209 protein-coding genes and 7 pseudogenes are annotated in these 225,429 nt (G+C 62.6%); 100 read left to right on the top strand and 116 right to left on the bottom strand.

Going from position 1 to position 225,429, the window contains the following annotated elements:
• Window positions 1-178 precede the first annotated feature (178 nt).
• From NYR54_RS09655 to NYR54_RS19350, 8 genes and pseudogenes are all read left to right on the top strand, one after another.
• On the top strand, window positions 179-769 hold the full coding sequence (locus NYR54_RS09655; protein ID WP_261515424.1) for an ANTAR domain-containing response regulator: 591 nt from the start codon (window positions 179-181) through the stop codon (window positions 767-769).
• A gap of 16 nt (window positions 770-785) precedes the next feature.
• Entirely contained in the window at window positions 786-1,961 is a 1,176-nt protein-coding gene (locus tag NYR54_RS09650) for an ABC transporter substrate-binding protein (protein ID WP_261515423.1), read from the top strand.
• Window positions 1,962-2,303: 342 nt separating this feature from the next.
• Window positions 2,304-2,477 (top strand): annotated as a pseudogene (locus NYR54_RS09645) (MFS transporter); the annotation flags it as partial.
• Window positions 2,478-2,575: 98 nt separating this feature from the next.
• A complete protein-coding gene (gene nirB / locus NYR54_RS09640; RefSeq protein ID WP_261515422.1) occupies window positions 2,576-5,020 on the top strand; it encodes a nitrite reductase large subunit NirB in 2,445 nt (814 codons plus the stop codon).
• Window positions 5,017-5,361 carry a nitrite reductase small subunit NirD gene (gene nirD, locus NYR54_RS09635; protein WP_261515421.1) on the top strand — a complete coding sequence of 115 codons (345 nt, stop codon included), beginning with the start codon at window positions 5,017-5,019 and terminating at the stop codon, window positions 5,359-5,361. The genes nirB and nirD overlap by 4 nt, the downstream gene beginning before the upstream one ends.
• Before the next feature lie 61 nt (window positions 5,362-5,422).
• Entirely contained in the window at window positions 5,423-6,277 is an 855-nt protein-coding gene (locus tag NYR54_RS09630; protein WP_261515420.1) for a formate/nitrite transporter family protein, read from the top strand.
• A 22-nt stretch (window positions 6,278-6,299) separates the two neighbouring features.
• Window positions 6,300-6,703, top strand: a pseudogene (locus NYR54_RS09625) (molybdopterin-dependent oxidoreductase); the annotation flags it as partial.
• Window positions 6,704-6,706: 3 nt separating this feature from the next.
• Complete coding sequence (locus NYR54_RS19350; RefSeq protein ID WP_423738601.1) at window positions 6,707-6,892, top strand: (2Fe-2S)-binding protein; 186 nt, start codon at window positions 6,707-6,709, stop codon at window positions 6,890-6,892.
• A gap of 86 nt (window positions 6,893-6,978) precedes the next feature.
• On the opposite strand, the gene arfA is transcribed toward NYR54_RS19350, so the two are convergent.
• The 6 genes from arfA to NYR54_RS09590 all read right to left on the bottom strand — a co-directional run bounded on the left by arfA (window position 6,979) and on the right by NYR54_RS09590 (window position 14,341).
• Window positions 6,979-8,517 (bottom strand): arabinosylfuranosidase ArfA, encoded by a 1,539-nt coding sequence (arfA, locus tag NYR54_RS09615; protein ID WP_261515419.1) that lies wholly within the window; start codon window positions 8,515-8,517, stop codon window positions 6,979-6,981.
• Between the two features lie 17 nt (window positions 8,518-8,534).
• Window positions 8,535-9,440, bottom strand: coding sequence for an ABC transporter ATP-binding protein (locus tag NYR54_RS09610; protein ID WP_261515418.1), 906 nt, complete (start codon window positions 9,438-9,440; stop codon window positions 8,535-8,537).
• Complete coding sequence (locus NYR54_RS09605; protein ID WP_261515417.1) at window positions 9,437-10,516, bottom strand: ABC transporter ATP-binding protein; 1,080 nt, start codon at window positions 10,514-10,516, stop codon at window positions 9,437-9,439. Before NYR54_RS09605 ends, NYR54_RS09610 begins: the two co-directional genes overlap by 4 nt.
• Window positions 10,516-11,382: an ABC transporter permease gene (locus NYR54_RS09600; protein ID WP_261515416.1), complete on the bottom strand. Its 867-nt coding sequence runs from the start codon at window positions 11,380-11,382 to the stop codon at window positions 10,516-10,518. Before NYR54_RS09600 ends, NYR54_RS09605 begins: the two co-directional genes overlap by 1 nt.
• A gap of 9 nt (window positions 11,383-11,391) precedes the next feature.
• The gene (locus NYR54_RS09595) at window positions 11,392-12,396 is read right to left on the bottom strand and encodes an ABC transporter permease (protein WP_261515415.1); all 1,005 of its coding nucleotides are present in this window, start codon (window positions 12,394-12,396) and stop codon (window positions 11,392-11,394) included.
• A gap of 67 nt (window positions 12,397-12,463) precedes the next feature.
• Complete coding sequence (locus NYR54_RS09590; RefSeq protein ID WP_261515414.1) at window positions 12,464-14,341, bottom strand: ABC transporter substrate-binding protein; 1,878 nt, start codon at window positions 14,339-14,341, stop codon at window positions 12,464-12,466.
• Window positions 14,342-14,703: 362 nt separating this feature from the next.
• Here NYR54_RS09590 and NYR54_RS09585 point away from each other — a divergent pair, with 362 nt between their 5' ends.
• On the top strand, window positions 14,704-15,471 hold the full coding sequence (locus NYR54_RS09585) for an alpha/beta fold hydrolase (protein ID WP_261515413.1): 768 nt from the start codon (window positions 14,704-14,706) through the stop codon (window positions 15,469-15,471).
• A gap of 15 nt (window positions 15,472-15,486) precedes the next feature.
• Here the strand turns inward: NYR54_RS09585 and NYR54_RS09580 are convergent, their stop codons facing one another.
• The 6 genes from NYR54_RS09580 to NYR54_RS09555 all read right to left on the bottom strand — a co-directional run bounded on the left by NYR54_RS09580 (window position 15,487) and on the right by NYR54_RS09555 (window position 20,741).
• Complete coding sequence (locus tag NYR54_RS09580) at window positions 15,487-16,782, bottom strand: TRAP transporter large permease (protein WP_261515412.1); 1,296 nt, start codon at window positions 16,780-16,782, stop codon at window positions 15,487-15,489.
• Entirely contained in the window at window positions 16,779-17,327 is a 549-nt protein-coding gene (locus NYR54_RS09575; RefSeq protein WP_261515411.1) for a TRAP transporter small permease, read from the bottom strand. Before NYR54_RS09575 ends, NYR54_RS09580 begins: the two co-directional genes overlap by 4 nt.
• A gap of 63 nt (window positions 17,328-17,390) precedes the next feature.
• The gene (locus NYR54_RS09570) at window positions 17,391-18,512 is read right to left on the bottom strand and encodes a C4-dicarboxylate TRAP transporter substrate-binding protein (RefSeq protein ID WP_261515410.1); all 1,122 of its coding nucleotides are present in this window, start codon (window positions 18,510-18,512) and stop codon (window positions 17,391-17,393) included.
• A 68-nt stretch (window positions 18,513-18,580) separates the two neighbouring features.
• On the bottom strand, window positions 18,581-19,450 hold the full coding sequence (locus NYR54_RS09565) for an amidohydrolase family protein (protein ID WP_261515409.1): 870 nt from the start codon (window positions 19,448-19,450) through the stop codon (window positions 18,581-18,583).
• Window positions 19,450-19,956, bottom strand: coding sequence for a MarR family winged helix-turn-helix transcriptional regulator (locus tag NYR54_RS09560; RefSeq protein WP_261515408.1), 507 nt, complete (start codon window positions 19,954-19,956; stop codon window positions 19,450-19,452). The genes NYR54_RS09565 and NYR54_RS09560 overlap by 1 nt, the downstream gene beginning before the upstream one ends.
• The gene (locus NYR54_RS09555) at window positions 19,953-20,741 is read right to left on the bottom strand and encodes a crotonase/enoyl-CoA hydratase family protein (protein ID WP_261515407.1); all 789 of its coding nucleotides are present in this window, start codon (window positions 20,739-20,741) and stop codon (window positions 19,953-19,955) included. Before NYR54_RS09555 ends, NYR54_RS09560 begins: the two co-directional genes overlap by 4 nt.
• A 135-nt stretch (window positions 20,742-20,876) precedes the next feature.
• Here NYR54_RS09555 and NYR54_RS09550 point away from each other — a divergent pair, with 135 nt between their 5' ends.
• Both NYR54_RS09550 and NYR54_RS09545 read left to right on the top strand, forming a co-directional pair.
• On the top strand, window positions 20,877-22,733 hold the full coding sequence (locus NYR54_RS09550; protein ID WP_261515406.1) for a feruloyl-CoA synthase: 1,857 nt from the start codon (window positions 20,877-20,879) through the stop codon (window positions 22,731-22,733).
• A gap of 20 nt (window positions 22,734-22,753) precedes the next feature.
• Entirely contained in the window at window positions 22,754-23,515 is a 762-nt protein-coding gene (locus NYR54_RS09545; protein ID WP_261515405.1) for an SDR family NAD(P)-dependent oxidoreductase, read from the top strand.
• Window positions 23,516-24,065: 550 nt separating this feature from the next.
• On the opposite strand, the gene nirK is transcribed toward NYR54_RS09545, so the two are convergent.
• Window positions 24,066-25,265: a copper-containing nitrite reductase gene (gene nirK, locus NYR54_RS09540; protein ID WP_261515404.1), complete on the bottom strand. Its 1,200-nt coding sequence runs from the start codon at window positions 25,263-25,265 to the stop codon at window positions 24,066-24,068.
• A 134-nt stretch (window positions 25,266-25,399) separates the two neighbouring features.
• Window positions 25,400-26,413 (bottom strand): hypothetical protein, encoded by a 1,014-nt coding sequence (locus NYR54_RS09535; RefSeq protein ID WP_261515403.1) that lies wholly within the window; start codon window positions 26,411-26,413, stop codon window positions 25,400-25,402.
• 492 nt (window positions 26,414-26,905) lie between these two features.
• Here NYR54_RS09535 and NYR54_RS09530 point away from each other — a divergent pair, with 492 nt between their 5' ends.
• On the top strand, window positions 26,906-28,114 hold the full coding sequence (locus NYR54_RS09530; RefSeq protein ID WP_261515402.1) for an MFS transporter: 1,209 nt from the start codon (window positions 26,906-26,908) through the stop codon (window positions 28,112-28,114).
• A 173-nt stretch (window positions 28,115-28,287) separates the two neighbouring features.
• Here NYR54_RS09530 and NYR54_RS09525 read toward each other — a convergent pair whose 3' ends face one another.
• From NYR54_RS09525 to NYR54_RS09515, 3 genes are all read right to left on the bottom strand, one after another.
• Complete coding sequence (locus NYR54_RS09525; RefSeq protein WP_261515401.1) at window positions 28,288-29,997, bottom strand: DUF6055 domain-containing protein; 1,710 nt, start codon at window positions 29,995-29,997, stop codon at window positions 28,288-28,290.
• Window positions 29,998-30,001: 4 nt separating this feature from the next.
• Window positions 30,002-30,526: a hypothetical protein gene (locus NYR54_RS09520; protein ID WP_261515400.1), complete on the bottom strand. Its 525-nt coding sequence runs from the start codon at window positions 30,524-30,526 to the stop codon at window positions 30,002-30,004.
• Window positions 30,527-30,596: 70 nt separating this feature from the next.
• On the bottom strand, window positions 30,597-32,369 hold the full coding sequence (locus NYR54_RS09515; RefSeq protein WP_261515399.1) for a hybrid sensor histidine kinase/response regulator: 1,773 nt from the start codon (window positions 32,367-32,369) through the stop codon (window positions 30,597-30,599).
• A gap of 265 nt (window positions 32,370-32,634) precedes the next feature.
• On the opposite strand from NYR54_RS09515, the gene NYR54_RS09510 reads away from it, so the two are divergent.
• Complete coding sequence (locus tag NYR54_RS09510) at window positions 32,635-34,077, top strand: alanine/glycine:cation symporter family protein (RefSeq protein WP_261515398.1); 1,443 nt, start codon at window positions 32,635-32,637, stop codon at window positions 34,075-34,077.
• 429 nt (window positions 34,078-34,506) lie between these two features.
• On the opposite strand, the gene NYR54_RS09505 is transcribed toward NYR54_RS09510, so the two are convergent.
• A complete protein-coding gene (locus tag NYR54_RS09505; RefSeq protein WP_261515397.1) occupies window positions 34,507-34,923 on the bottom strand; it encodes an acyl-CoA thioesterase in 417 nt (138 codons plus the stop codon).
• Between the two features lie 96 nt (window positions 34,924-35,019).
• Window positions 35,020-36,408: an aminomethyl transferase family protein gene (locus NYR54_RS09500; RefSeq protein ID WP_261515396.1), complete on the bottom strand. Its 1,389-nt coding sequence runs from the start codon at window positions 36,406-36,408 to the stop codon at window positions 35,020-35,022.
• Window positions 36,409-36,719: 311 nt separating this feature from the next.
• Here NYR54_RS09500 and NYR54_RS09495 point away from each other — a divergent pair, with 311 nt between their 5' ends.
• The 10 genes from NYR54_RS09495 (at window position 36,720) to NYR54_RS09450 (ending at window position 46,674) form a co-directional block, all read left to right on the top strand.
• Window positions 36,720-37,337 (top strand): TetR/AcrR family transcriptional regulator, encoded by a 618-nt coding sequence (locus tag NYR54_RS09495; RefSeq protein WP_261515395.1) that lies wholly within the window; start codon window positions 36,720-36,722, stop codon window positions 37,335-37,337.
• A 100-nt stretch (window positions 37,338-37,437) separates the two neighbouring features.
• Window positions 37,438-39,309, top strand: a complete 1,872-nt coding sequence (locus tag NYR54_RS09490) for an AMP-dependent synthetase/ligase (protein WP_261515394.1) — start codon at window positions 37,438-37,440, stop codon at window positions 39,307-39,309.
• Window positions 39,310-39,363: 54 nt separating this feature from the next.
• Entirely contained in the window at window positions 39,364-40,530 is a 1,167-nt protein-coding gene (locus NYR54_RS09485; RefSeq protein WP_261515393.1) for an ABC transporter substrate-binding protein, read from the top strand.
• Window positions 40,531-40,575: 45 nt separating this feature from the next.
• Window positions 40,576-41,448, top strand: coding sequence for a branched-chain amino acid ABC transporter permease (locus tag NYR54_RS09480; RefSeq protein WP_261515392.1), 873 nt, complete (start codon window positions 40,576-40,578; stop codon window positions 41,446-41,448).
• Complete coding sequence (locus NYR54_RS09475; protein ID WP_261515391.1) at window positions 41,441-42,520, top strand: branched-chain amino acid ABC transporter permease; 1,080 nt, start codon at window positions 41,441-41,443, stop codon at window positions 42,518-42,520. Before NYR54_RS09480 ends, NYR54_RS09475 begins: the two co-directional genes overlap by 8 nt.
• Window positions 42,517-43,317, top strand: a complete 801-nt coding sequence (locus NYR54_RS09470) for an ABC transporter ATP-binding protein (RefSeq protein ID WP_261515390.1) — start codon at window positions 42,517-42,519, stop codon at window positions 43,315-43,317. The genes NYR54_RS09475 and NYR54_RS09470 overlap by 4 nt, the downstream gene beginning before the upstream one ends.
• Entirely contained in the window at window positions 43,310-44,074 is a 765-nt protein-coding gene (locus NYR54_RS09465; RefSeq protein WP_261515389.1) for an ABC transporter ATP-binding protein, read from the top strand. The genes NYR54_RS09470 and NYR54_RS09465 overlap by 8 nt, the downstream gene beginning before the upstream one ends.
• A gap of 135 nt (window positions 44,075-44,209) precedes the next feature.
• The gene (locus NYR54_RS09460; protein ID WP_261515388.1) at window positions 44,210-45,337 is read left to right on the top strand and encodes an NAD(P)/FAD-dependent oxidoreductase; all 1,128 of its coding nucleotides are present in this window, start codon (window positions 44,210-44,212) and stop codon (window positions 45,335-45,337) included.
• 151 nt (window positions 45,338-45,488) lie between these two features.
• Window positions 45,489-46,061 (top strand): NADPH-dependent FMN reductase, encoded by a 573-nt coding sequence (locus NYR54_RS09455; RefSeq protein ID WP_261515387.1) that lies wholly within the window; start codon window positions 45,489-45,491, stop codon window positions 46,059-46,061.
• Window positions 46,062-46,236: 175 nt separating this feature from the next.
• A complete protein-coding gene (locus NYR54_RS09450; RefSeq protein WP_261515386.1) occupies window positions 46,237-46,674 on the top strand; it encodes a VOC family protein in 438 nt (145 codons plus the stop codon).
• A 728-nt stretch (window positions 46,675-47,402) separates the two neighbouring features.
• On the opposite strand, the gene NYR54_RS09445 is transcribed toward NYR54_RS09450, so the two are convergent.
• From NYR54_RS09445 to NYR54_RS09430, 4 genes are all read right to left on the bottom strand, one after another.
• Window positions 47,403-47,807, bottom strand: a complete 405-nt coding sequence (locus NYR54_RS09445) for an autotransporter domain-containing protein (RefSeq protein WP_261515385.1) — start codon at window positions 47,805-47,807, stop codon at window positions 47,403-47,405.
• A gap of 24 nt (window positions 47,808-47,831) precedes the next feature.
• A complete protein-coding gene (locus NYR54_RS09440; RefSeq protein ID WP_261515384.1) occupies window positions 47,832-49,376 on the bottom strand; it encodes an ABC transporter substrate-binding protein in 1,545 nt (514 codons plus the stop codon).
• Between the two features lie 168 nt (window positions 49,377-49,544).
• The gene (locus NYR54_RS09435) at window positions 49,545-50,372 is read right to left on the bottom strand and encodes an ABC transporter permease (protein ID WP_261515383.1); all 828 of its coding nucleotides are present in this window, start codon (window positions 50,370-50,372) and stop codon (window positions 49,545-49,547) included.
• 2 nt (window positions 50,373-50,374) lie between these two features.
• Window positions 50,375-51,313 carry an ABC transporter permease gene (locus NYR54_RS09430; RefSeq protein WP_261515382.1) on the bottom strand — a complete coding sequence of 313 codons (939 nt, stop codon included), beginning with the start codon at window positions 51,311-51,313 and terminating at the stop codon, window positions 50,375-50,377.
• Window positions 51,314-51,483: 170 nt separating this feature from the next.
• On the opposite strand from NYR54_RS09430, the gene NYR54_RS09425 reads away from it, so the two are divergent.
• The 3 genes from NYR54_RS09425 to NYR54_RS09415 are packed head-to-tail and all read left to right on the top strand — an operon-like array spanning window position 51,484 to window position 54,871.
• Window positions 51,484-52,470: an ABC transporter ATP-binding protein gene (locus tag NYR54_RS09425; RefSeq protein ID WP_261515381.1), complete on the top strand. Its 987-nt coding sequence runs from the start codon at window positions 51,484-51,486 to the stop codon at window positions 52,468-52,470.
• 5 nt (window positions 52,471-52,475) lie between these two features.
• On the top strand, window positions 52,476-53,510 hold the full coding sequence (locus NYR54_RS09420; RefSeq protein ID WP_261515434.1) for an ABC transporter ATP-binding protein: 1,035 nt from the start codon (window positions 52,476-52,478) through the stop codon (window positions 53,508-53,510).
• Entirely contained in the window at window positions 53,507-54,871 is a 1,365-nt protein-coding gene (locus NYR54_RS09415; protein ID WP_261515380.1) for an MmgE/PrpD family protein, read from the top strand. Before NYR54_RS09420 ends, NYR54_RS09415 begins: the two co-directional genes overlap by 4 nt.
• A gap of 436 nt (window positions 54,872-55,307) precedes the next feature.
• Here NYR54_RS09415 and NYR54_RS19285 read toward each other — a convergent pair whose 3' ends face one another.
• The 5 genes from NYR54_RS19285 to NYR54_RS09385 form a co-directional block, all read right to left on the bottom strand.
• Entirely contained in the window at window positions 55,308-58,361 is a 3,054-nt protein-coding gene (locus tag NYR54_RS19285) for an AsmA family protein (protein WP_261515379.1), read from the bottom strand.
• Between the two features lie 118 nt (window positions 58,362-58,479).
• Window positions 58,480-59,235 carry a sulfite exporter TauE/SafE family protein gene (locus NYR54_RS09400; RefSeq protein WP_261515378.1) on the bottom strand — a complete coding sequence of 252 codons (756 nt, stop codon included), beginning with the start codon at window positions 59,233-59,235 and terminating at the stop codon, window positions 58,480-58,482.
• Window positions 59,236-59,321: 86 nt separating this feature from the next.
• Window positions 59,322-61,118 (bottom strand): gamma-glutamyltransferase family protein, encoded by a 1,797-nt coding sequence (locus tag NYR54_RS09395; protein WP_261515377.1) that lies wholly within the window; start codon window positions 61,116-61,118, stop codon window positions 59,322-59,324.
• A gap of 26 nt (window positions 61,119-61,144) precedes the next feature.
• The gene (locus NYR54_RS09390; RefSeq protein WP_261515376.1) at window positions 61,145-61,369 is read right to left on the bottom strand and encodes a hypothetical protein; all 225 of its coding nucleotides are present in this window, start codon (window positions 61,367-61,369) and stop codon (window positions 61,145-61,147) included.
• Window positions 61,362-62,114, bottom strand: coding sequence for a FadR/GntR family transcriptional regulator (locus NYR54_RS09385; protein ID WP_261515375.1), 753 nt, complete (start codon window positions 62,112-62,114; stop codon window positions 61,362-61,364). The genes NYR54_RS09390 and NYR54_RS09385 overlap by 8 nt, the downstream gene beginning before the upstream one ends.
• Window positions 62,115-62,425: 311 nt before the next feature.
• Here NYR54_RS09385 and NYR54_RS09380 point away from each other — a divergent pair, with 311 nt between their 5' ends.
• The 6 genes from NYR54_RS09380 to NYR54_RS09355 all read left to right on the top strand — a co-directional run bounded on the left by NYR54_RS09380 (window position 62,426) and on the right by NYR54_RS09355 (window position 69,020).
• On the top strand, window positions 62,426-63,469 hold the full coding sequence (locus NYR54_RS09380) for a LacI family DNA-binding transcriptional regulator (protein ID WP_261515374.1): 1,044 nt from the start codon (window positions 62,426-62,428) through the stop codon (window positions 63,467-63,469).
• A gap of 31 nt (window positions 63,470-63,500) precedes the next feature.
• Window positions 63,501-64,769 (top strand): ABC transporter substrate-binding protein, encoded by a 1,269-nt coding sequence (locus NYR54_RS09375; RefSeq protein WP_261515373.1) that lies wholly within the window; start codon window positions 63,501-63,503, stop codon window positions 64,767-64,769.
• A gap of 171 nt (window positions 64,770-64,940) precedes the next feature.
• Entirely contained in the window at window positions 64,941-65,786 is an 846-nt protein-coding gene (locus NYR54_RS09370; RefSeq protein WP_261515372.1) for a carbohydrate ABC transporter permease, read from the top strand.
• Window positions 65,783-66,628 (top strand): carbohydrate ABC transporter permease, encoded by an 846-nt coding sequence (locus tag NYR54_RS09365; RefSeq protein ID WP_261515371.1) that lies wholly within the window; start codon window positions 65,783-65,785, stop codon window positions 66,626-66,628. Before NYR54_RS09370 ends, NYR54_RS09365 begins: the two co-directional genes overlap by 4 nt.
• Before the next feature lie 9 nt (window positions 66,629-66,637).
• Window positions 66,638-67,678 carry an ABC transporter ATP-binding protein gene (locus tag NYR54_RS09360; RefSeq protein WP_261515370.1) on the top strand — a complete coding sequence of 347 codons (1,041 nt, stop codon included), beginning with the start codon at window positions 66,638-66,640 and terminating at the stop codon, window positions 67,676-67,678.
• A gap of 58 nt (window positions 67,679-67,736) precedes the next feature.
• Window positions 67,737-69,020 (top strand): amylo-alpha-1,6-glucosidase, encoded by a 1,284-nt coding sequence (locus tag NYR54_RS09355; RefSeq protein ID WP_261515369.1) that lies wholly within the window; start codon window positions 67,737-67,739, stop codon window positions 69,018-69,020.
• Window positions 69,021-69,054: 34 nt separating this feature from the next.
• On the opposite strand, the gene NYR54_RS09350 is transcribed toward NYR54_RS09355, so the two are convergent.
• A complete protein-coding gene (locus NYR54_RS09350) occupies window positions 69,055-69,444 on the bottom strand; it encodes a hypothetical protein (protein ID WP_261515368.1) in 390 nt (129 codons plus the stop codon).
• A 173-nt stretch (window positions 69,445-69,617) separates the two neighbouring features.
• Here NYR54_RS09350 and NYR54_RS09345 point away from each other — a divergent pair, with 173 nt between their 5' ends.
• Both NYR54_RS09345 and NYR54_RS09340 read left to right on the top strand, forming a co-directional pair.
• The gene (locus NYR54_RS09345) at window positions 69,618-70,451 is read left to right on the top strand and encodes a universal stress protein (RefSeq protein WP_261515367.1); all 834 of its coding nucleotides are present in this window, start codon (window positions 69,618-69,620) and stop codon (window positions 70,449-70,451) included.
• A gap of 73 nt (window positions 70,452-70,524) precedes the next feature.
• A complete protein-coding gene (locus NYR54_RS09340; protein WP_261515366.1) occupies window positions 70,525-71,367 on the top strand; it encodes a universal stress protein in 843 nt (280 codons plus the stop codon).
• 48 nt (window positions 71,368-71,415) lie between these two features.
• Here the strand turns inward: NYR54_RS09340 and arcC are convergent, their stop codons facing one another.
• Window positions 71,416-72,327 carry a carbamate kinase gene (arcC, locus tag NYR54_RS09335; protein ID WP_261515365.1) on the bottom strand — a complete coding sequence of 304 codons (912 nt, stop codon included), beginning with the start codon at window positions 72,325-72,327 and terminating at the stop codon, window positions 71,416-71,418.
• Between the two features lie 363 nt (window positions 72,328-72,690).
• On the opposite strand from arcC, the gene hemN reads away from it, so the two are divergent.
• Complete coding sequence (hemN, locus tag NYR54_RS09330) at window positions 72,691-74,067, top strand: oxygen-independent coproporphyrinogen III oxidase (RefSeq protein WP_261515364.1); 1,377 nt, start codon at window positions 72,691-72,693, stop codon at window positions 74,065-74,067.
• A 35-nt stretch (window positions 74,068-74,102) separates the two neighbouring features.
• On the top strand, window positions 74,103-74,651 hold the full coding sequence (locus NYR54_RS09325; RefSeq protein ID WP_341484292.1) for a hemerythrin domain-containing protein: 549 nt from the start codon (window positions 74,103-74,105) through the stop codon (window positions 74,649-74,651).
• Here the strand turns inward: NYR54_RS09325 and NYR54_RS09320 are convergent.
• Complete coding sequence (locus tag NYR54_RS09320) at window positions 74,605-75,255, bottom strand: Crp/Fnr family transcriptional regulator (RefSeq protein WP_279327462.1); 651 nt, start codon at window positions 75,253-75,255, stop codon at window positions 74,605-74,607. The two genes, NYR54_RS09325 and NYR54_RS09320, sit on opposite strands and share 47 nt — an antisense overlap.
• Window positions 75,256-75,507: 252 nt before the next feature.
• Here NYR54_RS09320 and NYR54_RS09315 point away from each other — a divergent pair, with 252 nt between their 5' ends.
• Genes NYR54_RS09315 through NYR54_RS09305 form a run of 3 tightly spaced genes read left to right on the top strand, consistent with a single transcriptional unit; the run spans window position 75,508 to window position 77,259 of the window.
• Window positions 75,508-76,203, top strand: coding sequence for a DUF1538 domain-containing protein (locus tag NYR54_RS09315; RefSeq protein WP_261515362.1), 696 nt, complete (start codon window positions 75,508-75,510; stop codon window positions 76,201-76,203).
• Window positions 76,194-76,925, top strand: coding sequence for a DUF1538 domain-containing protein (locus tag NYR54_RS09310; RefSeq protein ID WP_261515361.1), 732 nt, complete (start codon window positions 76,194-76,196; stop codon window positions 76,923-76,925). Before NYR54_RS09315 ends, NYR54_RS09310 begins: the two co-directional genes overlap by 10 nt.
• Before the next feature lie 4 nt (window positions 76,926-76,929).
• A complete protein-coding gene (locus NYR54_RS09305) occupies window positions 76,930-77,259 on the top strand; it encodes a P-II family nitrogen regulator (RefSeq protein ID WP_261515360.1) in 330 nt (109 codons plus the stop codon).
• 29 nt (window positions 77,260-77,288) lie between these two features.
• Here NYR54_RS09305 and NYR54_RS09300 read toward each other — a convergent pair whose 3' ends face one another.
• From NYR54_RS09300 to NYR54_RS09260, 9 genes are all read right to left on the bottom strand, one after another.
• Window positions 77,289-78,146 carry a universal stress protein gene (locus tag NYR54_RS09300; RefSeq protein ID WP_261515359.1) on the bottom strand — a complete coding sequence of 286 codons (858 nt, stop codon included), beginning with the start codon at window positions 78,144-78,146 and terminating at the stop codon, window positions 77,289-77,291.
• A 27-nt stretch (window positions 78,147-78,173) separates the two neighbouring features.
• Entirely contained in the window at window positions 78,174-80,975 is a 2,802-nt protein-coding gene (locus NYR54_RS09295) for a cation-translocating P-type ATPase (RefSeq protein ID WP_261515432.1), read from the bottom strand.
• A 222-nt stretch (window positions 80,976-81,197) separates the two neighbouring features.
• Entirely contained in the window at window positions 81,198-83,306 is a 2,109-nt protein-coding gene (locus tag NYR54_RS09290) for a DUF294 nucleotidyltransferase-like domain-containing protein (protein ID WP_261515358.1), read from the bottom strand.
• Window positions 83,307-83,395: 89 nt separating this feature from the next.
• Window positions 83,396-83,980, bottom strand: coding sequence for an NAD(P)H-dependent oxidoreductase (locus NYR54_RS09285; RefSeq protein ID WP_261515357.1), 585 nt, complete (start codon window positions 83,978-83,980; stop codon window positions 83,396-83,398).
• 199 nt (window positions 83,981-84,179) lie between these two features.
• Complete coding sequence (locus NYR54_RS09280; RefSeq protein ID WP_261515356.1) at window positions 84,180-85,226, bottom strand: L-idonate 5-dehydrogenase; 1,047 nt, start codon at window positions 85,224-85,226, stop codon at window positions 84,180-84,182.
• A gap of 10 nt (window positions 85,227-85,236) precedes the next feature.
• Entirely contained in the window at window positions 85,237-86,517 is a 1,281-nt protein-coding gene (locus NYR54_RS09275) for a TRAP transporter large permease (RefSeq protein ID WP_261515355.1), read from the bottom strand.
• Entirely contained in the window at window positions 86,518-87,027 is a 510-nt protein-coding gene (locus NYR54_RS09270; protein ID WP_261515354.1) for a TRAP transporter small permease, read from the bottom strand. It lies immediately after the preceding gene.
• Window positions 87,028-87,098: 71 nt separating this feature from the next.
• The gene (locus NYR54_RS09265) at window positions 87,099-88,076 is read right to left on the bottom strand and encodes a TRAP transporter substrate-binding protein (protein WP_261515353.1); all 978 of its coding nucleotides are present in this window, start codon (window positions 88,074-88,076) and stop codon (window positions 87,099-87,101) included.
• 22 nt (window positions 88,077-88,098) lie between these two features.
• A complete protein-coding gene (locus NYR54_RS09260; protein WP_261515352.1) occupies window positions 88,099-88,797 on the bottom strand; it encodes a GntR family transcriptional regulator in 699 nt (232 codons plus the stop codon).
• 106 nt (window positions 88,798-88,903) lie between these two features.
• On the opposite strand from NYR54_RS09260, the gene NYR54_RS09255 reads away from it, so the two are divergent.
• Window positions 88,904-89,215, top strand: coding sequence for an extracellular solute-binding protein (locus NYR54_RS09255; RefSeq protein ID WP_341484291.1), 312 nt, complete (start codon window positions 88,904-88,906; stop codon window positions 89,213-89,215).
• Window positions 89,216-89,228: 13 nt separating this feature from the next.
• Window positions 89,229-89,663 (top strand): GMC oxidoreductase, encoded by a 435-nt coding sequence (locus NYR54_RS09250; protein ID WP_261515350.1) that lies wholly within the window; start codon window positions 89,229-89,231, stop codon window positions 89,661-89,663.
• A gap of 22 nt (window positions 89,664-89,685) precedes the next feature.
• Here NYR54_RS09250 and NYR54_RS09245 read toward each other — a convergent pair whose 3' ends face one another.
• Window positions 89,686-90,441, bottom strand: coding sequence for an IclR family transcriptional regulator (locus NYR54_RS09245; RefSeq protein WP_261515349.1), 756 nt, complete (start codon window positions 90,439-90,441; stop codon window positions 89,686-89,688).
• 338 nt (window positions 90,442-90,779) lie between these two features.
• Between NYR54_RS09245 and NYR54_RS09240 the strand changes: the two genes are divergently transcribed.
• The 6 genes from NYR54_RS09240 to NYR54_RS09215 all read left to right on the top strand — a co-directional run bounded on the left by NYR54_RS09240 (window position 90,780) and on the right by NYR54_RS09215 (window position 95,558).
• Complete coding sequence (locus NYR54_RS09240) at window positions 90,780-91,283, top strand: amino acid ABC transporter permease (protein WP_261515348.1); 504 nt, start codon at window positions 90,780-90,782, stop codon at window positions 91,281-91,283.
• The gene (locus NYR54_RS09235) at window positions 91,283-91,930 is read left to right on the top strand and encodes an amino acid ABC transporter permease (protein ID WP_423738600.1); all 648 of its coding nucleotides are present in this window, start codon (window positions 91,283-91,285) and stop codon (window positions 91,928-91,930) included. The genes NYR54_RS09240 and NYR54_RS09235 overlap by 1 nt, the downstream gene beginning before the upstream one ends.
• Entirely contained in the window at window positions 91,917-92,648 is a 732-nt protein-coding gene (locus tag NYR54_RS09230) for an amino acid ABC transporter ATP-binding protein (protein WP_261515346.1), read from the top strand. The genes NYR54_RS09235 and NYR54_RS09230 overlap by 14 nt, the downstream gene beginning before the upstream one ends.
• Window positions 92,649-92,735: 87 nt before the next feature.
• Window positions 92,736-93,524, top strand: a complete 789-nt coding sequence (locus tag NYR54_RS09225; RefSeq protein WP_261515345.1) for a transporter substrate-binding domain-containing protein — start codon at window positions 92,736-92,738, stop codon at window positions 93,522-93,524.
• Window positions 93,525-93,591: 67 nt separating this feature from the next.
• Window positions 93,592-94,608, top strand: coding sequence for a succinylglutamate desuccinylase/aspartoacylase family protein (locus NYR54_RS09220; RefSeq protein ID WP_261515344.1), 1,017 nt, complete (start codon window positions 93,592-93,594; stop codon window positions 94,606-94,608).
• Window positions 94,608-95,558: a threonine ammonia-lyase gene (locus tag NYR54_RS09215; RefSeq protein WP_261515343.1), complete on the top strand. Its 951-nt coding sequence runs from the start codon at window positions 94,608-94,610 to the stop codon at window positions 95,556-95,558. Before NYR54_RS09220 ends, NYR54_RS09215 begins: the two co-directional genes overlap by 1 nt.
• A gap of 75 nt (window positions 95,559-95,633) precedes the next feature.
• Here the strand turns inward: NYR54_RS09215 and NYR54_RS09210 are convergent, their stop codons facing one another.
• Entirely contained in the window at window positions 95,634-96,452 is an 819-nt protein-coding gene (locus NYR54_RS09210) for an FGGY-family carbohydrate kinase (protein WP_261515431.1), read from the bottom strand.
• Window positions 96,453-96,491: 39 nt separating this feature from the next.
• Here NYR54_RS09210 and NYR54_RS19280 point away from each other — a divergent pair, with 39 nt between their 5' ends.
• On the top strand, window positions 96,492-97,184 hold the full coding sequence (locus NYR54_RS19280) for a type 1 periplasmic-binding domain-containing protein (RefSeq protein ID WP_261515435.1): 693 nt from the start codon (window positions 96,492-96,494) through the stop codon (window positions 97,182-97,184).
• Between the two features lie 53 nt (window positions 97,185-97,237).
• On the opposite strand, the gene NYR54_RS09200 is transcribed toward NYR54_RS19280, so the two are convergent.
• From NYR54_RS09200 to NYR54_RS09155, 10 genes are all read right to left on the bottom strand, one after another.
• Window positions 97,238-98,248, bottom strand: a complete 1,011-nt coding sequence (locus tag NYR54_RS09200) for an amidohydrolase family protein (RefSeq protein ID WP_261515342.1) — start codon at window positions 98,246-98,248, stop codon at window positions 97,238-97,240.
• A 22-nt stretch (window positions 98,249-98,270) separates the two neighbouring features.
• Window positions 98,271-99,050 (bottom strand): ABC transporter permease, encoded by a 780-nt coding sequence (locus tag NYR54_RS09195; protein WP_261515341.1) that lies wholly within the window; start codon window positions 99,048-99,050, stop codon window positions 98,271-98,273.
• Complete coding sequence (locus NYR54_RS09190) at window positions 99,047-99,859, bottom strand: ABC transporter permease (protein ID WP_261515338.1); 813 nt, start codon at window positions 99,857-99,859, stop codon at window positions 99,047-99,049. Before NYR54_RS09190 ends, NYR54_RS09195 begins: the two co-directional genes overlap by 4 nt.
• Complete coding sequence (locus NYR54_RS09185) at window positions 99,859-100,653, bottom strand: ABC transporter ATP-binding protein (protein ID WP_261515337.1); 795 nt, start codon at window positions 100,651-100,653, stop codon at window positions 99,859-99,861. Before NYR54_RS09185 ends, NYR54_RS09190 begins: the two co-directional genes overlap by 1 nt.
• Window positions 100,654-100,768: 115 nt before the next feature.
• Window positions 100,769-101,755 carry an ABC transporter substrate-binding protein gene (locus NYR54_RS09180; protein ID WP_261515336.1) on the bottom strand — a complete coding sequence of 329 codons (987 nt, stop codon included), beginning with the start codon at window positions 101,753-101,755 and terminating at the stop codon, window positions 100,769-100,771.
• Window positions 101,756-101,795: 40 nt separating this feature from the next.
• On the bottom strand, window positions 101,796-103,115 hold the full coding sequence (locus NYR54_RS09175; RefSeq protein WP_261515335.1) for an MmgE/PrpD family protein: 1,320 nt from the start codon (window positions 103,113-103,115) through the stop codon (window positions 101,796-101,798).
• Complete coding sequence (locus NYR54_RS09170; protein WP_261515334.1) at window positions 103,112-104,176, bottom strand: aminopeptidase P family N-terminal domain-containing protein; 1,065 nt, start codon at window positions 104,174-104,176, stop codon at window positions 103,112-103,114. The genes NYR54_RS09175 and NYR54_RS09170 overlap by 4 nt, the downstream gene beginning before the upstream one ends.
• Window positions 104,173-105,282, bottom strand: coding sequence for a M24 family metallopeptidase (locus NYR54_RS09165; RefSeq protein ID WP_261515332.1), 1,110 nt, complete (start codon window positions 105,280-105,282; stop codon window positions 104,173-104,175). The genes NYR54_RS09170 and NYR54_RS09165 overlap by 4 nt, the downstream gene beginning before the upstream one ends.
• Window positions 105,283-105,290: 8 nt before the next feature.
• Window positions 105,291-106,994, bottom strand: a complete 1,704-nt coding sequence (locus tag NYR54_RS09160; protein WP_261515331.1) for a hydantoinase B/oxoprolinase family protein — start codon at window positions 106,992-106,994, stop codon at window positions 105,291-105,293.
• Between the two features lie 9 nt (window positions 106,995-107,003).
• Window positions 107,004-109,061 carry a hydantoinase/oxoprolinase family protein gene (locus NYR54_RS09155; protein ID WP_261515330.1) on the bottom strand — a complete coding sequence of 686 codons (2,058 nt, stop codon included), beginning with the start codon at window positions 109,059-109,061 and terminating at the stop codon, window positions 107,004-107,006.
• Window positions 109,062-109,308: 247 nt separating this feature from the next.
• Between NYR54_RS09155 and NYR54_RS09150 the strand changes: the two genes are divergently transcribed.
• Window positions 109,309-110,202, top strand: a complete 894-nt coding sequence (locus NYR54_RS09150; protein ID WP_261515329.1) for a LysR family transcriptional regulator — start codon at window positions 109,309-109,311, stop codon at window positions 110,200-110,202.
• A gap of 97 nt (window positions 110,203-110,299) precedes the next feature.
• Here the strand turns inward: NYR54_RS09150 and NYR54_RS09145 are convergent, their stop codons facing one another.
• From NYR54_RS09145 to NYR54_RS09105, 9 genes are all read right to left on the bottom strand, one after another.
• The gene (locus NYR54_RS09145) at window positions 110,300-111,055 is read right to left on the bottom strand and encodes an RraA family protein (RefSeq protein WP_261515430.1); all 756 of its coding nucleotides are present in this window, start codon (window positions 111,053-111,055) and stop codon (window positions 110,300-110,302) included.
• A gap of 213 nt (window positions 111,056-111,268) precedes the next feature.
• Window positions 111,269-112,084, bottom strand: coding sequence for an aldo/keto reductase (locus NYR54_RS09140; RefSeq protein ID WP_261515327.1), 816 nt, complete (start codon window positions 112,082-112,084; stop codon window positions 111,269-111,271).
• A gap of 8 nt (window positions 112,085-112,092) precedes the next feature.
• Window positions 112,093-112,983: a carbohydrate ABC transporter permease gene (locus NYR54_RS09135; protein ID WP_261515326.1), complete on the bottom strand. Its 891-nt coding sequence runs from the start codon at window positions 112,981-112,983 to the stop codon at window positions 112,093-112,095.
• Window positions 112,980-113,840 (bottom strand): carbohydrate ABC transporter permease, encoded by an 861-nt coding sequence (locus NYR54_RS09130; RefSeq protein WP_261515325.1) that lies wholly within the window; start codon window positions 113,838-113,840, stop codon window positions 112,980-112,982. The genes NYR54_RS09135 and NYR54_RS09130 overlap by 4 nt, the downstream gene beginning before the upstream one ends.
• Window positions 113,841-113,897: 57 nt before the next feature.
• The gene (locus tag NYR54_RS09125; RefSeq protein ID WP_261515324.1) at window positions 113,898-115,112 is read right to left on the bottom strand and encodes an ABC transporter substrate-binding protein; all 1,215 of its coding nucleotides are present in this window, start codon (window positions 115,110-115,112) and stop codon (window positions 113,898-113,900) included.
• Between the two features lie 58 nt (window positions 115,113-115,170).
• Window positions 115,171-116,301 (bottom strand): mannonate dehydratase, encoded by a 1,131-nt coding sequence (locus NYR54_RS09120; RefSeq protein WP_261515323.1) that lies wholly within the window; start codon window positions 116,299-116,301, stop codon window positions 115,171-115,173.
• A gap of 107 nt (window positions 116,302-116,408) precedes the next feature.
• Window positions 116,409-117,587 (bottom strand): mandelate racemase/muconate lactonizing enzyme family protein, encoded by a 1,179-nt coding sequence (locus NYR54_RS09115; RefSeq protein WP_261515322.1) that lies wholly within the window; start codon window positions 117,585-117,587, stop codon window positions 116,409-116,411.
• Window positions 117,588-117,606: 19 nt separating this feature from the next.
• The gene (locus NYR54_RS09110; RefSeq protein ID WP_261515321.1) at window positions 117,607-117,750 is read right to left on the bottom strand and encodes a hypothetical protein; all 144 of its coding nucleotides are present in this window, start codon (window positions 117,748-117,750) and stop codon (window positions 117,607-117,609) included.
• 3 nt (window positions 117,751-117,753) lie between these two features.
• Window positions 117,754-118,185: a VOC family protein gene (locus NYR54_RS09105; protein ID WP_261515320.1), complete on the bottom strand. Its 432-nt coding sequence runs from the start codon at window positions 118,183-118,185 to the stop codon at window positions 117,754-117,756.
• 201 nt (window positions 118,186-118,386) lie between these two features.
• Here NYR54_RS09105 and NYR54_RS09100 point away from each other — a divergent pair, with 201 nt between their 5' ends.
• Window positions 118,387-119,202, top strand: a complete 816-nt coding sequence (locus NYR54_RS09100; RefSeq protein WP_261515319.1) for an IclR family transcriptional regulator — start codon at window positions 118,387-118,389, stop codon at window positions 119,200-119,202.
• Window positions 119,199-120,395, top strand: a complete 1,197-nt coding sequence (locus NYR54_RS09095) for a mandelate racemase/muconate lactonizing enzyme family protein (protein WP_261515318.1) — start codon at window positions 119,199-119,201, stop codon at window positions 120,393-120,395. Before NYR54_RS09100 ends, NYR54_RS09095 begins: the two co-directional genes overlap by 4 nt.
• 68 nt (window positions 120,396-120,463) lie before the next feature.
• Here the strand turns inward: NYR54_RS09095 and NYR54_RS09090 are convergent, their stop codons facing one another.
• From NYR54_RS09090 to NYR54_RS09055, 8 genes are all read right to left on the bottom strand, one after another.
• Window positions 120,464-120,667: a beta-barrel domain-containing protein gene (locus tag NYR54_RS09090; protein ID WP_261515317.1), complete on the bottom strand. Its 204-nt coding sequence runs from the start codon at window positions 120,665-120,667 to the stop codon at window positions 120,464-120,466.
• A 248-nt stretch (window positions 120,668-120,915) separates the two neighbouring features.
• Window positions 120,916-121,797, bottom strand: a complete 882-nt coding sequence (locus NYR54_RS09085) for a dihydrodipicolinate synthase family protein (protein WP_261515316.1) — start codon at window positions 121,795-121,797, stop codon at window positions 120,916-120,918.
• A gap of 16 nt (window positions 121,798-121,813) precedes the next feature.
• Window positions 121,814-123,313: a tripartite tricarboxylate transporter permease gene (locus tag NYR54_RS09080; protein ID WP_261515315.1), complete on the bottom strand. Its 1,500-nt coding sequence runs from the start codon at window positions 123,311-123,313 to the stop codon at window positions 121,814-121,816.
• Complete coding sequence (locus tag NYR54_RS09075; RefSeq protein ID WP_261515314.1) at window positions 123,310-123,843, bottom strand: tripartite tricarboxylate transporter TctB family protein; 534 nt, start codon at window positions 123,841-123,843, stop codon at window positions 123,310-123,312. Before NYR54_RS09075 ends, NYR54_RS09080 begins: the two co-directional genes overlap by 4 nt.
• 3 nt (window positions 123,844-123,846) lie before the next feature.
• On the bottom strand, window positions 123,847-124,794 hold the full coding sequence (locus NYR54_RS09070) for a tripartite tricarboxylate transporter substrate binding protein (RefSeq protein WP_261515313.1): 948 nt from the start codon (window positions 124,792-124,794) through the stop codon (window positions 123,847-123,849).
• Between the two features lie 49 nt (window positions 124,795-124,843).
• Window positions 124,844-125,539 (bottom strand): GntR family transcriptional regulator, encoded by a 696-nt coding sequence (locus NYR54_RS09065; protein ID WP_261515312.1) that lies wholly within the window; start codon window positions 125,537-125,539, stop codon window positions 124,844-124,846.
• Window positions 125,540-125,689: 150 nt separating this feature from the next.
• Entirely contained in the window at window positions 125,690-125,899 is a 210-nt protein-coding gene (locus tag NYR54_RS09060; protein WP_261515311.1) for a hypothetical protein, read from the bottom strand.
• The gene (locus NYR54_RS09055; protein WP_261515310.1) at window positions 125,896-126,855 is read right to left on the bottom strand and encodes a helix-turn-helix domain-containing protein; all 960 of its coding nucleotides are present in this window, start codon (window positions 126,853-126,855) and stop codon (window positions 125,896-125,898) included. The genes NYR54_RS09060 and NYR54_RS09055 overlap by 4 nt, the downstream gene beginning before the upstream one ends.
• A gap of 141 nt (window positions 126,856-126,996) precedes the next feature.
• Between NYR54_RS09055 and NYR54_RS09050 the strand changes: the two genes are divergently transcribed.
• The 5 genes from NYR54_RS09050 to melA (NYR54_RS09030) all read left to right on the top strand — a co-directional run bounded on the left by NYR54_RS09050 (window position 126,997) and on the right by melA (NYR54_RS09030) (window position 134,393).
• A complete protein-coding gene (locus NYR54_RS09050) occupies window positions 126,997-129,081 on the top strand; it encodes an ABC transporter substrate-binding protein (protein WP_261515309.1) in 2,085 nt (694 codons plus the stop codon).
• A 59-nt stretch (window positions 129,082-129,140) separates the two neighbouring features.
• On the top strand, window positions 129,141-130,154 hold the full coding sequence (locus tag NYR54_RS09045; protein ID WP_261515308.1) for an ABC transporter permease: 1,014 nt from the start codon (window positions 129,141-129,143) through the stop codon (window positions 130,152-130,154).
• 86 nt (window positions 130,155-130,240) lie between these two features.
• On the top strand, window positions 130,241-131,335 hold the full coding sequence (locus tag NYR54_RS09040) for an ABC transporter permease (protein WP_261515429.1): 1,095 nt from the start codon (window positions 130,241-130,243) through the stop codon (window positions 131,333-131,335).
• A gap of 11 nt (window positions 131,336-131,346) precedes the next feature.
• Complete coding sequence (locus tag NYR54_RS09035) at window positions 131,347-133,011, top strand: ABC transporter ATP-binding protein (protein ID WP_341484290.1); 1,665 nt, start codon at window positions 131,347-131,349, stop codon at window positions 133,009-133,011.
• Between the two features lie 11 nt (window positions 133,012-133,022).
• On the top strand, window positions 133,023-134,393 hold the full coding sequence (gene melA / locus NYR54_RS09030; RefSeq protein ID WP_261515307.1) for an alpha-glucosidase/alpha-galactosidase: 1,371 nt from the start codon (window positions 133,023-133,025) through the stop codon (window positions 134,391-134,393).
• A 158-nt stretch (window positions 134,394-134,551) separates the two neighbouring features.
• On the opposite strand, the gene NYR54_RS09025 is transcribed toward melA (NYR54_RS09030), so the two are convergent.
• The 12 genes from NYR54_RS09025 to melA (NYR54_RS08970) all read right to left on the bottom strand — a co-directional run bounded on the left by NYR54_RS09025 (window position 134,552) and on the right by melA (NYR54_RS08970) (window position 145,564).
• Window positions 134,552-135,532 carry an acetamidase/formamidase family protein gene (locus NYR54_RS09025; RefSeq protein ID WP_261515306.1) on the bottom strand — a complete coding sequence of 327 codons (981 nt, stop codon included), beginning with the start codon at window positions 135,530-135,532 and terminating at the stop codon, window positions 134,552-134,554.
• A complete protein-coding gene (locus NYR54_RS09020; protein WP_261515305.1) occupies window positions 135,529-136,365 on the bottom strand; it encodes an ABC transporter ATP-binding protein in 837 nt (278 codons plus the stop codon). The genes NYR54_RS09025 and NYR54_RS09020 overlap by 4 nt, the downstream gene beginning before the upstream one ends.
• A complete protein-coding gene (locus NYR54_RS09015; RefSeq protein WP_261515304.1) occupies window positions 136,362-137,177 on the bottom strand; it encodes an ABC transporter ATP-binding protein in 816 nt (271 codons plus the stop codon). The genes NYR54_RS09020 and NYR54_RS09015 overlap by 4 nt, the downstream gene beginning before the upstream one ends.
• A complete protein-coding gene (locus tag NYR54_RS09010; RefSeq protein WP_261515303.1) occupies window positions 137,177-138,103 on the bottom strand; it encodes an ABC transporter permease in 927 nt (308 codons plus the stop codon). Before NYR54_RS09010 ends, NYR54_RS09015 begins: the two co-directional genes overlap by 1 nt.
• Entirely contained in the window at window positions 138,100-139,068 is a 969-nt protein-coding gene (locus tag NYR54_RS09005; protein ID WP_261515301.1) for an ABC transporter permease, read from the bottom strand. The genes NYR54_RS09010 and NYR54_RS09005 overlap by 4 nt, the downstream gene beginning before the upstream one ends.
• Window positions 139,069-139,150: 82 nt before the next feature.
• Window positions 139,151-140,746 (bottom strand): ABC transporter substrate-binding protein, encoded by a 1,596-nt coding sequence (locus NYR54_RS09000; RefSeq protein ID WP_261515300.1) that lies wholly within the window; start codon window positions 140,744-140,746, stop codon window positions 139,151-139,153.
• Between the two features lie 190 nt (window positions 140,747-140,936).
• Window positions 140,937-141,614: a GntR family transcriptional regulator gene (locus NYR54_RS08995; RefSeq protein WP_261515298.1), complete on the bottom strand. Its 678-nt coding sequence runs from the start codon at window positions 141,612-141,614 to the stop codon at window positions 140,937-140,939.
• Between the two features lie 100 nt (window positions 141,615-141,714).
• Complete coding sequence (locus NYR54_RS08990; protein ID WP_261515297.1) at window positions 141,715-142,512, bottom strand: alpha/beta hydrolase; 798 nt, start codon at window positions 142,510-142,512, stop codon at window positions 141,715-141,717.
• On the bottom strand, window positions 142,502-143,338 hold the full coding sequence (locus NYR54_RS08985) for a nitrilase-related carbon-nitrogen hydrolase (RefSeq protein ID WP_261515296.1): 837 nt from the start codon (window positions 143,336-143,338) through the stop codon (window positions 142,502-142,504). The genes NYR54_RS08990 and NYR54_RS08985 overlap by 11 nt, the downstream gene beginning before the upstream one ends.
• A 261-nt stretch (window positions 143,339-143,599) precedes the next feature.
• Window positions 143,600-143,893 carry a HigA family addiction module antitoxin gene (locus NYR54_RS08980; RefSeq protein ID WP_261515295.1) on the bottom strand — a complete coding sequence of 98 codons (294 nt, stop codon included), beginning with the start codon at window positions 143,891-143,893 and terminating at the stop codon, window positions 143,600-143,602.
• Between the two features lie 11 nt (window positions 143,894-143,904).
• On the bottom strand, window positions 143,905-144,087 hold the full coding sequence (locus NYR54_RS19345; RefSeq protein WP_423738598.1) for a type II toxin-antitoxin system RelE/ParE family toxin: 183 nt from the start codon (window positions 144,085-144,087) through the stop codon (window positions 143,905-143,907).
• Between the two features lie 22 nt (window positions 144,088-144,109).
• Window positions 144,110-145,564, bottom strand: coding sequence for an alpha-glucosidase/alpha-galactosidase (melA, locus tag NYR54_RS08970; protein WP_261515294.1), 1,455 nt, complete (start codon window positions 145,562-145,564; stop codon window positions 144,110-144,112).
• A 98-nt stretch (window positions 145,565-145,662) separates the two neighbouring features.
• Here melA (NYR54_RS08970) and NYR54_RS08965 point away from each other — a divergent pair, with 98 nt between their 5' ends.
• Entirely contained in the window at window positions 145,663-146,610 is a 948-nt protein-coding gene (locus NYR54_RS08965; RefSeq protein ID WP_261515293.1) for a helix-turn-helix domain-containing protein, read from the top strand.
• Between the two features lie 73 nt (window positions 146,611-146,683).
• Here NYR54_RS08965 and NYR54_RS08960 read toward each other — a convergent pair.
• The 4 genes and pseudogenes from NYR54_RS08960 to wrbA form a co-directional block, all read right to left on the bottom strand.
• Window positions 146,684-147,157: pseudogene (locus tag NYR54_RS08960) on the bottom strand (arginine deiminase family protein); the annotation flags it as partial.
• Window positions 147,058-147,489 (bottom strand): amino acid permease, encoded by a 432-nt coding sequence (locus tag NYR54_RS08955; RefSeq protein WP_423738599.1) that lies wholly within the window; start codon window positions 147,487-147,489, stop codon window positions 147,058-147,060. The pseudogene NYR54_RS08960 and the gene NYR54_RS08955, both read right to left, overlap by 100 nt.
• A gap of 74 nt (window positions 147,490-147,563) precedes the next feature.
• Window positions 147,564-148,781 (bottom strand): MFS transporter, encoded by a 1,218-nt coding sequence (locus NYR54_RS08950; RefSeq protein ID WP_261515292.1) that lies wholly within the window; start codon window positions 148,779-148,781, stop codon window positions 147,564-147,566.
• Window positions 148,778-149,416 carry an NAD(P)H:quinone oxidoreductase gene (gene wrbA, locus NYR54_RS08945; RefSeq protein ID WP_261515289.1) on the bottom strand — a complete coding sequence of 213 codons (639 nt, stop codon included), beginning with the start codon at window positions 149,414-149,416 and terminating at the stop codon, window positions 148,778-148,780. Before wrbA ends, NYR54_RS08950 begins: the two co-directional genes overlap by 4 nt.
• A gap of 115 nt (window positions 149,417-149,531) precedes the next feature.
• Here wrbA and NYR54_RS08940 point away from each other — a divergent pair, with 115 nt between their 5' ends.
• The 5 genes and pseudogenes from NYR54_RS08940 (at window position 149,532) to NYR54_RS19275 (ending at window position 152,318) form a co-directional block, all read left to right on the top strand.
• Window positions 149,532-150,458: a LysR family transcriptional regulator gene (locus NYR54_RS08940; RefSeq protein ID WP_261515288.1), complete on the top strand. Its 927-nt coding sequence runs from the start codon at window positions 149,532-149,534 to the stop codon at window positions 150,456-150,458.
• Between the two features lie 315 nt (window positions 150,459-150,773).
• The gene (locus NYR54_RS08935; RefSeq protein WP_261515287.1) at window positions 150,774-151,061 is read left to right on the top strand and encodes a carbon-phosphorus lyase complex subunit PhnI; all 288 of its coding nucleotides are present in this window, start codon (window positions 150,774-150,776) and stop codon (window positions 151,059-151,061) included.
• A 31-nt stretch (window positions 151,062-151,092) separates the two neighbouring features.
• Window positions 151,093-151,419, top strand: a complete 327-nt coding sequence (locus NYR54_RS08930) for an amidohydrolase family protein (protein ID WP_261515286.1) — start codon at window positions 151,093-151,095, stop codon at window positions 151,417-151,419.
• Window positions 151,374-151,892: pseudogene (locus NYR54_RS08925) on the top strand (phosphonate ABC transporter ATP-binding protein); the annotation flags it as partial. The gene NYR54_RS08930 and the pseudogene NYR54_RS08925, both read left to right, overlap by 46 nt.
• Window positions 151,872-152,318 carry a PhnE/PtxC family ABC transporter permease gene (locus NYR54_RS19275; RefSeq protein ID WP_341484294.1) on the top strand — a complete coding sequence of 149 codons (447 nt, stop codon included), beginning with the start codon at window positions 151,872-151,874 and terminating at the stop codon, window positions 152,316-152,318. The pseudogene NYR54_RS08925 and the gene NYR54_RS19275, both read left to right, overlap by 21 nt.
• A 240-nt stretch (window positions 152,319-152,558) precedes the next feature.
• On the opposite strand, the gene NYR54_RS08920 is transcribed toward NYR54_RS19275, so the two are convergent.
• A complete protein-coding gene (locus NYR54_RS08920) occupies window positions 152,559-153,761 on the bottom strand; it encodes an MFS transporter (protein ID WP_261515284.1) in 1,203 nt (400 codons plus the stop codon).
• An 86-nt stretch (window positions 153,762-153,847) separates the two neighbouring features.
• On the opposite strand from NYR54_RS08920, the gene NYR54_RS08915 reads away from it, so the two are divergent.
• A complete protein-coding gene (locus tag NYR54_RS08915) occupies window positions 153,848-154,810 on the top strand; it encodes an AraC family transcriptional regulator (RefSeq protein ID WP_261515283.1) in 963 nt (320 codons plus the stop codon).
• Between the two features lie 134 nt (window positions 154,811-154,944).
• Here NYR54_RS08915 and NYR54_RS08910 read toward each other — a convergent pair whose 3' ends face one another.
• Entirely contained in the window at window positions 154,945-156,000 is a 1,056-nt protein-coding gene (locus NYR54_RS08910; protein ID WP_261515281.1) for a LacI family DNA-binding transcriptional regulator, read from the bottom strand.
• 211 nt (window positions 156,001-156,211) lie between these two features.
• Here NYR54_RS08910 and NYR54_RS08905 point away from each other — a divergent pair, with 211 nt between their 5' ends.
• The 8 genes from NYR54_RS08905 (at window position 156,212) to NYR54_RS08870 (ending at window position 164,120) form a co-directional block, all read left to right on the top strand.
• Window positions 156,212-157,507, top strand: a complete 1,296-nt coding sequence (locus NYR54_RS08905) for an ABC transporter substrate-binding protein (protein ID WP_261515428.1) — start codon at window positions 156,212-156,214, stop codon at window positions 157,505-157,507.
• A gap of 64 nt (window positions 157,508-157,571) precedes the next feature.
• A complete protein-coding gene (locus NYR54_RS08900; RefSeq protein WP_261515280.1) occupies window positions 157,572-158,309 on the top strand; it encodes an SDR family NAD(P)-dependent oxidoreductase in 738 nt (245 codons plus the stop codon).
• Between the two features lie 15 nt (window positions 158,310-158,324).
• Window positions 158,325-159,194, top strand: coding sequence for a carbohydrate ABC transporter permease (locus NYR54_RS08895; protein WP_261515279.1), 870 nt, complete (start codon window positions 158,325-158,327; stop codon window positions 159,192-159,194).
• A gap of 10 nt (window positions 159,195-159,204) precedes the next feature.
• Window positions 159,205-160,032: a carbohydrate ABC transporter permease gene (locus NYR54_RS08890; protein ID WP_261515278.1), complete on the top strand. Its 828-nt coding sequence runs from the start codon at window positions 159,205-159,207 to the stop codon at window positions 160,030-160,032.
• Between the two features lie 5 nt (window positions 160,033-160,037).
• The gene (locus NYR54_RS08885) at window positions 160,038-161,039 is read left to right on the top strand and encodes an alcohol dehydrogenase catalytic domain-containing protein (protein ID WP_341484289.1); all 1,002 of its coding nucleotides are present in this window, start codon (window positions 160,038-160,040) and stop codon (window positions 161,037-161,039) included.
• Entirely contained in the window at window positions 161,039-162,118 is a 1,080-nt protein-coding gene (locus NYR54_RS08880) for an ABC transporter ATP-binding protein (RefSeq protein WP_261515276.1), read from the top strand. The genes NYR54_RS08885 and NYR54_RS08880 overlap by 1 nt, the downstream gene beginning before the upstream one ends.
• Before the next feature lie 39 nt (window positions 162,119-162,157).
• Window positions 162,158-163,099 carry a PfkB family carbohydrate kinase gene (locus NYR54_RS08875; RefSeq protein WP_261515275.1) on the top strand — a complete coding sequence of 314 codons (942 nt, stop codon included), beginning with the start codon at window positions 162,158-162,160 and terminating at the stop codon, window positions 163,097-163,099.
• Window positions 163,100-163,145: 46 nt separating this feature from the next.
• Window positions 163,146-164,120 carry a tagatose 1,6-diphosphate aldolase gene (locus NYR54_RS08870; RefSeq protein WP_261515274.1) on the top strand — a complete coding sequence of 325 codons (975 nt, stop codon included), beginning with the start codon at window positions 163,146-163,148 and terminating at the stop codon, window positions 164,118-164,120.
• A 129-nt stretch (window positions 164,121-164,249) separates the two neighbouring features.
• Here the strand turns inward: NYR54_RS08870 and NYR54_RS08865 are convergent, their stop codons facing one another.
• The 6 genes from NYR54_RS08865 to araD form a co-directional block, all read right to left on the bottom strand.
• Window positions 164,250-165,731 (bottom strand): tripartite tricarboxylate transporter permease, encoded by a 1,482-nt coding sequence (locus NYR54_RS08865; protein WP_261515273.1) that lies wholly within the window; start codon window positions 165,729-165,731, stop codon window positions 164,250-164,252.
• Between the two features lies 1 nt (window position 165,732).
• On the bottom strand, window positions 165,733-166,224 hold the full coding sequence (locus tag NYR54_RS08860; protein ID WP_261515272.1) for a tripartite tricarboxylate transporter TctB family protein: 492 nt from the start codon (window positions 166,222-166,224) through the stop codon (window positions 165,733-165,735).
• A gap of 66 nt (window positions 166,225-166,290) precedes the next feature.
• Window positions 166,291-167,229, bottom strand: a complete 939-nt coding sequence (locus NYR54_RS08855) for a tripartite tricarboxylate transporter substrate binding protein (RefSeq protein WP_261515271.1) — start codon at window positions 167,227-167,229, stop codon at window positions 166,291-166,293.
• Window positions 167,230-167,279: 50 nt separating this feature from the next.
• Window positions 167,280-167,681, bottom strand: a complete 402-nt coding sequence (locus NYR54_RS08850; RefSeq protein ID WP_261515270.1) for a cupin domain-containing protein — start codon at window positions 167,679-167,681, stop codon at window positions 167,280-167,282.
• 10 nt (window positions 167,682-167,691) lie between these two features.
• Entirely contained in the window at window positions 167,692-168,879 is a 1,188-nt protein-coding gene (locus tag NYR54_RS08845; protein ID WP_261515269.1) for a mandelate racemase/muconate lactonizing enzyme family protein, read from the bottom strand.
• 18 nt (window positions 168,880-168,897) lie between these two features.
• Window positions 168,898-170,619 (bottom strand): L-arabinonate dehydratase, encoded by a 1,722-nt coding sequence (gene araD / locus NYR54_RS08840; RefSeq protein WP_261515268.1) that lies wholly within the window; start codon window positions 170,617-170,619, stop codon window positions 168,898-168,900.
• A 176-nt stretch (window positions 170,620-170,795) separates the two neighbouring features.
• Here araD and NYR54_RS08835 point away from each other — a divergent pair, with 176 nt between their 5' ends.
• Window positions 170,796-171,746: a dihydrodipicolinate synthase family protein gene (locus NYR54_RS08835; protein WP_261515267.1), complete on the top strand. Its 951-nt coding sequence runs from the start codon at window positions 170,796-170,798 to the stop codon at window positions 171,744-171,746.
• Window positions 171,747-171,756: 10 nt separating this feature from the next.
• Window positions 171,757-172,488, top strand: a complete 732-nt coding sequence (locus NYR54_RS08830; RefSeq protein ID WP_261515266.1) for a FadR/GntR family transcriptional regulator — start codon at window positions 171,757-171,759, stop codon at window positions 172,486-172,488.
• Window positions 172,489-172,636: 148 nt separating this feature from the next.
• Here the strand turns inward: NYR54_RS08830 and NYR54_RS08825 are convergent, their stop codons facing one another.
• The 4 genes from NYR54_RS08825 to NYR54_RS08810 all read right to left on the bottom strand — a co-directional run bounded on the left by NYR54_RS08825 (window position 172,637) and on the right by NYR54_RS08810 (window position 176,195).
• Window positions 172,637-173,491, bottom strand: coding sequence for an ABC transporter permease (locus NYR54_RS08825; protein WP_341484293.1), 855 nt, complete (start codon window positions 173,489-173,491; stop codon window positions 172,637-172,639).
• A gap of 9 nt (window positions 173,492-173,500) precedes the next feature.
• On the bottom strand, window positions 173,501-174,601 hold the full coding sequence (locus NYR54_RS08820) for an ABC transporter substrate-binding protein (RefSeq protein ID WP_261515264.1): 1,101 nt from the start codon (window positions 174,599-174,601) through the stop codon (window positions 173,501-173,503).
• A gap of 145 nt (window positions 174,602-174,746) precedes the next feature.
• Window positions 174,747-175,736 carry a PQQ-dependent catabolism-associated beta-propeller protein gene (locus tag NYR54_RS08815; RefSeq protein ID WP_261515263.1) on the bottom strand — a complete coding sequence of 330 codons (990 nt, stop codon included), beginning with the start codon at window positions 175,734-175,736 and terminating at the stop codon, window positions 174,747-174,749.
• A gap of 30 nt (window positions 175,737-175,766) precedes the next feature.
• Window positions 175,767-176,195, bottom strand: coding sequence for a cupredoxin domain-containing protein (locus NYR54_RS08810; RefSeq protein ID WP_261515262.1), 429 nt, complete (start codon window positions 176,193-176,195; stop codon window positions 175,767-175,769).
• Window positions 176,196-176,327: 132 nt separating this feature from the next.
• Between NYR54_RS08810 and NYR54_RS08805 the strand changes: the two genes are divergently transcribed.
• Complete coding sequence (locus NYR54_RS08805) at window positions 176,328-177,101, top strand: ABC transporter ATP-binding protein (RefSeq protein ID WP_261515261.1); 774 nt, start codon at window positions 176,328-176,330, stop codon at window positions 177,099-177,101.
• Between the two features lie 88 nt (window positions 177,102-177,189).
• Here the strand turns inward: NYR54_RS08805 and NYR54_RS08800 are convergent, their stop codons facing one another.
• The 4 genes from NYR54_RS08800 to NYR54_RS08785 all read right to left on the bottom strand — a co-directional run bounded on the left by NYR54_RS08800 (window position 177,190) and on the right by NYR54_RS08785 (window position 181,401).
• The gene (locus NYR54_RS08800; protein WP_261515260.1) at window positions 177,190-177,948 is read right to left on the bottom strand and encodes an ABC transporter ATP-binding protein; all 759 of its coding nucleotides are present in this window, start codon (window positions 177,946-177,948) and stop codon (window positions 177,190-177,192) included.
• 105 nt (window positions 177,949-178,053) lie between these two features.
• Window positions 178,054-179,082 carry an ABC transporter substrate-binding protein gene (locus tag NYR54_RS08795; RefSeq protein WP_261515259.1) on the bottom strand — a complete coding sequence of 343 codons (1,029 nt, stop codon included), beginning with the start codon at window positions 179,080-179,082 and terminating at the stop codon, window positions 178,054-178,056.
• A gap of 279 nt (window positions 179,083-179,361) precedes the next feature.
• A complete protein-coding gene (locus NYR54_RS08790; RefSeq protein ID WP_261515258.1) occupies window positions 179,362-180,108 on the bottom strand; it encodes an ABC transporter permease in 747 nt (248 codons plus the stop codon).
• A gap of 297 nt (window positions 180,109-180,405) precedes the next feature.
• The gene (locus NYR54_RS08785) at window positions 180,406-181,401 is read right to left on the bottom strand and encodes an SMP-30/gluconolactonase/LRE family protein (RefSeq protein WP_261515257.1); all 996 of its coding nucleotides are present in this window, start codon (window positions 181,399-181,401) and stop codon (window positions 180,406-180,408) included.
• 349 nt (window positions 181,402-181,750) lie between these two features.
• Between NYR54_RS08785 and NYR54_RS08780 the strand changes: the two genes are divergently transcribed.
• The 4 genes from NYR54_RS08780 to NYR54_RS08765 all read left to right on the top strand — a co-directional run bounded on the left by NYR54_RS08780 (window position 181,751) and on the right by NYR54_RS08765 (window position 186,678).
• Window positions 181,751-182,269, top strand: a complete 519-nt coding sequence (locus tag NYR54_RS08780; protein WP_261515256.1) for a QcrA and Rieske domain-containing protein — start codon at window positions 181,751-181,753, stop codon at window positions 182,267-182,269.
• Window positions 182,270-182,316: 47 nt separating this feature from the next.
• Complete coding sequence (locus NYR54_RS08775; protein ID WP_261515255.1) at window positions 182,317-184,179, top strand: methanol/ethanol family PQQ-dependent dehydrogenase; 1,863 nt, start codon at window positions 182,317-182,319, stop codon at window positions 184,177-184,179.
• A gap of 106 nt (window positions 184,180-184,285) precedes the next feature.
• Window positions 184,286-185,971: a pyrroloquinoline quinone-dependent dehydrogenase gene (locus NYR54_RS08770; RefSeq protein WP_261515254.1), complete on the top strand. Its 1,686-nt coding sequence runs from the start codon at window positions 184,286-184,288 to the stop codon at window positions 185,969-185,971.
• The gene (locus NYR54_RS08765) at window positions 185,968-186,678 is read left to right on the top strand and encodes a hypothetical protein (RefSeq protein ID WP_261515253.1); all 711 of its coding nucleotides are present in this window, start codon (window positions 185,968-185,970) and stop codon (window positions 186,676-186,678) included. The genes NYR54_RS08770 and NYR54_RS08765 overlap by 4 nt, the downstream gene beginning before the upstream one ends.
• A 9-nt stretch (window positions 186,679-186,687) precedes the next feature.
• Here the strand turns inward: NYR54_RS08765 and NYR54_RS08760 are convergent, their stop codons facing one another.
• Both NYR54_RS08760 and NYR54_RS08755 read right to left on the bottom strand, forming a co-directional pair.
• The gene (locus tag NYR54_RS08760) at window positions 186,688-187,359 is read right to left on the bottom strand and encodes a pentapeptide repeat-containing protein (RefSeq protein WP_261515252.1); all 672 of its coding nucleotides are present in this window, start codon (window positions 187,357-187,359) and stop codon (window positions 186,688-186,690) included.
• Window positions 187,360-187,900: 541 nt separating this feature from the next.
• Window positions 187,901-188,221 carry an outer membrane protein assembly factor BamB family protein gene (locus tag NYR54_RS08755; protein ID WP_261515251.1) on the bottom strand — a complete coding sequence of 107 codons (321 nt, stop codon included), beginning with the start codon at window positions 188,219-188,221 and terminating at the stop codon, window positions 187,901-187,903.
• Window positions 188,222-188,336: 115 nt separating this feature from the next.
• Here NYR54_RS08755 and NYR54_RS08750 point away from each other — a divergent pair, with 115 nt between their 5' ends.
• From NYR54_RS08750 to NYR54_RS08710, 9 genes are all read left to right on the top strand, one after another.
• Complete coding sequence (locus NYR54_RS08750; protein WP_261515250.1) at window positions 188,337-189,242, top strand: LysR family transcriptional regulator; 906 nt, start codon at window positions 188,337-188,339, stop codon at window positions 189,240-189,242.
• A gap of 102 nt (window positions 189,243-189,344) precedes the next feature.
• Window positions 189,345-190,685: an extracellular solute-binding protein gene (locus NYR54_RS08745; RefSeq protein ID WP_261515249.1), complete on the top strand. Its 1,341-nt coding sequence runs from the start codon at window positions 189,345-189,347 to the stop codon at window positions 190,683-190,685.
• Between the two features lie 21 nt (window positions 190,686-190,706).
• Complete coding sequence (locus NYR54_RS08740; protein WP_261515248.1) at window positions 190,707-191,648, top strand: carbohydrate ABC transporter permease; 942 nt, start codon at window positions 190,707-190,709, stop codon at window positions 191,646-191,648.
• Window positions 191,645-192,481 carry a carbohydrate ABC transporter permease gene (locus NYR54_RS08735; RefSeq protein WP_261515247.1) on the top strand — a complete coding sequence of 279 codons (837 nt, stop codon included), beginning with the start codon at window positions 191,645-191,647 and terminating at the stop codon, window positions 192,479-192,481. Before NYR54_RS08740 ends, NYR54_RS08735 begins: the two co-directional genes overlap by 4 nt.
• A 41-nt stretch (window positions 192,482-192,522) precedes the next feature.
• A complete protein-coding gene (locus NYR54_RS08730) occupies window positions 192,523-194,064 on the top strand; it encodes a sulfatase family protein (protein ID WP_261515246.1) in 1,542 nt (513 codons plus the stop codon).
• Window positions 194,061-195,050 carry a DUF4432 family protein gene (locus NYR54_RS08725; protein WP_261515245.1) on the top strand — a complete coding sequence of 330 codons (990 nt, stop codon included), beginning with the start codon at window positions 194,061-194,063 and terminating at the stop codon, window positions 195,048-195,050. The genes NYR54_RS08730 and NYR54_RS08725 overlap by 4 nt, the downstream gene beginning before the upstream one ends.
• Window positions 195,051-195,369: 319 nt before the next feature.
• A complete protein-coding gene (locus NYR54_RS08720; RefSeq protein WP_261515244.1) occupies window positions 195,370-196,422 on the top strand; it encodes a Gfo/Idh/MocA family protein in 1,053 nt (350 codons plus the stop codon).
• Window positions 196,419-197,480, top strand: coding sequence for a Gfo/Idh/MocA family protein (locus NYR54_RS08715; protein WP_261515243.1), 1,062 nt, complete (start codon window positions 196,419-196,421; stop codon window positions 197,478-197,480). Before NYR54_RS08720 ends, NYR54_RS08715 begins: the two co-directional genes overlap by 4 nt.
• A complete protein-coding gene (locus NYR54_RS08710) occupies window positions 197,474-199,039 on the top strand; it encodes a DUF3604 domain-containing protein (protein ID WP_261515242.1) in 1,566 nt (521 codons plus the stop codon). Before NYR54_RS08715 ends, NYR54_RS08710 begins: the two co-directional genes overlap by 7 nt.
• On the opposite strand, the gene NYR54_RS08705 is transcribed toward NYR54_RS08710, so the two are convergent.
• From NYR54_RS08705 to NYR54_RS08695, 3 genes and pseudogenes are all read right to left on the bottom strand, one after another.
• Entirely contained in the window at window positions 198,958-199,368 is a 411-nt protein-coding gene (locus NYR54_RS08705) for a sulfatase/phosphatase domain-containing protein (protein WP_261515241.1), read from the bottom strand. The genes NYR54_RS08710 and NYR54_RS08705 overlap by 82 nt on opposite strands.
• Window positions 199,369-199,526: 158 nt before the next feature.
• Window positions 199,527-200,273 (bottom strand): annotated as a pseudogene (locus tag NYR54_RS08700) (ABC transporter permease); the annotation flags it as partial.
• A 72-nt stretch (window positions 200,274-200,345) separates the two neighbouring features.
• Entirely contained in the window at window positions 200,346-201,341 is a 996-nt protein-coding gene (locus NYR54_RS08695; protein WP_261515240.1) for a LacI family DNA-binding transcriptional regulator, read from the bottom strand.
• Window positions 201,342-201,487: 146 nt separating this feature from the next.
• Between NYR54_RS08695 and NYR54_RS08690 the strand changes: the two genes are divergently transcribed.
• The 8 genes from NYR54_RS08690 (at window position 201,488) to NYR54_RS08655 (ending at window position 209,913) form a co-directional block, all read left to right on the top strand.
• The gene (locus tag NYR54_RS08690) at window positions 201,488-202,279 is read left to right on the top strand and encodes a glucosamine-6-phosphate deaminase (protein WP_341484287.1); all 792 of its coding nucleotides are present in this window, start codon (window positions 201,488-201,490) and stop codon (window positions 202,277-202,279) included.
• Complete coding sequence (locus tag NYR54_RS08685) at window positions 202,272-203,045, top strand: sugar isomerase domain-containing protein (protein ID WP_261515238.1); 774 nt, start codon at window positions 202,272-202,274, stop codon at window positions 203,043-203,045. Before NYR54_RS08690 ends, NYR54_RS08685 begins: the two co-directional genes overlap by 8 nt.
• Window positions 203,042-204,193 (top strand): N-acetylglucosamine-6-phosphate deacetylase, encoded by a 1,152-nt coding sequence (locus NYR54_RS08680; RefSeq protein WP_261515237.1) that lies wholly within the window; start codon window positions 203,042-203,044, stop codon window positions 204,191-204,193. The genes NYR54_RS08685 and NYR54_RS08680 overlap by 4 nt, the downstream gene beginning before the upstream one ends.
• Window positions 204,190-205,437 carry an alkaline ceramidase gene (locus NYR54_RS08675; RefSeq protein ID WP_261515236.1) on the top strand — a complete coding sequence of 416 codons (1,248 nt, stop codon included), beginning with the start codon at window positions 204,190-204,192 and terminating at the stop codon, window positions 205,435-205,437. The genes NYR54_RS08680 and NYR54_RS08675 overlap by 4 nt, the downstream gene beginning before the upstream one ends.
• A 104-nt stretch (window positions 205,438-205,541) precedes the next feature.
• Window positions 205,542-206,864 (top strand): ABC transporter substrate-binding protein, encoded by a 1,323-nt coding sequence (locus NYR54_RS08670; RefSeq protein WP_261515235.1) that lies wholly within the window; start codon window positions 205,542-205,544, stop codon window positions 206,862-206,864.
• A 72-nt stretch (window positions 206,865-206,936) separates the two neighbouring features.
• Entirely contained in the window at window positions 206,937-207,824 is an 888-nt protein-coding gene (locus tag NYR54_RS08665) for a carbohydrate ABC transporter permease (protein WP_261515234.1), read from the top strand.
• Complete coding sequence (locus NYR54_RS08660) at window positions 207,821-208,702, top strand: carbohydrate ABC transporter permease (RefSeq protein ID WP_261515233.1); 882 nt, start codon at window positions 207,821-207,823, stop codon at window positions 208,700-208,702. The genes NYR54_RS08665 and NYR54_RS08660 overlap by 4 nt, the downstream gene beginning before the upstream one ends.
• Window positions 208,699-209,913, top strand: a complete 1,215-nt coding sequence (locus NYR54_RS08655; protein WP_261515232.1) for an AGE family epimerase/isomerase — start codon at window positions 208,699-208,701, stop codon at window positions 209,911-209,913. The genes NYR54_RS08660 and NYR54_RS08655 overlap by 4 nt, the downstream gene beginning before the upstream one ends.
• Window positions 209,914-209,999: 86 nt before the next feature.
• Here the strand turns inward: NYR54_RS08655 and NYR54_RS08650 are convergent, their stop codons facing one another.
• From NYR54_RS08650 to NYR54_RS08640, 3 genes and pseudogenes are all read right to left on the bottom strand, one after another.
• Entirely contained in the window at window positions 210,000-210,515 is a 516-nt protein-coding gene (locus NYR54_RS08650; protein ID WP_261515426.1) for an ATP-binding cassette domain-containing protein, read from the bottom strand.
• Between the two features lie 466 nt (window positions 210,516-210,981).
• A pseudogene (locus NYR54_RS19185) lies at window positions 210,982-211,074 on the bottom strand (hypothetical protein); the annotation flags it as partial.
• 14 nt (window positions 211,075-211,088) lie between these two features.
• Window positions 211,089-211,296: pseudogene (locus NYR54_RS08640) on the bottom strand (IS3 family transposase); the annotation flags it as partial.
• A gap of 126 nt (window positions 211,297-211,422) precedes the next feature.
• Here NYR54_RS08640 and NYR54_RS08635 point away from each other — a divergent pair.
• The 5 genes from NYR54_RS08635 to nadC all read left to right on the top strand — a co-directional run bounded on the left by NYR54_RS08635 (window position 211,423) and on the right by nadC (window position 216,838).
• Window positions 211,423-212,052: a BA14K family protein gene (locus NYR54_RS08635; protein WP_261515231.1), complete on the top strand. Its 630-nt coding sequence runs from the start codon at window positions 211,423-211,425 to the stop codon at window positions 212,050-212,052.
• 161 nt (window positions 212,053-212,213) lie between these two features.
• Window positions 212,214-213,194, top strand: a complete 981-nt coding sequence (locus NYR54_RS08630; RefSeq protein ID WP_261515230.1) for an NUDIX hydrolase — start codon at window positions 212,214-212,216, stop codon at window positions 213,192-213,194.
• A 158-nt stretch (window positions 213,195-213,352) separates the two neighbouring features.
• A complete protein-coding gene (gene nadA / locus NYR54_RS08625; RefSeq protein ID WP_261515229.1) occupies window positions 213,353-214,345 on the top strand; it encodes a quinolinate synthase NadA in 993 nt (330 codons plus the stop codon).
• Window positions 214,346-214,355: 10 nt separating this feature from the next.
• On the top strand, window positions 214,356-215,966 hold the full coding sequence (locus tag NYR54_RS08620; RefSeq protein ID WP_261515228.1) for an L-aspartate oxidase: 1,611 nt from the start codon (window positions 214,356-214,358) through the stop codon (window positions 215,964-215,966).
• Window positions 215,963-216,838 carry a carboxylating nicotinate-nucleotide diphosphorylase gene (gene nadC, locus NYR54_RS08615; protein WP_261515227.1) on the top strand — a complete coding sequence of 292 codons (876 nt, stop codon included), beginning with the start codon at window positions 215,963-215,965 and terminating at the stop codon, window positions 216,836-216,838. Before NYR54_RS08620 ends, nadC begins: the two co-directional genes overlap by 4 nt.
• A gap of 129 nt (window positions 216,839-216,967) precedes the next feature.
• Here nadC and NYR54_RS08610 read toward each other — a convergent pair whose 3' ends face one another.
• The 7 genes from NYR54_RS08610 to NYR54_RS08580 are packed head-to-tail and all read right to left on the bottom strand — an operon-like array spanning window position 216,968 to window position 225,329.
• Entirely contained in the window at window positions 216,968-218,563 is a 1,596-nt protein-coding gene (locus tag NYR54_RS08610; RefSeq protein WP_261515226.1) for a gamma-glutamyltransferase family protein, read from the bottom strand.
• Window position 218,564: 1 nt separating this feature from the next.
• Window positions 218,565-220,295, bottom strand: coding sequence for a gamma-glutamyltransferase family protein (locus NYR54_RS08605; RefSeq protein ID WP_261515225.1), 1,731 nt, complete (start codon window positions 220,293-220,295; stop codon window positions 218,565-218,567).
• Window positions 220,292-221,395: an NAD(P)/FAD-dependent oxidoreductase gene (locus tag NYR54_RS08600; RefSeq protein ID WP_261515224.1), complete on the bottom strand. Its 1,104-nt coding sequence runs from the start codon at window positions 221,393-221,395 to the stop codon at window positions 220,292-220,294. Before NYR54_RS08600 ends, NYR54_RS08605 begins: the two co-directional genes overlap by 4 nt.
• 28 nt (window positions 221,396-221,423) lie before the next feature.
• The gene (locus tag NYR54_RS08595) at window positions 221,424-222,296 is read right to left on the bottom strand and encodes an ABC transporter permease (protein ID WP_261515223.1); all 873 of its coding nucleotides are present in this window, start codon (window positions 222,294-222,296) and stop codon (window positions 221,424-221,426) included.
• A gap of 2 nt (window positions 222,297-222,298) precedes the next feature.
• Window positions 222,299-223,240 carry an ABC transporter permease gene (locus NYR54_RS08590; RefSeq protein ID WP_261515222.1) on the bottom strand — a complete coding sequence of 314 codons (942 nt, stop codon included), beginning with the start codon at window positions 223,238-223,240 and terminating at the stop codon, window positions 222,299-222,301.
• Window positions 223,237-224,307 carry an ABC transporter ATP-binding protein gene (locus NYR54_RS08585; RefSeq protein ID WP_261515221.1) on the bottom strand — a complete coding sequence of 357 codons (1,071 nt, stop codon included), beginning with the start codon at window positions 224,305-224,307 and terminating at the stop codon, window positions 223,237-223,239. The genes NYR54_RS08590 and NYR54_RS08585 overlap by 4 nt, the downstream gene beginning before the upstream one ends.
• Window positions 224,304-225,329, bottom strand: a complete 1,026-nt coding sequence (locus NYR54_RS08580) for an ABC transporter ATP-binding protein (RefSeq protein ID WP_423738597.1) — start codon at window positions 225,327-225,329, stop codon at window positions 224,304-224,306. Before NYR54_RS08580 ends, NYR54_RS08585 begins: the two co-directional genes overlap by 4 nt.
• Between the last annotated feature and the right edge of the window lie 100 nt (window positions 225,330-225,429).

Here is a 225,429-nt window from a genome sequence, read left to right as displayed (position 1 = left end):
GTCATCGCATCACAGCGCCGTCGTTCCGCTGAACATCATCTTTCAAGCCGACCTGGACCGGTAATTAGAGGTCTCCATTTGCTACACGGGTCAGTCTCCCTGTCTGAACGGACAGGGCTCGTTGGCACTCCGGAATTTTTTGCGTTGCACAATCAGTGTGCATGCGCAAAATGAAGGCATGTCGCCGAGCTCGCTCTCCGTCCTTGTGATCGACGAGAATACCGTCCGCGCAGCCATCATCGAGGCTGGGCTGCGCGAGGCCGGCTACGAGCGCGTCACTTTGGTGCATGACGTAAGCGCCGTTGCGCGGCGGATAGAGGAGGTGGCGCCGGACGTCATCGTCATCGATCTCGGCAATCCCAACCGCGACATGCTGGAAAGCATGTTCAATCTCTCGCGCGCCGTCAAACGGCCGATCGCAATGTTCGTGGACCGCTCCGACCGGGCCTCGATCGAGGCCGCAATCGAGGCGGGCGTTTCCGCCTATGTGGTGGACGGGCTGAGGCAGGAGCGGGTCAAGCCCATCCTCGACATGGCCATCAGCCGCTTCAATGCCTATTCGCGCATGGCTCGGGAACTGGAGGAAGCGCGTAACGCGCTCGAGGAGCGCAAGCTCATCGAACGCGCCAAGGGAATACTCATGCGTTCGAAGGGGATCACGGAGGAGGAGGCATACGCCCTCCTGCGGCGGACCGCCATGAACCAGAACCGCAAGATCATCGAGATTGCCCGCAGCCTGGCGCTGGCTGCCGGCCTGCTCGATCCGTGACGCCGGAGGAAAAGGGATGTGCGATCAGATCACCGCTGGATTCCTCCCGCTCCTTGACAGCGCGATCCTCATTACGGCGAAGGAGAGGGGCTTTGCCGAGGAGGAGGGGATCGATCTCCTTCTGGTGAAGGAGACGTCTTGGGCCAACGTCAGGGACCGCATCGCGGTTGGTCATTTCGATGTGGCGCACATGCTGGCTCCGATGCCGATCGCGGCCAATCTCGGCCTCTCGCCCATTCCCATGCAACTGGCCGCGCCTATGGCGCTCGGCTTCGGCGGAAACGCGATCAGCGTCAGCAATGCCCTGTGGGCCGCGATGGCCGAGTTCGGCGCTGGCGGGCTGGACAATCCTGCGGCGGCGGGGAGGGCGCTTCGTCTAGCGATCGGGAAGCGCCGTGCCGCGGGCGGTTCAAACCTCCGTTTCGCGGTGGTTCATCCCCATTCCGGGCACAATTTCGAGCTGCGCTATTGGCTGGCTGCAAGCGGCATCGATCCCGAGCGGGACGTCGATATCGCTATCCTGCCGCCGCCGCTGATGCCGGATGCGATTGCGGCTGGCAGGATCGACGGCTTCTGCGTCGGCGAGCCGTGGAGCAGCGTGGCCGTTGCCGCAGGCAAGGCGCACATCGTCGCGGTGAAGGCCGCAATCTGGCGGCAAAGTCCGGAAAAGGTGCTGGGGGTGGGCGCGGAGTGGGCGGAGGGGCATGCGGACCTGCTGCAGCGTCTTCTGCGCGCGCTCTATCGTTCGGCGGTATGGTGCGGGCTTGCCAAAAACAGGGCGGCGCTTGCGGACATGCTCGCCAGTGATGCCTATCTCGCCCAGCCTGCCCGCTTGATCTTTGGCGCGCTCGCGGGCGCGCTCGAAACGGGCCATGGGGTCGAGACGGTTTCAGACTTCTTCGTGCCTGCCGACGGAGCGGCCACCTTCCCGCGGCAGGCCCATGCGCTCTGGCTCTACGCTCAGATGGTGCGCTGGGGGCAGCTCGACCACAGTGTCGCAAACGCGGAGAAGGCGCGGCTGTCGTTCCGGCCCGATCTTTATCGCTCCGCGATCGGGCCGCTTGGCATCTCCATTCCAGATGAAGACGGCTCGACGCAGGCCGGACCGTTATTCGACGGCGCCGAATTCGATCCTGCGGATCTTGAGGGCTATATCGCACGCCAGCGGGGTGCGCATAATCGCAGTGAATGATATGATTAAAATTTAAGCATCGTATAGTGATGCCTAAATTCTGGTCAAATCGCTGCTGCATCTGTTAGCGAGGCAGGCCCTTCCGAATATCGGCCAGTTCTGGCCCATCTCTTTATCATATTGATTTAGCGATGTTATCTCGCGCGCCGCCCATCTGGCACGCGGCGTGCATAGTCTTTTGCGGATCCAGAGGGGATACCAAGGCGTCCAACGAAGGGCGCCGTATAAAGGCAAAGCTGCCGATCAGCCTCGCCGCCGTGACCGCGGGCGACGAAGGCTGGCCGGCAGCTTTTCTTTTGGACACCTCCTCGGACACTCGGATGGAAATTGGAGCGGACTGTCATGATCTCACTACAGCCAGCCGGAAAAGCCGATGCCGGACCAGCCCATGCGCTGAGCAGGTCGACCATCGCCTTTACCGTCTGCTTCGCCGTGTGGACGATCTTCTCCATCATCGGAGTGCGCTTAAAGGACGAGCTCTCCCTAAGGGAAACCGAGTTCGGCCTCCTGGTGGGCATGTCGGCCTGGATACACCTAGCCATCCGCCGCATGGAGCGGCGCGAGGCAAAGCTGCAGCCCGCTTGAAAGTCACGAAAGCGGAGGGATTTTCGCAGATGAGAAAGAAACTCGTGGTGGTCGGCGCCGGCATGGCTTCGGGCCGCATGCTGGAGCACCTCTTCGAGGATGGCACGGACGCCTTCGACGTCACGCTCTTCGGCGCCGAGCCGCGCGGCAACTACAACCGCATCATGCTCTCGCCGGTGCTGGCGGGCGAGAAGTGCTACGAGGACATCATCACCCACGATGCCGAATGGTACGCCGCGCATGACGTCGCCTGCCGTTTCGGCGAAACGGTGACGAGGATCGACCGCAAGGCGAAGGTGGTCTTCTCCCGCGCCGGCGAAACGCCCTACGACAAGCTCGTCCTTGCCACGGGCTCCGCGCCCTTCATCATCCCCGTCGCCGGCAGGGACCTACCGGGCGTTCGCGCCTTCCGCGACCTCGATGATGTGGAGGCCATGATTGCCGCCGCCGAAAAGCCGGGCGCGCGTGCCGTCGTCATCGGCGGCGGGCTTCTGGGACTCGAGGCTGCCGCCGCCCTGCGCTCGCGCGGCATGGAGGTGGTGGTACTCCATCTCATGGGCCATCTGATGGAGCGCCAGCTCGACCCCGCCGCAGGCTATCTTCTCCAGAAGGAGCTGGAGGGCAGGGGCATCAAGGTCCACTGCAAGGCGCAGACCAAGGCCATCCTCGGCGACGGCCGCGCCGAAGCCGTGCTTCTGGAGGACGGCACCGTGTATCCCGCCGACCTCGTGGTGATGGCCGTCGGCATCCGGCCGGAAACGCGCATCGCGGTCGACGCCGGGCTCTATGTGGAGCGCGGCATCGTGGTCGATGACCAGATGGTGACCTCCGATCCCGACATCCTCGCCATAGGCGAATGCGTGGAGCATGAGCGCATCTGCTACGGACTGGTGGCGCCGCTCTACGACATGGCCAAGGTGGCGGCTGCCACGCTCAGGGAGAAGGCGGCCACGTTCCGCCCCGTCGAAACTGCCACGCAGCTCAAGGTAACGGGCGTAAACCTTTATTCGGCCGGCGACTTCGCTGATGGCGACGACCGCGAGGAGATCGTGCTGCGGGACGCCGCGGCCGGCATCTACAAGCGCCTGGTGCTGAAGGACAACCGTATCCTCGGCGCCGTGCTTTACGGCGATACGGCCGATGGCGCATGGTTCTTCGACCTTCTGAAGAAGGGCGCCGACATTTCCGATCAGCGCGACACCCTGATCTTCGGTCAGGCCTATCAGGGAGGTGGCCGGCTGGACTCTACGGCGGCCGTTGCAGCCTTGCCGGATGAGGCGGAGATCTGCGGCTGCAACGGCGTATGCAAGGGAAAGATCACCGGCGCGATTACCGAAAAGGGGCTGACGACGCTTGAAGCCGTACGCGCCCACACCAAGGCTTCCGCTTCCTGCGGAACCTGCACCGGTCTTGTCGAGCAGCTGATGAAGCTCACACTGGGCGATGCCTACAATCCGGCGGCCATCACCCCCGTCTGCGGCTGCACCGATCTCGGCCATGACGAGGTGCGCCGGCTGATCAGGGCGAAGCGGCTTAAGACCATTCCGGCCGTCATGCAGGAGCTCGAATGGAAGACCTCCTGCGGCTGCGCCAAGTGCCGGCCCGCGCTCAACTACTACCTTGTCTGCGAGTGGCCGGACGAATATGCCGACGACTACCAGTCGCGCTTCGTCAACGAGCGCGTGCACGCCAACATCCAGAAGGACGGCACCTATTCCGTTGTCCCGCGTATGTGGGGCGGCGTGACGAGCGCGAAGGAGCTGCGGGCCATCGCGGATGTGGTGGAAAAGTTCGACATCCCGATGGTGAAGGTCACCGGCGGCCAGCGCATCGACATGCTGGGCGTGAAGAAGGAGGACCTGCCGGCGGTCTGGGCCGAGCTGGGCAAGGCGGGCTTCGTGTCCGGTCATGCCTACGCGAAGGGGCTCAGGACGGTGAAGACCTGCGTCGGCTCCGAATGGTGCCGCTTCGGCACGCAGGATTCGACCGGGCTCGGCATCCGCATCGAAAAGTTCATGTGGGGATCGTGGACGCCGGCCAAGGTGAAGATGGCGGTCTCCGGCTGTCCGCGTAACTGCGCGGAGGCCACCTGCAAGGACGTCGGCGTCATCTGTGTGGACTCGGGCTACGAAATCCACTTCGCAGGCGCTGCCGGCCTCGACATCAAGGGCACGGAAAAGCTGGGCCTGGTCAGGACCGAGGACGAGGCGCTGGAGGTAATCGTTGCGCTCGTTCAGATGTACCGCGAGCAGGCGCGCTATCTGGAGCGCATCTACAAATGGGCCAAGCGCATCGGCTACGACGAAATCCGCCGCCAGGTGCTGGAGGATAAGGCCCGGCGGAAGGAATATTACGACCGCTTTGTCTTCTCCCAGAAATTCGCCCAGGTGGACCCTTGGTCCGAGCGCGCCACCGGCAAGGACAGGCACGAGTTCGAGCCGATGGCCGAGCTCTCGCTGGAGGCTGCGGAATGAGCGACCATCATTGGCAGGCGGTCGGCCGCCTCGACGACATCCCGCTGCGCGGGGCGCGTTGCGTGAAGATGGGGGAGATAACCATCGCCGTCTTCCGCACGGCAGACAACCGCGTCTTTGCGCTGGAGGACAGATGCCCCCATCGCAACGGACCCCTGAGCCAGGGCATCGTGCACGATGCCTGCGTAACCTGCCCCTTGCACAACTGGGTGATCTCGCTGGAGACCGGCCTCGCCCAGGGGGCGGACGAAGGCGCCGTGCGCACCTTCCCGCTGAAACGCGACGGCGAACGGATCCTCATCGACCTAACGAGGGCAATGGTCATGGCGGTGGAGGAATAGCCGCAGACCGCCGCACCGCACCCACCACCAGAGCCACCCCCAGGCACGGAGACAGAAGCAGATGGCTTATGTAGCACCCAAGGAATTCGTCACCAAAATGATCGATGCCGGCGAGGCGAAGGTCTTCATGTCCACCAAGGACACGCTGGTAAGAGCCTTCATGGCAGGCGCGATCCTGGCGCTTGCCGCCGCCTTCGCGGTCACCATCAATGTGGAGACAGGACAGCCGCTCGCCGGCGCAATCCTCTTCCCGGTGGGCTTCTGCCTTCTCTACCTGCTTGGCTTCGATCTTCTGACAGGCGTATTCACCCTGGTTCCGCTGGCGCTGATCGACAAGCGTCCGGGCGTCACGCTGCGCGGCGTGCTGCGGAATTGGGCACTCGTCTTCATCGGCAATTTCGCGGGCGCCTTCATGGTGGCCGTGATGATGGCCATCATCTTCACCTTCGGCTTCAGCGAGGCGCCGAACGTCGTCGGCCAGAAGATCGGGACGATCGGCGAGGGGAGGACGGTCGGTTATGCCGCCCACGGTGCTGCCGGCATGCTCACCCTCTTCATCCGCGGCGTGCTCTGCAACTGGATGGTCTCCACCGGCGTCGTCGCCGCCATGATGTCCACCTCCGTCTCCGGCAAGGTGATCGGCATGTGGATGCCGATCATGCTCTTCTTCTACATGGGTTTCGAGCACTCGATCGTAAACATGTTCCTGTTCCCCTCGGGCCTGATGCTCGGCGGCAATTTCTCCATCATGGACTATCTCTTCTGGAACGAGATCCCGACGGTGGTGGGCAATCTCGTCGGCGGGATCACCTTCGTCGGCCTGACGCTTTATTCGACCCATTACCGCACTGGGGCGAAGCGTTCCGCCGCCGCGGCACGGACAATGCCGGCCGCCGCGCCCGTGCCGGCCGAGTAAATCGGTTCCGGCGATGGAGCGCATGATCGGCCCCGCGATCAAGACCACCTGTCCCTACTGCGGGGTCGGCTGCGGTGTGATCGCCAGGCCGAAACCGGATGGCGGCGTGGAAATTTCGGGCGATCCGGATCACCGGCGAATTTCGGCCGTCTCTGCTCCAAGGGATCGGCTCTTACCGAGACGATCGGGTCCGGGGACCGGCTGCTTCACCCGGGAATCGGAGGGCGGCGTGCCGGCTGGGATGAGGCGCTCGATCTCGTGGCGGAAAAATTTAAGGCCGCTATTGCCGAGCATGGGCCGGATTCCGTCGCCTTCTATCTTTCCGGCCAGCTACTGACGGAGGATTATTGCGTCTCCAACACGCTGATGAAGGGCTTCATCGGCTCGGCCAATATCGACACCAATTCCAGGCTCTGCAGGCCTTCGCCGTTGCCGGCCACCTGCTTCGGTGTCGGCACCTTGCAGATCGCGGCAGCCGTACGCCCCGGCAACACAAGCGTTAGAGCCGTGGGCCGCTCGCTTCGCGCCGGCACCAATTGCAGCTCCTGCCGCGCGGAGATCAGGGCAATCATCGAGAGTGAGAGCCTTCCTGAAGTACAAGCCTCTTGCGGATAGGGATTGCCACGCGCAACGGCGATTTGAAGCCGTCAACGCCCATGCTTTCGGCCCGCGGTTGAGGGTGGGCGGCCGATCAGCGCCTGTCAGCGTGCCCGCATGCGCAAAACCGTCCACGATGCCGCCGGAAGCGTTGCAACCACCTCGCTTCCACGAATCTCCACGCCCTGAAGCGCTTCGGGGCGAACCCGGTCCGGATCATCCTGCGTGTTGGCCGCCCTAAGGTCGCCGTTGTGCAGCGTCTGGGCGCGCTCCAGCGCTAGTTCGCTGAAGCCGCGGGCCGACACGTTGATCCGCATGGGCTCGTCGAGGTGGCGGTTCAGCGCAAAGAGGGTCAAAGTGTCGTCGCCGTGGATGGCAGCGAGCTTGAGGTAGGGCACTTCCGGCAGGGGGAAGTACAGGTCCTCCTTGCCGCGCGGATCGTAGTAGGTTGCCGAGTAGGTTGGGCAGTCGATCTGGGTCCGCAGCACCTTGCCGTGACCGAGATTGGCGAAGTCCGCAAAGGGCCAGAAGATCGTCTGGCGCCAGGCGGCTCCCCCCGTCTGTGTCATGATGGGGGCGATGGCGTTCACGAGCTGCGCGAGACAGGCGGCGCGGACACGATCGGCGTGGTTGAGCAGCGCGATGCAGGCGCCGCCGAAGGCAAGGGCATCCTCCATCGTGTAGACCTCCTCGAGGATCGGCGGCGCGACCGGCCAGCCCTCCCTCACGCGCGTGTCGCCCCGGCGGGTGCGGTACCAGACGTTCCATTCGTCGAAGGACAGCATGATGCGCTTGGAGGAGCGGCGCTCGGCAGCGACGGCATCGGCAATCGCCACCACCTCCTCGATGAAGCTGTCCATAAGGTCGGGGCTCGCAAGGAACGCGGCCGTATCCTCCGCGTAGTTGTTGAGGTAGGTATGGAGCGAGATGTACTCGACATGATCGAACGTATGCTCGAGCACGATCCGCTCCCATTCGCCGAAGGTGGGCATGGTGCGGGCGGACGAGCCGCAGACCGCAAGCTCGATCGAGGGATCCACCATCTTCATCATCTTTGCCGCCTCGGTCGCAACACGGCCGTATTCGACCGGCGTCTTGCGCTCCATCTGCCACGGGCCATCCATCTCGTTGCCGAGGCACCAGAACTTCACATCGTGCGGCTCAGGCCAGCCGTGCTCGCGGCGCAGGTCCGAAAGCGTCGTGCCGCCGGGATGGTTGCAGTACTCGACGAGACGGCGTGCAGCGTCGGGACCGCGCGTGCCGAGGTTCACCGCCAGCATGGGCTCGACATTCGCAAGGCGGCACCAGTCCATGAACTCGTTTGTGCCGAAGGTGTTCGGCTCGATCGACTGCCAGGCAAGGTCGAGGCGGCGCGGGCGCTTCTCCACGGGACCTACGCCATCCTCCCAGTCATAGCCCGAGACGAAATTGCCGCCGGGGTAGCGCACGATGGTGGGGCCGAGTTCGCGTACCAGCTTCAGCACGTCGCCACGGAAACCTCGCTCATCGGCGCTGGGGTGGTCCGGCTCGTAAATTCCGCCATAGACGCAACGGCCAAGATGTTCGACGAAGGCGCCGAACAGCCGTCGGTCGGTGGTGCCGATGGCGAAGTCGCGATCGAGAAGAACCTTGCTGCTGGGCATCGGATACTCCCTTGAGCCTATGATGACCGGGGTTGCGCAAGCGTGCGGGTGGCAGCTCCGCCTTCAGCCGAGGCCTCGGGCGGGCCTTCGCCGGTGTGGCGGGCAAGGCCGAGGATTCCCTCACCGATAGTCTCCGGCGAGAGAACCGACTCCTTGAGCAGGATCGAATAGGGATGCTGGGGGTTGTCCAGAACCTGCCGGGCGGGGCCGCTTTCAACCACCACGCCCTTCTGCATGATGATGATGCGGTCGCTGATGTAATAGGCCGTCGCGAGGTCGTGGGTGATGTAGATGATCGAAACGCGCAGGTCGTCCCGAAGCGTCCTGAACAGGTTGACGATCGACATGCGTAGCGACGCGTCGACCATCGACACGGGCTCGTCGGCGACGAGCAGAGACGGGCCGGGAATCAGCGCGCGAGCGATGGCGGTGCGCTGGAGTTGACCGCCGGAGAGTTCGTGGGGAAAGCGGCCCTTCACTTCGGCGAGCGACAGCCCGACCTTTTGCAGCGCGGCGTCGGCGTGGGCTTCAACCTCGGCCGTCTTCGAGGCGCCGGCGAAGCGCCGCGCCGTCATGAACAGGTAATGGTCGACCTTCTTCAGCGGATTGAAGACTTCGAACGGATTCTGGAAGATCGGCTGGACGTGGCGCATGAAATCCATGCGAGCGCGCGAGCCACGGATCGCATTAAGGTCGGTGCCGCGGAAACGGATGGTGCCGGAAGTTGGCGCGATCAGGTTCAGGATCATCCGCGCAAGCGTCGTCTTGCCGGAGCCGGACTCGCCGACGATGGTGAAGATCTCCGGCCGTGCGGCCTCGAGCGTGAAGCTGACATTGTCGACGGCCTTGAATGTGCCTCGCCCGAACAGGCCGCCGAAAGCATAGCTTTTCGTGACGCTATCCACGATGAGAAGATCGCTCATGACCGCGCCTCCGCCACCTTCGGTGGTACCGTCTCCCGGATCTCGGAGACCGGGCGGACCTCGGAGCTCGCAGCAAAGCAGGCGACGCGATGACCCGGCCTGAGCGCGGTCAGGGCGGGGTTTTCCCGCCGGCAGATGTCCATGGCGAGCGGACAGCGCGGATGGAAGCGGCACCCCGCCGGCGGATCGGAAAGGTTCGGCGGGGCGCCCGGCAGCGCCTTCTTCGGGCTCAGGTCGCCAATCCGTGGCAGGCTCTGGATAAGATGTGCCGTATAGGGGTGCAGGGGATTGGCGAATATCTCGCGGGTCGGAGCTTCCTCCACCAGCCGGCCCGCATACATGATGCCGAGGCGATCGGCCATGTTGGCGTGCACCGTCATGTCGTGGGTGACGAACAGGATCGATGATCCCATCTCCTGCTGCACCTCCCGGATCATCGCTAGCACGTCCTTCTGAACCACCACATCGAGGGCGGTCGTCGGCTCGTCGGCGATGATGAACTCAGGTCGGCAGATCGTGGCGAGGGCAATGGTCACGCGCTGGCGCATGCCGCCCGAAAGCTCGTGCGGATAGGCCTTGAGGACCGAAGGCGACAGGCGCAGCCGCTCGAGATGGCGCGCCACGATGTCGAAGAATTCTCGCTCGGGCTTGTTGATGTGGCGGAAGGCGAAATCGATGAACGATTTGCGGATCCGGCGCACAGGGTTGAGCACATTCATCGATCCCTGCATGATGTAGGAGAGATGTTTCCACCGCACGCGGGACAGCTCCTCCTCGCTCATCCTGAAGATGTCCCGATCGAGGAAGCTGTACTTGACCGATCCGCCGATGACGTTGAGCGGCGGGCGGTTAGCGGCCGCGATCGTCTTGATCAGGGATGTCTTGCCGCAGCTCGATTCCCCCGCGACGCCGTAGATCTCGTTCCGGTTGACCTGGAGTGTGATGTCATCGACGGCACGGACCTCCCGGTCGATGCCGAAATACTGCATCTGGTAGTAAGCACGCAGATTGCGCACCGAGAGGATGGGCTCCGCGGGCACCGGCCCGTTGCCGGCCTTGCCGTTCGCCTTCACCATCACGCGCCTCCCATGCCCATGCGGGCGAGCCGGCTGCGAGGATCGATGTACTCGTTCATCGAAACGGCGAGCAGGAACAGGGCGATGAAGGTGAGCGTGATGAACGCGGTCGGGAACACGAACCACCACCACACGCCCGCCACCATGGCGCTGTGCTGGTTGGCCCAAAAGATCATGGTTCCGACGGTGGGGCGGTTGATATCGGTGAAGCCGAGCACGGAAAGCGTCACCTCGAGCCCGATCGACCAGTTGATGTTGTTGAGCGTGGTCGAGAACACGATCGGCAGGACGTAGGGCAGGTGCTCGCGGACGACGATTTCGTGCATCTTCATGCCGGAGAACACGCTGGTCTGGGTAAACTCGCGCGTCTTCAGGCTCATCATGATCGACCGGATCAGCCGGGCGTCATAGGCCCAGCCGAGGCAGGCGATCACGAGAGTGAGCAGGACCCAGTTCATGTAGTCCCGCATCACGAAGTAGAAGAGGATCAGGAGAGGGAAGAGGGGGATGACGATGAACGTGTCGTTGATCGACATCAACACCCGGTCGGTAAGGCCGCCCTGATAGCCCGCCACCAGTCCGATCAGGAGCGAGAGCAGCCGGCTCAGAAAGGCAACCGCGAAACCGAACAGCAGCGTGTTCCTCATCGCGAAAGTGAGCTGCCAGAAGACGTCCTGGCCCCGTGAGTTCGTGCCGAACGGGTGGGCCCAGGAGGGCGGCATGTCCGGCGGCACGACATAGATGTTCGCGGGCGGGTAGGGGGAGAAGGCCGACAGCGCCGCCATGCCCAGGATCACCGCCATCAGCATCGAACCGATCGCAAATTCTCGGTTGTAGCGGAAGAGGTCGCGGAGGGTCTTGAGCATCGTCGGGCCTCAGGCAAGCTTCACACGCGGATCGAACACCGGATAGAGGATGTCGATCAGGAAGACGGCGGCGGATACGGCGACGATGGAAATCGTCGTCACGCCGAGCACGAGTCCATAGTCGCCGGCATAGACCGCGGAGATCAACAGCCGCCCCAGGCCGGGGTAGCTGAAGACAAATTCGACGATGATTGCGCCGTTGAAGATCGCGCCAAGGGACATGGCGAGGCCGGTCACCTGCGGCACCAGAGCGTTGCGAATGACGTAGAAGGGCAGGATCCGGCTGCGCTTTACCCCTCCAAGCTCGGCATAGGTAACGTAGTCCTCGGTGATGACGTTGGAGACGAGCGCCCGCATCCCCATGAACCAGCCACCCAGACCGACAAGGATGATCGAGGCCGCTGGCAAGATCGAATGGCGCAGCACGCTGATCAGGTATTCGGCGTTCCACCCGCGCGGAAGGTTGGCTGCCGCCCCACCGCTCGTCGGCAGGATCGGCCACATCAGGCCGAAGATGATCAGGAGCACGAAGGCGATGATGTAATAGGGCACCGGGTGGAAACCCATTATGATCACGCCCGCCAGCTTGAGCATCCGGTTTTCGCGGAAGTAGCCGGCGAGGCCGCCCAGAAGGTTGCCGAACACCCAGGAAATTACCGTGCAGGTGGCCAGAAGACCGATGGTCCAGGGCAATGCCCGGCCGATGAGCACGGAAACCGGGGTGGGGAATGACGACAGCGAGGGACCGAAATCCGCTGAGAGAATGCGACCCCAGTACGTGAAATACTGCTCTATCAGCGGTCCGCCCGTGCCGTAGAGTTCCTGCAGCGCCGTACGCATCAGGGACACGGCCTCAGGATCGCTCTGACCCATCGCAGTCATGCCGGCGATCATCTGCTCCACGGGGTCGATCGGTGACAGGTGCGTGATGAAGAACGTCAGCGAGATGCCGATGAACACCACGAGCAGGAATTGCGCGAAGCGCGTCAGGACATAGATGCCGTAGCTGCGCATCAAACCCTTCCGATTGAAGATCGGGGAGCGGGGGAAGGCCTCCGCTCCCCACCCGGTCGCACTCGGGTTACTGTTGGGTCGGCCGCAGCCTGACCATCATGTAGCGCGAGTTCGCCCAGTTCGGCACAGGATTGGTGTAGGGGTCATCCGCCGTCGGGTAGCCGGTCCAGTACGTCGTATCCATCACGGTGAAGACGTTGTAGGCCATGAGCGGAATGGTCGGCATCTCCTCGACCATGAGCTTGACGAACTCATGCCCAAGCTCAATCCCCTTCGGGTCGTCGAATTCCACCTCGCGGATTTGCTCGATGATCTTGTCGAGCTCCGGCGACGACCAGCGCTGCCAGTTGCGCGGCGACTGGACCTCGCCTGCCGGGGCGACGAAGTCGGAATGCCAGCTGTCGAGGAAGAACGAGAGGTCGGGGTGACCGCCCCAGGTCTCCACGCTCCAGCTGATCGCAACTTCAAAGTCACCACCGTTGCGCCGCGTGAAGAAAGCCGCCTGGGCGTTCTCCACCGTGACGTCGACGCCGAAATCGCGCCATTGCTGGGCGATCATAGTGCCCGCTCGGGTCATCACCGGCCGGCCGTCGCCTTCAACCATCAGCCGGATGGTGAAGCGCTCGCCGTTCGGCATGTACCAGTCATTACCGCGCCGGGTGAAGCCTGCCTTCTCCATGAGCTGCGCCGCCGCTTCTAGGTCCTGCTTCCACCAGCCGGCGCCGAAGGCGCGCATGATTTTGTCCGGGTCGCTCGGGATGGCATCGCCCATTGATGGCCGCAGCATGTCGGCGATCTGCTCCCCGATGGTCGGGTCATAGGGCCGAATGACCTGCTGTCCCGTGTCGATCTCGAACTCGCTCAACCATTCCGACAGGGGGATGTGATAATAGTCCGGATGCGTTCCCGTGGGCGGAACCTGGATTGCCGAAATCGTTGCCGCCCCGCGATAGGACGCCATCGCCACCGCCTTGATGTCGATCGCCAAGGCCAGGGCCCAGCGTACGTCGCGGTTCTGGAACTTCTCATGCTGATGGTTAAACAGCACGGCGGGAAGTGTGGGATCGGGATGGGCATAGGGGAAGCCGTCGAACCAGGCGATCGAGCTTGGCGCTTCGCGGGCGAGGGTGAACATGCCCTCCGGCGAGACGTCGTGGATGATGTCGAGCTCGTGGTTCATCTGGGCGATCACACGCCGGTCGGGCGGCCCCGGATCGACGTAGGTCACGTATTGCGGACCCGGTTCACCGAAACGAGCCAGCGTAGTCCGCTCCCAGTCGTCCCGTTTCTCCCAGGTGAACCACTGTCCGTTCGGGTCGTAGCTGTGCAGCGTGTACGCGCCCAGCGAGACGGGCGGGTTGAAGTTGAACGTCAGCGGATCCTTGCCCTCGAAGACGTGCTTCGGCATGATCCATGCCGCATTCCAGCGGACCGTGAACAGCGAGTGGAAGCGCGAGTTCGGGCGCTTCAGGTTGAAGACGACCGTATAAGGGTCCGGCGCCTCGACACTCTCAACGTTGACCTGGAAGGCGGCGCTGCGGACGAGCCCGTCGGTCTTCATGTGCGTCTCGGCCGTGAAGACAACGTCGTCGGCGGTGAATTCCACGCCGTCGCTCCAGTAGATGCCCTCGCGCAGGCGCACCGTCATTTGGGTGAAGTCGTCGTTGTAGATAGGCGGCTCCGCAGCGAGGGAGTTGTCCCATACACCGTCCAGTCCGTAGTCTGGATCGATGTACCAGAACGTATCCATCGCGAGCTGGTGGAGCCCGGTGGGTTGGTTCAGGTTGCCAGCCGGGGTCCAGATATTGAACCAATCCGGATTAGCTATCGTACCGTTAGGGTTTTCGACAATGAGGTTCTGGTTGCGCGGAACCTCCTGCGCAGATGCTGCGGCGCTAAACAACGCCGCGCTCGCCAGTACGGCAAGCGTTAGCCTCCCTAGCATGTTGACTCCTCCCTTGCATGGCAACGCGTATCAAGGCGTACCAATAGGAACAGGATACGCCTGAAAGGCTAAGAAGTCAACGAACTGACTGATATGTATCGGATTCTGTGATATAAAATTGTCTATTGGGTTGCAATGGCCTCGCCGGCGGGCCTTGGCGGTGATTGCGAAAACGCCAACTTCCTTTCCTCATAGGTTCGACTAAGGGCAGAGCGCCGCGTGTGCCGCATCTCAAACTTGCCCATGTGTCGTATTACTAAATAGCCGCCACACAGGTAGATCGCATAACAAACATTATGGAACCAACCCACGTCCGCGTTATGAGAGCCGGGATCCAGAGAAGCAAAAGCACAGGAGATGCCGTGAAAAAGCTCGTACTTCTGCATGGTGCGCCGGGCGATGGTTCGCTGTGGCAGCCGATTGTCGACAAGCTTTCCGCCGATGTGCATGTCATCTGCCCGACCTTGCGCTGGTTTGGCTCCGGAAGCTGGCCGGATGACGGCAGCGGCTTCGGCACGGCGGCACATACGGAGCAGCTCATCAAGCTGCTGCAGGCCGAGGCTGGCCGGCCATGCGCGGTTGCGGCGTGGTCATACTCGACACATGTGCTCCTCAATGTGCTCATCCGGCGGTCGGACCTGATATCAAAGGCTTTCCTGTATGAGCCGGGCCTGAACACCTATCTGCGCGACGAAGCCGCCATCGAAGCGTTCAACGCCGATTCCCAGGCGGCCTTCGCCCCGGTGGCCGAGGCGTTGCGGATGCACGGCGCTGAAAGTGCGGTGGAAGCGCTGTTCGACGCGTCCGGCGGCGCGGGCTGTTTCCGACGAATGCCCGAGGAGCGCCGCCGCATCTACCTTGCCAGCGCGCGCATGATGCCCTTGCTGATGGGAGGCGGCCAGCCGCCGGCCAACATCACCGCCGAAGATCTTTCGCGCATCGTAACGCCAGTCACGGTCGCGTTCGGACGCAAGACGCGCCCGCTCTTCGAGATCGCCTCGAGGGCGGTGGCAGACGCCATCCCGGGCGCGGAGTTGCGCATCGTCGATGCGGCGGACCATATGCTGCCGGAAAAGGAGCCGCAGACCTTTGCCGCGCTGCTCGATGAATGGCTGAAGACCCGCGGATGACCTCCCTCCTGCTGGTCAGCCCGTCAGCGCCGTAACCAGCTGCGGGAACATGATCAGAAGCGCAAGGATCACGATGTCCGCAGCGATGAAGAGCGCGACACCCCGGAAAATGTCGTTCAGGCTCGCATATTGATGCGCGACATTGCGGATGACGAAGACGTTCATGCCAAGCGGCGGCGTGATCATGCCGACCTCGAGGAGCTTCACCAGAAGCACGCCGAACCAGACAAGGTTCACCGATGCCGCGTTGAGCAGCGGCAGGAGCACCGGCAGGGTAATCAGCATCGCGCCGAACGGCTCCATGAACATGCCGAGGATCAGGTAAAGCACCACGATCATGATCATCAGCTCGGCATAGCTTAAGTCCCAGGCGGTGAGCGTCGAGCTTATGAAGCCGGCTGTTCCGCTAAGGCCCAGGAAGCGCGTGAACATCACTGCGCCGACGCCGATGATGAAGAGCGAGACGGTGGTGCCCACCGTTTCCAGAAGTGCTTTGCGGAAGCGCGCCCATGGCAGCCGGCCCATTGCCACTGCGATGACAATCGCGCTCGCAGCTCCGATTGCGCCCGCCTCCGTCGCTGTGAACACGCCGCCGAAAAGGCCGCCGAAGACGACGACGATCATCAGGAGAATCGGCCAGATTTCTAGGAAGGGATTGCTCTCCGCATGCAGGGAACTGCCCTCCTTGGCCAAGGGCACGATGTCCGGCCGCAATTTGGCCACTGCCACGATCAGGAGACAGTAGGCCACCGCGGTCATGATGCCCACGGAAATGCCGCCCAGGAAGACTTTCGTCACCGACGTCTCGGCGAAGACGCCATAGATGATCATCAGGATCGAAGGCGGGATGAGCGCGCCGATGGTTCCGCCCGCGGCAAGCGCGCCCGTGGCGAAACTCGCCCGGTAGCCTGCCCTGATCATCTCCGGTATGGCGATCCGCCCCATGGCGGCCGCGCAGGCAAGGCTTGAGCCGCAGACGGCGGCAAAACCGGTGCAGCCGAGCACCGCCGCCATGCCAAGCCCGCCGGGCAGATGGCGCAAGAGACGGTCCGCAGCCTCAAAAAGGCGGGTCGTCAGCCCGGCGTGATAAGCGACGAAACCCATGAGCAGGAACATGGGAACCGCCGACAGGGTCCAGCTGGCGACGAAATCATAGGGCGTCGTCGCCAGAATGCCAACGGCGGGGGTGAAGCCCAGCATCAGCCATATGCCGCCGAAGGAAACGAGGATAAGCGCCACCGCCACCGGCACGCGAAGCGCCAGAAGCACAAGGAGCGCGCAGATTCCGAGGAGCCCGGTCGTAATGCTCACTGGACGGGCCCCCCATTGTCCGTTTCGAAGAAGGCTTCGCTCTCCGGTTCCCGCTCACGTCCGGCAAGGCAGAGGTAAAGTTTGACGGCTGAGATGAGGCTAGCGAGCGCGAAAGCGAGCGGCAGGAGGAAATAGCCGGGCCAGATGGGCACGGCGACGCTGAGCGACATGACAAAGCTTCCCGCCTCGTATTCGCGCAGCGCCGCGGACCAGGTCGTATAGGCAAGAAAGATGAAGGCGGCGAGCGAAAGCAGATGAACAAAGGCCATGTTGATCCGGTCGAGCGGACCCCGGAAAAGGCCGGAAAGGATGTCCACGGTGATCATCTCGTTGCGTCGTTCCGTCCAGGCGAGCGGCAGGAACGAGATGAGCACCATGTAGTATCGCGAGACGATTTCCACCGTCGCCGGCACGGGCCGCTGAAAGAGCTGCCGGCTGATCACGTCGACGGTGACATGCAGAAGCATGGCGATCACCCCCAAAGCTCCGACGAGAGCCAGAACATTTGTCAGGTGGCGCAGGAGTGTGAGAGCGGCAGACCGCATTGCGGCTTCCTTTCGCTTGGCGAAAGAGGCCGCGCGAAGGGTGAATCGCGCGGCCCCGGCGGGTCACATGCCGTAAGATTCGTAGTCGACCTTGTCCCAGACTTCCTTCTGGGTCGCCGCTGCTATGGCCTCGGGCTCATGGCCGACCTCGTCGATAATCTTCGTCCACTTTTCGACGAGTTCGCGGAACCGGGCAATCTTGGCCTCCGCGTCCGTGATGCCGTACTGGCTTTCAGCGATGCCTACGACGGCTTTCAGATCGTCCTCCACAAAGGATTCTGTCACATCGAAAAGCGCCTGATCGGGCTTTATCACCTCAAGCCCGGCCTTCTCGGCCTCTTCGCGGGCGACGTTCGACCGCTCGTAGCCCCAAGTCTGGGTGAAGGCGATGTTGGCCTTGTTGGCCGCGCGCACGAAGCCCCGGCGCTGCTCCGGGCTCATCGCCTTCCATGCGTCGGTGTTGACCGCGAAATTGACCGTCGCATGATAGGTGCCGAGCGGCAGATCGATGATGTACTTGGCAAGATCGATCAGCCGGTAGGAGGTCAGATCCGCCGCCGATCCCATCGTGCCGTCGATCACCCCCTGCGACATGCTTTCGAATGTGTCGTTCACGGGAACGTTAACCGGCGAGGCACCGATATATTCCGCCCAGCGGGCGAAGGGCGAACCACCGCTCCTCAGCCGCATTCCCTTGATGTCGTCCGGCGTGCGCACCGGCTTCGTGGTCAGAAGAACGTAAACGTCCGAAGAACCGGCGCCCGCGAAGACTGCTCCGAGCTTTTTGAATTCCTCCTGGCAGTCTTCGCAGGTGACGACATACTCGGTCATCGCCGCGCCCATCACCTGCGGGTCACGGCCAAGGAAGGCGAGATCGCCCATCAGCGCGGAATTGGGCAGATCGCCGGGGAAGTAGAGCGGCAGCAGGTTGCCAACCTGAACGACGCCCGACTGCAGCGCCCCCTTCATGTTGCCGACATTCGCTACCTCGGGGCCGAGAATGTTCCCCGTGAGGGTGCCATCCGTCTCCTTGGGCAGTTCCTCAGCTAGCGTAACATAAAGAGGCGTGTGGGCCGGATGGCTCGGCGGCGCGCCAGGAGCGAGCCTCAATTCCTCCGCCTGCAGCACACCGGCCGACAAGAGCAGACCCGTGGCAAGACCAACTGCATATGCAATCCGTTTCATGACTTCTCCTCCACTTCAGCGCGCCCTCTGGCGCGCGTTTGACACTGCCGGTCGCCCCTCGATCCCGGTCAGATTTTCAGCAAGCGCCGTGCATTCTCCTTCAGAATGAGTGGCTTGACCTCCTCCTTCATGTCGAGCTTCTCGAAATCGGCGAGCCAGCGATCGGGCGTGATTGCCGGCCAGTCAGACCCGAACAGGACACGGTCCTTCAGAAGCGAGTTGGCGTATCTCACCAAGATCGGCGGGAAGTATTTCGGCGACCAGCCGGACAAGTCGATCCAGACATTAGGCTTATGCGTCGCAACCGCGAGCGCCTCCACCTGCCAGGGAAAGGAGGGATGCGCCATCACAATCTGCATGTCCGGAAAATCGGCGGCAACGTCGTCCAGATAGATCGGGTTGGAATATTTGAGCCGCATACTGTTGCCGCCGCGCATGCCGGCGCCGACGGCGGTCTGTCCCGTATGGAAAAGCGCGGGCACGCCGCATTCCTGTATCGCCTCGTAGAGCACATAGGCGCTGCGGTCGTTTGGGTAGAAGCCCTGCATGGTGGGGTGGAACTTGAAGCCGCGGACGCCGAAATGCTCGACCAGCCGCCGCGCCTCGCGCGCGCCCACCTTGCCCTTCGCGGGATCGATGCTCGCAAAGGGGATGAGCACGTCGCTGTGCTCCGCGGCGAGCTCCGCCATCTCCTCGTTGTTGTAGCGGCGGAAGCCCGTCTCCCGCTCCGCATCGACCGGAAAGATCACCGCGCCGATCTTGCGTTCGCGATAGTAGGCCGCCGTTTCGGGTACGGTGGGCGGGTGAGGAAAGGGCGACTTGAAATAGGCCGCCATGCCGGCCTGGAAATCGTCATAGCCGTCGTCGGCATGCGTTCCGCAGGGTTCTTCGGCATGGGTGTGAATATCGATGGCGATCAGCGCGTCCGGATCGAGCATCACGGCCTCCGGTCCTTGAGGGCGGGCCAGCCCGCGACCTTTCGGAGCAGGTTCAGAAGCTGCCTGCGTTCCATATCCGTAAGCATCGGGAGAGAGCGCCTGTCGGCCTCGAACACCGCGGGCGCCATGGCATCGAGCAGCTTGCGGCCGTCCGCGGTAAGGCGCAGTTCCACCGAGCGGCGGTCATGCGGCGGTACGTGGCGCTCCACCAGATTCCGATCTTCGAGCGAGCGCACCAGCTTGGTCATGTTCGACCATTTTATTTTCAAGACATCAGCCATCACGCCCTGGCGGACACCAGGATTTTCCGAGATCGCCAGCAGCAGGGTGAATTCGCCGATTTTGAGATCGCTGTTCCCAAGCTTCTCGAACATAAGCTCGAAGGCGGTGAGCTGGGCGATGCGCAGAAGAAAGCCTACCGATTCTTCAAAAGCGCCGAACGACAGGCCGGCCGTGGCGTCCTTGCCTTGAGACGTATCGACCGGCTCGGCCCGCACCAGGCTCATGCCCCGCCTCCCCTTTCCGCCGGGATGGCAAGACGCGGCGCCTTTTTGTCGAGAAAGGCGCGCAACCGTTCCTGTGCGTCAGGCGTGACCTGCGTGAGCGTTGCGATCATGGATTCGAAAAACAGGCCCTCGTCATAGCCGCTGTCATGAATGCGTGGCAGCGCGTTGATCACTGCGTAATTCGAAAGGGGCGCGTTGCAGGCGGCGATACGCGCAAGCTCCATCGCCTTGGCGCGGGCTCCGCCGGACTCCGTTACATAGTTAACGACGCCGTAGCGCTCCGCCTCCTCCGCCGAAAGCACCCTGCCCGTCAGCATCATATCAACCATGCGGGCAACGCCCATCAGGCGCGCGACATTCACGGAACCGCCTCCGCCGACGAAAATGCCGCGCTGCGCTTCCGGCAGGGCGAAATGCGTGTTCGCATCGGCGACGCGAACATGCGCGGCGGCGGCCAGTTCGAGGCCGCCACCGACGACTGCGCCATGGAGGGCCGCGAAGTAGGGTATCGCCCCACGCTGGATGCGGCTGAAGACGGCATGCCAGCTCCGCGAGCCGGCAATCCCCTCCATAACGGATTTTTCCACCTGTTCCTTAAGATCGAGCCCGGCACAGAAGTGATCGCCCTTGGCGGCAAGCACCGCCGCCTTTGCTTCCTTTGCGGCACGGTCAACGGCCGCGCCGAGATCGTTGAGCATCGCATCGCTCATGGCGTTCCGCTTCTCCGGCCTGGAGAGCGTCAACACCGCGATCCCGTCTTCAAGCTCGTAGCTGACCAGCGCCATGCCGTTGTCGACTCCTTGCAGTGTCGGTGAAATTGACACTGTTCACTTTTCAATTATTACTAAATGGACGAACTTGATCGGAGCGTCAAGTAAGGTCTGCCGCGGAGGAAAACGGGCAGACCGTGGGAGGCTGGAATGAACGAACGAGCGCTGCAGTCGCGGCCCTGGCTTGCGGCCCCCTTCCGTCCGGTGCAGTGCTGGACGGTCGATATCGTGACCAGGCGCAAGGCAGACGGAACGCTCTATATCGAACAGAAGAAGCCGCTGCCGCCCTACCCCGAGCGGATATCCGACGCGCTGCTCCACTGGGCGGAGAAAGTGCCGGACAGAACGCTGTTTGCAGCGCGCGATCCGGATGGCAGTTGGCGGCGCTTCACCTACAGCCAGACGGTGGATCAGGTCCGCAGGCTCGGGCAATATCTGCTGGATTGTGGCCTTTCGCCCTCGGCGCCCCTCGCAATCCTGTCGGGCAACGACCTCGAACACGCAATGCTTGCCCTCGCCGCGATCTATGTCGGCATCCCCTATGCCGCGATCTCGCCGGCCTATTCACTTATCTCGAAGGATTTCATGCGGCTGCGCGAAACCTTCGATACGATCCGCCCCGCGCTCGTCTTTGCGGCCGATGCGGAGCGGTTCGCGCCTGCCATCGACGTGGTGGCGCCGGGTGTAAGGCGGCTTTTCGCGCGCGGAGCAGCAAGGCCGGAGGAAGACTTCGCCACCGCGCTTCAGACAAAACCGCGCGGCGCGGTGGAAGAGGCGCGCCTATCGGTGACTGGCGATACCATCGCCAAATTCCTCTTTACCTCGGGCTCCACTGGAACGCCCAAGGCGGTGATCAACACCAACCGGATGATCTGCGCCAACCAGACGATGGTGCGCGAGGTCTATACCTACTTCAAGGAAGAACCGCCGGTTCTGCTCGACTGGGCGCCGTGGCACCACACGGCGGGCGGCAACAAGCTCTTCTTTATGCCGATCTTCAACGGCGGAACGTTCTACATCGATGAGGGGCGGCCGACGGAGACCGACATCGGCAGGACCGTGCGCAATCTGAAAGAGATTTCGCCCACCTGGTATTTCAATGTTCCGAAGGGTTATGAGGCGCTCGTGCCTCACCTGGAGGCGGATTTTGCGTTGCGCGAGAACTTCTTCAGGGACCTGAAGATGCTCTGGTATGCGGGCGCGGGCATGGCGCAGCATACCTGGGACGCGCTGGAGCGCCTGGCCGTCGAAACCACCGGCCAGCGCATTCTTCTGTGCACAGGGCTCGGCTCGACCGAGACGGCGCCCGCCTCGCTGATGTGCACCTGGCCTCAGGAGCAGGCGGGCAATATCGGCCTGCCCTGCCCCGGGATTTCCCTCAAGCTCGTGCCGTTCGACGGCAAGCTGGAAGCTCGCCTCAAAGGCCCCAACATCACGCCCGGCTACTGGAACGCGCCGGAGGCGACTGCAGAAGCCTTCGATGAGGAAGGCTATTACCGGATCGGTGACGCGCTGCGCTTCGCGGACCCCGATGACGTTGCGAAGGGCCTGTTCTTCGATGGGCGAACGGCGGAGAACTTCAAGCTAAACACCGGCACCTGGGTAAGCACCGGCGCGCTGCGGACGGACTTCATCAATCATTTCGGCGAGGTTGTGCGTGACGTCGCTATCGCCGGCCCGGACCGCCCCTATCTGACGGCTCTGGTTTTCCCGGAAATGCCGATGCTTTCGAAGCTGGCTGGAGGGCAGGCACAGGCAAGCGCGGAAACGCTTTTTGCCGATCCCGGTGTGCGGCGCTTCCTGCAGGAAAAGCTGCGGAGCCTTGCCGCGCGCAGCACCGGCTCTTCAAACCTGATCCGCCGGATGATTCTTGTCGACCCTCCGCCCTCTCTGGAAAAGGGAGAGCTGACCGACAAGGGTTCGATCAACCAGCGCGCTGTCCTGCAGAATCGGGCCGAAGTCGTAGAGGAGCTTTATGCGGGTTCGCCGCGGGTAATCGAGATGTAGCTGGAAGCTGAGGAATTTGAATGAGACCCGAAGGTGCTGTTGCCGTCGTCACGGGCGGAGGCTCCGGGCTTGGTGCGGCGGCGGCGAAAGCCCTTGCCGAACGCGGGGCGCGTGTCGCCGTGCTCGATCTGAATGGGGAGCGCGCGGAGGAAACGGCCCGCCGGACGGGCGGCATCGCCATTGCCTGCGATGTCTCCAGCGCGGAAGACGGGGAAGCGGCATTCGCGCGGATTGAGGGTGCCCTGGGCGTGCCCCGCATTCTAGTCAACTGCGCAGGCATAGCCGTCGCCGCGCGCACGGTGAGCAGGAACGGCCCACATCCTCTAGACCTCTTTCGCAAGGCCATCGAGGTGAATCTCACCGGTACTTTCAACATGATACGGCTGTTTGCCGCCCGCGCGCAGGAGGCAGAGTCAATGGAGGGCGGAGAACGCGGCGTGATCGTCAACACCGCGTCGGTGGCGGCATTCGACGGACAAATCGGCCAGGCGGCCTATTCGGCAAGCAAGGGCGGCATCGCCGCAATGACGCTGCCGATCGCGCGCGATCTCGCGCGCTCCGGTATCCGCGTGGTCACCATAGCGCCAGGCATATTCCGCACGCCGATGCTCGACGAGCTGCCGGAAGAGGCTCAGCGCTCGCTTGGCGAACAGGTGCCCTTCCCTTCGCGGCTGGGAGAGCCTCAGGAATACGCGGCTCTCGCCTGTCACATCGTGGAAAACCAGATGCTCAACGGCGAGACGATCCGCCTCGACGGCGCCATCCGTATGGCGCCCAAGTGAGATTGGATCTGCATCGCCGCGGCATTGAACTCCATTTCCCGCTTCAAGTTAGCTCATCATCGAAGCAGGCGCGGAGAATTCGCAGCCCCTCTTCGATGTCCGTTTCGGCAATGGCGTACCGGCCGCTCAAGCTGCCCGGCGGTCTCATGCTGAAGCTCATCCTGCTCTTCATGCGTCTGCGCGCGGCGATGTCTTCCTCAGGGAGACGACCTCGCTGCTCGGGAATGGTTGCCAACTGCAAGGAAGAAGGGACGACATGATGCTGAAGAACCTGACTGGCAGAGGCAGGCGATGGTGTGCCGTGGCTGCACTTGCCCTTGGTGTTGCCTTACCCGCGGATATCGCGCTTCCTGCCGATCCGAACGTCTTCGCTCTGAGTATCCGGATGGTGTGACGCTTGGAGCAGAGTACGCGGAGGACAGTCACGCACGGAGGTCGCCCGGTGTGAGGGCTGGCGAAAGCGATCGTTCCGCCACGGCCCGCCTATTCCAAGTGAAAGGATGAGCGGGCCGTCACCTCTTTACGGGTTCATGTCTGTCAGGCCGAGCGATCAGTGGCCGCTGTCGTGTTCATTCGGCGGCGCGTTGAAGGCTTCGAGGTTCTCGGACCCCTCGACGATCAGGTAGCCGGCGAGGCCGCGTTCGGCGCGCGACAGGGCGTGGTCGACAAGAACGTAGCGGCCCGGCACCTCGCATTTGAACTCCACAATGGTGGCCGCGCCGGGCGGAACCATGACGCTTTGGACGTCGGTGACGGGCGGGCTGGTGACCGAGCCTAGCTGATAGACTTTGTCGAAGATTTCGCCGATCACGTGGAAACCGGATGCGTAGTTCGGCCCGCCCACGCCGAAATAGATTCGGACCGTCTCGCCCACCTGCGCCTTCAGCGGATAGTGGTCCGTCAGCGCGCCGACATGTCCGTTCAGGACGAAACATTCCGGCCGCTCGTTGATCAGCTTGTCATAGCTCTCCGTGAGCAGGCCGCTGCTGCCGAAGGGCTCTTCGGTGTAGATCTCGCCCTGCATGACGTAGAATTCGCGATCGACCGGCGGCAGACCTTCCTCGGGCTCCACGAGGATGAGGCCATACATGCCGTTGGCGATGTGGAGCGCCACTGGCGGCACCGCACAGTGATAGACGTAGAGGCCCGGGTTCAGCGCCTTGAAGGTGAAGGTGCGCTCCTCGCCCGGTGCGGCCGTGGTCGCCGCAGCGCCGCCCCCTGGGCCCGTGCAGGCATGGAAATCCACATTGTGCATCATCCAGCTGTCCTCGGAGTTCTTCAGGTGAACCTCCACCTGATCCCCCACCCGCACGCGGATGAACGGCCCGGGCACGGTGCCGTTGAACGTCCAGAACCGGAACATGGCCCTTTCGTCGAGATGCGCCTCGATCTCCTTCGTCTCGAGGTCGATGCGGACCGTCGCCGTCTCGCGCCGTGTGATCGGAGGCGGTATGTTCGTGGGGTTCTCCGCGATGTCCGCCATATCCGGATGGATCGGATTAACCGAATAGATCCGGTTGCTGAGGCTTCCCGGATAGGTTCGGTGCTGCGCTGCCTGCATTTCTGCAGCCTGCGCCGTCTGCACAGCGCCCGCGTGGTCGGCATGCGCGCCGCCTGCCTGCGCCAGGGCGGCGTCGGCTGCGACAAGTCCCCCAACCGCGCCGACGGAGCCGACGAGCACGCTACGCCGGCTGATGACACGTTCTTCACCGGCTGTCTGTCCGGTCGCCATTCTATGCTTTTCCGACATGCTGCTTCCTCTGTGTTGTGCCGGAGCCTTCTGCACGCCAGTGGGAATGCCCGGCCGTTTCGATTGCTCATTTGCCGGCGCGGCTCAGCCACCGTCTCGTCACGCCCTCTCCTGCGCCGACCGGTCCGACGGCTTTATTCCACGTGTATGGGAAACCTGGAGGTCAGAAGCTGGTCGCCATGGGCGGCCTGCGCGAAGAGGTAGTAGGTTCCCGGCTCTGGAAAGGTGACGGCCGCCTCGATTTCGGGGCCGAAGGTGTCCGGGCCGGCATGAGCATCCGCATGCATCGCACCGGCCGACCCGTGGCCGCCGTGATCCATGCGCCCGTCAGCCGGCAGCGTCCCATGCGTGTGCAGGAATGCGGTCAGGTCGTCTTTCACTACGGCCAGGTGCAAGGGAGCCTCGAGATAGTGCCTGAGATCCGTCAGGGGCTCCCCATCCTTGGTGAAGCGATAGGTGAAGGTTGCCTCCTCACCTGCGCGGATCGTGTCCGGCTGCTGCAGCGAGACCGCAAAGGCCTGGCCTTCACCAATGGCCTGCAGCAGGGCGGGTTCCGTATAGCTGTCGTCTTCCGCCAGCTTTGCGGTCATGAGGCCCGGCAGAGCCTTTGCTTCAGGCCCGGCATCGACAGGCGCACCCTCCACTTCGACGACGAACTGCTTGTCCTGCGAACCCTGGGCCTCTGTCATGAAATCGACGCCCACGAGATAGCGGCCGGAACGAGGGAAGGTGAAGAACACCCGCGCCAGTCCCCCCTCCACCGTTTCGCCGAAATCCTGCGGATGGACGTGGCCGAGTACGTTCATATCCTCGCTCACGATGACCACGTGTAGCTTGCGCCCGTGATGGGTGACAAGCTCCTCGACGGGATGGCCGGAGGCATCCTTCAGGGTGAAGACAAGCTCGGTGCGCGTGTCCGCCTGCAATGTCTCCGGCTGGGTCCGGAACTCGACCTGAACCGGCCTCTTTGCCGCCTCCGCGTCGTGGTGGTGAGCGCCATCCGCCGCAGCCGGTGAGGCATGGTGCGAATGGTCGGATTTGGAGGCCTCCGCGAGCCGGACAGCCGTATCTCCCTCTGAAAATGCCGGTCCTGTCCCCATTGAAAGGTATGCGCCGATGGCGGCGGCTGTCGCAATCCTTTTGACCATGAAAGCTCCTACTCCCTTATTCCTGTTGGCCAAACAGAGCGGGCAACGGACGCGGCCCACTTCACACATCCCGTATTCGGCAACGCGACCGGCCCGTGCCCGTCCCCCTCGGAAACTCACACCAGGAATGCGGCGAAAGCGGCAACAATCCCTTCATCCGGCAGCCTCATTCCGTTCCTTATCCGGCCCGGGCCGCGCCTGAACGCATCCATGCATTCCAGCCGGGACGAGCCGTCAGTCACCTGTTTCACTGCATAATGCGGTGTCCGGCCCGCATCTTTGTCTTAGCGCAAACGGCGCTCAATAAGCCGGGATGATCAAACAGCCGCAGGCCTCACCGGCATCCCGGCCGTTGAAGGATGATTCGTCCGGGCTCCGCCGCGATCGATTGCGGCTTGGCGTACCCCGGTGCTATGTCGTATAGGTGGCGCCGAGCCGCAGCCTCCCAGCGGTAACAACGCCGTTTCTTTCTATCATCAGCAAAGGGCTGATATGACCGCCGCCACCCTCTCTGCCGGCCGTGGCAGAACCCATTTGGCCGTATTGATCATCCTAGGCGTGACACATCTTCTCAACGATCTGATGCAGTCGCTGATCCCTGCGGCTTACCCGATCCTGCAGGCAGCCTACGCACTCGATCTGGTGCAAATCGGCATGATCACCATGACGTTCCAGATCGCGGGATCGCTGCTGCAGCCCGTCGTCGGAATGGTAACGGACCGGCACCCGGCACCCTATTCGCCGGTCGTGGGGATGATGTTCACCCTCTCCGGCCTCGTAAGCCTGTCCCTGGCGCACAGCTATGGGGCGATCCTCGTTTCGGTCGCCCTGATCGGCATCGGCTCGTCGATCTTCCACCCGGAGGCCACACGCATGGCCCGCTACGCCGCCGGAGGGCGCTACGGGCTGGCACAGGGAATCTTTCAAGTGGGCGGGCAAGCGGGCGGCGCGCTCGGCCCGGTCTTTGCGGCGCTGATCATCGTCGCGCGCGGGCAGCCGAGCCTCGCGTGGTTTGCGCTGGCCGCTCTGGCGGCAATGCTGCTCCTTGGATGGGTCGGAAGCAAACAGCGCCAGATCAGCGCCGAATTTGCAAAGATGCGATCGGCCGGAAAGAAGGACGGGCAGGCCCATGTCCGCCACGCGCCGCTCACCATCGGCATCGGCCTCGTGGTGCTGACACTGCTGATGTTTACCAAGAACGCCTACAGCGAAAGCTTCCGGACGTTCTACACCTTCTACCTGATGGAGCGGTTCGGGCTTTCCATCCCCTCCGCCCAGATGATGCTCTTCGTCTTCCTGCTGGCCGCCGCGGTGGGCGCTCTGGTCGGCGGCATGATCGGCGACCGGATCGGCCGCTATCGCATCATCTGGATCTCGGTTTTGGGGCCATTGCCGCTGACATTGATCTTGCCTTATGCAGACCTGTTCTGGACGGGCGTGCTGACGATCCTGATCAACCTGATCATGGCGAGCGCCTTCGCCTCGATCCTGATCTACGCAATTGAACTGCTGCCTAACCGGATCGGGTTGATCGGCGGGTTGTTCTATGGGCTGAATTTCGGCCTTGCCGGCGTCGCGGCCGCCATCCTGGGGAGTCTCGCCGACACCTATGGCGTGGAAGCGGTTTACCGGTTCTGTTCGTTCCTGCCGCTTGCGGGTCTGCTCGCCTGGTTTCTGCCCAAGATAGAAGAAGCCCGGTAAGACTTTCCCGGTGCTGATGGGGCCGCGGAAACCGGGCGGCCCTTTCAGGTATCATGAGGCAGAAGCCGATAGCGCGCGGGAAGCCGCCGTACGAAAGCTGTTTGAGCGATACGACCTAGGCCCGGCCGCAAGAACATCCGCTCGGGCATAGCGGGCGGCCTCGTGCTGTGTGGTTATTGCTGACGGCGGTATTCCCATCGCACGGCCGGGGCGCCGGGCAGTGCCTCGATGAGCGACAGGCTGTTTCCGCTGCACTCATATTCGCGGCTGCGCAGGAGCGACAGCGTCCCCGTGACTTCATGATCCTGATCGAGCCGCTCTTCCCTCCCTTTGGGGTCGATGACGGTCAGGTCGACGGAGACGGATTTCTGCTCCTCGCACAATTGGAGCACGTTTCCGTCGGCCGACCATGAGCCCTCCGTTTCAAGCCTGAGATTGGAGAAGCCCTGCCACAGCTTGCCCTCCGGGGTGCGCTCGCTCATCGAGCCGCTTTCGCCTCCTTCCGAAGGGCTCTGGCGGTAGCGCCCATTGGGCTCCAGAACGAAGTGGCGGTGCAGGTCGGGATAATCGATATGCTCGAAGATACCGGTCTGGCGGAGCTGTTCCTCGATCATCGCGCCGTAGCCGCCGGACACCAGCTCCCACGTGCCGATGAGGCACTGGTCGAGACTGCCGGTAGCGGCTGCTGTCGCGGGGCATCCCTGGCAGGCATCCTTGAACGCCTCGATCCTCAGAGAAAAGCCTTCCGGGCCGGTGCCGAAACCGGCCATCTGGAACACCCGCGGCGTGCCACCGTCAGAGACGATCCGCTCCGGTAGTTCCTCCTGCCAGCTGCCACTCCCTTCGCGATAGGCGCGGGTGCCTGCTACGCTTTGCTCACCGACGGACCAGACACCGCACCCGAATTCAAGCTGCGCGCGCGCCAGAATGAAGCGGCGGGCGGAAATCTCATGAGAGTGGCTGCCCTCGCCCCAGACATATATGTCGCCGGGAAAGGGCGAGGATGCGATCGCACGCCCGCCGGGCTGGCGGATGCGGCGGCTTAAATAGGCTTCCGCGAAATCCTGCCATTCCTCGGCAGGCAGAAATGCAGCGAGGGCGTCCTGTTGGGCCGGCTCGCCGGGCTGCTGCACGGCACGCATCAGCCGCCCGATCGCCCCGGAGCCTTGCCTCTCACCCAGCCAGAAAAAGAAGACGACGCTTTCGTATTCCATGGCGGTCAGCGCGGTGTCATGCGAGACCGAGTCGAACTCGCTCACGAAGCCGTCGCTGGTACCGGTGCCGGGGAAGACGAGATTGGCGAACCATTCCGCCGTTCCTTCCACCCACCATGAGCTTGAGGCGCGGTCATAGGTGTCGGGAAACTCACTCGCCTGCACGCAGTGGAAGAACTCGTGCGCTGCGGTGATGGCAAGACCCCGCCTGCCGGTCGAGGCGGGGTAAAGGGCCATCCGGCAGCCGTCATCGGCGCCCACGATCTGACCGTCCACCTCATCCAACTCCTCATCGTCAGCGGCTGGTTCCGGCAGGAGATGGGAGATCCAGATGGTGATGTCGGCGGGCGCGAACGCACCCACCGAGGAAAGCCTTGCGGCCGATTGCTCGATGCCGCGCCGGATCTCTCGCACCAACACGGGAATGTCGGTGGTGGGCAGCTCGCTCGTACGGACAATGCGTACCTGCCGGCCGCCCTTCGGCGTTTCGATCTGGAAGCGGTCAACCTCCGTGCAATCGACCGCAAGCCCCTCCATGCGCTCTTCGACGCTGGCGAGATAGCCGGGCGCTGAACAGTCGCCAAAGGCGGCTGCGGGCCCGGAGACCAGTAAGGGGAGGAAAAGGCCCGCCGCAAGGGCAAGGCCGCGGATCAGGGTCGCAGCGCGCATCGGGTCACTCCCCCGCGCGGACGAAGCGGGTGACCATCGGCTCCGGCATGCCCTGGATCGTCAGCGAGGTCTCCAGCCGGTCGCCATCGCAGCTATAGTCGAAACTCTGCGCGCCTCCGCCGGAGGGCACGGAAAGCGCAACGTTGCGGCCATTGATCTGCATGGCCAGGCTGAAAGACGTGCTTTCGGTGCATTGGTAGAGCTTTCCGTCTTTCACCGCCCAACGACCTGAGGATGTGCTTTCCTGCTCACCAACGGCCTCGCCATCCGTTCCGGTTGCCAGCGCGCCGGTAAAGGTTCCGTCCGCACGGTAGTGAATCCGCCCGCCTGCTGGCCCGTCCATGCCCGGCATCTTCACGCCGGCCGGCGTGTATTTGCGCATCCATTCGGCGGGACCGCCGCTTTCCATTTGCCAGATCCCGACGACACAGGCGTCGATGCCTGTGATGTCCGCGCAGCCTTCCTCGGTCCACGCGGTGCCAGCCTGCAGGGCCAGAGCGGTGGCGAGCGCACCTGCCTGCCGGATCATCTTCATTGCTCTTGGCGGAAAGTACATAGCATTCCCCCTTCTGCCAGATGATGATTACGCGGAGAGCGGACTATTGGTTTTCCTGCGGAAGCGCGGAAGTCTCCTCGCTGCGCTCTGCCCTCGGAAAACGCATGTGCACGGCCGTTCCTCTCCCCTCCTCGCTCTCGATCTCCATGCTGCCGCCCATATCCTTCACAAAGGTATGAACCTGCGACAACCCAAGCCCTGTCCCCCGCTTGCCTTTCGTCGTGAAGAATGGCTCCAGCGCGCGTCGCCGCACCTCCGGGCTCATGCCCATGCCGTTGTCGCGAACCGTCACTCGGACGAAGCTTGCGTCTGGGGAGCCGCCCGGATCGTTCGAGGATGAGATCACGATCAAGCCTGTTGTGCCGCGATCCCTGGGCATCGCGTCTGAAGCGTTCATGACAAGGTTCAGAATGGCCGCGCCGAGGCGTGAAGGATCCACCCGGCAATGATGCAGGTCGGGTGCCAGATCGATCTCGACCCTAGCCTTGGGCGTCGCCACGCTGTTCAAGAGCGTCACCATGGAGCTCAAGGCGGTGTTGATGTCCACCTCCACCATCTTCACGTCCTGCCGCGTGATATTGAGGAGCTGCGCGATCAGATTCCGGCCCTGTTCGAGAGAGATCAGCCCCTGTTCGACGATCTTGGCGGCGTGCTCATCGTCCTGCAGACGCTTGCCTAAAAGCCGCAGTGCGCCGCCCATGGCGGTCAGGAGATTGTTGAAATCATGCGCCACGCCGCTTGTCGTGCGCCCGATCGCTTCGAGCTTCGCCGTCTGCGCCAAGGCGGCCTGCGCTTCTGCATCGCGGCGAGCGTAGTGCACGGCCAGGCACCACAAGAAAGCGGAAATCCCAATGGCGCTCGCCGTTGCCAGGCCCGCGACAAGCGCACTCTGCCGCCACGGCGCAAGCACGCCATCGCGGGATAAGCCCACCAGAACCACAAGTGGGTGCTCCGGCAGAACGCGATAGGCGAACAGTCTGCGTACACCGTCGATCGCGCTTTCCGCTTCAAAGACCCCGACGGGACCGGCTTCCAGCATCCTTTCAAGGATGCTCCTGCCCTCGCCCTGGACAAGCCGCTCGCCGATCCGGTCTTCCGATGCGGGCTGGCGCGCGACGAGGATGGTCTCTTTTGTCGCCAGCGTGATGACATCATTCGTTCCGAGGCCCAGCTCGGCATAGAAGTTTTCGAAGTAGGAAATGTCGACGGCCGCCGCGACCACGCCGGCGAATTTGCCGTCCGGCCCCTCCAGCCGGCGGGAAAGAGCGACGAACCACTCGCCGGTCGAGCGGCTGACAAGCGGATCATCGATGAACAGCCCCTGTGCCAATCCGTCCCTGTGAACCATGAAGTAGCGCCGGTCGGCCAGATTCCGCCGCGGCGTACCCCGGTCGCTGTCCTGGGTGATAAACCCGTCGGCACCGATCACAAACAGCGCGCGGACTGCAGGCAGATTTTCCACGCGGCGGCGAAGGGAATCCTCGAAGTCGGGATCATGAACGCCGATCGCGGGTCTCCCCCGCAACCCCTCGGCGATGCCGAGCAGCGCCTGATCCGCCCCGTGAAAGAGGTTCGCCATCTGCTCTTCCAGCACGCGGGCGAGCGCCGATGCCTGGTTGAAGGCTCCAGCCAACCGGCGCTGGCGATCCGTCCATTCGGTGAACGTGACCAGCGTGGCGATTACAATACAGATCGCGGCTAGGGAAAGAAGAAGCACCCGGCGAGGAGGAACAGAGACCGGGATTTGTGCCCGGCCGGCCGAGACGGTCCCGTTGACCCTGCGAAGAGCTATGCGCGGCTTTTCTGCCCAGCTCATAGCCTCTCCTCCGCGCCTGCCACCCAGAGCTCTCCTTTTCTCATTATGCACGAAGCATGGGCCCTGTAAAACAGGCCATCGCAGCGGGCGAGGCTGGGACAGCCGCGGAAAAGCGGCGGCTCCTCCATATCCGACCTTCTAAAGCAGGGTCAGCCTCGGTTGTATTTTCGGCCTCAAGCGAATAATCGCTCGTTACAGGGCTGGCGAGGGGGTGTTTATCGCCCTGGGTTATCAGGGCAATTGCGCCAGAGAGGGTGTCACGCCTATGAGCCTCGTCACTGATTTTTTCGGTCTCATTGAAGATCTCACCTGGGGATGGGCGCTGATCCCCATTCTCGTGGTATTCGGCCTGTTCATCACCGTGATGAGCGGTTTCGTCCAGATCGAATATTTCACCCGGATGTTCCGGGTTCTCTCCTCCAGGAATCAGTCCGGAGATCCCAATGCGATCAGTGCGCGCGAGGCGCTGCTGGTCTCCGTCGGCGGGCGCGTCGGCGGCGGCAATATCGCGGGCGTGGCCGTCGCGATAACGCTTGGCGGGCCCGGCGCCGTATTCTGGATGTGGGCGATCGCCCTTGTGGGCATGGCCACCAGCCTGGTGGAGTCCTCGCTCGCGCAACTCTACAAGCGCTCGAATGGCGATGGCACCTATCACGGTGGGCCCGCGCTCTACATCATCCACGGGCTCGGCGCGAAATACAGATGGCTGGCCATCGTTTACGCCATCTGCCTGATGCTGGCCTTCGCCCTCGGCTTCAATGCCTTCCAGGGCAACACATTTGCCGGCGCTGCCAATGACAGCCTCGGTATCGACCGTTTGTGGAGCGGCATTGCGCTTGCGATCATCACCGGCTTCATCGTTTACGGCGGCATCCGCCGCATCGCCAAAGCGGCTGACGTGATCGTCCCGGTCATGGCCTTCATCTATATTGGCCTGGCGCTGCTCGTCATCCTCATGAACATCACTGCACTGCCCGGCGTGATCTGGTCCATCATCGCCAACGCTTTCGGGCTGGAAGAAGCGGTGAGCGGCGGCGTGGGTGCCGCCCTCGCGCAGGGGCTCAGGCGTGGCCTGTTTTCCAACGAAGCAGGGCTTGGCTCCGCGCCGAACGTTGCTGCCACGGCAGACGTGCGCCATCCGATCAGCCAGGGCATCACGCAGTCCTTCTCGGTGTTTATAGACACGATCGTCATCTGCTCCTGCACGGCGTTCATCATCCTTCTCAGCCCCGTTTACCAGCCGGGTGCGGAAGGAATTGACGGCGTGGTGCTGACCCAGCAGTCGCTGGTGAGCCAGGTCGGAACCTGGTCGCAGTATTTCCTGACCTTCGCGATCCTGCTCTTCGCCTTCAGTTCTATCATCTACAACTACTATCTCGGTGAGACGGCGCTAAAGGTCATGACCTCGCACGGGGCGGCGCTGCATGTGCTGCGGTTCGCGATCGTGGCCGTCGTCTTCCTCGGCGCGACGGCGCCCGGGGCAACGGCCGTCTTCTTTTTCTCTGATCCGCTGATGGGCCTGCTGGCATTGGTCAACCTGGTAGCGATCATGATGCTGTTTCCGACCTGCCTTCGCATTCTCGACGATTTCCGCTCGCAGCTGAAATCAGGCATCGCAAGGCCCGTGTTTCAGCCTGCGGCATTCCCCGACCTCGATCTTGATCACTCCGCCTGGCCGCACGCGAAAACTGCTCCTCAGGCCGGCTGAGAGGCACTTCCCGTTGGCCTGATGCGGGCTTCCGGGATGTTATCGCGGAGGGGTCGCGCCGGCTGAAATTGCGAGACCAGCATCGCTGAAGGCGACCGCCTGGCCTTTAGCCAGGCATGCACCTATCCGGACGGCGCCCGCGTCTACTGCCTCGCAGTCCTCGACCTGAAGGACGGCAAGATCACCAACCAGACCGTCGTGCAAGCTGGGATGAATAGGGGTTAAAGGTTCCCCTGCCCCTGTTCAGCTCCTCGGCGGTTTGCGTACCCGGTCCGTTTGCTGGTCCTTTCAGGCAGATACCGGAATGGGCTGCAGAGCGCCCATTCCGGCTCGGAGTATGCCTCTTCCGCCTCCGGACAGGGGGCTTATTGGGGTAACTAGCTGCACGCTCGCTCACCCGCATTGGCCTTATCCCGCGGTGGGTTCGGTTCATTCGCCCCGAAAGCGCGCCACGACCTCGGGCGGAAGCGGGGTGGATCTGAGTCGCCCCGTTTCGGGATCCCTGCCGGCCCAAACCCGCGTTTCAAAGCCTTCCACGCAGAGTTTCCCGCCCTTCGAAAGCTCATGCCTGATGTCGAAGCTTGAGTTGCGGACGTCTGCAACCGTGCTGGTGATCGAAACCTCGTCGCCGAAGCTGCAAGGGGCGAGGAAATTCGCCCGCGTTTCCACCAAGGGACAGCCGACGATCCCGAACTTCTGCACCATGATCTGCTTTGGCCAGCCGGCAGCCTCGTAGAGCATCGTGGTGCAGTGATCGAAGAAGGATAAGTAATTCGGATTGAAGACGATTCCCGCCGGGTCGCAATCGCCCCATTCGATCCGCCTTACGACCGTGTTGGAAAGCATATACCTGCTCGCTGCTGTCTAGTACGACTTGGTTTCCGACTGCTTCTGGCGTTCCCGCACGGGTCGTTCGAACTGAAGCACCGATGATGCTTCGCCCTAGATCTCCTCCCGGGAGCCGCGCCTCACGCCGATTTCGCTGCGGTAGGACTGTGCCGCCTGGCTGATCGGACAGGGTGCCACGATGGCGCGAATTTTCACCTGCTCGTGCGGTTCGATATTGCCTGCGCTGCGTGATCCGCCGCCGTCCTCACCCCAATGCAGTATGACCTCTGTGCCGTACTCGGCGAAGTCCTGGTCGATGCTGCATAGCGACATGACCGCGCGTTCATTGACCGTGTAGGTCGGATAGGTAGCAAGCCCGATCGTCCTGCCGGTCTTGTCCGTCACCCGATCGTAGTGCATCCGCGCGCAGGCGGCCAGCGGCATGGTGATCGGCAGCGGATTGCCGCTTCCTGCCTCGAACTGGCTCTCCATGACCTTCAGCACGTCCTCCGCGTTCCAGACAAGCGTCACCTTCTTCCGGTGCGGCTTTTCTTTCATGCGCTCCAGCGCCGCGCGGCCGATATAGTCGTGATCGAATTTCACGAGATGGCCGTAATTGAGGTCGTAGGGGGTGAGGTAATAGTCCTCGATGTTGGGCGAATAGAAACTGCCGCCGAGCGACATGCGCATCGCCGCGTTCCGCGCGGTAAGCCAGTCGCGGTAGGCCTTCAGTTCAGGACTCGTATAAACGGCGGACACAGGCACAGCCCACCAGCCCGATTCGATCACGGTGGTGAAATAAGCGATGGAGCCGATCTGCCGCAGACCGAACTCCTGGCCGGCCGACACGAGAGCGTTCTTGACGGTCTTGCGATCCTCCCATGGGCCGGAAAGCTCAAGCCCGGGCACGCCGCCCATTGTGTGACGCATGCCCCGCACCCTGCAGCCGGCAATGTTGATGATGTCGGATCTGAAGAATTTGATCTCCGGCAGCGGCCCGCCGTGGAGTTTCTCCAGAAGCTGCCAGGCATTCGGTCCTTCCACCTGATATCGGTAGAAATTGCGCCTCTTTGCTTTGTTGAGCGCCCACATCGGATCGAGCTCCGCTGCGACGTCATAGCCGAGCGTCTCGGCGTTGAAGCGCACCCAGTCCGTGGTAGCGGGATTTCCGACGACGATGAAATGCTCCTCCTCCAGGCGGTAGAGGATGGCATCGCCGATCACGTAGCCTTCCGGCGAGCAGGCAAGGAGCTGCTTCGCAGCACCGACTTCGAAGTTCCTGAAGGAATTGACAGCGAGATATTGGCAGAGGTCTAGCGCCCCGGGGCCCCGGAGATGCAGGCTGTCCATATGGAAGCTCTGGTCATGCAGCGCGATGGTTTCCCGCCAGGCCCGCTGCTCGTCCCGCCACGTCGTGAATTCGGGCCGCACCGCATCGCCCGGCATCATCTGGGTAAAGATCGTCAGTGCGTTCTTGGGCGGGTTCCTGAAAAGATGGTCCACGATGCTGGGGACCTGCCCAATCAGGTCACTCAGAGATTGAGGCTCTTGGGGGGTGCTGGCCATCGGACTGCCTTTCGGGTCACACGCTAAATCCGGTCACATATTCTATAGGTCTATAGAAGAGTTGACAATGGGCATGATGCTGCGGGACCACGCGCCGGAGTACGAAGAAGGGTTCGACCTATCCTCGGCCCCCATCGCGGGCCCTGCAAATCCAGGTGCGTGCTTTCCATCGCCGCCCTCGCTGCGTACAACAACGCTGATGCCAGACGGCCGCTGAGCGGGATTCGGCATGAGGCGATGGATGTACGATGACACGACAGGTCCAATCGGACGATAGAGCCGCCGCACGACCACTTCGGAAGCGGCGGGAGGAAATTGTCGATGCGGCGGCGCGCGTCTTTGCCGAGCGCGGCTATCATGGCGCATCGACCCAGGACATTGCCGATCTGCTCGGCATGCGCCAGGCGAGCCTCTATTACTATTTCGAATCCAAGGAGGCGGCGCTGGAGGAGGTTTGCGCCCGGGGCACGGCGGGCTTCGTGGAAACCGCCGAGGCGATCCTCAAGAACGGCAGCTCAGCGGAAGAAAGGCTGCGCGCCCTGCTTGCCGCCCACATAAAGCCGCTTGGCGATCGCGCCGACTACATGCTGACCTTCCTGAACGAGCGCAAATGGCTGCCGCGTGAGAGCCGCCGCCGTGTCGGCCGCCTATCGCGGCGGCTTGAAGCCATCTTCGAACGGGTGATCCGCGAGGGCATGCGGAACGGTGAATTCCGCGCCGATCTCAATCCGCGACTCACGACGCTCGCCCTTCTCGGGATGATGAACTCGGTGGCGATCTGGCATCATCGGGAGAACGTCACGCTGGATCGGATCGCCGATACCCTCGCCGACCTCGTCCTCAGGGGCGCCGCAAGCGACGCATAGGCCTTCGCACCAGAATTTTTATAGAGCTATAGAATTTTCAATTTCCATCCGCTATAGTGCGGCCTCGGGTTCGTTGAAGCAGCACCCGCGGATGCAGGCTATGACGCACGCGCATTTGGCCGAGTACGAGAGGCTGCGCCGCACCACGGCGCCGGCACTGCTTTGCGAGCGGGCCAGAGCGGAGCCGGACGGGATCGCTTTCCGCTCAAAACATCGCGGCCTTTATCGAGAAAGAAGCTGGAAGGCTTATGCCGAAGCCGTAGCACGTTGTGCCGCTGCCTTCCAGAAATTGGGGCTCGCGCCGGGAGACAGGGTCGCCATCATGGGCGATCCTTGCGAGGAGTGGGTGATCGCCGATCTCGCTGCCCAGGCGATCGGCTGTGTGACCTACGGTATCTATCCGACAGCTTCGGCGGAGGAGCTCGAATACCAGATGCGCGACGGCGGCGCAGTGCTTTTCGTCGCCGAAGATCAGGAATATGTCGACAAGATCCTCAGTGTAGCCGAGCGGCTGATGGCGCTCCGCTACATTGTGGTCATCGACGACACGGCGCTGTTTGCCTATGACGACCCGCGCCTCCTGACCTATGCGCGGATTGTCGAAACGGAAACGGCAGACCTCGGCTGGCTTGAGAAGCAGGTCGCGAAGCTCGATCCCGCCGCACCCGCCTTCATCGTCTACACTTCGGGCACGACAGGCGCGCCCAAAGGGGCAGTCATCGCCCATGGCAAGCATCTTGCCGCGACCTACAACATCATCACCCATTATCCGATGCTGACCAAGGAGCAGCGCACGGTCGTCTTCCTGCCGCTGTGCCATGTGCTCGGCCGGGACATTGCGATAACGATGCCGCTCTTCTCCCGGCTCGTTCCCCATTATGGCGAGGATATCGAGGATCTCTCGACAACCTTCTTCGAGGTGGCGCCGACGGTGCTGTTCACCGTGCCGCGTTATCTGCAGAAATTCGCCTCGCAGATCCTGATCGGCATCTCCAACTCCACGGGCGTGAAGCGGGGAGCCTACGAATTCGCCATGAAGGTGGCTCGCCGCGCGGCACAGGCGCGCTGGGAGGGCAAGCGCTCGGCAATCGACAATGCGGCCTTCGCGGCTGCCTGGGCTGCGGTCTTCCGCCCCATTCTCAACAAGCTCGGTTTCGACAAGCTGGAGCTTGTCATTTCCGGCGGGGCGCCGCTGCCGAGCGAGACCGCCGCGCTGTGGCAGATCTACGGCATCAACGTGCTCGAAATGTACGGACAGACGGAGACGGCAGGCGGCATCGTAGCCGGACAGCAGGGACCCTATGCGAGGCCGGGTACGGTGGGCACCGTTCCTGTGGGATGGGAGGTGCGGCTTGCCGAGGACGGCGAAATTCACGTGCGCAGCCCCGATCTTTTCGAGGGCTACTGGAACAATGAGGAGGCGACCAGAGCCGCCTTCACCGAGGATGGATGGCTGCGCACCGGTGACATCGGCACGTGGGAAGACGGCAATCTGCGCCTGATTGACCGGGCGCGCGACTTCATCGTCACCTCGGGAGGCAAAACCATATCGCCGGCCTACATCGAGAACGTGATGCGGGCGAGCCCATATCTGAGTGAGGTCGTGGTTTTTGGCCACGGCCGCAAATATCTGACCGCGCTGGTCGAGATCGATTTCGACATGGTGGCCGACTGGGCGCGCGCCAACGACATCCCCTACTCCGGCTTCACCAACCTTGCGGAAAATCCGCGCACGCGCGAGCTCATCCGGGCGGAGATCGCTCGCGGCAACGAGAAGCTTGCGCGGGTGGAGCAGATCAAGGACTTCCGGATCCTGCCGAAAATGCTGGACCCGGAGGAGGACGGCGAGCCCGTCACGCCGACGCGCAAGGTGAAGCGCGCCCTCATGTACGAGAGATTCAAGGCGCTCGTGGACGAGATGTACGACGACCGGGAGGAACGGCTGGTTGCCGCCGCCGTGGGCGCCGGCTGATTTGCTTGATGTGAATGCGCGGATGTGGAACCGCGGCGACAGGGAGGAACAGCAATGAAGACGATGAACTGGAGCATCCTCGTGGGACTGGCAACGGTACTTGCCGCTCCCCCTGCCCTTGCGCAGGACGCTTTGAAGATCGGCCTTACAGGTGCGCTGACCGGGCCGGTGGCCGGCACCTACGCGCCTGCGGTCGAGGGATTGCGGCTCTATATTGACCGGCTCAACAAAGCGGGCGGCGTCAACGGCAGACAGATCGAGCTTCTGCTCCAGGACGACGCGTCGGAGCCTTCGCGGGCGGCCGCCAATGCCAAGCGTTTCCTGACGCAGGACGGCGTGGTCATGCTCCTGAATGCGAGCCTCTCCTCCACCTATGCGCCGACCATTGCCGAGGCGAAGAGGGCGGGCGTGCCGCTTCTTTTCACGGCTGCGGCGTGTCCGCCGGAGGTTTTCCCGCCGGCCGATCCGAATCTCTTCTGCACCACAGCTTTCGGCACCGAATATGATAGCCGTGCGGCTCTGAACTTTATCAAGGAGACGGCCGGCACGGAGGTGAAGATCGGCTTCCAGGCTATGGCGATCCCGGTCTCGCGCGGTGAGATCGATTATGCCGAGAACCTGGCCAAAGGGATGGGCATGACGTCGGTGGCCAAGGAGATCACGCCGCCGCCTGCCCCGGACTATTCGCCCTTCGCCAGCAACATCAGCAGCGCAGGCGCCGAATGGGTCTGGTCCTGGGCACCCTGGGGCTCGCAGATTAAGACATTCGAGGCGCTGCGCCGTCTCGGTTGGGAGGGCAACTACTTGGCCTGGGCGCATCTGGAGGCCGAGAGCGAGCTGGAGCGGGTGAAGGATCCTGGCTTCTACGTGCTGGGCGCAAACGCGCTCTTTGCCGAGGATCTTCCGGTGATGCAGGAGATCACCGATGCCGCTCAGGCCGCAGGCGCCGAGTATCCGGCGAATCAGATGACCGAAGGCTGGATCGCGGGCATGGTGATCGAGGCGGCGCTTGCCTCGGCTGAGGATCCCGGCTCCGCCGACTCGGTTCGCGAAGCTATGTCGGGCTTGAGCGTCGATACCAAGGGTCTGCGCGGGGGCTCGCTCGAATGGACCGAGGAGAACCACTTCCGCACGCAGCAGCACTACAAGGTCTATCGTTGGAATCCGGAGAGTGAAGGCATCGAGACGGTGTCCGGCTGGACGACCTTCGACGTCGAATAGTTCCGGTTCCACTAAGGCTGAAACCAAGCGATTGGACGGGCACCCTTGCAGCTTGCGGTCAACATTCTCGTGCTGGCGGCGATCTATGCGCTGATCGCCTGCGGCTATGTGCTGATCTATCGGGTAAGCCGGGTGCTCAACCTCGCCCACGGCGAGCTGATGATGCTCGGCGCCTACATGCTGGTGGCGACGGCCTCGGCGTTCTCCATGAGCCCGGTTATGGCGGTCGTCATTGCGGCCCTCATGAGCCTCGCCGTGGGCGGTATGGTCTATCTGTTCCTCATGCGGCGTATGACGGGCGAGATGGTGCTGGCGGCGGTTCTGACAACCGTGGCGCTCGGCATACTGATCCGCGGTGCGGTCATCCTGATCTGGTCGGCCCAGCAGTATCATCCGCGGGCGATGCTTGGATGGGGCAATCCCGTCATCACCCTCCCGGGTGACGCGCGCATCTCCCTCTACGCCGCTCTCCTGATCATGGCGACAGTGGTGGTCTATGGCGGGCTGTTTCTGTTTCTGCGCTTCGGCCGCTGGGGCATGCGCATGCGCGCGGCCGGGCAGGACCCGCTTTTGGCCGCACAGCGCGGCATCAACCTGCACGCCGTCTTCGCGCTGGCCTGGGGGCTTTCCACCTTCACCGGTGCGCTCGCGGGCATCTTGATCGCGCTCGATTCGGGGCTCGACAGCACCATGGTGATGATCGGCCTGAAGGCATTCCCCGCAGCGCTGGTGGGTGGGCTCGATAGCCTGGCCGGCGCGCTTCTGGGCGCGCTCATCATCGCGGCGGCGGAAGTCGGCGTGATACGCTTCATCGATCCGCTTCTGGCGGACGTGGTGCCCTTCATCGTCCTGATCGCGATGCTCGTGATCCGGCCCTGGGGTCTTTTCGGGACGCGCGAGGAGCTCGACCGTGTCTAAGCCTCTCCCCTCTGCGAGCGGTCATTTCCGCCGCTCCTATGCCGATGAGTTCCGCCTGATCGAAACGCGACTTGCCAAAACCTCGGCGGCCGCCTTCGCGCTCGTTCTGCTTGTCTTTCCTTTCGCCGTCTCGCCCTTCTATGTCGATCTGGCCACGCAAGTGTTCCTGGCCGCGATCGGTGCGCTCGCCCTAATGCTGCTTACCGGCATCGCCGGCCAGATAAGCCTCGGTCATGCCGGCCTTCTTGCCGCGGGCGCCTTCACCACAGGCATTCTCTACAAGGAGTTCGGCGCACCCTTCTGGGTCACGCTGCCGAGCGCTGCCCTAGCGGGCGCCCTGCTCGGCGTCGTGTTCGGTCTGCCGTCGCTCCGCCTGCGCGGACTCTATCTCGCCGTTTCCACCCTGGCGCTGCACTTCCTCGTCGTTTATCTTGGCGGCGAATACGAAACGCGGCGCGGCTTCTCGACCGGCATCCTCGTCGATCCGCCGGTGGTTTTCGGCTATGAAATCTATGCACCCCGCGTCTGGTATTTCGTGCTGCTGGCCGCTGCCGCGCTGACGCTCCTCATCTGCATCAACCTCATGCGCTCGCGTTCCGGCCGTGCCTGGCGCGCGATCCATTCCAACGAGACCGTGGCCGAAGCACTCGGCATCGGCATCGCCCGCTACAAGCTGCTCGCCTTCGTCATCACGTCGGCCATAACGGCGATGGCGGGGGCGCTCTTCGCCTATTACCGCGGCTTCGTATCGATCGAGGCTTTCTCCCTCTATCTCACGATCCAGTACGTTGCCATGATCATCATCGGCGGGATGGGCAGCTTGCTCGGGGCGCTGCTCGGCGCTCTGTTTGTCACGCTCTTTCCCTATGTGATCGAAGGTGCCATGGCCGCCCTCCCGGGAGCGGACCGCCTCGCGGGTTCCGTCTTTGCCGTCAACTATGCCGCTTTCGGCATCGTCATGATCCTCTTTCTCGTTTTCGAACCGCAGGGGCTGGTCGGCATCTGGCGCCGCGTGCGCAATTACTTCCTCCTCTGGCCCTTCCGTCAGACAGCGCTTGGAGAGCGGCCATGACCGTGCCGCTGCTTGCCGTCGACAAGCTGGAGGTCGTCTATCAGCGGGCGATCACGGCCATACAGGGCGTGAGCCTGAAGGTGAGCGAGGGCCAGATCGTCGCCATCCTCGGCACCAACGGGGCGGGCAAGACCACGACGCTGCGCGCCATATCCGGTTTTCTCGGGCTCGACGACGCGCGCGTGACCGAGGGAACCATTCTCTTCCGCGGCGCGCATCTGGAAAACCGGCCGCCGCACGAGATCACGTGGCGCGGGCTGGCGATCGTTCCGGAACGCGACAAGGTATTCCCAAACCTGTCCGTGGCGGAGAATCTCGCTGTCGTACCGCGGCGCCGCGGTACGGCCGATGGACGCTCCATGGAGGAGGTCGTCTATCACTTCTTCCCGCGGCTTGCGGAGCTGAAGCGCCGCGAGGCGGGCCTGCTTTCGGGCGGGGAGCGGCAGATGCTGGCGATCGCCTCGGGTCTCATGTGCGCGCCGGACCTGCTTCTGATCGATGAGCTTTCGCTTGGTCTGGCGCCCGTAGCTGTCGGCAAGCTGACGGAAAGTCTGGTGCAGATTCGCGACGAGCTCGGCATCAGCATTCTTTTGGTGGAGCAGAGCGCGAGCGTGGCGCTCAGGATCGCCGACTACGGTTACGTGCTGGAGAACGGCCGCGTGGTGCTGGACGGCGATGCCCAGCGCCTGCTTGGCCATGCGGACATACAGGAGTTCTATCTGGGCCATGCGGGGGGCAGCCGGCGAAGCTATCGCGATGTCAAGCAGTACAGGCGCAGCCGGAGGTGGTATGGCTGAGCTGGAAGTTTCCGGTCTTGTCCTGCGCTTTGGCGGGCTGACGGTTTTGGAGAACGTCTCGCTGAGTGTGGAGCCGGGTGAGCTGTTCGCCCTGATTGGCCCAAACGGCGCTGGCAAGACAAGCGTGTTCAACTGCATCAGCGGCATCTACCGCCCCAGCCAGGGGAGGGTCCGCTTCCGCGGCCGCGACATCACCGGACTTCCCCCGCATGCGATCGCTCGAGCCGGGCTGGCAAGAACCTTCCAGCATGGCGAACTCTTCCGGGACATGAGCGTGGTCGACAATCTTCTGACCGGCCGGCATGCGCGCTTTACCACCGGGCCGCTCGCGGAAGCTCTTTTCCTGCCGTCAGTACGGCGGCAGGAGCTCGAGCATAGGGAAGCGGTGGAACGGATCATCGAATTCGTCGAGCTGGAGCGCTACCGCCACGCCCCAGTGGGCGGGCTCCCCTTCGGCATTCAGAAGCTTGCGGGGTTTGCCCGGGCGCTCGCGATGGAGCCCAAATTCCTGCTGCTTGATGAGCCCTCCGCCGGGCTTAACCGCGACGAGCGAGAGGATCTGGCGCGCTTCCTCCTGCGCATCAAGCACGAACTCGGCCTGGCGATGATCTGGATCGAGCATGACATGCAGATGGTCGCCGACCTTGCCGACCGGCTTCAGGTGCTCGATTACGGACGTACGATCGCTTTAGGTACGCCCGGCGAGGTGCTGAACGACCCCGCCGTCATCAATGCCTATCTCGGCGTGGCGGAATAAGCGAAGCACGGTTGCGGCCGGCGGGGCGTCATCTTGATTCCGCAGGAGGAGCCTAAAAACGCCGTTCCCATGATGGGATGATGGCTCCTCTGGTCTGTGCAAGCGGTGCCGATGAAAAAATGATACACCCCACGAATGAAGAACACCGATTACCAATCAGCGGCGTCTCCACGAGGCGCAGCAGTCGCTATCAAGGTCGACATTGTTGTCATCGGCGCCGGACAAGCAGGGTTGTCATCAGCCTATCATCTGCGCCGCCTGGGTCTCGAACCGGACAAAAACTTCGTCACCTTCGACCGGTCGCCGCGCCCGGGTGGCGCATGGCAATTCCGCTGGCCTTCTCTGACACTGGCGGCTGCCAATCATATCCATGACCTGCCTGGCCTCAAGCTTGCCGATGTGATCGATGTCGATGCCAGCGGCGAGGTGCAGGCATCCACTGTTGTGCCGCGCTATTATGAAACCTACGAAAAAACCTTCGGTCTGCGCATCCATCGACCTGTCGAGGTAAGAGTTGTCTGCGACAGGGGCGAAAGACTCCGTGTGGAGACCGATGCGGGCCTCTTTTCCGCGCGTGGCATCATAAACGCAACCGGAACATGGGAGACGCCCCATATCCCCGATTATCCGGGTAGAGAACGTTTCAAAGGTCGGCAGATCCACACCAAGGACTACCGTACTCCTGAGGAGTTTGCCGGGAAGCATGTGATTATTGTGGGCGCCGGCATCTCCGCCATCCAGCTGCTTGACGAGATATCCCGGGTCGCCCGTACCACCTGGGTGACACGCCGTGAGCCGGAATTCCGGCAAGGACCTTTCACGCAAGAAGCGGGCCGGGCGGCTGTGGCGATTGTCGAGGAGAGGGTGAGGCAAGGGTTGCCCCCGACGTCCGTCGTCTCTGTCACGGGCATTCCTGTGACGCCCAGAATCGAGGAGATGCGCAAGCGCGGCGTGCTCGTACGGCATCCTATGTTTTCCGAGATTACCGAGACCGGCGTGCGCTGGGCCGACGGGAGGGAGATAGAGGCCGACGTGATCCTCTGGTGTACAGGCTTTCGAAGTTCGCTCGACCATCTGGCGCCGCTACAGCTTCGGGGAGACAACGGCGGAATTATTATGACAGGACGTTTGGCGACACAGGTTGCCAAGGACCCGCGCATCCACCTTGTCGGGTATGGCCCGTCGGCATCGACGATCGGCGCAAATCGGGCAGGAGGAGCGGCGGCCCGGGAACTTGCTGCGTTTTTGGGGCTGCTGGAATAGAAGGCGGCCAAGGGCGTCTTGGAACATGAGCGAGGTGAAAATGGTTCCCCTCGATTGTGGGTGCTGCAGCGCCTTCGGGGTTGCTGCCAACATTCCTGATGGCCTGAGACTGCGGGCTGGCTGGTGATCAATTCGCCTGAGGGAGGACCAAATGTCGGATTTCACGGTGGGTTACCTTGTAGGCAGCCTTGCAAAAGGATCGCTCAATCGAAAGCTTGCCAAGGCGCTTGTCAGATTGGCTCCCTCGGAACTCGCGATGCGAGAGATCCCCTTCGGCGAACTCCCCCTCTACAGCTACGATTATGATTCGGACTATCCGGAGGTGGCGAGGAAACTGAAAGACGCAATCGCCGCGGTGGATGCGGTTCTGTTCGTCACGCCGGAATACAATCGCTCGATCCCTGGCGGCTTGAAGAATGCCATTGACTGGGCAAGCCGACCCTACGGCCAGAACTCCTTTACCAGAAAGCCTTCGGCCATCATAGGGACTTCGCCTGGCTCGATCGGAACGGCTGTAGGGCAGCAGCATCTCAAGAGCATTCTGAGTTTCTGCAACTCGCCCATGATGAATGCCGTGGAAGCCTACATCCAGTTCACGCCGGGTCTGGTCTCAGACGATGGAGAAGTCAGTGTCGCATCCACCGAGGACTTCCTGCGCAGCTACATGGCGGAATTCAAGGATTTCATAGAGCGTGTTCTATCCGTCTATCCACGCCAAGCCTGAGCTTTGCTCCTAAAGGGAATAATCCGACTGGAGATCCCCGAGTTTATCCGGAGCGTCCTCCACAGTTTGATCGGCGCCGCATCATCGCTCGCTGGGATCGCTTAAACTGCCGCTCCATCGTGCATTGACCGATGTTCGATAAGCGTCGACCATTGCCGGAGGGAGGAGGAGACACATGGCGCTCAAACGGATGGACAACGTCGGAATCGTGGTCGACGATCTCGAAGAGGTGGTCGCGTTCTTTCGCGAGCTCGGCCTCGAGCTCGAAGGAAGAGGGATGATCGAGGGAGAGTGGGCCGGACGCGTCACCGGGCTCGGCGACCAGTGCGTCGAGATTGCCATGATGCGTACGCCCGACGGCCACAGCCGGCTGGAGCTTTCCCGCTTCATCAGGCCGCCCGTCGTGGCGGATCATAGCAACGCACCCGTCAACGCCTTGGGCTATCTGCGCGTCATGTTTGCCGTGGACGATCTCGACGAGACGCTCGATCGGCTCGGAAAACGCGGCGCGCAGCTTGTCGGCGAAGTCGTTCGATATGAGGATGCATATCGGCTCTGCTACATCCGTGGCCCCGGTGGGCTTCTCATTGGGCTGGCCCAGGAACTCGGCTGAGCGCAGCATCTACTTATTGGCGTTGCGCAATTCGGACGGAAAAGACATCCACTGAAGGCGCTCCGGAATAGAGATTTCCGCAGAGGTGTTCAGGACGTTGCCTGCTGGGCCGGAGGCGGCAGATCAGCCACGCCACCGTCCGTGGAAATATCTCTCTATGCCGGCGATGAGGTCGGAGAGCGGACGCACGATCTTCTGAAACACCTCATGTTCAGGAACGACCGACCGGTAGAAGCTGCATCCGATGATTGCGGTCAGCTGACCCGACATGCGCACGGGCATGGCCACCATGTTTACGCACGGCGGGTCTCCAACGGATGACCGTCGGAGTATCCCCTGTTGGAAAAAACGGTCAGCATCCGCCGGAACATCTGTTCCTTGGCCTGGGCAAGGGTATTCCGCGCTCATTGTGAAGGCGCGCCAGAATTCCGGTGAGTTCCTGCAAATCGCAGAAGGCGCAGTATGATCCCCTACTCTTGAGCACTTGATGGTGGGCAGGACAGAACCGCATCGGGATCGAGTCTGTCGACTAGCGCCGCCACGGCAAGGCGCAGATATACGGGTGCTCCGGACCGCTCCAGCCATCGAATAGTTGGAAGCGAAAGGCCCAGCGTCCGTGCTAGCTGCTTTTCGGACAGGCGCAATGAAGCCAAGGCATTCGCGAGGAATGCCGTCTAGGGATATCTCCTGGCGCAAGTCATGCCTTCAACTCTTGCAAGGCGGTGGGTTCACCACCTGATGTTCACTCCAAGGTTACCTTCAAAGACGCGCCTTCTCTCGCCGTCGAGGTCGGTCGTGTAGTCCGCAGTCGCGAAGAGGCTGACCGTTTCCGTGAGCTTTGCGACGACACCGCCGCCGATCTCGAGGGAGGTGCCTCCCCGTTCTGTGACGATGGGCGTCGGGTCGAAATCGATTGTGTCCTCGGCGTCGAAGTCATGCCAGAGATTGGCCTTGAGATAAGGCTGCAATGTCATTCCCCGTTGCGTGTAATCGCCTTGCGGGCGTAGACCGATCCGTCTGTCCGGACAACTTCCGGCTCCAAGAGCTTCGAATTTCGTATCCGCCCATCCTTGATTCGGAGGGTGATGTGAGGAAACGCCGAGGCTGTTACAAGCAGTGTACAGCCTCGGCATCGGACTGTCAGGAACCAGACCCGGCTACTCTTTCACCTTGATGAAGCCTGGCCCGAACAGCATGGCGTTGGAGTTGATCGTCGTCCACTCCAGCCTGTTCGAGACCGCCCAATTCACCACACTGCGCCAGAGCATTAGTGCGGGCTGCTCTTTCTCCCAAATCTCGACCATCTGGCGGAAGAGCGCTTTTTTCTTCTCGAGATCGGGCTCAGCGAGATATTGCTTGCCAATCTCCACAAATTCAGCGGGCGGTGTCCAGCTTCGGTCGGCCTCGCGCGTGGCGCGAGCAGAGTCCGGCCCCCAGAAACCCCAGATCGCTCGTGTTGGAGTCCCGTCGAAGGTCGTGGACATGGACATATTTAGAAGTCCAAACGGATGCTTGAGGGCGAGCGGGAAGCTGTCAACGATATTGAGCCGGATGTTGATTCCGAGATTGCGCCACTGCTCGGCCATATACTCCACGGCGAGGTCGAAATTGGGGTAGGCGCCCCGCACAACATTGATTGTCACTTCCTCGCCCTTGTAGCTGGACTTGGCGAGATACTCCTTTGCTGCCTCCGGGTCGTAATCGATCAAAGGCTTTATGCTGGTGTCGTAGAAAGCCGGAGAGTCGGGAAAGTTGAATGGCGCCGGCGCGAACGTGGCATCACCCCAGAGGCTTCTGACCAGCGATTCCCGATCGATCGCCGCCGTCATGGCGTAGCGAAGGTTCACATCGGCGACTGGATTATGCCCAAACTCGGGCAGCTGGAGGGTGTTGTATGCCAGCATCACGTAGCTGTCGCCAGGACGGCTGACATAGGTCAAATTGTCGTAGGATTGCACAGTGTCGATCTCGTCCACCGGCACGTTGACCATAATGTCGAACTCGCCGGAAACCATTCCCGCCAGGCGCGCAGAAAACTCTGGAACTATACGAAACTCCACACTCTTGAGCGGGGGCTGGCCACCCCAGTAGTCGTCAAAGGCTTCAAGCTTGACGTGGCTTGCGGGATCGAACTCCACTACCTTGTAAGGGCCGGTGCCGATCGGCATCTGACCGAATTTCTCGACACCCACCTCCAGATAGTGTGCTTTCGGAACAACCATCCCCAGCGGCGTCACGAAGCGATATGGCAAGTTGGGGTCAGGGATCGTGGTCTCAACCTCGACCGTTTTTTCATCGATGGCCTCCACACGCGCAAAAGATTCCGTATATCTTGTCCCCGCGGGCACCAAGGCGTTCTCGCCCCAGATTCGCTCGGCGGAGAGCGTGAAGGCCACATCCTCGGCCGTCATCGTTTGACCATTGTGGAACTTGACGCCGTCGCGGATAGTGAAGCGCCAGGTGAGATCGTTCACCCGCTCCCACTTCGTCACGAGAGCCTCGCGCAGCTCGCCACCCTCGGGATCCTCGGCATAGTTCCGGTCGATTATGGGATCATAGACATTGCTGATGATTCGCTGCGAATCAGTCGAGTTCCCGTCGATCGGCTCCAGACTGCGATAAAGTCCAGGAACCGCAACAACAATGCCCGGCCTGTTGTTCTGGGCCAGCGCCGGCATGGCAAACAGGCCGGCCACGATCATGGTGATGACCGCCCTCCAAATCATCATTCTCTGCTCCTATTCAACGGATTGGGAATGTCGGCGATCTGATGGAGATCCCCGCTCGGGCCGAGATAATATAGACCAGGACAGGCATACGGAAGTCTTCACCAAAGAGTGTCGCCGACCGTCGTGGAGATCAACGAAGCCCTATTGTCTCCTCAAGGTCGGGTCGAGTCGGTCCCTCAATGCGTCACCGAGAAGGCTAACCGAAAGCGTCGTCACGAAAATGAGCGTGCCCGGCAGGACCGAGAGCCACCATGCGCGGCTCAGGCTATCCCGCCCTTCTCCGAGCAGTTGTCCGAGGCTGGTCAGTGGCGGCTGTATCCCCAAGCCCAGAAAGCTCAGTCCCGTTTCAAGCAAGATCGTCTGGGGAAAGTTCAGGGTCAGTTGCACAACCACCACGTTAAGAACCGTCGGCAGGATATGTCGGACATCGATCATCACCGGGCTTACGCCGATCGTCCGCGCTGCCTCCACAAAGGGTAAGGTGTGAGCCGAAAGGGCGTTGCCGCGCACTAACCGTGCGTAGGTTTCCCATCCGTAGATGCTGAGGATCGAAACAAACAGCACAAGAGAATTGCCCAATATGGCGAGCGCCGCAAGCGCGACAATCATGAAAGGAATGGCGGCTTGCAGATCGATGGCTGCACCGATCAGTCCGCCCACGAAATTCTGCATGCGAGCCGCGATCAGCCCAAGGACGGTACCGACCAGAGCACCGATGATCGTTCCGACGAATGCCAGCCCGATGCTGATACGGGTGCCGAAGACCAGCCGAGCCAATAGATCGCGACCGAGTCCGTCGGTCCCAAGGGGGTATTTCCAATCCCCTCCCAGGAATACCGGCGGCCTGTTTCTGTCCAGGAGATTGGATGCGTCGTAGCTGTGTTCGGTAAGCATGTTTCCGAACAAGGCAAACAGGATGACCAGGCTGAGCAGGATGCCTGGCACGATCAGGGGAAGACGGGCTCTCACGGCTAGTTTCCGCCTTTTTGCCGCTGCGATCCAATCCTTGGATCAAGCCAGCCATAAAGAAGATCCACGATCATGTTCGAGAAAGCCATAGCTGCGGCGGCCAGGATAACGATAAGCTGGACAACGGCGAGGTCGCGCTGTGCGACGGAAACGACAAGCAGACGCCCTAGGCCGGGCCAGGCGAATACCGTTTCGGTGACCACGGCACCCGTAATCATGCTGCCGACACTGAAGCCGACAAGGGTGACCAGCGGGACGAGTATGGCGCGCAGGACATGGTGCGTCAGGCGCCTCATTGTTGGAATCCCGTTCGCACGGGCGGTGCGTATGAAGGGTGAGGAGAGAACTTCCAGCATGGAAGAGCGCGCGAGCCGCGCATAGGCGCCTGCAGAAGCCAGTCCAAGCGTAAGGGCAGGCATGATCAGGCTCACCGGATGGTCGAAGCCGCCGCTGGGCAGAAGCTTCAAATTGAGCGTGAATATCAGGATGAGCAGTATGCCCAGGAAGAAATTGGGCATTGCGAACGCCAATACCGAGAAGCTCATCACCAACCGGTCGATCACGGTATCTCGTCGCGCCGCGGCCACCATTCCAACCGGAATACCGACGAAAACCGCGATCAGAGTAGCGCTTCCGGTTAGGATCAGGGTCGGTACGACGCGCGGTGCCACGATGTCCCATGCCGGTCCCCCGGTTCTGAAGGAAAGGCCGAAGTCGCCGCCCACCAGTCCCCAGAGATATGCGAGGTATTGAACGACGAGGGGTTGGTCCAGTCCAAGACGCTCGCGATATCTGTCAATCACGAATTGCGGGGCATCCGATGGAACCATTGCGGCCACCGGATCTCCGGCAAGCCGCAACATGACGAAAACTAGTGTGGCAGCAGCCCAGACCGTGAGGAGCAGACGCAGGATTTTCGTCACGACGAAGGTTGCGGACATGAGCCTGAAAAACTGTCAGAGGGGACCAATAGCAAGACGCCGCTATCTTTCTGATTTCTGACCAAGATGCAAACGCCGATCACCTTCAAAGTTTGCGGAGCATGCAGCGCGTGCTATGGACCTCGGCAAATCCTCCTTACCAGGCGAAAGGCTTTCCGGGTTCGTGGCGAATGAAGGAACCGCTGCTGTGCGTCGACAACCTCACTACGCGATTTACCACGTCTTCGGGTACAGTCCTTGCTGTTGACCGTGTGAGCTTCTCCATCAGCAGGGGAGAGGTTCTTGGCATTGTTGGCGAATCGGGATCCGGAAAGAGCCAGATATTCATGTCCATCGCGGGGCTATTACCCCCGAACGGACAGGTCTCCGGAGAAGCCCGCTTCCTTGGCCGCAACCTCATCGGAGCAGACGAGAGCGAGCTCAACAGGATTCGCGGGCGGGCGCTGGCCTTTGTATTCCAGGATCCGATGACCGCGCTCCATCCCTTTCGCACGATCGCGTCGCAACTGACCGAGATGCTGCGCCTGCACCGCGGTCTGGATCATGGTGCCGCGCGCGCTGAAGCCCTTCGCTTACTTGACCGCGTTCATATTCCGGATGCCAAGCGCAGGCTGGACATGTATCCGCATGAACTGTCCGGAGGAATGCGCCAACGGGTGATGATCGCCATGTCGATTTCGTGCAATCCGCGGCTCTTGATCGCGGACGAGCCGACGACTGCACTCGATGTGACTGTTCAGCTCCAGGTTCTTGATCTGCTTGATGAGCTGCGGCGCGACGAAGGAATTGCCATCGCACTGATTACCCATGATATGGGCGTCGTTTCGCGATTGTCGGACCGGGTGATCGTGATCTACGCGGGAAACATTGTCGAAGAAGGGACCACCGAGGAGGTCCTCTTGTCGCCCACTCATCCCTATACGCAGGGCTTGCTGGCCAGCATGCCGGATCTCTATCGTCCACTCTCAGCCCTCTCGCCGATTCCCGGCTATCCCCCTGACGGCCGACAGGCTCGCAAGGGATGCATGTTCGCGCCACGCTGCTCTCGTGCCCAGAATGTCTGCCGAGATGTGTTCCCGGAGTTAACGGCCCGGACCGGCCGTCAACGGCAGGCCTGTCATTTTCCGATTTCCGGCAGCCAGGGGTTGGCCTCATGATTAACATGTCGCCCAGCGAAGGGAGCGAGGAAGGCCTACGGGTTCGCAACCTGTCGGTGACCTATCGTATTTCACGGGGACCTTTCCGGCGGCCCGACGAGCTCAGAGCACTAAGGGATGTGGATCTCGATATCGCCCCGGGTCGCAGCTTGGGCGTGGTGGGCGAGTCAGGCTCTGGAAAATCGTCGATGGCGAGAGCGTTCCTGCGGCTTCAGTCTCTGAGCGGGGGGAAGATTGTCTGGCGGGGCCACGACATAACCCAAATGACCGAAGAGGCGTTCCGGCATATGCGCCCGGACATACAGATGGTGTTTCAGGACCCGCTCGCTTCTCTCAACCCGAGAATGCAGGTTGCCGATCTGATCGCCGAGCCACTGCTTACGCATCGACGTGACCTAGGCAAGGTGGAGCGGCGAAAGATCGTCATCGAGACAATGGGCCGTGTGGGGCTCAGGCCAGAGTTTGCTGAGCGTTACCCGCATCAGCTTTCCGGCGGTCAGGCACAGCGGGTTGGAATAGCCCGTGCAATTGTTCTCAGCCCAAAGCTGCTCATCTGTGACGAGGCCGTGTCAGCGCTTGATGTTTCCGTACAGGCGCAAGTCCTGACGCTGCTCAAGCAGTTGCAGGAAGAGATGGGCTTGTCGCTGCTTTTCATCAGCCATGATCTTGCGGTCGTTCGCTATGTTTCCGACGACATCATTGTTCTCTATTTAGGACGTCTGGTTGAATACGCACCGCGCGACATTCTGTTCGAGAATCCTCGGCACCCCTACACGCGTGCCCTCATCTCGTCGGTGCTTTCCAGCAACCCGCGCATCGAACGCGAACATCGCAGTCCTCCGATTGGCGGTGACATCCCGTCTCCGATCAATCCGCCTTCGGGCTGCCCGTTCCATACGCGATGCCCGATCGCGGAGGCGATCTGCCGCGAGAAAATGCCGGAGCTCAGGCATTGGCCTGACGGAGCGAGGGTTGCCTGCCATGTTGCAAACCGCGGACTGGTGCCGCCCAGCGAGACAACACTGAAAGGAATGCAATGACGATCACGGACAGGGAATGGGTCGCGCGGCACCTGACGCTGCAACACTCGGAAATGCCTTCTTCCGCCAAACGGGTCATTGGGCAACTCGTTTCCGATACGATCGCGATCGCCAGCTACGCGAGGAGCCGGCAGGTAGGAGGAACGCGTTTTGACCTGGCGGGCATTTCCACCAATGCTACCGGTTGTGCCGTCTGGGGGTCCCCTGCACGTGCAGCCGGTCCCGACGCAGCATTTCTCAACGGCAATGCGGCAGAGGCGCTCGATTACCAGGAAGTTCTGATCAACGGCCGGAACAATGGCCATGCAGCGGTGATCATCGTGCCGGCTGTGATGGCGCTTGCGGAGATGCGGCGCGCATCCAGCAACGCAGTGCTCCAAGCGCTCTGGGTCGCTTTCGCCGCCAATATCGGCTTGGCGGAGACGCTTGGAAGGGGTCATCGTGCAAACGGCCTAGGATTCCGGACTACCTCTCTGACGGCTCCGGTGGCCGCGGCGCTGGGATGCGCCACCCTCATCGGCGCAGATGAAGATGCAGCCTTGGCCGCGCTCGGCATTGCCGCCTCCAGCCTGCCCGCTGGGCTTCTCTCGGCCATGTCACCAAAAATGGGAAGCTACAGCCCGGACAAGGACCTGTCAGTGGGATTTTCGGCGCGTCACGCCATTCACTGCGCCCTGTTAGCTCAGGCTGGCGCATACGGACCTGAACAACCGCTTACCGGCGATCGCGGCTGGCTGGCGAGCTTCGGCGCAGGTACGGCCGACCCCGCCTACCTCGATATCCATCCAATCGACCGTGGCTTGGAGGCCTATTCCATCAAGCTCTATCCGGCCAATTTCGGATGTCAGTCAGCGATCCGCGCTGCCATTGAACTAAGTCGAACTTTGCGCCCGGAGGAGGTATCGCGCCTGCATGTCCAGATCAAAACATCGAGCGCGGCCTCTCTTTCGACCCGTGCGATCAGCAATCATCTCGCTGCCCGCTTCAGCCTTCCCTTTGCTGTTGCCAGCGCCTTTGTGCGCGGAAGGTCCGTGCTCGAAGACTTCGAGGATGAGGCGATTCATGATGAACGCGTGCTGGCCTTCATGGACAAAGTCGAGCTTGATGGCAGCGACGAGCTCGAACAGATTCACCTGTCTCGTGGTGTATTTCCGGCAATCGTAACGGCATATAGCAATGAAAGGAAATTGGCCCGGCTCTCCTTTGACGGCCCCTTCGATGGGCTGAACGGTTCCGAGGTCGAGGCTGCATTTTTCTCAAAGCTGAAATCACTCGCACCCTCGCCGCAATACGACGCGTTGAAAAATTTCTCCCTGGCGCCCGAGATGCAGCCACATCTAGACGCCCTTTTTGCTTTGTAGCTGATCCTAACGCTGAGGGGCGAAGCTCTCAGCCGAGCTTCACTGAATCTTCCCCATAGATGCCTTAGGCTGTGTGGACGGATTGCCGCATGAAGAGAGGCGAGGATTCCTCTGAGGGGATTTGTCTGATTCATGGGGAGCCGACTGATTTTGAGGCCGGCGATATCCACGGAGATGACAGAGAAGGATTGGCATTGGCGCTGGAGGTGGTCCGGGCCTCACTGCCACGACGTGGTGACAAGGGTCGCGACGATCGGCTGTTTCTGGAAGCGATGCGGGCTGGACGCGCTATCTGCGCGAATGGACGTTCTGGAACACGGTGCGCACGGTCGCATCCATTGCAGCCTCGGCCTGCTTCATCTGGGCGATCGCGGTGCGTTAGCAGCAACGGAAGACAGCGTGCCAGACTCCGCCTCTCCGTGGTACGGTGCAACGTTCACCGAAGGAACTGCTCCATTAGACGGTGCAGATTCTCTTCTCTGGTCGATTGAGGCGCTGCTTCCGCGCCTTCAGGGCTCTGGGCAGCACCAGCCGCTGTACCGGGCGCTTCCGCTGGCGCAGGTGCGGGCGTCTTGAGCAAGCCGTCGATGATCGATCTGACCGCATTTCCGTCATCCTGAGGCCGGGGGGATGCCGATGGGTCCGCCTTCCCAGGCCCTGAAAGAACATCGGTGATGATGTTGGTGATGCCGGATGGAGCGCCGCCCTCACCCGTCTTGCCCTTGATCAGGTCGCCGATGAGGTCGGCCGCGCCGCCAGCGCCTTCCGATCCGCCCTGATCGGGGAGGAGATGGTCGAGCCCGAGCTTCCCCGTCGGCAGACCGAAGCGCTCGAACATCTCCAGGGCTCCCTTCGGGTCCTTCATCAATGTGGAGAGGTCCGGATAGATGCGCGGAGCCGAGAGTGCGCCCTCGACAATGACCGGGACTCCGATGCCCTCCGCGTTGATGTCGCCGCCCTGGCCCGTCAGGGAGGCCACGACCCGCGGGTTGAGGCGCATGTCGATGGTTTCCTCCGCAAGGTCGATCTTGCCTGCGCCCTCCATCCGCACGAGCGGACCCAAGAGGCTGATATCGGAGGTCTGCGCCACGCCGTTTTCGATAGCGAAAGTGGCGCTGAGTTCGGTGAAGGCCGTCTTGCGGTTTTCGTCCTGCTGGAAGCCTTTCGAGAGAAGCCCGACGAGGTTGTTGTAGACGTCGGCGATATCGATGCCGCGGATGGCGCCGTCGTTGATCCTCAGGGCCGCGCTTCCGTTGAGAGACCGCGCGAGCGCCCGGGTCGTGTTTCCGCTGCCTACGACCGTCACATTGGTGGCGATGATTCCCTCGACCCGATCGAAATCCGCCGCGTCGCGGAGCAAGGCGGCCGCTGCGGCGCCAGAAATCGCGGCGCTGAGGCTGATGGAAGGCATGTCGCCCGACCCGTCCGCCATCACCTCCGCGGCGACCGTGCCGCCGTAGAACGGGCTTGCCGGGGCGTTGAGATGGGCTTTGCCTTCGGCAATCGTCAGCGTCGTTGCCATGGGGCCGGCAAAGACCTTCCCGTATCCGATCTGATCCGCCGCGATCTCGATCCTGGCATCGAAATCCCTGAGGAAGGAAAGATCGACCGGAGTGTCGGTATCAGTGGACGGTCCGGATTGCCGGCCGGCACCCGCGTCGCCTCCCCCCGTCAGCGCCGCGAAATCAAGCTTCGCGAATTGAAGCGAGGTCCGGATCGTGAGCGGGATGCTGAGCTCCACCGTCCCCTGGCCCTTGCCCGCCACGCCGTTCAGCGACAGAGAGGCATTGCTGAAGGAAAAGCGCGCGGGGCTCGCGTCAACATCGCCGCTGAAGGAGAAGGCCTGCAGGCCGTCAGAGCCGGACTGCGCTAGCCACTGCATGAGCCTGTCGGCCGATGGGGTATCGACCGAGATCTTGCCCCTGAAGGCGCCGCTGCCGGCGGCCACGCCGTTTGCGCTCGCCCGGAGAAGCTCCGACGAGACGGCGAGACTCATCTGGCCCGCGGCCTCGGCAAGCGAGGGGCTTGAGAGGAAGTCGCTTGGCGAAAATTCCGCTTCGAAGGCTACCGCCTGCCCCCGCCAGACCAGGTTTCCGGAAACGCCGACGGGCTCCTCGATGTCGCGGATCTCCACCGTCCCATCGAGCCCGGTGACGCTGTCGGCGGCGGCGAGCTTGCCGTCAGTCAGCTCTTCGAGGCGAAGGGTGCCGCCCTGAATGCCCACCGTCCCCCGCAGATTCACCGTCTGGCGTATGGCAGCTTCGCTGAGCCCGCTGAAGGCAAATCCCGTATTCACGGTGAGCGCGCCGGAAAGCGGCACTGTCTGCCCGGCGAGATTCGCCAGGGAAGCGATGTCGAGCCCGGAGCTGACGACCGTGCCCCGGACGACCGGCGGCACCTCGCCCGCGTTTGTCGAGACCGTGGCGGAGAGGCTTCCCGCATCGAAAGCCAGATTTTCGAGCCGCGCCTCGAGAAGGCCGTCGCGGAGCGTTGCCGTGAAAATGAGGTCGGACGCCCTCATGTCGCCATTGGCGAGTTCATCGATCACGATACTGACATCCGCGTCGAAACCCGTGAGTATCAGGAGGTCCGGCTCCTTCACGCCGCCCGGTTCCTGGCCTTCGTCGGCGTTTGCCTCTTCGCCGGTGAACGCGCTCATATCGATGCGCCCCGCCGTCAGGTCCGCATAGAAGTGATGCCGCTCTCCGGGGCGAAACTGAGCATCGAGTGTAAAGCTCTGCCCGCCGATATCGAAGCGGCCATCCTGAATCCGATAGCCGCCATCTGCGTTCAGCTCAATGTTCCCCGCCGCGGTGATCTCGCCCAGCCCCGGCATGGGCGCCGGCTCCAGCCGCGCTTTGATCGAAAGCGCTGCCGGTTGGTATTGGAGCACGGGCCTGAGCGCCGATAGCGTGCCGCTCAGCTCGACGCGCTGGGCGTCTTTGGTCGCGGCGAGCGTGAAGGTGGCTTCGCCGTCGAGGTCCGGTACTCTGAGGTCCGCATCGATCGCCGAGAAGGCGGTCGCATTGCCGGCCGTATCGTAGGAAGTGAACCGGCCGTTCTCGACGGTGATGCGGTTCACGGCCAGCCGCTCGAGCGTGTCGACTAGAGACGCGAACGGGTCCGTTTGGGCAGCTTCCGGAGAGGCGGCATGCAGCTCGATGCTTGGTTCTTTCAGGGTGAGGGCCTGGATCTCAAGCCTGTCGGACCACAGCGAGGACAGCGTTATGGCCGACGAAAAGCGGGGGACGGCTATCGAAAGATCCCCGGCACCGGTCGACAGCGAAATATTTTCGGCGACGATCGCCACCCTGGGGAGGAGCGACAGCCGCACGGGCCCGTCCAGCCGGATGCTCATGCCGCTTGCGGCGGACAACTGGCGGCTTAATTCAGAGCGGGCCCAATCCGTCGAAACGAGAGCGGGGAGAAGGAAAAGCAGTACGGCCAGAGCGGCTGCTGCGGCGAGGAAGGTAGCGGCAATCTTTCTCACGTCGGCCACCCCGTTACCGAATCACGAGAAGGCTACCATACAATGAGACGGATAGCCGCTCATCCGCTCCGGCGCGGTTGCGGCGATGCCGCTGGACAGAATTGCCGGTTGGAAAGGCTCATCCGATAGTGAAGTAATAGAAGGCGAGGAACAGGCCGACAAAGATCACGAACAGCCGCATGACGGATTGCGGCAGCCGCTTTGCCGTCCAGACGCCCATATATCCGCCCAGGGCAACGCCCGGCACCATCACCAGCACATGAATCCAGCTCACCACGCCGCCCATGGTGAAGATCACGATGGCGACGGCGGCGATCACGATGGAAAGCAGGTTTTTGAGCGCGTTCAGCCGGTGGTAGCTGCCCTTTTCGGCAATGCCCAAGGTCGCCAGCATCATGATGCCGAGCCCGGCGCCGAAGAAGCCGCCATAGATCGACGTAAGAAACTGGATGAAGGGGCCCGCCATCCGGCCCAGCGGCGTGACCGTATCGGTCTCGCGGGGCTTGGGCTTGAGCCATGGACCGGCCGCAAAAAGTGCCGTCGCGGCAATCAGAAGCCAGGGCACCAGAGCGCGGAAGGATGGATTGTCCAGCGAAAGCAGGATCAGGGATCCCCCCAGCGCTCCCAGAACCGAGACGGCCATCAGAAGAAGTGCCTTCCTCCACATCGTCTTGATGTCGCTCCAATATGCGAGCGTCGAGGTCACATAGCCCGGAAACTGTGTCAGCGAGGAGGTCGCATTGGCTGAAATGGGCGGCACGCCTCCAAGCGTCATCGCGCCGAAGGTGATGAAGGTCCCGCCCCCCGCCACGGCGTTCACGACGCCTGACAGGAAACCGGCGGCAAAAAGCAGAAGGACTGTGAGAATTGACATGAAATTGTCTCGCTGAAGGATGGCGGAGCTGTAGCCAGCCGCCCTTTGAAGTACCGAAGGGATAGCGTCAAGCGGCGTTACCGGCCTCAACGGCCGATTGCATAGGCCTGCATCAGCCGCGGCGTTGCGGCTGCGCGCAAAATTCCGTCCTCGCCGCGGGCTGCGGCGACCATTCGGCCGATGGTCCATTCGGGCGCGATCTCCAGCTTATGTCCGCGCGCCTTGAGCGCCTCGATGGTTTCGGCTCCCAAATTCTCCTCGACGGCAAGGTGCCCCGGCTTCCGGTCACGCGGGTGAAAGGAATTGGGGAAATGGGAGGTGTGCGACATCGGCATGTCGATCGATTCCTGCAGATTGAGACCGTGGTGGACGTGGCGCAGGAAGAAGAGGAGCTGCCACTGCTCCTGCTGGTCGCCGCCCGGCGTGCCGAAAACCATGTATGGCTTGCCGTCCTTGTAGGCGAGGCTCGGAGTGAGCGTGGTGCGCGGCCGCTTTCCCGGCTCGAGGCTGCCGGGCAGGCCCGGCTCCAGCCAGAACATCTGCGCTCGGCTGTTGAGCATGAAGCCGAGCGAGGGGATGTAGGGCGAGGACTGGAACCAACCGCCCGAAGGCATGGCAGCGACCATGTTGCCTTCGGCGTCGATCACATCGAGATGCACGGTATCGCCCCGGCGGGCGGAACGCATGTCGGCCAGAGTCGGCTCGGCGGATGCGGCGTCCTGGCTGGAAATGCACGAAAGCCGCTCCAGCACTTCCCGCATACGCTCCATCTGAGCCTCATATCCTGGAATGGAGCCCGGCCGCAGGTCGAGCGAGGCATCGTGGCCGATGAGCTTGCGCCTCTCGTCATTGTAGGCGTCGGACAGGAGCTTCTTGATCGGAACGTCGATGAAGCGGGGGTCGCCGTAATAGAATTCGCGATCGGCAAAGGCGAGCTTCATCGCCTCGGTAAGCGTGTGGACGAATTCAGCCCCCCGCGCGTCCATTGCCGAAAGATCGAAGCCCTTGAGCAGCGCCAGCGTTTGCAGGAACACCGGGCCCTGGCCCCACGGGCCGATCTTGTGGATCGTGTAGCCGTGGTAGTCATATGTGAGCGGCTCCTCGTAGGTGGCCTGCCAGCCGGCCATGTCGTCGGCCGTAATTACGCCGCAGTGGCGCTCGCCGCTTTCATCCATCACCTCGTTGCTGCGGGCGAAGCGCTCGATCTCCTCGGCGACGAAGCCGCGGTAGAAGGCATCCCTCGCCCTCTCGATCTGCTTCTCGCGGCTGCCGCCGCCGCTTTCGGCCTCGCGGATGATACGCCGCCATGTGCCCGCCAGCGCCTCATTGCGGAAAAGCTGGCGTGCCTGCGGCACCCGTCCGCCCGGTGTATAGAAAGCGGCGGAGGTGGGCCACTCGCGCTCGAAGAACTCCTTCAGGCCGGCGATTGTGTTTGCCACGCGCGGCAAAAGCGGATGGCCTTTTTCGGCATAGTAGATCGCTGGGGCGAGCACATCGGAGAGGGGCAAGGTGCCGAAATCGCGGAGCAGCTGCATCCAGGCGTCGAAAGCGCCCGGAACGACGGTAGCGAGCAGGCCATTGCCCGGGATGAGCTTCAGCCCTTCGCGTGTGTAGTATTCGATCGTTGCCGCCTTGGGCGCCGTTCCCTGCCCGCAGAGAACCTGCGTTTTGCCGGTACGTGCGGAGTGGAAGATGATCGGCACCTCGCCGCCGGGGCCGACAAGGTGCGGCTCCACCACCTGCAGCACGAAGCCAGCGGCAACTGCGGCGTCGAAGGCGTTGCCGCCGCGTTCCAGTATTGCCATCCCGGAGGCGGAGGCGAGCCAATGGGTGGTGGTGACGACGCCGAATGTGCCGAGGATCTCCGGCCGTGTGGTGAACATGGACTATTTGCTCCGTCTATTCGTTATCAGTTGTCGCGAGGGTCGAGCGCATCACGCAGGCCGTCGCCGGAGAGCACGAAAGGCCAGGGCTGGTGGTAGATGTAGATGATGGGCAGCTCGTCCTGCAGGATTTTCTGCGCCTCCTCGTAAAGCGCTGTCCTCGCCTGGGTGTCAGGCGTGGCGCCCTTGATGGTGGCAAGCCGCCCCTGCCTGCGCCCGAGCGAAGGCACGGAGCCGACGGATTCACTCATGCGACTGCAGCTCTTCTGGTCGCCCTGGCCCGATCCCTTCGACCGCGTCCTCCGCATCGTCGCTGCCCAGCAGAATGGACAGAAGGTCGGCGTTGAGCGTGCTCAGATGCCGCCGCATCGCCCGCTCCGCGGCGGCACCGTCCCGGTTCGCGATGGCCTGTACGATCTCCTCATGATCCCGGTAAGCGCGGTCGCGCTGCTCAGGCGTACGCGCCTTTGATCTGAGCCGTCGCCAGTTTGGCTCCTGGCGAGCCTGCTGCACCACGTCGAACAGCGCGAGCATCAGCCCGTTGCCCGCACATTCGGCGATGCGCCGGTGAAAGGCGCTGTCCCAAAGCTCCCAGCCGTCGTCGTCGGAAGCTGCCTGTATCTTCTTCGCAAGCCTGTCGAGCGCTGCGATATCCTCGCTGGAACTGCGGAATGCGGCCATGCGTGCCATCGCCGGTTCCATTTGGAGGCGTGCCTCCATAACCTCCGACGGGCTGATGCGCTCGACGAGCTTGCCGAAAGCATGCGGCTGAATAGCGGGACGACGCCCTATAAAGGTCCCCTTCCCTTGCTGCCGCCAGATAAGGCCTTCGGCCTCGAGTACTTCCAACGCCCTGCGGACGGCGCGGCGGCCAAGCCCCATGGAAAGCGCCAGCTCGCGCTCAGGGGGAAGCTGCCATTCCGCGTCGTCGCGGTGCTGCTGCACGAGCACGCGCAGCGTTCCCAACGCGATGGACGAATTGGATTTCGAGCTCAAACTGCCGGCCCTGTTCCGCCCCTGAAGGGGAACCATTTTTCTATTGGTTTCGTATTTGGTCAGCCTTGAGTTTTCTTGTCAAGCGCCGATCCTGTGCGGAAGGCGGACGGATCGCTGCGGACTATCGTCTCGACGCTTGTCATTCCTGAGTCGCCCGGTCTCGTTGAAAGCTTCTGACCAACCGGGCCCGGGACTTTGTGTGATAGGCACCCGCGCCAAGCCATTGGCGATGTCCGAAGGTGGAATTTAAAACGTTTGCAAAAGTCGATTAAACGCTCTACAGTTCCCCTCAGGAAAGTTGGGAGGAACGTTTGGCGCCACGCGGAGTGACTCTCAAGGAACTGGCCAAAGCGCTCGACATTTCGGTAACGACGGTGTCGCGTGCGCTGGCAGGCCACGAGGCCATCGCTCTCAAGACGCGTCAGCGAGTGCTTGAGGCGGCCCGGGCACGCGGCTATGTGCCCAATGTAGCCGCCCGTCAGCTTGTGTCGGGCCGCAGCGGTTTCGTGGGCTTCGTTCTGCCGATCCGCGGCCCCAATTTCGTGGACTCCTATCTTGGCGACTTCATCACCGGGCTGGGCGAAGGTCTTGTGGAGCACGGCTACGATCTCCTGATCGCCACGGCGCAGCCCGGTCAGTCCGAGCTCGACGTGCTCAAGCACGCGGTGGAGTCCGGCCGGGTGGACGGCGTCGTGGTGCCGCGCGTGGCGGAAAACGACGAACGCCTCCGCTACCTCATGGAGCGCAATATTCCCTTCATCGGCCATGGACGGCTGCTCAACGGTAACTCGGCGCACAACTGGCTGGATTCGGATGGAGGCGCCGCCTTCGCCGAAGCCTTCGACATGCTCTACGAGCTCGGCCACCGCCGTTTCGGGCTCATAAGCATCACGGACCCCATGACCTTCCGCCACCTGCGCGAGCGCGGCCTGCGGGAGGCCATCGAAAAACGCGGCGATCCGTCCGTTAGGCTGGAGGTTGCCGCCGCGCCCCGCTTCGACCGGGGTGCGATCGTGGCCGCCATCAATGGCCTTCTCCAGCGTCCGGAGCGCCCGACCGCCATTCTCGGCCTCTTCGACGAGTTGGCGCTGACGGTGATGGAGGAAGCGGCGCGCGCGGGCATTTCGATCCCGCGCGATCTTTCGGTGGTCGGCTTCGACAACATCACGGCCTCGGCCTACGCCCCGCCGGGGCTCACGACATTCGACACGCATACGCGCAGTTCGGCACGCGAGATCGCTCGCATGCTGGTCTCGGTCATCGAGAAAAGAGCCGATGAACCGCTCACCCGTCTCGTACGGCCGACACTGGTCGCACGGGCCAGCCATGGTCCGGCGCCGTTATCGAAACTTTGATCCGGGAACACCTAGCAAGGGAGGAAAGAAAATGCCCAGACACATATCCATATTGGCAGGCGCGGCCGTCGCCCTGTCGCTCACAGCACCGGCCGCCGGGGCGCAGGTGCTGTTCTGGTCGAACCAGGCGGCGCCCATCGAGGAAACCCAGCGCATGCGCGAGCAGGTGCTGTCCGGGTTCGACGGAGAGGTCGATTTCCAGCCGCAGGAGCCGGGCCCCTTCATCACGCGCCTCGAGGCTGAGTTCCAGGCCGATAAGGGCACGATCGGCCTCGTCGGCGCGCTGCACGGCGAACTTGCCACCTACACGGACCAGTGGGTGGATCTGTCGGATGTGGATCTCGGTGGAGTCGAGGTCATTCCGGCCTTTCTGGAGCTTGGAAAGCTCGGCACGGAAGAGCAGAAATACCTGCCCTGGATGCAGGCCAACTATGTAATGGCGGCCAACAAGCAGGCGCTCGAATACCTGCCCGAGGGAGCTGACCTCGACGCGCTCACCTACGACCAGCTCGTGGCCTGGGCTAAGGCGCTGGCGGAGCAGACCGGTTCGCCGAAATTCGGCTTCCCGGCAGGGCCGCAGGGGCTGAAGCACCGTTTCTTCCAGGGCTTCCTCCTGCCCTCCTACTCCAACTCGATGGTGACGAAGTTCGCCTCCGCCGAGGCCGAGCAGGGCTGGAACATGTTCAAGGAGCTGTGGCAGTACACCAACCCGGCTTCGACCACCTATTCCTTCATGCAGGAACCGCTCCTGAGCGGCGATGTGTGGGTGGCCTTCGATCACATCGCCAGGCTCGCGGAAGCTTTCAATCAGCGCCCGGATGACTTCGTGGCTTTTCCCGCGCCGGCGGGGCCGGAGGGTCGCGGCTTTATGCCTGTGCTGGCGGGCCTCGCCGTACCGAAGACGGCGCCGGACGTGGATGAAGCCAAGCGCGTCGTTCAGTACATGATGCAGCCGGAGACGCAGGTTGCGACGCTGCTTGCCACCAACTTCTTCCCGACCGTCGAGACCACATTGCCGGAAGACCTGCCGGCCTCGGCCCAGGCGCTCGGCCCCGCAATCCAAAAAATGACGGCCGCCGACGACGCGCTGCCGGCGCTTCTTCCCGTCGGTCTCGGCGATCTCGGTGGGCAGTTCAACCAGGTCTACACCGACACATTCGAGCGCATCGTGCTGGCTGGCCAGCCGGTCCGCGACGTGCTCGACCAGCAGGCTCAGACGCTGCGCGGCATCCTGGAGCAGGCGAACGCTCCCTGCTGGCTGCCGGACGAGCCGTCGGACGGCCCCTGCCCAGTCGAATAGGCCATCAACCATTGCCGCCGGCCTTCACTATCTGGCCGGCGGCATGGCCGGGCGCCATTCCGGGAAAGGCGGATACCAGAATGTTCCGTCCGGAATGCTCAAAAAACAATAGCTTGGGTCCTTTCCGTGTTTCTGTGGAGCACTGAAGGGATCTGGGAGCGATCGAAGACCATGCCAAACAAAGCCCTGCCCTATCTCCTGCTCCTGCCGGCTACGCTGTTTCTGCTGGTCTTCTTCGTTTATCCGTTCGTGGAGATTGCGCTGCTCGCATTCACGGGGCCGGAAGGCTTTACACTGCAGCACATTCAGACGATGGCGACCCATTGGAAATTCCGCCCGGCACTCGGCTGGACGCTTCTTCTCGCCGCCGTTGTGGTGCCCATCCAGCTTGCGCTGGCGCTCTCGATGGCCTCGATCGTCAGCACGCTCGAAAGAGGGCGCGGCACGATCCTCTACATCTTCTCGATCCCGCTCGGCCTCTCGGATCTAGCGGCGGGCATCATCTGGCTCGCGATCTTCGAGCAGTCGGGCTTTCTCAATTCGCTGCTGGTCGGTCTCGGGATCATCGATCAGCCGATCCTTTTCCTCGGTTATCAAAGCATCTGGGTCATCTTTCTCGCCGTGGTGATGGCCGAGGTCTGGCGCGCCACCGCGATCATGATGGTGATCCTCGTTGCGGGCATGGGCCTCATTCCGAAGGAATACTATGAGGCTGCGGAGGTCTTCGGCGCGGGGCCGTGGAAGCGTTTCCTCAAGATCACGCTCCCGCTCCTGCGTCCCAGCCTGCAGACGGCGCTCATCCTGCGCACGCTGCTCGCCTTCGAGGTCTTCGCCGTCGTGATTGCTCTGGGCGGCACCACACTGCCGGTGCTCATGGGTGAGACGTTCCAGTGGCAGTTCGCGCTGCAGAACCGCAGCGTCGCCTCGGCCTACGCGCTGGTGATCCTCATCATCTCCGTTGCGGCGACGCTTGTTTATCTGCGGGCGCTGCGCGTTCCGAAAGGAGCTACGCTATGACGGCCGTCGCCGGGACAGATACTGCCCGCAGGGTCGAGGTCCGTTCGGCAGGACGCTTCTTGTTCGGTGCCGCCGTCGTCGTTCTCTGCGTATGGGTGCTCGTTCCGATCTACCTTCTCTTCGTCAACACGCTGTCCTCGCCGCAGGAGGTGAGCGGCTTTCCGAAGACGGGCATCCCCTCCTTCGACTTCGGTTCGATCAGTTTCTTCCTCAACTTTGCCGGTGTCCTCGATGCGCTCCTCAATTCGATCATCGTCGCCGTGCTCACGATGATCCTGTCCATCGGTATTGGCGCGCCGGCGGGCTACGCGCTATCGCGCTTCGATTTTCCGGGCAAGGAGGCGTTCCGCCTGCTGGTGGTGATGACCCGTGCCTTTCCCCTGCCGCTCTTGGCCCTGCCGCTCGCCGTGCTTTTCATCCGCACGGGGCTTGACGACACGCAGATCGGCCTTGCGATCGTCCATACGGTTCTTGCGCTACCCTTCGCGGTTCTCATCACCTTTTCGCTCTTTTCCGGCATTCCGGTGGAACTGGAGGAAGCCGCTTGGACGCTCGGTTGCAACCGCTGGCAGGCCTTCCGCAAGGTGGTGCTGCCGCTGGTGCTGCCCGGCATCGTGGCCTCGGCCGTCTTCGCCTTCATCATTTCCTGGAACGAGGTCTTTGCCGCGGCGGTGCTGACGATCCACAACCGGACGCTCACTGCCTTCCTCGTACAGAACCTCAATGTCTCTCCGCTGCACCTGAAATTCGCGGGCGGTGCGGCGCTGGTGATCCCCGCCCTGATCTTCATCTTCGCCGTGCGAAGGTACCTCTTCGCCATGTGGGGCATCGCGAACCGCTAGGAGACTTCAATGGCCGAAATCGTCATCAAGAACGTCGCCAAGAGCTTCGGGAGTTTCCAGGCGCTCCACTCGATCGACCTCACGATCAGGGATCAGGAGTTCATGGTGCTGCTGGGCGCCTCCGGCTGCGGCAAGACCACGCTTCTGCGCATCATTGCGGGGCTCGAGCAGGCAAGCCAGGGGGAGGTGTGGATCGGCGGGCGCCGCGTCGACACCCTTCCGCCGCGCGGGCGTGGCATCGCCATGGTGTTCCAGAATTATGCGGTCTTTCCGCACCTGACCGTGTTCGAGAACATCGCCTTCGGGCTGCGCATGAAGAAGCTGCCGCAGGCGGAAATCGACCGGCGCGTCAACCGCACCGCCGAGTTGATGCAGATCGGGCAGCTCTTGAAGCGCTATTCCGGCCAGCTTTCCGGCGGCCAGCGCCAGCGCGTGGCCGTGGCCCGGGCGCTAGCCATGGAGCCGGACGTGATCCTGATGGACGAGCCGCTGTCCAATCTCGACGCGCTGCTCAGGCTCGAAATGCGCGCCGAGCTCAAGGGCGTGCTGGCCGAGAGCAAGACCACGACCATCTATGTCACCCACGATCAGGTGGAGGCGATGAGCCTCGCCGACCGCATCTCGGTCATGAACGCCGGCCGCATCGTGCAGGCCGCAACCCCGATCGAGGTATATCGCAACCCGGCCACACGCTTCGTCGGCAGCTTTATCGGCAATCCACCCATGAACTTCCTGCCGGCGGCGAAGAATGGAAGCGGCAAGTGGCGGGTCGCAGGCGTGAGCTTCGACGGCCCCGATGCATCGCGGGATATCCTCGAATTCGCCATCCGGCCTGAGGATCTGGATATCGGCCCCGGCGGGCTTGCCGCCACGGTCCGTCTGGTCGAGCCCCTTGGCGCCCATATCCTGCTGAGCTGCAAGGTTGGCGGCGCACCCTTCCGCGCTGTGGTGGACTCGGAGCTTAACGTCTCGCCGGGCGACACGCTGAGCCTCGTGCCGAAACCCGGCCGTGCGCGGTGGTTCGACCCTGAGACGGGCGCGGCGATCTGAACGACACCCTTCACCGGCCCCGCAGGGCCGCGACAACGGATAACAAGAGAATTCTCATATGAGCACCATCGATCCATCGAAGATCTTCGACCACGCCGTGGAGGTTCTGAAGGAGAACGACCAGGGCGGCTATACTGTACCCACCAAGGGGCTCTATCCCTTCCAGTGGAACTGGGATTCCTGCTTTACCGCCATTGGCCAGAGCCATTACGACGAAGAACGCGCCTGGACCGAAATCGAGACGCTTTTTGCGCATCAGTGGCCGGACGGTATGGTGCCGCACATCGTCTTCCACGTTTATTCGGACGGCTATTTCCCCGGCCCCGATGTCTGGGGGACAAACCGGCCGGTGGCCACGTCCGGCATCACCCAGCCTGCAGTGGCGGGCTTCGCCGTGAAGCGCCTCTATGAGCGCGCGGCCGACAGGGGAATGGCGGCGCGGCGCGCGAAGGCCCTTCTACCGAAGATCGAGGCCTGGCACCGCTGGTTCTACGCAAACCGCGATCCCAAAGGGGAAGGTCTTGTCGCGATCCTTCATCCCTGGGAGGCGGGCCGCGACAACTCCATCGACTGGGACGAGGCCTTCGAGCGCGTGCCGACCGAAGGCATCATGCCCTTCACCCGGCGGGACCTTCAGCATGCCGACCCGGCGCATCGCCCAACCAAGGAGCAATATGAGCGCTATCTCTGGCTAGTGCAGCATTTCCGGAGCCTCGGCTGGGACAATGCGAAGCTTCACGACGCCTCGCCCTTCCAGATCGTCGATCCGGGCTTCAATGCCATCCTGATCCGCTCCTCTGCCGATCTGGCGGACCTTGCCGATACCCTGGGCGAAGCGGAGATCGCCGTGGCCAACCGCGAGCGCGTTTCCGCCGGGCTTGCCGCCCTGGAAAGCCTTTGGAGCGTACGGCATGGGCAGTATCTCTGCCGGGACCGGACCACAGGCAAGCTTGTCGAAAGCGCCTCGATCGGCGGCATCCTGCCGGTCTTTGCCCAAATTCCCGACGATCGTGCGCGCGAGATCGCGCGTACGATCGAAAGGCAGGCTGCGGCAGCGAAATTCATCGTGCCCTCGCACGATCCCGCCGATCTGCGCTTCGAATCTAAGCGCTATTGGCGCGGGCCGGTCTGGCTCGTCATCAACTACATGATCGTCGACGGCCTGCAGGCGCGGGGCGAAACCGCCATCGCGGAGCGCATCACGCGCTCGAGCCTCGATCTCATCACGCAATCGGGCTTTGCCGAATATTACGATCCGATGACCGGCGAGCCTTGTGGCGGCCGCCGCTTCACCTGGACGGCAGCTATGGTGCTCGAGTTCCTGCGGATGACGGCGAGTTAAACCGGCCAGTCGGCATCAACGGAAAACTGCGGCCTCAGACCGGCTCAACGAGCTTGATCTGGTAGGTGCGCATCTTCCCGTCGCTGTTGATCGAGACATATTCGCCCGGCACGAAACGCTCGTCGCTTAGGCGGAAGCCGATCTCGTCGTCGTCCTCGCCCTCGCCATAGTCGAAATACCATTGACCGCCAGGCTTGCGACGTAACCTTCCGATCTGATCCTTCTCGCCAGGCCGGAAGCGGCGCACGCGGCAATCCGCCTGGTGCTTCGCCCACTCCATGGAATCGAGGCTGCCGTCCGGGCCGAGCGGAACAACGAGATCGTATCCGTAGGCGCTGTTGCCCTGGGGGTGCTCCCTCTCGCGCGCGAGCTCCATCCGGACATGACGGAAGTTCTTTCCGGGCTTTCTTTTGGCCGTTTCCATGGCGTCTCTCCTTGAGCGGTGATTGCTGCCACCTTCGCACCTTGCCGAGCTTCATTCCTTGACCAGCGTCAATCAATTTTGATGAAGGCGGTTGATCCAGCGCAATTCGCCTCCCCTTCGCCGGGCGTAAAAAGCATCAGGGCGGACGGTTCCTGTCCTAGGAGAACCTGACAATGATCAAGACGGTGCTCAGCGTGATCGGCGTCGATCATTCCGACGGCGATTTGATCCTGGCGATCGAACTGGCCCGCGAAGCGGAGGCGCATCTGGCAGTGCTCGTCCTTGCCATTTCCGCACCGCCTCCGGCGTCCGAATACGCGGCCGTCGTCAATGCGGCCTGGCTCGAGGAGCGCCAGGAAGACATCGAACGGCTGCGTGAGCGCGTGGAGGAGGTGAAAGCCCTGCTGGCCGTCACGCAGCTCTCCGCCGATGTCGGCGGGGAGTATCTCGACAGGGCGTGGATCGACGAGGCGGTGGGCCATCGCGCCCGATGTGCCGACCTAACGGTGATCGGCCCCGTGCTCGCTGCGGATGACAATCTGAGAACGCCAGTCCTTAAAGGCGCTCTCTATCAGGCGCAGATTCCGGTGCTGTTTGTCCCGGACGGCAAGCGTCCCACCGTCAGGCCGAAGCGGGTGCTTGTCGGCTGGGACGGCGGACTGGAAGCGAGCCGCGCCGTGCATGAGGCTCTTCCGTTGCTGGCGGGAGCCGAGGAGGTCCATATAGCGATGGTCGATCCGCGCGGCAGGGAAGACGGGCTGCAGATCGAGCCCGGAGCGGACATTGCCGCCTATCTCGCGCGCCACGGCGTAAAGGCGGTTGTCGATAGGCTTCCGAGCGGCGGCCAGCCGGTTGCCGACGCGCTGCGCACGCACGCGGTCGACACGGCGGCCGACATGATCGTCATCGGCGCCTACGGGCACTCGCGGCTGCGCGACCTCATCTTCGGGGGCGTGACGCGGTCCATGATCGGCAATGCAGATCTGCCCGTCTTCATGGCGCGTTAGCCGCAGCCTGCTCCAGGAGCACGAACGTGACCAGGCGCGTCAGGCGCGGGACCAACGAACCAGGACAGAAATTATGACAGTCCAGCCGAAATGCATTCTCGTGGGAATGGCGGCATGCGAGGAATTCGCACCCTCCCCTGCCCTCACCTACGCTATCGAACTCGCCAAGGAATATGGAGCCTGCCTCACGGTATGCGTGCTTCCGCCTGCCTTTTACATGCCGATCACCCGCACGGGGGGTGTCGCTGCGGGCTTCCTGAGGGAGGAGATACAGCGCCTCGAGGACATCAGTAGGCAGACGGCTCAGGATGCCGGCGCATTCGTGAGAAAGGCGGGCGTGGCCTGCATGGCCGAGCACACCATGTCTCCGCTGGAGACCCGCACGGGCCGGTTCGTGCGTCTGGCGCGCGTGAACGACCTCGCCGTTCTCGATGCCTCAGAGGGCCAGGATTTCGCGCAGAAGAACGCGATCGAGGATGCGCTCTTCGAAGGCGGCAGGCCTCTGCTGGTCGTGCCGAAGACCGGTGGAAACGCGCCGCCGGATCGCATCGCCGTGGCATGGGACGGCAGCAGCCGCGCCGCGCGCGCCGTCTCAAGCGCGCTCCCTTTCCTGAAGAAGGCGGCGAAGGTGTTCATTCTCACCGTGACGGGGGAAAAGGATCTGTCGCGGATGGCCCCTGGCGCCGATCTCGCCACCTATCTCATCCAGCATGGCATCCACGAGCCGCGCAGCGAGACGCTGGCCGCGATCCGCGGCGATGCCGCGGCCAGAATGCGAATGTTCGTGGCGGACGAGCAGATTGACATGCTGGTCATGGGTGCCTTCGTTCATTCGCGCTTCCGCCAGGATTTACTCGGCGGCGTCACCCGCTCGCTGCTGGATGACGTCCCGACAGTTCTTTTCATGGCGCATTAGGAGCCAGCCGGATTGCGGATATTTCCGCTGTTCGTTCGAAAGGCCTGCTCAGCTTGCTCTCACCCGGGTGCCCGCCCGGCCTTCGAGGATGGCGCGCGCATCCTGCAGGCGGCCGATCCCGGCCATCTTTCCACGCGTTGCGGCAAAGGCGCAGGCGGCCTCCACCTTCGGGCCCATGGAGTCTGCGGCGAAGGTCATGGCGGAAAGTTCGACGGGCGTGGTCTCGCGGATCGGACGCTCAGCCGGCGTGCCCCAATCCGAAAAGACCGCCTCCACATTCGTGAGCATCAGGAACGCATCGGCTTCCACCTCCGAGGCAAGGAGTCCGGCGGCGTGATCCTTGTCGATGACGGCTTCGACGCCTTCCAGCTCGCCGTCGCAGTTGCGGACGACGGGAATGCCCCCGCCCCCGGCACAAATCACGGTAACGCCCGCCTCGACCAGTAGCCGGATCACCCCGATCTCAATGATCCGGCGCGGCGTGGGCGAAGGAACGACGCGGCGCCAGTTGCCCGCACTCTCCTCGCACATGGGCCATTTCTTCTCGTCGCGCAGCCGGTGCGCTTCCACCTCGTCGTAGAGCGGGCCGATCGTCTTGCGCGGCCTTTTGAAGGCGGGATCGTCCGGATCGACCTCGATCTGGGTGAGAAGCGTGGCGCAGCGGGCGCCCGGCGGCATCGCGTTTACCATTTCCTGCTCGAGCAGATAGCCGATCATGCCGACGCTCTCGGCACTGATGATATCAAGCGGATAGGGTTCGACGCCCTTGTAGGCGGCGGCCTGCAGCGCAAGCAGCCCCACTTGCGGGCCGTTGCCGTGCGCGACCACGATCTCATGGTCACGGGCAAGATCGGCCAGCGCCTCCGCGGCCACACGCACATTGGCGCGCTGCACCTCCGCCGTCATCGGCTGACCCCGTTTGAGCAGCGCGCTTCCGCCAATTGCCACGACGACGCGCATTTTCAGCCTCCTACGGTAGCAACGAGCACTGCCTTGATGGTGTGCATGCGGGCTTCCGGTTGCGGCCATGACGCCGGCCGTGACGCGATAAGGCGTATAAGCTTAATCCTCGCTGCCTACACGTCGTCCGGTTCGCCAATACCTGTTTTTTTGATTACCAGATTCTGCTTTTGCCTGTTTGATCTGCGTCAACGATTTTGCTTCCGCGTATAGGCGAAGATTTGGATAAGACGCGGATAAAACTTCCTGCCTTACTTATGCCGGCCCATGATTATTCCTGATCAAATGCTCCTTCCTTGATCCGCGTCAATGCACGGTGCGGCTGTCGGTGTACATCTTGCGCTGACAGCAAAGGGGATTTCGATGCAAAGAGCAGGCGAACAGGTGATCGGCATAGCGCCCAAAGGCTTGAAGCAGCGCATTTCAGCGTCCTTGCCGCGCTATACGAGCTACCCGACAGCTCCGCATTTTCATTCGGGCGTGGGCGCTGCGGAATTCCGCGCCTGGCTGGGACAGGTGCAGTCAGGGGAAGAGATCTCGCTTTACGTGCACATTCCCTTCTGCGATCGGCTCTGCTGGTTCTGCGCCTGCCACACGAAGATGACCCGGCGCTATGAGCCTGTGGCCGCTTTCCTAGAAGCGCTCAGGCAGGAGATTGCCACGGTCGGAAGGCTGGTCGGGGGCGCGCGTGTTCGCGCGCTGCATTTTGGCGGCGGCTCGCCCACGATCCTGAAGCCGGAAGATGTCCTTGCGCTCAATGCCGCCCTGCGCGGCGCCTTCGACTTTGTGGAAGAGGCCGACATCAGTGTCGAGCTCGATCCCAGCGATATGGATGAAGGCCGGCTCGATGCTTTCGCCGCGATCGGCATGACACGGGCGAGCCTCGGCGTGCAGGACTTCGACCCCAAGGTGCAGAAGGCGATCAACCGCGAGCAAAGCTTCGCGCTGACGCAGACGGTGGTGGAAGGCGTGCGCGCCCGCGGTGTTCGCTCGCTCAATCTCGATCTGCTTTACGGCCTGCCTCATCAGACAATGGAAAGCCTCGAGTCAACCATTGACCAGGCGCTTCTTCTCTCGCCGGACCGCATCGCGCTGTTCGGCTATGCGCATGTGCCTTGGTTCAAGAAGCACCAGACGATGATCGATGAAGCAGCGCTTCCTGGCCCCGAGGCGCGCCTGGCGCAGCAGCAGCTTGCGGGGGGGTTGATCGAAAAGGCGGGCTATCAGCCGATCGGCTTCGATCATTTCGCTAAGCCCGACGATACGCTTGCGGCTGCGGCAAGGGCCGGCCGTCTGCGCCGCAATTTCCAGGGCTACACGGATGACGGATGCGAGACGCTGATCGGCCTCGGGCCGTCCTCGGTTTCGCGTTTCAGGCAGGGTTACGCGCAGAATACGCCGGCCATCAACATCTACAGCAGCCAGGTGGAGAATGGCGGGCTTGCAACCGCGCGTGGCATCGCGCTCTCCGAGGAGGACCGCGCCCGCGCCTGGGTGATCGAACGCCTCATGTGCGATCTCGCCTTCTCGCGCGCGGAGGCGGAAAGCCGCTTCGGCGGGATCGGGCTCCGGCTCGTCGCAGAAGCTGAAGCTCTGGCGGCGGAGGAACCCGACCTGATCACCCAAAGCGGCGATCTTTACCATATACCGGCGGAGGCCCGGGTGCTGGTGCGTGCCGTCGCTGCCCGCTTCGATGCGTATCTTGCCAAGGGCAATGCGCGTCATTCGGTTGCCGTCTAGGTGATGGCAGAGCCTCCGGAACCAACGAGTCCGTCTTGACCTGGCCGCCGATCAACGCCCCCTATGAAAGCTGCCCCTTCGCGAGCAGATGCGCGGCGCAGCGGTGCCTGTTGTGCAAGGGAAGCAACGCACATTTCTGGATAAAGCTGGACCTGTGCACAGCACTTGAAGCGATTGCTGACAGTCTGCCCAGCCTTGTCGACAGGGCTCAGTGCCTGTGGATGGCGGAGACGCTGCTTCCCGCCCTGCAGATGGCCCATGCCTTTGAGGAAGACGTTGTCTATCCAGCGTTCTGCAAGGAAGCCGCTTTTCGCGTGGAAGGGCAAAGGACGCTCGCACGTCTGCGCGTGGAGCATGTCGAAGACGAGGCGCTGGCCGAAGAGATATCCGAGAGACTTTTCTTTATAGGCCATGGGGCTGGGGTCGAAAATCCCGAAGCGTTGGGTTTCATGCTGCGCACCTTTTTCAGGTCGGTGCGGCGTCACGTGGCATTCGAGCGCGAGCACGTTCTCCCGCTCGCCGGAGGATGGCCAATGCCTAATCTCCAGCCCGGGCAGCCAGGCGGGCCAGGTTCGGAACAATGATGTGATGCTTGTTGACGATCTGAATGATGTTCGCGCTTCTGAGCTGCGTGAGCTGGCGGCTGACGGTTTCGATCGTCAGGCCCAGATAATCGGCGATGTCCATGCGCGTGAGCGGCAGGTCGAAGGCGGTCGACTTGCGCTCCTGGCTCGCCGGGTCCAGGTGCCGGGCGATCATTATCAGAAAGCTCGCGACCTTTTCCGCCGCTGTCTTCCGCCCCAGCGTCACCATCAGTTCGCGCGCTTCGTCCAGCTCTCGCAGGGATTGCTCATAGAGCCGATGCTCCAGGCTGGGCGATTCCGCTATCATCCTTTCCACCGCAGCCTGCGGAAGCGAGCAGAGCACGACCTCCGTCACCGCCTCGGCCGTGATGGCGTTTCCGGACTTGAAGGGGCGGCCCAGAAAATCCGGTGGGAACTGAAGGCCGACGATCTGCTGGCGGCCGTCCGACAGCGTTCTGCTGAGCTTGACGACGCCCGAAAGGATGTTCGAGAAGCCGCCCGTCCTGTCGGTCGCGGAATAGAGTTCCTTTCCGCTGCTTGCGTTCTTCCGGACGGAATATTTCGACAGTTTCGCAAGCTGGTGCGGCTCCAGCGCGCCGCACATCCCTCTCCTCCGTGCGTCACAGAAGATGCATGCAGCGGGAACTCCGCACTTGTATAGCTCTTGTTGCTGCACAGCGGCTGCTCGTCTGTTTCTACGGGGTTCTTACCACAATTTTGCGAACCGGTCGTGCGACCAAATGGCCGTGCGACCCTGCACAGCGCCCCCCGACAGCGGCAAAATGACCCTTTCGTTGCAATTTGCCAATATTCACGCGACCATTGAGCCTCCGGTTTGCAGCGGATTGTCCGTGGCATGGCCTTCAGGACAAGGGACAAGGTCATCGAGGTTTTGAAAGCGGTTGCGCCACTGGTCGGTGTGGTGTGCCTGCTGCAGGTCACGCTCGTCCACGCTCCGCTCGGGCTGTTCCTCCAGTTCCTCGCAGGCGCCGCCCTGGCAGGCGCGGGCATGCTGCTTCTGCTTCTCGGAGTCGATCTCGGGATTCTGCCGATGGGCCGGTTCATCGGCGCTGAACTACCGAAGAAGAGCTCTATCAGCCTGATCGTGGCTGTCGCTTTCTCGTTGGGCTTTGCTACGACGGTGGCAGAGCCCGATGTGCTGGTTCTTGCCGGACAGGTGGACGAGGCCTCGCAAGGCGACATTCCCGGGATGGCGGTGCTTTACGTCATCGCCACCGGGGTGGCCGTTCTCACCGTGATTGCGAGTTTGCGCATTCTCTTCGGCTGGCCGGTAAAGGGTTTGGTGCTTGTCGCCTATGGCTTGATGCTTGGCCTTGCGCTTGCAGCACCTGAAGAATTCGTCGCGCTCGCCTTCGATGCCGGCAGCGTTACCACCGGGGTTTTGACCGCGCCGGTACTGATCTCGATCGCCATGGGTTTAAGTTCGGTTCTGGCCGGCCGCACCGCCGTCGGGGACGGTTTCGGCATATCCGGCCTCGCATCCGTCGGCGCGATCCTGTCTGTTCTGTTGATGGGGATCCTGTGGAGCTGAACGGCACATTCCTGGATCAGATTGCGGAAACGGCGCTCAGTATCGCCGTGGCAATCCTGCCGCTCGCCGCGCTGTTCGTCGCGTTCCAGGTGTTCATGCTGCGGCTGCCGCGGCGCGAGGTGAAGGATATCCTTCTTGGAACGGCGCTGGCCGCCGCGGGGCTTTTCCTATTCCTGCTCGGCGTGAGCATCGGCTTTCTGCCCTTCGGGCGCGCGATCGGCGAAGCCGTAGGCGCCATGCAGAATATGTGGATGCTGATCGGCATCGGCCTGTTCCTGGGATTTACGACCACCTGGGGCGAGCCTGCCGTCCGCATCCTGGCCGACCAGGTGGATGAGGTGTCTCACGGAGGAATACCGGGCATCATGGTGCTCTACGCCGTCTGTTTAGGCGTCGCCGTCTGGGTCACGCTTGGGCTTCTGCGGATTAAGTTCGGCATTCCGATTCTTCACCTGCTTCTGCCCGGCTACATCATTGCTGTTCTCATCATCGCGATGAGTGACAGGGATTTCGTGGCGATCGCCATCGATGCCAGCGGTGTGGCGACGGGACCGCTCGCCAACACCTTTCTTCTTGCGCTCGCTCTGGGGGCCTCCGCCGCGATGGACGATCAGAGCCCGGTGACGCACGGCCTCGGTCTGGTGGCGCTCATTGCGGTGGCCCCTATCATATCAGTCACCATTCTCGGCCTGCTCATCAGGCGGAAAGTCGCAAAGGAGTGACGAGATGCTGGAGCCGTATCTGATCGTAAGCATAGTCCGCAGGGGTTGGGGCGACACGATCCTCGAAGCGACGATGAATGCGGGTGCCCATGGCGGCACGGTTCTTTTCGGCCGCGGCATCGGGCGCAACGAGCAGCAACGGGTTTTCGGCATTCAGATCGAGCCAGAAAAGGAGATCGTCCTGACCGTCGTTCCCGCTGATCTGAAGGATACGGTTTTGCAGGCCGTCGAGGAGGCGGCCGAACTGAACGCCCCTGGAAAAGGGCTTGCCTTCATGCTTCCGCTCGAAAAGGTGATCGGCGTGGTGCACCTGGTGGAGGAATCGCCCGAATGAGGCAGGGGTGTCTGCCATAATGCGCCTGCTCAGCCCGTTCGGTGGCGCATCAGCAGAGCATCGCATGGTACGGCCAGAACAATCGATTTCGCGACGCTGCCAAGGAAAAACTCTCCGATCCCACTTCGACCGCGGGTGCCGAGGACCACGAGATCGGTGCCGTTCTCCAGCGCGTAGTCGTGCATCACGATATCCGGCGCACCGAAGGCAATGAACCGGTCCACATCATGCCCCGAATCGCGGAGGAAGTCCGCGCATTCCTTTCTCGCGGCCTCTTGCCGCTCCTGCCGGTAGCCGTCAGGGTCGGATGACAGCAGAGACATCGGCGCATCATAGGCATGGAGCAGGGTCAGCCTGCGATCCGGAAAATATTCAACGGCGGTATCGAGCGCTTGCCGGGAGTATGCAGAAAAGTCGGTAGCGACCACGATCTGCTTATACGGGTTCACCCCGCGGCTCTTGACCACAAGCACCGGAACGCGCGTGCCGCGCAGAATTCCGTCCACCGTCACGCCCAGACTGAAGCGGCCGAACAGCTCCTCCTTCGCTACCCCGGTCACGATTAAGTCGCATCCTTCCCGCTCGGCCGCATTCAGAATCGCCTTGGCGGGGTCGCCCTGCTCGATCAGGATGGTAGCCTTCTGTGCCACTGCACCGACCTGACGCAAAAGCTGCCGCCGTGCGACATCCACGAGGCTCGGCGGGCGCCTCCATGAGGGTATAGCGTCTTCTCCGTCAGGAATGTCCTCAAGAACGTGCGCCACAAACAGCTCGGCGGAAAATTCGCCGGCAAGAAGCGCCGCGCGGTCGAGCGCCCTGTCCGAGCGCGGATCCAGATCCGTGGCAAGGAGAATTCTCTTCGGTGATTTTGGACGATCCAAGCTCATCTTTGTCTCCTTACCTTGAATATAGGTTTAAGCAGCGACGGCGCGATCCAAACGGCTGCGGGCCATGGCAAGCTTGCTTAACTCGCGCACCCACAGCACCGAACTTGCCACTGCCGCGCACACCAGCCAGTCGGCTGCGCTAAGACTGACCGTGGAGAACGCCTGCTGCAGGAAAGGCGCGTACACGACCGCAGCATGCAGCATGAGAGACAGGACCAGGGCGGCCCAGAGCCAGCGGTTGGAAAAGATCCCGGAGAACGCGCTCCGCTCGTCCGAACGCGCATTGAACACGTTGAAAAGCTGGAAAAGGGTAAGCGTCGTAAAGGCCATGGTCTGGGCGTAGGCGACGCTTCCATTGCCCTCGATCAGGCCGCCGGGGAGCGAACCGTCGATCACGGCCAGCGTACCCGCTGCCATGACCGTGCCCACAAGAAGAATGCCCGCCCACATCCGCCGGGGAATGACGCCTTCTCCACGCGGCCGCGGCGGCCGTCTCATGATGCTGGTGCTTGCGGGGTCCGCGCCGAGCGCAAGGGCGGGAGCTCCGTCGGTAACGAGATTGATCCACAGGATCTGCGTGGCGAGCAGCGGAAGGACAAGCCCGCCGTCGCCCTCCACCAGACCAATTACATCGGCAAGAACCACGCCGAAAAACATCGTCATCACCTCCCCGATGTTCGAGGAAAGTAGGTAACGCAGAAACTTCCTGATGTTCGAGAAGATCGCGCGCCCCTCCTCCACGGCGGCGACGATGGTGGCAAAATTGTCGTCGGCGAGCACGATATCGGCGGCTTCCTTCGACACGTCCGTTCCGGTGATCCCCATGGCGATACCGATGTCGGCCGCCTTGAGCGCCGGCGCATCGTTGATACCGTCACCGGTCATGGCGACGGTCGCGCCCTGTCGCTGCAGCGCATCGACGATGCGCAGCTTGTGGGCGGGATCGACACGAGCATAAACCGAAACGTCCCTCACCGTGCGGTCGAATTGGTCGTCCGGCATCGTTTCGAGTTCCGCACCGGTCACCGCGCGCAGATCGTCCGTGATGCCGAGCTCGGCGGCGATGACGGCGGCGGTCCTCGGATGATCGCCCGTGATCATGATGGGGCGGATGCCTGCCGCTTTGGCCTCCGCCACCGCCTGCCGCGCTTCCTCGCGTGGCGGGTCCATCATTCCGATCAGGCCGAGAAAGACGAGGTCGTTCTCGACATCCACGGATGAAGGGACATCATTCGCTTCCTGCACGGGGATAGAGCGGAAGGCGACTCCCAGCGTGCGCAGCGCCTCGCTCGCCAATGCCTCGTTGGCCGCCATGATCTCGGCCCGGCGCTCGTCCGTAAGTGGTCTTGCTTCCTCGCCCACCAGCTCGTGCGAACAGCGCGCGAGCAGAACGTCCGGCGCACCTTTGGTAAACGCGCGCAGCACGCTTTCACGCGCGGCATCGGCGTGGATGGTGCTCATCAGTTTGCGTTCCGACGAGAACGGAATTTCGGCGACCCGCTTGAAGCGATGGTTGAGCGCCTCGCAATCGAGGCCCGCCTTCCAGGCTGCGGCGATCAATGCGGCCTCGGTGGGATCACCCTGCACCGACCAATCGCCGTCATTTTGCTGCAGCACAGCGTTGTTGGCGCGCTCGGCTGCGATCAGCGCGCGCTTCAGCTCCGCGTGGATGCACGCTGAATCCGCGCTTTCCGCCCGCACCGTTTCCGGATGGTCCCTGCCGGTGAGCCGCACTTGGCCGCTCGCAGTCACGATCCGGCGCACCGTCATCTCGTTTCTGGTGAGTGTACCGGTCTTGTCCGAGGCGATGACGTCGGCTGAGCCGAGCGTTTCGACCGCTGCGAGGTAACGCACGATGGCCTTGCGTTTCGCCATGCGCTGGACGCCGATGGAAAGCACGGTTGTCATGATCGCGGGCAGGCCTTCGGGCACTGCCGCGACCGCAAGCGCAACGCCCAGGATGAGCACGTCGAACAAGGCCGAAAAGCCCTGGACATCGTCCACCAGCAGTATCGTGGCGATCATGATCGCCGCGATAGCCACCACGATCTTGCCGAGTGAGCGGCCAACACGGTCGAGCTCGTCCTGCAGCGGGGTGCGTTCTTCCGGGGCCTGCTCCAGCATTCCGGCGATGCGGCCCATTTCGGTGCGCATGCCGGTGGCGGTGACTACCGCCCTGCCTCGCCCGTAGGCTACGGCAGTGCCGCTGAAGACCATGTTGTGCCGGTCGCCCAACACTGCGCCGGCAGCGACGGGCAAGGTGTGCTTGGAAACTGGCACGCTCTCGCCGGTCAGTGCTGCCTCGGTCGTCCGCAGCGCGGTGGTTTCGATCAACCGCGCATCCGCCGGCACCGCGTCCCCTTCCTCGAGGAGAATGATATCTCCCGGCACCAGCCGGGCAGACGGAATGCGCCGCCTTTCCCCGTTACGGATCACCGTGGCCCGCGGCGCAGACATGGTCCGCAGTGCCTGAACGGCCTTCTCCGCGCGCGCCTGCTGGACGTAGCCCATGATCCCGTTGAGCAGCACGATGACGAAGATGGCGATCGCCTCATAGGGCAATGCGGAACCGCCCTCGAAGAACCAGAGTACGACTGATATCACGCCGGCCGCGATGAGCAGGAGAACCAGCACGTCCGTGAACTGGGAGAGAAACTTTTGCCAGGCCGGAACTGCCCGCCCGGCCTGGATCTGGTTTAGCCCGAAACGGTCAAGGCGCGCCGTGGCTTCGGCCTCGGTCAGGCCCTGCCCGGCGTCCGTGCCGAGCGCTGCCAGCACGTCCTCTATGGTCCTCTGATGCGGCTCGCCGTCGCCCGGCATAAGGGCCATACCTCGCGCGCTGGCTTCCAGTTGTGCTGCGGTCGACGCTTTCACGATTCCATAGGCTCCCGCGGTGATGCACCGTTCGGCGGTTCCCTCCCATGTCGCTTCAGCCATGCGGCACGCTTTGTGATGGGACAACGCTCTTGCCGGTATCGGGTTCACCGGGTGGAGCTCTGGCTGTTCCGAACATCACCCAGATAGCCGGCACGGCATCCGGTGCAACGCGGCTCACATCAGGTCGCGCATCAGTTCGGGAACGATCTGTAGGTCCTTCAAGGCTTCCCGCAACGCGGCCCGGCGGTCGCGCGAAAGGGCGGCGACCTCGACGGCGTTGGATGGCGGCACGCCCTGCTGGCGGTCGCGACCCTGCTGTGCAAGCATCAGCGAAAGCGCGAACTCATGCGCGGCGAGCACACGGCGGATCGCCGTTTGGCTGCCGATCTGCTTCTCAAGGAGACCTTCAAGGCGCGCCCTTGTGGAGTGCGCGCGGATGCCGTGGCGGATCGAAAGCGCCCGCGCGGCAGAAACGAGCGGGAAGAGAGCATAGCGCTTGAGGTCGATCCGGCCGTTCTCCGTGCGCAGCCGGCCGAACAGCGTGAAGGGCGCCGGTCCAGCGCCAAGCCGCTCGCCAAGCACCAGCGGAAACGCCGCATCCCGATGCCCCAATGCGTAGGCTTCTTCGAAAAGGATCTCGCCGAGCCTCCTTTCGCCATACACCGGAATAAGGTCAAAGAAGATATCGACGTTGAGCAGGTCTTGCGGGCGGGAGCGGCGCATCCATCCGCTGATGCGCTCCCTCCACACATCCAGCGAGCCGCGCCATTCTCCATTCTTGGCCATCACCCCGCCCCTGCAATAGGGAATCCCGGCCGTATCGAGAATGGCGGCGATCCGCCCGCCGAGAGCGCCGAACCACCGGTCCTCCGGCCCGCCCCGCTCGCCGCGCTCGAAGACGATCGCATTGTCCTGATCGGCGGCAAGCAGGCTCTCGCCGCGCCCGGCCGAGCCGAGAACCAGCACGGCATAGGGAGCGGGCGGATCGCCCAGCCCGGCAGCCCGCATCTCCTCCTCAGCAAGCATCGCCGCCCGGCGCGTCATGGCGCGCAGCTCCTCGCTGATAATTTCGGCAACGGTCCGTGCCTCGACCTTCTCCGCCACCAAAGTCGCCGCAACGGAAGGAAGGGAGGCCCAGGCGGCGGCCATCTCAGCATCGGATGTGGCGGCGTTGATCGTGTCGTCGAGCTGGATGGCCGCGCTTGCGCGCAGACGCAGGAGGTCGCGCGCGGAGATGACGCCTATCAGCGCATCCTTCTCGTCATGCACGCCGAGATGGCGGATACCGAGCCTGTCCATGCGGCCGATCGCGCGATAGGCGAAGGCCTGGGCGCGTATGGTGATCAGCGGCCTGTTGGCGAATTCGCCCGCCTGGCGCTCCATGACATTCCCGCCATTGGCTGAGAGCAGGCGCAGCACGTCGCGTTCCGAAAGGATGCCGTAATCGCCCACCGGGCGTCCCGCCTCCCCCGTTTCGGAAATGAGAACGGAACCCACCCGTCTTTCCGCCATCAGTTCAATCGCCGCGCGAAGAGGCGTGTCATGGCGGATCACGATCGGCGGCGCGGTCATGAGATCGCCGACCCGGTGCCGGTAAGCGAAGGGATCTATGGCGGCGAAGGAAGGTGGCGCTGGCCTCAGGACGGGCGCGGCCCAGCCCGCCCTTGCCTGAGCCTCCTCTTCCGATGCAAGCTCGAGACAGGCGCGTTCCGCCTCGGCGAAGGTGCGGATACCCATGGCCTGCAGCCTCGGCAGGAGCCCGGTGAACACTCTCGCTGCCGCGATGGCGTCGCCGAGCGCCTGATGGCGGCCTGTAATCTCAAAGCCGAGCCGGGCGGCGAGCGCCTCGAGCGAGTGATCGCCGAGGTCGCGATTGACGACGCGGCTCAGCGTGCGCACGCAGAGGGTCCGCGGCCGCTCCCACCGGATTCCGGCGCGTGCCGCCTCCCTCTCCAGGATCGCGAGATCGAAGCCCAGGGCATAGCCGATCAGTGGCCGCCCGCAGCGGAACGTCTCGAAGCTGGACCAGACGGAGGCAAAATCCGGCGCCTCGTGCACCTGCTCATCTGTGATGCCATGAATGCGGGTCGATTCAGGCGGAACGGGCAGCCCCGGGCGCACGAGGCTTTCGAAGGCCTCATCCGGACGTACCGTGCCGCGCGCGACCGCTACGCCGCCGATCTGCACAAGGCGCGCGGTGTGCGTGTCGAGGCCGGTGGTCTCCGTATCGAAAGCCACAGCCTCGAGCGCGATCAGCGGAACCGCTCCGACGTCCGGCTGCACCAGTCCCTCCCCTCATCCGGTGAGCTTATACCGTGCAGCGGCACTTCGCGCCACGGAGCAAGCCAACAATGAACTTCAGGCTGCCGAGCTCAGGTCGCCCGCCCGCCGAGACGGCGCATCTGATCGAGCCATTTGCGGCGCTTTTCGTCGCCAACGGCCTCGATCATGCCGAAAAGGGTCTCCCGCACCGGGCCGAGGCCCACGAATTTGAGGATGTTGCGCCGCATACCGCGCAGTCCGTGCCCCAGAAACCACCAACGATAGAAGAAAGCCGGCATGCCCATGGTGACGATGATGCGCGCCGAGCGGCCTTTAAGGAGTGTTTCCGGAAAGCCGCTCTTGCCATAGGCGAAGGCCACGCCCGGACGCATCACCTGTTCGAGGAAGCCTTTGAGCAGGGCAGGCATCGTCCCGAGCCACAGTGGAAAGACAAAGACCAGGTGTTCGGCCCGCAGGATCGCTTCCTTGGCGGGCTCGAGCTCCCGCGGCATCGAGCCATGCAGGAAATCCTCCTGCTTGCGCAGAAGCGGGAAATCGAGTGCGGCGAGATCGATCATGGTCACCTCATGGCCTGCCGCCTTGGCGCCCTGCGCATAGGCCTCGGCCAGAGCGCGGCAGTAGCGGCTAGGGTCCGGATCGGGATGGCCTTGAATGATTACGATGCGGCGGGTCATGGCGCCCCAAGCCCTTAAGGCTTTATCGGGGCAAGATAGCCCCGCCACGGCCGCCGCGCCTTGATCTGTATCAAAGACCGGTGCGCGCCCTGCAAACCGGACGCTCATGCAACGACGATACGAAGCTCAGCCGTTTGTTGCGCCCTCCGCGGAATTGCACCGGCCTTGCGCCGGAGCCGGCCGGGATCTCTAAGAGGCCTCATTCCGCGGCAAAGCTGAGCTGAACCTTGACCGCCCGGCGGCGGTCGCCTGCATGCTCGAAGGCTGTGAGAGCTTCTTCAAGCGGGTAGCTTGCCGAGATGAGAGGCCGGACGTCGATCGCGCGGCTGTTGATAAGCCGCACGGCCTCGGCAAACTCCGCATCGAAGCGGTGCGAGCCGATGAGATTGATTTCCTTGCCCACGAGGACGTTCACTGGAAGCGGAAGATCGCCCGTCACGCCGAGCTGCACGATCGTGCCTTGGGGGCGCACGGCCTCGATCGCGGTTTTCAGCGCTGGGGCAGCGGCGGAGCATTCGAAGGCAAGATCGAAGGCGCCCTTTTCCGCAGTGTAGGGGCCGAGCATTTCGGCGTCCATGCGGACATTCACTGTGTGTGTGGCGCCCATCTGCCGGGCGACGCTAAGAGGCACGTCCTGCAAATCCGTCACGACGATCTCGCTGGCCCCTGCATGGGCGCAGGCTGCCGTCACCAGTGCGCCGATCGGGCCTGCGCCCGTGACGAGCACGCGCTTGCCGGCAATGTCGCCCGCGCGATTTCTTGCATGCAGGCAGACGGCAAGCGGCTCCGCCACCGCCGCTTCGGCGAGCGTGATTTCTGGCTCGATCTTCTCGCACTGGAAGGCCTGGGCCACAAGCAGATCGCGGAAGCCTCCCTGCTCATGCGGAAAACGCAGGGCAGAGCCGAAGAACCGCATGTTGAGACAGTGCTGGCGCAACCCCTCCCGGCAGAAGCGGCATTCGTTGCAGGGCCGGCTGGGATTGACGGCAACGCGGTCGCCCGGTGAAAGGCCTTTGACTCCCTCGCCCACGGTCTTCACCGTGCCTGCAATCTCATGGCCGAGGATGATCGGCTCCCTGACCTTGATCGGGCCAAAGCCCCCATCCTGATAGTAGTGAAGATCAGAGCCGCAAATGCCCCCGGCCCCGATCACCACCAGAACCTCTTCGGCACCAGGCTCCCCCGTCTCCATCTCCTCAATGCGCAGGTCGCGCTGGCCATAAAGCCTGCAGACGCGGGTTTTCATGAGGCTCTCCCTAAGTCCCCATTAGCGTGGTCGGCAGCCACGTCGCAAAGGGCGGATAGTAGGATACGAGCAAGAGAACGATGATGTTGGAAATCAGGAATGGAATGACAGCCTTGATCACCGGCATCAGCGGGATGCGCGCGATGTTGCACGCCACGAACAGGCAGACGCCTATTGGTGGGGTCGTGAGGCCGATCATCAGGTTCAGCACCGCGAAGGTGGCGAAATGCAGTGGGTCTATGCCCACACTGGTCGCCAGCGTCAGCAGCGGCACGAACAGGATGATGAGCGCGGCAATCGTTTCCATGAACATGCCTATCACGAGCAACAGGCAGTTGATGAGCAGAATGACAAGATACTTGTTGTCCGTGACCGAGAGCACGGCGTTCACCAGCATCTGCGGGATGCGTTCGGAAGCAAGGATCGAGCCGAACACGTTCGCGAAGCCGACCAGCGCCAGAATGCCAGCGGAGGAAACCGCACTGTCCACAATGATCTTCGGCACGCGGCTGATCGGCAGCTCGCGATAGATGAACGCGCCAACGATGAAGGCGTAGATGCACGCCACAATGGCCGTCTCCGTCGGCGTGGCGATGCCGGACATGAGGCCGACGATGATGAGCGCGATCATTGCCAGCGCCCAGAAGGCGGAGAAGAAGGAAGCAAAGAGCTCGCCGAAACCTTTCCAAGGCTGGCGGGGATAGTTGCGGCGCACGGCAATCACATAGCAGGTAATGCCCATGCCGATGCCCATCAGCAAACCCGGAACCGCGCCGGCCAGGAATAGCTGGCCCACCGACATGCCGGAAAGAGCGCCGACGATGATCATGGGTACGCTCGGAGGGATCATCGGCCCGACGGTGGAGGAAGCCGCGGTGATTGCGGCCGAAAAATCGGCCGGGTAGCCTGACTTCTTCATGCCTGGGATCATCACGCCACCCGTGGCGGCAACGTCGGCCACGGCCGTTCCTGAAATGCCGCCGAACATCATGGAGTCGGCCACGTTGGCCATGGCGAGACCGCCGCGCATCCAGCCCACCAGCGCATTAGCGAAGCGGATGATACGCTCGGTGACGCCGCCATAGTTCATTAGATTGCCGGCGAGGATGAAGCCCGGAATGCACAGGAGCACGAAAACGTCCATGCCCGCGTACATGCGCTGCGGGATGATGACCACCGGAAGGCCCGCCGCGAGGATGTAGGCGAGCGATGAAAGGCCGAGGCAGACCGCTACCGGCACGCCCAGCGCCAGCGTGCCGGCAAATGTGACGAGAAGCAGAAGCAATTCCATCTAACTAGTTTCCTCGGTCGGCTGAGCGCGTCCATCGTCCGTGCCGGCGAGCATTCCGATCACCCGGGACAGAGCAAACAGGAAAAGGAGGACTGAAAGAACGAGAATGCTGGCATGGATGTAGTCCATCGGCCAGCGAAGGCTTGGGGAGCGCTGCATGGCGCCGATCGCCGTGAACTTCCACGCCGGAACGATCATCACCGCGCCCATAACGGCCGTGAGGGCCGCCGAGAAAAACCGCATCCACCAGGCGACGCGTTCTGGAACCGCCTCTTGGAGAAGATCGACATTCACCAGCTCGCCCGTGAGCAGCGACAGCCCCACGCCGAAGGCGGTCATGTAGAGAAGCAGGTAGCGGGAAGCTTCTTCGGTCCAGACGGGCGAATAGAGACCGAGGCTGCGTGTCACGATCTGAAGCGTCACGACGGCGATGAGGACGGAGAAGGCGATGCCCACTCCGATCCGGCTTGCCTCGGACAGCAGCCTGGTCAACAGAACCAACGCGCGCATAGCTTCGTGCCTTTCCCGCTGCAAAGGCGGAGCAGCCTCGGGCCGCGCCGCGGAAGATCACGAGTTCATCCTCAGCGATTGAACAGATCCTCGACGATAGGGCGAAGCTCTTCGTCAACGCTGTTGATCACAGGCTCACGCGCGGCGTCGGCGAAAGCCTGCTGATCGACTTCCACGAAGGTCATGCCCTTGGCCTCGAGATCGGCGCGGATGGCGTCCTCGTCCTGCAGGAACAGCTCGCGCTCATAGGCCTGCGCGCGGCGGGCAGCCTCCATCACGTGGCCCTGGTCTTCCTCCGAAAGCTTGTCCCAGACCTGCTCGGAAATGGTGAGATAGATCCAGGAGCGTACATGCTCGGTCAGGTTCACGTGGCTCTGCACCTCGTTGAAGGAGGCCGACTGAATGAGCGCCAGCGGGTTTTCCTGCCCGTCGATCGTGCCGTTCTGCAGCGCGGTGAAGACCTCGGAGAAGGCCATGGGGGTCGGCTGCGCGCCGAGCGCCGTCCACACATCGACGAAGAGCGGCACGTTCGGCACACGCAGGCGCATGCGGTTTAGCTCCGCGGGCGTGGTGATCGGCCGGTTCGCGGTCAGGTTGCGGGGCCCACGCGCGAAATAGGCGATCGGACGCACCTGCGCGCGCTCGATGATCTGCTCCTCGATCTGCTTGCCAAGCTCGCCGCTGGCGATGGCGTCCATGTCCTCGAGCGACTTATAGGCATAGGGAATGGCCAGAAGAGCCGCCATGGGCGCCCAGTTTTGCAGGCTCTCACCGGTGATGGTCATCTCCACCGTGCCGAGCTGCATGCCGTTGATGAGGTCCATTTCACGGCCGAGCGAGTCGTTGGGATAGACCTCGACCTTGATCCGTCCATCCGTGAGCGCAGCAAGCTCCTCGCCGAATTTCAACGAAGCCTTATGCCAGGAGTTCTGCTCGTTGGCGAGATGGCCAAGCTTCAGCGTCAGCTCCTGGGCCATAGCCGAGCCGGCCAGCAATGCGCCGACAATGCCCGCGATCAGGGTTTTGGTAAGTCTGCTGAAGGGTCTCATTCCGTTTCCTCCATGTTGCGGGTTAGTCATCCGTGTTATCAAAAAAGTCCGGCCGCGCCGCGGCGATGGCCGGAAGGTCGGTCAGGATCTTGCGCAGGTGCCCGCGCATGGCGCTGGCCGCAGCCTCCGGATCGCGCCGGGCGATGGCCCGGACGATATCCGTGTGCTGGGCAACCAGATCACGTTTCGGAAAGTGGAGCGTGCTCAGATAACGCACGCGGTCCATCTGCCCCTTCACCTGCTCGATGACTTTCCAGGCATAGGCCTTGCCTGCGGCCTCGGCAAGAGTCCTGTGGAAGCGTTCGTCGAGCGGGATGAAGCGGCTGGACTCTGTATCCGTCAGCCTTTCCTGTTCACGAAGCTGCGCCTCGAGCTCCCTGACCAGCGCATCGTGGGCCTGTTCGGCGACAAGCCGGACGATATCCGCCTCGATCGCCTCGCGCACAAAGCGCACGTCCATGACTGCGGCCGGCGAAATCTTGCGCACAAAGGTGCCCCGCTGCGGTCGCACTTCCAGGAGGCCCTCTTCGGCAAGCTTGATGAAGGCCTCGCGCACAGGCTGCCGGCTCAGTTCATACGTCGCAGCGATCTCCGCTTCGGAAAGGCGGCTTCCAGGCGCCAAATCGACGCTGATGATGCGCTGGCGCAGAATGCGATAGAGCTGCGGCCCCAGGGGCGCGCTTTGGTCTAAGGTCCACACTGTGCGCGGCGCATCATTCATGCTGAACTCGCGTTCTTTCGCGCGCCGTTTATGACCATACTTCCATACTAGTCAACGGCTGAAAATGTCGCTGCCTACATCCCCCTACATCCCCCCTACTTTACCCATGACCGAAATCTGGGCGATGGGAATCCCCGACAACAGCCAAAACAAGGATCTTGCATGGGATTTCATCCGCTACATGTCTTCGCCCGATACCGCGCGCCGGGCGGCGCTCAATGGTAATGGGCCGATCCGCCCCAGCGCCTACGACGATCCCGGCGTGCAGGTGCGCCTGCCTTATTGGGAAGCGGAAGCCTCGGCCATTTCGATGGAGACAGGCTATCCCTATAATGTCGACTTCAACGGCGCGTCGCCCTTAGCGCGGCCTCGGCCCCGAGGATGGTTTCGTCTACAGCGTCTGTCTCCGCCGGCCTGAGAGCCGGGGCCGGGTGCGTCTGGGAGGGCTTTCGGTAAACGACGCTCCGATAATCGAGGCCAATTATTTTGGCGAGGCGAATGATCTGGAGCGCACCGTCGCCGGGTTGCGGATTCTCGAAAAGCTGGCGCGTCAGCCTTCGCTCGCCCGCATCATAGAGCGAAAAGTCCTGCCGGTGCGGATGGACAGCGACGATGATCTTCGCGCGCACATCAGGGAGACGGCGACCACGGTTTTCCACCCTTGCGGGACGTGTCCGATGGGAACCGGGCGCCAAGCGGTCGTCACGCCCGATCTGCGCTTGCGCGGTTTCGATGGCCTTCGCATTGCCGACGCTTCGGTGATGCCCTCGATCCCCTCGACCAATATCCATGCGGCGACGATCATGATCGCCGAGCGCGCGGCTCACATGGTGCAGAACGCCTTCCCCGGTTCGCAGGCCACTTGAGGGGGCTCTATCCTGTTTGCCATCATAATGCCCCCAATTGCTCGGCAATCTCCGTGCAGGCCTGTTTCTGGCGGGCGAGAATTGCGTCGAAGTTGGGAGCGGCGCTCTTGCGGGTAACCGCCACCACCGTGATACAGGCGACAGCGTAGCCTTCTGGCGACAGGATCGGGCAGGACAGATCGGTCAGCCCCGAAATGTCGCGGCTTTCGGCGATGATCGCGCCGGCCTCCCGAACGCTTTGAAGCTCCGCCAGAAGGCTGGAACGGTCCGGCGGACTGCGCATCGAAACGAGGCTTTCGGCGATCATGCGATCGCGCATGTGGTCGGGCTGGAACGCCATCAGGACAAGGCCTGAATGGGCGTCCGCCAGAGGCCGCCGATAGCCAAGCTTGAGCGAGAAATTCATGTCGGTTCCGCCGGAACTTGCCGCGATGATAACCGTCTCTCCGCGATGTGCCACGACGAGATGCGTGGCCTGGTGAATTTCGTCGGCGAGCCTCTCCACCACGGGCGCGGCGACACTCACCAGATCCCGCGAGCGCGCCGTCTGCATGCCGAGCCCGAACAGCTTGTTGGAGAGCATAAGGCCCTCGCCCCGGTGATCGCGCAGCACATAGCCGCGCGCGAGCAGAACGTGCACCACGCGAAAGATCTCGCTCTTCGAACGCCCGAGCTTCTCCGCGATCTGGCGCGTGCTCAGGGGTCCGTTCTTGGCGAGAAGCTCGAGAATATCGAGACCCTTTTCGAGAGCCGGAGCGGAATAGAGTTTTTCCGACATCAGGAATGACCGTTTCAGATTTGGTCCTTGACTCCACATATAAAGCGTACATACCGTATTGTCACCAGAGTCGGAGAGGCTGCTATAGTCCAGGTAACCGGGTGATGCGGCTCAAATTCATATGAATGCGGAGAGGGAGGCTCTGCGCATATGGAGTATAATTTTATATTTAGATCGGTCCTGCGATTTCAAGACGAGATCCTGAGCGGCCTCCTCCTTACCTTGCAGCTCTCGGTTTCAGCCATGCTGATCGGGCTCCTTATCGGTATTGCAGGGGCGGTGCTGAGCGGGGGGGGGGGCCCCCGGGGGGGGGCCCCCCCCGGGGGGGGCCCCACCCCGTGCGGGCCTATGTGGAGCTGATCCGCAACACGCCTCTCCTGGTACAGCTGTTCATCGTTTTCTTCGGCCTTCCGACCTTGGGGATCCGGCTTAACGCGAACGAGGCCGCGCTGGTCGCGCTGTCCATCAATCTCGGTGCCTACAGCACCGAGATCATCCGCGCGGGGATCGAATCCCTGCCCAGAAGTCAGATCGAAGCCGGGCGCGCGCTGGGCCTGACAGCGCTGCAGACATTCCGCTACATCGTGCTCTATCAGGCGGTGAAGGCCATCTATCCGGCACTCGCGAGCCAGTTCGTGCTGCTGATGCTGGCCACCAGCATCGTGTCCGCCATTGGCGCGACGGAGCTCTTTCACCAGGCTGCCTTCATTGAATCGCGAACCTACCGCTCCTTCGAGGTCTACACGCTCATCACGCTTTCCTATCTTCTGTTGACCGTCGGTTTCCGCGGCCTCTTCTCGCTCGTCTACTGGGCCGTCTTCGTTAGGAGGCCCAGCCGATGATCCGCGAGTTCGCACTGGCCGACTTCGGTTACCTTCTGCTCGCCACGCGCTGGACGATCCTCCTCGCGCTGACGGCCATGCTCGGTGGCGGGTTTCTCGGACTGGTGGTTGCCATCTGCCGGGTGCTGCCTATCCGGCCTCTGAACTGGCTGACTGTGGGTTATATCAACCTTATCCAGGGCACGCCGCTTCTGGGGCAGCTGTTCGTCTTCTTTTTCGGGTTGCCGCTGTTCGGCCTGTCGGTGGATGCGTGGACCGCGGCGGCGCTTGCGATGTCGATCTACGCCAGCGCGTTTTTCGGGGAGATCTGGCGTGGCTCGCTGCAATCGGTACCCCTGCGTCAGTGGGAGGCGGGCGCATCGCTTGGGCTCACTTACAGGCAGCGTTTGGCCTACGTCATTATTCCCCAGGCCGTCCGCATCTCCATCCCACCCACGGTCGGCTTCATCGTGCAGCTGGTTAAGAACACGTCGCTTGCTGCCCTCATCGGATTCATCGAACTGACGCGCGCCAGCCAGATCATGGCCGCTGCCACCTTCGCGCCGCTGCAGGTCTATCTCGCGGCGGCCGGCATCTACTTCGTGATCTGCTTTGGGCTCAGCCACGTCAGCCAGTTGCTGGAAAGGAGGCTCCATGTCGCTCGTTAGCCTGGAAAACGTGGTGAAGCGCTTCGGATCGCTGGAGGTACTGAAGGGCGTTTCGCTGGAGGTCGACAAGGGCGAGATCGTTGCCGTGATCGGCCGCTCCGGCTCCGGCAAATCCACGATGCTGCGCTGCATCAACGCGCTCGAGCCGGTGCAGGCGGGAAGGATCATGGTGGACGGTATCGAGGTGACGGCCCCCGGAGCCGACCACAACAAGCTGCGCGCCCGAGTGGGTATGGTTTTCCAGAGCTACAATCTTTTCCCGCACCTGAACGTCGAGCGCAACGTCAAGCTGGCCCTGAAGCTGGTGCGACGCATGAGCGATGCCGAGGCGAGCGAGGTCGCGCGGCGCATGGTGGCGAAGGTGGGACTGGAGGACAAGCTCCTTGCCTATCCGGACGAATTGTCTGGCGGCCAGCAGCAGCGGGTTGCCATAGCGCGGTCGCTCGCCATGCAGCCGACCATCATGCTCTTCGACGAGATCACGTCCGCTCTCGATCCCGAGCTCGTGGGCGAAGTCCTGAAGGTGCTGGAGGAACTTGCGGAAGAGGGCATGACGATGATGCTGGTCACGCATGAGATGCACTTTGCGCGAACTGTCGCCGACCGCGTGGTCTTCATGCATGAGGGACGGATTCACGAGGAAGGCCCGGCCGAACAGATTCTGCGCGAGCCGGGAACGGCGGAGTTGAGGAATTTTCTTTCGGCCGTGCTCCACTGATCGGGTGCGCGGCCCGGCGGTGGGGCCTGCATCTGAAGCAGGGTGAACGGTCAAGAGTACAGCTTCTAGACAACCAGGGAGGAAACCATGCTGAGGAAAATTGCAATCACGGCTGCGGCCTTGCTGACAATGGGGCTGGGCCTTACGGGCCCCGCAGCCGCCGATCTTCAGGACATATTGTCGGCCGGCAAAGTGCGGATAGGCGTGCCCATCGACGTGCCGCCCTTCGGGTTCGTCGATGAAAACAACCAGCCTACCGGCCTCGACGTGGATGTGGCCAATCTTGTCGGCGAGGCGCTGGGCGTCGAAGTTGAACTGCAGCAGATCACCGGCGCCAACCGCATCCCCTATCTGGTTACCGATCGGCTCGACATGGTGATTTCGGCAATGGGCGCTACGCCGGAGCGGGCGCAGCAGATCGCTTTCTCGTCGCCCTATTCGGCGCTTTCCATAGGCGTTTTCGGGCCGGACGAGATCGCCGTGTCGAGTCCTGCGGATCTGGGGTCCGAGACGATTGCCGTCGCGCGCGGAACCACGCAGGATCTGGAACTCACCGCGGCGGCGCCCGATGCCAACATCCAGCGCTTCGATGACGATGCCACCGCGGCGGCGGCCTTCCTTTCCGGTCAGGTCCAGTTGCTTGCGACCGCCAATGTCGTGGCCAAGGATCTGATGGACAAGAATCCGGGCGTGGTGCTCAAGCCGAAGTTCATCCTGCGCTACTCGCCGACGCACATCGGCATCCAGCAGGGCAACCCGGAACTTCTGCGTTGGCTCGACACCTTCGTCTTCTATCACCTGACCACCGGCAAGCTCTCCGAGATCACCGAAAAGTGGTTGGGGCAGCCCTTACCGGAGAACTTCCCTTCGCTCTGAAGAGCTCCAAGGCGGACGGGCGCTGACCGCCCGTCCATCCCCTTCGTATCCAGTCCAAAGGCACCTCATGGCCCGCAGTTCGACAGCATTCACCGACCTGGATTTCGACAGGCCCGGCAAGCAGACAGGTTACATCAATATCCCGCACTCGCCGCACGAGGACGCCTGGGGTGCTACGCGCATACCGCTCTGCGTCATCAAGAATGGAGAGGGCCCGACCGCAATTCTCATGGGCGGCAATCATGGCGACGAGTATGAAGGGCCGATCACCCTGGGCGAGATTATCCGTGATCTCGACCCCGCCTCCATTTCCGGCCGCCTGATCATCCTGCCGGCGCTGAATCTGCCGGCTGTCATGGCAGGGCGCCGCACTTCGCCGGTAGACGGGCTCAACCTCAACCGCACCTTCCCAGGCAATCCCGCCGGCTCCATCACCGAGCAGATCACGGCCTATCTCAGCGATTACATCTATCCTCTGGGCGATGCGCTGCTGGACCTCCATTCCGGCGGCTCTTCGCTCAACATCCTGCCCAGTGCCATTGTCGAGCCGGCACCCACTCCGGAGCACCAGCGGCGCAACATCGAAGCGGTCCTCGCCTTCGACGCGCCGCTGACCGTTGTGATCGACAATCTCGGCGAGCCCCGTACGTCCACCGCTGCTTCGGTCCGCGCAGGCCTGACGACGGTCGGCACCGAAATGGCCGGCGCCGGGACAGTTTCCAGGGAAGCGCTCGATATTTGCCGGAGGGGCGTGCGCAACGTGCTTTCCCATTTGGGCATTCTTCCAGCCTCATCGGCGAGCGAACGCCGCCACGGCGACCGGCCAATCCTTAAGATCCCGGGGCCGAACGGCTATGTCTTCGCCACCGCCGATGGCGTGTTCGAGGCGGAGCATGAACTCGGCACCACGGTAAAGGCGGGTGATGTCGCCGGCCGCATTCACTTTTTGCATCAGCCCTGGCGGCAGCCGGAAACGCTGTATTACAACGCCGATGGGATGGTGTACGGCCGCAGACAGCCGGGGCGCGTGACCCTCGGCAACTGCTGCGTGGTGGTCGCCGCGCCGTATGAGGGTGAATTTTGATGATAGGGCTGGATGACGTTCGCGCCGCAGCAGAGCGTATTGCCGGCCAGGTTCGCAGGACCCCGGTGATCGCAGCCGACAATCTGAAGGAATCCTTGGTCTCGGTCCCGGACGTCAACGTGGTCCTGAAGCTGGAGCTGCTTCAGGTCACCGGCTCATTCAAGGCGCGCGGAGCGACCAACCGGCTCCTGTCCATGGATCCGGCGATGCTGGAAAAGGGCATCGTCACCGCGTCCGGAGGCAATCATGGCCTTGCCACCGCGCGCGCCGGCTATATCTCCGGCGTTCAAACGACCATCTACCTGCCGGAAAATGCAACGCCGGCAAAGATTGAGAAGCTGAAGCAATGGAACGCCGACATCCATATTGTCGGCTCGGTGTGGGACGCCGCCAACGCGGCGGCGCTGGAGCACGTAAAGCGGACTGGTGCCGCCTATTTCCATCCCTTTGCAGATCGTGAGGTGGTGGCGGGCCAGGGAACGGTTGCCCTCGAAATTCTCGATCAGATTCCGGAAGCCGATGTGTTTCTGGTGGCCATGGGCGGCGGCGGCCTGATCAGTGGCGTCGCCACCGCTGTGAAAGCACTGCGGCCGAAGGCGCGCGTGATCGGCGTGGAGGCCGCCGGCTCGCCGGTTCTGCTGCGCGCTCTTGAAGCGGGAAAGAACATCGCTCTCGATGCCGTCACGACTTCGGTTGCGACCATGGCCTGCGCCAAGACGGATGACCGAATCTTCGAGATCGTGCGCGACAAGGTGGACGAGATCGTTCTCGTTGAAGACGATGAGATGCTGAGAGCTGCGCGGTGGCTCTGGTTCGAGATGGGGCTTGCAGCCGATTTGAGCGGCGCGGCCGCGATCGCCGCCTTGCGCGAGGGCCGGGTTGCATTCAACAGCGGCGAAACGGTCTGTGCAATCGTCTGTGGTGCCGGACCCGAGGCCATGGCGGGATGACCGCTCTTGTCTGCAGATAGGTTGCCGGTGTTTTATGCTTTATAGGTCGGACGCAATTGTGATCGTCGGGGGCAGCTACTCCACTTTCCGCCCGGCCTCGCTTGTGCGGATGTCGCGCGCGGCCTTCTGGAGCGAGAGGAAGGCCCGGTAGCGGCTCTCGTGCACGGCGTTGATGACGCCTGCGGCGGGCGTGTAGGTGGCGGAGACACCCGACATCGCCTGCATCGCGGTCACGATATCCGGATAGAGCCCCGCCGCAACGGCACCCAGGATGGCCGAGCCGAGCAGTACGGGCTCGTCGACCCGGCTGGCGAGCATGGGCCGTCTGGTAGCGTCGGCGAGGATCTGGCGCCCCAGCGGGTCCTGCCCCGCACCGCCGCTGATCATGATGCGCTCCACCCGGACGCCGGCAGCGTCCTGCGTCTCGAGGATCTGGCGCAGGCCGTAGCCGAGGCCGCAGACACCCGCGATGTAGAGTGCCACGAGACTGGCCACGTCCCGCTCCATGCTGAGGCCGGCGATGACGGCCCGCGCATGCGGATCGGCAAAGGGGGCCCGGTTGCCGAGAAATTCAGGCACCACATCAAGCCCGCGGGCAAGCAGCACCGTTTCCGAGAGGTTTTTCGAGCCCTGGCGTGCCTTTTCGGAAAGCCAGGCGGGAAGGGAGAGGGCCACCTCCTTCGCCATGCGGGCTGCCTCTTGCGCGGCAGGGTAAAACGACAGTAGCTGCTCGATGGCCGCGCCGACGGCCGACTGACCCCCTTCGTTGAGCCACATGCCGGGCCAGCACTCTGTGGTGGGTCGCGTTGATGCGTTCCGCCTGCGCGATGGCCCGGTGGTCCATGGAGCTGGGACCGAACGCGCGGCCTGTTTCCCGTCATCACCTGCATCCAGCGCGAGCCCGAGCTGGAGCTGGAGGCCGCGCGACTGCTGGTGTCCTACCAGGTGGATCTTCTCATCTCCACGGGCGCGACGGACCCGGACCGGATCAGCGACTTCTGTGCGGCGGCGGGTGTGAGAACGATCAATCTCGATCTGCCGGGCAGCCGCTCGCCCTCCGTCGTCTCGGACAATTACAGCGGCGCGCGGGACCTCACGCGCGTCATCCTCTCCCGCATCCAGACGGAGTTCGGAGTACTCGAGCCGCTCTATTTCATCGGCGGCCGGCTGAGCGATAACAATACGGCGGAGCGGCTGCGCGGCTTCCGCGAGGCGCATGCCGAGCTGGGGCTGGAGGTGCCGGAGGAGCAGCTCGTCATAAGGGGCTACGCGCCGGAAAAGGCCGAAGCGGCGCTCGAGGCGCTGGACTTGCCGCGGCGCTTCGGAATTTTCGTCAATTCCACCATCACGCTGGAAGGCGTGGTCCGGTGGATGCAGCGCAACAAACGCGGCGGAAAATCCGGCCTGCGCTTCGGCTGCTTCGACTTTGATCCCTTCGCCGCCCGGCTGCCGGAGAATGTCGGCATGGCTGAGCAGGATGTGCCTCACATGCTGGAGGCGGTGTTCGAGATGATCGACAGTCCGCCGTCATCCAACATCCTCCATAAGGTACCGTGCATCCTGAGGCTGCCTGAAGAATGGAACGAGGCCGGCAGGACGCTGCCGGAGCTTACCCCGGCCGGCTGACCGGTTGAGCCTCATCGGCGGGCCCGTGGAAAGACCCTGCCACGGATCGTTCTTCAGGCGGCTTGGGCCGCGGCGTCCTTCAGCCCCAGAATGCGTATCGCGTTCTCGTGGAAGAGTTTTTCCCTGTCCTCGGAAGAGAGGCCGATTTCGTCCAGCAACCTCAGAGCGGTTGCCGGGTCCCAGCAGGGATAGTCAGTGCCGTACATCACGTTGTCGATACCGTAATACTCGATCGCAAACTTCATGCCGGCGGAGTGGGGCGACACCGTATCGGTGTACATGCGCTTCAAATAGGTGCTGACCGGCCGCGGGAGCCCGGCGGTCTTCGTGTTCTTGTCCATCCGGCCCGACTGGTAGGGCAGCGCGCCGCCCGTATGCGAGAGCACAAGCTTCAGGCCGGGGTAACGTTCCATGATGCCGGAAAGCACCAGCCGCGAGGCCGCCACGCTCACCTCGACGACGCGGCCGAGACTCAGGTGCAGTGCCCCGTTGTAGCCTTCCAGGAGATCGGCAAAGACGGCGTCGGTCGGGTGCAGGAATATGGGCAGGCCCAGTTCCTCGACACGTTTGTAGAAGGGTTCAAGCCGCTCGTCATCGATCCGTCCTTCGCGGCCGACACTGCCTGGCAGATTGACGCCCATGAGGCCCAGCTTGCTGACGGCGTGGTCCAGTACGTCGAGCGCCGCGCCGGTGTCGCTGAGCGGGACCGCCGCGCTCGCCCATACCCGGCCGGGATAGCGTCGCTGCGCGCCCGCCATCTCCTCGTTCCACATCATGGCGAGGTCCCTGCCCTCCTCCACCGGCAGTTCGGAGAAGGCGATCGACAATGGCCCGATGGAGAGCACCACGGAGATGTCGTGGCCGAGGGCATCCATGGCTTCGAGCTGGCGGTCGAGGTCGAACCATTCGGCCCAACTCGCCACGGTGCCGCTGCGCCCGCCGGCGCCCTTGTAGGTGTAGCCACCGCGCTCATTGGGATCGGCGCGCGGGAAGCCGTGGCGCTTGTGCAGATGCTCCAGCACCGAGCGCGGCCACCAGTGGAAATGCGAGTCGATGATTTTCATACGCCTTGCCCTCTGAGCTGCATTAATTGTCGTGGACGACACGCCAGGCTTCGGTGCGCTTCTCGATATAGGAAAGCGCCTGGGTCAGAATGACGCCGAGAAGGATGACGGTGACGATCGGCACCATCATGCGGCTGGTCTGCAGCATCTGCGCATAATAGGCGATCGAGTAGCCAAGGCCGGCATTGGCGCCGAAGAGTTCCGCCACGACCACGCCCGTGAGGGCCCGCCCTACTCCCAGCCTCAGGCCCGCCACGATGACCGGCACGGCGCCGGGCAGCGCGATGCGGAAGAAGATGTCGTGGGGGCGTGCGCCGAAGGACGTGGCGACCCTTTTCAGGTCGCGGTCCACATTCTTGATGCCCGACAGCGTGTTGGCATAGATCGGTGTCAGCGCAAACAGGAAGGCGATGGCTACAATGGTCGGCGTTCCATAGCCGAGCCAGGCCACGAAAAGCGGATAGAAGGCCACAGTGGGCGCCGAATACTTGAACCAGATGAAGGGCTCCAGTGCCGCTTCGGCATCGCGGAACCAGCCGGCGAGCACGCCGAGCCCTATGCCGACCACGACCGCCAGCCCCAGCGCCAGCGCGAAGGAGTAGAGCGTCGCGGCAGTGTTGACGAGCAGCGAGCCGTCCTGAAGCTGGACGAGCAGCTCCTGCCAGACGGCGCTGGGCGTCGAAATGAAGAAGGGATTGACGATCCCGAAATCGACGACGAGCTGCCACAGGACGCCGATGATGATGAATGACATCGTGCCCAGGATCAGCGCCTGCCGGCGCATGAAGACATCCGTGATCATTCAGGTCTCCACGTGCTCACGCGGTTTTCCAGGGCGCGGACGGAGACGGTCAGCAGGTAGCCGAACACGCTGACCACGAGCGCATAGACCAGAAGCCGGTCGATGCGCATGGCCGAGCCGTAGGTGTTGAGCTGGTATCCGATGCCCGCCTGCGAGACGAAAAGCTCACCGACCACGACGCCCATCACGCCGCGCCCGACGGCAAGGCGGATGCCGGTGAGGATCGACGGCAGCGAACCTGGCAGGAGAATGCGCACGAAGACGTCGAGCTTGCTGGCGCCGAAGGAGCGGGCGGCACGGATCAGCTGCGGATCCGCCTCGCTCATGCCGGCGATGGTGTTCACCACGATGGGAAAGAGCGCGTTCAGAAATACGATCGCCACCTTGGAGGCCATTCCGATGCCGAGCGAAACGACCAGAATCGGCAGCAGCACGAGCGTCGGCGCGACATAAAGTGCCATCAGAGGTGGATCGATCAGGTGGCGCGCCGTACGCGACGTGCCGAGCAGCACGCCCAGCGGAATGCTAACCACGAGGGCCAGCGCGAAGCCCAGCGAGAACTCCGCAAGACTTATCCGTGCATGATAGAAGAAGTCGTCGTTGAGGATGACGTCTATTGCGGCAACGAGGACCTGGGTCGGTTGGCTGGTGAACCTGCCATTGACCCAGCCCATTTCTGGTGCGAGCTGCCACAGGATGAAGAACACCGCGACGGAAAGCATGCTGATCACCGTCGATCGGTCCGGACGCCAGTTCCGGGCGGCGCGGCTTTTTCCTGTGTCGCGGGCGGAGGTCGCAACCATCGCCATTACGCAGCCTCTTCCATGAAGTGCATACCCGCCATGTCGGCCGCGAGATGTGCCCGCAGCCGGCGCCGGTATTCGGTGAACTGGGGCGTGTCCAGGATTTCCTGCGTCCGCGGCCTCGGAAGGTCGATGGCGATTACTTCCTTGATGTGGCCGGGGTTGCGGCCCATCACGACGACCTTGTCGGAAAGGAAGATCGCCTCGTCGATATCATGAGTGACGAAGAGAGCGGTCTTCTTGTCGCCTTCCCAGATCCGCAGGAGCTCGCCGCCCATGATCTCGCGGGTCTGCGCATCGAGCGCACCGAACGGCTCGTCCATCAGAAGCACTTGCGGATCGACGGCCAGGGCGCGTGCGATGTTGACGCGCTGGCGCATGCCGCCCGAGAGCTGATGGGGGTGATAATCGGCGAAACGGGCGAGCCCCACGAGCTTTATCATCGACATTGCCCGCTCGGTGAGGTCGCCGCCTGTCCAGCGCTGCATCTCCAGACCGAAGCGCACATTCCCGAGCACTGTCCGCCACGGCAGGAGGGAGGCGTCCTGAAACACCACCGCGCGGTCAGGTCCGGGCCCCGACACCGGCCGGCCGCCGATCGTGATCGTGCCGCGTGCTATCTTGACGAGACCGGCGACCGACAGGAGGAGCGTGCTCTTGCCGCAGCCGCTCGAGCCGACGATGGAGACGAATTCGCCTGCTGCGATGGAGAGGCTGATATCGTCAACCGCCGCGAACACTTCGTCGCTGTTCGGTTTCCTGTAGTCGATTCCCAGATTGCGGATCTCGATCTCGGCCATTGGTGCCTACTCCACTTTCGGTGCAGCTTTTCGGTCTGCCCGCCGGCTGCCCATTGTACCCGGATGCTGCCCGCCGGGCTGCGCCGGGACGGGGAACCGTCCCGGCACGTCCTCGTCATTCCGGCTTCCACTCGTCGAAGCTGTCAACATAGGTGGGGTCCCAGTAGCGCTCCAGCGGCCATGCCTCCGTATAGGTGCCGCTCTGGATTCCCATGTCCCAGAAGGCCTTCATGCCGGCCTCGCTCGGTAGGCGCCCATCCTCGTAGATGCCATCGATGAAGTCGTCATAGCCGCGGCTAGCGTATTCTTCCTCGAAGCCCACGCGGTCGATCAGTACCTCGACGGCGCGCTCCTTGTTGGACTTGGCGAAACGCACGCCCTTTACGAAGGCGCGCAGGAGCGCCTTGACCGTGTTCGGGCTCGACTGCAGGAAGTCCTCCTTGGCGTAGAAGACATGGAAGGGATAGTCTTCCGCAATGTCCTTCTGGCTCATGATGAGATTGTACCCGCGGTCGGCCGCCATGAATTTCTCCGGGGTTGCGAAGATGTTGACGTCGAGCTGGCCGGCGTCCATGGCCGCCAGCCGCGGCGCGGAACCGCCACCCTGGATAATCTGCACGTCCTTGTCCGGATCGATGTCGTGGATGGTGAGGGCGTAGCGGGTGAGATAGTCGGTGGAGGAGCCGAAGCGGGTGACGCCGAAGCGGGCGCCCTTTGCATCGGCCAGCGACTTGATCTCCGGCACCGCGTACCAGTCGAAGACGGTCATATTGAAGCCGGCGTAAAAGACCTTGATGCCTTGCCCCGTATCGACACCCACGAGAGCCTCCGACAAGGCGCCGACGCCGACATCGACTGCCCCCGCGACCATGCCGCGAACGAGGTCCGTACCGCCGTTGAAGGCGACGATCTCGACCTTCAGGCCCTCTTCCTCGAAGTAGCCCTCTTCGTCGGCAAGATAGAGCGGGATGAAGGTCGATGTGGTGACCGGCAGGCCGATGGTGATGTCGGTCTTCTCGGGCGCGTTCTGCGCATGGGCGAGGCCCATCGCCAAACCGAGCGCGGCAATTGCCGCTCCCAGCGTTTTCATGAAGTTCATCATATACAGTCCTCCCTGTTCCATGGCCTTTCGGCCGCTCCTGTTAACGACAAATGGACTCCTTCAGCGAACGCACAGGCTCTTCGTTCGCGCTCACCCGTCTGAGCGTTCGTCGCATCATTTCAACGGCAGGTTTCGCCGTGCCGGCATTGAGACCGGCGATAGCCTCGATCGCCCGCGCCGTGTCCTCGCCACGGCAGGCGCTGGCGATCTTGCGCGCGGCGATTTCACATGCCGCACTCTCCCCGCCGGGATCGCCGGGGACGGAGAGGCAGACGCTCTCGTGCCATTCTGATCCCATGCGCACGGCAAGCTTGGCGGCCCACCGTCCGGGAGCCTCGGCGGCGAGCGTTTCGTCTGGGGTAACCGACACCTTTGCCGCCAGGGCAAGCGCCTGCGCGCTGAAGGGCTCGGCCCGGGCGACATCCGCAAGGCGATCCGGCTCAAAGGCCGCGATTCCGAGCTGCAGACCGAGATGGGCAATCGTGGAAAGGCGGTCCTTCGGATTGAGCGGCCGGCTCACCACCCCGACGGCTTCCGGCGGCAGGGAAACGCGGATTTCTTCTATCGAGGAGGGTTCGGCGCCTTTGCTCAGAAACCGGTGGAACGCCTCTATGGCGTTGATGCCCTGTCGGGCGGAAACATAAGGCTTCAGTCCCACCGAGGCTATCGCGTCCGGGGGCAACGGTTTCAGCTCTGTCGCGGCGGCGCTCTGGGCCTTCAGCCATTGCGGTGAGAGGAGGTTCAGATCGCCCTTGACGCCAGCCTGCGCGGCCAAGGCTGCACGCATGCCTTTCAGCGCTGCTTCCCCGACGACGAACCACCGGGCGGAGGGCATGCCGACAGGGCGGCCATGGCGGCCAGAGCTTCCGGCGAGCGCCATGACGAGCGCGTGCGCGCGCTTTTCCGCCGACAGCCCAAGCGCCGTTGAGGCGGTGACAGCTGCGATCGCAGGTGCAGCGAAAAGGCCGGGCCAAGTTTCGGGCAGCGCCGAGACGCCGCCAACAGCTTCGCCCAGAGCGACGCCGACGCCATAACCGGCGCAAACGGATGCGGCGAATTCCACGTCATCCCTAGCAAGCACCAGCGCCACCGGCACAGCCACGGAACCGGGCGTCACGCAGGACGGCACGTGAATGTCATCCCACTCAGTGAGGCGGATGATTGCTGCCGCAGCCGCGGCAGAGGCAAATGGCTCGCAAAGACCGCTTCCGGCATAAAAGACGGCCAGCGCGCGGCCCTCCAGCGTACCGGCTCCGGCGGCGAGGCAGGCCAGCGTGTCGGCCGCATGCAGCCCCGCGAGAGACCACAGCTTCCGCCCGTCGATCAAATCCAGCGGCTTTAAGAATTCGCGTGCGTTCAAGCGGCCTCCTCCGTGGCATTGGGCAAGAGGTCCAGTCCCACCGGTCCTCCCAGAAGAACCGTCGTTCCGCCGAGCATGAAAGCGGCGCTCAACACACCGTAGGGGACCCGGCAGCCCGTATCGCGGTCCTCGCTGGCAACCTCCGTCAGCGGCAATGTTCCGCTCGGTGCTTCGAGGAACCAGCGTGCGAGATCAGCCCCGGCGGCCAATCCCTTGAGCTGCGGGCCGAGCGGAGAGACGGGATCGAGTTTGGGGGCAAGGGCAGCGAAGGCTCGTTCTAAACTCTGCACCTGTTCCTGCAGGGCGGCATCGCGCGAGAACGTCCTCGTGCGGCGGACCCATACGCCGTTATAGGCGAGCGACAGGCGCACGGCGAAGCTCCTGCCCAGTTCCGCGCCGCCGAACCGACCGGGCCGAGTATCGCGGTCGAGGTGTGGAGCAATCGCGATGTAGCATTCCTCCGCGCCCGCTTCGCGTGCCACCCGTTCCAGCGCGGCGACCGCCTGTCCGGCGTGGCGGGAGGCTGGATCGACTGTGCCCAATGCCTCAAGTACCAGCGCATCAGCACGGCGCACGAGCCCCAGTTCTGCGCTGTCGGGCTTAGCCCGCACGCTTGCGAAAACTTCCGTGCCGTCAAGCAGCTCGACATCGGCGGCCGATGCGATCTCTTCCGCAAGCCCGGCGGGGAGGCGGTCTAATTCGAGCACGCCGACGCACTTGCACCCGGCAGAGGCGAGCCGCTCGCCGATCAGCCGCCCCGGCTTCGGCGAATGAGCGATCTCCGCGGTCGGATTGACCGACCTGATCCAGTTGCCGACGCGTTTGGAAAGCGCCGTCGAGAAAAGGGGTGACTGCCCCGGAAGGATGAGCAGGAGCGCGTCCGACCAATAGGGTGTGAAACCCGTGAGATAAGTGACGCCTGCCGAGCGGACATGGTTCGTATAGACGAGGAAGGCATCCAGTCCTGCCGCCTTCATCGCGCCTTCCAGCCGCTGCTGACGGGCCTTCACATCGGCTGCGGAGAGTTCTTGCTCGCGCCAGAGCATCAGGCCGCGTCTCATCTGCCTTCACCTCCCACCGAAGTGCCGAAAAGATGGCGCGGGGTGCGCGTGAGGCATTCCGAACCGTCCTCGCGGACGATCAGCGTGTCTCCGAGCACGATGTAGCCGACCTCGGGATGGTACGTGTTGGGGTGCACGATGATCGACATGTCCTCTTCGAGGGTCGTCGTGACATCCTCGAGGATGTGCGGCTTGGTGTCGGGGAAGAGGCCCACGCCGTGCCCCCTCACCCGCGTGTATTCGCTCGTCACGTAATTGCCGAGCCCGTACTGCCGGAAGACGTCGTTTTCGGCCTTTGCCACGTCGGCCGCGGTCACGCCCGCCCTGACGGCGGCTATCCCCGCTTCCAGGGCCTCCCGGAAGACGGCAAAGGCCCGCTGCTGCGCGTCGGATGGCTCGCCCACCACCAGTGTCCGGCAGATCTGGGCATAATAGCCGCCGACGCAGGGGGTCAGCTCCGTCGTCACCATGTCGCCAGTCTTGAGCAGCTTGCCCGAAGGTGGCGCCATGCCGCGCACCTCCGGCCCACCAACGCCGATGATCATGAAGTTGTCGTCCACGCCCTTCTGGCGGAAAAACGCCTCGATCTCGGCGATCAGCGCATAGTCGGGCCGCCCGGCTCGTGCGGCGGCGCAGAAGACTGCATAGCCCTCGTCCGCTACTGCGGCGGCCTTGCGGACACACTCGAGCTCCTCCTTCGCCTTCACCATCAGAAGTCGGTCGATGAGCGCCGTCGCGTCCTCGAAGCGCTTGCCGCTGCGAACGAGGCCGTAGGGGAGGTGGCGGGCGGGGCCCGCCGCGACCCGGCTGTTGCCGAGTCGCTCAATGATACCCGCCACCTCGCCCACCAGATCGCGCGCTAGCCGAATTTCGCCGTCAGGCCATTCGGCAAATGCGCGCTCAGCCTCCAGAGGATGGTCGAGATAAAGCGTGGTCTCGCCGTCCCGGCGCACCACCGCGATCCCCTCGCCTTCGAGGATGCCGAAGTCCGCCGCATAGCGCAGGTAGTCGTTCTGCCAGGCATTGCCGTAGAGGACGAGGGCGTCAACGCCCGCATCCGCCATCGCCTCGGCCAGTCTCTTCCTGCGTGTTTCGACGGTGTTCATCGGCGCGGTCACGAATTTGCTGCGATCTTCTCTGGGGCTTCGGCGTAGCCGTATTCGCTGCGGGCCGCCTCGGGGGTAACGATGCCCATGGCGATGTCTTGCTCCACGAGTTCCCTCGCCCGCTTCTTCGGGTCGCCATAGCCGCCGCCGCCGGCGGTCAGATAGGTCACGCGGTCGCCCGGGCGGAACTGCACGTCGGTGGCTTTGTGCACCGTCTCGCGTGTGCCGTCCGCCCGCTCGATGATGGCGACGCTCACCGCGCCGGGCTTGCCGCCATGGAGGCCCCAAGGGGGCGTCACAGTCCGGTCGAAATTTATGTTGCCGCGGCAATCGCGCAGGACGCGATAGGTAAGCGCGATGCCTAGCCCGCCGCGATGCTCGCCGGGGCCGCCGGAATCCGGCCGCAGTGCATGTTGCTCGATGATGAAGGGATATTTGATCTCCTGCAGCTCGACTGGCGTGTTGCGCACATCGCCCTGACAGACCGAGACGGCGGCGGATTCGCCGTCCTCATGCGGGCGGCCGCCCCAGCCGCCGCCGAAAATGTTCATGAGCAGGAAGCGCGAGCCGTCGTCATAGAAGCCGAAGAAGGAGCAGCCGCCCATGTCGCCCTTGTGCGCGGCAGGGATGAGCTCCGGCACCGCCGGCGCCAGCGCCTTCAGGATCGTGTCGATGACCGTCGGCAGCGCGATGCTCCACTGGCCGAGCGCCGCAGGAGGCTTCGCGCTCAGGATCGTGCCGTCGGGCAGATTGACGTTCAGGGCGCGGAAGCAGCCCTCGTTGACGTCGAGCTCCGGCGAGGTCAGCGCCTTGAAGGCCACCCGCGCGGCCGCGATGCCGCCGGAGCGGCCGGAATTCAGGGGGCTATTCACCTGCGGATGCATCTCGGAGAAATCAACCGTCATGGTCGAGCCGGAGACCTCCACGCTCACCTTGATGCGCAGCGGCGTGTCGAGATTACGGCCGTCATTGTCGAGAAAGCTCTCCGCTGTATAGACGCCGTCCGGAATGCGCTCGATGACGCGCCGCACGGCCTGGTCCGTGTGGTCCCAGATTGTGGCCACACACTGCTCCACGGTTTCGCGGCCGTAGCGGGCGACGAGTTCGGCGTAGCGCTTGGCGCCGATCTGGCAGGAAGCGACCTGCGCACGCAGGTCTCCCAGGCTCGCCTCCGGATAGCGGATATTGTCGCGGATGATCTGGTAGAGCGTCTCGTTGAGTTTGCCCGCCTCGTATATCTTGAGCGAGCGCATCTGCAGCCCCTCGCTGAAGATGTCGGTCGTGGCGTTCGATCCGAAGCCCTGCCGTCCGCCGCCGATATCGACCCAGTGGGCACGGTTGGCGGCGAAGCCGATCAGCTCGCCCTCGTGGAAGCATGGCGCGTAGACGACGACATTGTTCAAGTGCTGGCCGCAGATATGGCCGTGATTCATCACCAGCACGTCGCCTTCGGAAAAACCGTCGAGGCCGTATTTCCTGATCCCGTCCTCCACCGCGACGCCGAGGTCGGCGAGGAAGATCGGCAGGCCACCGCGGTTCTGCGAGATCATACGGCCTTCGATATCGATGAGGCCGCAGCAATAGTCGCGCACCTCGTAGATCATCATGTTGTAGGCGGACTTGCAGAGAGCCTCAGCCATCTCGTCTGCGTAGGCGACGATGGCATTGCGGACGACTTCTACCGTGATCGGATCGGCTTGCTTGGCGGTCATCATTCTTCCTCAGGCATGCTTGGCGAGCGTGATCACGAGATGGCCCGCCTCGGTCACCTCTACCTCGTCGTCCGGGTGGATCAGGATCGTGGAGTTGGGCTCCTCGATGACTGCAGGTCCGCGCAGCCTCGTGCCGGCGGCGAGCGCGGGGCGCCAGTAGATGCTCGTCTTTAGTGGCTTCGAAGGGTCGTCGAAGACAACGTCCCGGGTGCCGACCTCGGCTTCGCCCTCCGCTACCCAGGGCCGCGAAAGCCACTCGTCGGCCGCATCGTCGCTGCGGGCTGCTGTGAGCACCAGGCGCAGGCTCACCACCTCCAGCGACTCGTCTGGCGCGGACTGGCTGTAGCGCTGGGCATGCTCGCGGTCGAAGCGCCGGCGAATCTCGGACGTGTCGCCGGAAAGCATCTCCACGCTTTCGACGGGAATGGAGATCGCATGCTCCTGGCCGACATAGCGCAGATCGGCAAAGAAGCGGAAGTCCGCCGCTTTGTCGTCGATGCCGTCACGCTCGAGCTGCTCGCGGCCGGCGGCGCTGAGCTCGGCGAAGACCTTCTCGATCTCCGAGGCCGGCAGGGCGCCGACGCGGCCGATCAGCGTCTGCACGAAGTCCTGCCGCCAGGAAGCCATCAGCATGCCGAGGGCGGAGAAGGTGCCCGGCAGCTTGGGGATGATCACGGTGGGAATGTGGATCTCACGGGCGATCGAGACGGCGTGCAGCGGTCCCGCGCCGCCGAAGGCAATCATCGCCGTGTCGCGCGGATCGACGCCCTTGTTGATGGAAACGGCTCGCACGGAAAGAGACATCGAGGCGTCGGCGATCCGGGCGACGCCGAGCGCGGCCTGCACCACGTCAAGCCGCAAGGGACCCGCCACCTTGAACTGCATGGCGCGCTCGGCTGCGGCCCTGTCGAGCGGCATGCCGCCGTTCAGGAAGCGCTGCGGATTGATGCGTCCGAGGATCAGGTCGGCATCGGTGACGACTGGGTTCTGGCCGCCCCTGCCGTAGCAGGCGGGCCCAGGATCCGCGCCTACGCTCTGTGGTCCGACATGCAGACCGCCCGCCTTGTCTACCCAGGCGATCGAGCCGCCGCCGGCGCCCACCTCCACGATGTTGACAACTGGCAACTGCATGGGCTGGCCGCTTGCGCGGTCGCCGATCACGTAACCGCTCTCGATCGCGGGCGCGCCGTCGGTAATCAGGCTTGACTTGGCGGTGGTGCCGCCCATGTCGAAGCCCACGCAGCGCTTCAGCCCAAGAAGCCTGGCAAGACGTCCCGCGCCGATCATGCCGGCGACCGGGCCCGATTCCATCATAGAGACAGGCTGCTCCTGCGCCACCTTGATGGACATGACGCCGCCGTTCGAGCGCATGATGTGAATCTTGCCGCCGAAGGCGCCGTCGCGCAGATGGTGCTCTAAGCGTTTCAGATAGCCTTCTACGCGCGGCCCGACGAAGGCGTTGAGCGCAGTGGTCGAGGTGCGCTCGTATTCGCGGTATTCGCGCAGAATCTCGTGCGACAGCGTGACGAAGAGGTCTGGACGCGCCTTGCGCAAGATTTCGCCCACACGGCGCTCATGCGCGGGGTTCGCATAGGAGTGGAGGAAGCAGACCGCGACGGCTTCCACCCCTTCCGCGTCGAGCTGCGGGAGGATGTCCTCCACGGCCTGCTCATCGAGCGGCTGGAGCACTTCGCCGGAAGCGAGGATGCGTTCCGGCACTTCGAACGTCAGGTTGCGCGGGACCAGTGGTTTGGGGCGCTTGAAGAAGAGATTGAAGGCTTCGATGCGGTTAGAGCGTCCGATGGCGTAGACATCGCGAAAGCCCCTGGTGGTCAGGAGCGCCGTGCGCGCGCCCTTGTGCTCCAGCACGGTGTTGATGGCGATGGTCGAGCCGTGAAGGATCTCGTCGAGCCGGTCCGTCCGGCAGCCCGCAAGCTCGAGGCTGGTGGCGATGCCCTTGGTCGGATCGGCCGGCACCGTGGACGTCTTGGAGGTGACGATTGCCCCGTCCACATAGCCCACGAGATCGGTAAACGTGCCGCCGATATCGATCCCAACTACGTTCATGCGCTCATCCTTCGTGCTTCGAGCCGCCTCCAAAGGATGACCGGGCAGCGGGAGCGCCCGCTGCATATCCTCCCCTCGAACCGGCGCCGCCTTTAAGCTGCGCCGGGAAGCGGCCAGTCGCTGTCGACCTGCGTTTCGCGGGAAAGAGTCAGACAAGCCGCCGCCACTAGCAACGGGTTGGCCGACTATACTTTTAATAGACGGAAGGCTATATGTTACTCCTATGCTGAACGTCACGCTCCGTCGGATGGAAGTTTTTGTCGCCATCGTCGACGAGGGAAGTTTTGCAGCGGCCGCTGACCGGTTCGGCATCGCACAGCCTTCCGTCAGCGCGCATATCCGGGCGCTGGAGCGGGATGTCGGAGGCGAAGTTTTCGCGCGGCGGCGGGGCCGCAGGCCGGTACTGACCGAACTTGGTCGCAGCGTCCTTTCACATGCGCGCGAACTTCTCGCCGAGGCTGCCGATATGCGGGCCGACGTGGTCAAGCTGCGCAACGCCACGGGACAGAGGGTCGTGCTCGCCTGCCAGCGTTCGCTGTCTAATTTCGTTCTGAAGCAGCAGATCACCGGGTTTGCCTTGTCGCATCCGGAGATTCAGCTCGTCGTCCGGATCGGCAAGCAGGAAGATGTTGTTGAAGAGGTTCGCGATGGCATCGCGGATATCGGCTGCTTTCTGAGCAACGAAGAGACGCGGGGCCTGCGCTCGGAAGTGATCGGCGTGGAGCGCCTCGTTCTGATCGCCTCGCCTTCCCATCCGCTTGCCGGAAAGAAGCGCATCAAGGCGAAGGAAATCCAGCGCTGGGATTTCGTAGGCCCTCCCCCCTCTTCCCTTTTCGGCCGGGCGGTCTCGAAGCTTCTGGCGTCCGCCGGCATTGCCGATGTGAAAATCGCCGCGCAGGCTACGGAGTATCAGTTCCTGCGGGAATTCGTTGCCGCGGGTGTCGGCATCTCCTGCTCGCTCGCGCGCAGCGTAGAGGCCGATGTGGCGCGCGGGCTGCTTACGATCCTCGATTTCGACGGTCCCGAACTGTCTTTCCAGATCCGCCAGCTTGCCTCGCTGCATCGCACACCGACCGCCGGAGCCGTGAAGCTCATGGAGTATTTACGCGACTCGATCGGAACCACGGAATACTCGCAGTGAGCGTGCGCGGGCTCAGCGTCCAAGCGCTCGATCTTGCGCAGTTCCGGACGGAAATCGGGCAGCTATCCGGGCATCGCGCCTGGCGGCGCAATGTTGATTACCCCTGGGATCCCTGCTTGCCGGCTTGCGCGTCGCGCCAGGCGAGATATTCCTCCCGCACCTCCTCCGTGAGCGGATAGTACTTCCTCAAATCTCCGCCTTGCGAGAGGCGGAAGCGGGAGAACTCTTCCCACTCCGCATGCTCGCTTGCCTGTTCTATGAGTTTTTCGGCCATCGCGGCCGGCACCACGACCACGCCATCGTCGTCGGCCACGATGATGTCTCCCGGTATGACGAGCGCACCGCCGCAGGCCACAGGCACATTGACCGCAAAGGGAATGATGTTGGTCTGGGCGTGATAATTGGGAGTGACGCCTCTCACCCAGATACCGAGGTCCAGCCTCTTGGCCTTGGCGGAATCGCGGATGCACCCGTCGACCACCACGCCGGCTCCGCCCCGACCTGCGAAAAAGGTGAGCATCATTTCGCCGAAGACGCCGCTTGCCATGTCGCCACGCGCGTCCACCACCACCATGTCGCCAGCCTGCGCCGGATAGAGCACGTGGCGGTGAAGCTGCAGTTCGGGGTTGTCATATTCATTAGCGCCGTAAAGGTCCTCGCGCTTCGGCATGAATTGCAAAGTCAGCGCAGGCCCTGCGACGGCGCGGCCGGGGTTGAGCGGCTGCGGCCCACGGATCTGCGGGTCGCGGATGCCCATCAGGCTGAGCTCGCTGCTGATGGTGGCCGTTCCGATTGCCGCGAGGGCATCGGAAATTTCACGCGGCGGCCTTACGATATCCTTGATGTTTTCAATCGGTTGCACTTGGGTTGCCTCGAATTATGTGGCTGGTCCCGGGGTCAGACCCAGCCGTCCACGACATAGCTTTGACTAGAGATTGCTCCGGCGTGACCGATCCTTGCCCGGCAAAGGCGCGCGCCCTCGCCTCCCCGATCCGCTTGCGCCGCCGGTGACCAGAAGCACCTTGCCTTGAGGTCCGGATGGATCGCGTGAGCCATCGCTCCCCCGTCAGTCGTCCCAACGTGGTGATTTTTCGGGGTTGATGCGGCGGTCGCCGCGGTCGAGCGCGCGGATTGCGTTCATTTCCTCTTCGCTGAGCCGCACATCCTTCGCGCGCATGTTCGCGCGGAGATTGGCTTCGCTGGACGAAGCCGGGATGACGGCATGGCCTTCCGCCATGAGGAAGGCGAGTGCGACGGCGGCCGGCGTCACACCGTGACGCTCTGCAATCTCCGCCAGCACCGGATCTGACACGACTGCACCTTTGACGAGTGGCTGATAGGCCGTGAGCACAAGCCCGTGGTCGCGGGCATAGTCGCGAAGCTTCGGCGCCTGGAGATAGGGATGGATTTCCACCTGGTTCGTCGCAATCGCTCCCTCGCCAAGGAGCGCGCGCGTGCGTTCCAGATGTGCGATCGGGAAGTTCGACACGCCGATAAAGCGGGTAAAGCCGCGCTCCTGCGCCTCCTTCAGCGCCAGCATGTAGTCTTCGAAGGGCACGGCATCCTTCTCGGACGGCCAGTGGATCAGAAGGAGATCGACATGGTCGAAGCCGAGCGTCTCGAGGCTCTTCTCCACGCTTGGCATGAAGCGCGATTTGTCGAGGTTGGTATCGGCCACCTTGGTGGTGACGAAGACCTCCGCGCGCGGAAGGCCGGAGCGGCGGACCGCTTCTCCCACCGGCCCTTCCGTATCATAGCTCTGGGCCGTGTCGATATGGCGGTAGCCGATCTCCAGCGCCTTCAGGATCGCGGCGATGCCGGCGTCGCCGGTGCGTCCGAAGGTGCCGAGCCCAAGCTGCGGAATGGGAGACGAATAAACCATCAGCAATCTCAACCCTTTGTGGCGCCTGCCGTGAGGCCTCCCACGAACAGGCGTTGCATGGACAGGAACAGGAGTGCGATCGGCAGCGTCATGATGACGGATGCCGCCATTACCGCACCCCAGTCGGTGTTGAACTCGGTGGAAAATTCCGCGAGCCCTATGGGCAGCGTCTTCACGGAAGAATCGGTGGCAAAGCAGAGCGCGAAGATGAACTCGTTCCAGGTGGTAACGAACGCATAAACGATAACTGCGACGATGCCCGGGATCGACAGGGGCAGTGTGACGCGGAAAAGCACGCCAAGGCGCGAGGCGCCGTCGATGATCGCGGCCTCTTCCAGCTCCACCGGTATCGCCTTGAAATAGCTCGTGAGCATCCAGACCGAGAGCGGCAGCGTGATGATCATGTAGACCAGGATGAGGCCCCAATAGGTGTTGACGAGGCCGAGCACGCGCAGCGTGACGAAAAGGGGCACGATGATCGCCGCCGTGGGCAGAAGCTGGCCGATGAGCACGCAGGCCTGAAGCAGCGGCTTTCCCTTGAAGTCGAAGCGCGCGAAACCGTAGGACGCGAAGATCGCAAGAACCAGCGCAAGGCCGGTGGAGCCCACCGAGATCACCACGCTGTTCAGGAAGTAGCGCGGGATGTTCGATTCGAAGAGCACCTTGTAGTAGTTGCCGAGCGTCGGGCTTTCGGGCCACCAGATGGGCGGGATCGTGTAAAGCTCCCGCAGTGTCTTGATCGAGGAAAGCGCCATCCACCAGAAGGGGAACAGGCAGACCAGGACGACGAGGACGGAGCCGACGAAGATGAGCGGCTTGCCGAGCCCTGGCGCCTTGAGGCCGCCCTCCTCTTTCAACGCCGGAAAGCCTGCCACGGCGTTTTGCGTGCCGCTGTTCATCGTGCCTCTCTCGGCTGCGAGGCGAGCGCCTTGATGTAGACGAAGACGATGGCGATCGCCACGGCGAAGAACATTACCGAAAGTGCCGCCGCCTGATTGAACTGCACGTTTTCGAAAGCGATGCGGAAGATCTGGATCGGCGTAATCAGCGTGCGGTTCGCCGGCCCGCCGCGCGTGATGGCGTAGATGATGGTGATGGAGTTGAGCCCCCAGATCACCAGGAGCAGCGTGACGGCAACGATCACCGGCCGCACCTGCGGCAGCATGACGTAGCGCACCTCCTCCCAGAAATTGGCCCCATCGACCCGCGCGGCCTCGTAAAGGTCGTTCGGGATCGACTGCAGGCCCGCCAGCACCATGATCGCCACGAAGGGGAACAGCTTCCAGACATTGATGGCGATGAGCACCGGCATCACGGTATCGCGGTTGGTGAGCCAGCCGATCGGCTGGTCAATGATGCCCGGCCCCGTCAGCATGTAGTTGATGATGCCGAATTCGGTATGGAACATCCATGCCCAGGTGGTGGCCGCCACGATGCCCGGCACGACCCAGGGAATGAGCGTGATCGAGCGGACGATCGCGCGGCCGGCGAAGGTCTGGTTGAGGAGCACTGCCGTTGCAGTGCCAAGGATGACCTGGAAGACGATGGAGCCCACGACCCAGTAGACGGTGTTCCAGAAAGCTTGCGGCGTGGCGCGCGCCGAAAGCACCTTCGCGAAATTGCTCATGCCGACGAAGTTGCCCTGACCGTCAGTCACGCTGAGCAGTCCCGTATAGGCGACCGGATAGGCGATCAGCATCGCCAGGACGATCAGCGCCGGCAGAACGAAGAGGAGCCCGGTCGATGGGCGGTACATGGCAAGCCTCGTGGCAAACGCGGCTCCGGCTGTCGCACCGCCGGAGCCATGCTTGAATCACTCGTCGAGCAGCGCCTGAATCTCCTCGGCGGCCACGTCCATCGCCTCCTGAGGCTCCATGTCGCCGAGGAGAATGCTCTGGATGCCGTTGAAATAGGCCTGGCTGATCTGCACCCAGTTCTTCTCCGCCGGCACAGGTCGCCCATAGGGCAGCATCTCCTTGAACACCTGTAGGATCGGATCGTTGAAGCGCGGCAGCTCCATCGCCGACTTGCGGGCCGGGAACGTGTCCGTGAGCGTCCCCTGGCTCTCGGCCTCGGCGAGGAACTGGAGGAATATTTTTGCCTCGTCCGGATTCTGCGCATCCGATGGCACGACAAAGCTCCAGCCGCCCAGAATGGCGGCGGTGTCCTTGCCCTCCGGATGTGGGATGCGCATCACGCCGATATCGATGTCCGGGTTCTCCTCTCGGATGGAAGCGATGTCGAACTGGCCGGACTGGTACATCGAAACCGTCTCGGCGATGAATAACCTACGGTTGGCTGTGCCGTCATTCTCAAGTGTCGAGGCTGGCGAAAGGCCCTTCCTGAAGAAGTCGGTATAGAAGGTGACCGCCTCGACCGCCGCTGGCTCGTTCACCGTGGCCTTGGTCATGTCATCCGAGATCATGCTGCTACCATTCATCCAGATGAAGGGCAGCGAGCGGAATATGGTATTGCCCACCTCGCCGCCGCCGGTGATCGCAAATCCGGAGCGGCCTTCCTTCGTGAGCTTGGTGGCCACGTCAACGAGCTCCGCCCAGGTTTCCGGCGGGCTGTCCGGATCAAGCCCCACTTCCGTGAAATGGCCCCTGTTGTAGATCACGGCGTGGGTCTCGATGCGGTAGGGAATGCCCCAGAGTTTCCCGTCCCACGTCACGTAATCGAGGGCCGCGGGAATATAGTCCTCGCGATCCTGAAGCACGTCGTCGAGCGGGATCACGAGCCCGTTCTGGGCATAGCCGTTCACCCAGCCGTGCTGCACGTCGATGATGTCGGGCGCGGCCCCGGACTGCAGCGCTGTGAGCACACGCTGCGGCAGGCCGTCCGACGTGGTGATCTCCAGATTGACGGTGATGTCTGGGTTGGCGGCCTGGAACTTTTCGACGAGTTCCCTGGCGCGCGGCTCGTTGAAATTGGGCGTCCACCAGGTGACTTCGCCGGCAAGCGAAACGACCGAGGAGAACGCCAGCGCCGAAGCTGTGGTGGCAAGGATAAGTAAGGGCTTCGTCATGTTTCCTCCCTGCGACGAATGTGTCGCTTTCCCTTCCGGCGGCCTCCCGCCGGATAATTCACCGCGCGGCCGCGGCGATCCTGCTCCTATCTTCGGGTTGCGCGCCGGCGTTTGCCGGCACGGCGGATTTGATTGCGGAAACTAGCGCCTTCATATAGCCGACCGTGTAGGCATGGCTGGCATGCCAGGGCGCGGGGCAGTGAAGTTCCGGCACGTGGTCCGGCACGAGCACGCCGTCAAACCCCTCTTCATGAAGGATGCGGACGATGCGCGCCATGTCGACGTCGCCGTCGTCGACGAAGGTCTCCACATAGCTCGGCACCTTGCCGCGCACGTTGCGGAAATGGACATAGGCGATCGCGCCCATGCGGGCGAAGCGGCGCGTCGTCTCGTAAATGTCGCGTTCGCGCATTTCGGCGAGGGAGCCGACGCAGAATTCGAGTGCGTTGGCGCGGCTCGGCGCAAGCGCGAGCAGCCTGTCGTATTTCGCATGAGAATTGACGAGCCTTGCCGTTCCGCGCAGGCGCTCCACCGGCGGATCGTCCGGATGGGCAGCAAGCCTGACGCCTGCTTCTTCTGCTACGGGCACGAGCTCGCGCAGGAACCAGGCAAAACGCTCCCATAGCTCCGTTTCGCTTACCTGCAGCGGCTCGGCACCTGGCATTGGTGCGCGATAGCGCATGTTGCCCACCATTCCGTCCGGAAGCGGTCTCTCCCAGTCGATCTCGTCAAGGTTGAAAGTGGCCGTCACCGCGCCGCCGCGGGCAACGGGCTTCAGCCGCCAGCCCCACACGCCGGCGATGGAGAAATTGTAGCCGATGACAGGAATCCCGGCGCGCCCGGCATCCCGAACAAGCTGTTTCAGCGCCTCCATCTGCCGCCGCTTGGCCGGCCCGTCGAGCAGGATGTCGGACCAGAAATTAGGTGAGATGTTTTCCATCGCCGCAATTCGTAGGCCATGGCGGCGGAGCATGTCGACGATCTCGGACATGTAGTCGAAGGTCCAGAGCGGCACGTCGATGCAATCGCCGTTGATTGGGCCCACTTCGCCGGCGCGATAGGCAGCGTCATTCGCATTGCGCGCGTAGTCGGTCAGGTGGATGACGACATCCTCCACGCCGAGCTGGCTTGCAAAGCGCGCTCCATCCTCGCTCAGAAGCTTGCCGTATAGCGAGAGCCCAACCTTCACGCTGAGCGCTTCTCCCTGCTCTCAGTCAATTCATATTTGAATTGAACCTAGTCTATATGTAACTATGGCCGCAACATCACCCGCTTGTCAACAGGCTGGCGAACGCCTCAACGGTCGCCGCCGTTGGAGAAGATTGCCGCCCCGGTTGCTACCCCTTTGGTGTTAATGGTGCCGTCAAAAAGCGGCACGTCGTAGGGCTCGTAGGGGAAGCGGGCACACGCCTCTTCGATGAGTTCCACGCCCAAGCCCGGAGCTGTCGGCGCAAGAAGATGCCCGTCTTCAAACTGAAGCGTCTCGCGCACTAGCTCCTTGCGCCAGGGCACATCTATGGAAACCGTTTCGAAGACGCAGAAATTCGGAATCGCCACGGCCACATGCAGCGTCATGGCGTTCATCACCGGCCCCACCGGGTTATGCGGCGCGATGGGGATCAGATGCGTGTGCGCCAGATGGGCAATGCGCTTGGTTTCGCTGAGGCCGCCGGCGTGCGACACGTCCGGCTGCAGGATGTCGACCGCCTTCTTGTTGAGCGCTTCGAGGAAGCGCGCAGGCTCGTACCAGCGCTCGCCAGCGGCGATCGGCACCGGGCTCCTGGCGCGCACCTCGGCAAGAGCGTCGATGCTCTCGGGCGGCGTCGGCTCCTCAATCCAGGTGAGATCGAATCGGGCGAGCTCCCTGCACATGGCGATGGCAGTCGGCACGTTGAGCCGCCCGTGAACGTCGAGCATCAGGTCGATATCCGGTCCCACGGCATCGCGCACTGCTTCCACGATTGCGATCGTGCGGCGGCGCTGGACGCGGTCCATTTCGAGATCTGCCGCCTCGAACGGGTCCCACTTTAGCGCCTTGTAACCCATGGCGACGGCGCGCCGCGCGTTTTCGGCATATTGGTCCGGCGTCTCGGCTCCGAAGAACCAGTGGTTCGCGTAGCAGGCGACCTTTTCGCGGAACTTCCCGCCTAGAAGCTCGAACACGGGAACACCCAGCGCCTTGCCTTTGATGTCGAGCAGTGCGGCCTCGACCGCCCCCAGCGCCGTGCGGAACACGGCGCCCGTGCGCCAATAGCTGTCGCGGTGAAGCTGCTCAATGATCGCATCGACTGCAAAGGGGTCGCGGCCAATCAGTACGCGCTCCAATTCCTCTAGGGCCGCGACGACCGTCTTTGTCTTCCATTCGAGCGTGGCCTCGCCCACACCCTCGATGCCCTCGTCGGTGTAGAGCTTCACGAACACGAAATTCGTGCGCGAAGCATTGGCGACAAACACTTTCTGTGCGGTGATCTTCATGGCGGTTCCCTGGCGCGGGTCAGCCCAGCGCTTTCTCAAGCGCCTGCGATAACTCCGGGGCAGGCTCCTGCGGATTCGTTGAATGGTTGTGATCGGCAAGCGTCCTCTCCCTCAGCTCACCGCTGCCGAAATCGATCGCCATCAGATAGGCGATGCGCGCCATGGTCTACGCGCTCCTCAGCCGCTCGATGGCCTTTGCCTGCATGCTGTCTGGCGCCATCTGCATGAGCTCAATGCGATGGCCGTCGGGATCTTCGATCCAGGCTTGCCAATTGCCGTCCGCGCCCATGGTTTTCGGCCGGATCAGCGGTACGCCGGCTTCTTCAAGCTCACGCACTGTCTGGTCAATGTCGGGCACCGCGAGGCACATGTGGTTATAACCTACCGCCTCGCGCTCGGCAGCACGCTCGCCCTCGCCTTCCGGAAACACCTCGAGATACTGGTCGTCCGTGATGCGCAGATAGACCAGCCAGAGCTTTCCGTCCCGGTCGAGCCGCATCATTTCGGAGAAGCCGAGCTTTTTGGTGTAGAAGTCGAGCGTGCGCTCGATTTCCTTCACGCGGATGGCGACATGGGTGATCGAGGAGACCGTCAGCATGGGCCAAAAGCTCCAGCGCGGCCTGTGCCGCCGGCTGCGACCATGGTACGCATCAGGCCGCTGCGTAAACGGCGCCGCCCGCCGTCGGCTTCCAGGCAAAGCATCCACGACCTCCGCGCCAATCTATTCAAATATGAACTTTGACAGTTCAATTTCGTATGGTAATGGCGAACCAACGAAAGTCAACACGGGTATGACCGCATGGGCGAAACGACCAATGAGGCTCCCGCGAAGCACACAATTCCCGTCATCGACAGGATGATGGACGTGCTTGGCGAGCTGGAGCACAGCAACGGAACGGGCCTCACCATCCGCGAGCTCACGAGTCGCCTGCGCCTGCCCCGCACCACGGTTTATCGCATCCTGAACACGTTGCAGCGGCACGAGATCGTCCGGCGCGATGACGCGGGCACCTATACTCTCGGACGGCGGCTGCTGACGCTCGCCGCCCAGGTGGCCTCGCGGGCAAGCGAGATCGATGTGGGTGCCATCGCCCAGCCATTTCTGGACAAGCTTGCGACCGAGCTCGGCGAGAGCGTGAAACTCAGCGTCATCGACGAAGACGGCATACTGGTGCTGGCCACCTCCCAGGGCCGGCGGGAATATGCGCTAACCGTTGCCCCTGGCCAGCGCATGCCCATCCACGCCGGCGCGGCGAGCAAACTCCTTCTGGCGCATCTGCCGCCCGAGGCGATCGATTACTGGCTCTCGACGCCGCTCACCGTCTATACGAACAGGACCATCACGGACCCGAAGCGCCTGCGCAGCGAGCTTGCGCGCATCAGGCGCCAGGGCTGGGCTCAGGACAAGGGCGAGAACGCGCCGAGCATCCAGGCCTTCGCCGCTCCCGTTTACGACCGGAGGGGCAAGGTGGTGGCGGCACTCAGCATTCCTTTTCTGGCGGGCACGGAGCCAAGCCGGATGGAGGAACTGCGCATGGCAGCGATTGAGACAGCGCGCGCGATCAGCGAGGCGATGCCCGCCTCCAATCGGGAGCCGAGGGAGGCGTTGGGATGAAGATCATCGACTTGAAATGCGCCGTGATCGGCAAGAGCCCAGTGGTGCGGATCGTTACCGACGAGGGCATTTCCGGCTACGCCCAAGCCGAAACCTGGAAGCCTTATCTGAAATCCCACATCCTGAGTTTCCGCGAGGCGCTTATCGGCGAGGACCCGACGCTTGTCGAGCGAGTGATGCTGAAGATAAGACAGCGCGGCGGCTTCAAGCCGTGGGGTTCGGCGGTGAGCGTCATCGAAATGGCCCTTTGGGATATCGCCGGCAAGGCCGCGAATCTGCCGGTGCACAGGCTTCTGGGCGGCAAGGTGCGCGATAAGGTGCGCGTCTACAACGGCGCGATCCGCTTTCCGCTCAACGGACACCGGCCCGAGGACTATGCCGAAGACATGCGCCGCATGATGGCCCTTCCGGAGGGCTTCACCATCATCAAGCAGCCGATCGGCTTTCACTCGTCCATGAAGCGCGAGGTGCCGTACTTCTATTACGGTGAACCGGAAAGGAGCCCGTTTCATGGGGCGCTCGATCGCGGCCCGGTCACCGAGCGCGGACTGAAGCATCTCGTGGAGTGTGTCGCTGCCATGAAGAAGGTGGCGGGCGACAAGGTGGGGCTTGCGCTCGACTGCGGCCCGGGTTGGATGCTCGCCGATGCGATCAAGCTCGCCCGGCTGCTCGAGCCCTACAATCTGCTCTGGATCGAGGATCTCCTGTCAGGCGACTACACGCCTTGGGTCAATGCCGGGGTTTATCGCGAGCTCACACGCCTCTCGCCGACGCCGATCCACACCGGCGAGCAGATCTATCTGAGGCAGAATTTCAAGGAACTGATCGAGACGCACGCCGTCCATGTGATCGGTCCGGATCCTGCCGATGTGGGCGGGATCGCGGAGCTCAAATGGATTGCCGAATATGCGGATCTGCACGGCATCACCATTGCCCCGCACGGGACGGCCAACGGTCTGCTCGGGCTTGCCGCGCTCGTCCAGGTCTCGGCCACCTTACCCCACAATTTTATTGCCTTCGAATACACGACGGCTGATCCCGCCTGGTGGAGCGACATCGTGGACGGCCTGCCTGACCCGATCGTGAAGGACGGGTTCATCGATGTGCCCGACCGCCCGGGCATGGGCGTCGACCTCATCCCCGAGGAGGCGAAACGCTATCTTGCACCCGAGGACGCGGATTTCTTCGCCTGACGCTCAGGGATCGAGAGTCCGCGCTTTCGCGTGATTCCGTAAGGCGTGATCCTGCCGCCCCCTGCGCCTCATCTCTCCCTGAATGCTCTGTTGAGCTGGTTGATCAGAGGCTTCACGAGGTTGGAAGGCGCGATGCGCTCCTCCGTCATGACATAAGCCTCGACCGGTATTCCCGGAACGAGCGCGTCTTCTCCTATCCTGAGGAATTCTTCCGGCGGGATTGACACCTTACCCGTATAGTGGGCCTCGCCGGTGGCCGGATCGCGGACCAAAATTCTCCTGATCGTAGATGATCGTGTTGAACCCGGCGCCGACATTGATGGTCGCCATCACCACCGTTCATCGTACTGTCGGCCATACTGGCAGTTGAGCACGTCGTTGCCCAGAATGGTGAAGTTGGACATCAGTTCCGAGTTCTCGCTCGCCAGTATGTCGAAGCGGACGCCATTGATCCAATCTTCACCGGATCGCCGGCGCGGCGGTGCTCGCCCGGCAGGTGGTTTCTAGAGACAGCGCAATATCAGGCGCGTTTGACGGGCCCGTATTTGCGGTTGAGCTCCGCAAGCAGCGCCATTGTCGCGGCATCCGGCATGCCGACGGCCATGCGGGCGTGCCCCGCCGGAATGCCTTGCAGCCGCAGGCCGGTTTTCAGGCGTTCGATGTCGCCTAACAGGCCATCGACAGTCGCGTTGATGTGGGACTGCAGTTCGGAGCGATCCTCAATTCCAGCGGCGACCGCCTCCGCCATTGCGACGAAGGGCTCCGGATAGACCGAAGCAATGCCCGAGATGACACCGTCTGCGCCAAACTCGTGAAGGCGGCCGATCTCGCGGTCCGAGCCGGTGAGCACCTGAAAGCCATCAGGCAGCAGCCTGCGATACGCGCCTATGGTCTCGATACTTTCGCCGGAGATCTTGACGCCGATGATGTTGGGCAACCTGGCGATCCGTGCCATCAGCTCGGGTGAAACCGGAACGCCGGTGCGTTCCCTGAAGATATAGACGTAGACGCCCATGCCGTCAGTCATGTCGGAGATCCGGCTATAGAAGTGCAGCACGGCCTCATCCGTCGACGGCAGGTAGTAAGGTGTGATCGCCGCGACATATCGCGCGCCAAGCGCCCGTGCCTGCCGGATAAGCCGCCCGACCTGGTAGAGGCTCGCGGCACCCACATGAACGACGACCTGCTTGTGCCTCAGAATGTCGAGACTGAGGCGCACAAGCGTACCGCGCTCCTCTTCGCTTAAGGCCGGAAACTCGCCGGTGGTGCCGAGAATGAACGCGCCATCGACGCCGGAGGCCACGCATTTCTCCAGGATCGACCGGTTGCCCTCGATGGAGATTTCGCCGTCGTCCTGAAACGCGACCGGCAAAGCGGCCAAAATGATTGGTTTCTTGGCCATAATCCTGCTTTCGAAACTAGTTTGACTGGACCGTTGCCGCCTTTTGCCGGCGGCGCGCGAGAATTGGAGTGGCGATGGCCGTCACGACCGCGATGACCGCGAAGGCGAGCAGGACCGCCGAGATGGGCTTGTTGATGAGCCCGGCGGGACCGTCGATCAGCAGCGTCCGGCGCAGATTGGCCTCTGCAAGCGGACCGAGGATCAGCCCGAGGACGATCGGACCGGCCGGGATCGAGCACCGTTTCAGGATCACGCCGATCACGCCGAAGACAAGCATCACGGTGACGGTGAAAAGGTTGTTGGTGGTGGCGTAGGTGCCGATGATGCAGAAGACCAGAATGGTCGCCCAGATATAGTGCTTAGGCATGTCGAGCAGCTTCACCATCATCGGCATGCGCACGAGATTGATGCCCAGCGTGACCAGCGTTGCCAGCACCATGATTGTGGTGATCGTCACGACCAGCGCAGGGCGGTTCACGAAGAGGCTCGGTCCGGGCTGAATGCCCCAGATGATCATCGAGCCTATCATGACCGCCATGACCGAGTCGCCCGGAATGCCCAGAGCCATCGTCGTGGTCAGGGAACCCCCAAGGGTCGCACTTGACGCGGTGTCGGACGCAGCCACGCCTTCTATATTGCCCTTGCCGAAGGTTTCCCTGGTCTTTGATGCCGACTTGGCGCGGTCCCAACCGAGCAGGCCGGCGATATCGCCGCCCGCGCCAGGGATGACGCCGACGATAAGACCGACGATCCCGGAGATGACGGTCGGCTTGGCAATGCGCTTGTATTCGGACCTGGTCGGCCACCAGCGGCCGAGCGCGGAAATGGGCTGAACCTTGTGGTCGCGGTGGGTCAGGAGCTGGTCGAACAGCTCAGCAATGCCGAACAGACCGATGATGACCGCTATGAAATCGAGGCCGCTGTTGAGTTCGCGGATGCCGAAGGTGAAACGCGCATCGCCCGTGATCGGGTCGCGGCCAACGGTTGCGATGAAGAGGCCGATGACGCCGGCCAGCAGGCCCTTGGTGAGAGAGGACGACGAGATGGAAATCATGATCGTCATGGCGAGGATTACCACGGCGAACATCTCGCTGGGGCCGAATTTCAGCGCTAGCTGCGCCAGCGGCACGGAGGCGCTTGCGAAGAGCACCATCGAGGCGAGAATGCCCACCGCCGAGACAAGGGCGGAAACGATCAGGGCGAGGCCCGCCTCGCCGTTCTTCGCCATCGGATAGCCATCGAAGGTGGTGGCGATCGAGGCGGGTGTGCCGGGCGTATTGATCAGGATGGAGGGAATACGGTCACCGAAATTCGCCGCGACGTAGATGGTCAGGAGAACGGCCAGACCCTGCACCGGTTCGAGCGTCATGGTGAAGCCGGAAGCAAGCGCCACCGCCATGGTCGCCGTGATACCGGGGAACATGCCGACAAGCATGCCCACCACAAGGCCGGTGCCGAGGCACAGGAGGACGCTCGGCTCGAAGACGGCGCCAATGCCGGCGAGGAGCGCGGTCATAGCGGAACCCTCAGTAGCAGATGAAACAGGCCGTAGATGAAGATGGCGACAGCGACGGGAAAGATGACGAGGCCTTTCCAGCTGCGAAGACCGAAGACCCACAGCAGCGCGCCGGTGAAGATGATCGTCGGAACGACATAGCCAAAACGGGACCAGGCGAAGACATAGACCGCGCTGAGGGTCAGCGAAACGATCATGCGCGTCCAGCCCCGCCTTTCGATCGCGAGGAGATCTCCCCGGTGCGACGACGTGCTGAGGAAAGCCTGCAGGAGAAGCACCAGCGAAAGCGCGATGCCGCAGCATGAAAGCATTGTCGGCCACCATTTCGGGTCGATGCCGCCGCCGCCCATGCGCAGGACGATGTCGCGCGACAGCACCAAAGCAGCCACCGAAAGGACGAGCGCTACCACGGCAATGGCGATCTCGAGCGTGCGCGAGGGTTTTGCGGAGTAATCCGGCTCCGCAGCCGGTTCGCCCGGCGATACGTCAGTACCGCCGGACGTTGACGCGAGCTTCTGAGGCTCGATCATCTGCTACTGCGCCAGCATTTCGCCGTAACGGGCAGCCTCGGCGTCCACGAACGCCTTCCACTCGTCACCGGGCCTATAGACCGGCAGGATGCCGGCGGGCGTAATGGCATCGAGGAAGGTCTGTGAAGAGACGGCCTTCCTGATCGATTCTTCGAGGATCTCCTTCACATCGTCCGGAATGCCTGCCGGGCCATAGACACCGCCCCATGCACCGAAGGTAAGATCGTAGCCCTGCTCCTTGGCGGTCTTGACGCCTTCGAACATCGGATGCGGTTTGTCGGAGAAGATCGCGAGCACCTTGAGCGTGCCGTCGGCGAAGGCTGTCGCGGTCTCACCCGCACCGGCGGTCACCGCGTCGACATGGCCGCCGAGAGCGGCGGCAACAGCAGGCGCGCCGCCGTCAAACGGGACGCCGGTGAGTTTTGCACCGGTCATCTTGCTGAGGGTGAAGGTGGCTGCTGCAAAGGCGGAAGCAGCGCCCGAGTTCGAGACCGATAGTTCCTCCGTCTTCGCGGCTTCGAGGAATTCCTCGAGCGTGTTGTACGGGCTGTCGGCCCTGACGGCCAGCACCACCGGACTGTCCATCACCTGCGCGAGATAGGTGTAGTTCTCCCGGTTGAAGTCGTAGCCGATGTGCTCAGCAATCGCGAATTCGACCGGGCCGAAGCCGATCGTGTAGCCGTCGGCCGGCTGCTCGGCGACATGAGCGAAGGCAACGGTGCCGGTGGCGCCCGGACGGTTTTCGACGATGACGTTGACTCCGAGGTCCTTCTCGAGCTCGGCGGCAATAGCGCGCGAGGTGCGGTCTGATGCGCCGCCCGCCGCGGCCTGCACGACAAAGGTGATGTCCTTCGAGGGGAACTTATCCTGCGCGAAAGACGGCGTTGCCAGCGCGAGGCCGAACAGGGCAGCCGCCGCGGCGGACTGCATGAAGAACTTGCTGAGTTTCATATTCTCTCTCCCTAGTGAAATTGCAGTTGTTGTTACTTCCCGATGGCGCTCACTGTTGCGCCTCCTCGCTCCGCCTCCTTTCCAGGGCATGTTCCCACACCCGGACCATCCGCGCCCGAGAGCCATCGAGGTGGTCGGTGAGTTCAGCTTCGGCGGCGTGCGGATCGCCTGCCCTGATCAGGTCGAGAAGCTTGCGGTGCTTCGCAGCGCTGGCCTTGAGGTCCTGGTCCGGCGACAGGGTAAGACGCAGCAGGGTCATCATGATCGCCTTGTAGCGCTGCCATACGTCGGCAAGACGCTTGTGCCGCGAGACAAGGCATATCTCGTTATGGAAGGCGATATCCGCCTGCGCGAAGCTGGCAGAATCGCTGGTACACGCCGCCTGCTCCATCACCGATACATGATGGCCGAGACGCTCGTAATCATCGTGGCTGCGCCGCTGCGCAATCAAGCGCACCGCCAAGCCCTCGATGGCCCCGCGCAGCGAATAGATCTCGTTGATGTCGTCCTGGTCGAGTCCTGCGACAGTCACGCCGCCCGACCCGTTCTCGACAAGACCCTCAAGCTGGAGGATGCGGATGGCATCGCGGATCGGGCCGCGGCTGACGCCGTATTTTGCGGCGAGATCGACCTCGATCAGCCTCTCGCCACGCGCCAGCTTGCCGGCCGCGATGGCTTCGCGCAATGCAGCCGCAACCTGCGACCCTAAGGCCTCGCGATGGATGATGACCGGCGGATTCCGCAAGAACCGTCCTCCCCAAGCTTCCTTGATGACTGTTAACTGTTAACAGTAAACGAGTCAACCAGCGCGCCGGGTGGCAGTGCGGACGACGGCTCGATGGGCCAGAACGACTAGGTCATCGTGCTGGCATGACGCGTTTCCTCAAGTGGAGTCTCAGATGTCGACGAATTGCCGGGGCGAGGCATCCGCCTCCAGCTTCGCAAGCATGGCGGCGATCACGGCCTGTCCCAAGAGGAAGGTACAGCCGATCGCATTGGGTTCGATCACCCCGGCTAGAGGCAGAAGGATGCTGACGGCGGACCAGAGCAGGTTTCCGCCCACGATCAGACAAGCCGCCAATCGCCTGAGAGCGCGCTCAATCAAGCTGCGCCGCTTCGGCCCGCGGCGGAACGCTCGCCACTCGTAGCGAGATTCCTCCTCATTTCCAGCGGAGTCATACCATAGGCCGAGCGGAAATGAGCGTAAAACTGACTTAGCGAGGTGAAGCCGGACTGGAAGGCCACATTGGCGATGGACAGGTTACCCTCGAAGAGCAGCGCGCGGGCGCGGATCAGCCGCATGCGGATGACGAAGCGGCGCACCGGAATCCGCATGACGCGGGTGAACAGGTTGAGCGCGTAGTTGGGATGCAGCCCGACAACCCGGGCAATGTCCTTCGAGGAAATAGGCTCGGCCAGATTGTCATGGATGTAGCGCACCATCGCCACGACATAGCGTAGCGGCCCGGCGTTCGGCGTCTCCGGCTCTGCCGTCTCGATCCAGGGATGCAGAAGCTCCTCCCAGCCCACCAGAGTGGTGCGCCTCAGCATGTTGGCGATTTCCGATTTCAGAATGTCGGCGCGTTCGGCATCACCGCTGCGGTAATCCCTGTACCAGCGCTCCAGAAGCGCATCGTCGACGGCGTCAGCGGGCAGCACGATCACCCCGCCGCCTATCATCGTCTCCGTGAGCCGGCCGAGATTGGGCATGTATAGGAAGGTGTCGAGCGGTAGGTAAATGTTGCACTGGCGTGCCGCTTCGCCCGGGCCCCTGTCGATATGGACGGTGCGATGCGGGATACCGGCCCAGAACATCGCAAGGCGCCGCGGCAGTATCCGAACGGGCCGTCCGTCGAACAGATAGTCCATTCCGCCCTGGGTCAGCCAGTTGAACTCGATATGGCCGTGCCAGTGCTCCTCCTCCATGAGCTGTGGGTTGAACCAGCGGATGCCGAAGCGGCCGAAGGCCTTGGTGCTGGCGTAGAACCTGCGGTCGGGACGCGGCAAGGGCGCTCTGGCTCGACGCAGAAGAGGCTCGGCGATGTGGATCGTCTCGGTCATGCCGCTGTCTTAAGAATCCGGAACAACTGCTTAGAAAACCGGATTGCGTGTCTGCGCGCAAGAGGTACCGTCATGGGGCGGCAATCGTGCCGGGAAAGGAAATCCCGGCAGCCCTGCGTCGAACGATGAAAGGGAGGAACGATGTACGGGAAGCTGTTTGCCCTCGGGGCAGGTCTTCTTTTTGGCACATCTGTGCTCTGTCTTGAGGTTCGGGCGTCGGAGCCGACCACGCCACCCGACCCGCCGGAATTCCCGGCTCAGAGCGAGCCGGTCTTTGTCGGCGTTTCCGACATTCTGGAATATCGCGCCCTGCCCGAATATCACGAGCCGGAATGGGTAACGGAGAAATTTGTCAAGACGGGCAAGCTGCCTCCGGTCAAGGAGCGTCTGCCCAAGGAACCGCTGGTCTACAAGGCCGCCAACATGCCCGACGGAATCGGCGTATACGGCGACGTGATGCGCCACGTGATCGGCGGCCGGCCGGAAGGCTGGAACTACATCGCCGGCCAGTCCCAGGGCTGGGGCGGAATCGACATCGGCATGATGGAATGCCTCACGCGCACTGGACCGCTTTTCATGGTCAAGGCGGAGGAACTGCAGCCTTTGCCGAATCTCGCAAAGAGCTGGGAATGGTCCGATGACGGACACCAGCTCACCATGCACCTCATCGAGGGAGCGAAGTGGTCAGACGGCGATCCCTTCGACGCCGAGGACGTGATGTTCTACTGGGAGGATCACGTGCTCGACCCGAATCTGACGCCGCTAAACGGCGCAAGTCCAGCCAATTTCGGCGGCGAGAGCACGAAGCTGGAGAAGATCGACAACTACACCATCAGGTGGACCTTCGACACACCGTTCCCCACGGAATATCTCTACCAGATGGCCTACGGCAACTTCTGCCCTGGCCCGTCCCACATCCTTAAGCCGAAGCATCCGAAATATTCGGACAACACTTATGAGGAATACAAGAACGCTTTTCCGCCGGAATTCATGAACTGGCCGGTCATGGGCGCCTGGGTGCCGGTTGAATACCGGCCTGACGACATCATCGTCCTGCGACGGAACCCCTATTACTGGAAGGTCGACGAGGAAGGGAACCAGCTCCCCTATCTCGATGAGGTGCACTACAGGCTGTCTACATGGGCTGACCGCGACGTGCAGGCGGTGGCGGGTTCCGGCGACTTCTCCAACCTCGAGCAGCCGGAAAGCTATGTCGAGGCGCTGCGCCGCGGGTCGGATGAGAGCGCTCCGGCGCGCCTGCAGTTCGGGCCGCGCACCATCGGCTACACGTTGCAGATGAACTTGTCGGGCAACGGCTGGGGCGATCCGGACGAACGCGCCCAGGCGGTGCGCGAATTGAACCGTAATCTCGACTTCCGCAAGGCGGTCACCATGGCGATCGACCGGCAGCGGCTGGGTGAATCGCTCGTTCGCGGGCCTTTCACCGCCATCTATCCGGGCGGGCTCTATGCGGGCACCACCTATTACGACAAGGAGTCGACCGTCTATTACCCCTACGACATCGAAGCGGCCAACGCCCTTCTGGACGGGCTGGGGCTTAAGGATACGGACGGTAACGGCGTTCGCAACTTCCCTGAAGGCACCGCCGGCGGACGCGACATCGAGATCACGCTGCTCGCCAACACCGACTACAACACCGACCGCAACCTCGCCGAAGGCGTGGTCAACATGATGCAGGAGCTGGGCCTGCGCGTGATCCTCAACCTGCAGCAGGGCACGGCGCGGGACGACCTCTACCAGTCGGGCCGCTTCGATTGGCAGGTCTTCCGCCAGACTGCGGAAATGGTGACCGTGGTGCAGAACACCGCCATGCTGGCGCCTACGGGGCCACAGGTGCACCAGTTCCACCGCGCCGGCAGCGACGGCACGCTCGACCTCCTACCCTTCGAGCAGGAACTGGTGGACATCGTCAACGCCTTCGTGCGCACGCAGGATCTGAACGAGCGCGCAGAGCTCATGAAGCGCTACCAGAAGGTCTACACCGAGAATGTCTACTCGGTGGGGCTGACCCAGTATCCGGGCGCGCTGATCATCAACAAGCGCTTCGCCAATATTCCGGCCGGTGCGCCGATCTACATGTACAACTGGGCGGAGGACAACATCATCCGCGAGCGGGTGTACGTGCCCAAGGACAAGCAGCAGGATTATGAGCTGTATCCGCAATCCCTGCCGGGCGAGCCCGGCGGAGACGGCCCCATCACCTAGCGGCCATGGTGCCGGTCAGGGGACTTCCCCTGACCGTCCGAAATGAGCGGGCGTGCGTCATGTTGAGATTTCTTGCCGTGCGAATCCTGGGGGCGATCCCGATCCTGTTCGCCCTGAGCATCGTCACTTTCGCCATCATCGAAGCGAAGCCCGGCGACTATTCAGACTACATCCGCTCCATGCTGATCAACCAGGGCGGCGCCTCGATCGAGCAGGCCGAGGCGCAGGCCCGCGCCTATCGCGAGGCGCACGGGCTCGATGATCCTCTTGTCGTGCGTTACATACGCTGGGTCACCGGCATCGTCACGCGCTTCGATTTCGGGCACAGCTTCTACTACAACAGGCCCGTGGGCGACGTCGTCGCCAGCCGCCTGCCGGCGACTATTGCGCTGGCGCTCACATGCCATCTTTTGGCATCGCTGTTCGGCATATCGCTCGGCATCATTGCCGCCACCCGTCAATACAGTTGGGCGGATACCCTGCTCAGCTTCATCTCATTCCTCGGGCTGACGATCCCGCGGTTCCTGCTTGCGATCATCATCCTCTATATCCTCGTCTTCCGGCTCAACGTTTCCGAAGTGGGCATGTTCTTCTCGGCCCGTTATGGCGGAGCGCCCTGGAGCTGGGACAAGTTCGTCAATCTGGTGCAGCACGTCTGGCCGGTGATCTTCATCGCCACCTTCGGCGGGCTCGCCTACAACATGCGCGTCATGCGCGGAAATCTGCTCGACGTGCTCAATGCGCAGTATATCGAGACGGCGCGCGCCAAGGGCCTGTCGGAGAGCGCCGTGGTGTTGCGGCATGCCGTGCCTAACGCGCTTCATCCGCTGGTCGCCTATCAGGGTGTGGTGCTGCCCTACATGCTCACCGGCGAGATCGAGGTGGCGGTTGTCTTCGGGCTGGCGACCGTGGGACCCGCCATTGTTGGCTCCATGGCGGTCGGCGACGTATGGGTGACTGCCACCTTCATGCTGGTCCTTGCCGCGACCCTGATCGTGGGCAACATCATCGCCGACCTGCTTCTTGCCGCGCTTGATCCGCGCGTGCGCCTCGGCGGGGAGAAGTCCGCATGACAGACCTCGATCTTCGCCGTCTCGAGCCGCAGCCATCTCCTTCCGGCGAGCCTATCGTAGCGCCGTCGGCGACGGAGCCGGACGATATGGTCCTTGCGCGCCTCCCGGACAGGAACGAGAGCTACTACACGCTGGTATGGCGGCGTTTCAGGCGCTCCGTCAGCGGCATGACGGGGCTGGTGCTGGTGACGCTTCTCATCGTCATGGCCGTTTTCGCGGACTTCTTCGCTCCGATGCACCCGCGGGCGACGGATACGCCCTTCGCGCCACCCGATATGATCTCTTTCACCGCGCCCGACGGCAGCTTCAGCCTGATCCCTCACGTCTATCCGATCGGCGAGACGGGCGAGTTCGACCCCGTCACCTTTCAGCCGCTCACCGGCCCAATACTCGATGATCCGACGCCTGTGGGCTTCTTCGTCAAAGGCTACGAGTACCGTCTCTTCGGGATCATCCCTACGAACCGACACTTCTTCGGTTCCACCGACGGGCGGCCGATCCACCTGCTCGGCACGGACAAGTTCGGCCGCGACATCCTCTCGCGAGGCATCTACGGTTCGCGCATTTCGCTTCTCATCGCCTTCGCCGTGGTGACGATCACCACGACGGTCGGCACCCTGATAGGCATAACCTCGGGCTATCTGGGGGGCACGGTCGACAATGTGGTCCAGCGTTTCGTGGACTTCGTGCTCGCCTTCCCGCAGCTTCCGCTTTATCTCGCGCTCACCTCGCTGGTGCCGCTGACGGCGCCTTCGAACGTGTTCATCGCCTTCGTCATCGCTGTACTCGCGGCTCTCGGCTGGGCGCAGCTTTCGCGCGAGGTGCGCTCGAAGACCCTGGCGCTCGCCCGGATAGACTATGTGCGCGCGGCCATAGCCGTGGGGTCCAGCGACCTGCGCATCATCACCCGGCACATCCTGCCCAACGTGCTCTCGCACATCATCGTGGCGGTGACCCTCGCCATACCGACGGTAGTGCTGCTCGAAAGCTTTCTCGGCTTCCTCGGGTTCGCCGTGAAGCCGCCGCTGATCTCCTGGGGGCTGATGCTGCAGGACACCAACACCTTCTCGGTGATCGGCTCCTATCCTTGGATTCTTTCACCGGTGGTGTTCGTGCTGATCACCGTCTTCGCCTTCAACGCGCTGGGCGACGGCCTGCGCGATGCGGTCGATCCGTACTGAAAGGGCCGGGAATGCCTGAACGCAACCCCTTCGCCCCACCGGAACGGCACGATCTCGGCAAGCACGGTCGGGAGCTGATCCTTGACGCACGGAACATCGCTGTCGACTTCAAGGTCGAGGGCGGTGTGGTCAACGCCGTGCGCGACGTTTCCTTCCAGCTCCACAAGGGAGAAACCATCGCGCTCGTGGGCGAAAGCGGCTCGGGCAAGTCCGTGACAGCGCGCACGGTCATGCGGCTTCTGTCCCGGCGCGCTACCATCAAGCCCGGTACGAAGATCACGCTGTCGGGAATGGATATCACCTCCCTGAGCGAGAGGGAGATGCGCCGGCTGCGCGGCAAGAAGGTCTCCATGATTTTCCAGGAGCCGATGTCCTCGCTCAATCCGGTCTACACCATCGGGCGACAGATCTGCGAAATCCTGCATCTGCACAACCGCATCTCGCACCGCGAGGCCCTGGAAAGGGCCAGGCAACTGCTGGAGGAGGTGCAGATCTCCCAGCCCGCCGAGCGGCTCAGGCAGTATCCGCATCAGCTTTCCGGCGGCCAGCGCCAGCGAGTTATGATCGCGATGGCGCTGGCCAACCGGCCGGACATCCTGATTGCCGACGAGCCGACCACCGCGCTCGACGTGACGGTGCAGGCGCAAATCCTGCATCTCATCAAGGATCTCAAGGACAAGTACGGGATGGCGGTGATCCTGATCACCCACGATCTCACCATCGTCCGCCAGTTCTCTGAATACGTCTACGTGATGCAGGACGGCGTGGTGCGAGAGCACAACGAGACAGAGGCGATCTTCTCGAATCCCCAACATCCCTACACGCAGCGCCTGCTGGCCGCGGAGCCGAGAGGATCCGCCAGGCCCTTGTCCGAAAACAGCCCCATCGTGCTTCAGGGACGGAACGTGAATGTCACGTTCAAGCTCCGCCGTGGCGGCATGCTTCGGCCCGATTATTTCGATCTCGTGGCGGTCAACAATCTCAGTCTTGATTTGAGGCGCCACGAAACCCTGGGCCTTGTCGGCGAGAGTGGCTCAGGCAAGACCACTTTCGGGCAGGCGCTCATCCGGCTCATCGAGAATCAAGGCGGCGAAATCTATTTCGACGGCCAGCCCATCCATGCCTTAAACCGCAAAGGCATGCGCCCTCTGCGCTCGCGCATGCAGGTGGTTTTCCAGGACCCGTTTGCCTCCCTCAATCCGCGTATGTCCGTGCGCCAGATCATCGAGGAGGGTCTGATCGTCAATGGTATCGGCGCTAGCCGGCGCGAGCGGCTTGACCGTGTACGGCAGGCTCTCAGGGACGCGGGCTTGCCGGACAACATCCTCAACCGCTTTCCGCACGAATTCTCCGGCGGACAGCGCCAGCGGATTGCGATTGCCCGTGCGATCGCGCTGGAACCGGAATTCATCCTGCTCGATGAGCCGACCTCGGCGCTCGACCTCTCCATACAGGCGCAGATCATCAGGCTTCTGCGCAAGCTGCAGGACGAGAAGGGCCTTAGCTACCTCTTCATCTCGCACGACCTGAAGGTCGTGCGGGCGCTCTGTCACCGCGTCATGGTCATGCAGTTCGGCAGGATCGTCGAACAAGGGCCGGTGGACGAGGTGCTTTCCAACCCCCGCACAGACTATACCGCGCGGCTGGTTCGAGCCGCATTTGAAATAGCCGCCTAGGAGCAGGAAGCATGGCAAAACCCAAAATCGCCTTTGTCGGTGCAGGCTCGACCGTTTTCATGAAAAACATAATCGGCGACGTGCTGCAGCGCCCGGCGCTCCAGGGAGCAACCATCGCGCTGATGGACATCAACCCGCAACGGCTCGAGGAGAGCGCCATTGTCGTAAACAAACTGGTCTCGACCCTCGGCGTGCCGGCAAAGGTCGAAACCCATACGGATAGGCGCGCGGCGCTCGACGACGCGGATTTCGTCATCGTCGCTTTCCAGATCGGCGGCTACGAGCCGTCAACGGTGATCGATTTCGACGTGCCGAAGAAATACGGCCTGCGGCAGACCATTGCCGATACGCTGGGCGTGGGCGGCATCATGCGCGGCCTTAGAACGGTGCCGCATCTGTGGGCGCTGTGCGAGGACATGCTGGAGGTGTGCCCCGAGGCGATCCTGCTGCAATATGTCAACCCGATGGCCATCAACACCTGGGCCATCGCGGCGAAATACCCGCAAATCCGCCAGGTGGGCCTGTGCCACTCCGTGCAAGGAACAGCTTCGGAGCTGGCGCGCGATCTCGATATTCCGATAGAGGAAATCCGCTATCTCGCGGCCGGCATCAACCACATGGCCTTTTATCTGCGTTTCGAGCATCGCCAGCCGGACGGGACCTACAGGGATCTTTATCCCGACCTTCTGAAAGGCTACCGCGAGGGCCGGTTCCCAAAGCCCAACCGCTCGAACCCGCGCTGCCCTAACAAGGTGCGCTATGAGATGCTGACGCGGCTTGGCTATTTCGTCACCGAGAGCTCGGAACACTTTTCCGAATATGTGCCGTGGTTCATCAAGCGGGACCGGCCGGACCTGATCGAGAAGTTCGGCATTCCGCTCGATGAATATCCCAAGCGCTGCGTCGAGCAGATCGAGCGCTGGCGGAACCAGGCCGAACAGTACCGCAAGGCCGAGCGGATCGAGGTGAAGGCCAGCCACGAATATGCCTCCTCCATCCTGAACTCGGTCTGGACGGGCGAGCCTTCGGTCATCTACGGCAACGTTGCCAACAAGGGCTACATCACCTCGCTTCCGGAAGGCTGCGCGGTCGAGGTGCCCTGCCTGGTGAACGCGAACGGCATCCAGCCCACGGCCATCGGCAAGCTGCCGCCGCAGCTTTCGGCCCTGATGCGCACCAACATCAATGTGCAGGAGCTTACCGTCGCGGCGCTGATGACCGAGAACCCGGAGCACATCTATCACGCCGCGATGCTGGATCCGCACACCGGCGCGGAACTCGACCTCGACCAGATATGGAGCCTCGTCGACGACCTTCTGGCCGCGCACGGCGACATGCTGCCCGAATGGGCCCGCTGGCCCAGCAACCGGCAGGTGGCCTGAACAAGTTCGAACTTTCCTCCCGGTGCAACACTCCGCCCGGCCTCGCGCCGGGCTTTTTCTCCGGGGCGTTTCCCGGAGGCTCGAAACTGCTCGGAAAGAACGATGCGGGAACCGTCGGGTAATGGCGCGCTCTTGCTTTTTTGCCTGCGAGCCTTCCTTCAGCGCGGCAGGGCGGAGAGATCGCTATTTTCAAGCCGCACCAGAACGCTCGACCATGCGTTCGCCCCCGACGCAACCGCCTGGTTGACGATGATGCGCCCGAAGAGGTTCACGGCCTGAAGGGCGTCGCCGGGGGAGAAGCCGTGCTCCTCCTGAAGTGTTGCCATCAGGTCGAGTGCGGCCGCGCGGATATTGTCCTCAAGGCTCGTGCGCGAGCCGCAGCCGATAGAGCCGATCCCCTCACCGTCGAAGAGCCTCGGCATCTTAAGCTTCTGCGCTTTGACAAGGCGGATGCGAACAGTCACGTCCGCATCGGTTTCGAGCGCCGTGCCGGTCACCTCCCCCTCGCCCATGAGCGCGTGGACATCGCCCAGCGACAGAAGCGCGCCGGGCACATTGACGGGCAGGAGAACCGTGGCGCCCGGGCGAACATGGGGACAATCGAGATTGCCCCCGTGAGACGCGGAATAAAGAAGCGATGCTGCCGCCTCTTCACCCGGCGCCGTGCCGATGGTGCCGATCATCGGTTGCGCTTTGACCTCGACGTGCGAACCTGCGAGCGGCAGCTTGACGACGTTTTGTGAGACTTCCGCCACGACGGTCGCGGGCGCAACCGCATCGGCAAACGCGGCGCCGCCGAAGCGCTCGGCCCAGTCGCGCGCCACATGGGTAACGGCAAAGCCCAGTCGCGGCGCGAGGGCGATGTCGAGGATATCGACGGCAAGCGCGTCCCCCGGCTCGGCGCCGCGGACATAAATTGGGGCGTTCACCGGGTTGTAGCGACCGCCGATATGATTGAGCACGTCGCGGTCGTTGCGGAGCGGCGGGCTTTTGGCAGTGAGCCGATTGGAAAAGCAGTCCAGCGTTTCGATCACGACCACCGTGCCGGGATCGACCGTGAGCGCGGGCTCTGCCTGCGGATCGAACACGAACTGGTGCGCGGAGGCCGGCAGGCGCGATTCCGGAGTCTGGGCGTTCATGGCACCGGTCCATCGGCCAGAGTCTGGCCGCTTGCGGCGCGGATCAGCGCCTTTGTGTAGTCATGCGAGGGCGACCGGAAGACCTGCTTGGTCGGGCCCTCCTCCACGATCCGGCCGCGGTTCATCACATAGACACGGTCGGCGAGATGGTAGGCGGAAGGAAGGTCATGGGTCACCATCAGTGTGCTCATGCCGCGCTCGGCCCTGAGTCTTGCAAAGAGGTCAAGGATGCCGGCGCGGATTGAGGGGTCGAGCATGGAGACGGGCTCGTCGGCGATCAAAAGCTCCGGCGAGAGCACGAGAGCCGCGGCGATCGCCACGCGCTGGCGCTGGCCGCCGGAAAGCGTGTGCGGATGGCGGCGCAGGAAATGGCCTGGCGGCGTGAGCCCGACGAAGCCGAGCGCTTCCTCGATCATCTCCCTCCGCCGGGACGGGTTTTCGCCGAGCCGATGGATGAGAAGCCCCTCCATGACGATCTCCTCCACCGTCATACGGGGATTGAGCGCCTCGGTGGGGTCCTGGAAGATGAGCTGCATGCGCCGGCGCAGGTCCTTCCATTCGCGCGGACCCATGCCGGTCATGGGACGGCCGGAGAACACAATCTCGCCTGCCGTCACGGGCTGCAGGCCGAGCGCGGCGCGCACCGTGGTGGTCTTGCCCGAGCCGGAAGCGCCGATGAGGGCGACAATCTCGCCCTGCCGTACCTCGATCGAGACATCGTCAACTGCCGACACCTCATTGAGCGTGCGGCCGAAGAGGCTCTGCTCCACGAAGTTCACCCGCAGGTGGCGGAGTTCAAGGAGCGGCGGCGCGCTTGCCTGTGCACGCATCATGATCCGCCTCCCGGCGCTGCGACCTTGTCCCTGCCCGCCTCGCCGAAATCGGGAAGGGCTGCGATCAGCGTCCGCAGATGCTCATGGCCGGGCTTGGCCATCAGGCGCGCGAGCGGCCCGTATTCGACGATCTTTCCTCCGAGCATGACGGCAAGGTCTCCTTCCATGCGCCGCACGAGCGCGAGGTCATGGCTCACCAGCACGAGCGCGAGCCCGAGGCTCTTCTTCAGCGACAGGATCAGCTCGACGATCTCCGCCTGGACGATCGGATCGAGGGCGGTCGTGGGTTCGTCCGCCAACAGCAGTTTCGGCCGGCAGGCGAGCGCGAGCGCAATCACGGCCCGCTGCCGCATGCCACCAGAAAGCTGATGCGGATAGTAGTGCTCGGTTGCCGCCGGCAGGCGAACCATCTCGAGAAGCTCGCGCGCCCTGTCGCGCGCCTCCGCGGAGGGGAGCCCGTGGAAGACGAGCACCTGCCGGAGCTGATGGCCGATCGTGCGCACGGGATTGAGCGGGTTGGAGGAGGCCTGGAAGACCATGGACACGGTGCGCCAGCGCAGCGCGGCGAGCGCCTGTTCGGGACCTTCCAGCACATCGACGCCGTCAACGATCACGCGGCCGGAGACGGTGGCGTTCGGCGGGAGAAGGCCCATCAGCGCCATGAGCAGGGTGGACTTGCCGCTTCCCGATTCCCCGACGATGGCTAGCTGACCGCCGGGCTCCAGCGTAAGGCTTGCATCCTGCACGGCATGCACCTCCCGCCCGCCGGCTGCCATCCACACATTGAGCTTTTCCACCTCCACGAGCGGCATCAGGCGCCCTCCCTGGCGGATCGCAGCGAGAAGGACCTCACCCTGAGGTCCGTGGTGGAGAGCCGCGGGTTGAGCGCCTTTTCGAGGCTCTGTGCCAGCCAGTAGCAGGCGGTGATGACGATGCAGATGCAGAGGCCGGGGGGCACCACGAACCACCAAGCATCGTTGAGCATCGCATCGCGCTGGAAGGCGAAGCGGATCATCGTTCCCCAGGACAGCACGCCCGTGCCGGCAAGGCCGAAGAATTCGAGCGCTGCCTGCGTAAGGATGGCGAGCGCCACGGCGAGCGATCCCGTGGTACCGATGAGCGGGATCACCTGGGGCAGAATATGCCTGAGCAGGATATGCAGATGTCCGGCGCCGAGAGCTTGGGCCCGCTGCACGTAAAGGCGTTCGCGGCCGGACTTCACCTGCGCCCGCACCACGCGCGCCGTGGTGGACCACAGCAGGATGCCGATGACGATGATCAGATGGCCGAGGCCGGGCCCCCAGATGGCTGTGATGACCATGGCGAAGGGAAGCGCGGGCACGACGATGAAATAGTCCATGAGGCGCAGCAGCACGAGATCGAGCCAGCCACGCGAGTAGCCCGCGAGTACGCCCAAGGTGCCGCCGATGAGAACGGCAACCGCGGCTGCGGAAAGCCCTACCACCAGCGACGGCCAGGCGCCGATGACGAGCTGGATCAGAACGTCCCGGCCTGCATCGTCATGGCCGAGCCAATGGGAAGCGGAGGGCGGCGCGAAGATCTTCGTTACGTCGATTGCACCGGGATCGAGCGGAAGAAAGCGGCCCGCAAGCGCCACCAGAGCGAAGACCACGAGGATGACGATCGCGGCGATCGCCTTCGCATCGAGGCGCAGGCGCCGGGGTTCAGGCTCCGCAAGGCTGACGGCAATGCCCGAGGGTTCGATGATCCCGCTCATTCGACGATCCTCGGGTCGAGCTTCATGTTGACGATGTCGGCGGCGAGATTGATCAGGATCACCGTGACTGTGACAACGAGGAGCGCACCCTGAAGCAGCGGATAGTCGCGCTGCACGATGGCGTCATACATGGCGCGGCCGATGCCGGGCCATGAGAAGACCGTCTCCACGACAACCGAGCCGCCGATGACCGTGCCTGCCGAGAGCGCAACGAGAGTGACGATCGGGATCAGCGCATTGGGAAGCGCGTAGCCTGCAAGGATGCGGCGGACGGGAAACCCCACCGCCTTGGCGGCAAAGACATAGTCTTCGCCGAGTGTGGCGAGCACGGCCGAGCGCGTGACGAGCGTGTATTGGCCGAAGGTCGCGAGCGCCAGGGTGAGCGAAGGCAGGATCATGTGCTTGAGGCGGTCCCAAAAGACCGACCAGAAGTCCGTGGCGAAGGCGAATGGATCCGAGGCGCCGGAAACAGGCAGGATGCCGGCGAACACCAGAACCAGCAGGATGGCGATCCACTGCGTCGGCGCCGAATAGACGATGGTGGCGGTGTTGGTGATGACGTTGTCGATCGCGGTCCCGTGCTTCCAGGCAGCGAGGATGCCAGTCGCCACTCCGAAGATGACCGCGATGCCGATGCCGAGCAGCGTCATCGGCACGGTGTTGCCGAGCGCGCGCATCACCTCCTCCGTCACCGGGCGGAGCGAGGAATAGGAGACGCCGAGATTGCCCTGCGCAAGCTGCACCAGATAGTCGACATACTGGGCCCAGAGCGGTTTATCGAGCCCGAACTGCCGCATCAGTGCTTCCCTCAGCTCAACGGAGCCTCCGGGCACACGCGCCATGTTCGCGATGGCATCGCCCGGCAGAACCCGGAACAGGAAGAAATTGAGCGTCAAGGTGGCGAAAATGCCGAACAGGGCAATTCCGACCTTGTTGAGGAGATATCTGGATCTGCTTGTCATCATGAAAAATCCTCGGCGGCCGGGTTCGCCAACGGCTGTTTCTGCCGTTCGACCGCCGAGCAATATCCGCGGGTGGGAGGTTGTGTCAGCTTTCGGGCCGCATGCTGAGGAAAGTCTGGTTCGAGGTGTAGTCCAGGAAGCCGATCGGGTTCTCTATGAAGCCGGTCCAGCCGGGCGCCACCGCCTCCACATTGTTCTGCTGCACAGTGACGATGTAGGGCCGGTCGCGCTGCAGGATCTCCTGCATCTTCCAGACGATCTCCTTGCGCTTCTCCGTATCCACCTCCTTCGCCTGCTGCTCGTAGAGGGCATCATATTCCTCGTTGCAGTAGGCTGTTTCGCTCAGGCCGCCGATCTGGCTGCACAGCACCACGGAGAGGATGAAGTCCGGGTCCATCTGCGGAATCCAGCCCCATTGCGCGATGGTGGATTCGGCAAAGGTGTTGTTCGGGCCGGTGATCGCCTCGGAAATCGTGGCGTTGTCGCTCTGAACCGTGACGAGCTCCACGCCGATCTTCTTGAAATCCTCGGTGACGATCTCGAGCGCCCGCAACCCTTCGGCGCCCTCGACATTCGCGGGGATCAGCACCTTGTAGCTCATCTTGTGGCCGTTCGCGACGCGCCAACCGTCGGCACCCTTCGTGTATCCCGCCTCATCCAGCAGCTTGTTCGCGAGGTCGAGATCGAAAGGCTCCGACTGAATGTTCGGATTGGACCAGAAGCCGGTTACCTTCGGCACCATGGAGTCGCCGGGCGTGGCAAAGCCGAGATAGGCCACTTCCGCGATCTTCTTGCGGTCGATAGCGTGTGCAAAGGCTTCACGCAACTTGATGTCACGGATTTCCGGGAATGCCTTCTGGTTCTCCGATGAATTGAAGAGCCAGCTATGGAAGCGCAGGCCGGGATAGTTCGCAACGGTGATGCCAGCCTTCTTCACCGCCTCGACGGAGGTGACGGGAAGCGGCGTGACGACGTCGAGCTGGTTGTTCACCAATGCCTGCACCATGGCGGTTGAATCGGTGAAGAACTGGATGCCCACACCCTTCAGCGCCGGTGCCTCACCGAAATAGTCCTCATAGGGCTCGAGCAGGATGATCTGATCGGCGGTAAAGCGGGCAAGCTTGAAGGGGCCGCCCACCACCGGCGGGTCATTCGTGAAGGTCGTGATCGCTGCGCCGTCGCCTTCAGCAAGCGGTCCCCAGATGTGCTCGGGCACGATCAGAACCTGCGCGAGCCGCCCCACCGCATTTGCCGTCGGCTGCTTGAACGTCACGACGAGTGTGGAATCGTCGGGCGCCTCTGCCTTCTCCACTGTGCCGATGGAGCGGGCGCGGCGGGCGGTGGGCCCGTCGACATGCTTCAGGAGCATGTTGATGGTAAACGCGGCATCGCCAGCCGTAAGCGGCTCGCCGTCGCTCCACTGGCCATTCCTGATCTTGAAGGTCCAGACCAACCCCGTCTCATCGCTCGTCCAGGATTCGGCAAGATCGGGCACGACATCCGTACCAGAGGCCTGGCCCAGCGAAGGATACATCAGCCTCAGCGCCGCCAGGCAGGACGACTGCACCGTCGTATAGGGGTTGAGGGAGGAGCAACTGAAGCTCGTCCCGACCCGCAGGACACCGTTGGCGGCATCGGCCGCCGCGGGAGAGGCCTGGGCCGCCCAAAAGGCAAGGGCCACGGCCGGAAGAGCCCCACGTACAACGCGCGCTCTGAGAATGGATGGAGAAAGGAAGCCCATTTTATTCCCCTTGAGGCTGATGAAACCGTCAATTCAGTATTAAGTATATTATACACTGAGAGAACACAGGCAAGCGCAAATAGACGCCCGCTGCAGGCGGTTCATTCCTCAATGCTGGAAAATGCCAAGATTACCCGGCGGCGTGCACGTCCGCGTCGCGAAGCCTCGACTCAAGCCGCGCCCAGGCATTAAGCCAGTTCTGGCGTACCGCCTCCGAAGCCGCCCGGGCGTCACCGGAGGCAAAGGCGGCGATGATGGCCTGGTGGTCGCCGCGCGTCAGCGTCCGAATTTCCGCATCGTCGAAGGCCATCCGCTCGAAGCGGCCGATCTCCGCCTCGATCCCGTCGAGCATCCCGCGCAGGACCTCGCCGGCAAGCACGCGAAAAACCGCATGAAGCTCGAGATCGAGCTTGACCAGCCGCGTTGGATCGCTCTCCGCATTCATTGCCGTGAGGAGAGACCGCATTTTTTCAAGATCATCCTGCGTGATCTTCGGCATCGCCCATTCCGCAGCGAGGCCGTCGAGCGTGCCGCCGATGCGGTAGAGATCGGGAGCACGCGAAATATCCGGAATGCTGACGCGGGTCTTGCGCCCCTTGCCGACATCTATCAAGCCTTCCTGAGCAAGCCGGATGATGGCTTCGCGCACGGGCGTGCGGCTGATGCCGAGCAGATTGGCGATATCGGTGTCGCGGATGATTTCGCCTGGCTTCAATGGCCCGTTGAAGATCCAATCCCTGATCGCGCCATAGGCGAGATCTTGTGCATTGGCAAAACTGCTTGCGGCCTCGGGGCCTGGCAATGGCATTCTTCGTCTCCGTTAGCGCATCCGCAGCGCCTAAAGGCGGCAGCCGACTCGCTGCATACTATATATTTTCTAGCGGTGCGAAAATCGCGGCACTGTCAATTCAGTCGCGCATCATACGTTCAAGCCAAGTGGCGGCGGCAGCGGCAAGGGGGGCGAAGTCGTGACCCGCCCCTTCGACGGTCTCCTCGCTGACATTGCCGGCTACCGATTTCAGGCTTCGTGCAAGAGAAGCGATCCGCTCCCGTCGTGTTGCGCCTCCCAATTGGCTGTGGGGCGAGTAATAGGGATCATCTGGGCCTCGCTCCACCAGACCTTCGCTGAAATCCTTGCTGCCGACGATGAGGTGCACCGGAAGCGTGCCAAGGCCCGCGCGGTCAAGCCGCCGGCCGAGCGCCCTGTCCATGTCCTTTGTTCCCGCCCACCAGGGAAGCGTATCATCAACGAGGGTGACGTTGCCGGGTGCTGCAACCACAAGGCCCGCGAGCCGCGTGGCCTCGACAAGCGCGTAACGATGCGCGAATTGTGCGCCGCCGGAAAAACCAAAAAGAAAAAGCCGCCGGGAATCGAAGGGGGAAATTTCGGCAAAGGCGGCAAGCATTGCATGGAGCAGCGCGATGTAGTCCACGTCCGGTTCGCGCAGGAACTTGTAGCCGTCCGCCATGCCCGGCGTAGAAACGCCTTCGGGAAAAAGAGGCGCGAGAAGGGAGATATCGCAGCGGTCGGCAAGCGGAACGAAGGCCTCCCGGCACGCCAGCCAGTTGCGGTCACTGCCGTGAACGGCAATCAAAAGCGGCCGATCCGGCCTGCCGGAGGGCGGCATGCGCCAGGCGAAGCGGAAGCGTGAATCGGACGGAAGGGCAGTTTCACCGGCGCGAGCGAGGCCCGGTTCAGGCGGCATCCGCGCGCTGCCCGATCTGCCTGACGGTAACGGGTCTGCGCAGGGCGAGCGTAGGGATACGCCGCCGCGCCTCGCCGACCTTCTCCAGATCGGCATCGAAGAGGAGCATGGCCGGGCTCTTGCCCGCCTTGCAAAGAACCTCGCCCCAAGGGGAAATCGCCACGCTCTCGCCGTGAGTGACAAGCGGCGGTTCATGCGCGCCGCATTGTGCAGCCGCAACGACATAGCAGCCCGTCTCGATGGCGCGGGCCTGAAGCAGAGGCAGCCAGTGCACGGGGCCGGTAACGGTCGAGAAGGAAGACGGCACGAGGATGATCTCAGCGCCCGCCTCCGCAAGCGCCACGAAGAGATGCGAGAAGCGGAGGTCGAAGCAAATGGTCATGCCGAGCCGGCCGAAGGGCGTCTCGACCACCACGGTTTCATTGCCGCATTCAAAAAGCTCCGATTCCGGCCGCGAACCGTCGTCCAGATCGGCGTCAAAGAGGTGGATCTTGTCGTAGGTCGCAATCTCGCTTCCGTCCGGGCCGAGAAGATAGCTGCGGTTCACCATCTTTCCGGACCGAGTGCGGACAAGAATCGAGCCGAGATGGACGTGGATGCGGTGCGCTCTTGCCGCTTCGGATGCGCGCGCCAGCACCGGACAGGCCCCCTCGGCAGGCATGCTTTCCCGCAGATCGGGCTGATGCCCACGCAGGATGTTCACGGCCTCGGGGAAACAGGCCAGGACAGCGCCGGCTGCGGCCGCTCTGGCGATTTCAGCGCCGACGAGAGCCGCATTGGCGGAGAGATTGGGGCCGGTGGTGACCTGATGAAGAGCGATGCGCATTGCTCAGTCTCGTATACTATATATTTCAACTAGTGTTTCAATTTGGCAGCGGTGTCAACAGGCCCGCCATAGCCGTAGGGGCAAAGAGCGCAATCAACTGCTGAAAAATGGATGCTGGGAGAAAGGTTCGCCTTTTCGGCCCCTGGTAAGCCCTCACGTCCTTTGTGCGGCGCAAGAACTTAACGTGAAGTTTGCCCTCAGCATGTGGTCGCCAGCTTTGCTGGAGATTTGCCCTGAAGCCGTGGCGCGCGACAAACAGGTTCAGGCTGCCCGAGGACGGACTTGCGCCACGATCTCTTCGCCGAACCGGTCGCGCGCGGTTTCCAGATCGTAGGTCATCTGCATGCCCATCCAGAACTCCGGGCTGGTGCCGAAGTAACGGGCAAGCCGCAGTGCCGTATCGGGCGTAACTGCACGCTTGCCATTGACGATCTCGCTCACCCGGATCTGCGGCACGCCAATTGCCTTGGCGAGGGCATACTGGCTCATCCCAAGCGGTTTCAAGAAATCCTCGCGCAATACTTCACCTGGGTGCGTGGGGGCAAAGTCAGCCATGGCTTGGCTCCTTAGTGGTAATCGACGATCTCGACATCATAGGCGTCGCCATCCTTCCAGCGAAAACAAACGCGCCACTGATCGTTGATACGAATGCCATATTGCCCCTTCCGATCTCCGTGTACCACTGCGCCTTTGACCCGACAAAGATGGGTCGGTGGGGTGGATGCCAGGCGCGCGGTCAGAGAACCCATAGCTGATCGACCTGCCGCTCCACTACCGATGCGCGCCGGCGAGCTTCCTGAGGTCTTCCACGTTGCGTACGTCCTTCCTTGCCGCGCCCTGCCAGTCGCGTGTCCTGACGGCCGATTTGGCCAGCCGCTCCCTTGCCGCGGGAACGGCATCGGCATATTGCGGCAGCCACTGGGCCTGGGCAACAACCATCTCGTCCACCATCGCCCACACTTCCTCGGGCGTGCAGATGGCGCCGACCAGCGGGTCATGCAGCATGGCGAGCTTCAGAAGCTCGATATCCCCGGAAACTGCCGCTTCCACGGCCATGCGCTGAACCGAGATCGAGGCTGAGCAGGTGGCGGCGCAGGCTAGCGGCAGCGTGATGCCCTCAACCATATTGATCCCGAACCGGTCGACGAAACCCGGGCTCTCAATGATGGCGTCGTCCGGCAGGTTGGCGATGATGCCTCGGTTCGGAACATTGAAGTGGCCTCTGTAGACGCGCCCGGTTTCTCGCGCCTCGATGATCCAGGAGGCGTGTTCGGTGGTGCGCTTGTGCTTTGAAAGCGGTTTGCCCGCGTCCTCCAGAAATTTCGGGAAATCTGTCTCGAACCAGTTGCGCATCTCCGTACAGTGGCGGAGATAGCCGCCGGTCTCGCCATGGATCCAGTCGCTCAGGTCGATCCACTTGCCGATCTCGTCTGGTCGTTTGCGGTACCAGGGCAGATATTCGGAAAGATGCCCGTTGCTCTCGGTGGAATAGAAGCCGAAACGCTTGAGCACATCGATCCTGAGCTTCTCCTGTTTCGAATAGACCGGATGACGCTCGAAGGCGGCAATCAGCTCGTCCTTGCCGATTTTCCGCCCGTTTACGCGGAGGTCGATATACCAGGTCTGGTGGTTGATGCCGCTGCAGATATAGTCGAGCTCCTCGTCTCTGATACCGAGCACCTGTGCAATCTGGTGGGCTCCGTGCTGCACGCCATGGCACAGGCCGACCGTTTGGACGCCGCCATATTTGTTCGCGGCCCAGGTGTTCATGGCCATAGGGTTGGCGTAATTGAGGAAGAGCGCGCCCTCCTCCGCCACCTCGCGAATATCCCTGCAGAAATCGAGGATGACGGGAATGTTGCGCTGGCCGTACATGATGCCGCCAGCGCAGATCGTGTCGCCTACGCACTGGTCGACGCCATATTTGAGGGGAATGTTCACATCGGTGGCAAAGGCCTCAAGTCCGCCCACCCGCACGCAGCTCATGATGTAGCGTGCTCCTTCGAGGGCTTGCCTGCGGTCGGTCGTAGCCGTCACCTTTGCGGGCAGATTGTTGACCGCGACGATCTTCTCGATGATCTGCCGGATCATATCGAGATTGTGCGGGTTGATGTCTGTCAGCGCGATCTCGATGTCGGCGAACTCAGGGACCTTGAAGAGGTCCGAAACGAGTTTCTTGGTGAAGCCCACCGAACCGGCCCCGATGATGGCAACCTTGAAAGACATGCGCTCATCCTTTTCCGGACTATTCCGATACCGGTGAAAGCCCTAGCTGGTTCGGCTCTTTCGGTGTAGAGAAAGGTTATGCGCGAAAGGGTAAATTTGTGCTCTCGGCACTAATCGGGCACGGTCATGCCATGCGCCGTATCACGCCGCCCAAGGGCGGTGTGGGGCTTCACTGCATGGCAGGGGGAGCGGGCTTCGAGCTGCGCGTCAACGAAATCTATTCCTGGGATGGCCTCAGGCGCGGCCCCACACCCTTCGTGCTGATTCAGCACACGATTGCTGGCGAAGGCCGGCTCGATTACGCCGGTGCACAGCACTGCCTGCGTCCCGGTGAGACCATGCTGCTCACCTTTCCGCATGCCAACCGCTACTGGCTGGAACGGGGCGGGCGATGGGAGTATTTCTGGATCATACTTACCGGCCGGGAGGCGTTGCGGCTTGCCGGCGCTATTATCGAGGAAAGAGGACCTGTGCTGCGGCCGTCAACGGAGGGTGTGGACCGGCTTGCCGGTGCGTGTCTGGCGCTTCTTTCCGGCAGTGCCGATCGGCCGGGTGCCATATCGTGCGCGGCCTATGCTGCCCTCGCAGCGCTTTATGATGATACCTTCGCCACACAAAAGGATGCGGACGATCTGCCCTCCCCTGTGCGCCGTGCCGTCGCCTTCGTCGACGAGAATCTGGCCCGGCCCATCGACGTGGGTGCGATCGCGCGGGCTGCTGGGTTCAGCCGTGCGCATTTTGTGCGTCTTTTCGCGGCGGCGATGGACGAGCCGCCCTCGGCCTATCTGCTGCGCCGTCGCATGGACAGGGCCGAACGCATGCTTCTGGCCACCGATGCGCCGGTCGAAGCCATAGCGAGGGTCTGCGGCTTTGCCGACGCCAACTATTTCTCCAAGGTATTCCGCCGCGCCCATGGCGTCTCCCCGACCGTCTATCGCAGCAGCGGGCGCAAGGGACTGGCGTTTGTTGCTCACGATGGCGTGGCGGATGCCGGAACGAGCACCAGCGGCGAGGCGGTGTCCGCCGGACAGGCAGACATCAGGTGACAAAGTAAACCCCCGTCAGGCCGCAACGGCCTTCCTCTTTTCTGCCGCTTCGGAGTTCTTCTGGAAACCCGGGCTAGTAATCCACCGCGTCGCGGATGATCGGACAGGTCATGCAGTGCCCTCCCCCGCGCCCGCGGCCGAGCTCAGCTCCGGCGATGGTGATCACCTCGATACCCGCCTTGCGCAAAAGCGTATTGGTGTAGGTGTTGCGGTCGTAGGCAAAGACCACACCCGGCGAGACGCAGACGAGATTGGCGCCGCTGTCCCACTGCGTGCGCTCGCGCATGTAGTCGTTGCCGCCGGTCTGCACGATGCGCATCTTCTTCAGGCCCAGCGCATCGCGCACGGTGTCGACGAAGTTGCCCTTTTCCTTGTGCAGTTCCAGTCCCCCCTTGCCGTCGGGCCGGTAGGAGAAGACGTCGATGCCGTCGACGATGTCGGGATAGATCAGCACGCAGTCGCGATCGGCAAAGGTGAAGACCGTGTCGAGGTGCATCGCGGCGCGCAGCTTGGGCATCGCGGCAACGATGACGAGACGATGAAGGCCGGCCAGGTGTCGCTCGTTCCCAAGATGCCTGCTGCGCTCGGGAAGAGCTGCGAAAGGGTGGTCATGATGAGCACCCAGTAAAAGGCGTTGCCGGCGCAGGCAGAGGCCCAAAACCCGATGGCAGAGAGAAAGCCGGGATAGACGCCGAACCCGGTTCGCGCATAGACGTAGACGCCGTTGTCGAGTTGCGGCTTGCGGATCGCCAGCGTCTGGAACACGAAGGCGAGGGTCAGCATGCCAAGACCCGCGATCGTCCATGCGATCAGAGCGCCATAGACCCCCGTCTGGGTCGCAAAACGCGCCGGCAGCTGAAACACGCCCGCCCCGACCATCGAACCGACGACCATCGCCGTGAGCGCCGGAAGGCTCAGCTTGTCAGCGGCGATACTCACTTCTGCCGTGCGCCCTAGGCTTTCTCTGCTACCGCCGGATACTCTCGGCTGCGCCGTTTATGGAACAGGGCAACGACAAGGGCCGCAGCCAGTGCAATGCCGACGATCAGGACTGCGATCGCAGACCAGCCGAAAGCGGCCGCAACACCACCGGCCAGGGGCGGTCCAGCAAGCAGGCCAAGATTGCTGCCCTGCATCCCAAAACCAATGGTCACGCCGAGGAGGTCCGGACGCGGCGATAGCCTTGGCGCGCTGTCGAAGATCACGACCGGGATCAGGCCGCTTGCAAAGGAAAAAAGGATGCAAAGCGCAAAAGCGAGCGGCAGGGGCGAGAAGGGACCGAAAATGCCGACGCCGCACACCGCGATACCGGTAAACCCGGCAAAGAGCAGCCGCGTCGGGCCGAAACCGCGCGCCAGCAACTGACCGCAGGCGAGATTGCCGAAACCGCTAGCTGCAATCGCGGCTGCCGCGACCAGCCCCGCCATTTCATTGGTGAGGCCAAACCGCTCCGAAAAATACATCGGAAGAAGACCGAACATCGCAAAGTAGGCCGCCGACATCGACCCGAACAGTCCGGCCAGCGTCCACGGGCCCGGCGAGACCGCGGTATCGAGCATATCGCGCAGGATCGGCCGAAATCGCTCCGGCCGCGGCGTCGGTGGTAATGGACTGAGGGCGAGGAGCGCCGCGTACAGGAACAGGAGCGCGGTGTTGAGAAGCCAGAACCCGCGCCAGGCGATGAGATCGAGCAAGGGCGAAGCAAGCAGGATAAGCGTCATCCCGAACGGCATGAATGTCGCCCACAGCGCCATGGCCCGCTGGCGGATGGCGGTGGGAGCCGCGGCATCGATCAAGGCAGGACCGGCAACGACTACGCCAACAAATCCAAGCCCCTCCACCACCCGCATGGCGAGCAGACTGGCGGCGTCCGGGGCAAGGGTGCCGAGCAGGGAGCCTACGCCCATCAGCACGAGGCCGCCCACGGCCATCCGGCGAGCGCCGAGGCGGTCGGCGAAAAGGCCGACCGGCACGCCCGCGACGGCGCCCACCACGGCGAAAGCCGAAACCAGCCAGGAGACGGTGGCAAGGCTGAGCCCCAGCTCCGCCTTCACCTGAGCCAGCGCCAGGGAGGCCTTGCCCAGTTGGAAGGAGCCGGCCACACCGGCGCCAAAAATGAGAAGAACGGCTGGCCAAGGCCGGCTGAGCGTTTTCAGAGCCAGTTTCCTCACAGCGCCGCCTCCAGCTCGCGGTGCTTACGGCCGTGCACCAGGGCGGTGGCAACCTCAGCCACATGCCGGCCCTGAAAGCGTGCGCCGTCCAGTTCGTTGGCGCTTGGCTGGCGGTCGCCATGGTTCTCGCCTGCAGCCAGAGTGGACGCTCCATAGGGCGAGCCGCCGGTGATCTCGTCCATTCGCAACTGGCCTTTGAAGCTGTAGGGTAGGCCGACAATCACCATGCCCAGATGCATGAGGACGACATGGGATGACAGGATGGTCGATTCCTGGCCGCCATGTTGGGTGCCGGTGGAAGTGAAGACGCTGCCCACCTTGCCGACGAGCCGGTCGTGAAACCAGAGGTCGCCGGCCTGGTCGAGAAAGTTCTTCATCTGGCTTGCCATAGTGCCGAAGCGCGTCGGCGTGCCGATGATGATCGCGTCATAGTCGGCAAGTTCCTCGACGCGCGCCACGGGCACCTGGTGATCCACTCTGTAGCCGGACTTACGGGCGACTTCCTCGGGCACCAGCTCCGGCACGCGCCTTATGGCAACGCTGGCCCCCGTGCTGCGGGCGCCTTCGGCAACGGCTTTCGCCATCGTCTCGATATGGCCGTAGGAGGAATAGTAGAGCACGAGAATTTTCGTCATCTGCTTTCCCTGAAGTTGAGGGGTTCATCCGCGCGTATTCAGGAAGACAGATGACATTTCGAATTGATTAGCGTAATTGAGAAAATATCAGTCAAGATGATCTAAGGAATCGATCATGCTCGACGGGCTGACCCTCGATCAGATGCGGACATTCGTTGCCGTCGCTGAAACAGGCAGCTTTCGCGCGGCAGCCGCGCGCCTTGCCCGCGTCCAGTCGGCCGTGAGCCATGCGATCGGCAATCTGGAAGACCAGCTTGGGGTCAGCCTCTTCGACCGGTCCGGTCACCGGCCGACGCTCACCGATGAGGGGCGTTCACTGCTTGCCGACGCGCGCGCCATTCTGATCAAGGTGGACGCCATGCGCGCGCGGGCACGCGGGCTAGGCGCTGGGGTGGAGCTCGGCATTTCTATAGCGCTGGACCCGCAGTTCCCCCAAAGCATCGCCGCGGCCGCGCTGCGGGAGCTGCACGGCATCTATCCCTCTGTCGGCGTCCGCGTTTTCACCGCCGCGCTGGGCGAGGCGGTGCAAGCGCTTCAGGAGCGCCGCTCCACCTTGTCGATCAGCGGCATCGACATTCCCGATCCGCGAATTGAGCGGCGGGCGCTGACATTCGTTGCCCGCGTGGCCGTGGTATCCAGGGACCATCCGCTGGCGAAGCGGCCTGACGGCGGGCTCATCCCCATGGCTGAACTCGCCGAGCATGTGCAGATCGTCGTGGAGGACCCCTCGCCTCTGACGGAGGGCCGATACTACAATGTGCTCTCCCCCGGCACATGGCGCGTGAGCGACTTCGCGACGAAGCATGCTTTGATCCTCGCGGGGATCGGCTGGGGGAACCTGCCGCTGTGGCTGGTTGAGCGTGACCTGGCGGAGGGTCGGCTTGTGCGGGTGCCGGCCGCGGAGTTTGGCCCGCTTGGAGAGACGAGGGCTCGCGCATGGCTGATGCATCGGGCGGACGAGCCGCTCGGCCCCGCTGCTCAGGCCTTCTGTGCCGCGCTTCTGCGGCACTCGGCGCGGGACGTTCATGCGCGGGATGGTTGAAAGCGAGACCGAGGCGGTCTCCATGACGGGTGACCAACGGGTGAGATAAGGCTTACATCCGGGCACCCTCATTTACCCTTCTGCTGCACACGTATCCTTTCCCTTCCGCTTTCATCCGAACGTCATAGAGCGTGGCTATTAGACGATTCATCCGGATGAATTCGAGGGAGCGTTCGCCTGTCCCGGAATAGTTTCGAAGATGGCGTCGGTTCAGCACTGAGCGCCTGCTAGAAAAGAGGATTGCGATGCCTGGAAAGACGGCTACCTCCGATCCCGGAGGCAGGGAGGCGCATGCGCGCCTGTTGAATACGCTTGGTGGCCGATCCTCCAAGAGAAGAGATCGCGCCAGAAGCGATCCCGGACCTTACGCGAGAGGCACTGCTTTTCCCCGCCCCCCGGGCGCATGTGCTGCAAAGCCTCGCCCGCGCCGATACGGGCGGCGTGCTTGCCCTCGGCTACTCGGCGATGCGCGGCTACGGTAACGCGCATCCGACAGTCAACGAACTCAGGCTGGCCGAGGCCGAGGTTCGCGTGCAGCACCCGCGCGGCACCGTCTCACCGCGTCCATGCGCGGTTCGAGATCACCTTTCCCAATGCACTTGAAGTCATCGATGAGCTGATCCGCGAGGGCGCGGTGGAACTGATCTCGCTGACCGACCATACGCCGGAACAGGGGCAGTATCGCGATCTGGAGCGGGTCGCGGCGCGCATGGCTGCCGACAAGGGCGTTACGCGCGAGGAAGCCGCAGCCCTTGTCGCGCGCCGGATCGAGGAACGCACGCGCCCTGCCGAGGAACTTGCCGCAACGCTCGCCCGGATCTCGAAGACGTGCCATGCCCACAATGTACGGCTGGCGAGCCATGACGACGACACGGTGGCCAAGGTCAATCTCATGGCGCAGCTTGGCGTGACGCGCTCCGCGGCAAGGCGCTGCGCCAATGGCGGCGCGACTGCGCCATGATCTTCCAGCAATTCAACCTCGTGGAGCGGATGGATGTCCTCACCAATGTGTTGATCGGGCGTCTTTCGGATCACAGCTTCCTCTCCTCGATGATGAAGCGCTTTTCCGAAGAGGAGCGCGCGGAAGCCATCCTCGCGCTGGAGCGACTTGGGCTGGCCCACAAAGCGCTGGAGCGAGCGGGAAATCTTTCGGGCGGGCAGCAGCAGCGGGCCGCGATCGCCCGCGCTCTGGTTCAGAAGCCGCGCATTTTGCTCGCCGACGAGCCGATCGCCAGTCTCGATCCGGGCAATGCCACGCGCGTGATGGAAGCTCTTCGGCGCATCAATCGCGAGGACGGCATCGCCGTCATCGTCAATCTGCACACGCTGGATACGGCGCGGACCTACTGCGACCGCATCGTCGCCATGCAGGCGGGCCGGGTGATGTTCGACGGATCGCCCAGGCCGCTTTCACTGTTCGGCGCCAAGAACATCAACCGCCTGCCCGTTCTGCGCTTCAGCGTCCGCCGCGGCTTCGATGTGATCCGCGCCTTCGAAACGCTCATCCTCGCCCTGATCTTCATCCGCGCCTTCGGGCTCGGGCCGCTTGCGGGCGTACTGGCCATCGCCATCGGCGAGATTGGCGTATTGGGAAAGCTCTACGCCGAAGCGATCGAAAACACCTCTAAGAAGCCGGTCGACGGCGTGATGGCGGCGGGCGGCTCCTGGCTGCAGTCCATCCATTTCGGCGTGATGCCGCAGGCGATCCCGGTCATCCTTTCAATCACGCTGACAATTTCGAAAGCAATGTGCGCTCGAGCACGATCCTCGGCATCGTGGGTGCCGGAGGGATCGGGTTTCTGCTTTCCGACCGCATCCGCGCCTACCGGTGGGACGAAGCCTGGTCGATCATCATCCTGATCATCGTCATGGTTTACATCATCGACGCCATTTCGGCGGCGATCCGCATGCGCATCATCGGAACCGGCCCCGCGCGCCGCCCGGTCCACTGAGACGGCTACCGGGACGCGCAATTCCAGAAAAAGTGGATACTGGTTTTCCGTCCGAAATTGCAAAAAAAACAGTAACTTGGACCCTCTCTGTATTGCCGGAAATACAGAAAGGGTCCAGCGGCCACCTCGAAAAATGGAGGCAGCGGGTTCAGGCTACGGCGGATGCCGGACGGGCGCTGATGCCAATCAAGATGATCGCCGCCGCCATCAGCAGAACGAAAGCGGCCGTCCCGAACACCCCGGTGGCGCCGGTCAGGTCGAAAACCGCGCCTCCGGCCGCCGCGCCGATCGAAATGGCGAGCTGGATTGCGGCAACCAGCAGACCACCGGCGCTTTCCGCCTGATCGGGAACGGTGCGGGCGAGCCATGTAGACCAGGCGACAGGGACCGCGCCGAAGGCCAACCCCCACAGCGCCACCATCGCGGCCGCTGCGGCCGGCAGGTAGCCGAAGGCTACCAGCGCGAAACCGAGAAACGCCATCAGCAGCGGCATGGAAATCAGGGTCAGCCGCAGGCTGCGTTCGATCATCGCTCCGGCCAGCAGCGTTCCCGCGAAATTCGCCACGCCGAAGCCCAAAAGGATGCCGGACAGCGCGTCGATGCCGACACCGGTCACCGTCTCAAGAAACGGGCGGATGTAGGTGAAGAAGGCAAAATGGCCGGTGAAGACCAGCATGACCGCGACCATGCCGCGGCCCATTGCGGGCCTAGCAACCACTTCGGCCAGCGTGCGCAGACCCGTGGCGCCGCTTGGCTTCATCCTGGGCAGCGTCGCAAACTGCACGGCCAATGCGATGGCCGCAACCCCCGCCGCCAGTAGAAAAACGTTGCGCCATCCGGCGATGTCGCCGAGATAGCTCCCGGCGGGAGCCGCCAGAATGGTGGCGGCGGAAACGCCGCTTAAGATGATCGACAATGCCCGGGGCACCAGCGCCTCCGGCACCAGCCGCATGGCAATCGCCACCGACATCGACCAGAAGCCGCCGAGGGCGACACCAAGCAGCACGCGCCCGAAGAGCAGAAGCAGATAGCCGGGCGCGAAGGCAACCATGAGATTCGACGCCAGCAGAAGGATAGAGAAGCCCAGAAGAACACGCCGCCGGTCCATATGCTTCAGAGTGGCCGAAATCAGCAGGCTTGCTAGGAACGCGACGACGGCGGTCGCGGTGACGGCCTGGCCGGCCTGTCCTTCAGTAACGCCGAGCTCGGCCGCCATCGGGGTAAGAAGACTGGCAGGCAGGAACTCCGCCGTTACCAATCCGAACACTCCCAGCGCCATCGAAATGACCGCGCCCCAGGCCGGCTCCGCCTGCGCCTGCCGTACATCTGACCATCGCTCCAACTTGTTCATCAATCGCTCCTTCACGAAGCACCAAATTCCTCAGTGCCGCAGAATTAGGATGGACATTTCGGACGCGCTATGTCACATGATCCGGAATGCTTGATCGAAAGTCCGAATCCTTCGGAGCGCGAGAGGCGGGCGTGGACCTCATCAGCGAGTTGCTGATGGGCATGAGGCTCGTCGGGCTCAATTATCGCCGTATCGAGATCACGCCGCCTTTCGGTCTGCGGATGGGCGAAGCGGAAGGCAAGGCGCAGTTTCATTTCATCGCGCGTGGACCGGTGTTCCTGCGCGCCGGCGAGACAGTTCATGAAATTCAAAGCGGCGGCGCCGTGCTGCTGCCGCGCGGCGGCGCGCACGACCTGGTCTCGCAGCCCGATCTGCCGGGCCGGGACCTCGCAGCCTACGAGACCACCGCGTTGTGCAACGGGGTCAGCGCCATCCGGTCCTGTTCGGCTGGGCCTTCCTCGAACAACGTCCTCATCTTCAGCGGATGCATGGAGTTCGATCTCGGCAGCATGCACCCGCTGATTGGGCTGATGCCGGAGGTCATGCGCGTCTGCACGCTTCTCGACCGTTATCCCGAGCTTTTGCCCATGCTTGAAGCGATGGAGCGCGAGGCGGTCGGGAACCGCGCCGGCTATGCCGGCATCCTCGCCCGACTGGCCGATGTCATTGCCGCCTTTGTTGTGCGGGCATGGGTGGAGTGCGGCTGCGGCGATGCCAGCGGCTGGGTCGCGGCCCTGCGCGATCCGCGTCTTGGGAGAGTCATCGCCGCGATCCACCGCGATCCCGGTAGGAACTGGACCGTTGCCGAGCTTGCCCGTGAAATGGGCAGCTCACGGTCCGTCTTTGCCGATCGGTTCGTTCAGGTCACGGGTGTGACGCCCTTGCGCTATGTGGCGGAAGTGAGAATGCGGCTTGCGGCGCAATGGATCGGGCGCGAGCGGATGCCCATCGAAACCGCTGCGCAGCGCCTCGGCTATGCCTCGCAGGCGGCCTTCAGCCGGGCTTTCAAACGTGTGACAGGATACGCGCCAGGCAGGCTCCGGCCGTAACTTCTCAAACACCCTTCTCTGGGCATGGCCGTGCCCAGCAGTGCGCATGCCTGGCACTGACGGCTGCATCCAAGGTATGGATGCTACCCGGACATGAGGACAAATAAGCATCAAAGGATATCAGCCGATTGGCTTCAATCTCCAGGTGGCGCGGTGGATTCGCGAACCACCAGCGAGAAATCGATTTCACGGTGCATGATCGCATTTTCGCCCGCCAGGCGCTTCACCAGATACTCACCGGCCCGAACCCAAATTTCGTCGGTCGGCATGTGAATTGTTGTCAGACTCGGCCGCAGGTGCCGACTCCACTCCAGATCATCGAAGCCGACCACCGAGAGCTGCCGTGGCACATCGAACCCCAATTTCTGCGCCTCCAGCATCACTCCATAGGCGATGACGTCGTTGCCGCATACCAGCGCCGTCGGGCCATCGCTCTCTCCCAGGATGAACCGTGCCGCCTGCCGTGCATCATCAAGATTATAGTTCACCTGAACCATCCACCGCTCGGGCAGTGGACAGGCATGCTCTTCCAGAACTTGGAGAACGCCGGCCAGACGCGCTTGCGCGCGGTCATTGTTGCGCTGCATCGCTGCGACGATGCCGATACGCCGGTGTCCTAAGTCGATCAGATGCTGTGTAATGCGGCGACCCGCCGCCATGTTGTCCACGCCGACGCTGGGATAGGGCTTCTCAGGCTCGTAAACCCCGACATTCACGAACGGGATCTTCTGCGAAAGGAGCAGTTTTCGCAGTTCGTCATGCCGCTTGTCTCCGCGGAGGATGAGCCCGTCTATACCGCGGCTGACAAGATTGCGCGCCTGCTTGAGCTCAATGTCGAGGTCGTACTCATTGGTGGAAAGAAGTAGCAGATAGTCCTGCGTAGCAAGATAGGACTGCAGCGCCTGCAAGCCGCGGGCAAACATGGCGTTGTCGATCGTGGGCACAATGGCGCCGATGGTGCGGGTCCGCCGACTCGAGAGTGCACGGGCGGAAGCGTCTGGAATGTAACCGAGTTCGTCAATCACCGTTTTGATGCGCGCACGCAGTGCAGTGCTCACCGATTCAGGGCTGTTAAGAGCGCGCGAAACCGTGGCTGTAGAAACTCCTGCCCGCTTCGCAACCTCACGGATACCAACGGATTTAGCTTCCTTTAGCAGTGTGCTCGCCGGCTTGTCAGAAAACGGTTTCATGTCGATTCAGGAATGGCAATGCATATACCTTTTTGCATCAATCCCGCTGGAAATGCAACTTTCCTGCGATTCAACCAAGCCTGCGCACTTGGAGCTTGCCTAAATTGACAGTGATGAATTGAGGCGGTATGTAACCGGTTACAGCACAACGCCTGCTATTCCGCTGTCCTTACAGGCGGCTTAACCAAGGGAGGGATTCACCGTGCGATCAATGCTGAAACCATTGCCAGCCTTTGCAGCAGCACTGCTTCTGTCGGCTAGCTGGGGTGCTGTCGCCAAGGCGCAGGACTTCGACTGGAGGGCGCATGAAGGCGAGACGATAACATTCCTTGCCAACAACAATCCGTGGGCGACGGCGGTCCTCAAGTATCAGGACGAATTCGAGGAACTGACCGGAATAACGCTGCGCGTAGACACCTATCAGGAGCAACAGATGCGGCAGCGTCTGTTGACCGTCATGAACGCGCGCAGCGACGAGGTAGACATTTTCATGACTTTGCCGTCCCGCGAAGGCATGCAGTTCGCAGCGGCCGGCTGGTACAAGGACCTCCTGCCCTATGCCACGGAAAATGCCGCTCCAGACTACGATTTCGAAGGCTTCAGTCCTGCGCTCGTGGAAGCGGCGACCTTCGACGGTGTGCTCACCGGCGTTCCCTTGAATATCGAGGGGCCGCTACTTTACTACCGTACTGACGTTTTTGAGGAGTGCGGCGTCAATCCACCCGACAACCTGTCGAAGATTTCCGAAGTCGCCGCGCAGATCAAGGAATGCAAGCCCGACATGACCGCCTTCGCCTCGCGAGGCTTGGTGCCGGCGCTTCCTTATACCTTCAGCAATTTCCTCCACAATATGGGTGGAAGTTATATGGCGGACGGAAAGTCCAACCTCTGCTCTGAGGAGGGAAAGAAGGCGATCGAGCTCTACGCATCGCTGCTGAAGGACTATGGCCCGCCAGGAGTGGTCAATTACTCCTTCTATCAGCTCACCTCGCTTTATCGCGAGGGCCGATCGGTCATGTCATTCCAGTCCTCGAACGAGTTCCCGGCCGTGATGGAGGGTGGCGCTCGGCTTGAAGATACCGCGATCGTGCCGCTGCCGCCAGGCGACGGCGGATCCCACCCCACCACCATCGGCTGGGCGCTTGCCATCTCGCAGTTCAGCGCCAATCCGGATGCTGCGTGGTACTTTGTCCAGTGGGCAAGCAGCCCCGAAATGCAGTCGAAATTGGCGCTCGAAGGCATAGCACCGCCGCGTAACTCCGTTGCCTCCAATCCTGATTACCAGGCCTGGCTCGCAGAGCAGCCGGTGCGTCAGCAGTGGCAGAAGGCTCTGGAACATCTTGCCGACGAGGGTACCTCAGAGGTGGGCTATCCGATCATCCAGAACCCGGAGTCGCGTGAATACATTGGCCAGGCTGTCAACGCCGTTCTCCTCGGCACGAGCACGGTGGAAGAAGCCTGTGCCGCCGCCGATGAGCAGCTTAACGCGCTGATCGCGCGGGAGTAGCCGCAACCCGTAAACCATGAACCGAGCCGCCCGACACGGGCGGCTCCATCTCGGATTTGGCTGAATGTCTGGCGTTCCATTTGAACTACCGCAAGGATTCCGTGCCGTCGTGATCGGTGGTGCCGGCGGCATCGGGACGGCCATCATCCGGCTCTTTCTTGACCTTGGTGCGGAAGTGAGCGCGACCGGCATAAGCGAGGACGAGATTGCCCGTCTCGCATCAGTGGGACATCCCCGTCTGTCGCTTGAGTGTCTCGATGTCACGCAGGACGAAGCCGTCAATCGCTATGCCGGCCGCTTCAATGAGGTTGATGCCCTTGTCAACTGTGCCGGAATCCTGCGTCGCGACGAGGAGTATGAGCGTGACATCTTCCGTAAGGTGATCGAGGTCAATCTGACCGGCACCTTCAGCACCTGCCTCGCGTTTCGCGCGGCGCTTGCGGCTAGAAAGGGCGCCATTGTCAACATCGCTTCCATGAATGCCTTTACCGCGCTGCCGCGTATTCCCGCCTATTGCGCGAGTAAGGCAGGCGTCGTGATGCTTACCAAGGCGCTTGCGCATGCCTGGGCCGCCGAGGGCATCCGCGTCAACGCGGTGGCGCCGGGTTTTATCGAGACCGCCATTAACGCCGAAGGCCGCAAAGACAGCGCGCATTACGAGCGGATCGCTGCACGAACAGCCTTCAAGCGTTGGGGCCAGCCGGAGGATGTGGCCGGCACGGTCGTGTATCTCACCATGCCTGCCTCTTCCTATGTCACCGGCAGCGTCTTTGCTGTTGACGGCGGATATCTCGCAGGGTGAACCGCGGAGTGCCTGATGGACACGTCGAACTCCCAAAAGGCTCAGCTTGCCGCCCTGTCCGCACCGTCGGTGATCTTCACCGTGGTAATGATCGCCTTTCCGTTCTGCTACACGATCTGGATCAGCTTCCAGGCAGTTTCCGCCACCGGCATGATGCGCTTCGATGGCGTGGCGAACTATGTGCGCATGGTGAAGGACGGGCAGTTCTGGAATGGCCTGTGGATCACCATCTATCTCTATGTCCTGTCCCTGACACTGCAACTCGTCTGCGGCACCGCCCTTGCATTGCTTCTGTTTCGGGCGCGCAGGCTGCCGGGCTTCATCCGCTCGCTCTTCATCTCGCCTTTCATGCTGCCGCCAGTGGTGGCCGGGATGATGTGGCTCATCATACTTGACCCTTCCCTGGGCGCGGCGAACTACATTCTCACATCCCTCGGTCTCCCGCCATCGAACTGGCTCGCCTCCCCTGCCCTGGTCGTTCCGACGCTTGCCCTCATCGATACCTGGCAGTGGACGCCCTACGTCGCTCTGATCGTCCTGGGGGGACTCCAGTCCCTTCCGCCAAGTGTCTACGAGGCTGCCGAAATCGACGGCGCGTCCCGTACGAAGACCCTGTTTCGCATAACCCTGCCTCTGCTGCTGCCGACACTGGTGACGGCGATGGTGCTTCGCAGCGTCGATCTTCTGCGCTTCTTCGACCTCATCTACATCACCACTCAGGGCGGCCCGGCCAATGCGTCCACGACGCTGAATATCTATGGTTTCAGGATGGGCTTCGAGTTCTTCCAGTTCGGCTATGCCGGCGCTCTCATGATCACCCTTTCGGCCCTGGTGCTTGGCGTGGTGCTGGCGCTCAACCGACTCCGCAACGCAGTCGCCTGGTAGGAGGACGGAAATGACCAGCACCCCTTCGGCCGACCGCTGGATCGGCTACCTCAACACGGTTCTCCTGATGGTCGCCGGCATCATCGTCGTTGCACCCACACTCTGGATGGTGCTGTCCTCATTCAAGTTTTCCCATGAGGTCACGGCCTATCCGCCGACGCTATTCTTCACACCGACGCTTACGAACTACGTCTCGCTGTGGGAAAGGACGCCTTTCATCCAGTACGGGATCAACAGCGCTGTCGTCACCTCCGCTTCGACGGCCCTGGGCATCCTGCTCGGCACGCCGGCGGCGTTTGTCGTTTCCTGGACGCGGATCACCTGGCCGGCTATCGTAACCCTGCTGGCGCGGATGGCGCCGGGTACGCTCTTTCTCCTGCCCTGGTATTTGATGTTCCGCCAGATCGATATGATCGGCAGTTATTGGGCGCTTATCCTGACCCACGCGGTCATCACTATGCCGATCGTTATATGGGTGCTCCTGCCCTTCTTCGATAACATCCCACGCAGCATCTTCGAGGCGGCGCAGGTGGATGGCTGCTCGCCCATTCGCGTCTTCTACCGCATCGCCCTGCCGCTCGTGAGCGCCGGCCTTTCCGTTTCGTCCATTCTCGCCTTCGTGTTTTCTTGGAATTACTTCCTCTTTGCGCTCGTGCTGTCCAATTCTGACACGAAGACGCTGATAGCCGCTTCGTTCAACTTCATCGGAGAGGGTTCGACCAACTGGGGCGCGCTGATGGCCGCAGCGACCCTCATTGCCCTACCGCCTCTCGTCCTCGCCATTATCGTCCAGCGCTGGCTTGTCTCGGGCCTCACGCTGGGCGCCGTCAAAGGATGATTGTCATGCCGAGTGCTGTAACCATGCTCGCAGCGGTTTTCCATGGCGATAAGCGGATCACCATAGAGGAGTGTCCCATACCCGTGCCGGCAAAAGGCGAGGCACTGGTGCGGATTTTGCGCACCGCGCTCTGCGGCTCCGACTTCAAGCTGTGGCACAAGGGTGCCGAATACATCGCAGGCCATGAGATTTTCGGACGCGTGGAGCATCCCGGGCACGCCATGGATGGCAAACGCTGTGCCGTGTACATCCCGCTCCATTGCGGTGAGTGCGAGAGCTGCCGGGCCGGCGACACGCAAATGTGCCTCAATGTCTCTTCGCTCATCGGCTGGAACAGAGATGGCGGCTATTGCGAATATGTGGCCGTACCCGACAATTGCCTGCTGCCGGTCCCCGACGACATCGAAGACGATCTGGGCCCGCTGCTTTTGGATACGATCGGAACGTCCGCCCACGCCGTCAGAGAGGCGCGCCGTCTGGTGCCGGCCGAGACAAACCCGGACGTGCTGGTGACCGGCGCCGGCCCCGTGGGGCTCGGTGTTATCCTGGCACTGAAAGCTTTCGGCTTCACCAATATCTTCGTCTCCGATCCCAATGAGGAACGGCTGGCAATCGCCACCGACTTCGGCGCCATCGCGCATCCTGTCGGTAGCCGGGACAAGCGCTTTGCGTTGATCGTCGAATGCTCGGGCGCACATGCAGCGCGCAACCTGGCTATCGAGATCATCTTACCGAAAGGCGCGATCGTGCTGGTTGGCGAAAACGCCGCCCCCTGGACCATCACGGAAGACAAAGTTTTCCGGCGCAAGGACTTCATGATGCTCAGGACCTTTTACTTTCCGAAGCGGGATTTTGCGGAGAACCTGGAAATCCTGCGCGCCAACAAGAAGAAATACGCTCGCCTGGTGGACGAACGGTTCAACCTCGATGCCCTGCCTGAGGAATTTGCCCGCTTCGCCCGTGGCCACCTGATCAAGCCCGTTCTTGCCTTCGAGGAGGCCCGCTGATGGCGTCCATACGAATCCGGAACCTGGTCAAGCGCTTCGGCAACGTGACCGTCATTCCCGATCTGAGCCTTGATATTCCCGATCATGAGTTTGTTGTGCTGGTCGGCCCGTCCGGCTGCGGCAAATCCACCCTTCTGCGCATCCTCGCCGGGCTCGAGAGCGTAAACGAAGGAGACGTTTATATTGGCGAGGAGCGTGTGAACACCGTGCCGGCGGCAAAGCGCGACATCGCCATGGTGTTCCAGGACTACGCGCTGTACCCGCACATGACCGTGCGGCAGAACATGGCCTTTGCGTTGGAGATGCGCGGCATGAGCAAGGCCGAGATCGAGGAACGTGTGCAAAAGGCAGCCAAGCTCTTGCACATCGATGGGCTTCTCGACCGCAGGCCAAAGGCTTTGTCCGGCGGCCAACGCCAACGGGTGGCCATGGGGCGCGCAATCGTGCGCGACCCCAAGGTTTTCCTCTTCGACGAGCCATTGTCGAACCTGGACGCCAAGCTGCGTGCTCAGGTGCGCGCCGAAATCAAGGCTTTGTCGCAGCAGCTGCGCACCACAATGGTGTTCGTCACCCATGACCAGATAGAAGCTATGACCATGGCGGATCGCATCGTCGTGATGCAGTCCGGAGTGATCCAGCAGGTGGGTAGCCCCGAAGAAGTCTATGAGAAGCCGGCTAACATGTTCGTCGCTGGCTTTATCGGCTCGCCTTCCATGAACTTCATCCCTGCACGCATGACGGACGGTGAAATCTGTCTTGAGGATGGAGTATCTTTCCCGGCGGAACGCTTGTTCCCGGTAAGGTCGCAGGCGATCGAAGCTGGCCAACCACTGACACTCGGCGTGCGCCCGGAGCACTTCCTGTTTGCGCCTGACGATCCGGCCGCCTTCAAAGCGCAGGTGAGCCTGGTGGAACCGCTGGGCTCAGATACGCTGGTTCACTTCACGGCCGGTGGCATAGACGCGGTTGCCAGAGTCTCTCCTGACCTGCGGCCGAAACCTGGCGACGTGCTCCCGCTGATACCCGCTCCCAACAAGGTTCATCTTTTCATGCCGGAGACCGGCGAGGCCATCTGCTGACCTCCGACAAGCGATCCGAACCAAACAACGTTGCCGGCCATGACACGCTTCCCTCCGCGATGGTGCGAAAACACGCCCGATCTCATTTGCCTCGGCCTGTCGGCCCTTGACTATGTATGGACAGTCGAAACGTTCGCCGATCCCGGCGGCGGCAAGGTGCGTGCATCCGATTTCAGGACCATCGGCGGCGGCATGGCTGCGACAGCAGCCGTCACGGCTGCCCGGCTCGGTGCTCGCGTGCAATTCTGGGGAAGAGCCGGCGACGACACTCATGGTCATCTGATGCGGCGTGACCTGGAAGAGCGGAAGGTGGACGTCTCCAACTTCCGGCTCTTTCCTGGCGCCCGCTCGTCCATTTCCGGGGTCATCGTCGACGCCCGGGGGGAACGCCAGATTGTCAACTTCCGCGGCGCGAACCAGCCAACCGATCCGGGATGGCTACCCCTCACAGAAATCGGAGAGGCAGGCGCGGTGCTGGCAGACCCGCGCTGGCCGGAAGGTGCCGCGGCAGTCTTTGCCGCCGCGCGCGAGAAAGGCGTTCCCACGGTGCTCGATGCGGATGTGGCGGATCCGGAAGTGTTCGACCTTCTCTTACCTCTGACTGATCATGCCGTCTTTTCCAAACGGGCACTCGAGGTATATGCCCGCAACGCGCCAGATCCGCTGGCAAAGATCGAGGCCTATGGCTGCAGGATCGCAGCGGTCACGGAAGGTAGTAAAGGCGTTACGTGGCGCGAGCACGGTCAGACCTGCCATCAGCCCGCATTCCCTGTGCGCTCTGTAGACACCACTGGCGCGGGCGATGTCTTCCACGGCGCCTACGCCTTTGGCCTCGCGGCCGGAGCGCCGATCGCCGAGGCCTTTACGTTCGCCTCTGCCGCCGCAGCCCTGAAATGCACAAAGCCTGGCGGCCGTGACGGGATTCCCACATTGGACGAAACGCTTCATCTATGGAGAACTGCGCATGAGCACGATCGGTAAGAATCGCGGCCTCACTCGGCTGGCCGATGAGGACGGATACTTCACGATGGTGGCGCTGGATCAGCGGCCGCCACTGATCGCTGCCATCGCAAAGGCGAAGTCCATCGCACCGGAGGCGGTGACCTTTGCCGACATGCTTTTGGTGAAGCGTCTGCTGGTGAAGGCGTTGGGCAAAGATGCAAGCTCCATGCTCCTTGACCCGAACTTTGCCATCCCCGCCGCGATCGATATTCTTCCGTCCAAAACCGGGTTGGTCGTGACCCTTGAGGATCACCGCTTCGAGGAGACACCGGGCGGTCGCAAGTCGCGCGCCATCGACAATTGGAGCGTCGAGAAAATCCGGCGCATTGGCGGAGACGCCGTCAAGGTGCTTGCCTGGTACCGGCCTGACGCAAGCGAGGACGTTATCGCCCATCAGCAGGCGTTCGTGCGCGCCGTCGGGGCGGAATGCCGCCGCTATGATATCCCTTACGTGCTGGAACTTTTGGTCTACCCCTTTCCTGCGAGCGCTGCCCACACCACCGACTATGTGGAAGCCCCGGACAAGAAAGCAGATCTGGTGATCGAAAGCGTTCGCGAGTTCGCCAAACCGGAATACGGCGTCGATCTATTCAAGCTGGAAGCTCCCTTGCCTGCCGCTTCACTGCCGGCGATGGATGGGAGTTCGGCAGCAAAAATCGCTGCTAGTGCATTTGAAGAGATCGGCAACATCTGCCGGCAAGCCGGCATCCCTTGGGTGCTGCTGTCAGGAGGGGCTACCCCGGTACAATTCCATCGCGTGCTCAGCTACTCCTATGCTGCCGGCGCGCAAGGGTTTCTGGCAGGTCGGTCGATCTGGCTCGACGCAGTGCAGGATCATTTTCCCGATGAGCGCGCCGTTCTGACTGCACTCAGCGAAGACGGCCGGAAGCGACTTCGTGATCTCACAGCGCTGACACGGGAGAAAGCCGATCCGTGGCGGGGGGATTTCAGAACCTCCGATTTCACCTTTGAAGGCGATTTCGCAGCGCGCTACGCCTGATCGAGCTTTTCTGCCACGTAGCTGGTTCGTGCCGACGGCTGGGTATTTGCAGCCTTTGTGTTGGAGATCGCAATCACGCGATCTCCAATACCTTAGTGGGGCGGATTCCGAGTACCGCTTGGCGGGGCCTCAGGCAGCTCGCCGAGAGCGCATCAGCGAACTCGCCCCGTAGAACAGAAGCGCCACCGCTATCACCAGAAGAACACCGGAAATCGGCCGTGTAACGAAGGGCAGCAGATCTCCCTCAGAATACATGAGCGCGCGCCTGAGATTGGTCTCGAAAATGGGACCGAGCACGAAACCCAGCACCATCGGCGCCAGCGGGAAACCGTAGCGCTCCAGAAGGTAGCCCAACACGCCGAACCCGAGCATGAGCCACACGTCAAACAGCCGGTTATCGGCCGCATAGGTGCCCACTACCATGAGCATGGCAAGCACCGGCAGAAGATAGTGCCGCGGGACAAGAAGGACGCGCGGGAATATCCTGATCGTTGCGAGCTGGACAATGAGGAGCAGCAGCGTGGCGACCAGGAAGGCGGCGTAGATCATCGCCACCACGTCAGGGGCGTTCTGGAACAGCAGCGGCCCCGGCTGCAATCCGTGAATGGTGAAGCCGCCGATCAGGATCGCCGTCACGCCGTCGCCGGGAATGCCGAGCGTGATCAACGGCAGAAGCGCACCGCCGATACTGGCGTTGTTTGCGGACTCGGACGCATAAACGCCAGCGATAGCGCCCTTTCCGAATTCCTCCGGGTTCTTGGACGCCTGCCGCGCAGCGCCGTAGGCCACAAGATTGGAGGCGGCCCCGCCGATGCCGGGTAGCACGCCGATGCCGATGCCGATCGCGCTGGAGCGCAGCATGTTGCCTATGTTAGCGACGAATTCGGATAAGCGCACGCCCGTGCCCCGGATATCGAAATTCTGGCGCACGCGGACGGATTTTTCCGTGGCCTCGCGGATAAGCTGGGAGACGGCGAAGAGGCCCACCATAAAGGGCACGATCCCGATGCCACCCATGAGATCCACCACACCGAAGGTGAAACGCTGCGTCCCGCCGATCGGCGCGAAGCCCACAGTGGCAACTGCCAAGCCAAGGAAGGCGGTGGCCAGTCCCTTGAGCAGGTTTGCCTGCGAGAGCACGATCACCAACATGAGCGCGGCAAGCGTCAGCATCGCATATTCGTGCGCGCCAAAACGGATGGCGAATCGAGAGAGCATGGGGGCAAAGGCGACAAGCACCGCAAGGCTTATCAGCCCGCCGACCGCGCTCGCGATCATGCCTGTCGCTAGCGCCTTCGTGGCTTCGCCCTTACATGCCAGCGGGTACGCGTCGAACGTCGTGGCGATGGAGGAAGGCGTGCCCGGGATGCGCAGCAATGTGGCAGCCACAAGCCCGCCGGAAATTCCGCCGATATATGTGGCCACCAGCATGGCAAGCCCCATATCGGGCTCCATCGAGAAGGTGATAGGCAGAAGGATCGCGACGGCCATCGTGGCGCTCAGCCCCGGCAATGCACCGAAGAAGAGGCCGAGCAAAAGCCCCGCGGTGAGGATGAGCAGCGTCAGTGGCTGGGCGAGCTGCAGCAGATTGTCAAGGAAAGGCTGATACATCTCAAAGCATCCACACGCCGGGAAGCGGAATACCGATAAGACCGGTAAGGAAACCGCCGACAGCGATCGTCAGCAACGCGGCAAGGCCTATGCTTATCAGAGCTCCCCTTAGCGTCCGCGGCCCTAAAACTATCATTCCGAACGCGAGCAACAGGAAGGTCGCCGGCGTGAAACCCAGGCGCTCGAACAGCGCGACATAGGCAACCAGTGCAACGGCAAGCGCTATCCGCACTGGCAATGCCGGCGGGTCCACCATGACGCTGCTGCCTGCCGCTTCCGGCTCTGTATCAGCGCTGGCCGAGGCCGGCGCGGCACCGGGGCGTATGACAAGCAAAAATCCGATTACAGCCATACCGGCCGCGAGAAGGTAGGGTAGAAGCTTCGGCCCCGGATCCCCCATTCCGGCAAACGGCGCTTCCACGCCGTGAACTGCAAGGAACATCCCTGCCGCAAAGACGATAAAGGCAAGACCAAAGGAACGGTCCACAGTCATAGCGGTTGCTCCGTCGCAGGGCAGCAGCGGCGCGGCTCAGGACCGCGCCGTCACTGAAGCCGCAGCTCAGTCGATCAGGGACTGCACGAATTCAAGCTCCTCCTTGAGGAACTCGGCGGTCTCTTCCGGGCCTCGAATGGAGGGAACCTGGCTCGCCTTCTCCAGCGCTTCCGCGTATTCCGGATCCGCCTTCATCTCCTCGAGCACCGCTTTGAACGCCTCGACAGCCTGCGGGTCCATCTCGCCCGGTCCATAGATGGTGAAAACCAGAGGGAAGGAGATGTCGACACCTTGCGACGCCGTGGTCGGCCATTCGGGGACGAAGGGGTCGGGGTTCTTGTTGATGACCGCGAGCACCTTCATCTGCCCGCTTTCGACATACTGTTTGGCGTTGGCCACGCTCATGCTGATCACGTCCACCTGCTCGCCAAGCAGAGCTGTTATGCGGTCGGACTCGCCGCCGGCGTCGACGATACGCATCGCGCCGTCCGCAGCCTTGTTCAGCGCATCGCCTTTGATCTGCGTCGTACCCCCAAGCTGCGAGCCAACCGTCACCTGACCCGGATTGGCCCTTGCATATTCAACAAGCTCCGGCACGGTCGAATAGGGTGCGTCGGCCCTTACGGCATAGACGTCGTTATAGTCGGCCGTGGTTGCGAGCGGGGTGAACGCCGTGTACGGGAACGGCGACTGGCCGAACTCGTTGGTCGTGTGCAGTGCGGCATGCCACACATACAGCATGCTGCCATCTTTCGGTCCGGTCGCAAGCGTCTGAGCGGCCACCACGCCGCCGCCGGCGGCCTGGTTCACCACCGCGACACTCGCGTTCGAATGCCGCTGGAAGTATTCGGCGAAGAGGCGCGCGTTCACGTCCGTGGAACCGCCCGGATTGGCGGGCACCAGCAGGCGCACCGAAGAAACAGGATAGTCGGCAGCCTGAGCTGCAAAGGCAAAGGCAGCGGCGGCAAGCGCCAAGCTCGTCAGTCGTAGAGATTTGAGATTCATTTCGTTTCCTCCTGCTTTCGAATCCTACCCATGCCGGGTCGGAAAAGCCTTCACCGGGCATCATTCTCCGAGAAAGCTCCGAGATCGGGGTTGGCGTCCCGGAATTCATGCTGGAAGCCGTCCACGTTGAAGACGGCCACCACGGTGTCCTCCTCCAGCGCCAGCGGCGAATGGACCAACCCCTTCGGGATCATGGTGCCTTCCAGCGGCCCCATTTCGAGCGAAGGTCCACCCTCGACATCGATCCGAAGCCTGCCTTTCAGGATCAGCCAGCCCTCGTCGCCATTGGTGTGGCGGTGCCATGGGAAGCGGCCCTCAACCCGCGCGATGCGTAGATTGTATTTCCCGTCGAGGCGGAAGACATTGAAGTTGGTGCGCGGCGGATGGCCTTCGAGCTTGTCCAGCACGTTGAAGACCTTCAGCGCGCCGAGGCCGTACTGTGTCTCACTCATCGCTTCCTCCTCAATCGGACACGTAGTTGGCGCCATGGGCCGGGCGCTCCCATTCGACCAAAGGCGCCCGCAGAGCCTCCAGGCGATCGCGATCTATCTCGAAGCCGAGGCCGGGTTTCGTCGGCACGATCAGGCGGGTGCCCTCGTAGATAAGCTTTTCCCTCACCACGTCGTCCACGTAGAGCAGCGGCCCCACCGGATCGCCCGCGTAATGCAGCGCCGGGACGACGGCAGCCAAATGCGCATTGGCGGCAGTGCCGATGCTCATCTCTTGGGTGGTGCTGATCAGGCATTTCAGGCCAGCCGCTTCCGCCAGGTCGAACAGCTTCTTGGCCTGGTATATGCCGCCGGACTGGATGGTGATGTTAAATACGTCGACCGCACCCGCTTTGATCATGCGCATGGCCTGGGCAAAGCTCGAGATGTGCTCGCTGATGTCCACCTCGACATGGCGGCGAAGCTCCGCCATGCCCTCATAGTCCTCGGCCCACACGGGGCTTTCGATCAGCTCGAAATTGTACTGCTTGAACCGCTCGTAGATACGCAGCGTCTCCTTCCAGTGGAAGTGGCCCTGGAAATCCAGCGCCTTCAGCTGCACGCGGTCACCGAAACGATCTCGGAAAGCCGCCAGGAACCGCTCGTCCTGCTCGAAGTCCACGCCGACATAGTAGCGGAAGCGGGTCACGCCCTCCTCGATGAGGTCCGCCATGTAGCCGAGATAACGTTCGGTATCGCTCTCCTTCTTGGCTTGGAAAACGGGGTAAGTGACCTCGAAAGAATCACGCACCTTGCCGCCGAGCAGCGTGTGCACCGGCACGCCGAGCGCCTTGCCGACGACATCGTAGAACGCCATTTCGATGCCCGCCGCGACCTGCGACGCGGGCGTGAAAGGCGGGTAGGTGTTCGCGTAGCGGAAATAGGCCGGCATGTAAGCAAGAAGCCGCTCGTGAAGGGCTGCTATCTGGAAGACATTCTGCCCTAACGCCACCTTCTCCAGCCCTATCCGGATCGCCTCTGGGTCAGGCATGTACATGCGGTAGCAGTCCAGATCCGAGATTTCGCCAACACCCACAATCCCGGCATCTGTGTCCAGTTCCAGCACGATGTGGGAGCTGATGGCGCCCGTGCGGCGCCGCGTCTGAACGGTGTGGAGGCGGATACCTGTAACGCGGATGTCATCGCGACTGTATTCTTGCATGTCGTTCGTTCCGTTTGTTCAGTGGATCTCGGGTTCCGGCAGCCTGGCGCCGGGCAACAGAAAGTCGAAGTCGCATCCTTCGTTGGCCTGAGAGACATGGGCGGCATAGAGCGCGCCAAAGCCACGAGGGAGGCGTTGGGGCGGAGGCATCCAGTCAGCGCGGCGCCTCGCAAGTTCCTCCTCGGGCACATCGAGGTGCAGCCTGCGCGCGTCGACGTCCACGTCGATCATGTCGCCGGTGCGTACAAGGGCGAGCGGCCCGCCGACATAGGCCTCGGGCGCCACATGTAGGATGCAGGCGCCGTAGGACGTGCCGCTCATGCGTGCATCGGAGATGCGTAACATGTCGCGCACGCCCGCCTTCACCAGTTTCCTTGGGATGGGCAGCATACCCCACTCTGGCATGCCTGGCCCGCCCAGAGGCCCCGCGTTCTTCAGCACCAGTACGTGATCGGGCGTGACCTCGAGATCCTCGCGCTCGACGGCCTCGGCCATCTCGTCATAGCCCTCGAAGACAATCGCCGGGCCGCGGTGTTTGAGCAGCCGCGGCTCCGCGGCCGACGGCTTTATCACCGCACCCGCAGGCGCAAGATTGCCATAAAGGATCGCCGTTCCGCCCTGAGGAAAGACAGGCCGATCGAGGGGACGGATCACGTCCTCGTTCCAGATCTGCGCGCCCTTGATCGCCTCGCCGAGCGGAATGCCGGCGACCGTCTGGCAGGAAAGATCGAGATGCGGCGACAACATGCTCATCAAGGCCCGCAGCCCGCCGGCATAATAGAAATCTTCCATGAGATAGGCGCCCGACGGGCGGATGTTCGCGACGACCGGCACCTTCCGCGAAATCTCGTCGAAACGGTCGAGGCCGAGCGGAATACCGGCCCGACGCGCAATGGCGATGATGTGGATGATGCCATTGGTCGATCCGCCCAGCGCCTGGTGTACGGCGATGCCGTTGTCCACCGCGCGCGGCGTAATGATGCGATCCGGGGTCAGGTCTTCCCAAACCATCTCGACGATGCGCCTCCCGGCGGCCGAGGCCATGCGCGAGTGGTTGGAATCCGGAGCCGGGATGGAGGATGCCCCAGGCAGAGTCATGCCCATGGCTTCGGCCACCGACATCATCGTGGCGGCCGTGCCCATGGTCATGCACGTGCCGAAGGAGCGCGCGATACCGTTCTCGACGTCAGCCCAGTCGCGTTCCGAGATCAGCCCAGCGCGCAGATCGTCCCAGTATTTCCAGGTGTCGGAACCCGATCCCAGATAGCCGCCACGTAGATTCCCGCGCAACATCGGTCCCGCTGGAACGAAGACCGAGGGCAGACCGGCCGAGATGGCGCCCATGAGAAGCGCGGGTGTGGTCTTGTCGCAGCCGCCGAGCAGCACCATGCCGTCGACGGGATAACTGCGGCCAAGTTCCTCCACCTCCATGGCAAGCAGGTTGCGATAGAGCATGGTTGACGGCTTCTGATAGGTCTCGGCGAGCGAGATGGCCGGCATTTCGACAGGGAACCCGCCCGCCTGCCATACGCCGCGCTTTACCTCTTCGGCGCGAGCGCGCAGATGCGTGTGGCAAGGGTTGATGTCGGACCAGGTGTTGATGATCGCGATGACGGGCTTGCCGGCGAAATCCTCGCGGTCATAGCCGATCTGCTTCAACCGCGAACGGTGGCCGAACGAACGCAGATCGTTCACGCCAAACCATCGATGACTTCTGAGCTCTTCCGGCTTCTTGGGCACGTCGTCACCTCCCCGTTCGGAGCTCTAGTACGACAAACTCCTGTGCTGGTCAATTAGTCATACAAATCTACAGTTGGTATGATTGATATTGATCCTTCAGGCGACGGTGTATAGGATGCCGGCGGCTGACCCTTGGGGGTTGCGACTTACGGAACGCAAGAGAAACGGAGCGGGATATGCGTCAACAGCGCCTGGAACTGGCAGACTTCCGGAAATCTGTGGTGGCCGTGCCGCCTGTGGCCTGGACCGAAAGCCTGGAACTCAACCCGGCTGCCAACGCCGCTCTTGTCCGACACATCGAAGCTGGTGGCATCAGCATCCTGCTCTACGGCGGCAACGCCAATCTCTACCACATCGACCTCGGCCGCTTCCGCGCTCTTCTCGATCTCCTGCGTGAGACCGCGGGGCCCTCAACGGCGGTTATCCCGTCCATCGGTCCGGATTTCGGCAAGATGCTCGACCAGGCGCCAATCGTGCGCGACAAGGGTTTTTCCGACGTTATGGTGCTGCCGACCGCGTTTCCGGCGAGAGCCGCAGGCATCGAGCGCGGCGTAGGTCTCGTGGCCGAGGCGCTCGGTTTCGGCGTTATCCTCTACATCAAGCAAAACAACTATATCGAGCCCGACCAGCTCGAGCGGATGGTGAAGGCAGGCTCGGTGCGCTTCGTCAAATATGCAGTGGAGCGTGCCAACCCGGAAGGCGACACCTATTTGTCTGACATAGTCGCCGCCATTGGAGCAGAGCGCGTGGCAAGCGGCATGGGCGAACGGCCCATCCATTCGCACCTGATGACTTACGGACTTGCCACCTACACATCCGGGGCGGTCTGCATTGCACCTGCCGCCGCACTCGCCACCCTCCACGCATATCGCGCCGGAGACTTGGAGACCGCCGAGAGGCTGCGCGCGCCTTTCCTGGAATTCGAACGGCAGCGCGCGGAGATCGATGGCTTCGGCGTCATGCATGACGCCGTCACGCTCTCGGGCATCGCGGACATGGGGCCAATCCTGCCGCTGCTTGCCAATATTGCAAAGGACAAGCACGAGACAGTCGCAAAATGCGTGAAGGATTTGCTAGACCTCGAACAGGCCTGTCGAGCGGAGGGCGGGCAGAATTCGAAAGTGTGAGAGACGGAGGATGGCAAGAAGTTTTCAGGCCCAGCCTGACGAAAACTCTGGCGCATTGGATTCAAGCCGCTCGCTGAGCGATCGCGTTTACGAGGAAATCTATCGCCGCATCTCCTGCGACGAGTGGGTTAAGGGTGACCGGCTGCCGACAGAGGTGGAGCTTGCGGAACAGTTCGGCGTCTCGCGAACGGTGGTGCGCGAGGCGCTGCTTCGGCTGCGCATAGACGGGCTGATCACCAGCCGACCGGGCGCCGGCAGCTTCGTCACTGGCAAACCAAGCCGCACCGTATTCGAATTCGCCCGGCCGGGCAGCATCGCCGACATTCAACGCTGCTACGAGTTCCGGGTCGGCATAGAGGGCGAGTCTGCCTTTCTGGCTGCCGAGCGGCGCTCGCAGAAACGCCTGGAGGACATCGAAAACGCGTTGAAGGCTATGGATGCCGCCATCAAACGGAACGATCTCGGTGCTGAAGAAGACATCGGCTTTCATCTCTCCGTCGCCCGGGCGACCGAGAACGATTACTACGCAAAGACGATCGAGGTGACGACGCAGGCAATCCGCGTCGGCATGCAGGTGGCGAGCGCTCTCTCCCCCCTCCCGCCGGCGGAGCGCCTCATGCTCGCATATACTGAGCACATGTCCATCTTCGAGGCGATTAGCGACGGAGACAGCGAGGCTGCCCGAGCGCGCATGCGCGCCCACATCGAGAGCTCACGCAGACGCGTTTTCGTCGGCACGTAGGTGTTGGAACAGTACCGCTAAGAAACGGCCAGTATGAAGGCCAGCCACGGCAGGGGACGGTATGATCCGGCGGACAGCGAGAGGTGCTTACCACCGTTCTAAGCGCCTATACCACGCGCGTGGGTTGGAAGCATATTAGGAGCAACATTTAGGCCTCCATGCCGCCGCGCCTACGGATGAGGCCACGCTGCGGGTCGTAGCCGATCACGGAGAGCAGAAAGCAAAGTATGCTCATCCCCACAACCACCGCCAACGATTGCACATTCAACTGACCGTAGGCCGCGAAGCGGATCAGCTCGACGGCGTGCGTAAACGGGTTCACGAGCGCGATCTGGTAAAGATATTCCGCTCCGCTTTCCCGCACTTTCCATAGCGGATAAAGAGCTGTGGAGATGAAGAACATCGGGAAAATGACGAAATTCATCGTACCGGCGAAATTTTCCAGCTGCCGGACATAAACTGAAAGAAGAAGGCCGATTGCACCCAGCATAAGCGCCGCGGCAATGAGCGCAGGAAGCACGCGCCAATACCCCGAGGCCGGCAATTCCGCTCCAAACAGCCACGCAACCAGGAGGAATGCATAGCCCTGCAGGGTCGAGAGTGCCGCACCGCCCATCAGCTTGCACAGAAGCAGATACCAGCGCGGCAGCGGAGCAGTCAGCAGCAGTCGCATCGTCCCCATTTCTCGGTCGTACACGAGCGACAGCGACGACTGCATGCTGTTGAACAGCAGGACCATGCCCAGGAGCCCCGGGATCATATACTCCTGGTAGGTGATGTAGGTCCTGTAGGGCGGGATGATCGACACGCCGAGAATGTTGTGGAAGCCGGCGGCAAAGGCGACCAGCCACAGGGCCGGCCGCACCAGTGCGGAGAAGAGCCGGCCATACTGGTGAGTGAACTTGACGACTTCACGGCGCACTATGGCTCTGAGCGCGGAGAAGGCGTGGGCGCTTTTCATTGGCTTATCGAAACTGTACTGTTCGAGGCCTTCGGCTTTCAGGTTCCCGGACTAGAACTGACATGCCGTCTCCGGCTCGTCCACGCCCAGCGTATCGAGCTCGTTGGTCTGATGCAGGAAACCCTCGAGCGGCGCGCGGGCAATAACCGCATTTCCAACGGTCAGGAGAATGGGCTGGCGGATCTGGTGGTCCCAGCTGCGCACACTGAGCGGATTGCCCTTGAAGCCGTCAATGGTTAGGCGCTCTCCCAGCAAGTAATCCTTCACCGGCTGAAAATCCGTCGATTTGCTGCGCAGAACCGATTGGACGACTGCCTTAATGGCAGTCCATGCCGCCCAGTCCTCTCCGGCCATGCGCCTTCCGGCCGCCTTTTCAAAGCGGCTGTTGAGCTGGGGAGCGCCATGCCTCTCCCAACTCCAATGCCAAGCCGATGGAACCAATCCCGCAGCTCCGACGACAGGGCGAGGCAACTGGGTGGCGTACGGAACATAGCGCGCGAACTCGCCATCCGTATCGGCGACAAAGACGACATCGTAGTCCGCATCCGACGTCACAAGCGCCACGTTGCTTTGTTCGCGCTGGCGCGGATCGTTGGTAAGCTGGAACGGGCGAACCTCGACAATCTGGGCGCCGAAGCGCTGGGCCGCCCTCTCGACGGCCGCCACCATTTGGGCATCGCCCTCCAAGGGGCCCTGCAACACGAGGATCTTACGCCAGTTGCGGAAGGCCAGGTACTGGACCAGCGCATCCGCCAGCATGGTGTAGCTGGGGATGACATGGATCACATTCTCGCGGCAGCTCTCGCCGCGCAAAGCATCCTCGGGGGCCGCCACGTTGAAGATCATCATGTCCCGGTCGATGAGCGCGTCGGCAAGCTCCAGAAGCTGCGGCGCCGGCAGATCGGCCAAAATGAAGCCGACCCCCTGTTCGGACCAGGCCTGGGTGGCCGCAATCAGCTCTTCGATATTCTGCCCGCTCTTGCGTTCGATCGCGAAGTCGACGCCAATGACCTTCCCGATCTGCTCTGCGTCGGAGATGCCCACGGCCGTCGCGTCGAATGGTCTTCCAAGCGGCCTTACGGGTATCTCAGCCTCTGCGCGATCCTCGTCATAGCGAGGGTCGTCAGCAAGTTCCACATAGCCCATGAGCATCTTTACCGCCGGCGCGGCAGGCTCTTTCTGGGCGGGTTGCGGTACAGTCGCAGGAGGCGTGTTCTCCTGCGCTAGAGACGGCGGCGCTGACCCGAGAGCGAGTGAGCCGGCGAGGAGCACGCGAGAAATCGCAAAGATGTTTTCTCTAACCATCGATTCGTACCGTATGCGGCACCCGCCCCACCGGAATTGATTGAGTCACCTTCATCGACGGAACATCGATGATAGAGACATCGTCGCTTAGCCCATTGGTCACATACATTGTATTCTCATCCGGGCTGAGCGCGACACCCCAGGCGCGGCTGCCAACCAGCACATACTCCTTGATCTCCTTGGAGGCAGCGTCCACGCTGGCAATGTGATTAGCCCGGCCCAGCGTCACATAGACGGTTGACCCATCCTTGGTGATCTCCATGCCGACGGGTGTGACGTCCACCTGGCGGAAGCCTGGGGGAAGGAATTGCAGAGTATGGGTCACCTGGTTGGTGGCCCGGTCGATGATCGATACTTCTCCCGAAAGCTCGTCCGAGACCCACAATTCTTGCCCGTCGGGCGTGAGCACGAAGCGACGCGGGCGCGTGCCGACGATGATGTTGTCCGTCAGCGTTTGGGTCTCGGCGTCGATGACATGCACCATGTCGGCTACTTCCGATGTCACATAGACAGTCTTGCCATCGTCGCTGACCACCACGCCCTCTGGTTCGGCGCCGGTGGAGATTTCACCCACGATCACCTTTTCAGCCACGTCGATGATCTGCAGGCTGGAGTTCTCTTCGTTGGAGACGTAGATGAGGCTGTCATCCGGGCTGAAGTAAAAGACCTCCGGGCTTGGTCCGGTCGGGATATGGTCGACCACCTCCAAAGTCGCCACGTCGATGACGTCGATCACATCATCGTCGCCGCAGGCCACATAAAGCAGCGTGTTGTCGTTGTTGAAGCGCATGTCGCGCGGGCGGCGCGAGGTCTCGATCCATTTGACGATGCTGTAGTCCTTTGGATCGAGAACAGTGATGTTGTGCGTCTTCTCGTTGCTCACGAAGACAAGACCCGTCCCTGCGGAAAACGCAGGTACAGTCAGGCCAAACGTGGTCAGCAGCAGCGCTACGCAGGCATATCGGCGAATTTTGGAGATCAAGATTTCCTCCCGACCACAACTGTGGCGCAATTAGCGGACTACGAATTTTCCGAGCATTCCTCGTTCTTCGAAGCCATCCGCATAGAACTCGAAATCGCCAGGAACGATCGGGACGAACCAGACATCGGCCGTACCCTCGTCGTCGAACTCGACGCCGTAAATTCCGCCGCCAACGGGCTTGACCTCGATATCGTTGATGACGATCTGGTTTACCCAGGAATTACGGAAGAGTTCAGGCGCCTTGACCAGAAACTCCTCTCCACCCTGGCTCTGGATTTGCCAGCGATAGTATTTCCCGGTTTCGAGCTTGTATTCCTTGACGGAAAACGAAAGATCGGCGCCGAGCACGAGAGGTTCAAGGCGCTCCGGCTTAGAAGCCAAATTGCCTTCGGCATTGCCTGCGGCAACCGAGCTGAGGAGAGCGATAGCACACACAAGCAATGCTGTTGAAACCTTCATGTCAAATCCTCCGGGTTATGGGCGGCGAAATGATTGCTGAATTGGCCATACCATGCAAGTCTTGACTCTAGATCTTATTGGGACAGATGCACCCGTTACCTTGGTGCATCGGCTAAGAAACCCGGAGGTCGTATGCAGAAAGATGAAGAAGAAATGGCTGTTCTGTCGGTAGACGGCCTGCGGAAATCCTATGGATCTTTTCTTGCGCTGGACGGCGTTGCATTTGAGATGTACGTGGGGCAATTCGTAGCGCTTCTCGGGCCGAACGGAGCCGGCAAATCGACACTTCTGCAGCTTCTGACAGGCCTTTTCGCCCCCGACGCCGGAACCATCCGCATCCTCGGCCTGAATATCCGCACGCATCTGACGGAAGGGCTGGCAAAACTGGGTGTAGTGTTCCAACAACCCACGCTCGACCTCGAGCTGACAGTGGAAGCAAATTTGCGCTACCACGCGGATCTGCACGGTCTCCCGCGCAGCCTGGCGCGCAAGCGGATCGAGGAGCTCCTGAAGCGATTTGATCTCATCGATCGCCGGCATGACCGCGCTCGGACCCTGAGCGGAGGCAATCGCCGGCGCGTCGAGCTGGCCCGCTCTCTCCTGCATGAACCGAGCCTTCTTTTGATGGACGAGGCGACGGTGGGACTGGATCCGGCAAGCCGGAAGGACATACTGAACCGCATCCTGCAGATGAGGAAGGATGGGAAGCTGGGTGTCCTGTGGACGACCCATCTGGTGGACGAGGTTGAGGAAGCCGATCGTGTGATCGTGCTTAACCGGGGCCGCGTCCTCTTTCAGGGGACGCCGGCGGAACTCAGAAGGGAAGGTCAAGCCGAGACCATTGCCGAAGCCTTCCTGAAGCTGACGGGCTATTCCCAGGCCGTCCTCTCTGTCCCTGGATCGTAGGTGATACTCGCAATCCCAGTTTCATCCAAGCGCGTCTGGCGGGCGCCATCAGCCAGTCGGCATGCCCTTCTGCGGGGATAGAACGAGGCTACGATTTGTCCGGCTCTCCGGCGTAAAAATCCGAAGACGGGTCCTGCGTCACCATCTCGCGGATGCGGTCCCAGAGATATCGCCTCAGTTCGATATAGTCCCGCTGCATCTTGATGCTGTCGTCCCAGCGCGGGCGTGGCAAGGGGACATCCAGCGTCTCGACAATCCGGCCCGGCCGGGGTCCCATCAGAGCGATCTTGTCGGCCATGATGATCGCCTCGTCCACGCTGTGCGTTACGAAGAGGACAATTCCCCTGCGCTCGGACCAGAGTCGCATCATTTCCATCTGCATCAGCTCCCGGACCTGGGCGTCGAGGCTGGCAAACGGTTCGTCCATTAGGAGAATTTCCGGCTCCGTAACAAGAGCGCGCGCCAGAGCCGCGCGCTGCTTCATCCCTCCGGAAAGCTCGTGCGGATACACGTCGGCAAAGCGCGATAGGCCCACCAGCTTCAGATAGTGGTCCACCCGCTCTTTCCTTTCCGCCTCTCCGACACCCTGCAGGGAAAGTCCAAAGCCGACATTGTTCCGGACATTCAGCCAGGGAATGAGGCGGAAGGACTGGAAGACGAACCCGATCCGGGGGCCGGGTTTCGGCGGCTTGCCAAAGACGTGGACCTCGCCCGAATCCGGCTGGATGAGGCCGTTGATCATCCGGAGAAGCGTGGTCTTTCCGCAACCGGAAGGGCCCAACAGCGTAACAAAGGTATTAGCCGGCAGCTCGAGGGATACGTCCCTGAGCGCCTCGACCGGAGCCAAATCCTTCGCCCGCTTAAAGATCTTTGATACGTGTGAGACGACAACGGACGGGGTCGGGTTCATGATGCTGCCATCAAAAGCCCGTCTCGCCCGTCCGCCGCTGGTCTAGCGAATGTACTGATCCGCACCTTCGGCTGTGCCAAGCTTTTCCAGCGCCTCATCAATCACGGAAAAATCCACCCAGTCTTCAAGATTGATCTTTTGCACACCTTCGAAATCAGGGCTGTCATAGGCCCACTCTACCGTGTATTCTAGCTCCTGGCGGTTCAATCCACCGTTGATGCTCCAACTGTCGGCAAACGCCTCTGCCAGCGCTTCAAGATCCTCCCTGCTGACGTCATCACGCGCTTTCGCCATGGCCTCTATCCATTTGGCCGGATCGGCTGCGAAGTCTCGCGCCGCCGCAATCAGCGCGCGGGTCACCGCAACCACCTCGTCGCGTCGCTCCTGCAGCACCTCGTCCGTGACGACATTCACCTTCTGAACGACCGGGGCGGCGTTGTAGTAGTCATCCTGATTGATCAGGATGTGCAGCCCCTCCTTGTCTGGAAGGGAAAGCCATACGCCAATCGAAATGGTTGTGGCATCCACCTGTCCGGCAGCGAGTGCCTGAGCGCGAACATTGGGCTGCCCGATCCCCACGAAACTGAGGCTGTCGGTATCCACCCCGGCGGCTTGGAGCACTTTGGTGCTTAGAGTATGGTCCAAGCTGCCCAGCCGGCCGATGGCAAAGCTCCTGCCAGCAAGCTGCTGCGGGGTCTCGATCTCGGATTTCGCGGCGATGAGGAAGGGAAGCGCCTTGTTGGGGGAAAGCACGGCCTTGAGATCGAGCCGGTCCCGTGCGGCAAGCTGCAGCGCGGAATCGACGGAGATATTGGCCATCTCGCCCTCGCCGGCTTGCAGCGCGGCAATCGCCGAGGGCGTCTGTTGCACCCGGACCAGTTCAACATCAACGCCTTCACGTTCGAAATATCCGAGTTCCACCGCCAGATCCATGACGGAATTCGGAACGAGAGGTGTCGTGAGGTCCGTGACAATCAGACGGAAGGGTTCCGCTGCTGTTGCTTGCGCGGAAACCTGAAGTGCAGCTGCGGCAAGTAACCCGAGCTTGAGGTAACGGATGGCCCTAATCACTGTATCGCCTCCTCTTTTCAGAGTATCCTTGTCCCTATCGGACGAGGAGCCCTTCTCCGGCCGTTCCCCCGCACACGGAGCGAAAGAAGATCGGCTTCGCTGAATTCTCAAGCTTCCGGTAGAGCAATTTCCGGACGCAAATCCAACGCTTTACATGGCAATATGCCGTTAATCGCGACATAGGGTAGAGCCAAAACTCGCAGGAATTAGACCAAACCAGATAGGCCGTTCCGCAGGGATCGTCTCGCTGACCGGAAAACAAAATGGTTTCATGGAAGCCTAGTTCCCGGCAGTGACGCGCCAGCGGCTCGACCAGGCCTCGAGCGCCCTCAGGCCTTGGCTCACGAGACCTCCGATCAGGGAAAGCGCGAGTATCACAACGAAGTAGCGCGCCATTTGAAACGTGTTGCCATACAGGGCAAGCAGGCCGCCGAGACCGCTCGCTGCCGTATAGAGCTCCGCCACGACCGTGTTGATCAGACCAATGGTTGCGCCGATCCGCAGGCCGATCACCACAAAGGCGAGTGCGCCCGGAAGCATGATTCGCCAATAGATCTGGGAGCGGGATGCGCCCAAGGAGCGCGCCATCTCGATGAGTTCGGCATCGCTGTTGAGAATGCCGGAATAGGTACCGATCAGGATGGGAATGACCGCGCCAAGAAAGACGACGGCGATTTTCGCCTCGGCCCCCAGTCCGAGAAAGAGAATGATGAGCGGAATGAAGGCGACCCGCGGGGTCGCCATTAGGGCGTTCACATAAATGTCGAGGGTGCGGCCGAGATCGCGAATGCCCCCCATCAGCATTCCGATGGGAATTCCTACGAGCACGGCAAGGGCATAGCCGGTGGAGTAGACGGCGAGGCTGCTCAGCAGAGGTTCAAGAATTTTTCCGTCCCGGAGCAGATCCCTGGCGGCGAAGACCGTGTTGAGCGGAGTGGGAATGAGGTTCGGCCCCACTATGAGCGATACGGTCCACCAGATCAGGAGAAAGAGCCCGAAAGCCAGAAGACGGTAGACGGTGATCATCGAATCCCTGTGTCCGTGGTGCCGCGACTCGTATCGCTCGTGCAGAGCGCATTAGGCAAGGATGGTTCAAAGTGGACCATGCCGGACCGTCCCGCAACAGCCACAGGCCGGAAACCGCAAAGGCATGCTGAGCGAAGGGCAACAAGCAGCGAAGCTGCCGGATCGGCGCTATGCGGAGGGGCAGCCGTTACCGATCGCCCCATCCGGTACAGGAATGGTTGGCCGCCGTTCAGCGAGCTTTCCCGCCTCCCGGCAGGGACGGGTCGGGAGGACTCTCGCATCGCGGCGCATGCCCCTTCAGTTCTCCAGAGGGATAAGGGCGAGCGCGTTGTTGGTGTTCATCGGGACCACCAGCTGGTTGGCTCCTGCGTCGTAACACATGGATGCAGCGCTCGGGATCGCCGTGGCGATCAGTTCCGTCGTTCCATCTGGCGCAATACGGGCAATGCCTCCCTCACGGACGCTGCTGACATATTTCGTCCCATCCTCCATGATGACGATACCGTCGTTTCCCGCCTGCGCCGACTGCTCGGTCTTGAGAAGTTCTCCCTCTGGCGAGAAAGTGAGCACGTCTTTGTTGCCTATGTTCACGACAACGAGATTTCCTTCGCCGTCAATGGCGATGCCGTTAGGCAGATTGAGCGGATCGCCTTCGATAAGCACCGTTGACGTACCGTCCGGCGTGATTTTGAAGACCCGGAAGGTGGAGGGATCCGGGTTCTGTCCGCCAGCCGAGGTTTGCGTGGCATAGATCGTGCCGTCTTCCGCCACCTCGATATCGTTGAACCCTGGAGAACCCTCCGTCTTGATTTCTCCGGCGGGAGCGCCGGTCTCCATGTCGAACATGCGAATGACGGAAACCGTGGGCGTATTCTCGTCGGTTCCCCCGTCACGGTCCGCCACGTAGAGCTTGCCGTCGTGGATGTCGCTGCCGAAGGGATGATTCAGGACAAGTCCGTTACGGTTCACACCGATCCAGCGCGCGGTGTGAACTGAGCCGTCATGATTGATCAGGGATATGAAGCCGTCATTCGGTGCCTCATCCTGATCCGCCCCTCGATTGACAGCCACGATGAGATCCCGTGACTCATCATAGACGCAGCTTTCGGCGTTAACGATCGCGCCATAGACCTTCACATTGTCGGACATGGGCGTGTGCTCACCGTTAATCACCACCCCAAGCGGCTGCCCGGCTTCGAACGACTGATCGCCCTGATCGGCAGCCTGCTGTGCATGAACATATGCCGAACTTCCGAGCAGCAGACTAAGCATGGTCGAAACCAGATATTTCATGACAAATTCCTCCTGTTTCGGATTTTTGCCCGGCAATTGCGGATGCGAGCCCGATTCTCCACCGGTGAAGAAGCTGCATCATCGGCAACCTTCATGTTGCCATTAAAACGGGTATTTTGTGTAGAGTTTTGTGATTATTTTTTCACTTGAAGTAATCTGTTTCGCTTCTATAGTCTGTAAAATGTTGAAGGTTCATAGAACCTCTGATGCGGCTGTTACAGGAGTGAATCTCAGGATTCATGTAACTAATTCAGGATATTACCCATTGAAATCTCATTCAGATCGTCAAGCGCCTGCAGCATGCTGCTGTGGAGCGAATGTAAATCGCCGCTTGGTCGTCGGCGGAATTGTGGGCATTGCGGCAGCGCCCGCTCTCGCTCAGGGCGACGCGCCGAATGCGGAGGTCGCTTCTGCACCTCCCCAAGAGGGTGACTATCTGGTGCGTGCTAGCGGCGACGACCAGATCACGCCGCTGACGCCTGAGGACATCACGCCGAACTCGGCTCCCCTCCAGGCATGGCCGGCAGATTCCGCGACACAGACGGTTCGCAATGGCAGCTATCTGAATCTTCTTGTGCTAACCCGGTGGGACCCCGCTGTCCTCAGCCCGGAAGGGCAGGAGTACGCGGCTGGTGGCGTGGTCGCACAGAGCGCAATCTGCACACATGAGGGCTGCGAGGTCACGGGTTGGGTGGCGGAGAGCTTCTGGATGGAGTGTCCCTGCCACCTGTCCCGCTTCGATCCCCGGCAAAATGGTGCAGTGATGCAGGGGCCTGCGGTGCGTAAGCTGCCGGCTCTGAAGCTCAAGCTGGAGGAAGACAAGATCGTCGTTGCTGCTGCTTTCGACGGACGCGTGGGCGGGGGGTGAAGTTCCGGTTCATTCCGGTTGAATGCTCACCTGGTAGGGAGGATACTATGGTACGCAAGTTAGCTTCATCTACTCTGCTCGGGGCAGGCTTGGCCCTGCTCATGGTCTCCACATCGATGGCCCAGCAGCAGGCGCCGGCAGGGCCAACGACACCTCCGGCCGGGCCGACCGCCCCGCCCGCCGCCGGCGGAGCTCCGGAAGCGCCGCCTCCACCTGTGGTGATCCCGGATTATCAGCCCGTCACCGCGGAAATTCTGACCAACCCTGCGGACGGCGACTGGCCGAACTACCGCCGTACCTATGACGGCTGGGGTTACAGTCCGCTGAAACAGATCACGACCGAGAACGTTGCTGATCTGGAGCCCGTTTGGATGATCTCCACCGGTTCATCTGACGGTCACGAAGCGCCGCCAATGGTGATCAACGGCGTGATGTTCGTCTCCCAGGCCACCACGACCAGCAACCAGGTGCTGGCGATCAAGGCCGATACGGGTGAGATCCTTTGGCGCTATCAGCGCGAACTCCCGCCGGACATGCACACGTCGCACCCGACCAATCGCGGCGTAGGCTTCTGGGACGACAAGATCTTCTTCACGTCGCGCGATTCCATCCTCGTAGCGCTTGACGCAAAGTCCGGCGCGGAATTGTGGACCGTCAAGATGGAAGATTACAAGATGGGTTACTATGCGAACCTGGCCCCGCTTGTGATCGATGGCAAGGTCATTGTCGGCACCTCGGGCGGTGAACGTGGCATTCGCGGCTATGTGGCGGCCTTCAGTGCCGAGGACGGTGAGGAACTCTGGCGCACCTACACGATCCCCGCTCCGGGCGAGCCTGGATCGGAGACCTGGCCGGACGGCGACGAATGGAAGACCGGTGCCGGCTCGACCTGGATCACGGGCCACTACGACCCCGAGAACAAGCTGATCTACTGGGGTGTCGGCAACGGCGGCCCGTGGATGGGTGACCAGCGTCCCGGCGACAATCTCTACGTCACGTCGGTCATCACACTCGATCCGGAAACCGGAGAGATCAAGGGGCACTTTCAGTACCATCCGAACGATTCGTTTGACTGGGACGAGGTGGCCGCTCCGATCCTCATCGATCTTCCGAACAAGGACGGCGAGACCGTGCCGGGCCTGGTGCACGCCGCACGCAATGGCGTGCTTTGGGAGCTGGAGCGGAAGCCAGACGGCCAAATCAGCTTCGTCAGGGGCACGCCCTACGTGAAGGAGAATTGGATCAAGAGCATGGATCCGGAGACCGGCCGGGTGGAATATGCCGAAGGCAGGAAGCCGGGAACGGGCGTGCTCGGCGACTTCTGTCCGTCGTTCTGGGGCGGCAAGGATTGGCCTCCCATCGCCTACAGCCCGGACACCAACTACGTGTACATTCCGGCTAATGAGAACCTCTGCACCAAGATGCAGGGCGGCACGGTCGTGGAATACCGTCCGGGTGCCAGCTTCACCCGCGGTACGCAGGGCGACCGGTCCGACCTCTACTTGGCCGAGGGTGCCGATCATATCGGCGAGGTTCAGGCCTGGGACGTTGCTACCGGCAAGAAGGTATGGACGCACGAATTCCCCAATTCCGCGAACTGGGGACCGCTCATGACCACCGCCGGCGGGCTGGTGTTCGGGGGAGGCACGAATGATAGCATGTTCCGCGCCTTCGATGCCAAGACCGGCGAGGTGGTTTGGGAGATGAAGCTCAATTCGGGCGTCATCGGCGTACCCACGTCGTTCGAGGTCAACGGCAAGCAGTACATCGCGGTGCAGGCTGGATGGGGCATCGATGCTGCCTCCATGCAGACCCGCCTTGGTGCTTCCTATCCGGACAAATTCAAGCCCGGCACGACTATTCCGACGGGTGGCGTGATCTGGGCCTTCGCCCTTCCGGACAACATGTAACGCAATAACCCGCCCCGGTTTGCCGGGGCGGGCTTTAGCTTCAATGAACTTCTTTTCTGACGGCGGTGCGAGCAAGCTCGTATCGCCGTCGCAATTGGTAGGCGTGATGAACTGGATTTCAGTCCCTGCAGTCATGGTAGGGATCGGGCTTGCGCTTTGCGGCAGCGTGTCCGCAACAGCCGCCGGAGAGGTTACGCCCGAGCGTCTGCTGAATACCGCCCGAGAACCCCAGAACTGGTTGATGAATCTCGGTTCCTATGACGGCAGCCGCTATTCCGGCCTTACAGGCATCAACCGCGACAATGTTTCAAAGCTGGTGGTCCGGTACAGCGTACCGCTCGGAGGACTGATCGAAGGCAGCGGCAACTACCGTGACGCCCTCCCCATGAGTCCTCTGGTCGAGGACGGATACATCTATATCGTCGACGGATGGGGACATGTTTCCAAGCTGGACGGCCGGGAAAAGGGCAAGATCGTCTGGCAGAACAAGGAGCTTCAGACCAATCTCGACAGCTGGCTCGTGGCCGGCCGGGGCCTGGCCCTCTACCGGAACTTCGTGATCGCCGCGGCGTCGGATGGCCGTATCCACTGGCTCGACAGGGACACTGGAAAGACCGTCCGTTCCGTTCAGGTGGGCGATCCGAAACAGGGGTATACCATCGAGGCCTCTCCGCTCGTGGTCGGGGACCGCATCATCGTCGGTGGCGGCGGTGCCGAGCGCGGCGCCGTCGGCCGGATAGATGCGCTCCATGCGGAGACCGGATCGTCGCTGTGGCATGTCGATACTCTCGCGACTGCCTCTAACCCGGCCGGACTGCTAGGAGGAGGAGCGATTTCCCAAACGGGCATCTATGACCCGAAATCGGGGCTTACCATATGGGGTACCGGTCACCCCAATCCCCGGTACATTCCGCGTATGCGCCCCGGGGACAGTCTTTTTGCCAACAGCGTGCTCGCCATCGATGCAGAAACGGGCGATCTGCGCTGGCACTTCCAGTATACACCCGGCGACATCAATGGATTCTCCGAGGATGGCACGCACCTTCTGGTGAGTTCCGCGGAAGGCGCGGACGAGAGTGTTGTCGCGCATTTCGCCAACAACGGATATTTTTACGGGCTGGACGGGAAGCAGGGCACCTTTCAGGTTGCCACCCCGCATGTGATCGGCATCGAATGGACTGCCGGCATCGACGAAACAGGCCGCCCGAGAGAGTATAAGGCAGGGGCGAAGACCCAGGCCTACAAATCCGGCGCCTGGCAAAATCGTCCGGACTGCCCCAACATCAAGGGCACATCCTCCTTCGCTTCCGCCTACAGCTTGCGAACCGAATTGGCCTACGGTTCCGGAGCTGACGGCTGCATGACGGAGAACATCCCGCCGATCAAAACGGAGTCGGCTCCAGGCTGGCTCGGCGCTTATTATTCCGGTGCCGCCGCGGATATGGGAATGCTTACGGCGGTCGATCCCCTGAGCGGCACGGTGAAGGCCCAGCGTCTCTTCGACTTTCCGTTACACGCGGGCGCCCTAGCGACGGCGGGAGGGCTGGTCTTCACGACTACGGCCGAAGGCAGGCTTCACGCGCTCAACGATGAAACGCTTGAAACCGTGTGGAGCACCAAATTCGGCTCGCTGACGAATGTCCCTCCGATCACCTTTGCCGTTGACGGAGAACAGTTCCTGGCCGTCGTCGTCGGGGGCAACGTCTATACGGACGCTCTTTCCTACCGGCCGCCGGAGATGGGCCTTTCGGAACCGCTCTTCGTTCTGCTTGTCCTCGGATTGCCGTCATGAAGCCAAGGGTTACAAGTGCGTGCTTCATACTGGCGCTGTTTGCGGCTGCGCCGGCTTTCGCTTGCCAGGGCCGCCCGATTGTCTGGGATATTCAGCTGGGTGCGTCGCTCAAGGATCTGCCTGGGGGGTTCACCGATCATGCCTGCGGGAGCAATGGCGGTCCCCCCGGCCGGCTCATCGCGGGGTTCGCGGCGTTCAAGGAGTGCAAACCTGACAGCGAAGGGCTCTACGAAGTGGCCTTTCGTTACGACGACGAACCGGAATTCGTCGCCCGGGCACTGGAGCAGACGCGCGCGGTGGCGATGTGCGAGGGCACGAAGGTGTTCGGCTTTCCGGTCGTTCCATCGGTCCTTTTGGATGACGAGGGGATCGTCAGAGGCTTGCGTCTTGCGACCGACCCCCGCGGTATCGAACCCGCGGATCGCAGCAATCACTGGGCGCTCGGCAACCTGTTGAAACGCCGTTATGGAGAAAACGGATGGGTCTGCGAAGACCTGCCGGAAATACCAGGAGAAACCCCGGTTGCCCGTTTCAAGCTGAAGGAGGTCTGCACCAAGTTATTATTGGACGGCGCGAACCTCACCATTCAAAGTGAATACTATCACCGCGCAGGGCAGTCTTTCACCGATGAGTTCGGCAATGTGCAGCCGAACCTCTTCGTCAGCCAAACGTGGTTTGAGATAAAACAGACGCCCGGTTCCAAATAGATCAGGCGTTCAGTTCCGCGTGGCAGGGCCGACCAACGTGTTGTCGAGCTGCGTACAGACTATCGTTGCATCGTCCACCCGCATTCCGCGAAGGTCCGCATTCGCCAGACGGGTGTCGGTGAAGTTCGCCGACATGAAATCGGCGTTGAAGGCTACCGCCTGGGTTAGGTCAGCGGAGGTGAAGTTTACCTCCATGAACCCTCCATTCGTCATCACTGCTCGACGCATGTCGCTCCGCTGGAGATTGGCTCCTCGAAGGTTGGCAAGCTGAAGGTCGGCTTCCCGCATGTCCGCACTGGTGAAATTGGCGTCCATCGCCATCGCATGAACCAGCTTGGCCCCCTGCAACTGCGCCTGCGTCAAGCGGGCGTGTTGCAGCCGCGCCCAGGTGAGATCCGCGCGGGTCAGCACGGCCCGGCTGAGGTCCGCCCGGTAAAGCAGCGCCTGGTTCAAGCTCGCTTCGATCAGCGATGCGCTCTTGAGGTCCGTCAGATTGAGGTTCGCATAGGCGAGATTGGCCGCATCGAGCCGCGCTCCGGCCAGCCGGGCGCGGTGCAGCGACGCGCCGGACAGGTCCGCGCCGCGCAGGTCCGCCCCCGAGAGATCGCGCCTTTGCAACTGGGCGCCCTGCAGATCGCATTCGGGGCAGTCCTTCGTTTCGCCGGAAAGAAACGCCTGCACGTCCCCTGCAGGGAGAGGCTGGGAGCGATCAATCGACGGGAACGGTGAGAACGGCTGAGATACGACGGGATGGCAGACATGACCCCCCTGCGCAAAGGCAGGAAAGCACAGGCCTGTCACTCCCAGAACCGCAAAGAGCAGACGCGCAAAAATGGTTCATCTCCTTTGGGAAAGTCATTCTCCCATGCTGGAAAGGATCATTCAAGATGATTGCGTGCCTCGTATGCCGGAAGGACCAGATGCGGCGCGTTTCAAGGCAACCAGCTCATACGCCTACGCAGTGACGGCCGTTCGCGGCTTGAGCGGCAAACGGTTGGAGCAGGCGAAGCTAGCCCGCGTGGTCCGGGAGCTCCTCCGGATGCGAACGGTTCCTCCGCCCCACAATGGAGCTTGCAATATCCATAAACTTGGAAAACTCCATTGAACCCGTGACTTTTAAAAGTTCCGCCGGAATCGCAGAGAGTACCGAGTACTTGCATGGAAAATAAAGTCTCCCTGAAACAACTCGAAATCTTCAACTCAGTGGTTGTGGCGGGGTCGATTACGAAGGCCGCGCGGCTAACGGGTCTGTCCTAACGTCGCCGCCCCATGTTTCGGAACCGGGTTCGCCCGGAGCGGGGATGTTGTACTTCTTCCAGAACTCCTCTCCGGTGGCAGCATCATAGGCAGCCAGCCACGGCCGCGTGCCGTTATCGCCGCCTGCGGCGCCCACGAGGATCTTGTCGCCGACCAGGAGCGGTGCGCCGGTCATCTCGACCCGCGGCGTGTCGCCGGTAATATTGTGCTCCCAAACGACCTCACCTGTTTCCTTGTCGGAAGCGATCAGACGCGCGGGACCGTTGGCGAAACGGGTGCCTCCCACTGAGGTGTTCTCAAGCCATTCATGCTATTAACACGAACAGGTCCCTGCGGAATGCAGGGGTTGTATATCCGGTCCGGCCCGCCAGGAACTTTTTACCCAGACGCTAAAGACTCCAATGAATATCCGCCAACTCGAATACTTCCTGGCCGTCGCAGAATGCAAAAGCATGACGGCGGCAGCAGCCGCCCTGGGGATCGCCCAGCCTACGCTCACGAAAGCGGTGCGCGCGCTGGAGCGCGAGCTCGGGGTGAAGCTGTTCGAACGCATGCCGCGGGGCGTGGACCTGACGCCCTTTGGGCGGACGCTTCTGCGTCACGCCGAGGCCATCAGGGTGCAGTTCGGGGATGCCAAGAATGAGATCGGCGCGCTGCGCGGCGGCACATACGGGACGGTGACCATCGGCGCTGGACCGGCATGGCTGAGACGGCTGCTGCCTCAGGCGGTGGCCAGAGCTCTTGAGAAGAACCCTTCCATCCATGTGCGTATCGAAGGAGGCTTCGACGATGTGCTGCTCAGGGCGCTCCGGCAGGGGCATCTGGATTTCGTGGTGGCCGAACTGCCGGCCCCAGAGGCGGCGCACGACATGAAAATGATACCGCTCACCTCCGACCGGCTGGGGGTGTGCTGCCGCAAGGGCCACGAACTGGAAGGCGTTCCCAAACTGCCGCTCTCCAGCCTGTTGAAGTATCCCTGGGTGATGCCACCGCAGACGACACGCGCCCACCAGCGGATGAAAGCGCTGTTTGTCGCGGCCGATCTCGCTCCGCCGCGCGCCGTGGTGGAAACCGAATCGATGGCGTTCCTGCTGCAGATGGTACGGTTCTTCGACGCGCTGACCTTCACCGTCTCAACCACGCTGAAGCTGCCAGAAGCGGCCGACCTGACCATGATCGATGTTCCCGCGTTGGAAGCCGTGCGCAGCGCCGGCATCATCAGGCGGAAGAACGGCTGGCTCTCGCCCGCCGCCGAGACGATTGTCAAGGAACTGATCGCGATATGCCAGGAAGAGCCGACGAATTAGCCATTCCGTTTCGGCATCGATGTCGGCATTTTTGTTATTTGTGTGAATGGCATTCTTGTGAAATCGTCGCCTACAATGGTTGTGCCATCGTGGGAGGAAAGAATGACAGGCACGTTCCGTATCAATCGACGGCATGCGCTCGCCGGAATGGGAGCCGCCGCGCTTTCAACGTCGTGGCGCCCGCTTTGGGCACAATCGGTGGCCCCGATCACCATCGTCATCAACCAGTCGCCCTGGTTCGAAAGTTTTCGCCGGACGGTCGAGCAGTACGAAGCTGAGACCGGAAACCGGGTAGAGCTCGACGTGAATCCGTTTGCCGGCTCGCTAGAAAAGCAGCGCAACTCCGTGCGGGCCGCCTCGGGCCAGTACGATATCCTGATCATGAATTCCGGCTGGTTTACGGAGATGTATGCCGGCGGCTTCGTTACGCCGATCACCGACATCGACCCGAGTTTTCAACTCGACCCCGAGGTCTATACCCTCGGCGATACGGTCTACTACAACGCCGAGAAGAGGACAGTTACCGCCGACGGGAAGCTGATGTCCATTCCCGTCTCGCCGCTCATCCCGATGCTCTACTACCGGGGCGATCTCTACGCCGAAGCGGGGCTGCAGGCGCCGAAGACGTTCGCCGAACTGGAAGAGAACGCGCGACGTTTCCATGAGCCGCCCCGCCGCTACGGGATCGTACAGCGTGGGGCCCGCGGACCGCACACGGTGGCCTACGACTTCTATCCCTATCTCTACGGCCACGGCGGCGGCATCTTCAGGGACCAGTCGTCCGGCGACTACACCGTCACGCTCAATAGTCCGGAAGGGCGCGAGGCGCTCGAATACTACATCCGGCTTGCCCGGGAGGCCGGTCACCCGAAAACCGCGGCCATGGATCAGGCTGAGGTGATCCAGGCCATGGTGACCGACAATACGGCGCATATCATGATGGTGATCGCCGCCTGGTCGCAGATGGACGATCCGAACAAGTCCGCTGTCGTCGACAAGGTGGAATGGGCTCCGCCGCCTTCATTGCCTGGGCTGCCCACTGCCCCGGGTCTCGGCCACTGGCTGGCCGGCATCGCGCATAACGTGCCGGACGACCGCAAGCGCGCGGCGGTGGAGTTCCTGCGCTGGTTCCAGACCAAGGAGGCCCAGCTTGTAACAGCGGAGGCGGGCGGCATCCCCGTCCACGCGGCGGTTTACAGAGAGCCGATTGCTGAGGAGCGCCGCTACCGCTGGATGAAGCCCCTCGCCGAGGCGCTCCCGCATGCCGTAAACATCTATCAGTTCCCCGAGGCGAGCGAGGTGATCGCCGTGCTGGAGCTCGGCCTAAACCGCGCCATCGCGGGTGAGATCACCGCCGTCGATGCGCTGAACGGCATGGCGGACGAGATCCACGCGATCATGGCTAAGCATCAGTACAACACCGGCCAGATCGAGCGGCTCTGAGGCGAGAGGGGAGCATCCCGAATGAGCACGGCCTCGGTCGTGACACAGACAGCGGAGCAGGCCGCCAGCCAGAGGTCGGTCACTCCGCTTGGCGATGACCGACTGTGGCGCTGGCTGACCTTCTCGCCGGCGCTGGCACTGATGCTTGTGCTCAGCGTGCTCCCCCTTGCCAATCTGTTCGTAAGCAGCTTCCAGGACATCACCTGGAGCGGCGGGGCCTCGACCCGCAGCTTTGTTGGCCTGTCGCACTATGCGGCGCTGGGGTCCGATGCGCTGTTCCATGCCGGCATCCGCAATACCTTCATCTTCGCATTCTGCGCCGTAGCGGGCCAAATGATCCTTGGCCTTGGGCTTGCCGTTCTTTGCAGCAGAGTGACGCGGGGACGCGTCATCTACAGGGCGGTCTTCATCCTACCTATTCTCATCCCCGGCATTGTGATCGGGGCCATCTGGAAGCTTCTACTCAACTACGATTTCGGCCTGATCAACCAAGGGCTCGCGCTCCTGAGTATTGCTCCGCACGACTGGCTGGGCTCCTCGGAAACGGCTCTTCTATCGGTCATCGTGGTCGATATCTGGCACTGGACGCCGTTCTGCTTCCTCCTCTTTCTCGCCGGCCTTGAATCGCTGCCGCAGGACATCTTTGAAGCCGCGAAGGTGGACGGAGCCAGCTCCTGGCAGGAGTTCCGCCTCATCACGCTCCCGCTGATGGTTCCCACCATCGTTGTCACCTTCGCCTTCCGCCTGGTGCTTGCCTTCAAGGTGTTCGATGAGGTGTATCTCCTGACGAGCGGCGGCCCGGGAACGGCAACCGAGGTGGTGAGCTTCACGCTCTACCAGCGCTTTTTTACCGAGGACCGGATTGGCTACGGTTCGGCCATATCGGTCGCCGTCATCTTCATCGTCTCGCTCCTGCTGGTGATGGCGATTTCGGCGCGCCGCCGGTTGGGGAGCACGTCATGAGCGGCTCAGTCTCCCATCGGGAGCGTACCGCCCTCACCCACATTGTCCTGATTGCAGCAGCGGCCATCGTCATCGTTCCCGTCGCATGGACCATAGCCGCCGGCTTCCGCACGCAGATTTCGCTCCTTATGGGCGAGTTTTTCTTCAAGCCCGTGTGGTTCAATTTCGCGGAGGTCCTGTTTTCGAAAACCTCCGATTTTCTGCTGAACTACCGGAATTCGATCATCGTCGGCGTCACAAGCACGGCGCTTTGCCTCGTCGTTGCAACGCTGGCGGCGTGGTCGCTCCACCGCATGCGCTGGCCGGGCTGGGTGGTGCACATCTTCCTCGCCTGGGCGTTGATTTTCCACATGATCCCGCCAGTGGCTCTCGCCAGCGCCTGGTACACCATGGCCCGGTCCGTGGGGCTCGACAACACCTTCACCGCCCTTATCCTCGCGCATACGACGCTCAACCTGCCGATGGCCCTGTGGATGATGAGCGTCTTCGTGCGGGACGTGCCAAGGGAGCTGGAGGAAGCCGCTGCCATCGACGGTGCGACCACGCCCGTTCTGCTGCGGCATGTGATTCTGCCGATCATCGCGCCGGGGCTTGCGGCAACCGCCGTTCTCACCTTCGTCTTCTCCTGGAACGAATTCGCTGTAGCGCTGACGCTCAGCATGAAACAGACGGCGACGGTGCCGGTGGCGATCGCCAAGTTCGCCCAGGATTTTGAAATCCAGTACACGCAGATGGCTGCAAGCGCAGCGCTTTCGATCCTGCCTGCCCTGCTGCTGCTCCTGATCGCGCAACGCTACATCGTCAAAGGACTGACCCAGGGTGCGGTGAAATGATCCGCTTCGGCTCGGGACTTTGCAGGTTGAGGATATCTTGAATGAAGGTCGTCTTCGTCCTTTTTGACTCGCTCAATCGGCACATGCTTTCGTCCTATGGGGGAACGCAGATCCCTACCCCGAATTTCGACCGCTTAGCGCGGCGGACGGTCACTTTCGACAAGCACTATGTGGGCAGCCTCCCCTGCATGCCCGCGCGGCGCGACATGCTGACGGGCAGGCTCTCGTTCCTGCACAGAAGTTGGGGACCCCTGGAGCCCTTCGACAATGCTTTCCCCGAACTCCTGCATGAAAAGGCCGGCGTCTACTCCCACCTGATTACCGACCACTTTCACTACTGGGAGGATGGCGGCGCCACCTACCACAATCGATATGATTCCTACGAATTCGTGCGCGGTCAGGAAGGGGACCGCTGGAAGGCGATCGTGCAGCCGCATTGGGAGCGGCTTCGCGAGATGTATCACGAACGCCAGTTCACGACCGAGCGGCGCAAATACTTCTCGCAGAACATCATAAACCGGGAATTCATCCGGGAAGAGAAGGACTTCCCCGCAGTCCAGTGCTTCGCGCACGGCTTCGAATTTCTCGATCGGAACCGTGACGCCGACAACTGGCTCCTGCAGATCGAAACGTTCGATCCCCACGAGCCATTCCATGCGCCGAGCCGCTTCAAGGAGCGGTTCAACAGCGGCTGGAACGGCCCGATCCACGACTGGCCGCGCTATGGCCGCGTCGACGAGCTTCCGCAGGAATGCGAGGAGTTGCGCGCCAACTACCACGCTGTCGTTTCGATGTGCGACCACCTCCTCGGCAAGCTTCTCGATTATTTCGACCGGCACGACATGTGGAAGGACACCGCCCTGGTGGTAACCACCGATCACGGTTTCCTGCTCGGCGAGCACGACTTCTGGGCCAAGAACCGCATGAACCTCTATGAGGAGCTCGCGCACATCCCGCTTTTCATACACGATCCGCGCAGGCCCGAATGCGCCGGCACGCGCTCCGCAGCACTCACACAGACGATCGACCTTGCGCCCACTTTCCTCGACTTTTTCAACGTCGAGCCTGCCAAGGAGATGGAAGGCTTCGCCCTGACGTCCATGATGGCGGGAGAGAAGCGGCGGGAAGGCGTGCTGTTCGGCTATTTCGGCGGGGCGGTGAACATAGCCGATGGCCGCTACACCTATCACCGCTTCCCCGAAGACCTCGCCCGGCAGGAGATCTATCAGTACACGCTCATGCCGACCCATATCTTTTCGCCCTTTACACCGGGGGAGATGGCCGAGGCCACCATGGCCGAACCGTTCTCCTTTACGAAGGGCGCGCGGCTCCTCAAGGTGCCGGTCACCAAGCGCTCGCCCATGTACGATAATTACGGCCCCGGCGCGCTTCTGGAATCGGACACCCGGCTTTACGACCTGCAGGAAGATCCCGGGCAACAGAACCCGCTGACGGACAAGGAGCAGGAGGAGAGGCTGCTTGCCCTGATGATTGAGCTCATGCGGGCAAACGACGCGCCGCCGGAGGCCTTCACCCGCCTGGGTCTTTCGGTCGAACCGATTGGGGCGGCGGAATTGAGATGAGCCCGGACTGGATCCATTTCCTGAAGCCACGGGTCGGTGACCTGCGGCAGCTCGCAAACGTGCGGCGGATCGTGCTGGACGACGGAACGGAGCGCGGCGTGCGCGCGCTCTCCTTCTCGACCGGCGGCGGGCTTGATTTCTGGGTGCTCACGGACCGCTCGATGGATATCGGTACGCTCTCATGGCAAGGCGTCCAGATCGCCTGGCAGGCCGCTTCGGGCTTTTGCGCACCAGCCCTGCTCGATCCGGAAAGAGATCAAGGCTACGGCTTCAGAAGGGGCTTCAGCGGCTTTCTCGTCACATGCGGCCTCGACCATATCCGTCAGCCCGTCGATGGCTATCCGCTGCACGGCCGCTTCCCTTTTACGCCCGCCAGGCTCACCGCCTATGGTGAGGACTGGGAGAACGGAGAGCCCATGCTCTTCTGTGAGGGAGAGGTGGTGCAGAGCCGCTATGGCGGCGAGGCCCTGCGGCTCAAGCGCCGCATCGAGGCGCCGGTCGGTGGCGCATCGATCCGGATACTGGACACCGTTGAGAACCTTGGCGCCGGGGCTGTGGCGCAGGCGAGCCTCTACCACTTCAATCTCGGCTTTCCGGTGGTGGCCTCGGGAACAGTCATGGAATGGAATGGCGAGCGCATCCTGGGCCCCATAGAGCTTCCGGACGACGATGGTCTCATGCCCGCAAGAACCTGGCCGGCCTCCACGGCGGGTGAGGCGCAGTGCATCGTCAGATCGCCGGCGAATGCGGAGATGCCCGGCATGGCGGTTTCCTTCACTTTCGATGCGGCAACGCTCGGGCATCTTCAGGTCTGGCACGACCTGAGACAGCATGCCGGGGTTCTCTCCATCGAGCCGTGCAACAGCCCGTGGCCACAGGAGGAGAATGTGGCCCCGCAAATGCTTCAGCCGGGTGAAAGCCGCCACTTCCGCCTGGAAGTCGCCGTTGCTGGCACTGCGCCCCGCCCCTTCCCTTCAGCCGGCTGATTGCGGGAGAATGCTGATGGCTCTCCTTATGCTCAACAATGATGGAAAGTCACGCAGCTCAAGCCTGCTGCGAAATCTGCTCGACCGCCTAAGGTGTTCCGGCAGATATAGGCCCGAGCTCCATTATATGCGCGGCCCCGGACCGGCCAGCCTCGCGAAACAAAGTCGAGCAGGCGCCACACAGACGGAAGACAAAACTTTTGGTGCCGAGGACCTTGCTGATCCTGTAGAGGGCCACAGCTGAAGCGTGGGCACCCGAAAGCCTTCAAAATACGATGGCGCTGCGAGAAGTGCGCGTTTGGGAAGGGTCGGTCGCGCCATGAAGTCTGGAGAGCTACGCGTCGCGATAATCGGCTCCGGGCTTATCAGCGGCTATCACGTCGCCGGGATCCGTGCGGCAGGCCGCGCCCGCGTCGTGGCGATGGTCGGACGCAACCGCGAGAAAACGGAACGGCGTGCGCGTGAACTTGGCATTGACCGGGCTGAAACGGATTTCCGGGGGGTGCTGGAAGATGCGTCCGTGGACGCCGTAGTGGTTGCCACCCCCGACAACACGCACAAGACCATCGCCATAGCTGCGCTCGAGGCCGGGAAGCCGGTGCTCGTGCAGAAGCCAATGGCGCTCAGCATCGAGGAATGCCGCGCCATTCTCGACGCGCGGGACAGGACCGGCTGCCCGCTCACCGTCTCTTTCATGCACCGCTACTTTCCCGAGGTTCGGTGGCTGAAGGATCTGCTGGGTAAAGGCGCGCTCGGTACCATTCAGACCATTCGTATCCGCAACGCCACGCCCGGGGCGGATTGGGGCGACTGGTTCTACATGCCGGAGGCGGTCTCTGGGGGTGTCGTCATGCAGCTCGGCGTTCACGGCATTGATCTTTGCCAGCACCTTTTCGGACCGATCGAAAGCGTTTCGGCGTGCGTTTCAAGGGCGGTGCCCGAGCGAATCCTGAAAGACGGGCGCAAAGTAAAGACACAGCTAGAGGATAACGCACTCGCCATATACAGCTTTTGCAGCCGGGCGATGGCGAGCCACGAGATGAGCTACACAGAGATTGCCGGTTGCGACCGGTTCAGGCTTGAAGTGCAAGCCGACGCCGGCACGGTGTGGCTGCGCACGGAGAGAGGACCAGCCGTTATTTTTGCTCCCGCCATCACCGGTGAGACCGCATGGGTTGCACCCGGTCTGCCGAGGAAAGAAGCGTTCGGCGAGGCACATCACCGCCACTGGATATCCATCGCAAGAGGAGAAGCCGAACCGGACGACACGGCCGAGGCCGGCCTTTCATCGATCCAAATTGCCGAGGCGATCTACCGTTCGGCCCGCGAGGGCAGGACCATCGCCGTAGCTCCGGAATATGGCCTCTCATGACGCTGCGGATCGCCCTTCTGGGCGTGGAGCACTACCACGCCAACTTCTGGACAAAGGCTTTCCTGGAGAAAGGTGGGGTGGCGCTCGCCGGCGTATGGGACGCAAACCCCGAAATCGCCCTCGCCTTCGCTGAAAAATATACGCTCCCGCTCTGGAGAGACGCGGAAGCACTCGTGGACGAAAGCGATGCTGTCGCCATCTGCTCTGCCACCGCAGACCATCGGCAACTCGTGGAGATTGCGGCGCGGTTCGGCCGCCCCATCCTGTGCGAGAAGCCGCTCGGCGTCTCGCTCGAGGACTGTGCCGCTATCGCGGACATTGTCGCGCGCAGCGGCGTTCCTTTCATGCAGAGCTTTCCCAAGCGCTTTGACCCGGTCAACCGCGAGATCGCCGATCTTCTTGCCCGGGAGGCGCTGGGACGCGTCACCATGTGCCGCATTCGCCACGGCCACAACCATGGGCTCGATCCGGCATTCCGCAAGCAATGGTTTGTAGACCCGGTGCGCTCGGGCGGCGGCACGCTGCTCGACGAGGGCATACACGCGGCGGATTTCCTGCGTTTCCTCTTCGGCGAGCCGGAAAGCGTTTTTGCCGCCACATCGTCCGCGGCGCTCGGCCTGCCCGTGGAAGACACCGCACTTGCGACCTTCCGCTATGAGAGCGGCATGCTGGCGGAGGTGGCGACAAGCTGGTGCTTCGCCGCGGCCGACACGTCCATCGAAATCTACGGCACGGAGGGAACGATCCTCCTTTCCGGCGTGGATATCGCCTCCCGCCCTGCACGCGAGAGCGGCTTTCTTCGCATTTTCACGCACCGGGACGGCTGGTCGCAATCCGGGATGATCCCGCATTTCAAAACAGGCATCTTCCATGAGCATGTGGCCTGGGCGTTTGTCGACGCGCTGCAAGCGGACAAGCCGATGTCGGTGACGCTGGCGGACGGCCATCGCGCCTGTGCGATGATCGAAGCGGCATATCGCTCTGCGAAGAGCGGGCGGGCGGAAGACATTCATTTTCCGCCGGCAGCAGAACAGGTGGAAAAGGAGAACCTATGCTGAAGAGGCGTCTGCCGCCGGGGCTTATGCCGCTGGCGGCCCGGCTGGGCCTCAGGCCCTTCTATGGCGATATCCATAACCACTGTGCGATTTCCTACGGTCACGGCTCGCTGGAAAGCGCTCTGCACCGGGCCAAACAGCAGCTCGATTTCGTTTCCGTAACCGGCCATGCCCACTGGCCCGACATGCCGGTCGACGATCCAGCGGTCGCCCATATTGTCGATTTTCACGTCAGAGGCTTTGCGAAGCTGGCGGGCGCATGGTCAGCACATTTCAACACGCTCTCTGCCGCGAACGAGCCTGGACGCTTCACGGTGTTCCCCGGCTATGAGATTCATTCCAGCGCCCATGGCGACCGCACCATCGTCTACCGCGACCTCGACCAGCGTGAATTGGTACTGGCCGACACACCGGAAGAGCTTCGGCAGCGCCTGCAGCTGCTTTATCCCGGCCGCGCAATCGCGTTTCCCCACCATATTGGTTATCGGGTTGGGGCGCGCGGCCTGAACTGGGAGACATTCGATGCGGCCATCGCGCCGGTGATCGAAATCGTATCGATGCATGGCTGCTCCGAAAGCTCCACGACCGACCGTCCCTTCCTGCATTCGATGGGTCCTTCGGACGGACGCTCCACCGTCGTCCGCGGACTTTCGGAAGGCCATGTCTTCGGCTTTTTGGGCAACACCGATCATCACAGCGCCTTCCCGGGCTCCTGTGGTCATGGCCGCAGCTGCGTCTACGCGAGCGAAAATACCAATGAAGCGCTTTGGGAGGCATTGCAGCAGCGCCGCACCACCGCATTGACGGGCGACTGCGCACATCTTTTCGCGGCCATCGGCGACAGCCCGCAGGGAAGCGTCATCCCGCCGTCAGCAAGAGTGAGCCTGGAGATCGAAGCCGTTGCTGGAGGGGTGATCGATTACATCGACGTGATTCGCTCCGGTCAGCTGACCCATCGGATTACCCCGCAGCTCAGCCCCGCGCCGGTCTCATCGGACCCTGACGCCGTGGAGACAATCCTTGTGCTTGAAATGGGTTGGGGCGCGCGCGGCTCCTGGCACGATTGGGAAGGTACCCTCAGCCTTTCCGGCGGAGACGTGCGTGCCATCGAGCCGCGTCTGAGGGGACCGGAGATCGTCTCCCCACTCGAAGGTGAGGAGGAGGTGGCGGAGGCCAGGTTCGATTGGGATGGAGAGCGTTTGAGCTTCGCGCTGCGCGCCCACGCGAACCCGAACAATTTCACCGTCTCGACCCAGGCGATAGCCATGCGCGTGCGCCTCTCGGCCGAGGCTGCAATTCACGCCAATATCTGCGGCAAGACTTTCACCGTTCCGGCCGAACGGCTTTTCGAGGGCGCGCTTTCGGGCAATCTCGGGCCGATCGACAGTCCGGCATTTCGCTTGTGGCAGCTGCCGCTCCCGCACGACTGGCAGTGGCATGGACAGATCGAGCTCGAAGACCTGCAGGACGGCGAATGGCTCTACTTACGGATGCGGCAAAGCAGCGGACAATGGAGCTGGGCGAGCCCGTTCTTCATCCGGTCGGGCTCAGAGTCCCGATAGCGCAGACAACAAAGAGCTTTTGCGGCACCAAGTATCGCTCCTAATACCGGCGAGGTGAGATAGCGCCAGAATCCTTGCGTGATCCGGTTGCTCTGAATACGCCAGTTGAGGATTTCCAATAGACGCGATTGCTTCACGTCCGCGCATTCCGGATCGTCCCAGCGGTTGTTCACCTCTTGCGGGTCCACCCATAGATCGAAAAGCTGTCCCTCATCGGAATCGACGAAGTGGACCAGCTTCCAATCGCCCTTGCGCACCATCGTCATGAACTGGGTCTTTTCGAGAATCTCGATCTGCCCGGAGGTTGGTTCGACGAGCTGCGCCACCATGCGCGCGATCGTTGTCTTGCCGCTGCCGATTCACCGACGAGCCCGACCACCTCGCCGCGCGCCACATCGCAGGAGACGTCCTCCACCGCGCGCAGGACGGGTCCGCGTCCGAAAACGACCGGAGAGAAGTGCTTGCTGAGGCCGGCCACCGCGCCGAAATAGTCCCGGCTGGTAACGGCAGTGATCATCAGCAGGCCCATGCCCGGCCAATTGAAGACGCTTTCGATGAAGATGGCACCGCCGATCGCTCCGCCGATGGTTGAGCCGATAAGGGTGATGACCGGCAGAAGCGCGGTGCGCATATAGTCCTGGGACAACACCTCCAGAAGGGAGCTGCGCATGTACCGCATGATGAGCGCCCCCTGCGCGATCGAAAGCAGGGTTGCCAGCAGGATCAGATGGTAGAGAACGTCGAGGGTGGAATAGGGTTGGCCGGGCGTGAGCATGCCGCCCGAAGGGAACCACCGCAGGACGACCGAAAACGCGTAAAGGCCGAGCAGGCCGGTCAGGAACGCAGGGCTTGAAACGCCGAGAAACGACAGGACGGAGAGGCCGACGTCCGCGAGCCTGTTCTTGCGTATCGCGCTGGCGATCCCGGCGAAAATGCCCGCGACGATGGCGATCAGCATCGCGGTGAACATCAACAGCACCGTCGGGCCGACGCGGCTGAGAACGAGCGGCAGCACCGGCACGCCGCCGCGCTGGATCGAGTAGCCGAAGTCCCCGGACAGCGCCGCCGCCAGCCAGGCGAAATGCTGGATCGGCAGGGGCTGATCGAGGCCAAGCCGTTCGCGAAGCGCGGCAAGATCCTCTTCCGATATCGGAATGGTGGGATTGATGTAGGCATCGATCGAATCGCCGGGCGTGAGCGGAGGTTCCGGCGGTCCGCCCTTCGGCGCCGCCAGGTTTCATAGTGAGCCGGCCGATGTCAGGTTGAGAGAGTTCGAGCCTCAGCGGCCCTCGCGAATCAGTTCAGCTCAGGGTGCCGCACTCGTGGTCGATCGTGCGATGAGGTGTGTTTCCAGCATATAGCAGGCGTCGCCAAGAGCGTCCGACTGAAGCAGCTGCATCAGCAGCGAGACGGAAACCTTGCCGGCCTCGGCGGACTGGCCTGAGACCGTCGTAAGCACCGGTACCATCAAGGCCCCCAGCGCGTCGTCGCAGCCAACCACGGAAAAATCCGCCGGAACGGACACGCCGCGCGCGGCTAGCCCAGCGAGGATGCCCTGCGCCATCACATCGTCGAACGCAATCGCCGCCGTCGCTTTCCGGGAAAGAATAGAGGGGACGGCCTGGAGCCCCGCCTCGAAGCTCGGCACCGAGGCCGAAATCACGCTGAGTTCCAAGCCGAGTGCAGTGGCCGTCTTGCGTGCGGCGGCGCGGCGCTGCTTGTTCGACCAGGAGGCCGAAGGACCGCTCACATAGACGATCCGCTTGTGCCCAAGCTCCGCGAGATGTCTTGTCGCCTCCGCCACGCCGGTGCCGCTGTCGATCAGCACCCTCGGAATTCCCTCCACATTGCGGTTGATCAGCACCATCGGCTTCCGCGATGCGTGCGCCAGGATCCGCTCGTCAGACAGGCGCGGGGATGCCAGGACCACCCCCTCCACCTGGCTGGAAAGCCGACCGAGCAGCTTGTCCTCCTTCTCGGCATCTTCCTCCGAATTGCCGAGGAACACGCAGAGATCGGACCGCTCCGCCTCGGCCTGTGCCGCGCGGATCAGGGGCGGGAAGAATGGATTTGCGACATCCGGCACGATGAGGGCGATGTTGCCGTTGCGACCGGTGCTCAGCGCGCGCGCCGTATGGTTGGGCACATAGCCGAGGCGCTTGGCCACAGCCTTGATGTGATCCACCGTCTCCGGGCTCAGCATATGCGGCTTCGTATAGGCGCGAGAGACGCTCGAACGCGCCACGCCCGCAGCCTCCGCCACCTGGCTGATCGTAACGCCGCCCTTCCGTTCGGCCGGCAACGCTCTTCTCCGGTCTGTTTGCCCCGCTAGGAGAATGCAGGGAGCGGAGCCACAACGCAAGCGTTGACATGCAACCGGTTGCACATAATAGTGCGCTGCCGGTATGGATGTTTATCGTCGGTAGCTGCAGCCTCTGGAGTTTCGCTTTGCGTTCTTCTTTCTCAGACCTGTCGCCATCCCCCGTTTCGACCCGCAGGGTGGAGCAGCTTGTCGTCCAGACGTTCCGGGATGAGGAGGAAATGGGGGCAGCGGCTGCAGCGGCAGTGATCGCCGCGCTGAAGGAGCGCCTGCGCCGCCAGGACCACCTGCGCATGGTCTTCGCCGCGGCGCCTAGCCAATCCTCCATGCTTAAGAGACTCAGCATTGCCGAGGACATAGACTGGAGGCGCGTCACCGCTTTTCACATGGACGAGTTCATCGGCCTTCCGGCGGAGGCGCCGCAGCGCTTCGCCCATTGGCTGGACCGGCATCTTTTCGATAGGATTCCGTTTGGCGCGGTTCACAAGATCAGGCCCGAGCCCGACCCGGAACAGGAATGCGAGCGCTATGCCGGCCTTCTGAATGAGGCGCCTATCGACTTCGTCTGCCTCGGCATCGGCGTCAACGGCCATATCGCCTTCAACGATCCGCCGGTCGCCGACTTCGACGATCCCAATGACGTGAAGGTGATCGACCTCGACGAGATCTGCCGCAGGCAGCAGCTAGACGACCAGGGTTTTGCCAGCATGGACGAGGTGCCGCGGCGGGCGATCACGCTCACCATCCCCCGCCTCTTGCGCGCGGACCGGCTGTTCTGCATCGTTCCGGGAGCGCACAAGAAGGATGCGGTGCGCGGCAGCCTGCACGGGCCGGTAACCACCGCCTGCCCCGCAAGCATCCTGCGGCGGCATGCCGACTGCACCCTCTTCCTCGACAGGGAGGCCGATCCCGATGCCTGAGATCATGGACGCGGACGCGCTCTGCGCGGGCTATCTCGCAACCGTCCACACGCTGATGCAGCGCATCCTCGAAGAGGAGCGCGGTCCGATGGAGGCTGCCGCCGCGAAGCTCGCCGACCAGATCGAGGCAGATCGGCTGGTGCACATCTTTGGCCCCGGCGGCCATTCGAACCTCGCCGCGCAGGAGGTGTTCTTCCGCGCCGGCGGGCTGATGCACATCAGCGCCATCCTCGATGAAGGCACGCTTCTTTCCAACGGGGCGCTGCGGTCCATGGCCATCGAGCGGACGCCGGGCTATGGCCGCGTGGTCATTTCCAATGCCGGGCTCGGCGAAACGGATGTGCTGATCCTCGCCAACGCCTATGGCATCAACGCCGCCCTGATCGACGCCGCCCTCGAAGCGCGCTCGCGCGGCACCTTTCTTATCGGCGTGAGTTCGCGCGAGCATGCCGCAAATACGGCGCCCGAACATCCGGCCCGCCATCCCACCAAGCAGAACCTGCACGATATCGTCGACATTGCCATCGACACGAAGGTGCCGATCGGCGACGCGGTGGTGCGCGTGCCGGGCATGAGCCAGGACATCGCGGCGATCTCCACCTTCGCCAACGCCTATGCGCTGAACTGCCTGGTGATCCGCACCGTGGCCAAGCTTGTGGAGCGCGGCATCGAGCCGCCGGTCTGGCGCAGCGGCAACGCGCCAGGCGGCGACGAGGCGAACGCGCGCTTCATCTCCCGCTTCCGCGACCGGGTGCGCGCGCTATGACCAGTGCGGCCGTAATCTCCGGCCGTGATCCCGCCACCGGGAATGGCATCGCCGTTTCCGTGCGCGACGGGATAATCGAAGACATTTCTGCCACCGAAGATGTAGAGGACGTCTGGCTCTCGCCGGGACTGATCGACCTGCAAGTCAATGGTTTTGGCGGTATCGACCTCAATGACGGAAAGCTCAATCCGGAGCGCGTCATTGAGCTTACCCGAACGATGCTCAGCCTGGGGGCCACGACCTATCTGCCGACGCTGATCACCGCGTCCCGAGAGGCGCTGCTCGACGGGCTGGCGGCGATTGCCGAAGCCCGGCGCATCGACGGGCTGACAAGGCAGGTCATTCCCGGCGTGCACATGGAGGGGCCGAGCGTTTCGCCGGCGGACGGGCCGCGCGGCGCCCATCCTGCCGCTCATGTGCGGCCGCCGTCGCTGGAGGAGTTCGCAGCCTGGCAGAAAGCGAGCGGAGGGCTCGTCCGCCTCATCACGCTCGCGCCCGAGCACAAGGGCGCTGTCGATTATATCCGCGCCGTCGTGGCCGAGGGCGTCCATGTGGCGCTTGGCCATACGGCCGCGAGCCCGGAGCAGATAGCAGCCGCCGCGGAAGCGGGTGCCACCCTTTCCACGCATCTCGGCAACGGCGTTGCCGCGACGTTGCCGCGCCATCCCAATCTCATCTGGGCGCAGCTTGCGGACGACCGTCTTTCGGCGAGCTTCATCGCCGACGGCCATCACCTTCCCGCCGAAACGTTCAAAGCCATGCTGCGCGCGAAGGGCCTCGAACGCGCGCTGCTCGTCTCGGACAGCGTGGCGCTGGCGGGCATGCCGCCAGGGATCTATTCGCAGGCGATCGGTGGCGAGGTCGAGGTGCGCGCGGATGGCCGGATCGGCGTTGCCGGCACTCCCTATCTCGCCGGCGCCGGCCTGCCGCTCATTGCCAATGTCCCGATCGCCACGTGCATGGCCGGGCTTTCGCTTGCCGAAGGCCTGCAGCTTGCGACGGCAAATCCCGGACGGTTCGCCGGTGGGATCGGCCGCCTTGCTCCTGGACAGAATGCCGACCTCATACGGTTCACCACCGGCGCGCCGGGCGAGCCGCTGAAAATCGAGGCGGTCTGGAAGGTCGGAGAAGAGGTGTTCCGCGGATGATCCGGGCCGGAGCCGCCATCGTCGACATCACCCCGCCCGCCGGGCTTGCGATGTCTGGATTCGCGGCGCGAACGCTGCCTGCAAGCGGCACGCATGATCCGCTGACCGTAAGGGCGCTGGCCGTGAACGACACGGCTGTTGCTGTCGCCGATGTTATCGGGCTGCACCACGAGATGAGCGCGCGCATCCGCCGCCGCTGCGTGCTGCCGGACGAGGGCGTCATCGTCGCCGCGCTTCATAATCACGGCGGTCCGGTTTCGATGGTGCGGCGGCTCGGGGCGGAAGCGGACTTGGCCTATCTAGGCGTGCTCGAAGATGCCTGCGTGAAAGCCATCGACGAGGCGGTGGCCCGCCAGCGCCCGGCGCGGCTGGAGGTTGGTCTCGGCGCCGACCCGGACATCGCCCGCAACCGCCGCCGGCCCGACGGGCCCCTCGACCGCTCGCTGCCTCTCCTGCGGGTGGTCGGGGAAGACGGCGCCACAATCGCGCTGATGACCAACTATGCCTGCCATCCCGTCGTGCTCGGAGCCGACAACACACTCTGGACCGCGGACTATCCGCACTACGTGCGCGCCACGCTGGAGGCGGAGTATCCAGGAGCGATCGCCATCTTCATGACCGGTTGCGTGGGCGACGCCAATACCGGCCATTCCGCGCACGCCTCCCTGTCCCTTGCAGCGAACCCGGAGCGCACCTTTGCCGCAGCCGAGCGCATCGGCCGCGCCATTGCCGAAGCGGCGATGCGGGCCCCGTCCCAGCTGCTTGGCGAAAAGATCGCAGCCAGCAATGCCGCGGTACAGCTGCATTTCGAGCTCCGTGAGCAGGAGGCGCCGGACGCCCTGGCAGAGAAGTGGCGGCGGGAAGCGGCCGAGGCTGATCCCGTGGAAGCAACGCTCCTCAACCACTGGGTTGCCTGGGCCGAGAGGGTTGCAGGGCGCGACATGCGCCCGCTCACCGCCCGGGTGACACTGCTCGACTGGGGCGGATTGCCGGTCATCGGCCTTCCCGGCGAGATCTTTGCTTCGACGGCGCTTTCCATCAGAAAGGCTTTTGGGCCCGATCCACTCTTCATCGCCGGCTTTGCCGAGGACAATCCGGGCTACATCCCGCCGCAGGAGGAATATGCCTTCGGCGGATACGAGGTCGAGGAGGCGCACCGCTATTACGGACAGCCGGCCGCTTTTGCGCCAGGCTCCGCCGAGGCGCTGGCGGCCGCCGCCATTTCCTTGCGCACCGGGGGCTGACAGATGCTGCCGGCAAGCACCTTGCTTCACTTGACGCGCAACCGGTTGCATGGCAGGTTTTTCTACAGGGAACACTTCCGCTCATGATCAAGGGGAGAGCACAGATGAGAGCGCACAGGGCACGCAAGTCTCGATCCATCAAGGCCAAGATCGCAGGAACGCCTTTGGCGCTCGCGGTGGCGGCGGGCCTTTCCATGACGACCACCACGGTGTCGGCCCAGACCATCACCGTCTGGAGCGGCTATCCGGAAATGGCGCCGTTCTACGAGCACGTGGCAGAGTCCATGAAGGACGAATATCCGGACCTGCAGGTGAACGTTGAGGCGATCGCGCTGCGTGAGCATGAGAAGCGCATCGCGCTCGGGCTCACATCGGGCTCCGCCGGCGTCACGGTGATCGAACTAGCAGGCTCCACAGCCAGCCGCTACATCGAGAACGACCTTATCCCCGCCGCACCTGAAAATGTCGCCGCCTTCGTGAAGGATCCGGCCAATTTCGGCTCCTTCTTTGTCGAGACCGCGAGTAAGGACGGCACCGTCTACGGCGTGCCGCTGTTCCGCGGCCAGGGCGCTCTTTTCTACAACGTCGACATGTTCGAGGCAGCCGGTCTGACCGAGCCGCCGCGGACCATGGAAGAGTACACCGAATATGCCGAAAAGCTCACCCAGCGGAACGAGAATGGCAATCCGACCGTCTCAGGCTGGAGCTTGCGGCTCACCGGCGGCGGCCAGGGCATTGCTGAGAAGTTCTGGATCAACCTATTCCAGTACGGCGGCTCGGTGATCGAGCCTGACGGCAACGGCAAGTGGCGCGCCAACTACGCCAACGAGGCGGGCCGCAAGGCGCTGAAGCAGTATTTGGAGAACGTGCACGTTCTGAAGACAGTGACGCCCGAGATGCCGGCGGATGCCGAGGCCTTCGAGCGCGGCCAGACAGCTATGTTCATCCGCGAATCCTGGGTGATCGGCGACATCGCCGCCAAGGCTCCGGACCTCAACTACGCGACGGCTCCCCTGCCCCGCGGCTCGATCGCACTGCCGACCAATCTCTATGTGAATTCGGTCGAGGGCGAAGATGCCGAGGCCGCCTGGGCCTTCGCGCTTGCCACCAATGAGCCCGAAAACCTCATCTGGCTTCTGGACAATGTGGGTTGGCTGCCGAACCGCTCCGGCGTCGATTACTCCGTCGTCACCGACCGTGTTCCTGCTTTCGCCGCCTTCGTGGACTATCCGGAGGATTACGAATTCTTCACGCTTCCGGCGATCGGCCCCATCGAGGAGGTGCTGACGCGGCTTGCCGGCCAGCTGACCGCCGCTTACGCCAATGCGGACCTGGCGCAGGATGATGCGGCGATCGACGCCTTCCTTGCATCGGCCGCCGAGGAGACGAACAATATCCTCAGCCGCGAGGGCTTGCTGGCCGAATAAGTGCCCTCGCTATAAGCTCCAGGGCGGCCACCGGCCGCTCTGGCTATAAAGGCAGTTCCGACGGGAAAGCATATGCTGCAGCGAAGACTATGGCGGTTCGCGATGCTGGCGTTCCTGCCGACGCTCGCGATCTTCGCATGGGTGCGCATCTATCCGATCACCGAGACGCTGCGGCTCAGCCTTCACAAGTGGGACATCCTGTCAAAGAACAAGCCTTTCATCGGGCTCGACAATTTCCGCGAGCTTTTCCATGACCGGCTGTTCCTCGATGCGCTGGTGAACACCTCGATCATCGCTTTCGGCGTTCTGGCGGTTACCATCCCGCTGGCCATAACGATCGCCGCGCTCATCCATCACCGCACCGCCTCGCGCTTCTCAGGCTTCTACGAGACGGCGGTCTTCATCCCCCATGTCGTTTCGCTCGTTCCCGCGGCCATGGCCTGGAAATGGATCTTCGACGCCAAACTCGGACCGCTGAACGCGCTTTTGCAGTATTTCGGCGTCCCGGCGCAGCCCTGGCTTTTCGATCCGGTGCTGTCGGTGATCTGCATCATCGTGCTCTGCTCCTGGCAGGCGCTCGGCTATGCGGTGCTCATCTATCTCGTCGGCTTCAAGAGCCTGCCGGTCTCGCTTTTCGAGGCCGCCAAGCTCGACGGCGCGGGCGGCATCCAGCGCTTCTGGTACGTGTCTATTCCGCTCCTGAAGCCGATCACGCTGTATGTTTCCGTCGTGACGCTGATTTCCGGCTTCAATGTCTATGCGCAGGCTTTCGTGCTTGCTTCCGACTCGCAAGGGGCGCCTGGCCGGCTGGTGCGGGTGCTCGTCCTCGACATGCTGGAAAACAGCTTCCGCAATTATCGTGTCGGCTATGCAGCTTCGGAAGCCGTGGTTCTTCTGGCGATCGTTCTGGTGTTGACCCTCATCCAGTTCGGCCTGCTGCGTGAGAAGGGACGGGCATGACGGCGGTGGACGCAACCGGCAAGGTCAGCGTGAGCGCAGCAGAAGAGATTCCCGCACGGGAAAGGCTCATCAATCTGGCGATTGACGTCTTTCTCTTCGCCTTCTCCCTTCTCATGATCCTGCCGCTCGTCTTCCTCGTCTCGAACGCGTTCAAGACGCCGCAGGAACTTCTGGCCTGGCCACCCACCATCATCCCTGCCGAGCCCACTGTGGAGAATTTCCGCGCAGTGCTCGCGGACACGCCGCTGGCGCGCTGGATCTTCAACAGCCTTACCTTTGCAGTGCTCTCGACCCTGTCGATCGTCGCCACTTCGGCGATCTCCGGCTATGTGCTGGCGAAATTCCGCTTCCGTACGTTGAGCGTCATCTTCGTGATCATCCTCGCTACGGCCATCGTGCCGTTCGAGGTTTACATGATCCCGCTCTATTTCCAGGCGCAGGCCTTGGGCATTCTCAATTCCACCTGGGGCCTCCTGCTCGGCTACCTGGTGATGAGCTTCGGCATTTTCCTGATCCGCCAGAACGTCATGCACTCCATACCCGACGAGCTTCTTGAGGCGGCGCGCATCGACGGCGCCGGCGAGTTCTGGATTTTCTGGGCGATCGTCCTACCGCTTCTGCGCGGCGCACTCGGCGCGCTTGCCGTCCTCGCCTTCTTTCAGGCATGGACCGCCTTCGCCTGGCCGATGATCGTCACCACTACGCGCGAGACCTATACGATCGAGGTGGGGCTGGCGCTTTTCCAGACGGGCTTCACGGTGGATCTCGGCCGCCTGAGCGCGGCATCCGCCACCGTGCTTATCCCTTCCATCACCCTCTTCGTCATCCTGCGCCGCAACTTTGTGCAGAGCGTGGCAGCCACGGGCCTCAAGGAATGAGCGGCACGTTCCTGCAGGAGGCGGCGGAGCGCTACACGCGCGCCAATGCCGGCACGCTTCGATGGATGCTCTCCCGGCCGCCGCTCGGGCGCGGCTTCCTGAACACGAAGCTCAACAGCCTGACACTCGCCGACTACACGGCCGCCGACGGCCTGCGCGGACCGGATTATACCTATGGCTGGATCCAGGGCCGCGGCCTCGAGGCAATCGCTACCCATGCCGCCTTCTTTGCCGAGCGGCAGCCTGATCTTTCGCGAAAGCTCGATGAAGCCGGCTGCCGCCTCTACGCGCTTCTGAAGGAACTGCAGAGCACGGACGGTCACGTCTATTTCCGCTATAACGCGTCCATGCAGCCGATCCGCGCCGAAAAGGACGGGCGCGTCGTCCCCCAAAGCCCGGCAGGCGAGATCTACACCTATTCGGATGCCTTCGCGGCCAAGGGGCTGATCGCGGCGGCGCACCGCTACCAGCCGGAGGACCTGCCCAATCATCTCGCCTATCTCGGCCGCGTTATCGCAGCGATCGAGGATGGCCGTTTCCAGATGGACGAGCAGGCGGAGCTCGGCGAAGCGGCCCTTGCCGCCCAGGCGGACGATTTCGGGCCCCGCATGATCCTGCTGGGGGCCGCCGGCATGCTGGAGCGGCTAGGACTGGCCGAACACGCGGACTTCGCCGGACACTTCATCGCCCATGTGATCGAGCGGCACCTCGACCCGAACACTTTTCTCCTGCGAAACGTGCCCGGTGACGACCATTGCAATGTCGGCCACGGGATCGAGTTCGCCGGCTTCGCGCTGGACTATTCCCCGGCCGCCAGCGACGCGGAGCTGGTGTGCACACTCGAGCGCGTTCTACTCTCCTCGATCGACTTCGGCTTTGCGGAAGCCGGACTCTCGCTCACCATATCGATCTCCACAGGCGAGAAGCTCAGCCGTTACCAGCCCTGGTGGTCTCTGCCGGAAGCGATCCGTACGGCGGCGCTCGCCTGGTCACGGACCGGCAACCCCGACACGCTCGCCGCCTGGCGGCGGGCGGACGAGGCCTTCTTCCGCCAATACTGGCGAGGCGAACCGCCGATCGCCTATCAGACGCTGACTGCCGAAGGCCCGGTCGACTACGTGCCGGCGACGCCCGACCTAGACCCTGGCTATCACACCGGCCTCAGCCTGCTTACCGCCATCCGTGTTGCCGAGGGGGCGGACCGCGCCTGAGCACTGAGCCGGATATCGATGGTCTCGACGACTACGGCCTCCTCGCACGTATGCCACCCATCAGGCTCGCATCTTAACCTGCTGCCTCAACACGTCCTTAAGATTGAAGGCCGCGCGCATGAGGCGCGGGTGTAGTCGCTCTTCGGATCGCGGAACACCTCCGTCGGCCCTTCCTCGACCACCCGGCCGGTCTTCATCACGATCGTGTGATCGGCAAGCACCTTCACCACCGCGAGATCGTGGCTGATGAAAATGTAGGAGAGCCCATGGCTCTCCTGGATACGCCGCAGCAGATTGATGATCTGCTTCTGCACCGAGCGGTCAAGCGCGGAGGTCGGCTCGTCAAGCACGATGACCGTAGGCTTCAGCACCGTTGCCCTTGCGATCGCGATGCGCTGGCGCTGGCTGCCGGAAAACTCGTGCGGGAAGCGGTTGCGCATAACGGGATCGATCCCGACCTCCTCCAGCGCCTTGATCGCCGCTTCCTCGCGCTCGCGGGCCGCAAGCTGCGGTTCGTGCACCAGAAGCCCCTCGGTGATGATCTCGCCCACCGTCATGCACGGGCTGAGGCTGCCGCGAGGGTGGATTTTCCGGAGCCGGATTCGCCCACGATGCCGATCGTCTGCCCGGCGCGAAGCGTGAGCGTGACGTCCTGCACACCGCTTTCAATTCGAAAGCTGGTCGGGCAAAGAAACCGCCGCCCGAGCGGAACGTCACTGACACCTTCTTGGCGTCAAGCAGAATGGGTGCAGCGGCCGGCACCGGCGGCTTCGAGCCTTCCGGCTCAGCGGCAAGCAGCATTTTCGTATACGGCTCCCCCGGGCGGTGGAAGATGTCATCTGTCGTACCTTCCTCGACCACCCTGCCCTTCTGCATCACGTAAACGCGGCTCGCAAAAGCCTCCACGATCCTGAGATCGTGGGTGATGTAGAGAATTGCCATGCCGAGCTTCTTCTGCAGCTCGGCCAGCAGCCGCAGGATTTCTGCCTGGATCGTCACGTCGAGTGCGGTCGTCGGCTCGTCAGCGATCAGAAGGTCCGGGTCGTTGGCGAGCGCCATGGCGATCATCACGCGCTGGCGCTGTCCTCCCGAGAGCTCGTGCGGATAGGATTTGAGCCGCCGCTCCGGATCCGGAATGTGGACCAGCTTCAGGAGCTCCAACGCCTTTTTCCGCGCCGCGGAAGCCTGCCCATCAAATCGCAGGCGCGGCGTTGGGAATATCCCCTCTCTTCAATGGCCCAGTCCACGGCCGTCCTCCTTGAACCGGGCGTCAGAAGTTTTTGCCAGCATCTCGCGCAGCGTCGACACGTCCATCATCGACTCCGCCAGAAGCTTCTTCAGGCGTGCATTCTCCTCTTCCAGCGCCTTCAACCGCTTGGCCTCCCGGTGCAGCCGAGTTCAGAAGCCGGATTAGGGGTCTGGGTGCACGAATAGGCACCTCGCATCTCACTCATTTCAGGAACCCATCCCGTCGGTGAAAAGTTTGCCCTCGTGAAAGGAGGATTAGGTATGAAACCGTTGCTGGCCTTGATTTGCGGGTTCCTGGCCTCGTCCGCAGTCTTCATCAGCGGAGCGGCAATTGCCACCTACCTGATTGTTGCCGAACCGGCGCGGGAGCTGGATGCCAGCGCGGACGGAGCAGATCGCAGGCTAGCAGGCGACGCCGAAGCCGTAACGCAGGACGTTCGGCGCATCCCCATTCACGGGGCTGCCACCCGCAGCGGCGGCTTGACTAAAGCGGCGGCGGGCCCTTCCACAGCGGTTGCCGGAGAGATCGATGCGACCCCAACCGCAGGCGTCGCCCCGACAGGAGAAATAGGCGATGGCCAGCCGTCAAATGCCCTGGAAGCCGATGTCGCGGCACATGTGAAATGGTGCTCCGCCCGTTACCGCTCCTACCGGCCGGAAACGAACAGCTACATGGCCCATAGCGGAGAAGTCCGTCCGTGCGTATCGCCGTTCACCGCTACCGGAGAACCGGCACCTTACTACGCCGAAGAGCAACTTCACGTCACTAACGAAAGTCCGACGCTTTCAGCCGACCATATCCGGGACTGCCTCAGCCGCTACCGCTCGTACCGGCCGGAAGACAACACCTATCAGCCCTACGGAGGCGGGCCAAGGCGGCAGTGCGAGTGAAGCCAGTCGAGCGCGCGAGAATATCTGCGTGCCGCGCATTTCATACCCCGCTTTAAACACTTGCCGTTAGCGGGGAGCACGGCCGTTCAAAGTGGCTCTCGACTGAGGTCACTCGGCTCCGGTATCCTGTGCTTTCCGAACTTGTTCGCTTTCAGGTGTCCATGGCCTCGTCCTTTTCCGCCCGGCGATCCAAGACCAGCATTGAGCCCCATGCGGCGCCGACTATTGATCTGAGCGCCGTCATCATGGCGGCGACGCCCGATGAGCCGCGGGTGCTTACGGTGCGGTCAGATCCGCAGCAGCCGGAGGGGTTGCCCTCAGGCCCTTTGCAATCTCAGCATCGCACGCTTGAGATGGGGCTGCGCAGCTGGGTTACCGAGCAGACGCAGCTCACCCTGGGTTACGTGGAGCAGCTTTACACCTTCGGCGACAGAGACCGGGCCGAAGCCCATGACCCGAATGCGGGGCATGCGCTCTCGATCGCCTACCTCGCCCTCGTGCAGGAGGCGCGCCCCGCCGGCCTTGCCCATGCCGCTTGGCAAAACTGGTACGATTATCTTCCATGGGAGGATTGGCGCGACGGCAGACCCAAGGCGCTTGATGTCATCGAGCCCGCGCTGAAGGCATGGGCGCGTGCGGGCGGCAAACCCCTGCGGCAGTTCCGCGAGGAACGCATCGAGCTCACCTTCGGCTTCGAGGCCAGGACGTGGACCGACGAGCGCGTTCTTGAGCGCTATGAGCTGCTCTACGAAGCCGGCCTCGTGCCCGAGGCGCTGCGTGACGGCGCGACCGCGGCAAAGGCGCGGATCGCGCCCGGAAAGCCCATGGCCCTGGACCACCGGCGCATCCTCGCCACGGCGATCGGCCGCCTGCGCGGCAAGATCAAGTACCGGCCCGTAATCTTCGAGCTGATGCCCGCCGCCTTCACCTTGCTTGATCTTCAAAGAACCGTGGAAGCGCTGTCAGGCATACGCCTGCACAAGCAGAACTTCCGCCGCCTCGTGGAGATGCAGGGTCTGGTGGAGGAGACCGGAGAGGTGACCACCAAGACCGGCGGGCGCCCCGCCCGGCTGGTGCGTTTCCGGCGCGAGGTGCTGCTGGAACGGCCGGCGCCCGGCGTGCGCCTGCCGCGCCTGAGGTGATGCGTCGCGCCCTGAAAATTCCGGGTTGACGAAGACTTATACTCGCGTTTAGCATAATTTCGTACCGGCTATGCAGCCGGTTTTCTCATGTGCAAGAAATGCTCAAATCGAGCATTTCTATGATTTGCTAATGCTCATAATGAGTACAGGAGGCTGCCATGGCCAATGCTGCTCCGCCCGCGTCCCTGCCGCTGCCCGATCTTTACGCCCGTGTGCAGCATCATGTTCCATCCATGGAATGGCCTTCATTCGCCAGCGATATCGAAGCCATCCTGGCGCTCAAACGCGAGCGCAACGCGGTGATCCTGGCGCACAATTATCAGACGCCCGAGATCTTCCACACGGTCGCCGACATCGTGGGCGACAGCCTGGCACTTGCCCGCGAGGCGGCGAAGTCAAATGCTGATGTGATCGTGCTTGCAGGCGTGCACTTCATGGCGGAAACCGCCAAGCTGCTCAATCCGGAAAAGACCGTACTCATCCCGGACATGGAGGCGGGCTGCTCGCTGGCCGAGTCGATCACCGCTGAGGATGTGCGCGAATTGCGAAAGCGCCATCCGGGCGTGCCGGTCGTCACCTATGTGAACACGTCGGCCGCCGTAAAAGCGGAGTCGGACATCTGCTGCACATCGGGCAATGCGAAAAAGGTGATCGCCTCGCTGGGCGTTGACCGGGTGATCATGCTGCCGGACGAGTTCCTGGCGCAGAACACCGCCGCGCAGATGCCCGATATAGAGATCATCACCTGGAAAGGCCATTGCGAGGTGCATGAGCGTTTCACGCCCCAGGATATCCGCGATGTGCGCGAGAGCTATCCGGACGTGGTGGTGCTGGCCCATCCGGAAGCGCCGCCGGAGGTGGTGGCGGAAGCCGATTTTGCCGGTTCAACCGCACGTATGGCTGAATTCGTCGGCGAGAAGCGGCCCTCCCGGGTCGCCCTGATCACCGAATGTTCGATGAGCGACAATGTGGCCGCGCTCTACCCTGAAATCGAATTCGTGCGGCCCTGCAATCTTTGCCCGCACATGAAACGCATTACTTTGCCCAAGATCCGGCAGGCCCTCGAACAGCGGCGGCATGAGGTGACCATCGATCCGGCCGTGGCCGAGAAGGCGCGGCTTGCCGTCGAGCGCATGCTCGCCGTGGGCTGAGGCACGTCTCGTGGGAACAGCCCATCCACAGTACGCCACGGTCCAGGACCGCGTCATAGTCGTGGGTGGTGGCATTGCAGGGCTTGCAACGGCCCTGCGCCTGACGCCATTGCCCGTCACTCTGCTTGTAGCCTCTCCGCTGGGGCGGGAGGCTTCCACGCCCTTGGCGCAAGGGGGCATCGCGGCGGCGATCGGTCCCGATGACAATCCCGCTCTTCATGCGGCCGACACGGTGAATGCGGGTGCCGGCCTCAGCGACCCTGCTGTTGCTGAAAGGATTGCGGCGGCGGCGCCCTCCTGCATCGAGTGGCTGATTGATCAAGGCGTGTCCTTTGACCGAACCGCCTCCGGCGCCAAGCTGCTTCTGGGTCTGGAAGCCGCCCACTCGCGCCGAAGGATCGTTCACGCGGCGGGTGACAGAACCGGCAAATCCGTGCTGGACGCTCTTATCCGCGCCGCCCGAGCCGCTCCGTGGATCGAAATCCGCGAGGGCTACCGGGCAAGCGATCTGGCGCTCGATGCGAATGGCCAGGTGACCGGCGTTTTCTGCGCCGTTCGCGGCGGCGAGGGCGAAGACGAGCCCATCCTGATCCCCTGCCGCGCAGTCGTGCTGGCGACAGGAGGGGTTGGCGGGCTCTATGCACATACCACCAATCCCCTGGGCGCGATTGGGGCGGGGCTGGCGATGGCTGCCCGCGCCGGAGCGGTGCTGCGCGATCTCGAGTTCGTGCAGTTCCACCCGACGGCTATTTTGGCCGGGCTCGATCCGATGCCGCTTGCAACCGAGGCGCTGCGCGGCGAAGGGGCGTGGCTCGTCAACAGCCGCGGCGAGCGCTTCATGCAGGACGTTCCGGGCGCGGAACTTGCGCCGCGCGATGTGGTGGCAAGGGCGATCTTTGCGCAGATCAGCGCGGGCGAGCGCGTGTTTCTTGATACGCGCCAGGCCCTGGGAGAGCGGATCGGCAGTAGGTTTCCCGGTGTGGCAGCTCTGTGTCAGAAAGCCGGGCTCGATCCGGTTCGCGATCCTATCCCCGTGCGCCCGGCCGCCCACTACCACATGGGCGGGATCAAGGTTGACGAGCGGGGCCGCAGCTCGCTCGAAGGCCTGTGGGCCTGCGGCGAGGTCGCATCAACCGGGCTGCACGGCGCAAACCGGCTGGCAAGCAACTCGCTTCTGGAGGCGCTGGCCTCAGCCGCCTGGATTGCCGAGGACATCAAGGGGGAGGCTTTGCGCCCATTGGCGATCGAGCCTGTGGCGCCTGATGCCGCTCCGCGCTCCTACGGCACCGGCAACCGGCCATTCCCGCGCCTCGCTGAACTGCGCTCGCTCATGGACCGGCAGGTCGGCGTGCTGCGGGACGGGGCGGGACTGACGGAGGCGATCTGCCATCTGCGCACGCTTCTCCACGAAGCCGCTTCCGGTATTGAGCGCGATGCCGCCCTAGTTTGTTTGATGATCGCAGTTTCGGCGTTCGGCAGGGAGGAAAGCCGGGGCGCTCACCAGCGGCTCGATCAGCCCGAACGGATGCCTGAACGGCATACCACGATCACCTTGGATAAAGCCCTGCGTATCGCCGCCGAGCTCGGCAGCGAAACGGAACCCGCCAGGAGAGTTGCATGACGGCCACCGTCTATCCGGAAAACACGCTTCCCCCGCTGCCGCGCCTTCTGGTGGAGCCGGTCGTGCGCGCGGCGCTGATGGAGGATTTGGGCCGGGCGGGCGATATCACGAGCAACGCCGTCATCCCTGCGGATGCCAGGCTTAAGGGAGCCGTCGTGACCCGGGAGCCTGGAGTGGTTGCAGGCGTGGACGCGGCGGTTGTGACCTTCGCCCTGATCGACCCTGCCGTGAAAGTCAACGTCGAGCGGCCGGACGGCAGCCGCATTGAACGCGGGCAGGCCGTGTTGCGGGTGGAGGGCCCTGCCCGCAGCATTCTTGCGGCCGAGCGCGTGGCGCTGAACCTCATCTGCCGCATGTCGGGCATCGCGACGGCAACGGCGAGGCTTGTCGACGCTGTGCGGCCGCATGGGCACGCCCGGATCGTCTGCACGCGCAAGACCACGCCGGGGTTGCGCTTACTTGAGAAGCATGCCGTTCGCGCGGGCGGAGGAGCCAACCACCGTTTCGGACTCGACGATGCCGTTCTCATCAAGGACAACCACATCGCCATAGCCGGTGGCGTGAAGCAAGCATTGGAGCGGGCGCGAGCCAGCGTGGGTCATCTCGTGAAGATCGAGATCGAGGTGGATACGCTGGAGCAGCTCAACGAGGTGCTGGAAGTTGGCGCCGACGCGATCCTTCTCGACAATATGAGCCCCGAAACCCTCGCGGAGGCGGTGCGGCAGGTAAGCGGGCGCGCGATCACGGAAGCTTCCGGCCGGATAACGCCCGCCACGGCGCCCCAGATCGCAGCCGCAGGCGTAGACCTGATTTCGGTAGGCTGGATCACGCACAGCGCCCCCATCCTGGATCTGGGACTGGATGTGGGGTGAAGCGGACCGGGCATCGGGCAACGATGCTGCATTGCCGCGGATTGTGACCGGCTTCACCTTCCCGCCGGGGGGGCAAACCGGTCGTCAGCGGGCGCACCGGTTTGCCCGGAAGCTTCCTGCAATGCAGGGTCAGAAACCCACGGCCATGCCGTCCTTGCGGTGGTCCGAGCCACCGATATATCCGTCCTCGAGGCGGTGGATCAACTGCGCACCTCCGAAGGCGAAACTTGTATCGGGACTTTCTCGGGTGACGTTGTGGCCGAGCGCTTCAAGCCCAGCTACCGTGCTAATATCCATGGTCCATTCGACTGCTACGTCCCGGCCGGATATGAACCTCCAGCGCGGAGCATCGCTGGCTGCCTGGGGATTCTGCCCGTAAAGCTGGGTGCGCAGCACCATTTGAACATGGCCTTGCGCCTGCATCGGCCCACCCATGACGCCGAAGCTCATGAGAGGCTTTCCGTCCCGCATCAGGAAGCCTGGGATGATCGTGTGAAACGGGCGCTTGCGGGGCCCGACACGGTTGGGATGACCCTCTTCAAGAGTGAATCCCGAACCGCGGTTCTGCAGATGAATGCCTGTCCCCGGAACAGCAACCCCCGATCCGAAGCCTGAATAATTGGACTGAATGTAAGAGACCATCATCCCGCTGGCATCGGCAGCGGTTATGTAGACGGTTCCGCCCGCAAGAGGCGCACCAGCCCCAAAGATTTGGGCACGGCCTGCTTCGATGAATTGGGCGCGTCTCTTGAGATAATCCTTATCCAGCAGCGCCTCGACCGGCACGTCCATATAGGCCGGGTCTGACACATATCGCTCGACATCGGCCATGGCGAGCTTAATCGCCTCGATCTGGTAATGCAGGGATTGCGCACTGTCAGGCCCGAACGCCGAGAGCGGCAGGTGCTCGAGAATGCCAAGCGCAATCAATGCCACGATGCCTTGGCCGTTGGGTGGAATCTCGTGAAGCTGGACGCCCGCATAATCCATGGAGATCGTCCCGCACCAGTCATTGCGATGCGCGGCCAGGTCCTCCCGCGTCAACGCTGCGCCGTGGAGCGCAGCAAAATCGGCGATGCGCGCTGCGAGTTCACCCCTGTAGAAGGCTTCGCCCTTGCTCTCCGCAATTGCGAGCAGTGAGTCCGCGAGCGCCGGATTGCGGAACGTTTCCCCTGCACGCGGCGCCCGGCCGTTGGGGAGGAAGGTTTCTGCAAAGCCGGGTTGATCAGCAAGCAGCGCGCCCCCCTTCTCCCACAGTTCGGCAATCGTAGGGGAGACTGCGAAACCGTCCCGGGCATAGTTGATGGCCGGCTCGAGCAGAGTTGCGAACTCAAGCGCACCAAACTTTTCCGAAAGATCGGCCCAGGCCGAAACCGCTCCCGGAACTGTGACGCTTTCCCATCCCCGGGCCGGCATCCGGTCGCGGCCTGCAAACCGCTCTGGCGTCCACGCTGCCGGCGAGCGTCCGGATGCGTTGAGCCCATGCAGGGTCTTTCCGTCCCAGACGATGGCGAAAGCGTCGCTTCCCAACCCGTTGCCGGTGGGCTCCACCACCGTGAGAGTGGCCGCTGCCGCCAGTGCAGCATCGACGGCATTGCCGCCTCTGGCGAGCATGGAAAGCCCGGCCTGGGCCGCCAGCGGCTGGGAAGTCGCCACCATGTTGCGCGCCAGGACTGGCCGTCGAGGGGCACCATAGGGCATGGCGTATGAGAATTGTTTGGTCATTCTACCATCCTGCTACGGCCGTCGGGCGGCGCGAATCCGAGCCGCCTTCGAGCGTCCTGGTATTAAAATCCTTGTGGATCGAGCACACCCCGCCGGCCGCAAACTCCCATTCGGGCCAGAGCTGTACGTTGTGCCCTTTGGCTCTGAGTTCCTCCGCCACTGCCGGATCGATGCGCGCTTCGAGCTTGAGCAAACCCGGATCGTAGGAATGCGGGATGGAAGATCGCGGGTAGGAGAAGGTCGCAAACCGGGGCGCGTCCACTGCCTCCTGCATGCTCATGCCGAAGACATGGCGGTTGAGATAGACTTGTAGCATGGCTTGCGGCTGCACGTCGTTTCCGGGCGAGCCGAAAGGCATGATCCATTCGCCTTTCTTCCGGGCAAAGGCCGGCGAGGGGGTCAGGCGAGGCCGGCGGCCCGGCCCCGCCACGGCCGGCGCGTCCGGGTGCGTGAACGACTGTACGCCGCGCGCGGAAGGTACGAAGCCTAATCCCGGAATGACGGGAGCGCCGATTGAGCCATCGCTCGGGGTTGCGGAAAAGGCGTTGTTGTTCTTGTCGACCACGCAAACGTAGGATGTGTCGAGCTCCCCCGGATCGCGCCGGCCGTTGCGCGGGTCCGCGTCAGGATTGCGGCCCCAGTTCGACGGCAGGCCCGCCTCGGGCATCCCGGGAAAGGCTTTGTCCGGATCGATCAAGGCTCGACGTTTCTGCGCGTAGGATGAGCTCAGCAGCGTATCGAGAGGGACATCAACAAAGTTGGGATCGCCATAGAGTTCGTGTCGGTCCCCGTAGGCCAGCTTGAGCGTTTCGACCAGTCGGTGGATATAGTCGACGCTGTTGTGGCCAAGAGCCTTGAGGTCAATGCCGTCGAGCATGGCAAGGGTCTGCCCCAGGACCGGCCCCTGGCACCATGGTCCGCAAACAAAGATGTCGGCGCCTTCGAAACTGACAGATTTGGGCCGCTCCACCTCCACGCGAAAGTTGGCCAGATCGTTCTCCCGCATCCAGCCGCCATTGGCGCGATGATACTCGACTATAGTCTTGGCGATGTCACCTTTGTAGAACGCATCCCGAGCCGCCTGGAGGCCAGCCTCGCGACCTCCCTTGCGCGCAGCGGCTGCTTCCTCATCGATCATGTAGGAAATGGTGTTGGCCAAATCGGTCTGGACCAGAATGTCTCCCGCCTTCGGCGGCTGGCCGCCAGGCAGATAGATCGCCGCATTCTGCGGCCAGCGGCGATAATCATCCGCATGATCCGCTATGATATCGGCCATGAGCGCCGTCACAGGAAAACCTTCGCGCGCGAAACGTACGGCTTCGGCGGCGCATTGACCGAAGGAAAACGTTCCGTAGAGCTCGAGTGCGGTGATCCAGCTGTCAGGTGCTGCTGGCACGATGGTGCGCAACAGGCCGGGCGGCATAGCGCCGCCGTATTTCCGACGAAACAGATCGACATCGGTGAGAGCGGGCCAGGTTCCCAACCCGCTGATCGAAATGACTTCGTCGGTCTCCGCCCAGTAGATCATCAAGGGCGCGACACCGCCAAAGCACACATATTCACTTTGCACGACGCCGAGCGTTATTCCACCGGCCACGCCGGCGTCCACCGCGTTGCCGCCCGCTTCCAACACCTGCAGCGCCACTTGGGCTGCCAGGTAGTGGCCAGCGGCTGCCATGTGCCGCGTGCCGATCATCCGAGCTCTGTAAGGGGAAACAGAAGACCTGGTCATAGCGACCTCACGGCGTAGGGTGTCAGATCGAGATCGGGCGTCTGCCCAAGCGCAACCTGGCTCAAGAGCTTGCCCGCCAAGGGCCCCATGGTCAGACCGCCCGCCCCTAGGCCATTTCCAATCAGGATGTTCTCAAAACCCGACAGGTGACCGATCAATGGCTTAACACTTTCAGCCATTGGACGAATACCGACGCGCGTCTCGATATGGGTGGCATCCGCCAGCCCCGGCGCTAGCGCAAGCCCGAAATTGAGAACTTCGGCCTGGCCGCCGGCTGTCAAACGGCAATCGAAGCCTACTCCGTTTTCGCGGGTTGCGCCCACGACCACCCTGTTGTCGTCGAACGCCAGCATATAGTGGGAGCCTTGGGGCAGCAGCACCGGCCAATCGATTGTCTCCTCCTTGACGCGAAGATGAACAATCTGCCCTCGCTGCGGTACAACGCCGATCGAGGCGCCGATGTTTGTCAAAGTTTGATTAACCCATGCCCCTGCAGTCACGACGACGAGGTCGGCGTCGATAACCTTCCCGTCAAGCTTTACGATGGCCCTGCTGCCTTCGGCGGTGATATTGGCATGACCCTGGTGCAGCTGGGCGCCATTGGCCTGCGCCGCTCGCATCATGGCGCCTGCAAGGCCGCGGGCCTCCACACGGGCGCCGCCAGGGATGTAGAGTGCCGAAAGTCCGTCGCGCAGGGGCGGAAACATCGCCTTGATTTCCGCCGCGCCGACGCGCCGGACTTCGCCGGCTTCAGGGACATTTGCCACGCGCGGAAGGACCCGGGCCTCTATCTCCTGAAGCTGCTCGTCCGTATCGGCAAGAACCAGTGCGCCTACCTGTCGGTATCCGAATTCTGTTTCTCCCTTCTCCTTGAGTGCCGAAACGAGCGGCCGGTAGTAGGCGCCACCAGCAGCATAGAAACGATAGAAATCCGGATCGGTTACCTTGCTTGCGCACGGGCAGACGATGCCCGCGCCCGCCAGCGTAGCCTTGCCCTGATGGGCCTCGTCGATGACGGTAATCGCGACGTCCCTATTGAGACTGAGATGATAGGCGACGCTCGAGCCGAGAATGCCTGCGCCAACAATAACAACACGCATGATCTGCACCTTTCCGGACTAAGGAGACTCAACGGCTGCGCGGATCGAAGGCGTCCCGCAGGCCGTCGCCAAGAAGGTTGAAACTCAAGACGGTGAGAAAGATCATCATGCCCGGCCAAGCGGCGATCCAGGGTGCGGTCGTAAGCGACCGCTGCGCGGTATTGAGGATCGAACCCCAGGAAGCGGCCGGCGGCTGCTGACCAAGCCCGAGGAAGGACAGGCTGGCTTCCGAGATGATTGCGGTCGCGATCGTCAGGGTCATCTGGACGATCAGCGCCGGCAGCACATTCGGCAGAATATGGCGGAAGGCCACGCGGGCGTGAGAGTTGCCTAGCGAACGCGCTGCCTCCACGTAATCCTCGGATTTGACGTTGATGACCTGCCCTCGCGTAAGGCGCACAAAGAGTGGAGCAGCGGTCACCCCGATCGCTATCATCGAATTGGTCAGGCTCGGCCCCAGAAAGGCCGCCAGGGAAATGGCGAGGATCAGGAACGGTATGGCCAGCATGGCGTCGGCAACGCGGCTAATTCCCATATCCACCCATCCGCCTACATAGCCTGCCGCCAGGCCGAGGGGCACACCGATAGCGATAGCAATGGCAATCGAAACGGCTCCGACCAGCAGCGAGGCGCGGGCGCCATAGATGATGCGCGAGAACATGTCGCGCCCTAGCTCGTCGGTGCCGAACCAGTGAATTGCGTTCGGGCTCTGCCTGATAGCCGTGTAGTCCTGGGCAGCAGGGTCGAATGGGGTAATGAGGGGGGCGAAAACTGCCGCCAGCACGACCAGAACAATAAAGCACAGTCCGACGACGGCACCTTTGTGCCGGACCAGCCGCTTCGCGAACTGAGCCAGCTGGCTTTCTCCTCGGCTGATATGATCTTCTGCGCTCACGCTCATCGTCAGTTCCTCAGCCGAGGATTGGCGAGCATATAGCCGATGTCGGCCAAAAGGCTCATGAGCACGTAGATAAGCGCCGTTACCAGCACGACGCCCTGTACCACCGCGTAATCGCGGTTATACACCGCATCGACGATGAGCTTGCCAAAGCCGGGGATGTTGAAGATCTGTTCGGTAAGCACAGCGCCGCCCAGCAGATTGCCGAATTCGAGTGCGCCAAGGGTGATCACCGGGGTTAGCGCATTGCGCATTGCGTGGCGGACCACCACCACCCATTCGGCAAGCCCCTTCGCGCGCGCGGTACGCACGTAGTCGCTTTCGAGCGCCTGGAGCATGGCTGACCGCGTGTGACGCATTATGACCCCGGCAATGGCCGTGCCGAGCACGATCGAAGGCATGAGCAGGCTTTGCAGCGAACGCAGCGGATCGATCAGCGGGCTGACATAACCCGACGCTGGCAGCCAGTTGAGCATCACCGAAAAGACCAGGATCATCATGATGCCCAGCCAGAAATTGGGCACCGAAATGCCGGCCAGAGCCACCAGATTGGCCCCGTAATCCCAGGCGCTCTGCTTGCGGACGGCAGCGATGATGCCCGCCGTAATGCCGACCGCCAGCGCAATGATCATCGAAAATACTGCAAGCTGGAGCGTGACCGGAAGGCGGGCGAGGATCAGATCGAGCACCGGCCGGTTCATGCGCATCGACTGGCCAAGGTCGCCGTACAAAATGCCGCCAGACCACTTGAAATATTGGACGGGCAAAGGCTGGTTGAGACCGTATTGCTGTCTGATCTGCTCGATGAGTTCCCTGTCGGCGTCTTCGCCGGCCAGCGCCAGGGCCGGATCGCCCGGCAAAAGGCGTTGGAGCACGAAGATGATCACCGAGAGGATGAGCAGGGTCGGTATGACCTCCGAAAGCCGCTTACCGATCATACGGATCATGCTGCCGGCTCCTTGGTGCTCAGGGCCTGGAAGGCTCCAAAAAGACGGGAAAGGCGCGGATCAACTGCCTCGACAGGCATCAGATCATCGGCGGCGGGCAGCTCGTTCTGAAAGTGGCAGGCAGCCGGATGGTGCCCCTGGCTCGAGACCAGCGCCGGGCGCTCGGTTGTACAGATCGGCTGCGCATAAGGGCACCGCGTGTGGAAATGGCACCCCGATGGAGGATTGATCGGGCTGGGCAGATCGCCTTCGAGAGGCCGAGTCGTTTCGCGCCAGCCGGGATTCGGCACCGGAATCGAGGCAATCAATGCGCGGGTGTAGGGGTGGCGCGGATCGCCAAACACGTCTTCCGTCGCGCCGATCTCGACAATCCGCCCGAGATACATCACCGCCACACGATCCGCGATATGCCGGACCACCGACAGATCGTGGGAAATGAAGAGGTAAGAAAACCCGAACTGCTTCTGGAGGTCGGCAAGCAGGTTGAGAACCTGGGAACGGATCGAGACGTCGAGCGCGGAGACCGGCTCGTCGCAGACGATCAGCTCCGGTTCGGCTGCAAGCGCACGCGCAATCACGATGCGCTGGCGTTGGCCACCAGAGAATTCATGAGGGTAACGGTTGATATGCTGAGCCGACAGCCCGACGGCTTGGAGTAGTTCCTTTACCCGTTCCGTGCGCTTTGCGGCCGGCACAATGTCGTGCAGCATCAAAGGCTCGGCAACCATCTGGCCCACTGTCATACGCGGATTGAGCGAGGCAAACGGATCCTGGAAGATGAGCTGCACGCGCCGGCGCACAGGCTTGAGCGACCGGTCGCTGAGAGACGTGATGTCTTGTCCTGTCAGTGTTATCGTACCCGAGCTCGGATCAACCAGGCGCATGATCAGCCGCCCCAAAGTCGATTTCCCGCAGCCGGATTCTCCGACCAGCGCCAAGGTCTCACCCTTGCCGATCTCCAGCGAGACGTCGTCCACCGCTCGAACCGTTTTGACCGGGCGGCCAAACACGGTGCGCTCGACCACAAATTCCTTCGAGAGATGGTCAACCTTCAAAAGCGGTGTCATGAGGCGAGATCCTCGAGCGGGGCGCGCCAGCACCGGGTGGTACGCGTGTCGGACAGACGGAAGATGGGCTGATCCTCGTCGCACCTTGATTGGCGGAACGGACAGCGATCCGCAAAGCGGCACCCGCGTTGGCGGTTGCGCGGGTTGGGCATTGAGCCCTGGATAACAGGAAGGCGTGTCTTGCGCTCGCCGAACTTCGGAAGCGAGCCCAGGAGGCCTACGGTATACGGATGCTGGGGGAAGGCGAAAAGCTCGCGGACGGGCGCCTGCTCGACCACCTGTCCAGCATACATTACGACAACCTCGTCACAAACCTGGGCCACGACGCCCAGATCGTGCGTGATGAGGACGATTGCCGCACCGGTCTTCTCACGCAGCCTCCCCATCAGATAGAGAATCTGCGCCTGGACGGTCACATCGAGCGCCGTAGTGGGTTCGTCTGCGATCAGAAGCTGAGGCTCACAGGCCAGGGCGATCGCGATCATAGCGCGCTGGCGCATGCCACCTGAGAGCTTGTGCGGATAGTCATCATAGCGGCGCTCGGGGGATGGGATGCGGACCAATTCGAGAAGCTCAATGGCGCGTGCCCTGGCTGCGGCCTTGCTCAGACTCTTATGGCGGATGAGCGATTCGGAAATCTGCCGGCCGATCGTATAGGCCGGATTCAGTGAGGTCATCGGCTCCTGAAAAATCATGGCCATGCGGTTGCCGCGGAGATCGCGCAAAGCCGCCTCGCTCTGCTCAAGCAGTTCCGTGCCCCCGAAACGGACAGACCCCTGAATCCGGGTCGTTCTCTTGGGCAGAAGACCCATAACTGCGAGCGAGGTAACACTCTTGCCGCTTCCGGACTCCCCCACAATCCCAAGGGTCTGTCCCGGGCGAACGGAGAAATTCACGTCGTCAACGACAGTCGTTTCCTCGCCGGTCCCTGCACCAAAGGTCACCGTGAGGTTCGAAATCTCAAGCAGACTTTTTGTGGGATCGGTCACGAAGCGTACACAAGAGGCCAATTGAAAATGCATGGGAATTGGCGCGGCTGGATGCCGCTGAACCGCGCCGGGATTGCCGGAGGCATTTTGGTTTGAGTCACGCTGCCATGGCCGGCTCTTCGAGCATAGCGTA

This window comes from Chelativorans petroleitrophicus (assembly GCF_025398195.1).
Taxonomy (GTDB): domain Bacteria; phylum Pseudomonadota; class Alphaproteobacteria; order Rhizobiales; family Rhizobiaceae; genus Chelativorans; species Chelativorans petroleitrophicus.
This window is presented reverse-complemented; position numbering and strand designations above follow the sequence as displayed.

Bases quoted from the DNA above. Each gene is read 5' to 3' on its own strand.
- arcC (WP_261515365.1), bottom strand. From the start codon at position 72,327: ATGCGCGTCGTCGTGGCAATTGGCGGAAGCGCGCTGCTCAAACGGGGT.
- NYR54_RS08830 (WP_261515266.1), top strand. From the start codon at position 171,757: ATGGCAAGAAGTTTTCAGGCCCAGCCTGACGAAAACTCTGGCGCATTG.
- NYR54_RS09320 (WP_279327462.1), bottom strand. From the start codon at position 75,255: ATGTGCGGCGCGCTGGAGCCGCACCAGCTTGCGAAACTGTCGAAATAT.
- NYR54_RS09075 (WP_261515314.1), bottom strand. From the start codon at position 123,843: ATGATCGAGCCTCAGAAGCTCGCGTCAACGTCCGGCGGTACTGACGTA.
- NYR54_RS08745 (WP_261515249.1), top strand. From the start codon at position 189,345: ATGACAGGCACGTTCCGTATCAATCGACGGCATGCGCTCGCCGGAATG.
- NYR54_RS09185 (WP_261515337.1), bottom strand. From the start codon at position 100,653: ATGGCCGAGATCGAGATCCGCAATCTGGGAATCGACTACAGGAAACCG.
- NYR54_RS09135 (WP_261515326.1), bottom strand. From the start codon at position 112,983: ATGAACAGCGGCACGCAAAACGCCGTGGCAGGCTTTCCGGCGTTGAAA.
- NYR54_RS08765 (WP_261515253.1), top strand. From the start codon at position 185,968: ATGAAGCCAAGGGTTACAAGTGCGTGCTTCATACTGGCGCTGTTTGCG.
- NYR54_RS08735 (WP_261515247.1), top strand. From the start codon at position 191,645: ATGAGCGGCTCAGTCTCCCATCGGGAGCGTACCGCCCTCACCCACATT.
- NYR54_RS09490 (WP_261515394.1), top strand. From the start codon at position 37,438: ATGACGCACGCGCATTTGGCCGAGTACGAGAGGCTGCGCCGCACCACG.
- NYR54_RS08580 (WP_423738597.1), bottom strand. From the start codon at position 225,329: ATGCATTTTCAATTGGCCTCTTGTGTACGCTTCGTGACCGATCCCACA.
- NYR54_RS09190 (WP_261515338.1), bottom strand. From the start codon at position 99,859: ATGGCGATGGTTGCGACCTCCGCCCGCGACACAGGAAAAAGCCGCGCC.
- NYR54_RS08980 (WP_261515295.1), bottom strand. From the start codon at position 143,893: ATGGCTGACTTTGCCCCCACGCACCCAGGTGAAGTATTGCGCGAGGAT.
- NYR54_RS08855 (WP_261515271.1), bottom strand. From the start codon at position 167,229: ATGAATCTCAAATCTCTACGACTGACGAGCTTGGCGCTTGCCGCCGCT.
- NYR54_RS09445 (WP_261515385.1), bottom strand. From the start codon at position 47,807: ATGCCGAGGCTGTACACTGCTTGTAACAGCCTCGGCGTTTCCTCACAT.
- NYR54_RS08880 (WP_261515276.1), top strand. From the start codon at position 161,039: ATGGCGTCCATACGAATCCGGAACCTGGTCAAGCGCTTCGGCAACGTG.
- NYR54_RS08885 (WP_341484289.1), top strand. From the start codon at position 160,038: ATGCCGAGTGCTGTAACCATGCTCGCAGCGGTTTTCCATGGCGATAAG.
- NYR54_RS08790 (WP_261515258.1), bottom strand. From the start codon at position 180,108: ATGATCACCGTCTACCGTCTTCTGGCTTTCGGGCTCTTTCTCCTGATC.
- NYR54_RS08630 (WP_261515230.1), top strand. From the start codon at position 212,214: ATGGCCTCGTCCTTTTCCGCCCGGCGATCCAAGACCAGCATTGAGCCC.
- NYR54_RS09220 (WP_261515344.1), top strand. From the start codon at position 93,592: ATGGCCCGCAGTTCGACAGCATTCACCGACCTGGATTTCGACAGGCCC.
- NYR54_RS09560 (WP_261515408.1), bottom strand. From the start codon at position 19,956: ATGAGCCTGGTGCGGGCCGAGCCGGTCGATACGTCTCAAGGCAAGGAC.
- NYR54_RS09485 (WP_261515393.1), top strand. From the start codon at position 39,364: ATGAAGACGATGAACTGGAGCATCCTCGTGGGACTGGCAACGGTACTT.
- NYR54_RS09600 (WP_261515416.1), bottom strand. From the start codon at position 11,382: ATGCTCAAGACCCTCCGCGACCTCTTCCGCTACAACCGAGAATTTGCG.
- nadA (WP_261515229.1), top strand. From the start codon at position 213,353: ATGGCCAATGCTGCTCCGCCCGCGTCCCTGCCGCTGCCCGATCTTTAC.
- NYR54_RS09550 (WP_261515406.1), top strand. From the start codon at position 20,877: ATGAACGAACGAGCGCTGCAGTCGCGGCCCTGGCTTGCGGCCCCCTTC.
- NYR54_RS08785 (WP_261515257.1), bottom strand. From the start codon at position 181,401: ATGAAATATCTGGTTTCGACCATGCTTAGTCTGCTGCTCGGAAGTTCG.
- NYR54_RS09155 (WP_261515330.1), bottom strand. From the start codon at position 109,061: ATGAACGTAGTTGGGATCGATATCGGCGGCACGTTTACCGATCTCGTG.
- NYR54_RS09020 (WP_261515305.1), bottom strand. From the start codon at position 136,365: ATGATGCGTGCACAGGCAAGCGCGCCGCCGCTCCTTGAACTCCGCCAC.
- NYR54_RS08995 (WP_261515298.1), bottom strand. From the start codon at position 141,614: ATGCCATTGCCAGGCCCCGAGGCCGCAAGCAGTTTTGCCAATGCACAA.
- NYR54_RS09395 (WP_261515377.1), bottom strand. From the start codon at position 61,118: ATGTTCACCACACGGCCGGAGATCCTCGGCACATTCGGCGTCGTCACC.
- NYR54_RS09655 (WP_261515424.1), top strand. From the start codon at position 179: ATGTCGCCGAGCTCGCTCTCCGTCCTTGTGATCGACGAGAATACCGTC.
- NYR54_RS09555 (WP_261515407.1), bottom strand. From the start codon at position 20,741: ATGGCGCTGGTCAGCTACGAGCTTGAAGACGGGATCGCGGTGTTGACG.
- NYR54_RS09525 (WP_261515401.1), bottom strand. From the start codon at position 29,997: ATGCGCGCTGCGACCCTGATCCGCGGCCTTGCCCTTGCGGCGGGCCTT.
- NYR54_RS09070 (WP_261515313.1), bottom strand. From the start codon at position 124,794: ATGAAACTCAGCAAGTTCTTCATGCAGTCCGCCGCGGCGGCTGCCCTG.
- NYR54_RS09115 (WP_261515322.1), bottom strand. From the start codon at position 117,587: ATGAAGATCACCGCACAGAAAGTGTTTGTCGCCAATGCTTCGCGCACG.
- NYR54_RS08685 (WP_261515238.1), top strand. From the start codon at position 202,272: ATGCCTGAGATCATGGACGCGGACGCGCTCTGCGCGGGCTATCTCGCA.
- wrbA (WP_261515289.1), bottom strand. From the start codon at position 149,416: ATGACGAAAATTCTCGTGCTCTACTATTCCTCCTACGGCCATATCGAG.
- NYR54_RS09340 (WP_261515366.1), top strand. From the start codon at position 70,525: ATGACAGTCCAGCCGAAATGCATTCTCGTGGGAATGGCGGCATGCGAG.
- NYR54_RS09215 (WP_261515343.1), top strand. From the start codon at position 94,608: ATGATAGGGCTGGATGACGTTCGCGCCGCAGCAGAGCGTATTGCCGGC.
- NYR54_RS08920 (WP_261515284.1), bottom strand. From the start codon at position 153,761: ATGAACAAGTTGGAGCGATGGTCAGATGTACGGCAGGCGCAGGCGGAG.
- NYR54_RS09455 (WP_261515387.1), top strand. From the start codon at position 45,489: ATGTCGGATTTCACGGTGGGTTACCTTGTAGGCAGCCTTGCAAAAGGA.
- NYR54_RS08985 (WP_261515296.1), bottom strand. From the start codon at position 143,338: ATGCGCATCGCTCTTCATCAGGTCACCACCGGCCCCAATCTCTCCGCC.
- NYR54_RS09510 (WP_261515398.1), top strand. From the start codon at position 32,635: ATGAGCCTCGTCACTGATTTTTTCGGTCTCATTGAAGATCTCACCTGG.
- NYR54_RS09130 (WP_261515325.1), bottom strand. From the start codon at position 113,840: ATGTACCGCCCATCGACCGGGCTCCTCTTCGTTCTGCCGGCGCTGATC.
- NYR54_RS09015 (WP_261515304.1), bottom strand. From the start codon at position 137,177: ATGCCGCTCGTGGAGGTGGAAAAGCTCAATGTGTGGATGGCAGCCGGC.
- NYR54_RS08670 (WP_261515235.1), top strand. From the start codon at position 205,542: ATGAGAGCGCACAGGGCACGCAAGTCTCGATCCATCAAGGCCAAGATC.
- NYR54_RS08750 (WP_261515250.1), top strand. From the start codon at position 188,337: ATGAATATCCGCCAACTCGAATACTTCCTGGCCGTCGCAGAATGCAAA.
- NYR54_RS09180 (WP_261515336.1), bottom strand. From the start codon at position 101,755: ATGATGAACTTCATGAAAACGCTGGGAGCGGCAATTGCCGCGCTCGGT.
- NYR54_RS08710 (WP_261515242.1), top strand. From the start codon at position 197,474: ATGCTGAAGAGGCGTCTGCCGCCGGGGCTTATGCCGCTGGCGGCCCGG.
- NYR54_RS08810 (WP_261515262.1), bottom strand. From the start codon at position 176,195: ATGAAGGTTTCAACAGCATTGCTTGTGTGTGCTATCGCTCTCCTCAGC.
- NYR54_RS09105 (WP_261515320.1), bottom strand. From the start codon at position 118,185: ATGCTGACGGTCTCCTCGATCACCCATGTCGCCATCCGCGTGAAGGAA.
- NYR54_RS08955 (WP_423738599.1), bottom strand. From the start codon at position 147,489: ATGGTCGGGGCGGGCGTGTTTCAGCTGCCGGCGCGTTTTGCGACCCAG.
- NYR54_RS08605 (WP_261515225.1), bottom strand. From the start codon at position 220,295: ATGACCAGGTCTTCTGTTTCCCCTTACAGAGCTCGGATGATCGGCACG.
- NYR54_RS09010 (WP_261515303.1), bottom strand. From the start codon at position 138,103: ATGAGCGGGATCATCGAACCCTCGGGCATTGCCGTCAGCCTTGCGGAG.
- NYR54_RS08865 (WP_261515273.1), bottom strand. From the start codon at position 165,731: ATGTATCAGCCTTTCCTTGACAATCTGCTGCAGCTCGCCCAGCCACTG.
- NYR54_RS08910 (WP_261515281.1), bottom strand. From the start codon at position 156,000: ATGAAACCGTTTTCTGACAAGCCGGCGAGCACACTGCTAAAGGAAGCT.
- NYR54_RS09355 (WP_261515369.1), top strand. From the start codon at position 67,737: ATGAGCACCATCGATCCATCGAAGATCTTCGACCACGCCGTGGAGGTT.
- melA (WP_261515294.1), bottom strand. From the start codon at position 145,564: ATGTCTTTCAAGGTTGCCATCATCGGGGCCGGTTCGGTGGGCTTCACC.
- NYR54_RS09200 (WP_261515342.1), bottom strand. From the start codon at position 98,248: ATGAAAATCATCGACTCGCATTTCCACTGGTGGCCGCGCTCGGTGCTG.
- NYR54_RS08595 (WP_261515223.1), bottom strand. From the start codon at position 222,296: ATGAGCGTGAGCGCAGAAGATCATATCAGCCGAGGAGAAAGCCAGCTG.
- NYR54_RS09495 (WP_261515395.1), top strand. From the start codon at position 36,720: ATGACACGACAGGTCCAATCGGACGATAGAGCCGCCGCACGACCACTT.
- NYR54_RS08730 (WP_261515246.1), top strand. From the start codon at position 192,523: ATGAAGGTCGTCTTCGTCCTTTTTGACTCGCTCAATCGGCACATGCTT.
- NYR54_RS09390 (WP_261515376.1), bottom strand. From the start codon at position 61,369: ATGAGTGAATCCGTCGGCTCCGTGCCTTCGCTCGGGCGCAGGCAGGGG.
- hemN (WP_261515364.1), top strand. From the start codon at position 72,691: ATGCAAAGAGCAGGCGAACAGGTGATCGGCATAGCGCCCAAAGGCTTG.
- NYR54_RS08590 (WP_261515222.1), bottom strand. From the start codon at position 223,240: ATGATCCGTATGATCGGTAAGCGGCTTTCGGAGGTCATACCGACCCTG.
- NYR54_RS09080 (WP_261515315.1), bottom strand. From the start codon at position 123,313: ATGACCGCGCTCCTCGCCGGCATTGGCGCCGTCTTCGAGCCGAGCGTC.
- arfA (WP_261515419.1), bottom strand. From the start codon at position 8,517: ATGCCCAGCAGCAAGGTTCTTCTCGATCGCGACTTCGCCATCGGCACC.
- NYR54_RS08775 (WP_261515255.1), top strand. From the start codon at position 182,317: ATGGTACGCAAGTTAGCTTCATCTACTCTGCTCGGGGCAGGCTTGGCC.
- NYR54_RS08740 (WP_261515248.1), top strand. From the start codon at position 190,707: ATGAGCACGGCCTCGGTCGTGACACAGACAGCGGAGCAGGCCGCCAGC.
- NYR54_RS08600 (WP_261515224.1), bottom strand. From the start codon at position 221,395: ATGCGTGTTGTTATTGTTGGCGCAGGCATTCTCGGCTCGAGCGTCGCC.
- NYR54_RS09305 (WP_261515360.1), top strand. From the start codon at position 76,930: ATGCTGGAGCCGTATCTGATCGTAAGCATAGTCCGCAGGGGTTGGGGC.
- NYR54_RS08805 (WP_261515261.1), top strand. From the start codon at position 176,328: ATGCAGAAAGATGAAGAAGAAATGGCTGTTCTGTCGGTAGACGGCCTG.
- NYR54_RS09370 (WP_261515372.1), top strand. From the start codon at position 64,941: ATGCCAAACAAAGCCCTGCCCTATCTCCTGCTCCTGCCGGCTACGCTG.
- NYR54_RS09035 (WP_341484290.1), top strand. From the start codon at position 131,347: ATGCCTGAACGCAACCCCTTCGCCCCACCGGAACGGCACGATCTCGGC.
- NYR54_RS08715 (WP_261515243.1), top strand. From the start codon at position 196,419: ATGACGCTGCGGATCGCCCTTCTGGGCGTGGAGCACTACCACGCCAAC.
- NYR54_RS08655 (WP_261515232.1), top strand. From the start codon at position 208,699: ATGAGCGGCACGTTCCTGCAGGAGGCGGCGGAGCGCTACACGCGCGCC.
- NYR54_RS09255 (WP_341484291.1), top strand. From the start codon at position 88,904: ATGACCGAAATCTGGGCGATGGGAATCCCCGACAACAGCCAAAACAAG.
- NYR54_RS08915 (WP_261515283.1), top strand. From the start codon at position 153,848: ATGCTTGATCGAAAGTCCGAATCCTTCGGAGCGCGAGAGGCGGGCGTG.
- NYR54_RS09230 (WP_261515346.1), top strand. From the start codon at position 91,917: ATGTCGCTCGTTAGCCTGGAAAACGTGGTGAAGCGCTTCGGATCGCTG.
- NYR54_RS08610 (WP_261515226.1), bottom strand. From the start codon at position 218,563: ATGACCAAACAATTCTCATACGCCATGCCCTATGGTGCCCCTCGACGG.
- NYR54_RS09110 (WP_261515321.1), bottom strand. From the start codon at position 117,750: ATGGCGCGCATCGCCTATCTGATGGCGATCGATTTCGGCAGCGGTGAG.
- NYR54_RS09140 (WP_261515327.1), bottom strand. From the start codon at position 112,084: ATGGTTTATTCGTCTCCCATTCCGCAGCTTGGGCTCGGCACCTTCGGA.
- NYR54_RS08890 (WP_261515278.1), top strand. From the start codon at position 159,205: ATGACCAGCACCCCTTCGGCCGACCGCTGGATCGGCTACCTCAACACG.
- NYR54_RS09605 (WP_261515417.1), bottom strand. From the start codon at position 10,516: ATGGTGAAGGCGAACGGCAAGGCCGGCAACGGGCCGGTGCCCGCGGAG.
- NYR54_RS09300 (WP_261515359.1), bottom strand. From the start codon at position 78,146: ATGAGCTTGGATCGTCCAAAATCACCGAAGAGAATTCTCCTTGCCACG.
- NYR54_RS08835 (WP_261515267.1), top strand. From the start codon at position 170,796: ATGCGTCAACAGCGCCTGGAACTGGCAGACTTCCGGAAATCTGTGGTG.
- NYR54_RS09050 (WP_261515309.1), top strand. From the start codon at position 126,997: ATGTACGGGAAGCTGTTTGCCCTCGGGGCAGGTCTTCTTTTTGGCACA.
- NYR54_RS08675 (WP_261515236.1), top strand. From the start codon at position 204,190: ATGATCCGGGCCGGAGCCGCCATCGTCGACATCACCCCGCCCGCCGGG.
- NYR54_RS09265 (WP_261515353.1), bottom strand. From the start codon at position 88,076: ATGAGACCCTTCAGCAGACTTACCAAAACCCTGATCGCGGGCATTGTC.
- NYR54_RS09630 (WP_261515420.1), top strand. From the start codon at position 5,423: ATGGCTTATGTAGCACCCAAGGAATTCGTCACCAAAATGATCGATGCC.
- NYR54_RS09565 (WP_261515409.1), bottom strand. From the start codon at position 19,450: ATGCTCGATCCGGACGCGCTGATCGCCATCGATATTCACACCCATGCC.
- NYR54_RS09375 (WP_261515373.1), top strand. From the start codon at position 63,501: ATGCCCAGACACATATCCATATTGGCAGGCGCGGCCGTCGCCCTGTCG.
- NYR54_RS09345 (WP_261515367.1), top strand. From the start codon at position 69,618: ATGATCAAGACGGTGCTCAGCGTGATCGGCGTCGATCATTCCGACGGC.
- NYR54_RS09430 (WP_261515382.1), bottom strand. From the start codon at position 51,313: ATGTCCGCAACCTTCGTCGTGACGAAAATCCTGCGTCTGCTCCTCACG.
- NYR54_RS09295 (WP_261515432.1), bottom strand. From the start codon at position 80,975: ATGGCCCTTATGCCGGGCGACGGCGAGCCGCATCAGAGGACCATAGAG.
- NYR54_RS09590 (WP_261515414.1), bottom strand. From the start codon at position 14,341: ATGCTAGGGAGGCTAACGCTTGCCGTACTGGCGAGCGCGGCGTTGTTT.
- NYR54_RS09470 (WP_261515390.1), top strand. From the start codon at position 42,517: ATGACCGTGCCGCTGCTTGCCGTCGACAAGCTGGAGGTCGTCTATCAG.
- NYR54_RS08870 (WP_261515274.1), top strand. From the start codon at position 163,146: ATGGTGGCGCTGGATCAGCGGCCGCCACTGATCGCTGCCATCGCAAAG.
- NYR54_RS08680 (WP_261515237.1), top strand. From the start codon at position 203,042: ATGACCAGTGCGGCCGTAATCTCCGGCCGTGATCCCGCCACCGGGAAT.
- NYR54_RS08770 (WP_261515254.1), top strand. From the start codon at position 184,286: ATGAACTGGATTTCAGTCCCTGCAGTCATGGTAGGGATCGGGCTTGCG.
- NYR54_RS09400 (WP_261515378.1), bottom strand. From the start codon at position 59,235: ATGTCAATTCTCACAGTCCTTCTGCTTTTTGCCGCCGGTTTCCTGTCA.
- melA (WP_261515307.1), top strand. From the start codon at position 133,023: ATGGCAAAACCCAAAATCGCCTTTGTCGGTGCAGGCTCGACCGTTTTC.
- NYR54_RS08820 (WP_261515264.1), bottom strand. From the start codon at position 174,601: ATGCTCATGGGCTATGTGGAACTTGCTGACGACCCTCGCTATGACGAG.
- NYR54_RS08585 (WP_261515221.1), bottom strand. From the start codon at position 224,307: ATGACACCGCTTTTGAAGGTTGACCATCTCTCGAAGGAATTTGTGGTC.
- NYR54_RS09150 (WP_261515329.1), top strand. From the start codon at position 109,309: ATGGAAGTTTTTGTCGCCATCGTCGACGAGGGAAGTTTTGCAGCGGCC.
- NYR54_RS09165 (WP_261515332.1), bottom strand. From the start codon at position 105,282: ATGAACACCGTCGAAACACGCAGGAAGAGACTGGCCGAGGCGATGGCG.
- NYR54_RS09085 (WP_261515316.1), bottom strand. From the start codon at position 121,797: ATGGCCAAGAAACCAATCATTTTGGCCGCTTTGCCGGTCGCGTTTCAG.
- NYR54_RS08705 (WP_261515241.1), bottom strand. From the start codon at position 199,368: ATGGTGGCGCAGCTCGTCGAACCAACCTCCGGGCAGATCGAGATTCTC.
- NYR54_RS09595 (WP_261515415.1), bottom strand. From the start codon at position 12,396: ATGCGCAGCTACGGCATCTATGTCCTGACGCGCTTCGCGCAATTCCTG.
- NYR54_RS09520 (WP_261515400.1), bottom strand. From the start codon at position 30,526: ATGATCCGGCAGGCAGGTGCGCTCGCCACCGCTCTGGCCCTGCAGGCT.
- NYR54_RS09315 (WP_261515362.1), top strand. From the start codon at position 75,508: ATGGCCTTCAGGACAAGGGACAAGGTCATCGAGGTTTTGAAAGCGGTT.
- NYR54_RS09095 (WP_261515318.1), top strand. From the start codon at position 119,199: ATGAAGATCATCGACTTGAAATGCGCCGTGATCGGCAAGAGCCCAGTG.
- NYR54_RS09420 (WP_261515434.1), top strand. From the start codon at position 52,476: ATGTCGCCCAGCGAAGGGAGCGAGGAAGGCCTACGGGTTCGCAACCTG.
- NYR54_RS09260 (WP_261515352.1), bottom strand. From the start codon at position 88,797: ATGAATGATGCGCCGCGCACAGTGTGGACCTTAGACCAAAGCGCGCCC.
- NYR54_RS09610 (WP_261515418.1), bottom strand. From the start codon at position 9,440: ATGAGCGATCTTCTCATCGTGGATAGCGTCACGAAAAGCTATGCTTTC.
- NYR54_RS09465 (WP_261515389.1), top strand. From the start codon at position 43,310: ATGGCTGAGCTGGAAGTTTCCGGTCTTGTCCTGCGCTTTGGCGGGCTG.
- NYR54_RS09365 (WP_261515371.1), top strand. From the start codon at position 65,783: ATGACGGCCGTCGCCGGGACAGATACTGCCCGCAGGGTCGAGGTCCGT.
- NYR54_RS09195 (WP_261515341.1), bottom strand. From the start codon at position 99,050: ATGATCACGGATGTCTTCATGCGCCGGCAGGCGCTGATCCTGGGCACG.
- NYR54_RS09025 (WP_261515306.1), bottom strand. From the start codon at position 135,532: ATGAACGCCCAGACTCCGGAATCGCGCCTGCCGGCCTCCGCGCACCAG.
- NYR54_RS09280 (WP_261515356.1), bottom strand. From the start codon at position 85,226: ATGAAAACCCGCGTCTGCAGGCTTTATGGCCAGCGCGACCTGCGCATT.
- NYR54_RS08660 (WP_261515233.1), top strand. From the start codon at position 207,821: ATGACGGCGGTGGACGCAACCGGCAAGGTCAGCGTGAGCGCAGCAGAA.
- NYR54_RS09650 (WP_261515423.1), top strand. From the start codon at position 786: ATGTGCGATCAGATCACCGCTGGATTCCTCCCGCTCCTTGACAGCGCG.
- nadC (WP_261515227.1), top strand. From the start codon at position 215,963: ATGACGGCCACCGTCTATCCGGAAAACACGCTTCCCCCGCTGCCGCGC.
- NYR54_RS09505 (WP_261515397.1), bottom strand. From the start codon at position 34,923: ATGCTTTCCAACACGGTCGTAAGGCGGATCGAATGGGGCGATTGCGAC.
- NYR54_RS08900 (WP_261515280.1), top strand. From the start codon at position 157,572: ATGTCTGGCGTTCCATTTGAACTACCGCAAGGATTCCGTGCCGTCGTG.
- NYR54_RS09245 (WP_261515349.1), bottom strand. From the start codon at position 90,441: ATGTCGGAAAAACTCTATTCCGCTCCGGCTCTCGAAAAGGGTCTCGAT.
- nirB (WP_261515422.1), top strand. From the start codon at position 2,576: ATGAGAAAGAAACTCGTGGTGGTCGGCGCCGGCATGGCTTCGGGCCGC.
- NYR54_RS08725 (WP_261515245.1), top strand. From the start codon at position 194,061: ATGAGCCCGGACTGGATCCATTTCCTGAAGCCACGGGTCGGTGACCTG.
- NYR54_RS09460 (WP_261515388.1), top strand. From the start codon at position 44,210: ATGAAGAACACCGATTACCAATCAGCGGCGTCTCCACGAGGCGCAGCA.
- NYR54_RS09545 (WP_261515405.1), top strand. From the start codon at position 22,754: ATGAGACCCGAAGGTGCTGTTGCCGTCGTCACGGGCGGAGGCTCCGGG.
- NYR54_RS09100 (WP_261515319.1), top strand. From the start codon at position 118,387: ATGGGCGAAACGACCAATGAGGCTCCCGCGAAGCACACAATTCCCGTC.
- NYR54_RS09270 (WP_261515354.1), bottom strand. From the start codon at position 87,027: ATGCGCGCGTTGGTTCTGTTGACCAGGCTGCTGTCCGAGGCAAGCCGG.
- NYR54_RS09535 (WP_261515403.1), bottom strand. From the start codon at position 26,413: ATGGTCAAAAGGATTGCGACAGCCGCCGCCATCGGCGCATACCTTTCA.
- NYR54_RS08850 (WP_261515270.1), bottom strand. From the start codon at position 167,681: ATGAGTGAGACACAGTACGGCCTCGGCGCGCTGAAGGTCTTCAACGTG.
- NYR54_RS09045 (WP_261515308.1), top strand. From the start codon at position 129,141: ATGTTGAGATTTCTTGCCGTGCGAATCCTGGGGGCGATCCCGATCCTG.
- nirK (WP_261515404.1), bottom strand. From the start codon at position 25,265: ATGTCGGAAAAGCATAGAATGGCGACCGGACAGACAGCCGGTGAAGAA.
- NYR54_RS08720 (WP_261515244.1), top strand. From the start codon at position 195,370: ATGAAGTCTGGAGAGCTACGCGTCGCGATAATCGGCTCCGGGCTTATC.
- NYR54_RS08875 (WP_261515275.1), top strand. From the start codon at position 162,158: ATGACACGCTTCCCTCCGCGATGGTGCGAAAACACGCCCGATCTCATT.
- NYR54_RS08990 (WP_261515297.1), bottom strand. From the start codon at position 142,512: ATGCCGCCTGAACCGGGCCTCGCTCGCGCCGGTGAAACTGCCCTTCCG.
- NYR54_RS08845 (WP_261515269.1), bottom strand. From the start codon at position 168,879: ATGCAAGAATACAGTCGCGATGACATCCGCGTTACAGGTATCCGCCTC.
- NYR54_RS08635 (WP_261515231.1), top strand. From the start codon at position 211,423: ATGAAACCGTTGCTGGCCTTGATTTGCGGGTTCCTGGCCTCGTCCGCA.
- NYR54_RS09040 (WP_261515429.1), top strand. From the start codon at position 130,241: ATGGTCCTTGCGCGCCTCCCGGACAGGAACGAGAGCTACTACACGCTG.
- NYR54_RS09225 (WP_261515345.1), top strand. From the start codon at position 92,736: ATGCTGAGGAAAATTGCAATCACGGCTGCGGCCTTGCTGACAATGGGG.
- NYR54_RS09160 (WP_261515331.1), bottom strand. From the start codon at position 106,994: ATGACCGCCAAGCAAGCCGATCCGATCACGGTAGAAGTCGTCCGCAAT.
- NYR54_RS08860 (WP_261515272.1), bottom strand. From the start codon at position 166,224: ATGACTGTGGACCGTTCCTTTGGTCTTGCCTTTATCGTCTTTGCGGCA.
- NYR54_RS09415 (WP_261515380.1), top strand. From the start codon at position 53,507: ATGACGATCACGGACAGGGAATGGGTCGCGCGGCACCTGACGCTGCAA.
- NYR54_RS09055 (WP_261515310.1), bottom strand. From the start codon at position 126,855: ATGACCGAGACGATCCACATCGCCGAGCCTCTTCTGCGTCGAGCCAGA.
- NYR54_RS09530 (WP_261515402.1), top strand. From the start codon at position 26,906: ATGACCGCCGCCACCCTCTCTGCCGGCCGTGGCAGAACCCATTTGGCC.
- NYR54_RS09360 (WP_261515370.1), top strand. From the start codon at position 66,638: ATGGCCGAAATCGTCATCAAGAACGTCGCCAAGAGCTTCGGGAGTTTC.
- NYR54_RS08895 (WP_261515279.1), top strand. From the start codon at position 158,325: ATGGACACGTCGAACTCCCAAAAGGCTCAGCTTGCCGCCCTGTCCGCA.
- NYR54_RS08665 (WP_261515234.1), top strand. From the start codon at position 206,937: ATGCTGCAGCGAAGACTATGGCGGTTCGCGATGCTGGCGTTCCTGCCG.
- NYR54_RS09515 (WP_261515399.1), bottom strand. From the start codon at position 32,369: ATGAGCTGGGCAGAAAAGCCGCGCATAGCTCTTCGCAGGGTCAACGGG.
- NYR54_RS09575 (WP_261515411.1), bottom strand. From the start codon at position 17,327: ATGCGGTCTGCCGCTCTCACACTCCTGCGCCACCTGACAAATGTTCTG.
- NYR54_RS09350 (WP_261515368.1), bottom strand. From the start codon at position 69,444: ATGGAAACGGCCAAAAGAAAGCCCGGAAAGAACTTCCGTCATGTCCGG.
- NYR54_RS09005 (WP_261515301.1), bottom strand. From the start codon at position 139,068: ATGATGACAAGCAGATCCAGATATCTCCTCAACAAGGTCGGAATTGCC.
- NYR54_RS09450 (WP_261515386.1), top strand. From the start codon at position 46,237: ATGGCGCTCAAACGGATGGACAACGTCGGAATCGTGGTCGACGATCTC.
- NYR54_RS09425 (WP_261515381.1), top strand. From the start codon at position 51,484: ATGAAGGAACCGCTGCTGTGCGTCGACAACCTCACTACGCGATTTACC.
- NYR54_RS09440 (WP_261515384.1), bottom strand. From the start codon at position 49,376: ATGATCGTGGCCGGCCTGTTTGCCATGCCGGCGCTGGCCCAGAACAAC.
- NYR54_RS09275 (WP_261515355.1), bottom strand. From the start codon at position 86,517: ATGGAATTGCTTCTGCTTCTCGTCACATTTGCCGGCACGCTGGCGCTG.
- NYR54_RS08940 (WP_261515288.1), top strand. From the start codon at position 149,532: ATGCTCGACGGGCTGACCCTCGATCAGATGCGGACATTCGTTGCCGTC.
- NYR54_RS08905 (WP_261515428.1), top strand. From the start codon at position 156,212: ATGCTGAAACCATTGCCAGCCTTTGCAGCAGCACTGCTTCTGTCGGCT.
- NYR54_RS09570 (WP_261515410.1), bottom strand. From the start codon at position 18,512: ATGAAACGGATTGCATATGCAGTTGGTCTTGCCACGGGTCTGCTCTTG.
- NYR54_RS09170 (WP_261515334.1), bottom strand. From the start codon at position 104,176: ATGAGACGCGGCCTGATGCTCTGGCGCGAGCAAGAACTCTCCGCAGCC.
- nirD (WP_261515421.1), top strand. From the start codon at position 5,017: ATGAGCGACCATCATTGGCAGGCGGTCGGCCGCCTCGACGACATCCCG.
- NYR54_RS09285 (WP_261515357.1), bottom strand. From the start codon at position 83,980: ATGACCCGCCGCATCGTAATCATTCAAGGCCATCCCGATCCGGACCCT.
- NYR54_RS19345 (WP_423738598.1), bottom strand. From the start codon at position 144,087: ATGGGTTCTCTGACCGCGCGCCTGGCATCCACCCCACCGACCCATCTT.
- NYR54_RS09125 (WP_261515324.1), bottom strand. From the start codon at position 115,112: ATGACGAAGCCCTTACTTATCCTTGCCACCACAGCTTCGGCGCTGGCG.